Consider the following 228482-nt stretch of genomic DNA (forward strand, 5'->3'; position numbering starts at 1 on the left):
CAAGATCAAACTCTCCATGAAAGTTGATGCTTAGGTCATGCTGGTCTTACATTGCGCAGCAGGCCTTGCCTGCCGCGACTTGATATTTCGCGCGTTGTTTTCATTCCATTTTCAAAGGACACTCTTCCACCAATTGTTGTGTGGGGAAGATCTCTAATGTACCAAATATGAGTACAGTTTGTCAAGCATTATATGGTGGGCCTGAGTGGACTCGAACCACCGACCTCACGCTTATCAGGCGTGCGCTCTAACCAGCTGAGCTACAGGCCCATTCTTTATTCTGAGAATGGTTTCTACATTAACTGCAGGCATAAAAAAAGAGCAGTTCCTGTAATATGAAATTATCAGATTAAATAATGGAGCGGGCGATGGGAATCGAACCCACATCATCAGCTTGGAAGGCTGAGGTTTTACCACTAAACTACGCCCGCATAAATGGTCGGGAAGACAGGATTCGAACCTGCGACCCCTTGGTCCCAAACCAAGTGCTCTACCAAGCTGAGCTACTTCCCGTTTTCGAAAAAAATAAAAGCATATCGTTATTACTCTATGCTTTGATCTTAATCAAGATTTATCATTTAAGCGTATATAATCATTCGTATGAAATTTATTAAAAGAAATGGTGCGCCCGAGAGGACTCGAACCTCTAACCTTCTGATTCGTAGTCAGATACTCTATCCAGTTGAGCTACGGGCGCCCGATAATATTTATATGGTGCGGTCGAGAGGACTTGAACCTCCACGGGATTTAACTCCCACTAGGCCCTCAACCTAGCGCGTCTGCCATTCCGCCACGACCGCGCAAACATTGTTTTAAGTATAAGGTAAATAAAATGGTGCGGGTGAAGGGACTTGAACCCCCACGTCATAAAGACACTAGATCCTAAGTCTAGCGCGTCTGCCAATTCCGCCACACCCGCAAATAAGTGGCTGGGCTAGCTGGATTCGAACCAGCGCATCACGGAGTCAAAGTCCGATGCCTTACCGCTTGGCCATAGCCCAATATTAAGGAAGTAATGCTTCCTAGTTAGCCATTATAATACATTAGTTGATATTTTTCAAAGGAACATAATTTAAATGGCGGTCCGGACGGGACTCGAACCCGCGACCTCCTGCGTGACAGGCAGGCATTCTAACCAACTGAACTACCGGACCATTTAATGATAAAGAGTGAATGGTGGAGGATGACAGGATCGAACTGCCGACCCCCTGCTTGTAAGGCAGGTGCTCTCCCAGCTGAGCTAATCCTCCATTATTGGTGACCCGTACGGGATTCGAACCCGTGATACCGCCGTGAAAGGGCGGTGTCTTAACCACTTGACCAACGGGCCGAATCATGGCGGAGAAGGAGGGATTCGAACCCTCGCGCCGTTTACACAACCTACTCCCTTAGCAGGGGAGCCCCTTATAGCCACTTGGGTACTTCTCCATTGGCTCCACAGGCAGGATTCGAACCTGCGACCGATCGGTTAACAGCCGATAGCTCTACCACTGAGCTACTGTGGAATGTGCATTATTTTGATGCGACATTCAGTAGTTTACATGATAGCGCATATGATGTCAATAGAATATTTATTTATTTTAAATGGCTTTACAGAGGCAGTTACCAGCGTTTTTGCCGGTTGCTCTCAAGCGACTTTTATAATGTACCACAGCATACAAAATAAGGTCAAGCGATTTAGGAAACTTTTTTTAATTTCCCTTTGCATCCGCCGCATACATACTTCGATGTATCGATGCGCCGCTTCCTGTAAAAGAGGCTTCCGCACCTGATGCATCGGTATTTGTGCTTGTATACCTCCTCTTTTTCGTCCACTGCTCTGCAGTGCCGGGCTCCCCCTGTTTCTGCAAGAAGCTTTTTAAAATCTGCATCCCGGTGCCGATAGCCTTTTCCTTCTATATGAAGATGATAGTGGCAGAGTTCATGTTTGATGATTGAAATTAATTCCTCACGCCCATGTATCTGGTAATGCTTTGGGTTCATTTCGATGTTATGGCTCTGCAGCATATAGCGGCCTCCGGTTGTGCGGAGCCTGCCGTTAAATATACACCGATGAAGAAACGGCCGGTCAAAATGAGAAATGGAAATGTCCTCTGCGAGCTTCTGCAGGTCCTCGTTGTTCATCTGCTCCCGCCTTTCTATCAAAAAAGAGCGCCTGCAGCCAGGCGCTCTTTCCAGTTTATTTGGTTGGTTCAATCATCGTCAAGGCAATTCTTCCTTTTTTTGAATCCACGCTGTCTATCCAGACCGGAATAATATCTCCAACTGAGACTGCTTCCATCGGGTGTTTAATAAATCGCTTGGCCATTTTTGATATGTGTACCAGTCCATCCTGCTTCACACCAATATCGACAAAAGCCCCGAAGTCTACTACATTGCGGACGGTTCCCTGAAGCTCCATCCCCTCTTCCAGATCTTCCATTCTCATAATGCCTTTTTTCAAAATAGGCTTGGGCAGGTCTTCCCGGGGATCCCGGAGCGGCCGCTTTAAATCTTCGATAATATCCCGGATAGTCGGCTCCCCGGCATCCAATGCTTCCGCGGACTCTTTGATGGAAAGTCCGGAGAGCTTCTCAATAAGCTCAGGGCTTCCCGCTTCGGCCGCCGATGCATCTATAGAGGCAAGCAGCGCTTTGGCGGTTTTGTAGCTTTCCGGGTGAATCGCCGTTTTATCGAGCGGTTCTTTCCCATCGATAATACGCATAAATCCGGCGGCCTGTTCATAAGCCTTGCTCCCGAGTCTTGGGACCTTCTTGAGCTGCGCACGGCTTGTGAAGCTGCCATTCTCTTCTCTGTACTTAATGATATTGCCCGCTACTGCTTTCGAGAGACCGGACACATATTTTAAAAGGCTCGGGGACGCCGTGTTTACATTGACCCCGACTTTGTTTACCGTCGTTTCCACAACAAATGCAAGAGAATCGTTCAGCTTTGACTGTGTCACATCATGCTGGTACTGGCCCACTCCAACTGATTTCGGATCAATTTTAACGAGCTCTGCCAGCGGGTCCTGAAGTCTTCTTGCAATCGACACACCGCTTCTCTGCTCCACGGAAAGATCGCCGAATTCTTCTCTGCCCACTTCCGAGGCTGAATAAATACTCGCCCCTGCTTCGTTAACTATCAGGTAGGCCGCATCATGATCCCATTCCGTAATGGCTTCCGCTACAAACTCTTCCGTTTCCCTGGAAGCCGTTCCGTTGCCGATCGCAATCACTTCCACGCTGTACTTGTTAAGCAGCTCTTTCAGCACTTTTCTAGATTCTTCTACTTTATTGACCGGCGGAACGGGATAGATAACCCCTACGTGAAGAAGCTTTCCGTTCGCATCCACAACCGCGATTTTGCAGCCTGTCCGGTAGGCTGGATCCAGCCCAAGCACTACTTTGCCTTTCATCGGCGGCTGCAGCAATAGCTGCTTTAGATTCTCTGAAAAAATGTGAATGGCCTGTTCTTCACCTTTTGCCGTGAGTTCATTGCGGATTTCCCGCTCGATAGACGGTGCAATCAGCCGCTTATATGCGTCTTCATAGGCGGCTTTTACATGTTCAAGCGCCGGTGAGCCGTATCGTTTCACGATTTTCTTTTCTATCATCTGAAGCGCACGTTCCTCTTCTATCGAAACAGAAACTTTTACCACTTTATCTTTTTCCCCGCGGTTCATCGCCAAAATACGATGGGACGGTACTTTACGAACTGCTTCCTGATACTCATAGTACATTTCATACGTCCCGGCTTCGTCGACTGCTCCTTTTTTCAGCTTGGAGGAAAGCAGACCGTGGCGGAACGTCTGCTCGCGCAGTTCTTTGCGGATGGATGGATTGTCCGACACCCATTCCGCTATAATATCACGTGCTCCCTGCAGGGCGGCTTCGACATTTTCTACATCCTGCTCTTCGGACACATACTTTTTTGCTTCTTCTTCCGGACTGCCTTCTTTTGGCAGAGCAAAGAGATAAGAAGCTAACGGCTCAAGGCCTCTGGCCGCTGCCGATGTTGCCCTTGTTTTTCTTTTCTGGCGGTACGGACGGTAAATATCTTCTAATTCCTGCAGTTTTTCCGCAGCTTCAATAGATTTTCTAAGTTCCGGCGTCAGCTTATCCTGTTCTTCAATCAGACGGGAGACTTCTTCTTTTCTTTGCTGCATCTGTCTTGTGTATTCCCAGCCGTCCTGAACATTTTTAATCTGCACTTCATCTGCGCTGCCTGTCTGTTCTTTCCGGTATCTCGAAATAAACGGTACTGTATTTCCTTCTTCCAGCAGTTCAATAATATTACGCACCCATTTTTCCTGCATGGAAAGGGAGGTGGAAAGTTTCGTTACAAGCTGGTCTTGTTTCGTCATATATAAGAAACTCCTTTTCGTTCAATATGTAAGATCTCTTCAGCCTCATTACTATAACATGAAGGCCCGGCTATCCCAAACCGGCCTTGTTTCCGGATAAAAAAAAGAGCCTTTCTGTTTGGCAGGAAGGACTCAAGATTCATATAATGACCCTATTAATACCGTGCGGTCATCCTTGGTTTTCTGGCTCTTCTCTGCTAAATATCTCATGGATACATCGGCAGACCGAAGATCTATCATCCAATTATACTCTTCCTGGCTTATGGAAATCCCATCGGAATGTAGAATAAAGTGCAGATTCTTTTTATAATAATAGTGCTCCAGGCGATAATGGAATTTCCGGCCTGATAAAAAACCGGGTGCCGGAAGCGGACGATGGGCTTTCTGGTCATCTGCTGCTATAAACGAGCCGATGTTCCCAATATTGCCGTATACTACTTTGTTTTCATCAAATAATACTTTAAGAATAGTGATAACCGTTCCGCGTTCTCCGCACAAATGCCGATTGCACTCATCCATCAGATCCGGAACGGTCCACTCATGATGGTTCCGGAGAATTTCCATCGCAATATCAGAAGACTTAAAAGCATATTCTCCGCTCCCCAGTCCGTCAGCTACTGCACATAGAAAGTAATCCTCTGTTTCTATCATCATGAAAGAATCCCCGCACAGGCGGTTTCCTTCTTTTTCTTTTTGGTACACAACGGTTTTCACTTTGTCATACGTTCTGCTCTCAATCATCACAGACACTCCGAAGGCTCTGTTCGAATGGAATCTCTCAGTTTTTGAAGCGCTCTTCTCTGAAGCCGCGATACATGCATTTGGGAAATTCCAAGCTTTTCTCCCGTTTCTTTCTGACTTAAATTTTCGAAATACGTACATTTCAAAATTTCTTTCTCACGCTCAGTCAGAACAGTGAATGCTTTTTGAAGCAGGAGCTGCTGATCAGTTTTTTCGTAGCCTTCATCGGTTGCCCCTACAAGATCCAGAAGTGTAACGGCACTGCCTTCCTGATCCGCTTCAATAGAACGGTCCACCGACAGGGCCTGATAGCTTTTCCCCATTTCCATGGTTTCCAGTACTTCTTCTACTGACACTTCAAGGTAAGCGGCGATTTCATCCACCTGCGGGGAACGCTGGAGATCACTCGTCAGCTCTTCTACTGCTTTTTTGATTCTTGGGCCAAGTTCTTTTATGCGGCGCGGTACATGAACGCTCCACGTTTTGTCACGGATAAACCGTTTGATCTCGCCGACAATCGTTGGGACAGCAAATGATTCAAAGCTGCGGTCAAATGAGTGGTCAAACCTGCGCAGTGCTGCAAGCAGACCGATCATACCTACCTGGTAGAGGTCATCATCATGATCCTGGCCGCGGGAGAATTTTCTAGCAAGCGACTGAACAAGCGATTCATAATGAAGAACAAGCTTTGTCTGCACTTCTTCGTTGCGGTTAGTTTGAAATTCTTCAATCCACTCATATACATGGGTATTGTCTTTATTGTTTCTGCCCCTGTTCTTGTTTGTCTGCTGAGGTCGGGATTCCGTTGACATGCTGCTCCACCCCATCTCTATGAAGGAACTTGGTCATAACGATCGCAACACCTGATTCATTGCTGATCTCTACTTTATCCATCAAGGTATCAATAAGGAAGAGTCCCAGGCCACCTTCCTTTAATTCTGAAACAGGCTTGGAACTGTCGATAGGTCCGATGTTTTCAAGCAGGTTGCTCACCTCTGTGCTTTCACCCCGGTCTGCCACAATGATTTGGATGCGGTCTTCGCGGATAACACAGGAAAGAAGCATATACCCTGATTTTTCGTAAGCATGATTCACAACATTTGTACAGGCTTCTGCTACTGCAATTTTCATGTCTTCAATATCATCGTATGAGTATCCTGCTCTGCTTGCAATTCCCGAGATTGTGAGACGGACAACGCCAACATATTCCGCTTTGGCAGGAACTTTCATTTCAAAATTATCTGCATGATCAGTCATTATTGCGTTCCCTCCTTTTTCCCCTCTTCGATGTCAATCACTTCGTCCAGGCCTGTAATGGAGAAAAGTCTCATCACTCTTTGATTAAGTCCAACAAGACGAAGCCTGCTGTTGTTTGCTTCTGATGACTTTAAAGCGCCGACAAAGACGCCAAGCCCTGTGCTGTCGATATAACTTACATTCGTTAGATCTACCGTAACGGACTCTCCGTCTTTTTCTGTTAATGGTTCAATAGCTTCTTTCAGCTGAGGGGCCGTATAAGCATCTACTTCCCCCTCTATATATAGGACGGTTTCTCCTATGGACTGCTCGGTTTTGATATCTAAATTCATAGTATATTTCCTCCTGTTTCCTTTTTGCCGATTATATCTATAATTGTAATAAAATGAATGGTTTATCGAATGATCTTATCCATTTATTAGTTCCCGCTTTTATTTTCTATTAAACCTCCCGGCGGATAATGATCAGCGTAAAGTCATCGCGCAGCTGGAACCCCTGCAGCTTCTCGAGCTGATAGAATACATTTTCCACAAGCTCCTGGGCCGGAAGGTGTTTATAATCGCGGATCAGGTTGGTGATTTCTTCGCGCTCGATAAATCCGTCATCGGTTCTGCATTCGGTTACCCCGTCGGATAACAGAACGATAAAATCGCCCGGCTCTACTTTTTTATGGTATTCCAGAAAGCTGCTGTCTCTGCGGATTCCTAAAACAACGCCTTTTGCCGATAGTTCATCAAAGCTGTCTTCTGCATAGTTATAATAAAACCCGGGTTCGTGTCCGGCGCCTGAATAATAAAAGTGATGAACACGCGGGTCGTAGGAGCCGTACATCATTGTAATAAACATATTGGCCGCTACGTTTTGTTCCACCACCCGGTTTAAGTTCTCCAGAAGAGCGCCCGGCTGCAGGCGCTGTTCCGGATAACTGTCCATCGCATATTTAATCATGGACATACAAAGAGCCGCAGGGACGCCTTTTCCGATAATATCGGCAATAGCCATGCCTACGCATCCATTTTCATCTTTTACAAAATGATAATAGTCCCCGCTCATTTTCGAAGCAGGGACACTAAGTACGCCCACATCAAGATCCTGTACAAACGGAATCTCTTTAGGGAGAAAAGTCTGCTGCATGCTTGCAGCCACGTTAATTTCGTTTTCGAGTTCCCGCTGTTTATCCCTCAGGCTCTGGTGCTCGCGGTATGCGAGACCGTACCCCATCATGACCTCCAGCAGAAATTCAAATGAATCCACTGCGCCTTCCGGCATGTAAGGAAACAATTCTTCAATTGCTTCTATATGAAGACTCACTACTTCTTCAGGTGAAATTTGATTTTCCAGCACCTTTTTGCTGAACTGCTGGGCATAATACAAGCCCTGTTCATTTTTTTCCTTCAAATAGGTGACAAGAATTTTCCGGTATTGTTCCTGCATGATACTGTAAGAATCAGCCAAGTGTTAAATCCTCCTTTACCTGAGCCATTTAACTGCCGTTATAACCGTTCCTTCTCCAACGACAGAATCGATATCAAAATCATCCATTAACCTTTTTACACCCGGCAGTCCTGCTCCAAGTCCGCCGGACGTTGTAAATCCGTCTTCCATTACTTCGCGGATGTTTTTGATTCCGGGACCACGGTCTTTTGCTGTGATTTTGATGCCTTTTTTAGCTCCGCTGCTGTGATACTGTTCGATCGTCTCTATAATAATTTCGCCTTTTTCCGCGTAGAGGTATATGTTTCTTGCCAGTTCAGATATCGCCGTTGTTACACGGGCCTGATCTACACTTCCAAATCCGATTTCTTTTGCAAGATTTCGTCCGGCCTGCCTGGCCGAAACAATGCCCCATTCTGTATGCACTTCAACGCTGGATTGAACACTCATATTCATTCCTCCAGTTCCTGTTGAAGTTTCTCCAAACCTTGTTCAAGGTCTAGAGCGGTAGGAACGTCGTCCAAAATAATACCCATATCTATTAAAGTGATGGCAACCGCCGGCTGAATTCCAGTCATCACTACTCTGGCACCCATAAGATTAGACATTTCTACGACGTCGCCTAGAACTTTTGCTATAAAAGAATCAATCATTTCTACTGAGGTTAAGTCAATAACTACCCCTGCAGACCCTTCCTGGTGAATCTTGTTTAACAGATCCTCCTGAAATTGAAGGGCGGTCTGGTCATCTAAATCTACTTGAACCGATATAAGCAGATACTGCTGAAGCTTCAATATTGGAATTCGCACGTCGGACCCTCCATTCTATAACTGCTCTGCCGTACATAGATACTCTTTATTCAATCTACACATTAATGATCTGGCGCTTTGTCAGCTCCATGCCCGTTTCAATTCCTTTACGGAGACTGCTCTTCGTTGGGAATTTCCCCAGGTCAATTCCCAGGTTGACTATCGTCTGGGCAATTTCAGGCCGGATGCCTACAAGAATACACTCTGCCCCAACGAGCCGTACGGCTTCTGACGCCTGAATAATATGATGGGCCACCATCGTATCTACGACCGGTACTCCGGTAATGTCAATAAGAACCACCTGGGAGCGGTGTTCGATAATGCCGTCAAGCAGATTCTCCATAATCAACTTGGCACGCTCCGTATCAATGGTGCCGATAAGCGGCATGACGCTGATGTTATCAAATACCGGAATGAGCGGCGCGGACAGCTCCTTTAAAGCAAGACGCTGCTGGTGCAGCGTCGTTTCCCAGGAACCGGAGTATTCGTCGACGAGCTGATTGACCATTTCGTCGACCCACTCTTCAATTTCATAAAATGTTTCGTACATTTTTTTGGAAGGAATCTCGCTCCCTGAGCTGATGCTCTCGAGCACCACCCGGCGGAAAGTCTGCATTCCTTTGGTAAAATAACTTAACGGCCATCCCATTCGAATAAGCTTTTCAGCAAAGCTGCGTAAAAATGCGCGTCCATCTTCCAGCTCTACATCGAATGAATTAAAAATCAAGGTAACGAATTCTTCGTTTGTATTTTGAAAAAGTGTTTTGGGTACCTTTTCCTTAAATACATCATTTCGCACCTGATTCATTTTTTCCGACCAGTTTTCATTAATTTCGTTCCGCTGATTATAAATCATTTCCAAAACAGCTGCATGCATAAGTAATTCCTCCACTTGAACTTTAATTGCTCTTATTTATTTTTCAAGTCCGTCTGCTGGTATGTGAAAGGAGGCTGTTGTTTTTACAGCGCTTGGCTTTTTCATCGATGAGGAAGAGAAAGCTCTCCTTTTTCTATAATTATGATTATTTTTTTGTGACCGGGTATAGTAGAATACGTTCTTATGAAGCTTTTACCTTTTATACATACGCTTCGTTTTTTATCACAAGTACTGCTATTATTTCACGTCTGTACGACAACCGCAAATATATTGCCGTATACTGGAGTATAATTTTCATTATACCAGTCCTTGCAGCAGATTTGCAGAACAAATTAAAGCCCGCCTCCGCACAAAACGGGAGTACCGGCTGTACATTTATTTATGTACAGCCGGTACTCCCGCATGCAGACGATGAAAATATTAAATTGATAAGTTTAAGGTCTTACAGATTGTGAAAGAATATTATAAGTGCTTATACCCCGCTTACTAAACGTGTGTCCATAGAATGTTCGGCTTCCGCTTCTGCAACGAAAGATTCTGAAGCAATGTGCAGGTTGATCTGCGCCATCTCTACATAACCTTTTTGCATCGATTCACGAGCTTTAATGCGCTGAGATTCCCTCAAATAAAGCTCAGTGGCTTGATGAATGAAATCATCCCGATTTTCCCTGCCCTGGTCCAGAATGCCGTCCAGTTCACTAAGAAGGTACTCCGGAAGACTCACCTTAATCTGTTTGGTGTTCCTTTGAAACATGTCACACACACCTCCAGCGTAAGACCTCAACTGTGCTCACTTCCTACTTCATATAATAGCATTTGTAGAAGCGGTTTGCAAAACCGTTTTTTTCATGTGCGCTCTACTCCTGCTGTGACGGAGAAAACAGCTGTTTCGGCCTGATGTTCATTATGGTTTATATCGGCTCCCGCCTACAAAAGTTTAGCTCCTGCCGCTGATATATTTCCTCGGAACGCGCTTGCTGATCATACAGGGAATTTCATAGGTAATGGTTCCCAGTCTCCGGGCTGCATCCAATACGGTGATTTCCTTTTCGTGATCTTTTCCGAGCAGCGTAACCTTCGTTCCTGTCGCCGCCGGTCCGGGGAGACGCACCATCATCTGGTCCATACACACCCTTCCGACAATCGGCGCTTCTTCTCCGTTGATGAGCACAATGCCTCCATTTGTGGAATGATGCCGGTTCCAGCCATCCGCATAGCCGATCGGGACCGTTCCAATATACTCTTCTGCTTCCGCCGTGTAAGTCGCCCCGTAGCTGATGCTTTCTCCGGGACTGATTTTTTTGACCTGCACTAACCGGCTGTACAACGAAAAAGCCGGCTGCAAAGGAAAAGGCAGCTCCTCATTAATATCAGGGGAGGGCGTTAACCCATACATTGAAATGCCGAACCGGAACATCGAAAAGCAGCGGTCCGGAAATCTCATTCCCGCTGCACTGTTCCCGCAGTGGATATATGGAGGCAGTTTCACAATTCCGCCGGCAAGCTCCACGATTTCTTTAAACCGTTCATGTTGCTTATAAAAATAAGCGGTCTCCTGCTCATCGGCAGTAGCAAAATGCGTGAAAATCCCCTCCAGATAAAAAGCAGGCAGTGAAGTTAACGATTCCAGAAAATCGGTTATTTCCGCATTGCTGCGCAGGCCGATCCGCCCCATGCCGGTATCCGTTTTTAAATGAATCGACAGCGCCTGTCCCGGTTTCAGGCCGGCTGACGCTTCCTCGAGCCATTCTTTTTGAAAAACGGTAAGGCTGATATTGTGCTGCCGTGCCATCTCCGCATCTTCCGGCCTCGTACGGCCGAGCACAAGAATAGGAAGATCAAGTCCCGCCTCGCGGAGCTCCAGTGCCTCTTCCAGAATCGCCGTGCCTAAAAACACTGCCCCTCCACGAACGGCGGCTTTTGCCGCCTGTACAGCTCCGTGCCCGTACCCATCTGCTTTTACAACCGCCATCACATCCAGCTGGTTTCCCGTGCTTTTTAATACCTGCTCGACGTTGCTCGTAATGCTTCCGAGGTCTACTTCGACCCAGGTATCTCTATAAGAATGCTCTCGAAAGGCCATATTTATCTTCTCCTGCTGTCTTGGAATAATTGCACGCTTTTAATTGCTTTAGGAATATATGCCGCTAGTTTGGATGCGCGCAGGGAGTAATCTGTTTCTTCCTGACAAACAGCCAGATCTGCTGCATGGCCGTGCAGAAATACGGCATTGTTAACCATGGCTCCGGTGTTTTCTCCCTGCATAACCTGCCCGAGCAGGATGCCGGTGAGGGTGTCCCCTGAACCGCCTTTTGCAAGACCGGCATTGCCGGTTGTCAATACGGCCTGCTTTTCATCCGGGGTTGTACAAATCGTATTCGGTCCTTTCAGTACAAGAAAACACTCCATTTCCCGGGCATACTGCCTGGATAAAGAAAAACGGCGCTTATTCACCTCTCCCGGAGTAGTGCCGGCCATGCGGGCCATCTCTCCGGGGTGCGGCGTTAATACAAGTGGTGCCGTTCTTTCTTTCCGCTCCTGCTCCAGCTCCGGAAGCCAGTACAGGGCATCGGCATCGAGTATTAATATCCCCGTTGTTTCCACAAGTGCCCGTCTGACGATTTCTTTTGCTTCATTCAAACGTCCCAGTCCCGGACCGATCGCTACGGCATTATAGCGTTCAAACCCGAAATCCTCCCGAATGCTTGCTTCGGCCAGTTCTCCCTCATTTTCCGGCAGTCTTAAAAAGGTCGTTTCCGGTACCAGCGAGGCCGTTGTATACATAAGCGATTCGGGCACAGCCGTTGTTAACAGGCCGGCGCCGCTTTCTAGTGCTGCCAGGGCTGCAATCGCAGGAGCTCCGGCCATATTTCTTGATCCGCCGATCAACAGACCGCGGCCGTGGCTGCCTTTGTGCGCATTTTCTTTTCGTTCAGGAAACGACGCGGCCGTTTCGGCCAATCCCCACTCTACCGCTTCGCTGCCTGCTTTTTTCCATACAGCACGGGGCATTCCGATAGATACCGTCTCCTGCCGGCCGTAGTGGTCTTTTGCCGGAAATAAATAAGCACTCAGTTTAGGACTTTCCAGAATGATCGTCACGTCCGCTTTTACAGCGGAGGAAGGCACCTCTTCTTCTCCGGAAGGAACGCCGGACGGTACATCTATGGAGACAATCGGTTTGTCAGTTTCACCTAACATTTGTACAGCCTTGTCAAAAGGAGGTTTCACTTCCCCTTTAATGCCGGTGCCAAGCATAGCGTCAATAAGAATGTCATACGCCTCTGCCTGAAAAGCCAAAGCATCAAACGCCTGCGCCGCAAAACCTGACTGTTCGTACAGCTTCTGGTGGTAAAGAGCTGCCCCCTTCAGGCTGTCGGTACTTATCGAAAAGACGTCCGTCTGCACTCCAACGTTTTCAAGCGTTCTCGCTATAGTATAGCCGTCGCCGCCGTTATTGCCCTTGCCCGCCAGAACAGCCGCACGCCGGATATTAGGATACAGCTCCATGATCTTTGCGGCCGCTGCCCTGCCGGCATTTTCCATTAAAAGCTCTTCTTTCATTCCGATGTCTTCTATCGCCAGTCTGTCGGCTTCGCGCATCTGATCTGCTGTGACAATTCTCATGTTTCCACATCCTTACTCTTCTATAATAACCTGGGCCGCTGCCCATTCCCTGCTGTGGGAGATACTCACATGCATTTTCGCCTGCGGCACGCCCTCTACCTTTGCATACAGCACGGGACGGCCGTTCGGCTCGTTGAGTACTTCGATATCCCGGAGCCCATAGGCTTCAGAAATGCCGGTACCGGTAGCTTTTACAAAAGCTTCTTTCGCAGCAAAGCGGCCGGCTGCATACTCCACCCGCCGTTGTCCGGTCAGCTGGCGGAATACCTCTTTTTCTTTATCTGTAAAAATGCGGTCTGCAAACTTCTCGTTTTTATCCAGCAGCCGCTCTATTCTTTTTAATTCTATAATATCTATGCCGATTCCGTGAATCATAACGTTTCTCTCCTCTTTGAGTATCACTGGTCGCCTTCAAAAGATAACTTGTGCTAAAATCAAAAAAGAAATACCGCTCGCCAGACACGCGGCAGATCAAATTATTATATTAAAAGGGGCGCTCTATGTTTATTCGAAATGAATCATTTTATTCGTTCAGAAAAAATTATCCTGTCGTTTTTTCTCTCGTCATTATACATATCATTTTATTTGCGTGGATGAACCTGACTACCCTGACGAACGGGTTGATTCCATTCGGAGACCTGATCTTTCAGCTTGGCGTCGGCTTTAATGCGGCCATCGCTGCGGGCGAATGGTGGAGGCTGTTTACTCCTGTATTTCTTCATCAGGGGCTGACCCACGTCATCCTGAATTCCTTTGCCCTTGTGCTTTTTGCTCCGCCGCTCGAGCAGATGCTTGGCAAAGCAAGATTTATTCTTGTCTACGTGCTCATGGGCCTGCTCGCCAATGTAGCGACTTTCTATTTGGGGGGAGTGTATTATTCCCACCTCGGAGCATCCGGCGCCGTTTTTGGTGTATTCGGCATTTACATGTATTTAATCTGGAAACGCAAAGACCTGATCGACGCGGCCAGCGCCCAGCTTATTCTTATTCTTACGTTGTTCAGTGTCGTTATGACGTTTCTGTCTCCTAATATTAACGTATACGCACACATTTTTGGGCTTTTTTCCGGCTTTCTGCTGGCGCCTTTCTTTTTGCGGAACGCGACGCCGTTTTTCAGCGTACAGCATTCCAAAGCCCCGGCCGAAGAACCGGTGTTCAATCCAAACCGCTGGAAAGGACGACGCCGCAAATTCCGCCCCCCTATCGGTCAGCGGCTGCCCCGTTTGATTGGCTATGCGTTTGTTGCATTAATTGTTATCGGACTGCTGGCCAGAGCAGCAGAATTTCTCTTTTAAACGAAAAAGTCTTTCTATCCTTTAAGGATAGAAAGACTTTTTTTATTCAAATGTGACAAAGTTTGGTGCTTCCGGCACCTCAAGAGATTCTTCCGGCAGCCAATCGGCATTGCTTTCGGAATTTTCTTTTTCGAATGTGACGGTTTCATACCCGAAGTCCGAGGCGGCAAACAGGACAGCATCTGTAAAAATGTTGCTGTTCCAGCTCTCCGGCAGCTCCGAGGATTCTGTAAACGTCACAGTGGCATTGGTGCCCTCCCCTTCGACTGCGGCTACATCAAGCCCTTCCGGCATTGGTGATTCCAACGCTTCGTTTTCAGGGTCGGTTTCCATCTGCTGCAGCGTTTCTTCAAAGGAGAATAACTCCCCCTGCTCATTCGCTGTCGGCTGACCTGCCCCTTTAGCACTGACCAGAAGAGTCACATCCTGGTCGGAGGAGTAGGCGAAGTATCCACGGTTCTCTCCCTGCAATAAATAATTCTCGAGCAGTCCGTAATTTCCGAACTCGACGCCCGGTTCTTCATTTTCGGAAAACTGAATTTCCGATACATCCGTGTAGCGGAGGCTTTCTTCCAGGCTGTTTAAAAAGCTTTCTCCCTGAGCACTGCTTAAGCTCTGCTGGGATTCTCCAAAATCGGCCTGCCAGGCACTCGATCCGTCCTCTGCGCTGCTCCATCTAATATTTTGAACAACAGAACCGGAAAGACCGATCTCCTCACCCGCATAATTGCGGTTTAACGCTTCAAAAAAAGCGGGAGCTGAGTCCAGGGACCCTTCAATTAAAAAGGTGACCGGAACCGTAATATCATACTGCGCGTCCTGGAGCGGAATCGTTACTGGAACGGTTCCCTCTTCTACTTCACTGGAAGGCAGTGCACGCAGATAGTCATTTGCGATCCACTCTTCTTCTACTGCCGGACTTTCATCGCGGCTTTCCGCCGCTTCTGATGTTTCCAGACGGGCCGGTTCATCGGTTTCCTGAGCTTCCAGCGCCTCAAGTGTTTCTTCTTCCGTCATTTCTTCTTCCGGTGCTTCTTCCTCCGCTGCCTCATCGGCAGCATCCTGTTCACTTTCTTCAGTGGCAGCTGAGTCTGAAGCCGATTCATCCGGAGATGGCGGTTCACTTTCCCCATCTTCCGCAGGAGCTTCATCCTGTGCTTCTTCTGTTTCAGACGCTGTGCGTTCTTCACTTTGCTCTGTATCTGAAGACATCGGCTGGGACTGCGGGATCATATTGGGAATAATAAGGGCTAAAAGCAAAATGGCAAACACCGTTGTAATTCCCGGCACTACCCACTTTTTTCGATTATTCCGGGGGCTCTTTGCTTTTGTCTTTGCCATGACATTGTAATAAATTTCCTGTCTGCTTCGGGTGTCACGGATTTCCGGCATCTGCCGAAGCTTTTCTTCAATTGATTTTTGATCGTGTTGCCGCTGCTTCAAGGTTCTACCCTCCTTTGAGTCTCTTCTTCGTTTCCGCCCATGAGATCCTGCAGCTTTTTGATTGCCCGGTGCTGAGTGGTCTTTACTTTGCTTTCCGACCATCCCAAAACATCTGCCGTTTCTTTTATAGATAGAGAATCTACATACCGGAGCATAAGCACCTGTCGCTGATCGGACGTGCAGTTCTCCATGTACTGATATATTTCCCGGACCTCGTCTTTTGCCGTAAGAATTTCATCCGGCAGCGGAGCGGGGTCTCTTATATCTTCTTTTGAAAGCGGGCCGAGCATGCCTAGCCATTTTCTCTTTTTGCGGTTCTGCTTTCGAATCCAGTCGATTCCGACATGGCGTGCAATAGAATACAGCCATGTTTTTTCGCTGCTTTTGCCTTCAAAGGAGTCAAAGGAATGGAATACTTTAATGTATACTTCCTGGACCAGCTCTTCTGCTGCATCGCGGTCTCGAACCAGATAAAAAAGATATTGATAAAGAGAGTGGTGATAACTTTCATACAACCGCTCAAATTCATCTTGCATGATTTACACTCCCATACTTAAGTCGTTAGTTGTTTCATTGTGTTACATCATTTTTCATAAAAAGCGCCTAATTTATATTACAGTTTGATTACATTGTTATATTCTGACACGGGAACGCCCATCTGGCTACAGATGTACTGCTTCATTCTATGTATTTTTATGTAACAGCTGCTTCCCGGCCGGATTTATGATAAAAACTCTATCAGCATCTGCCATTAGAGTTTATCTGTTATTTATTTTCCTGTATCAGCTGGTAGTGATGAAGACGTAACTCCAATAAATAGCGGCATACAAAAAAATAAGCGCTAGAATAACAAATAAAATTTTTCGGTTGGACCATTTTTTCATCCTGTACACCTGCCTTATATGACTGTATTATACCACTTTTATTTCCCTGAAAGTGAACCCCCTTTTTCTTCCCATTTCCCGCAGCAAAAAAGCTTACCTCTTATAAGAAGAGATAAGCTTTTTCGTTATTCCGTTGTTTCATGCTGGAAATAAGTCTGGTCGTAGATGTGTTCAACGTCTTCGTCCGTCATTTGAAAAAACTGCGTTTCCTCTGTGCCCCGGATTTTAGAAATAAACTGGATCATGTTTTGACGCTCTCTTCTTTTCATTTCATTTCCTCCTCTGTTTTAATACAGTTTTTTTTGTTAAATGTATTATATAACAGTATAAATTTAATCGTCAACACTTTTTTTGAAATTTTTTTATTTTTCTATTTAACGTAACTCTTTTCCTATAACACCGTCTTATGTATTGATACAAAATACTTATGTTGAAGGAAGGAATGTAATAATGAAGAAAATGACATACTTACTAGTTCCATCTACCCTGTTCGTGCTGATACTTTCGGCTTGCGGAACGAGCAGCGGCTCCGAATCCGAGCAGGCTCCGGCAGATGAAGCCAATTCTACGGAAGAAACACAGGAGGAAACGGCGTCAGAAGAAACCGAGTCTGCTGAAGAGAATGAATCGGTGGAGGAAGCGGAAACAACCGAAGAAGAATCTGCTGCGTCAGAAGGAGCTGAATCTGATAACGGCGGGTCTGCTGAGCCGGCCGAATCCGAATCGGCGGAAAGCGGCGGAAACGAGTCTTCTGCTGATGAATCATCGGAAGTAACTGAAGAAGAAACAGAAGCTCCCGCTTCTGAAAATGAAGAGTCCGGTCAGGCTTCTGAGAATAATACAGAAGAAGAAACCAGCACTTCTGCGGAGGAGGAAAACACAATGGAAGAAACCGACGAAATAACGGAAACCGTTACGCTGTTCTTCTCTGATGTTCAGCTCATGGAAACATTAACGGAAGAACGCAGTGTTACAGCTGACTCTAAAGAAAATCTTCCCGCTGCTGCACTCCAGGCATGGATTTCCGGTCCGGAATCAGAAGAGATGTTCTCCCCTGTAAATCCTGAGACAACGGTTCAATCGGTAGAGGGCTCCGGCTCCCAGGCAACTGTATCCTTTTCTTCTGCTTTTGTTGAATCCAATGTCGGCTCAAGCGGAGATGCAGCCATTATGGACCAGATTGCTTCTATCATGAGCCAGTTTGGCTACAGCAGTACCCAGATCCTTATTGACGGGGAAGTAAATGAAAGTATTTTCGGCCACGTAGAAACAGGCAGCCCTATTGAAGCCAACTAAATAAGTACAACATCCCCGGATCTAAAAAAGAGCCGGGGATGTTCTTTTTTTCAGTGCAGCCGGTGGTGTGATAAACTTAAGAAAATTCATGCAGGAAAGGGTTTTTACCCGCTATGGCCAATGTTCACACATTTACTCGTAAAGAAGAAATCGTTAATGCTTCTATTCATGCTATCGGTGTACTGTTCAGCATTGCGGCGCTTGTTATTCTGCTTATTCATGCCGGAACCCCGGCTCATGTGGTAAGCGTCAGCATCTACGGTTCAACGATGCTGTTTTTGTATATGTCTTCCACCCTTGTTCATTTTGTAAAAGAAGGAAAGGCAAAAGACTTATTTGAAATATTCGACCACGCGGCCATTTATTTGTTTATCGCAGGTACATATACACCTCTTCTTTTTCACGCATTGGATGGAGCCTTAAGCTGGACATTGTTTGGTATCGTCTGGGGCATTGCTGCGCTGGGCGTTGTCTTTAAGATATTTTTTGTGAAGCGCTTTTTGTTCTTATCTACTGTCTTTTACATTGGTATGGGCTGGATTATTGTTTTTGCCTGGGTTCCGCTCTCCGAGAACCTTCCAACCGGCGGCCTTGCACTGTTAATCGCAGGCGGTATTCTTTATACGGCCGGATCTGTTTTTTATGTGTGGCGCCGCATTCCATATCACCATGGCATCTGGCACGTGTTTGTTCTTGTTGCATCGTTTCTCCACTTTCTCGCAATCCTGCTGTATGTCCTGCCGTTGATGAACTGACCTGACACTAAAAAATTCCCGCCTTCTTTAATAAGAAAGCGGGAATTTCATTATTTAAAAAGAGTCTTTAATCAGCACATCTTCTACCGGGAAGCGTTTGGATTTCCGCGCTTCTCCTGTTTTTTTGCCGACAGAAATGAGCATAACCGGTATATAGCGGTCAGGTACATTGAATGCTTCTACAAAAGCCGCTTTATCAAATCCGCCCATCGGAACAGTGTCATATCCTTTTTCTTTTGCTGCCAGCATCAGCTGCATCGAAGCAAGGGAGGCGTTGATCAACGCTTCATCTTTCGCAAAGCCTTCTCTTTCGTATGCTCCATGAATATTTGCCACGAGCTGTGTTTTAATATCTTCTGTCATTTTGCCCGCTTCTACTGCTTCTGCGTAAACCGCGTCCGCATGAATATTGGCTTCTTTATCTCCAAGAACAGCAATAGTCGCTGAGCTTTCTGCCACCTGCTTCTGGTTATACGCAATCGGAAGCAGCTCCTGCTTCTTTTCATCGGATGTAACGGCAAGAAATTTCCAGTGCTGCAGGTTCCAGGAGGATGGAGCCTGCACCGCTGCCTCAATGATATCCTGAAGATCCTGTTCCGGCATATCGGCTTTTGTATCGAATGCACGAATGGACTGGCGTTCTTTCATTAACTGTATTGTTGTCATTTGTCTCAACCCCGCTTTGTTTTTTTGCCATTCATATAGTCTCATGAAGCAGTTCTTGTTGCAAATCATACGAAATATCTGCATGCAAAAAAATCCTCCCGTTCCCGGGAGGATTCTCGTCTGTTTATTTATCTGGTGACAAACATCTGCGTCCAGTACGTGCCGTACTCGCCGCCTTCTGCATAACCAATACCAATATGCGTGAAGTTTTCATTCATGATGTTCTCACGGTGTCCTTCTGAATTCATCCACGCGTTCACAACCGCTTCGGGACTGTCCTGGCCGGCAGCAATATTTTCACCTGCCGCGCTGTAGGAAATACCAAAGGTGTTCATCATATCAAACGGGCTTCCATAATTCGGGCTTTCGTGAGCAAAGTAACCGGCGTCGCGGAGATCCTCAGACTTCGTATTTGCAACATCAGCTAAATCTCCATAGCTCTGAAGCGGCTGAAGGCCTGCCTGTTCTCTTTCCACATTTGTCAGTCTTATGACTTCCTGCTCAAATGCAGCCTCTGAATCCGATACTTCGCTGTCAGATGCAGGCTCTGCTTCTGCAGCCTCTGCTGCTGGTGCCGCTTCCGAGGACTGACCTGTCGCTTCCTCAGCTGCTGCTTCGTCTGTGTCAGGGATAGCAATGCTCTGATTTACAGAAATGACATTTTCATTTGCAATGCCTGGATTCTCTGAAAGGACTTCTTCCACCGAAACACCGTGCTCTTCCGCTATACCAAACAGCGTATCCCCCTGCTGGACGGAATATGTCTGTGAAGATTGAGCAAAAACGGCAACCGGGAAAATCATAAGTACTGCTAAAGATCCAATAACTTTTTTCAAACGATCCACCTCCTATAAATAGTATCCCACAATGCTTTGACGAGGAAACAGGAAAAACGTTACATTTTTTTATCTATTTAAGGATCTAATAGTTTATTTTTGATGTTCCTCATTCAAATCGTTATGAAACAACCGGTCATTCTTTGTACATGAGAACGCCTTCCTGCCATTATACATGATATCTTCCTAAAATTGTATCTTCATTTTTATTGTGTATGCTGATTTCATCCTATATGATGAGAAAGGACAGTTAAGTCAGCTCGTTAGATCTTGATAGAAGAAAGGATTGCATTCATGAGTACTTGGAAGGACGAAATAGCTTCACGTAAAACATTTGCTATTATTTCCCACCCGGATGCGGGAAAAACCACCCTCACCGAAAAGCTTCTTTATTTTGGAGGAGCGATCCGCGAGGCAGGATCGGTTAAAGGGAAAAAGAACACGAAACACGCAACAAGTGACTGGATGGAAATTGAAAAACAAAGAGGAATTTCCGTCACAAGCTCAGTAATGGAATTCAGGTACCGTGATTATCATATAAATATTCTTGATACGCCCGGACACGAAGATTTCAGTGAAGATACCTACCGGACCCTTACCGCAGCCGACTCTGCAACCATGTTGATCGATGCCGCCAAAGGGGTGGAAGCCCAGACGAAAAAGCTGTTTAAAGTCTGCCGGCTCCGCAGCATCCCTATTTTCACGTTTATTAACAAGCTTGACCGCCAGGGACGTGATCCATTTGAATTGATGGAAGAAATGGAGAACCTTCTCGGCATCCGCTCTTATCCAATGAACTGGCCGATTGGAATGGGAAGGGATTTTCAGGGGATCTATGACCGGATTAATAAAAAGATCGAGCTGTTTGATCCTGATAACCCATCCAACATTCAGGTTAAAAATGTATCGGGCCCGAGTGACCCGGTTCTTATCGACTTTATCGACCCCTCTCTGCTGGAGCAGTTCAAGGAAGAAATGGAACTGCTGGATGTAGCAGGGGATCCTTATGATGAGAAGCGTATTCTTTCTGGAGAATTGACGCCGGTGTTTTTTGGCAGTGCGATTTCCAACTTTGGCGTACAGAACTATTTGGAGCATTTCCTAAAGCTTGCTCCGGCTCCTGTGCCGCGTGACAGCGACATCGGCCCGATATCACCGATGGATGCGGAATTTTCCGGATTTGTTTTTAAGATTCAGGCGAACATGAACCCAAAGCACCGCGATCGAATTGCTTTTCTGCGGATTACGTCGGGCAAGTATACTCAGGGAATGAGCGTACGACACGTACGGCTTGAAAAATCCATGCGCCTGGCCCAGCCCACGCAGTTTCTCGCGCAGGACCGCAATATTGTCAAAGAAGCCTATGCCGGTGATATTATCGGCCTGTTTGACCCCGGCACGTTCCGGATTGGTGATACGCTGGCTGAGAGAACCTCGTTTTCTTTTGATGAAATGCCGCACTTTTCCCCGGAGCATTTCACGGCTATTACTGTGAAAGACGCCATGAAGCATAAATCATACGAAAAAGGCCTCCAGCAGCTTTCCGAAGAAGGCGCCATTCAGCTGTTCCATACGTACAAGCGCTTTCCGGAACTGCAGATTGTCGGCGTCATCGGTGTGCTTCAGTTCGAAGTACTTGAATACCGGCTGAAAAATGAGTACCATGCCGATATTAAAATGGAGCGCCTTCCGTATTCGATTGCCCGCTGGATCGACGGCCCGGAAAAAGATATGGAGCTGTTCAAGCAGAAGCAGAAACAGCTCGTAACAGACCGGGACGGCCGGATCGTCGCCCTGTTTGATAATGAATTTCAAATGAACATGACAAAAGATAAGTACCCGTCTCTTTCCTTTTATGAGAACTCATATTTGAAAAAGATCTGGTAAAAACAACAAAAAGCAGCCAAATTGGCTGCTTTTTTTCAGGCTGTTGAAAAAGGCAGAAAACACGTATTTTTATACAAAAAACTGTACGGGGTCGCTTTCCGCAGGCCATGTCTCAGCTAAAGAGAAAAAAATCGTCCTCTTTATCTTCGCCGATGGCTGTTCTGCAGGAGTCTCCCCCTGTTTTTTGCTTCATTGTTGACAGACGTTCTAAAGAATTCAGATCCTGTATAGATATACTTGATGGAGTGATTTCTCGACAATCTGAAAAAGCAGCCAAATTGGCTGCTTTTTTTAGTATCGTTTTAATAAATAACGCAGAGGAACGATGGAGATAAGAATAATCAACAGCGCCGCCGGAGCCGCCTGATGATAAATGGCTTCACTTGTTTCCACCCAGATTCTTACAGCCAGCGTGTCAAAACCCGGAGGCCGGAGAAGAAGGGTGGCCGGAAGCTCCTTGATGGAGCTTACAAATACGAGTGCCCCGCCTGCGAGCACGCCGGGCAGCATAGCCGGTAGAATAACCTTTATCATCACCTTCCACGGCGGCTGGCCGAGGCTTCTTGCCGCTTCGTCAATTCTTGGGGAGATCAGGCTGAGTGACGCCGCACTGGACTGCATCGCCTGTGGCAGAAAGCGCACGACAAAAGCGACCGCGACCAGAAACATCGTATTGTACAGCCATGGAATGTACTGATTAAATAAGAAAATCAGCCCAAGTGCTACAATAACACCGGGCAGCGCGTAGCCCGAATAGCTCAGTTTATCTATAGTCGTTGAGAACACACTCGGGTAGCGGGACGTTAAATAAACGAGCGGGACAGCCATGATCATGCAGAACAGGGCTGCCAGCCCGGACACCCGGAAGCTGTTCCAGGCAAACTCCCAGAAATCGCTGTCCAAAGCTCCTTCTCCCACCCCTATATACGACCAGTATAAAAGAACAGTTACCGGCAGAAGCACGGAGATAAAAAATACGATCGACACATACAGCACGGAAAGCAGCTTCCACTTCCCGAGCGGCAGCGTTTCCGGCTCCGCATAGCTGTTGGATGTCTGGTAGTATTTCTGTTTTCTTTTTGTTTTAGACTCCGTCCACAAAATCACCAGCGTAAGAGCAATCAGCACGACACTCAGTACAGTAGCGGAAATATTATCGAAACTTCCCATCTGATAATAGATAGCCGCCGTAAATGTCGTGTAGCGTAGCATCGCTATCGCCCCGAAGTCAGACAGCACATACAAGGCAATCAGAATAGCGCCGGCACCTATGGCCGGCCGCAGGAAAGGCATGTTTACTTTCCAGAAAACCTGGCCCGTGGACATCCCCTGAGAACGCGCCACCTCTTCGTAACTCCGGTTCATTTTACGTAAAGATGCGCTCGCAATTAAAAAGACATACGGGTATGTAAACATAGTGAGTACAAAAAATACGCCCCAAAAAGAATACATATTCAACGGATAGTCTGCTGCCAGAAATTCCATATCGCGCCAGATGCCGGCCGCCCATCCGGTCGGGCCAAATACAATAATATAAGCCATCGCCCCTACATAAGGAGGAATAACAAGCGGCAGGGCAAGCATCCACTGCCAGTGCCTTTTCCCCGGCAGATCCGTGCGGTTTACAATCCAGGCCAGGGAAACGCCGAGCAGCACAGCAAACACTGTTACCATCGCTGTTAAGGACAATGTATTCCATAATAATTCAGGTATCCTGGTATCAAGCAGCCTGGCCCAGCTGTCCGCACCTGCCCCGGCGGACTGCAGCACTACATATACAACCGGCACTGCCATCAGCAGCGCAATCAGCGCACAGATGCCAAACAGGAAAAAGCCCGGCGGATTGCCGTTCCATACAGTCATCCACCAGCCCATGCGATCCCCCTGCTGTTTTCTATACTTAAAGGCTGAGAAATGATTCTTCTCAGCCTTGGCAGAATGTTCCTTTTTCATTTCTTTTTTGTTGTTCATAAAGACAGCTCCTATACAGCTTGACGCGTTTAACGAATTTCCAGATCGAGTCCGGAATCTTCTATCAGCTCACGAGTATCTTCCCACACTTCACCAAGATCGCGCAATGGTAGATCATGTGTCTTGTAGTCATCAATACTCGCTGCATCTTCAATTGGCTCAATATCCGGGTTAATAGGAACCTCTAAAGAATCATAGGAGAACGCCTGCTGGTTCTCTTCTTCCAGCACCCAGTCTAAAAATATGCGGGCATTCTCTTCATTAGGGGCCCCTTCAATCAGACCGACACCGGCTGCGTTAACTACCGCACCCATTTCATCTTCCTCCTGGTCTGGATAAATTACTCCGACATTGTTATCGGTCGGTTCCTGCAGCTGTTGATGGTAGTAGTAGTTGTTAACGAGACCAAAAGAAAATTCTCCTGCGCCTACGCCGCGGCGGATATCTCCGTGTCCATCAAGAACGGCCGCTGCATTATCCTGCACGCCATTAATCCATTCTGATGTCGCTTCGTCTCCCCACTCCTGGCGGAGAGCGGAAACATGGCCGATCATGCCCCCGTTGCCTCCACGGGTAATCGCAAACTCTCCTTCGTATTCCTCGTCCGTCAGATCTTCGATCCGCTTAGGCATTTCTTCTTCTGTAATCATATCTTTATTGTACATAAGCACACGGGTTCTTGCGGAAAGTGCAAACCACGAGCCGTCTTCTGCCCGGTATATTTCATCAATACTTTCTATGTTTTCCGGTTCTGCTTCCTGAAGAAAGCCTTCCAGCCTAAGGTGTTCCAACGCGCCGACGTCATTAGAAATAAAAATATCCGACTGAACGTTGTTCTCTTCTCCTTTAATACGGTTCACTGCATTATCATCAAGAGCGAGCATATTCACTTCAACCCCTGTATCTTCTGTGAATTTCTCAAGCAGAGGCCCGACAAACTCTTCGTTCCTCGATGTGTAAACAGTCAATTCTCCATCTGCTTCTTCCACAGACCCTTCCCCGCTGCCTGATTCTTCTTCTGTTTCCTCCTCCTGCCCGCATGCTGCCATAACAAGTGCCAGTGACGCTGCAGAAGTTAAAACTAATGATTTTTTAAACAAATTCATTTTTATACCCCCTATTTAATTGAAAGTGATTATCATTCCCAATCACTAGTGTAATCGATAACAATAAAGAAGGCAATCGTTTGTTGAAAAATGTCGAAAAGTGAACATATTTCTGGATAATCCTGCAAAAAAAGCCTCGTACCAGGGCACGAAGGCTTGTACTTTTTTTCTATTATTCAACCAGGGCTACTAATTCCGGAGTAATATCAAATGAAACGATAGAGCCGGGCTCAATGTCCGTTTCCACCGGCGCATAAATGCTCATTGCTTCCTCGGTGGATCCTTTGAGACGCACAGTAAGTTCCTGAAACTCACCGCCGTAGGTTACGGTTTCTACTACCCCGTTATACCGGCCTTCTTCCGAAAGCCTGCAGCCTTCCGGACGAATTGATATTTTTACGTTTTCTATCATTTCCTCCGAATGAGAAGGGAGGCATACTTTTCCGATATGGGTATCGACATGCTTCAAATCCTGGCACATCGTTCCAGCCATTAAATTCGTCTTGCCGACAAATTGAGCCACAAAGCAGTTCCGCGGACAGCGGTACATTTCTTTAGGAGAGGCAATCTGCTGGACTTCCCCCTGGTTCATAACGACAATTCGATCCGATACGGCGAAGGCATCTTTCTGATCATGAGTCACAATGATTGCCGTTGTCCCGGTTTCCCGCAGAATACGTGTCACATCATATCTCATTTTTTCGCGCAGGCCGGCATCGAGATTACTAAATGGTTCATCCATTAAAATCAAATTAGGCTTTGGTGCAAGCGCCCGGGCTAATGCCACCCGCTGCTGCTGCCCGCCGGAGAGCTCATTTGGGTACCGGTTTCCATATGAAGCCAGTCCGACCAGCTCCAGTACCTCATCGGCACGTTTTCTTTTTTCGCGTGTTTTCCATTGATTCAATCCGAACATGACGTTCTTTTTTATCGTCAGGTGAGGAAACAGCGCATAGTCCTGAAACACCATGCCAATATTTCTTTTTTCCGGAGCGATGGTCTTTCCTTTAGCCGAAATCGTTCTATCGTCTAATTCAATGGTACCTTCAGAAGGCTGTTCAAATCCGGCAATCATTCGAAGCGTTGTTGTTTTTCCACATCCGCTCGGCCCCAGAAGAGAAATTATTTCACCTTTTTCAATATTAAGGGAAACGTTATGTACAGCAGGCGTTTCCGCATTTCTATGATAAAACTTTGTAATGTCTTTCAGATGTAGAAAACTCACAGCTTGCCCTCCTGAGTCTGCTTCCGCTGTTCAGCCGTCGGCAGTTGAGAATGATTTTCATTATTTAGTAAAGTATAGCACGGCAAAAAACCACTGGTCAACTAAAGGAAAAGCAAAAAAAGCTGCCACGGAATGACTCCGTGACAGCTTTTATCTATTTTTTAGTTAAAGAAGTAATGATCGTTTAGGCCTCTGCCTTCATTGTACTCGCTGAGCATCCGGTCTGCCTGTGTTTTAGAGTCCTGGTACATGTTTTCAAGCATGTGCATAAAGAAGTTTTTCAATTCATGCGCCTTCTTTCGTTTAAGATTTAACCTTATTATGCTCCTTATTTTAGGGTTTTGACAAAACCCTCCCGGGTTCAAGAAAACGGAAACATTCTTCATGAAAACGGTAATAAAACATCTTTATCTTCATTTTTCTCCTATTTCCTTATTATTTCTTTGTTTTACATTATTTTATCGTATGATCACTCTTTATGACACCGTTTTGACATATCTTTAAAGAAAAAAAGCCCTTGCTTGGGGGCAGTACAAATCGACTTTGCTGCGACAAAAATTCTTTGACAGCTTCTGCAAAAGTGAAAAATATAAAAAAGCTGACAAGGTCTGCCAGCTGAAACCTCTATTCATAAGGGCTTATTTCTTTTCCATAATGGCAAAGTAGTTTTCTTCATGATCAGCAAAGTTAAATACTCTGCCGGAGGGCATGTTTACAACCTCCCCTACTTTTACATCCTTATTGGAGAGATCTGCATATAATTCATCAAAAGCGTCTGTAAAAAATAGTAATGAAGGTGTCTCCAGGTTTACCCCGGGAGACATAGCCGCCACAAACTCTTTATTGTGCAGCACGATACTCGTTTCGGCGTCCGGAGCCGGGGCTATTTCAATCCATCTCATTCCGCTTTTATTTTCTTCCGCTATTACATGAAACCCCGCTTTTTCTTTCCAAAACGTTACCGCTTCATCCTGATCATTCACATACAGCATGATTTGACCGACCTTATTAATCATCCCTTTTCAACTCCTTATATAAGGTTATATTCAAGGACACCCTCGTAAGTTCTGATTACCGTTCGCACCGGGCATAAAGAACAATCTTCCTGCATAGTATCCTGTTCCCTGAACATGGAATAAATTAACATAAACCTGCGCGTTTTAGTTGAAAAACAATTGATCTGTAAAATAAATGAAATTATAATGAATGTACATTTAAATAGAGGCAGGTTCTACTAGATAAGACCCTTGTGAAAAGGAGGTCAGATGGCAGCGATGAAGGATGATACAAAGAAACGCCGGTTTGATAAATCCTTAGTCAACGATCCCCCCATTGGACATTTTTACAACGTGGAAGAACGACAGTTGGCACTCGATTATACCGGAATAGGAAGTCCGGCAGTAGTATTTTTACCGGCTGCCGGCATGATAGGTCTTGACTATCTGAACATTCACCAGGAAATAGCGAAGCAGACCACTTCCGTAATTTATGACCGCGCGGGAACGGGCTGGAGCGATCCGGTTAAGCTCCCCCGCAGCGCCGGGGAAGTCACAGATGAACTGCGGAACCTACTGATTTCCGCCCGGATACCCGCCCCTTATCTGTTCGTCGGCCATTCACTCGGCGGCATCTATGCCCAGCGGTTCGCACAGCGCTTCCCGGAAGAAACAGCGGGAATGCTGTTAATAGAACCACCGCACGAAGACTTTCTTACCCGTACACCAAGCTTCAAAAAACGATACCTTCCCCAGCAGGGCCTGGTGCTTTTCCAAACACTCCTGACATACAAGCGATCCTTCCGCCTTATATACGAGCAGATGCTTGCCGGATGGCCGGAGGCGTTACGTAAACCGCTGATCGATTATCATATGAAGACACTGCCAAAAACGATGGCAGAAAGAAAAAACATAAAAAGCGGACTTTATACTGAAATCCGCGAAGGAGGCAGGCTTCCTGATATCCCGGTGATCGTGTGTACAGTGTCTGGAATCGATCCGTTTACGAAGCTCATCACCAGCCCGGGTTTTCTGCGCGGAATGATTGCTCCCTTTAACGAGGCAAAACACACCATTTACTCGGCCTTAGCCGCTTCTGTTCCCCGCGGAGAGCATCGCACCGTCGAACATGCCGGACATGCTACCATTCACACGGATAATCCGGATGAAGTCATCAACGCCATCCAGCATCTGCTCGATTTAAATGGAACGCGCCATGAGAATTAAAGCAAAAAGACTATAGAGCAAAACTCTTTTCAACTCGTTGATCTACTCTATCCAGTTATCTTTGTAATCTTCAATATATGTCCGCATATCTGCAGGCTTTTTACCTGTTATTTTCTCATAATCGTCCTTAATTCCCTTTGCTAATCCCAGCTTTGTCGGGATATGAATGCCTACTACAACGTTAATAAACTCTTCTTTTTCCCCTCTTTTTTTCATAAATACTTTAAATTCTTTCACTGAAGGATTTGTGTATTCTATCGTAATGCCTAGAATGTCCGTCATTATTTCTGCCGTTTCATAAAAACTGAGAGCCTCTCTGCCTGTAATTTCGTAGCTTTTGTTTTTATGTTTTTCAGGATAAATCAATGCTTCGGCTGAGATTTCAGCTAAGTCTCTTGTATCAACAAAGCTCGTTTTCCCTTTACCTGCCGGGACAAAAATACGCTGTCTTTCTTTGATTTCTTTACGCAGAAAATCATTTAGGTTCTGCATAAAATAACCTGCCCGTACAAATGTATAAGGAATGCCGGATTTTTTGATTAACTTTTCCATTTTATAATGATGTATAAAGGGCAGGTACTGCACATCTTTAAGTGATAAGTAGGCAATGTGCTTTATTCCACTGTTTTTTGCCTTTTCTATAAAAGTATCAAATGCCAGGTTACTTCCAGGCGGGTACATTAAAAATATACGATCTGCCTGTTCAAGAGCTTTATCAAATGTATGTGGATCTGCAAAATCAAGACGTACGAACTCGTATGTCTCCCCAAACGTTTCTTTAGCTTTTTCAGGGTGCCGAACGCCGCAAATCATAGAAATATCTTTATCCTTAAGCTGTTGAGCAACTTCGCCGCCAACCTTCCCCGTAAAACCGGTAACTAAAATTTTCATGACCGCTCCTTTCTTAAATTAAAATAGGCTGGCTGATGCCCGGTTTTATACCAAACTTCAACCAGCCATTCAGCTGTGATCTCAAAAAATTACATCTCCTCCACGCGAAGAGATGCCATAAATTTTTTATCGATTTTATTTTTTACCTGCCAGGCGGCAGAGCCTTTCATGTGACGTTTTCCTCTTATGAGCAGGCCTTTCTTTCCACCGAGGGACAGAATAGCCATGTATTTTCTCTGCGGCGTAAATGTCTGCCCTGGACCCCCTTGGAAAAAAGCCGTAATGTTTTCTTTCAGCACGGGCGCCTGCCGGATTGCGTATACGCCGTTTTTAGGAAGGTCCGGGTAGGCGTCGATCGTGACGCTGTCCCCCGCTCCAAACAATCCCGGCAGTCCCGGCACTTCCATCCCGGCAGTCACGCGCAGGGAACCGTCTTCTGCAGTTGGAAGCAAAGAAGCCTGGAACACCGGGTGAGCGGCACTTCCTGTCAGCCAGAGCGCTTCATCAAATGAGTGCCGGCTGCTGTCAGTATTCAGTGCTCCTTCTGTTTCTTCGGCGCGCCCCTCTTCTATAATCTGCACTTTCTGCTTGTGAAGAATCTGCCGAACCACCTGCTGAATCCGCCTGGTTTCGGTCGGCATGATGCCGCCGGAGGAAAACAAACGCACCGGATGGGCCGACCTGCGGTGCTTTTTCCGCCAGGCCTGGAGCGAGAGGGCCATTTCGACTCCGCCGTACCCGCTTCCAATGACCGCAGGCTGTTCCGCACAGCGCATTCGTTCTACCGTGTCCGGCACCCCAAGCGCCGGTTTAAGGACATGGGATCCCCTGCCGGCAGAAACACCCGCGGTTTTGGCTCCGATGTTAATCGAGGCCGCATCAAAGAACAGCGTGTCGCCCCGGTCCGTCTCCACCTGCTTTTGATGATAATCCACTTTTATCGCAGCCCCCTCCAGAAAAGACCCTCCGTGCCTGCGGCAGAAAGAACCCAGCTCCACGCGGATGTCTTCTTTTTCGTAGAGTCCTTCCATTAAACCGGAAAACATGCCGGAGTAGTAATGGTACGGACCCGGGGACAGCAGAATCCATTCTATCTCTTTTTTGTCTGCTGCGCTCCAGTCGCGGATCATCGTTAAATGGGCATGGCCGGCTCCGATTAGAATCAGGCGCTTGGGCATATCGCTTTCCTCCTTTCTCTTACCGGAACGTCTGCACGTATTTCTTGAGCAGCTTTGTTACGCTGCTGTCAAAAAGCTTTTCCCTCCAGTAAATGTCGGCTGCTTTTTTCAGGATTTCCCCGCGCGATGGGTACGGATAAACAATACTTGAAAACGAGCGGAGCGGCTTCTTCCAGGCTTTTGCCGCTACAACTTCGTGCATCCAGTCGGACGCATTTTTTCCAGCTGCATGCGCGCCTAAAATTCTGCCGCGCTTATCGGTAATAATTTTCATAAGCGGCGTTTTGTCCCGCTCTGCAATAAAACGGTCCACCTCTCCACCAGTTACTTTATATACATTGATGCTCTCTCCGTACTGATCCCTCGCCTGCTGCTCTGTCAGTCCAAGCCGGAACAGCTCCGGCTCTGTGTAAAAAACCCACGGCAGCGTGCTGTAGGACACTTTCCGGCGCAGGCCGAACACCGCGTTGGTGACGACAATCTGCCCTTCCAGGCCGGCCGCATGTGTAAATGCATACGTTCCGGTTACGTCTCCTACTGCATAAATATGAGGCGCTTTAGTCTGAAGCGTTGGTTTCACGGGGATACTGCCATCCTTTGCCGGGTCAATTCCTGCTTTGTCGAGCTGCAGCAAATCGGTATTGGGCCTGCGGCCGGCCGCAATCAGCAGCGCGTCCGCTTTTACTTTCTCCCCGTTGGACAAGACGGCGTACGTATGTCCGGAGGCGTCGTCTTTTTCCAGCGCCTCCACCCGTGTATCCGGAATAAAGTCAAGCTCTTCAAGCAGCGCATTCTGCACCTGCCTGCCAATCTCTTCTTCTTCATTCGGAAACAGCCGCGGCGCATTATCGACGATGGTCACGTTTGCACCGAGTCGGGCCAGTACCTGGGCGAGCTCTACGCCAACCGGGCCTCCTCCCACGCAGACGATGTGCCCGGGAAGTTCTTCGGCGTCGAAGATCGTTTCATTTGTGTAATATGGAAGCACCTCTATGTTATCGATCGGAGGAATAACCGGTTTTGAGCCAGTGGCAATCACGATCCGCTTTCCTTCAATTTCTTCGCCGTCCCCAAGCTTTACTGTGTGGGGGCCTGTAAATACAGCTTCTTTCAAAAACACATCCACGCCCATTTCCTCAAAGCGGGACACATCGTCCATTACCTGAATATCGTCTATCGCATCATGCACTCTCCGATTTACCTGTGCGAGAGAGACCTCACCGGAGAGTGTCAGATTATGCCGGGAAGCGGCCTGTCTTGCCTGATGAATTTCTTTTCCCGCCGCAATAAATGCTTTGGACGGCACACAGCCGGCGTGAAGACAGTCCCCGCCGAGGTTATTCTTTTTTTCAATCAACGCTACTGAAGCACCGAACTGGGCAGCACCGGATGCGGCCGTTAAGCCGCCGGATCCGCCTCCGATAATAATAAGATCGTATGTTTTCATTCTGCCGGCTCCTTTAATATTTTTTTAGCCTCCATTAAACGCTGGATGCCTGTAAACACTTCTACAAATAGAAATAACATCGTGGAATAAAGCAGAATCGAAGGAAACAGGATCATGATCGTAAACAAGATAAACCCTTCCGTCCGCTCTGCGAGCCCTGCCTGATAGTAAAAAGATTTTATTCCTTTTTGCTCCGAGACGGTACCAACCGTTAAAAACACGGTCATTGAAAAAATGATCGACACGCTCAGGAGCAGAAACAGCCACATTAAATCCGGGAATAAAAAAGCAAGCCCCAGCAGTACGCTGATCTCTACAAGCCGGTCAAACGTGACGTCCATTACGGTGCCAAAGGCAGAGGGCTTCGTTTTGCGGGCCATCGATCCGTCCACGGCATCCAGAAAACCGGAAATCCACAGCAGCAGGACGGCTGCGGGCCCAAACCCCAAATAAACAAGCGGCCCTGCCGCTACGCCGATAATAAAAGAGGCCACCGTCACCTGATTGGCGGACAATCCCCTGCGGAGAAAGAAATCCGCTGCATGTCCAATGACAGGCTGTACATATTTTCTGGCATGCGTATCAAGCATTAGCTATCGTCCTCATCTATGGATGCTTTATTGATAATATCTCTTCCTACTCTTACCCTTTTTAATAAATAAACAAAAGCGGTAATCGCCAGGAATACACTGGCAGCTATAATAATCTGTGTAAAGTCGCCGCTCACAAGTCCCGATCCAAGCAGGCTGTATCCGAGCGCTCCGGGGAAAATACCAATAAGCGTAGCGGCCGCATAAGCTCGGAAACGAATCGTCGACAGCCCGCAAATATAGCTGACCAGATCAAAATTCAGCACCGGAATCAGCCTCATAATGAGCGCATACAGGAATCCATTTTCATTCAGCTGGGTCTGAAAAACAGCGGCTTTTCCTTTCCACTTGCTGCCAATCACTTTTCCACCGAGCATCCGGGCAATATAAAAGGAAAGAATCGATCCTCCCATTGCACCGATCATAATGTAGATAACACCTTCTACCGGCCCAAAGGCAAGTCCTCCGGCCAGCGAAAAGACAGACGCCGGGAAGAATACGAGCGAGCGCAGTGTATAAAGGACGATATATACAACAGGCGCCATCCATCCGTAGGAATCGATCACCTGTTCAATATCGCCGGGACGAAATTGAAACACCTGGACATTCAGCCAGACCAGAACGGCAGCAACAACTGCCACCCCTGCAAGCAGAAGCGTTTTCTTATAGGTCATGCTTTCTCACCTTCTACCCGAAGCGTCGCCGTACTTTCTGAAAAAAGCAGGGACTCCTCCGGAGCGTAGAGAACCACCTGGTCTCCAGGCCGCGCAGCGTTGGATTCGTTCCGTAAAGCGATAATGACCTTTTCTTCCTCCAAATAATAATTGTAAAACTGTAGTCCGTAGGCTTGTCTTTCTTCCTGAACGACAGCCCGAAACGTCCGGGACGGCTCTGTGATTTTTTTAGTAGTTACTGCAGCGAGCGGCACGAATGCCCCTTCTTTTGTGAAAAATCCTTCCGACGCAAGCGAAGCAGCAATCGGATGGACCGGCCGGCGGTATAGTTCTTCCGGCAGCCCGGACTGCAGAATTTTCCCTTCACCGAGGACAGCCATTTTATCTCCCATCTGCTCGGCTTCCTCACGGTCATGCGTCACAAACAGCGCCGTCACTCCTTCTTCTTTCAGGACTTCCTTTACCCACAGCCTCATGGAGCGGCGGAGTTCTGAATCGAGGTGGGAAAATGGTTCATCCATTAACAGCAGCTTCGGCTTAACGATTAAAGCCCGGGCAAGCGATATCCGCTGCTGCTCGCCTCCCGAACATTCCGCCGGAAACTTTTTCCCGAATCCGGCAAGACCTACCTTTTCCAAAAAAATCTCCGCTTTCTGTCTTCGCTGTTTCACCGGCATTTTTTTTACTTTTAACCCGTAAGCGGTATTGTCCGCTGCATTCATATGTGGAAACAACAGCGGCTTTTGAAACATCATGACGACCGGACGTCGTTCCGCCGGCGTTCCTTTGACGTTTTCCCCGTTAATGAAAATATCTCCCGCGTCCTCTTTTATAATCCCGGCAATGGTCCGCAGCAGGGTCGTTTTCCCCGTGCCGGACCGTCCGAGAATGCTCATTGTTTCGCCCCGTTCAAGCTCGATATCAATCTCATTGAGGACGACATCGTTTTGATACTGTTTGGTTAAAGACCGAATCTCTAAATATGTCAAATTATCACCTGCCTTATCTTCGCTCGACCGCAGCAAACACTATTCGCAGTACCGCTTCCGCCAGTAGAATCACTACGAGGGGAAGCAGCGCAAACAGAATAGACAACGCGCTTACGACCGCTTCATTTGCTGAATTGGAGTAGGGAAAATACAAAAGAGACAGCATCGGCACCGTACCCCCTCCGATAATAACCGGCAGAATGTACTGGCCTGCTGTAATGACAACTGTTAAAAAAACGGCCGAACGCAGGCTTGGCATCATCTGTGGAAGCTGTACAAACAGTAAAGCCTGCAGCGGACTGCTGCCAAGCGATTTCGCCTGCTCTTCTGATTCCGGTCCCAGCCTTTCAAAGCCGGCGCGGATGACCCGGATCGTATAAGGCAGAGTTGGAATAAACAGCACGAGCGCGGTGCCGGGCCACGTATCGGCAAGGCCGGCACGGATAAACGTAAAATGAATGCCCATTGCAACGGCCGTCATTGGAATAAGAATCGGCAGAAACAGCAGATTATCAAGCCACAGCTTGCCTTTGAAATGCTGATAGGCAAGCATTTTCGCAGCCGGAACACCGAGAAGCAGATTTCCTGCCGTGACAACCAACGTTACCAGGACCGTTACTACCATCGACTGCCTTAATGCCGGATCACTGAAAGCTGTCTGCCACGCCTGCATCGATACAGCGGAAGGAAACAATTGCCCCCATCCCCACCCGGGGGCAATACTCTGCAAGAGCAGAAGCAGCAGGGGCAGAATACTAAATATAAGCAGAAATACACCTATTATTATTTTATGCTTCATATTATGCCCCGCCTCCTAAACGACTGCGCAGCTTGCGGACATACCACAAAACAAGCGCCGCGGCTGCCAGAATGGCTCCTGTGAGAAGCGTCATCGCAGCCAGCGCTTCCGGACGCCTGCTCCAGTCTCCGCTGTAAAACCATTCGTAGGCAAGAACAGCTCCCATTTCAGGAGAGGACGCACCAATGAGGTACGGCACTTCAAACGCGCCAAACACAAAACAAAAAATAATCAGGCCTGTTTCAAGTGTTCCTGGCTTCAAGAACGCCCACTCTATGTCTTTAAAGCGCTGTAAAGGGCCTGCTCCGAGAGCTGCCGCCGCATGGGCAAATTCTTTATTCATTTCCTGGTACACCGGGAGCATCATGAGGACAACAAACGGAATTTCCTTCCACACATACGTGAGAATCAATCCGATACCCCTGGAGTCATTTGTCAGTATAGGAAAATCAGCTATTGCATCAACCCATCCGATCGAGGCTGCGGCCGTAGAAAGCCAGCCGCTCTGCGAAAAAATCAATATAACGAGATAGGCTCCGACAAAATGGGGAAACACCATCGGAATCCAAATAAGAAACCGGCTGTACCGGTCTTCCAGGTAATGATACAGCCCTCTCGCAATAAAGATGCCGAGCACAAGCGAAATGACCGTAGAAACGCCGGCCACGTAAAGACTGAAAAAGGCGGAAGACCAAAAGCGGCTGTTATCCGCTAATGTCTGATAAACAGACAGGCTCCATTGCCCTCCTTCTCCTTCCAGGCTTCCGAGCAGTACCTGCAGCAGGGCATACCACACCGAACCTACAAGCAGCAGCAGTACCGGCAGAAGCCAGAGAGCTGCAGCTTTCTTACGGCTGAACAACTTCATCGTTCCATTTCTCTTCCAGCCAGCCTACATAATCGGCATCCAGCTCTGGAAGGTAGGCATCATCAAGCTCTTCCTGGGAAGGAACACTGTCCCCTCTGTCCACAGCTTCCATTGCGCTGCGGTCTTCTTCTGTCAAACGTCCTGGATCGAGGACGGAGCTCTCCCCCCACCCATCAGGATTCATTTTTTCAATCTGTGCTTCCGGAGAAAGCAGAAAATCCATTACAACCATCGCCCCACTAGGATTTCCGGCATTAAAGGGCATGGTGAGAAAATGCGTATTGCCGATAGATCCGCTCTCGAGCATAAACGTATCGGTGGTTTCCGGAAAGGTACCGTCCCGAATCAAGCTTTCCGCCCGCGCTTCGTTATACCCCATCGTCATGCTGACTTCACCGCGGCTGTAAAGCCGGTCCAGCTCTTCCACACTTGCCGGATACGTCTGCCCTTCTCTCCACAGGCTGCTTTCCCACGCATTTAAATAGTCCCACATCGGTCCGGTGTCTTCTTCGAGCATTTTCTCATCGAAGGCTTCCGATGCAAATGCCGGATCGTTTTCATACTGGTCATACATCAGCTGCCTTAAAAAAGCGTTTCCTGTAAAATCAGTGGCCTCCGGATACGTAAATTCTCCCGGGTTCTCTTCCACCCATTGGCTGAGTTCCTCCCAGGTGGCGGGAGGCTGTTCCACTTTTTCTGTATCATACATAAAAGTAAACTGCACCTTACCGAGCGGGGATTCCATTCCATCAGTCGGTGTCCCGAAATCAAGCGTCGTTTCCGGAGAGTCTGCCTCTATGTATTCATTAAAATGCGGCAGTTTTTCCGTAAATGATCCGAGAAGCAGTTCATTTTCCTTGGCGCTCCGGAAATTTTCCCCGTTCAGCCACAGAATATCCATCGTTCCCTCCTGCTCCCCTGCCTCTTTTTCGGTAAGGAGCCGCTGCAGGCTTTCTTCCGTAGCAATCGGCACCCGCTCCAATGCTATGCTGTGCTCCTGCTCTACGGCAGGGATCACGTACTCATCCATATATTGATTTAAGCCTTCATCGCCTCCCCACATAAACATGCGTACGTTCGAGCCGTCTGCTTCCGCGTTTATTGATTCCCAATCCTCCTCAAGCCAAGCTTCTGCTTCTTCTGTTTCTTCGTTATTGCTGCAGGCCGCCAGCAGACCTGTTCCCGCCAGAAAAATGCTTAATACCGCTGTTTTTCTCATTCGTGTCTCCTCCTCTGCTGTCTTTAGTTTACACGTTTTATTTCCGATTATCACAGATAAAGACCCTCCTCCTTTGTTGATACATTCTGGTATGTATTAAAAAAACCGCCGGAAGCATGATATCTTCCGACGGCACTATATGATTGTCCTTAAATTTCTGCCTGCAGAACGACTTCGCCCTCCGGCAGCTGATTATCCGGCTGCGGTTCTCTTGTAACTGCAATTGCGTCCCAATTCTGTCCGCTTTCGGTTAAAGAAAATACCGAGCCGCCCCGGCCTTCCGCATCTGTCGTGAAGGATCCGGCCGGTATTGGGGACTCTCCTTCAATCAGCCAGACCTGGTACACTTCGTCTCCTTCCAGACCGGCCAGCTCTTGAGCCTGCACGAGCAGCTCCGCCTGATCTCCGGATTCTGCAAGCGTTGCGATTCCTGTACCTTCGGCTTCTTCACCCGGCTCCAGGCTTGCTGTAACCACCGGGCTCGCTGTCTGGGTTTCCTGCTGTTCCTGCATCGCAGTTTCCATCGACGTCAGCTCTTCTTCCAGTTCTTCATTCTGCGAAGCTACCTGCTGCAGCTGAGTAGCTACAAAAACGTTGGCGCCTACCGATAACAGCAGGGCGGCTGCAAGAAGGCCGCCGATCAGGCCATAGCGTTTGCTTTTCGCTTTTCCTGTATACACTGCTTTCGGCTTACTGGATTCTTTCCTGCCTTCTTCCAATACCGAGCCAAGCACCCGTTCTTTCATTCCTGCAGGAGGATCGACCGGTTGCAATAACGAAGCAGGTTCTTCCATTAATTCTTCCCATTCCTGCAGCTCTTCTCTTAATTCTTTATCGTATTTCAGCTCATATTCAAATGCTTCTCTATCTCTGTCAGAGAGCTGATTGTTCAGATAGTCAAGAATTGCATCATGTTTGTTATTCAATTTCGATCCCCCTCTCCACAGCGACCATGCCTTTTAGCTTTTTGAGCGCCAGCCGGAGCCTGCCTTTTACCGTTCCAAGCGGAATGCCGCAGGCTTCAGCAATCTGGCTCTGCGACATGCCTTGGAAATAAAATAAACATATCATCCGCTGCTGTTCATCCGGCAGCTTATGAATAACGGCCTGAAGCTCTGTCCGCTCTTCTTTGCTTTCTATTTCCTTTTCTACAGAAGGCATTTGTTCATGGACAGAGTCTCTTTCCTCCCATTCGTATATTTCCATTTTCTTCTTACGGAGGTGATCAATAGAGGCGTTTCTCGTGATCGTCAACAGCCAGCTCGAGAATTTACCGCGGGACTCTGTATAGGTCCCCGCCCCTTTTCCTCTCCACAGCTTAAAGAATACATCCTGCATTACTTCTTCTGCAGCCTGTTTATCTTTTACCATATTATAAGAAAACGAGTACAATAGGCGTTCATAGCGGGTGTAGAGTATCTCGAGCGCTTCTTTATCCTGCGCCTGAATTCTCTCGTACAATTCCGCATCTGTTAATGTCGGCATTTCCTGTCCCCCTCTTCATTCAACATAAAAATAAATCCATCCGATCAGGGGGCTGCTTTTTGTACTTGTTTAGTATACGCAGGAAACCCCCGATTGGATGCTTTTCTCATAGAAAATAAGTCTACTGAATGAATGGTAACGCTTCACTTCTTTTTTTCTTTAGGCAGGAACCAGCTTTTATTAAGGATCAGCACAAGCATAACGGCGGATGCTGTATAAAGAACCTGGGAAAACGTTCCTCCTGCACCGGCAAAGGCCGTCAGAATGGCGGCATGCCCTGCCATAACAAGTGCCGCAGCTCCTGCCGGCTCCCGCTTTCTTCTCTTCGCTGCTACAGGATAGACTCCAAGAGGCAGTGAATATTCATACAACTTTGGAAAAGCGGAAAGCTGGCGGCCGTACAGGTAAACAACGGCAGTCGCTGCAATGACTTTTGCTGTGGTGCTTTCAGAATAAAACAGCAGCACGGAACCAATGCCCGTAAAAAGAACCCAGCTTTGTAGATAACTGCCTCTTCTAATAAAAGAAAGAATGCTTATGTAAAGCATTGGCCTTTTCCATGAAACAGCCTTTGCAGCAATGTCTGCCTTTTTCCAGAATCGTATTTTCTCCGGCAGAAACGGAACTTCTGCAAACTGGGAAGCCGCTCTGTAGAAACGAAGACTGAGAGCATGCTCCGTTTCCTGCACTTTCTGCCATTGAAATGGCAGCGCCTTCAGCCTCTGTCTTCTATCATAAACAAATACGGCGTAAAGAGCCATCACCAATCCATATAACCAGAACCAATGAAAGAAGAGCCCCAGCAGGGCAGCTGTTGTTAAAGAGGCCGGCACCGCCTTATCTATAAATAAAGCCGGCCGCGTATGCGTATAATAATGAAAATATGTACCCAGTATATGAAGTCCTGCTATACCGGCGGCTATTCCGTAAAACAAAACGAACGACTCTTCCTGCAGCGGGCCGGAGTAATAATAGGTTCCAGTGTAAACAAGGGCCAAAAGAAGCAGCGGTACCTTTCGGATAAAGGAAAAACGGCGTCCCCACCCCAGCAGTTCATCAATTCGGCTTTCAGCCGGCAGCAGAAACACCATATCCGCCGGCTTTACGAGCAGGCGCTGACTCGTACGAAGCAGCAGCACAGACCATAAAGCGGCGGCAGTTACCTGCCAGACCGGTCCGTGCTCAGCGCTTTGCAGCCAGGCACCGTAATAATAAAAACTGATCACAATGACAGCAATAGCGGCAACCACCAGGCCGCCGCTCATCATGTACCCTCCATATTTCATGCGTTCCTGCATGTAGGCTTCTGTCCGTTTCTGCATTAATTGTAGTAAAAACATGAAAGGAGCCTCTTTTCTTTTATTAAATTACGAGCATCAATACGTAGTGAAGGAAAAACAAGGAAGAAATCACGTACATAATAGGGGAAACCGAGCGTGGTTCACCCAGTGCCAGTTTCAGCAGCGGATAGGCAATAAATCCGAATGCAATCCCATCTGCTATCGAATACGTTAACGGGATCAGCCCGATAATCAAATACGCCGGAAGCCATTCCGACATATCCTGGAAACGAATATGGCGGATTTCCTGTACCATCAGTCCGCCAACAATAATCAGCACCGGCGCCACTGCCCCATCAGGAATAACAGTAAACATAGGAGCAAAGAAAGCGGAAGCCAGAAACAAGACACCGACCGTAATAGCTGTAAGACCGGTTCTTCCCCCTTCCGCGATACCGGAAGCACTTTCCACCGTTGGAATGGTAGGCGATGTTCCAAACAGGCCGCTTGTAAAAGCAGACGCGGCAGAGGCCTGATACGATTTCGGGAATTTTCTTTTGTCCGGAAGCATGCCATTAAGAAGACCCATACTCTCAAACATCAAAATAATCATTAAAGAGAAGACGGCTGTCCAGAAAGACAGCTGATACACCCCGCTGAAATCAGAGGCACCGAGCATCTGTCCGTAGCCTGTAAACTGAATACTATCTGCCTGCGGCGGATTGGTCAATCCAAACAAAAACGCGACACCCGTTGTCAGGACAATGCCGATCAAAAAACTTCCTTTCACTTTCCGGACAAACAAGGCCATTGTAATGACCAGGCCAAGAATCGTCAGCAGAGCCTGTGGAGAGGAAATCGCCCCCATCGTTACGAACGTTTCCGCGTCCGCTGTGATCAGCTGCCCCTTCTGCAGTCCGATAAATGTTAAAAAGATACCTACTCCGACGGTAATCCCTATTTTCAATGAATCCGGCACTGCCCTGACCATAATGCCGGCAAGCGGTGTAATGGTCGCTATGAAAAACAGCAGCCCTGCCGCAATAACAGCAGCAAGCCCCTGCTGCCAGGTAAGTCCGAAGCCCTGCACAATCGTATACGTAAAAAATGCGTTAATCCCCATTCCCGGTGTGAGAATCATTGGGGCATTTCCCCAGCCGCCGATCATAAAGCATCCGGCTGCCGTTGCCAGGATCGTCGCTGCAAGGGCATACGCATATGGAATGCCGGCATCGGCAAGAATCGCCGGATTGATAATCAAAATATAAGCAATCGTAAAATAGGAGGTGAGGCCTGCGAGAAGCTCCTGCTTTAACGTCGTCTGGTTTTCCTTAAAATGAAATAATCGATTCATGTGTATCCCCATTTTCTAACAAAAGTTACAGGCGGACGTGCCTCCTGCAGCTTTTTCCACAAAAAAAGCTACAGATCTTCTATTTAACTAGAAGACCCGTAGCCTGGAGAAATGTGGCTCTCCTGTAGAAACCCTGAACCCTTATCGTCCAGATTATACGAGTATGACGTCCGTTTTGTACGAGGGTTATTATATATAATCCTTCCGTATATTGCAACTGGTTTCTTCTATTTTAGATGGGCACGGAAAAAATCTATAAAAAAAGCACCCTCGAAGGGTGCTTACATGCTGCTTTCTATTCTACACGTTTTTCAACCGTATCCTGGACTTCCTGATCTTCATAACCAAGCTTGCCTTCGCCTTCTGAATCAATGTCGTCCACGTTCATCTGTACTTCCACTACTTCAAGCCCTGTCATATGACGGACGTTTTCTGTGATTCTTCTTTTTACTTCATCATAGACTTTCGGAATGTTTGATCCGTACTTGATGATCACATTCAAATCGATGGCAGCCTGCTTTTCGCCTACTTCAGCTGTTACGCCTTTTGTAAGGTCTTTTCTGCCCAGTCTTTCCGTCAGACCTTCTACTGCTCCTGTACTCATAGACAAAATACCTGGAATTTCTACTACAGACAATGCGGCAATTTTTTCAATGACACCTGTATTATACGTCAGGTCTCTTTTGTTTTGATCCGTTGCATTTAATGGTGTTTGTTCAGCCATTGGACTCAGTCTCCTTTATTCTTTATAGGTTACGTCTATGATGATATACCCGGTTAATAAGAATCCCTAACATTTATTTTGAAAATATTTGTATTTTTTTTCGTGTTCTCTCTAATTTTTGGTTAATTTCGACCTAAATAAGATAAAACCCCCATCAAAACAAAAGATATTCCAATAAAATTTATTTCCATTAATCAAATACATGTTTTTACAAATGGGTAAAAGGGGAATGCAGTAACTATTCCACCAATGAAAGGCGGTGAAGAAATATGAACGAAGATAAAAAGCAGCTTCTTGATTATAGAGGAAGAATCGTAAGCATTATTATCGCATTGCTTCTTGTTGTTGTCTTTTTGTTCTGGGGCTTTGGAGAAGCTGTCGTTGTAGCTCTCATTTTTGCTGTAGGGTACCTGGTAGGAAGACAGTTGGACGGACACCGGGATATTCAAGTATGGACGCAGAAAACACTGCGTTATTTTACTGAAAGAAGATAATCAGCAGAAGGAGGCGCAATCATGACGGTTGCATTACGATTTTTCTTATTTATATTTGTAGTATTAAACCTTGCGCTTGCAGGTGTTCTCATAGCCGGCTTCTTTCAGTGGCAGCCGGTCGTCCAGGTTATAGAAACCTACTGGACGCAGGCATCCTACATGTCACCGGAATGGTGGATTGGATTAGCGGCAGCAGCAGCCTGGGCTCTTATAAGCTTATTATTTCTTCTGCCGGCCCTTAAACCAAAAAAGAAGCCTAAAGAAAAATTTGTCAGTTCTTCTTTATCCAGCGGAAAAGTGAATATTCCGTTTCATACTATAGAAAATATTGCGTACCGAAGCGCGATCACGCGCCAGGGTGTTACGGATGTTCATGTCACGTGCACCAGACAGCAGGAAAACCAGGTGGCACTTCACCTGAAAGTAACACCAAATGAAAGAACCCCTGTTCAATCTCTTTCTTCTGATATACAGGAAGTAGTAAAAACAGATGTAGAACGTATTGCAGAAGTAGATGTTTCCAGTGTAGATGTATCGCTCAGCAAGCGTACTGCAGGAGAACAGGGCCAGCAGGCAAGAGTTCAATAACCAGGGCTCTATGAGAAAGGAGGGTACACTTTGTCATTTTTCCTACGATTACTACTCATTATTCTAGCCATTGTTAATATAGCTGCCGCCGTTCTTACGATAGGTGCCATATTCGGCCTTGCATCCGGCCAATGGATTACAAGCTTTGCGGTGAATGCTGATTTCTCATCCACTCCGGGAATGATCGCACTTATTACAGCTGTTGTATGGCTGATATTTAGTATTATCGCCCTGATCGCAGCTGTTAAATTTAAAAAGAAACGCTCCGGCGAGCGGATTGATATGACTATGCCAACGGGCAAAATCAGTGTATCAATGAAAACATTCAAAAAAATCGCCTATCATAATGCGATGGCTGAGCCCGGCGTAACAGACGTCAAAATGACCGGCTACCATTCCCCGACAGATGAATCTGTTTATATGAAACTTGATATTATGGTAGACGGCCAGGCTCCTCTGCAGACGCTGTCCAGAAATGTGCAGCGTTCCGTAAAAGAAAGCATTGAAAAGATTACGGAAGTACGTGTAAGCGATATTAACATCAGTATCTCGGATCAGATTTCCACCGGGCCGATGGAAGAAGCACGCGTGCAGTAATACAAATTCCACTATGTGAGGAGAAATGAATTATGCAGCAAAACCAGGACAGCACCCGTTCCAACGAAAATAATTCAAAGCAGCGTATTCCCGGAAAACTTAGAATTGATGATAACGTAGTGCAGAAAATCACCGGCCTTGCCGCTGTTCAGACGGACGGCGTTCTCGCTATGAGCGGCGGACCGATGGAAGGCCTGAAAGAAGCGTTCGGCCGCAAAAGCCTTCGCAAGGGAATCAGCACCGAAGTGGGAGAAAAACAGGCAGCCATCGATTTGAATATTATTATCGAATACGATAAAAGCATTCCGGAAGTCTATAGAAATGTAACCAATAACGTAACAACAGCTATCGAAAAGATGACCGGCCTCGAAGTGGTTGAATTAAACTTATATGTAGATGATATTGATACAGCAGATGACGCCAAGCTCGGCGACCGTAAACAAAATCAACTGGAGACCAGTGATACGACACCTCGCGTGCAGTAAATACAGCTGTTCCATCCGTACGTTCATTAACTCAAGAAATGAGGTGTAGAATCGTGTCCATATTATTTCGAGCCGCGCTCTTTCTTTTTGCCGCCGGCAACTTGTTTATTTTATACACGGTCATCGGAACATGGCTTAACTGGGGGACAGCTCCCTGGATAGAAAATTCCATCCTCGGCGTGTCTCCAGGCTCCGAACCTTTCTGGATTGTACTGTTGTTGGCGGTCCTGTGGATTGTTCTCAGTGTCCTCATATTTCTCGGTGCTTTCCGCTATACGAAGAAATATAGACTGCCTGATATCCGCTGGAAAAACGATGAAGGCCATGTTGATGTGTCTAAAGATACTATTAAAAATATTGTCTATCGGAACATTAACAACTATGAAGGCCTCGACAGCTCTGAAGTACAGATTCAGCATATCGAGTCCGACAACGCCCTGAACGTCCGGGCCTATATTACAGTAAATGGTAAAGCCCCTATCCAGACACTTTCCGAAAACATTCAGGAGTCCGCAAAAGCTGACCTGCAGCGTATTACGGAAATGGATGTCAGAACGTTCGATGTGATTATTAAAGACAACCTCGAGCCTAGCCAGTCTATTCCTAAAGGGCCTAAAGTTTCCAGAGTGCAGTAATTATACATTCTATAAGGTGGTGTACAAATCATGAACGAAGAAAAAGAACAATACCAGACTAATGCTTCTCAGCCTGCCTCTTCTTCCAAGCAGTGGATTGACTACAGAGGACGAATTATATGTACAGTATTGGCACTGCTTCTAGGAGTTATTTTCTTATTATGGGGATTCGGTGAAGCACTTGTTGTAGCCATCTTTTTAGCGGTGGGCTATATTATCGGCAGACAGCTGGACGGCCACAAAGACTTTCAGGTCGCCACCCGGAAGACAATGGAGTTTTTAACTGCACGCAGATAAACAAACGGCCGAACGAAAGTCACTATTACTATTTAGGAGGCAGTTAAGATGCAAAACGGACCAAACGGACCAAACAGAAAAAGAAGCGATAAGTCGCAAAGAAGAAGCAGCAAACCGGAAGCAACTCCGGCAGAGGAGCAAAAAGAGTCAGCTGATCGTATGGGGGGGCCCGGGTCTCCGGCAAGAAACATGGAAGGGCGGACGCCGGTGAAAACATCAGGCGATTCTTCCTCTGAAAAAAAGGATAGCCTTCCTGCCGAAACAAAAGATAACAGCTCGACTACTTCTGTATCAGTACCTGCAACAACCACGAGCAGTATTTCAACAAACACACCAAACAACCCACCCTCTTCCACTTCTATTTTAATTGATGAGGAAGTAGTAAAGAAAATAGCGGCTGTTGCATTAATGCGTGTTGACGGTATTGTTGGAATGAGCGGCGGCGTTGTGGAAGGTATTACCGACCGGCTGGGCAGCGGCAACCTGACAAAGGGTGTCAGTGCCGAGGTAGGAAAAACCCAGGCCGCCCTCGATGTAAATATTATTGTAGAATATGATAAAAGCATTCCGGCGATTTTTGAAGAAGTACAAACTCATGTTGCTCACGATATCGAGCGGATGACCGGCCTGGAAATTGTAGAAATTAATTTAACGGTCGACGATATCGATAAAGCCGGAGACGACAAACTTGCTCCTCCGGAAGAAGCACCAAAAAACACCGCACCACCGCGTGTTCAATAACTATTTCAAAGCTGCCGGAGACCCGGCAGCTTTTTTTGTCGGCTTTCCGACCGGGTTCATTTCTCATTCGATAACCGGAGAACTATGATAAAATAAGGGAGTATATGTGATAACAAAGACCTTATTATATAGGAAAATAGAAAGAATGGAGAGAAGCTAGATGAAAACAATTGCAATTGATATGGACGGCACTCTTCTCCACGAAGAAGGCTACATTACGAAAGAAAATGCTTCCGCCCTGGAAAAACTTCAGGAAAACGGAGATAAAGTGGTAATCGCTACAGGGAGAGGCATGCCTGATGTGCAGCGCCTTCTTAACGAAGTAAATGTTACGCCTGATGGTATTATTTCTTTGAATGGCGCTATCGTTTCCTGGGGAGAGAACATCATCCGGGAAGTTCATATGATCCGCGAAGATGCTGTCGCTTTAATGCATTGGCTCGATGAACAGCAGATTTACTATCATGCCTACACAAACAAAGGTATTTATACGCCTCCTCAGTCCAGCGACTATTTCCGCAGTGACCTGGATGCCTTCACTGCAGGCCTTGATAACGGTAATGAAGTCAATGAACGGATTTGGAATGTAGCAGAAGGCCACCGTCGGAAATCAAAGATGAAAGAGCTTCCTGAGCCGGCATTCATTGAAGAAAATCAAATTACTGTTTATAAATTCCTTATTTTATCCATGCTTGGCGATAAACTGCAGGGATGCCGAAACAGCTGGGAAGACGAGGAAAGCATACACATCACCTCTTCCGGCCGCGATAATCTGGAAATCATGCACCCTAGTACCCAGAAAGGCATTGGCCTGATGCATTTAACGGAGCATGCCGGTCTTTCCATGGACAAGACCTTTGCGATCGGGGACAATTTTAACGACCTGCCTATGTTTGAAAAAGCAGCCACCAGTATCGCAATGGGAAATGCTGAACCGGAAGTAAAAAAAGCAGCCGATTTTGAAACGACGCATCACAATGAAAGCGGCGTGGCACATGCTATTGAAACATTTGTACTAAACGCTCCGGCTAACAGAAGCTTAACCTGATAAAAGGTTTGCTTCCCTGCGGTCCCATTGTTATAATAATTTTTGGATAAATTAATATGAAGCAGTATGAACGAAAAACAAATTGACTGAAAACCCAATTTAATAGAGAAGCCTCATCACTGGATGAGGTAGAGGCGCGGATGAAAAGGAGTATGTGCAGATAGGGTGACACCGATAACCTGTACAAAAAGGTTTCTCCGCCGAAATGCCCGGACAGGTCATCTTCCGGACGTTGGGCCTGTATTAAATAAATACAGGACTGCCGCAGCATGGTCTGCGGAGTGCTACCTGTTTTCACCGGATCCGAGGTGTCCGCTGCATGGTGACAGTCTGTCTCCGTGCAGTTTTTTTATGGCCTGCGGCCGGCCCTTTCTTTCCATAAAAATCAGGATACAGGCTTTTTGATATGTGCTGTCATACGTAAGCTTCACGACGAATTGGAGGAATCATAATGGAAGAATTATCTGCTCTGTCGCTTTTGCCGCCCCTTCTGGCTCTGGCGATGATTATCATTACACGAAAGGTTCTGCCCTCCCTTGGGCTGGGTATTTTAATCGGTGCCCTCCTCATTAATGACTGGTCTATCCTTGCGTCACTCTCGTACATATGGTCTATTTTTACCGGTTTTTTCTACACGGATGGAGCCATTAACACGTGGGAGCTTTATATTATTTTCTTTCTGCTTATTCTCGGAGTCATGGCTGCCTTAATCAGCCTGTCCGGTGGCAGCAGAGCGTTTGGAGAATGGGCTCTGCGCCGTGTGAAAACCAGAACCGGCGCGCAGCTCGTCACGTTTTTATTTGGTATCTTAATATTTATTGACGATTACTTCAACAGCCTGACAGTTGGCCAGGTGAGCCGTCCTCTAACCGACCGCCACGGCATTTCCAGAGCAAAACTTGCCTACATTGTTGATTCTGTCGCAGCTCCTGTCTGTGTTATAGTGCCGCTTTCCAGCTGGGGTGCTTATATCATTACGATTATTGCCGGCATCCTTGAGTCCTATCAGGTAAATCAATACAGCGGCCTGCAGGCATTTTTGTATATGATTCCGATGAACTTCTATGCGATAACGGCCCTTCTGCTCGTTCTCCTGATGATTGTCTGGAAAGTAGATATCGGCCCAATGAAAAAACATGAGCGTCTTGCACTTGAGGACGGCGTGCTGTTTGACAGCTCCAAGCTTGGCTTGCCGGGCGAAACGGGCGGACAGCTTGATGAATTAACCGGCCGCGTCCGTGACCTTGTTCTTCCTATCGTTGTTCTTGTAGCTGCAACGATCGTATTTATGATCATCACTGGTGCTCAAAATGCGGAAACCGTGACAGCGTTAAGCGTATTTGCCGAAACGGATGTGTCCGCGTCTCTTGTATACGGCGGCCTTATTGGATTAGCCGTTGCTCTTATCCTTACCCTTACTAAAAAGCCAAAGTCTTCTATGGTCGGCAAAGCAGGCACAGCAGGTATTAGAGCAATGATGCCGGCAATTTATATTTTGATTCTTGCCTGGATTATTGTAGCTGTAATAGACGAGCTGCAGACAGGCGCATACCTTGCTGCTTTAATTGATGGCAGTATTCCGTTGTTTCTGCTGCCTCTGCTGCTGTTTATTGTTGCCGGTTTTATGGCTTTCTCGACCGGGACGTCCTGGGGAACATTTTCGCTTCTCCTTCCGATTGCCGGAGAAATTGCAGCAACGCTTGATATTACGATGATGCTGCCTTTCTTAGCCTCTGTGCTGGCCGGTTCTATTTTCGGAGACCACTGTTCTCCTATTTCCGATACGACGATTCTTTCGTCTACCGGGGCAGGAAGCCATCATATTGATCACGTCGTGACACAGCTTCCTTATGCTCTTATTGCAGCCGGTGCTTCTTCAATAGGCTATCTTGTTCTCGGCCTGTCCGGAAGCATGTGGCTTGGTCTCTTAACGGCTGTCGTACTGCTTGTAGCTGCTGTCTATCTCACAAAAGTATTTTTGTCCAAATCAGCTCCAGCCTCAGCTTAATACAATTTAAAATACAAAAAGCCTGCGGATATCATCCTCCGCAGGCTTTTTTATTAAATTCTATTAGATAGACGTTGGTACCTGGTTAAAGCAGCGCTTGTAGATCCACTGGTAGTCGCGCTCAGTAAGGTCTCTTGGGTTTCCTTCTGTCTGAGGATCCTTCATTGCTTCTTTAGAAAGACGATCAATCATATCAGAAGAAACGCCCTGCTCTTCAAGATTTGGAATATCCAGATCTTCTGCAAGATCATACATCCATTTCACAGAAGCTTTAGCCGCTTCCTCTGTTGTCATGCCGACTGTGTCAATGCCAAAAGCCTGTGCCATACGGGCAAAACGCTCAGGAGCACCTTTCCAGTTGTACTCCATTACAGGTCCCATCATCGTTGCTACACACTGGCCGTGGGCCACAGGAATAATGCCGCCAAGCGTCTGGCTCATTGCATGGGCTGCACCTGCAGATTCGCTTCCGTATGAAAGGCCGGCAAGCATAGCAGCCTGGGCCATGCCGTAACGGGCTTCCAGATCCGCGCCGTCTGCATAAGCACGACGAATGTATTTGGATGCATATTCCATCGCCATTAAGGCTACAGCATCTGTAACAGGCTGGGCAAATTTCATTGTATAACACTCTACCGCGTGGGCAATGGCATCAATACCCGTCATTGCTGTTACGTGCGGCGGCATAGAAACGTGAAGCTGTGGATCAAGAATCGTAAGGTGAGCCGCGATTAATGGACCGCCCGTATTAAACTTGAATTCACGCTCTTCATCTGTAATAACTGCCCACTGTGTTACTTCAGAACCGGTTCCTGCTGTTGTCGGGATCGTCGTAAGTGGCGGAATGCGGTTAACAAGCGGCTTTTTGCCGTCTGCTGCTTCATAATCCAGTACTGAACCTTCGTGTACTGCTTCTACACCGATCGCCTTCGCTGTATCCATAGAGCTTCCGCCCCCTACTGCTACAAGGCCGTCGCATCCTTCTTCCTTAAAGACTTTTGATCCTTCTGCAATAAGACGCACGGGAGGGTTAGGCTCAACTTTATCGAAAAGAACAACCTCCACGCCGGCTTTTTTCAAATGTTCAATAACCGGGTCTACGACGCCGGCTTTATAGATGCCGGGATCTGTGGCAAGAAGCACTTTTGTAGCACCTAACGCTTTTACTTCTTCGCCGATATGTTTAATGGAGCCAATTCCGTGTTTAATGGCGGTTGGCAGCTCAAACGTGTGATAACTTAACATAGATTCTACTTTCATATTCAAACTCATATACAATTCCTCCTATAGGACCGTTGTTTTTTTATATTCCATGTATGGTAAAGCCCCGGATCTCCGCCCGGTTCCCCGTGCGGATAACCGGATAGTATTATTAAGCGAACCAGTTAACGGCTGCCGGCTTTTTGTTGCGGAAAATGTGCTTCACTTCTGTATACTCCTCAAGGCCGATGTGACCAAGTTCGCGGCCGAAACCGGACTGCTTGTATCCACCCCACGGCGCCTGTGCAAAGTATGGGTGGAAATCGTTAATCCATACCGTACCCATGCGAAGCTTGGCTGCAACGTTTTCAGCTTTGGCGATGTCATTTGTAAAGACAGCACCGGCCAGGCCATAGATGGTATCGTTGGCAAGCGTTACCGCTTCTTCTTCTGTTTTGAATGTTTCAATAGTAAGAACCGGACCGAAAACTTCTTCTTGAACGATTCTCATGTCCGCCTTACATTCTGTAAAGATAGTCGGCAGATAGAACGAACCATTCTGCAGCTCTTCCTGCTCTGGACGGGAACCGCCGAGAACAAGCTTTGCTCCTTCTTCCTGTCCAATTTCTACATATTTCTCAACCTTGGCACGATGTTCATTGGAAATAAGCGGACCGGATTGGGTGCTTTCTTCGAACCCGCTGCCAAGTTTAATGTTTTTAGAGCGTTTTACGAGCTCTTCTACAAATTCATCGTGAATGCTTTCTTCTATAATAAGACGGGATCCGGCAGAGCATACCTGACCGCCGTGGAAAAATACAGCATTCATTGCCTGGTCGACCGCTGTATCAAAGTCTGCGTCGGCAAAAACGATATTCGGGTTTTTCCCGCCGAGCTCAAGCGCAATTTTCTTTACGTTCACGCTTGCGGCCTGCATAATTTTCTTTCCTGTGTCGATGCCTCCAGTAAAAGAGATCAAATCGACGTCAACACTTTCGGAAAGCTCAGCTCCGACAGTCGCACCAGGACCTAACACAAGATTGGCTACGCCTTTTGGAAAACCGGCTTCTTCCATTAATTCAAATACTTTTACAGTGGTAAGCGGCGTAATTTCACTTGGCTTTACCACAATCGTGTTTCCGGCAGCCAGTGCCGGGGCAATTTTCCAGGCTGCCTGAAGCAGGGGATAATTCCACGGGGTAATCTGTCCGCAGACGCCGACCGGCTCTCTAACCACACGGCTTTCTGAATCCGGAAGAGGAGAAGCAATGACTTCTCCCCCATTTTTGTCGGCAAGTCCTGCGAAATATTGGAAGACACCGGCAATATCATCCATATCTGCGCGGCTCTCTACCATCGTTTTTCCAGTATCGAGCGTTTCAAGTTCAGCCATCTCTTCATTATCACGCTTGATAAAGTCAGCTATTTTCTGGATAAGAAGCCCTCTTTCTGCAGCCGGGGTGCCGGCCCATTCACCGTTATCAAACGCTTCGCGCGCTGCCTGAACGGCCGCCTGGGAATCTTCCCTTGAGCCTTCAGCAGCCGTTGCAATCGTCTCCTGGTTGAATGGATTTAAAATACTGCGGGTGTTTCCTGATTTGGCTTCTACCCATTCTCCGTTGATATACATTCTCTTATCGGACAAGTAAAACGCCTCCTTCTATTTTTTTCATTTGTTTACGTTTGTTTAATTTGTTTTAAAAAAATTTAACGTTTCGAACAATTTAAATTTAACACGTAGGAAATTATCTGTCAAAAAAATTTTCGCGTTTTTTTATTATTACCATATATAGAAATTTCAGCGGCACCATTTTCCGGGGCTCTGCTTTTATTAAACCTTTGACAATCTTCGTTATTGCGTTATCATTAAAAAAGTAAAGAAAATATTTAACAAATTTAATTTATTACATTCAGAGGAGGGGTTTAATGTCTAACTCCCATGATGAACAGGCTAGAGAGTCGCTCGAAAACGCAAAGGATCTTGTAGTCGATTCGATAGCAGAAACAATGGACTTGTACGGAGTGACCCGAAGCGTCGGCACTTTATATGGCACGATGTATCTCGAAGGAGATATGACATTAGATGAGATGCGGGAGCGCCTCGGTATGAGCAAGCCGAGTATGAGTACCGGGGTAAAAAAACTGCAGGAATTTAACATCGTTAAAAAAACGTTCCGGAAAGGCAAACGCAAGCAGACCTACATTGCAGAAAAAGATTTCTTTCACTTCTTCAGTAACTTTTTCAGCAAAAACTGGGAACGCGAAGTAAAGATCAACCTGGAAGCTATTGCTGATGCACAAAAGCAGCTGCAGGCCATCCTGGAAACGCCGGAGTATTCTGAAGAGATCAAAGAAGAAGCCCGGGAACTTGCTTCCTTTCTCGAACGATCCAAAGCCTACTACCGCTGGCTTGACAGGCTTGTGGAATCCATTCAGAGCGGCGCCATTTTTAATTTAATTCCACTGGAAGAATCAGACAAAAGCGAATAAAAATCTCCATGCATGTATCCGGAGCAGAATGATGTTCTGCGGAAAGGGATACGTGTGCCCGAAAATATATTCAAAATATTCTGACTAATAAAAGGAGTCATACAGATGAAAGATACAACGATGAATTTACTCAAATCGTTCGGCTTTATCCTGCTTATGCTGGGAGTCGTCGTGTACGTGGCTTTTACAGATGCAGATATTGTCTGGAGCGGGTTTATTTCCATGCTTTTATTTTACGCGCTTATCTATTACATAGGGGCATTTATGGCCTCAAAAAAATCCGGCTCGCTCGATGATATGATGGTAGCCCGCCGCAGCATGCCGCTCGGTGTAGCGATGTTTACGATGTCGGCTACCTGGGTCGGCGGCGGCTTTATTAATGGAACGGCCGAATCTACATATGCGGACGGCCTCGTCTGGGCCCAGGCCCCCTGGGGTTACGCGCTCAGCCTGATTATCGGCGGTATTTTCTACGCCAGAAAAATGCGCCGCTACGAATTTATGACAATTATCGATCCGCTTGAACAGCGTTTCGGCAGGAAAATGGCCGGCCTTCTCTACATCCCCGCCCTGCTCGGTGAGCTGTTCTGGAGCGGCGCTATCCTTACTGCACTCGGCACGACGTTTGGAACGATTCTCGGGCTTGATTTCACGACCTCAATTATTATTTCAGCGATAATCGCTGTTGCTTATACGGTGTTCGGCGGCATGTGGGCTGTTGCTTATACCGATGTGTTTCAAATGGGCGTTTTACTTATCGGCCTGTTTCTTATTCTTCCCTTTGCTTTTGGAAGCACAGACAGTCTCGGCGCAAACTGGTCGAACTACCAGGCAGACTTCGGCTCGTATGCCAGCCTGTTTCCTCCACTGGACGGCTGGAATCATCCGGACTGGGGAAACTGGTACTGGCACTGGTGGGATTACGCACTGCTTCTCATTTTCGGCGGTATTGCCTGGCAGGTGTATTTTCAGCGTGTGCTTTCTGCCAAAGACGAGAAAACAGCGATGTGGCTTTCCATCTTTGCCGGTTTCATCTGCATGCTTGCAGCTCTTCCCGCTGTATTGATTGGCATTATCGGATACAATGCAGATTGGAGCGCGTTTGGTGCAGCCGATCCTGAATCAGCGGCGATGGTGCTGCCGCACGTGCTTCGTTTTCTCACACCGGAACTCGTTGCAGCGCTCGGTCTCGGCGCATTGGCGGCCGCTGTGATGTCGTCGATGGATTCTTCCATTTTATCGGCGTCTTCAATGGCTTCCTGGAATATATACAGGCCGTTGTTTCGTCCGAAAGCTTCCCAGGACGAGTTGAAAAAAGTGATTAAACGCTCCATCGTGCTGATGGGGATGGCTGCTACTATTATTGCGTTAAACGTAGGCAGCGTCTATACACTGTGGTATTTAGCATCAGACTTAGTCTACTGCATCTTATTTCCCCAGCTGACGATGGCTTTATTTTATAAGAACGCCAATGTGTACGGCTCCATTGCCGGTTTCTCTACAGCCTTGTTTCTAAGGCTTGGCGGCGGCGAGCCCGCAATGGGACTGCCGCACTTTCTTCCCTACCCGATGATAGAAGATGGCCTGGTCCTGTTTCCATTCCGGACGCTGGCCGCGGTTTCGGCTTTTGTGATGATCTTTGTTGTATCCGAAGCCACAAAAAAGAATTGCCGCCCAAAACCGCTTTTAATGCCGCACGAACGAAACAACAATGACGCATTGTAAGATTTGAATTAAAAAAGACTCAGGCAGCTGCCTGAGTCTTTTTAATGCTTTATTTTACGATCAGTACCGGACACTGAACCCGTTTGGCCACTTTGTGGCTGACGCTTCCAAGTACCATCGTCTGAACTTGATTTAAACCGCGGCTTCCGATAACGACGCATTGATAGGAACCTTCATTGGCAAACTTCACAATGGTCGGTCCCGGATCGCCGTGTTTAATATGAATATCATAGGAAATGTTTTTTTCTTTCAGCTTTGTTTGAATAGGAGCAAGCTTTGCTTTTCTTTTGCTGTTAATGACGTTGGAATCACCGTATTTCAATACGTCTGCTTTTGATTTGTCTCCATCTACTGCGAAAATGATGTCCATATGGGAATCCTGTTCGTGTTCTACCATTGCTATTGCGTGTTCGGCAGCACGCACGGAATTCTCTGAACCATCAGCTGCAAGCAATACTTTTTTATACATCGCCATCTCTCCCTTACTGTATATATACGACAAAAAAGAAAGAAATCCCTTCTACTTTCTATCTGTTCCCGGGATAAAAAGTAAAAGAAATTCCTCTTTTCCGGTTGGGAAGTAACCTGCTCATTAATGACCGGAAATCATGCCATCGAGCTTTTCGATTAAACGGGAGCTTTCTTTATTGACGCCGATAAAGCTCGTTGTAATATCTTTCTGCTTGTACTTGCTCTTGACTTTATCCAATGCTTCTACAGCAGAATCATCCCACACGTGCGATTCGGAAAGATCAATATCTACGTGCTTGATGCCCTCTTCCGCATCTTTCTCATAGTCGAAGCTTTTTGTAAACTCTGACACTGAAGCGAAGAACAGCTGGGCCTGAACAAGGTACGTTTTTGTCGTATTGTCGCTGCTCTTCTTTTCTGTAATTTTCACACGCGATATTTTTGCGGCGAAAAATACCATGCTGAGAAGAACACCGGCGAATACGCCGATCGCAAGGTTATGCGTATAAACGACAACAATAACCGTCAGTACCATAACGATCGTATCTGATTTTGGGATCTTCGGCATCGCGCGGATGGAACCCCAGTCAAAGGTACTGATGGCTACCATAATCATGATACCGGCAAGAGCAGCCATTGGTATCTGGACAACCAGCCCTCCGAGAATAATAATAAGAAACATTAAAAACACGCCGGCTACTAATGAAGATAAGCGGCCGTTTCCGCCGGATTTTACGTTAATGACGGATTGGCCGATCATCGCACAACCTGCCATACCACCGAAAAATCCAGTCACTACGTTGGCATAGCCCTGTCCTTTGGATTCTTTATTTTTATTACTGTCTGTATCGGTCATATCATCTACAATATTTGCTGTCAGCAGCGACTCAAGCAGACCTACGACAGTCAGTGATAAAGCATAAGGAAAAATAATGGCAAGCGTTTCGAAATTTAATGGAATATCCGGAATTAAAAAGATCGGCAGCGTGCTTGGAAGTGCCCCCATATCTCCAACATCACGGACATTAAATCCCATAAAAATGGTAAATGCACTCACTAAAACAATGGCAATCATCGTAGAGGGGATTGCCTTGGAAATAAGCGGAAATGTATAGATAATTAAAAGCGTAAGCGCTACAAGCGCGTACATAACCCATGATTCTCCTTCAAAATGCTCAATTTGCGCTATAAATATAAGAATAGCCAGGGAATTTACGAATCCGACCATAACGGACCGTGGAATGAATTTCATCAGACGCGACAGCCCGCTGAATCCAAAAATAACCTGCAGAATTCCTGTAAGTACGGTAGCTGCAAGCAGGTATTCCAAGCCGTGATTTGCTACAAGGGTCACCATTAACAGCGCCATTGCACCGGTCGCGGCCGAAATCATCCCCGGACGTCCTCCAACAAATGCAATGACGACGGCGATGCAGAAGGAAGCATACAGCCCTACCTGCGGGTCCACACCGGCAATAATAGAAAAGGCAATTGCTTCCGGAATAAGAGCGAGTGCGACGACCATGCCGGCTAATACATCTCCTCTTATGTTTCCAAACCATTCTTTTTTCAGTTTTTGAACGTTCACTTTCTCGAAAAACCTTCTTTCCGTTTGTATTGTGTGCTGTGATCTGCCGAGTAATTCGATCACTAAAGGATGAAGCCTTGGCCATTGTCTCTTTACAACAGCCCCGTTGGGAACATAGAAATTTTACCATACTCCTTTATTTTTGCAACCTCTATTGTTTCCGGTTTTGATTAAATATTCGTGTTTACGGGAATAGAGTCAATGGATTACTTTTCATAAGGAGAGATATACTATGTATAAGGCATTTTTGTTTGATATTGATGGAACACTATTAAATACAGAAGAAACGATTTTAAAATCTCTGCGCCGTGCGATAGAAGAAGAAACGGGCGAGGTTATAGAAGACCGCAATCTGACTCATGCACTTGATGCACCCGGAGACAAAGCGCTGACTCAGCTTGGTATCCAGAAGCAGGAAGCCATTCAGGAAAAATGGGCAGCTTATGCGTCGGAAAACCGCAACCTTATTCATGTCTTTCCCGGAGTGATTGAAGTGCTGGAAGGCTTAAAGCAGCAGGGCTTTCATGTCGGCATCGTCACCTCCAAAACGAAGCAGGAATTCGAGGATAAAGTGGCTCCGTTTGAACTGCAGACCTACGTCGATGACATCGTATACGCAGAAGAAACAGAGAACCATAAACCTTCCGGTGACCCGATTCTCACTTACCTCGACAAAGCAAATCTTTCCGCCGAAGAGACAATGTACATTGGCGACACCCTTCAGGACGAAAAAAGCGCACGCGCTGCAAAAACCGCTTTTGGTCTCGCCGCCTGGAGCGCCACTCCGCATGAAGACGCCCAGCCGGATCAGCTTTTTAAAGAACCGGTTGCTATTCTGCAGTACATTCATGACAACAAATAAAAACAGGCAGGGACCCGTGTCCCTGCCTGTTTTTTTATTTACAGCTTTTGTTCCCACTCGCTGTAGAACTGTTCAAGATAAGAAACCATAAAACGCTGGCGGTGATGGGCCAGCTTCTTTGCCTGCTCTGTATTCATCAGGCTTTTAAGCCGAAGCAGCTTATCAAAAAAGTGCTGGATAGCGGTATCCCTGTCCCGTCTATCCGCCGAAGCCGGTTCATGCAGAGGCTTCCCATGCGTTCCGGAATAGGCAAACGCCCGGGCAATACCAATCGCTCCCATCGCATCAAGGCGGTCGGCATCCTGTACAACTTTGCCTTCTATTGTTTTCATTTCTGCTTTATTTGTCCCATTTCGAAAAGACATCGTTTCAATAATATCCATCACGTGCCCGGAAATGTCGGGCTCTACCCCATGGCTGTGGAGCCAGTTTCTAACATTATTCAGCCCTTCTTCTTCTGTGCTGTTTAATTTTTTATCGGCAATATCGTGAAGCCATGCCGTCAACTCTACAATATAGAGATTGGCTTCTGTTTCTTTTCCAAGCGCAACCGCCTGCTTGGCGACCCGCTCCGTATGCCAGAAATCGTGGGCTGGATCGGCGTGCTTGAAAAAAGCTGCCGCTTCCTGTTTTGCCTCGTTGATGACTGCTTTCTGCTGCTCGTTCATAAGTATAGTCCCCCGTTTCCCCCAATTTCTCGTTGCTTTCTTTCATTATACCCTTTTAGAGCTTACTAGAAGAGACCCTGTCTTTGTTTATTTCTACAGATATTGACGTACTCCTCTTCTCCTTTCATTTGATTTTCAGGAAAATGTGATAAAATAAACGTTTAAGCAGTGATAAAAGGAGAGATGAGGCATTGCCTTACATACCTAAAAAACAGATTCGGCGTTTAGCCGGCCCAACCGTTTACGCCAGAGGACTTGATTATTATGAACGAGGATATATAAAAGGCATTCAGCACGAGCAGAACGGCACGATCAGCAAAGTAAAAGCAAGCGTGCTGGGACAGGAGATGTATAAGATTGAACTCATTTTCCTCGAAAACGGAGAATGGGAAGACGGGTCCTGCACCTGCCCGGCTCAAAGTGACGGCATGCACGTCTGCAAGCATATGGCTGCAGTGATGATTGAGCTTGCCAGCCTGCAGAGACCGGAAGCTTCTTCTTTCTTTTCCGACCCGGCACAGAAAAAGCAGATAAGTGAAAAAGAGGCTACATCCTCCCTCCGCCAATTTTTTATGGATCACTTTTCCGGAAGGCTGACGACGGTCGAATCGGTCGGTGAACCGATGCGCGCCGAATTCGTCCTGCAGTTTCTTTCCGATTATACGTTTTCCCAGGAAAAATATTTCTCCGTCCAGCTGCGGATCGGCGTAGACAAACTCTATGTTGTTAAAAATATGGAAGATCTGTTTGCATCCATCCGTCAGCGTTCCCTGCTTCCTATTACGAAAAACTTTACATTTGATCCAACGTATCATTATTTTAAAGAAGAAGATCTGCAGTCCCTGAAGATGCTTGAATACATTATCCGTAATCAAAAATGGCAGAAAGACGGCCGTACCGCTTCTTTCGGCTATTCTGAAACATCTGCCCGCGCCATTCAGATACCTCCCGTTGCCGCAGAGCAGATGCTCGGACGCCTTGCCGTCTGCCGGCAGGTTTTTATTCAATCGGCCACCCGGAACCAGCTGGTTCCGTTTATGGTAAAAGAAGAGTTTCCCGGCACTTTTGATATGCAGCAGGCCGACGGAGATTATATTATTTCCTATTCCGCAGTTTCCTATCCGCCCAAACGGATCAGCCTGACTTCCTATTATATATGGAATGACCGTCTGTATAAAATTGACCCGGACGCAGACCGCGATATCGTTCTGCTGTTTCATATGCTGATGGATACTCCGCAGGGAAGGCTTCCGCTGTCTTCTGAAGAAGTCGGCCAGGTATACAAACAGATTGTGGCCCCGCTTGAGCAGACCGAAAAGCTGGAAATGACCGAATCGATCCGCGCCTCTATCGAGGAGCAGCCGCTTCAGGCCAAAATCTATCTCGACAAAAAAGAGAATGGCCTGACTGCCGATCCGTTGTTTTCCTACGGTCCTTATTCCATTCATGCCGTCACCGAACAGCAGACCCCGGAAGACAAGGCCATTCTTGTGCGCGACACGAAACAGGAAAAAGAAATTCTTCAGTTTATTGAAGAAGCAGGCTTTCACTGGAACGGGGAGCGGCTGATACTTTCCCGGGAAGAAGACATTGCTTTATTCTTTCTGGATATTCTCCCGGAGCTGAAAAAGCAGGCCGACGTGTTTATGAGCCGGGCAGCGGAAAGCACCTTTATTCCACCGGAGACCCTGCAGGTCGAAGCCGCTCTAGACCCTTCCATGGGCTGGCTCGATATTTCCTTTGAAACGTCTGACTTGAACGAAGAAGATGTATTTCACCTGATGAAAGCATTAAAGGAAAAAAAGCGTTACTACAAAACAATGGAAGGCGGCTACGTTTCTTTGACAAGCAGCTGGATGAAAAACCTCCAGGATCTGCTTCAGGACACGCCTGTGACCGAAGAAAACACAGAAAACAAAAAAATGCGCATGCCTTCCTACAAAACGCTGCTGCTGGATGACAAAACACGGGAAAGCGCAGGCTGGAACGCTTCAGCTACGATGGAGGATCTGATCCGCCACATCCGCGACCCGCAATCATTTGAGGTGGAGCTTCCGGAAAGGCTGCATGCCGACCTGCGCGACTACCAGAAGCTTGGTTTTCAATGGATGAAGGCGCTGACTGCCTATGGATTCGGCGGTATTTTAGCAGACGATATGGGACTTGGAAAAACGCTTCAAACGCTGACCTACATTCTGTCCGAACGCCAGAAAAATCCTGAAGCGCCTCCTTTTTTAATCGTGGCTCCGTCTTCTTTAATCTACAACTGGGAAAAAGAAGCCCAGCGGTTCACGCCTGAGCTGAAAATCGAAGTCATTCACGGCACCAAGCCGCAGCGGAAAAAACAATGGGATACGTATGAAAAAGCCGATGTATGGATTACGTCCTATCCGCTTCTGCGCCGGGACGAAGAGCTGTACCGGGGCCGTGTGTTCTACGGCCTGATTCTTGACGAAGCCCAAAACATTAAAAACCATCTGTCCAAATCGTTCCGCGCCGTAAGACGTATGGATGCCGGCCGTATTTTTGCTTTAAGCGGCACACCCATTGAGAACAAGCTGGAAGAGCTCTGGTCGATGTTTGCGATTATCATGCCGGGACTTTTTCCCGAAGTATCCAAGTTTAAGCAGCTGTCCCCGGACCAGATTAAGCAGCGGATAGCTCCATTTATTATGAGGCGCACGAAAAAAGAAGTATTAAAAGAGCTTCCCGATAAAATTGAAAGCTCGCTCTACTGCGAACTAAACAAGCAGCAGCGTGAAACGTACATGGCTTACCTGGAGCGCATTAAGGCAGAAACGAGCCAGCAGTTAAAAGAAGGATTGTCCTCCAACCGGATGAACATTCTGGCCAACTTGACCCGGCTGCGCCAGCTCTGCTGCCACCCCGGAATGTTTCTTGAGAATTATACAGGAAGTTCCGGAAAACTGGATGAACTAATGGCCTTTATGAAAGAAAGCAAAGAAAATGGGCGCAGGGTATTGGTGTTTTCCCAGTTTACGAGCATGCTTTCTATTATTTCCAAAGCATTTGATGAAGCGGGCCTTTCCTATTTTTACCTGGATGGGAAAACGCCGTCCGATCAGCGGATGACCCTGACCGAGCAGTTTAATGAAGGCTCTGCCGATTCCTTTTTGATCTCGTTAAAGGCGGGCGGCACCGGACTTAACCTTACAGGCGCCGACACTGTTGTACTGTTTGACCTTTGGTGGAATCCGGCCGTCGAAAGCCAGGCCGCCGACCGGGCCCACCGTATTGGACAAAAACGGGTCGTCCAGGTCGTGAAACTGATTTCCCAGGGAACCATTGAAGAGAAAATCCTTTCGCTTCAGGATAAAAAGAAAGCTCTGTTTGACCAGGTTATACAGACCGGGGAAAGCAGCCTTTCTTCTTTATCGGAAGACGATATCCGTGAACTTCTTGACCTATAAAAAAAGACGGCACTCTACAGTGCCGGCTTCTACTATTTCTGGGCGGTAAACAACAGCCGCTCGTCCTGCTTTTTATCTACAACAATCCGCCAGCTTATAAAGATACGCCGAAGCGCCTCCTGCCACTCCTCCGGAACGTCGGTTTCGAGAACAAAGCTGATCGATCGTTTTGATCTTACAGCCTGCTCGATCTGTTCGAGGGTTTCCAGCATCACCGCTTCTTTGTAGGAGGCGGTATTGACGAGCAGAAACACCCAATCCAGGGAAGCCGGCTTCCATTCCAGTCTGTCCAGACTCGGTACGCAGATAAGCTGGTGTGGCTTCAATTTTTTTGCAGCTTTTTCCCAGCTTGCTTCGACAAGCGTAAAGACGCCTCTTGCCTGGCGGACAGCCTCTGCTGTTGCCGCTGTCTGCTCTTCAGATAAGGCTCCAATCTGCAGAACATTTGCTTTAGGTATTTTTTTTATGACAGGAAGGTAGCGTGAGATATAGTGGAACGGGTCTGTCACGATAACCTGCCTCCTTTTTACTTTCTTGTTTTTAGTATAACAAATGGCCTCCCTTATTGTCCGGGAGGCCATTCTTATTATGCCTGATCAAATACGAGTCTCGTCAGCGGATGGGAGGCATCCAGGCCGCTGTAATGGCAGAATGCTTCTTCTCTTCCGTTCTCTTTGATTCGTGCCTGCAGCTCCTGTGCTTCTTCATCATCCGGATGTTCAAAGGTAAGAAGCGCACGCAGCGTTTCTGCAATGTACACTGGTTCCACGCCGTAGTCGAGCAGTCCGAGGGCGGGATGCACGAGGCGTTCCTGCTTTCCAAGCTTACGTACCGGACCACGTCCGACACGTTTAACCGAATCCGATAAATAAGGATTCCGGAACCGCGTATCAATTTTCCCGCGATACGCCATCAGCTCTGCTTTATCAAAGCCGTGTTTACGGCTGAGCAGATCAGACGTCTCATCAAGAAGACCAAAATATGCTTTTCTCACCGCTTCATTGTCATAGGATTCTTTAATAGTTTCACAGCCGCCGGCAGCACCGTTGTAGGCAAGTGCTGCATGTCCTGCGTTAACCGTAAACAGCTTTCTTTCGATATAAGGCGGGAGGGAATCAACATATGTTACGCCGGGTATTTTTTCCGTGCCCGGTTTTAGGGACGGCTCCTCCACGACCCATTCAAAGAATGGCTCTACTACAACATGAAGGCCATCTTCGGATGTCTGTTCTGGAACAATACGGTCTACGGCCGCATTGGCAAATCCGGTAAACTGCTCTATTTCTGACTGTTCCTCATTGGACAGATGTTCATAGATCGCTGCCTGAAGATGGCTTGTTCCTTCTGCCATATTTTCGCAGGCAATGATATTCACATTGGACGCTGCCCCTTTGGCAGCCCGCCTTTTGAGCCCTTCGGCCAGATCCGGGGCAATCCGCTTTAAAATCGGCGGTCCAACAGCTGTTGTAATTAAGTCTGCCCGCTCAATCAGCTGCAGCAGTTCTTCCTTCTCTTTCATACTGTTCACCGCACGAACGTCGCTCACCCGGCTCGTTTGATGCGTTTCATCAGCCAGCTCTACAGTATATTCGCCGCGCTCCTGAAGCTTAGCGATTAATTCCTCATTCACATCTGCAAAATACAGTTCAAATCCGGCTTCAGACAACAGCTGCCCAATAAAGCCTCTGCCAATATTTCCTGCACCAATCTGTAGGGCCAGCATTTAGTTCACCTCTTCGAATTGAGAAAGCAGTTCTTGTTTTGTTGTCGCCTGAATCATTTTCTCTACGTTATCGGCATCCGAGCACACAAGAGCAATTTTTGATAGAATCTCTAAATGCTCATCGCCTTTTCCAGCAATGCCGATAAATATTTTTACAATATTTCCGTCGCCGTAATCGACGCCATCCGGCACCTGTACGATAGACAATCCGGAGGATTTGATTTTACTTTTGGAATCTTCCGTGCCGTGCGGTATCGCAATGTAATTTCCCATATATGTCGAGGTTAAGGCTTCTCTTTCCATCATGGAATTAATATAATCCGCTTCAACATACCCTTGATCGACGAGAATGTTTCCTGTCGTACGGATTGCTTCTTCCTTTGAACCTAATGCTGCTCCTAGTACGACGTTTTCTTCTTTTAGTATTTGGCTGCTCATTATAATCGTCTCCTGTCTTATTGTAGTTTGTCTTTAAGCCATTCATAAAACGCAGATCCCATGTGCCGGGACATCCGCTGTTTATCCGCCGTTCGGAAGCGGACGATTGATTCCCTGCTTCCAATAAGCTGCTCACTGACGGCACTGAGTACTTCGTATATTTCCGGTTCTCCATATTCAGGTGCGAGCAGAAGCAGAATGCGGTGTGTCGTCTCTACAGATCCATCCATCGCCTGGATATTTTTAGGCTCCGGCAGATCCCATATCGTAAAGGAAGGCCGGGCGACATGAACACTTCTTGCATGGAACAGCGCAAGTCCGGAGTCGGGAATAGCGACCCCGCCTATTGCATAACGTTCCAGCAGTTTATCACGCACGGCTCCGGCATTTTGAATCATACCGTCCCGGGCAGCGCGGCGGCATATTGCCCCCAGCTGAGTCGAAAGGTCCCCGCGTTCTGCAATTTCTTCTACTTCCAGTCCACCTAAAATTGTTACTATCGTGTTCGTATAAGCCTGAATCTGCACCAGCTTTTCTATCGGTTCTTCTGTGCCCGGCGTTCCTGACGATACCGGCTTTCTTTTTTGCAGCAGACTGTCTTTATGCTGTTCCCGAATAAAAGCCTGCACACTCCTAATATCTTTGTCCGTTAAAAAAGGATTGACGACGATATGCGGAAGTACGCTGTCCGGCAGGCTTAACGTAGAAATAATGACATCATAGCCCTCTCTTTTGGCCTCATCTTCCAGATCCATCAACGAAATATTTTTAAGCTTCTGCAGCTCGGGGATTTCTTTTTGCAGCCGGGTGACAAGCATTTTTGAAGAACCAATGCCGCTCGAACAGACGACTAAAGCATGCATAGGTTCCAGCGTATTTGCCCTTTCAATCGCCGAGCCGAAATGAAGAACGAGAAAGCCGATTTCTGCGTCCGGCAGTTCGAACCGGGAAAAAGTATGGTCAGCAGCTTCTTTAATTAAGGAAAACAATTCCGGGTAATCACTTTTAATATCTTTTAACAGGGGGTTATGAATTTTCATACGTTCCTTAATCCGGTAAAGCGTGGGCTCCAGATGAGCGACAAGTCCCTGGAAGAGGGATTCATCACCGGTCAGGTTTTTCCCGACTTTTTCTTCTACAAACCGAATCAGGGATTTCGCCTGCACCGCCGAAGGAAGGCTGTCTAAATCGATCGTATATTCCTGATCGTTTCGAAGCTTTGCCCCGCGCAGATGCATCGTAATGTAGCCGATTTCCGCTTTCGGAATAGACCGCTGAAACACCTGCTCCAGCCGCGAAATAAGCTGCTCCGCGACAGCGAACTCCTTCGTTTCCTGGAGCGATTGAAAATAGGCTTCATTGATTTCAATGTTTTCGCCTTTTATGATCCGTTCCATCGCAAGCGTTAAATGGACGGCCAGGCCGATGTAGGCACTGTCCGCAAAGGAATAGGGCAGCTCGCTTTTAAAGTCCTGAAGCACGCCTTCTACGAGCGCCCAGCGTTCCTTCTCCACCATGCCAAGCAGCCGGTTCGATATATCGCTTCCCTGGGACGGCTTCTGCTTCATCGTTTCCCGCATCAGTTCAAAAAACTCATTTTCTCCGAAAGTTTCTACCATTAAACTGCTCATCGCACGCCTTCTTGATTTCTCGGTACCAATCACTTCTACGCCGTACCCTCTTCTGCGAATCAGCTGTAAATCGAAAAAAGACAGCCACTCCTCTGCTTTGTCGAGATCGTGGCTGACTGTAGCCGTTGTTACGTTAAGCTCAACCGCCAGAGAAGTAAGCTTGACCGGCTCATTTGTCTCCAGAAGCGCACTGAGAAGAAGGGTTTTTCTTTCTTCCGGCGTGTAGTCGGAAAAAGCAGAATGGCGAAGAAGAGACAGCAGTTCCTGCCTGCTGCTCTCCTCGCCAATGACTTCAATCCCTCTGCCTGTCTGTCTTCTTAAGATTAAATGATACGGCTCTATTCTTTTTTCAAGGCCTTCCAGATCCCGGTGAATGGTCCGGGCGCTCACATTAAGCTCCCGGGCCGCTTCAGAGATAGGCACCATGCCTTTCTGGGAAAGCAGATACTGCATGAGTTCACGTTCACGGGCTGTAATATAGTCCATATCGTTCACCCTTTTCGTGAAGCTTAGCTGATTTTATTTTCCTTTAGTCCTTCTACAAGCTCATCATATTTCGGGCTGCCGAGAAAATTGTCGACGGAAATGTGTGCTGCATCCGGACGTTTTGCCTTGGCGCGCTCGGTTAAGTCTTTATGGGTAATAATAATATCTGCATCTTCTGGAATCTGATTGATCGCTGAATTGGTGACGTGTATATCCAGTCCAGCTTTTTTTACTTTATCTTTTAGAACAGACGCACCCATCGCGCTTGACCCCATTCCGGCATCGCAGGCGAAGATAATTTTCTGGACGTTCTGCGGATCAAATTCAGAAAGCGGTGTTTCCTGTTGTTCTGCTCCCTCTTCTCTTCCCTTTAAATCTTCAACTAACTCATCGTATTTCGGGCTGCCGAGGAAGTTTTCAACAGAAATATGCTCTGCATCCGGGCGTTTTGCTTTGGCGCGCTCGGTTAAGTCTTTATGGGTAATAATAATATCTGCGCTGTCCGGAATCTGGTTAATAGCTGAATTGGTGACGTGTATATCCAGTCCGGCTTTTTTTACTTTGTCTTTCATGACGGAAGCACCCATCGCGCTTGATCCCATTCCGGCATCGCAGGCGAAGATAATGCTGCTTACCTGTGCTTTCTTAGCAGAAGATGCAACCGGCTGACTGCCTCCAAGCTGGGAAGCAGCCTGGCTTTTCTTGCCTTTCATGCTTTCCATCTTCGCTGCTGCACCGCTTAAATCCTCTTCTTCCTGCTTGGAGAAGCGGAGGATCGATCCTGCGATCACAAACGATACGGTCGTAGCTGCCAGAATACCGGCTGCGAGACCAAGGTAGTTGCTCGGGCTGGCCAATAGGAAGTAGGCAATAACGCTTCCCGGAGAAGGCGGAGCTCCAAGACCTGCACCGAACAGCTGGAAAGTAAAGATACCGGCCATGCCGCCGCCAATTGCTGCGAGAATTAATATCGGCTTCATCAGCACATATGGGAAGTAAATTTCGTGAATCCCTCCGAAGAAGTGAATAATGGAAGCACCGGCCGCTGAACCGCGCGCCATGCCTTTACCGAAGACCATATAGGCTAAAAGAATTCCCATACCCGGTCCCGGGTTGGTTTCTAAAAGGAACAGTATCGACTGCCCTTCCTGAGCTGTCTGCTCTAAAGCAAGCGGGCTTAAAATACCATGGTTAATCGCGTTATTTAAAAACAATACTTTCGCCGGCTCAATGAATATGCTGACGAGCGGGAGCAGACCAAGGCCGATAATCCAGTCTACGCCGCTTCCAAGAGCACCGGTAAGTCCCGTAACAAGCGGGCCGATCGCATAAAGTCCTAAAATAGCGAGAGTACCGCCGATAATACCAGAAGAGAAGTTGTTGACAAGCATTTCAAAGCCCTGCTTGATCTTTCCATCCACCGCCTGGTCAAATTTCTTAATGGCATAGCCGCCTAACGGCCCCATCATCATGGCGCCGAGGAACATTGGAATCTCTGCTCCTGCGATAACCCCCATCGTGGCAATCGCGCCGACGACCCCGCCGCGCATATCGCCGTGAACCATCCGCCCGCCGGTATAACCAATCAAAAGCGGAAGCAGGTAGGTCAGCATCGGGCCGACTACGTTATCTGCAATGTTTGCTACCGGAAACGGACCATCCGCAATGAAAAGGGCTGTAATAAGACCCCAGGCAATAAACGCCCCAATGTTTGGCATAATCATGCCGCTTAAATAACTGCCAAACCGCTGCACCTTCGCACGGATGCTGCCTTTGCTCTGTGCTTCTCCTTGAGCTGCTGTACTCATAGTAAACGCCTCCTTGTTTATTAAAAGATATGCTGTCATGATTTAACTACTTTCTTCATGAGCAGCATTAATTCTGATGATAAGTAATTATCATTGCTGTATCTTTATAATAAAGCGTTACCATGGCGTCTACAACGAAAGGAAAACACTAATTCGACAAGAGCATTGTTGACAACATTTAATAAGCCTGTCTCCATTGGAGACAGGCTTATCTTTTCAGCTTATTCTGATTTAGCAGGGGGTGCCATAAATTCCGGACCGATCGGTTCTTTAATATGCTTATCGACGATTTCATTTACTGCCTGATGGTCGGTTTCATCCAATTTCCATCCCATTGCTTCTTCTACCGGATCAAGCTGGTCCGGCCTTCTCGATCCCCAGAGGGCAATGTCGGAGCCCGGCTGGTCAAGCACCCAGCGGATGGCAAGGTGAATGACGCGCTTGTTGTATTTGTTCTGCACATACTGATCCAGTTCATTTACTGCGGCAATATAATTCGGAAGCGTATTTTCCTGAAACTTGGGATCCTTGTTGCGCAGGTCATCACCTTTGAACGTACGATCAGTTGACATTTTCCCGCTCAACAGGCCGCGGCAGAGGCTTCCGTACGACAGATTCGTTATATCATGTTTTCGGGTGTAAGGAAGAATATCTTCTTCGATTCCTCTTTCAAAAATGTTATAAGGCGGCTGCAGCACGTGAACCGGCACCGTTTTCTGAAACGCATCTATCTGCTCCGGTGTAAAGTTACTGAGACCGATCGCTCGTATTTTCCCTTGTTCGAACAACTTTTTCATAGCCGTCGCGGTTTCTTCAATGTCCACTTCCGGATCGGGCCAGTGCACATGGTACACATCAATGTAGTCGCTGCGGAGACGGCGGAGTGAATCTTCTACTTCTTTTTTGATACGGGCTTCAGACGCATCTCTATACATGCCGCCCTCTTCCGTCCAGTTCAGTCCTGCTTTGGTCGACAGCACAATATTATTTCTGCCTCCATACTGTTCGACGGCTTTGCCGACCAGTTCTTCAGATTCACCAAGTCCGTAGGCAGGAGCTGTATCAATAAGAGTGATTCCTTTATCTAAAGCTGCGTGGATCGTTTGAATGGAATCTTTTTCATTGGTCCCTCCCCACATCTTACCGCCTATAGCCCATGTGCCAAGGCCGATGCGGGAAGCTTCTATTCCAGTATTCGCAATTTTGATTGTTTCCATTTTATAGGACCTCCTGGATAAATCAATTATCCTATTCTCATTACCGTTTTTTCTTTCTCTTAAACAAACCTTCACATAAAAAAAAGAGCATGCCCTCCGGCACACTCTTTTCAATCAGGAACGATCGCTTTTGCCATCGTCTTAATATCGTCAATCGAATGAATATCTTCTTCCAGCAGCGGCAGAAATGTTTTCTGCTGGTGTGGAAATGCTTTGTTAATCTGTTCAATATAAGCCGCTTCCTGCGCCCGCCTTTTTTGAATAAACGAACTGCTTCCAGCAGATTCAGGCATGCACTTATTAATTAGAATGGCCGGCACCGGCATATTCACCTGCTCGAGCAGCTGCAGGGCCCGTTTTGTTTCAGCAATAGGCAGCTTTTCCGGCACCAGCACGTATACACAGGCGGTCCGCTTCGGATCCATTAAAATACGGCGTACCCGGGAAAACCGGTCTTTTCGTTCCATTAAAATCTGGTAGATCGGATCTTCCACCGGTTCGCCGTCATTCATCCACTGCGAGTAATTGTCATTTACTTTACTTCTGCGTTTGAGCATCCCTTCCATCCAGGCTTCCATCATCTCCGGCAGGGAAAGAAGCCGGACCGTATGCCCAGTCGGTGCAGTATCAAACACGATCGTATCCACCGTTTCCTTTTCTTCCAGAATAATATGAATCAGCCTGTCGAATAGGGCGGATTCATCCGACCCCGGGGACACGGCTGCCATATCAATTTGGCGGTTTACTTCATCAGCCATGGAGGAACGGACCACGCCTTTAAGGTTCTGCTTGACCCGCTCAATATAGCGGCGGACCTCTTTCTCGGGATCAATTTCCATTCCCCACAGATTGTCGGCCAATGCGGTTTTTTCATCGCCGATTGTCTGGTCAAACAGATCGCTCAAATTATGGGCCGGATCTGTTGAAACGAGCAGCGTACGGTATCCCGCCTCTGCAGAAGCAAAGGCGAAAGCAGAAGCGGAGGTGGATTTGCCTACGCCACCCTTTCCTCCGAAAAACAGAATTTCTTTTTTAAATAAGCTTTTCATGCCGTCCCCTTCTTATCGTTGAATTCATTTATTAACAACAGCGTATCCCGGTAAGCGGCGACTTTTCCATGCCCATTCGCTTATGCCAGTCGTGAAAATTTTCGAGCATCTCCGGATACAGTTCAAGCGTATAGTACGAGACCGGGTTGGGAAGGCCGAGCAGCTCCGAAAAGCAGAGCAGCATAAACAGGTCTTCCTCATCCCGAAGCTCTCTTTTCCGCTCTGCCTGATGGGGCAGGCTGATCACTTCTTCATAGTAAGCCAGCCACTGCTTGACCGTTTTCTGAAATCCCATCTTTCCCGCCTCCTTTTAATCCTGATCAGGTTCGGTGTTCGGTGGTTCTCTGCGGAACAGCATTACTGCTTCAAGCAGAATCCATATTGTAAATCCTAAAATAATCGATCCCATCACAAACAATAAGATCTGCGCTTCGCCGCCGCCTATTCCGGACCATTGGAACACGACCTGGTTAATCATCGCCCAAAGTGTCATAAACAGCAGGAAGAGCATTGGCACGAAGGTAAATAAGAAGTTACGTCCTTTCCGGCGCAGCCAGATGCTGATTAACAACAGGCTGATACCGGCGAGCAGCTGGTTCGATGTGCCAAATAAAGGCCAGAGCAGGTAGCCCCCGGAACCAAATCCACGGTCGCCTCCAGGCAGAAGAACGAGTGCCATGCTGCCACCGACAGCAATAGAAGTAGCTACGTGCTTCTTCGTAAGCGGCTTGACATTATATTCCTGGCCAAGCTCGGCAATAATGTAGCGCATGAGGCGTACAGACGTATCAAGCGTAGTGGCCGCAAAACTGACGACGATAACCGCCACAATTGTTTCTGCTGTTCCAGGCGGAAGGCCGATGCCGGCTGCAAGCTGTCCGGCCCCGCCAATAAAGTACGTCAGGCCATCCGCATTTGCTACATTGTAGCTTTCATAGGCATTTAAGAAATCCGTCTGTGTAGCAAAGAAAGTGCTTACAGCAAGAATCGTTATAAGAGCCAAAACGCCTTCTCCTACAGCGCCAAAGTAGCCGACAAAACGGGCATCTGTTTCTTTATTCAACTGCTTTGACGTCGTGCCCGAAGAAACCAGACCGTGGAAGCCTGAAATGGCACCACAGGCTATCGTAATAAACAGCAGTGGAAACCAGGACACGTCAAGAACGCTCCGCGTCACCGGCGCTGTCATTTCTGCTGCCGGCCAGGTAAAGAACAGGCCTAGATACAAAATAGCCAGGCCGACTACCAGCTGATGGGAATTAATAAAGTCTCTCGGCTGAAGCAGCTTCCATACCGGAAGGACGGAAGCTATGTATACGTAAATCATTAATACGGCAATCCAAACCATAAAGGCCATGGAAACGGCATCAAGTCCGGCAAATACGGTGCTTCCTTCTCCACCAAAGTAGCGTACCAGATCAATCTGCAGCGCAGGAATATAGCTTGCTGCAATTGCGGCGCTGTACATGACAGCCAGTCCTATTAAAGAAGGAAGCAGCATGCTTTTTCCTTTGCGGTTTATCGTATAACCAATCCAGATCGCAAGCGGAATTTGGATAAATACAGAAATAACACTCGCCGGAAAGGTAATAAACAGGTTGGCAATAACCCAGGCGAACACGGCATTTACCATTAATACGAGAATGAGAATAATGAATAAAAACAACAGCTTGGCCCGGCGGCCGATAATTTTCTCCGCCAGCGTTCCAATCGACTGTCCTTTGTTGCGGACAGACAGCACAAGCGTTCCAAAATCATGTACGCCGGCTGCAAACACCGTTCCTAGAATCACCCATAAGAATGCCGGAAGCCAGCCCCAGTAAACAGCAATGGCCGGACCTACAATCGGCGCGGCGCCTGCTACAGACGTAAAGTGATGCCCCCATAGAACAAACTTATTGGTCGGAACGAAATCGACTCCATCCCTGAATTCGTGGGCCGGAGTGCGGAAGTTGGGATCAAGCCGGTAAATCCGTTCTGCAATAAATTTTGAATAATACCGGTAACCCAGGGCAAATACGGTAAAACCGATGATGGCTAACACGATAGCTGGCATCATACTCCCCCTTTTCTCTTTTCCTTTCACAAAGAAAGCGCTTTATTTAAGCGCCGTAAGAAAAGTATATAAGAAAAGTCAGAGAATTACGATAGTTAATAACTATTCCCACATTTTTCAGCTTCCGAGTGTTCCGATAAATTGCACAGACAGAAAAATAAGCAGCAGAAACAGCGGACCAAGTGCCGCCAGCAAATAAGAGGCTCCTTTTGATTTAACGACCTGGCTGCAGAAAAAAGAAATCGAAGAAGCCATCGTAACACCGATAAAATAGCCTTCGAGATTGTACGTATAAATAATAAACAGGCCGTAAAGCAGCCCTACCGTGCCAAAAATAATAATGCCCAGAATAGGATAGACAATCCCGTTTTCCAAAGGGCGCAGAAACCGTAGCAGAAACATACCGGCAAGCGACCCTATGTATGTATGGAAAACGAGCACCGCGGCAAGCAGTTCAAAATCACTTATTTCTCCTAAGCTTACTATATAAAAAATCAGCATCAGCAGCGTTACCGTGGTCGACAACCCGCTTCCTTTTAAATAGGCCAAAAGTAAATTGCCTGGTATGTTCATTCGTTTATTCCAGCCTTTCTCTCGTTCTTCTTCTGTTCCTTACCCGTCTTTATTTAGATTTATGCTTCCCTCTTGATTTTGCCGGCAGAAACCGTATGATAAGAAAGGAAACAAATATAAACCACTAGAGGTGTCATTGGACTGAGAGAGGCAGAGCCTCAACTCTTGGAACCTGAACTGGATGATGCCAGCGTAGGGAAGTGGCGAAAGCTCTATCTATATAGAAGCCTCGTCTTTCCTGTCTCTGTATTTGGGAAAGGAGCAGTATATGAAACACCAAAGACTTGTCATTATGATTGAAATCTCGCTCATGGCCGCCTTGTCGCTTATTTTAAGCTATGTCCAATTCGGCGCTTTATGGGCAATGGGAGGGTCCATCTCCCTGATTATGATTCCTATTTTTGTTATTGCTTTCCGGCGCGGGTGGAAGGCAGGCGCGCTCACCGGATTTATTGTCGGCGTTCTGCAGCTTTTTACCGGGGCCACTATTGTTCATCCGGTACAACTTATACTGGAATACCCGATTGCCTACACGGTTCTCGGTGCGGCCGGTTTGTTTATTACCTCCCGGTCGTTCACAAACGGAGTTCCTTATGCTTCTATCGTGATCGGAGTTTTGTTTGCCACCCTGCTGCGATTTATCGATCACTTTGCATCCGGCGTGATCTGGTTTGGCGCCTACGCAGGCGACATGCCGGTCGTTTTGTATTCAGCCGTGTACAATGCGTCCTATTTGATTCCGGAAGCGGTCATTACGATCGTTATTATTGTGCTGCTGGCTAAATATGCACCGGCTTTCTTCCGTGCTCCAAAGACACTTTAGATTTACCATTGAAAGAAATATTTCAACAGCGTTGCGATAATTGCGTACCCTCCTGCAGAAATGAGAAATGTAGGAAGGTGCGCATTTTCTTCATTCGGCAGTTCTTTATTTAATACATTCATCAGCATCGCGCCTGAGATAAACGCAAAAACAACCGCCAGCCCAATCGAAGAATACGGCACAAGCAGACCGACAAGCCACCCGCCGAGAATACCCGCAGCCAGAACGTAACGGGCCACTTTTTCATAACGCTCTTTATCTTCGCGCCATAAGTCGTGTGATACGGACATAAAATGAAGCCCTACTGCTATCGCATAGAACACGCCCTGCACCGTTTCTACATCGGAAGCAAACACAATATAGGAGATCAACATATTATATAGAGTAAAAAAGCCAACCTGTATGTAAAAAAACAATGCATCCCCGTCCCGTTTTCCTTTTTTCTGCTGGGCATCGGCTGTTTTAAACACCGTATAAAACACCATCAGGCCTATCAGGCCCAGAATGTAGAGCTCAGATTCCATCGTAAGCTCGCCACTGAAGGCTTCTTGTTCTTCATGCAGCGCAGGCAGAACATAGACAAATATATAAGCCACGGCAATGCCTCCCGAAAAAGAGAGCCAGCGAAAGCTTCGGATTCTTGGGCCTTTTACAAATATATTGGCAAATACCTGTACAGCAATAAAAAACAGCCCTATCATCACTACATCAAACGTCATCGCTATTCTTTCCTTTCCGAATTTTATAGACAAAAAAATCCCTTATCGCAACTATATCAGTTGAGATAAGGGATTTGCCATCGTCAGCGGTTTTTAAATTTGAATATACACACTGCTTCCTTCCACCTGTACCGGATAAGAATGCGTGCAGCCTACGTCGGGCGCCTGGGCTTTTCCATCTGCTGTGCTTATTTTCCAGTCATGAAGCGGGCAGAACACATAGTCTCCGCTGACAATCCCCTGGGAAAGGGGGCCGCCTTTGTGTGGACAGCTGTTTCGAATAGCCCTGATTTTGTCTGCGTTTGTTTTGAAAAAGGCGATGGATTCTCCATTAACAAAGATTTCCTTCGGAATGCCTTTTTTAAATTCTTCTACGTCCGCTACATATACCGCGGTTGTTTCGGTTATTTCAGCCATGGCCCCGCTCCTTATTATTTATTGAAGAACTTCTACTTTTTTCTGTTCAAACAGCTCTTCCCGTTTTTTCTCATTGCTCGTAATGGCTTTCCACGGATCTTCCGGAAGTGCTTCCAGGGCGGTATCCATTCGTGCAATCAGTGCTTTGCGTTCCTCTTTGTCGTCCAGAACCACAGATTTCACATGATCCAGTCCAACACGCCCAATCCAGTGCGAAGTTCTTTCTAAATACCTGGCATTTTCACGGTAGTACTGCAGGTAGGCACTGATTGTATCAATAACTTCCTCGGTCGTTTTGACTTTCGTCAGCAGTTCGCCGCCCTTTAAATCAACGCCGCCGTTTCCGCCTGCATAAAGCTCCCAGGCCCCTTCCACTCCGACAATCCCCAAATCTTTAATACCGGATTCTGCACAGTTTCTCGGGCAGGCTGATACTGCCATTTTTACTTTATGAGGGGTGTTAAGCCGGTCATATTTCTTCTCAATTGCGATACCCAGGCCGATGGAATCCTGGGTGCCGAAGCGGCAGAAGTCCTCTCCTACACATGTTTTCACCGTACGAAGGGATTTCGCATAGGCGTAGCCGGAAGGCATGTTCAAATCCTCCCATACCGACGGCAGATCCGCCTTTGGAATACCAAGCATATCGATCCGCTGCCCTCCTGTTAATTTCAGCAGAGGAACACTGTACTTATCAGCTACTTCTGCAATTTTCCGAAGCTGATCCGGGTTGGTTACCCCGCCGTACATTCTCGGCACAACGGAATACGTGCCGTCGTTTTGAATGTTGGCGTGCATTCTCTCGTTTACAAAGCGCGATGACGGATCATCTTCGTACTCCTTCGGATAGGCTACACCTAAATAGTAATTGATTGCCGGACGGCATTTGGAACAGCCTTCTGACGTTTTCCAATGAAGCACATTCATGACTTCTCTTGTCAGCGTCAGCTGTTTGGTTCTGATCTCTTCCCCGACTTCTTCATGCGTCAGATCGGTACAGCCGCACATCGGCTCTTCCTGCAGGCCTTCCCCTGCTTCACCTCCAAGTGTATGGGCGAGCAGGTCCGCTACAAGAGGCTTGCATCCTCCACATGACCGGGCAGCATTGGTATGTTTCTTTACTTCTTCCACTGAGGTTAGTCCGTCTTTTTGAATGGCTTCTACAATATCGCCTTTACAGACACCGTTACAGCCGCATATTGTTTCAAACGGCTCCATCGCAGCGGTCAGGCTTTCCGTCTCCCCGCCTTCCTGTTCGGATGGCAGAATAATCGTTTTCCCCAGGCCGGTAATGTCCTGGCTCTTCTTCATCATTTCCAGCAGTCTCGGCGAATCCGATGTCTCCCCGTAAAGCACGGCTCCTACTACCCGGTTGTCGCGGACCACCACTTTTTTGTAGATGCCTTCAAATTCATCATGGACCCGGATGGCTTTTGTATCTTCTTCGTCCTGAAAGGTTCCTGCGGAAAACACATCTACGCCCGCTACTTTCAACTGTGTATAAGTAAGCGATCCTTGATAGCCGGTACCGGTGCGTGCTTTCATGCAGATTCGTTCAGCGAGCACTTTTCCCTGTTCGTAAAGAGGGGCGACCAGACCGTAGGCAATGCCGTTATGCTCGGCGCATTCCCCCACAGCGTATATGTCTTTCACACTCGTTTCCATATGATCGTTAACGAGGATGGCACGGTTGGTGTCAATGCCGGAGGCACCGGCTAATACTGCGTTAGGGCGGATTCCGACCGCCATGACGACCAGATCGGCCTCAAGCGTGGACCCGTCTTTGAATTTCAGTCCTTCCACCCGTTTTTTTCCGAGCACCTTTTCTGTGTCTTTTGCCATATGAAATCGCATACCCTGTGCTTCCAAGTCATTCTTGAGCATTCGTGAAGCCGGCTCATCGAGCTGACGTTCCATTAAGTAGCTGTTGTTATGGACTACTTCCGTTTCCATATTCAAATTAAGCAGGCCTCGAGCCGCTTCGAGCCCAAGCAGGCCGCCTCCAATAACGACCGCTTTCTTGTACTTTTTGGAAGCGCTGATCATCTCTTCGGTGTCTTTAATATCGCGGAATGCGATAACTCCTTCTTTATCGGCGCCCGGAAGAGGCAGCATGAACGCATTGGACCCTGTCGCAATAATTAAATGGTCGTACGGGCATTCACGTCCCTGTTTACTGCGTACGATTTTTTTCTTTTTGTCAATTTCCTCTGCTTCATCTCCTGCATAAAGCGTAATGTTTTTTTCTTCATACCAGTCATAGTCATTTAAAATAATTTCACTGATATCGCTGTCGCCCTGGAGCACTTTAGAGAGCAGAATACGATTGTAGTTTGGATAAGGCTCTTTGCCGAAAATAGTAATGTTAAAACGGTCCGGTTCTGTTTTTAAAATTTCTTCAATCGTTCGAATACCCGCCATTCCATTTCCTATTAGTACAATGTTCTCTTTACGCATGCTGTAGACACTCCTTTAAGTGATATTACTTAGACGATTTCAGCTAATCCAAGGTTATCTGCAGACAACAGAAGCCATTTTTCGAAGCTTCCGGCTTCCGGGAGACGGGTTATTCTTGCCGCCCCGGCCTGCTTTAACAGGTCGGCAGCTCTGTTCGAACAGCAGTAAAATGTAAGTTTATCTTTTATTAAATCGTTTGGAAGATACTCCAGGCATTCGACAGCAGACGCTTTATCCGGTACAACAATATGAGTGGCATGGCCTGCCATGCCCAAGTGTCTGAAAGCCGTTCTTTCCCGGTTTTCCCATCTGCTGTTTCCAACATATACTTCCGCTCCAAGCTTTTCCCATTCGTTTTTCATCCGCTCTGTCAGCGGCGTCGCATGATGAATAATACAGCCCTGCCCGGTCAGCGGGCCTTTCTCCATCCACTGCAGATCATAGTGCAGCGCAGCAACTTCCCCTACAATGATGATCGAAGGATTTTCCATCTGCTGTTTGGCTGCTTTTTTCTCGATATCCGCAAGCGTTCCGATTACTTCCCTCTGCCGGCCGCAGGTGCCCCATTCGACAATGAGCACTGGGGTATTTTTGCTTTTTCCGTTGCCGGTCAATTCAGAAGTGATAAATGGAAGGTTTTTCATTCCCATATAAAAGACGATCGTTTCCATTCCTTTTGCCAGGCTTTCCCAATCTGCGTCGGGCTTTCCTGATTTGTTTTTGCTGTGCCCTGTAACGATGGCCAGAGACCTGGAATGATCGCGGTGCGTGAGAGGCACCCCTGCATACAGCGAAGCCGCGTTGGCAGCCGTTACGCCCGGAATCATTTCATAGGCCACTTTATGGCTCCGCAGCATTTGTGCTTCTTCCCCGACTCTGCCGAATATGCCTGGATCGCCGCCTTTGAGCCGGACGACTGTTTTTCCCTTCTTTGCCTGGATTATCAGTTCTTTTTGAATATCCTGCTGCCGCAGTGTATGCTCGCATGGTTTTTTTCCGCAGTATATAAATTTCGTTTCCGGACCGGCTTCTAAAAGCAGGGCGGGGTGTACCAGCCTGTCAAATACAACCACATCTGCCTGCTGAAGAGCCTTCAGTCCTTTAATGGTCAACAGCTCCGGGTCACCCGGGCCGGCTCCTACAAAATAAACCACGCCTTGTTTCATTTATTTTCACTCCTGCTTTTCTTTATAATTATGTATTCTATAGAAAGATGCTGGGAATTTCTGCAATGACGAAAGATAATCTAACACATTTTATTGTGTATAAAAAATACATATTAAAAACAGCAAAAAAAAGCCCGCTCCTAAAAGAAGCGGGGTCTCTTGACCTTATTTATGAAGCAGCTTTCTAAGACTGCGTGCGGCTGTTTCCGGTTCCGCTGCCCTGCTGATAGCAGAAATCAGGGATACACCGTCTGCTCCAGCTTTGAGTACGCGTTGTGCATTTTTTTCTGTAATTCCACCGATTCCAACGATGGGAATCGTAATGCCGAATTTACGTAAATCCTGAATGCCTTCCGGGCCGATCGGGTCATCTGCGTCTGCTTTAGATATGGTTGCATACATTGGACCTGTGCCGATATAATCGGCCTCGTCCTGAGTGGCCTGCTCAGCCTCTGCCAGCGTTTTTGCAGAAACACCCATACTCATATGCGGAGGGAGTTTCTTTTTCACTTCCGAAGCAGGTTCGTCCCCCTGTCCGATATGAACGCCGTCCGCGCCTATCTTCACGGCGAGTTCCACATCGTCATTTACAATAAACGGAACGCTGCGGCTTTGGCAGACAGCAAGCAGTTCGCGCGCGAGCTCTTCTTTTTGTAAAGCTGTTTTTGCAGCCGGACCCTTTTCACGGAACTGAAAGCAGGTAATGCCGCCGGCTATCGCCTGTTTGAGTACTTCAACCGGGTTTTTCTCTGTGTCCTGACTGCCCATAATGAAATACAGCAGCAGTGCTTCTTTATTCATAGGTGCCTCTCAGCTCTTCTTTTTTAAGCGTCAGCTGATGCCGGATATCCATATCTCCCACGTGATACAAAGCGTTCAACAGCTCTGACTGAAAGGTGCCCGGACCTCTCATTGACGCAAATCCGCCGGCTTTTTCCGCTGCTATTCCATAATAGCCCAGCGCCGCTGCTGCGCCATATGCCACATCGTCCGTAACGGTCAGGAAAGAACCGATCAGCGAGCTGAGCAGGCAGCCGGATCCGGTCACTTTAGTCATCATTGAATGACCGTTGTGAATGCGGTACATATCTTTTCCATCCGTTACTGCATCCACCGCTCCCGTTACGACAATAGGAAGCTTCAATACGTGAAAGGCACGTTCTGCCGTTTCAGCTGTACTTACATGGGAGGAACCTGAATCTACTCCTCTTGTATTGCTTTCAAGTCCTGCAACAGCAGCAATTTCTCCTGCATTTCCGCGGACAAGGGAAATGTCTATTTCTTTGAGCAGCTGCCGGGCAGTATCGGTTCGATAAGCGGTAGCACCGGCTCCGACCGGATCGAGTACGACTGGAATTCCTTTTTTATTCGCTGCGGCGCCGGCAAGCAGCATGGACTCCACCTGCAGTGGGTTCAACGTTCCAATGTTAAGCACAAGCGCATCGGCGGCAGACGCCATATCGGCCGCTTCTTCTTTTGCGTTGGCCATTACAGGCGATGCTCCTGCCGCTAAAAGTCCATTCGCCGTAAAGTTCGCTACCACCACGTTGGTAATGTTATGAACAAGAGGCTTTGCCGTCCGCATTTCGTGCAGCAATTTGTATGCTTTTTTTCCTTCTGAATGCATCATGTCTCTTTCCCTCCAGGGTTATTCATTTCTCTAACGAACGGCCCCAATGATTCACCGGTCCGCTCCCGCGCCCGATGTTGAGCGGATGGCTGATCGCCTTTGTAATAAATTCTTTAGCCAGCTCACACGATTGGATAACAGGAATACCCTTCGCCCGATTGGCGGCAATTGCCGCAGAAAACGTGCATCCTGTCCCGTGTGTATGCTTCGTATTAAACCGATCCGCCGTTAGATGGATAAATTCTTTCTTATAATATAACACATCAATTGCCGTGTCTTTCGCATGCCCGCCTTTTACAACCGCAGCTCCTGCCCCCATCTCCTCGACCAGCACCCGGGCCGCTTTTTCCGCCTCTTCTATGGTAGAGACTTTTACTCCGGTAAGCTTTTCGGCTTCTTCCATATTCGGCGTCACCACTTCTGCTATAGGAAGCAGCCGGTTGACCATTAGTTTTTTCGTTTCTTTATCCATTAACGAGTCTCCACTTGTGGCCACCATTACCGGATCTACAATAATTGGCAGGTTTTCCCGTTCCAGCCGGTCTGTGATACTTTCAATCATAGACGGCAGGGCGATCATACCTGTTTTCACTGCCTGCGGCCTGATGTCTTCAAGGACGGCTTCCAGCTGTTTCAGAATCGTTTCGTCCTCCATATGCCAGACGTCTTTTACCCCCATCGTATTCTGGGCCACCACGCTTGTAATAACGGCCATTCCGTAAGCGCCGATCTCCTGGAATGTTTTTAAGTCGGCATGGATGCCTGCTCCTCCGGTAGGATCTGTTCCTGCTATGGATAGTACTTTTGGTATTTCCCCCATTATTGGTTCCTCCATTTTTATCTGTACTCACCACATCCGGACGTCTTTTTCATTTACACACAAAAAAGCCGCCCCTTGAAAGGAGCGGCTTTTCCTGACCATCACAGCCAAATAAAAACGCACGCTCCACTTTCCTACGCTGGCTTTACCCAGATCAGGTTCAGAGGGACAAAGGAATTTCCTTATCTCAGCATATGCGCCCCTAGTGGTTGTCTTTATTTCATGTTACGGGAGAAGAAGCTTTATTGTCAATTATTCATTTGTTTCTTCCTGCTTCCGACGCTTTTTATCGCGCTTTTGCTCCTTTTCGGCTTTCTTTTCTTCTTTTCTCACCTTCCGGAAATTCGTATCCAGGAAGCTGTACAGAACTGGTATGACAAACAGCGTCAGAAAAGTGCTGCTGACAAGGCCGCCGATCACGGCAATACCCATCGGCTGCTGAATCTCTGCGCCTTCACCAATACCAAGCGATAATGGAACGACCCCTAGAATTGTTGTTACAGCTGTCATCAGAATAGGGCGGGTTCTCTGTTTAACAGATTCTACAATAGCTTCTTTGGAAGCCATTCCCTTTTCTTTCTGTTGATTAATATAGTCCACCAGCACGATCGCATTGTTGACGACAATACCGGCAAGAACAATGAGGCCGATAAAGACGGTCACACTGAGCGGTGTCTGCGTTACTGCCAGGGCAATGCTTACTCCTATAACCACAAGCGGCACGCTGAACATAACGATAAATGGATATTTAAAGGATTCAAATTGTCCTGCCATTACGAGATAAATGAACAGCAGTCCGAGAAGGAAGGCAAATATCATGCTGTCGAGCGCATCGTCCAGCAGCTCCTGTTCTCCCGAATAGGCAAGAGAGGTGCTGTCCGCCATATTGTCGTTTTCATATATATCCGTCACTAAATTGGACGCCTCATTTAATGTCGTATCCGAGCTGTAGGCCGCCGTAATTTCCACGCTGCGCTGCTGATCATCACGATTAATAACGGCAGGGCCGCTGCCTTCTTCAATGTCGGCTACCTCTCCAAGTTCAATATAGTCTCCTTCCTGGTTGGCAATCAGCAGCGTTTCTAAATCCTCTGCTGTCTCCAGTTCTCCGGTTTCATATTGAACAATCACATCATAGGTCGTATTATCTGCTGTCTGTACCGTAGTGGCTGTTTGGCCGCGGGTAGCATTGTCGACACTATCGGCGATCTGGGCGGCCGCCAGACCGTTTTCCCTCGCATTTTCTTCATCTACAGCAATTTGTATCTCTGGTGCGAGATCTTCATCCGAGGTGGTTATTTCCCGAATATCTTCCGCTTCTCTCAGCTCCGAGATCATATACTCGGCCGACTCATTTAATGTATCCACGTTCTGGTCGCTGATAGTAAAGACGACCGTATTCGCTTCTCCTCCGCCTATAGCAGTCTGGCTCGAAAGAGAAATATCGGCATCCGGTTCTACGTCGACCACGTCGTCTTCTATCTGTTCAATAAAATCGATCGTGCTCGCTTCCCGGTCCTCCATTGGTTCCATCGTGACCATGATCTGGGCCTCATTGGATCCCGATGGTCCTCCTGTTACTGCACCGTCGTCGCCGGAAGAACCGATCATTGTTAAATAGCTGTCGACTGCTCCCTCCTGATCCAAAATAGCTTCAATATCCTCTGTAATAGCAGTCGTCGTTTCCAGGTTGGTTCCGTAATCTGTCTCCACATCAATGGAGAAAAAGCCCTGGTCGCTTGCCGGAAGAAAGTTAACTCCTGTTGCAGCAAGACCCGCTCCGCCTGCGATAAGAAATAACAGCGTAATAAACAGAGTAAGAAAACGGTGTTTCAACGACCATTTGCTGGCCCTTTCCAGACGTTTCATATAGCGGGAGTTCTGCCTTTTTTCTTCAATATCCTCTTTAGGAGCTTTCAAAATGCGGCTTGCCATCATCGGCACAACGGTAACAGCCACAAACAAGGAAGCAATTAAACTAAAGGATACTGCCAGTGCAAATTCCGTAAAAATATTTCCAACGATGCCTGATACAAAAATAATCGGCAGAAAGACAGAAACAGTCGTTAAAGTCGAAGCCGTAATGGCGCCGCCTACTTCTTTTGTTCCTTCTGAAGCTGCCTTTTTTGGTGTCTTGCCCATCGATAAATGCCGGTATATATTCTCAATAACCACAATTGCATTATCGACGAGCATTCCAATGCCAAGCGCCAATCCACCAAGAGTCATTAAATTCAGCCCGACATCTGTAAAATATAAGAAACCAAATGTCACGATAACAGAAAACGGTATTGCCACCCCGATGATGAGCGGGGTCTTTAAATTGCGGAGAAAGAAAAACAGCACGAGCATGGCAAACACCCCGCCGGTAATAAGAGCGGTCGTCACACTGTTGATGGACTGCTGGATGTAATCTCCTTCATCGTAAAAAGTCGTAAATTCCAGGCTGCTGTATTGATCTTCTTCAAGCAGCGTGTCCAGCTCACTATTAAAGGATGAGGACACCGTAGCCGCATTTGCATCTGTTTCCTTCATTAGATTAAGCTGCATTGCCGGCTGCTGATTTGTTCTTGTAATAGCGTTCTGCTCTTCCGGAGAAAGTCTTATGTCTGCAACATCGGCTAAAAATAACTCATCGCCTGTTTCCGGATCGACTGTAACAAACAGCTCTTCCAGATCTTCCTGAGCTTCTATTTCTTTCAGCACTCTTGTCGTAAGCGTTCTTTCTCCTGATTCTACCGTTCCACCGGGAAGTGACACGTTGTTGGACTGAACCACGTTAACGATATCTTCCTGGGTAATTTGATATTCTTCCAGCTGTGCCTGATCCAGGTTAATTTCATAACGTTCGGTTACTCTGCCGGATTCATCCACATTGGCGACACCTTCCACCCGTTCAAGCTCCGTCCGGATAGACGCTAAATCATCCTGAAATTCGACAACCGCCATGTCATCAGAGGTAACAGCAATCTGTGCCATACCGAACATCGACGGGTCAAATTTCAGGAAAGAGGGATCAGCCGCATCATCAGGAAGCGGTGCATCCCCCATTGAGCTGATAACATCCTGCTCCACGTCGTCAATCGATGAATCCCAGGAAAATTCCAGAAGAATTAACGCCGACCCCTCTTCTGAGGTAGACGTAATATTATTTAAGCCGGGCATCGTTGACAACTGTTCTTCCAGCGGAATCGTCACGCTTTCTTCGACTTCTTCCGGACTCGCACCGGGATAACTTGTTACAACGGCCGCGACCGGGGGATCAATTTCCGGAAAAAGCTGAAGAGGGAGATTTGTTAAGGACACCCCTCCGAGTAAAATAAACAGGATCATTCCTACAATAGTCAGTTTCGGCCTTCGGATGGATAAATCGGTAATTTTCACCTTCGCCGTTCCTCCTCTTATGTTTTCATCCCTGCCGGTACCGCAAACTTCCGGACAGAAGCATATGAACAGCATGCTTTCGGGTGTTGTCTTCGTTGAATGTATTTGCAGATTATTTCCTGATTCGTATGTTATTATTCTGCCGGCAAATAAAACAGCTATCGTATGTAAGACTTTAAACAATTAAGTTACTTAATTATTTAATAAACTAAAGCATCTGCAGTAGAGAGTCAATTAATCTTCCTCCACTTCACAAATAATTCATCTGATTGATTCTTTCACGCAAAAAGAGCAGCGTATGCTGCTCAGAATGTTTAACATGGACGGCTTTTCTGGAGGCCGTTTTATTCTTTGGTTTCGTTTTCTTTTATCATTGTATCCAGCTTCTTTAATGTCTGGTCGATTTGTTCAATTTCTTCTTTCTTTAATCGACTGATATAATCCTGAATAATTGACTCTTCAAAAAGCCGGAATTCTTCCTTCAGTTTTTCTCCCTGAGGTCCAAGCTTAATAATCATTTCCCGGCGGTTTTCTTCATTAACAAGCCGGATTAGAAGTTCTTCTTTTTCAAGGCGGTTCAGCGCCTGGCTGACGGCGCTTTTTGAAATATTTAAGTAGTACGCCAGATTTGAAATAGACACATTCTCATCTTGTACCAGTCGCATCATCATCGCTTCCTGCCTTGTGGTCAGCTGCAGATTTTGAAGCAGCGGAAGCTTTGGCTGCAGATTTCTCGAAATGCTTTCAAGTGATTTTATCGTGCTGTGCAGTAGATCTTTGTATTCTTCATATGCCATAGCTGCTCACCCCTGGCTGCTGCGTTATCGCAGTACAGCTTTTTTCAATCCTTTGTTCAACAGAGCCCCAATCGCTCCGCTGAATTCTCCATTTTCCAGAAAATATGCTTTTTTGCCGCGCAGTTCCGTGTACTGAGTCATAATCGACTGCAGCGTATTATGATTGGAGAATGTGGTACCTATATAAATAACAGCATCTGTCCCTATCCGGTCGGCTGCCTGGACGCTCATCGTCGTAATGGTTTCGCCGATCATTCTTACGACGGTCGCGATATAGTCTTCTTTGTTATGGATTCCCTGCTTCATTTCTGCAAGGTCTCCGAAGTTACTTGCTGTTAAGTCCCCGGATATGGGAGGCGGCTCATGGGAATAGATGTCACCGACCGTTACGTTTAATTTCCTGCCGTTCCCCTGCTCCCCAAGAGTGAGAATTCTATCAAACTCATCTTCTCCTGTCAGCAGATAGGACAGGCCGAGCAGCGTGCCTCCACCCATTCCGCTTCCGCCGATCCGCTCATAGGAATCCTGGTCCACCACATGAATCGACGTGCCGGTTCCTACATTCGCTACGATAAAACGAGCCCCTGTTTCATTAATCAAGCCGCTTCTTTCCAACTGCCACTTGACCCCTTCACAGGTCGCTTCAAACTCATTGATTTTCTTTGCCGGAAAAGGCAGTTCCTTCATTAAAGCCCCTGCTTTTCCACCCGTTACCTGAACGTAAGGATCATCAAATGTTTCTTTGAACCATTCGTACAGCTCGTGAAATTTGGATGTTGCAATTTTTTTATATTGCCATTCGTTTCCTTTTGCATACACAATCTTGGAAAGAGTGCCCCCTCCGTCGATTCCTATATACTGATCACTCATGTATCCAGCTTCTCCTCTCCGTACGCCGGCGGTCGTTAAACAACTGCTCTATATCTTTTTCTCGTATACCTCATTATAAGTGGTATATCCTGTTTTTGCATGGTATTATTCTTGATTCGCGGAGATTATCTTTATCTGTCTTTCCTTATCTTATGCTAAAATGTGGAAGGAGATATACGGAGGTGACACAACTGCATGACGATAGGGGAAGTTTTTTCCATCATATTAAGTATTTTGTTTTTATTAAATATCGTATTTGCAGCAATTATTATCTTTCTTGAGCGCCGGGACGCCACCTCGACCTGGGCCTGGGTGATGGTGCTTTTTTTCATTCCATTTCTTGGATTTATTTTATATCTTATTTTCGGCCAGAATTTGACAAGACGCCGGTTATTTGACTGGGAAGAGATAAAGAAAATAGGTATTGAAGATTTAATAAAAGCACAGATTTCCGCTCTTCGCGAGGAACGTTTCCATTTTATTGATCCATCGGTCCGTGAACACCGTGATCTTATTTTTATGCAGCTTGTAAACAACGATTCGGTGCTGACGCAGGAAAATGACGTGGACATCTTTATTGACGGCGGAGAAAAATTCGAAGCACTTATGAAAGACATTGAAAGAGCCGAAGATCATATTCACTTTCAATATTACATCCTTCGTGATGACAAACTCGGTACACGGCTGATTAAAGCATTGACCAAAAAAGCGGAAGAGGGCGTAAAAGTCCGGATTTTATATGACGAAATGGGCTCCAGGTCTATTTCCCAAAAGTCTTTCCGGGAATTCTATGCGGCAGGCGGAGATGTCAGCATCTTTTTCCCCCGCCGGATTCCCTTTATTAACCTCCGGCTCAATTACCGCAATCACCGGAAGATTGTAATTATTGATGGAAAAATCGGCTATACCGGAGGATTCAACGTCGGTGATGAATACCTGGGACTTGATCCCAAGTTTGGCTACTGGCGTGACACCCACCTGCGGATGGTGGGCGATGTCGTGAACGCTCTGCAGACACGCTTTATTCTCGACTGGAATCAGGCAAGCCCGGATAAGCGTGACATTCATTACCAGGAAAAGCTGTTTCCTCCAGCGGATCCGCATGCCGGCAACACGGCGGTACAAATTGTTTCCAGCGGTCCAGATTCTCAATGGGAACAGATTAAAAACGGCTACATTAAAATGATTTTAATGGCTAAAGAATCGGTGTACATTCAAACCCCGTATTTCATTCCGGATCAGAGCCTGATGGACGCTCTTCGGATCGCTGCTTTATCGGGCGTAGATGTACGTATTATGATTCCCAACAAACCGGACCATCCGTTTGTGTACTGGGCGACTTATTCTCATATCGGTACGATTCTTGAAGCAGGTGCTGAAGTGTACATTTACGACAATGGATTTATACATGCCAAAACGATTGTTGTAGATGGCAAAGTCAGCTCGGTCGGTACAGCAAATATTGACAACCGGAGTTTTGCTCTGAATTTTGAAGTAAATGCGTTTATTTATCATCATCCGTTCAGCCAGCGGATGGCCCTGATTTTCGAAGACGATATGAAGCAGTCCACACGTTTTACTCTGGACCATTACAAAGAGCGGTCGCTCTGGATTCGTTTCAAAGAATCTATTGCCCACCTGCTTTCTCCTATTTTATAAACACATTAAAGCCGCCCCTTTGTAGGGGCGGCTTTTTAAGCGCCTGAAAAGAAAACCCCTGTGTCCGGACCGCTTAAATGGACGATTTCCACATAAGAGCGAGGCTTCTTGAGATTTTCTCCGCATATTCGGGACCGTTTTCCAAAGCGTCGCTGAGATCCAGCGGACCCGGTACCATGCTGAAAGCTGCAGTAATTCCATGGTCGTATACGGCTTCGTATCCTTCTCCCAGCTGACCGCAGACAGCAAGCACGACAGCTCTTTCATTAACCGAATGCGCTGCTTTCGCCACACCTACGGGCGTTTTTCCGTATACCGTCTGACTGTCCATCTTGCCTTCTCCCGTCACAATCAAATCCGCACCCTTTACCCGTTCATAAAAATTGGTTTCCTTTAATACAATATCTATTCCCGATTCCAGAGCAGCTCCGAGGCATCCTATCAGTCCGGCTCCCATGCCTCCGGCAGCTCCCGCCCCTTCTTTTTGCGCAATATCTACACCGAGATCCCGTTTCATCACATCTGCAAAAGTACCAAGGGCGTCATCCAGCTCTGTTACCATTTCCGGGGTCGCTCCTTTTTGAGGACCGTATACGGCGCTGGCTCCGTTTTCTCCGATCAACGGGTTTTTCACATCGCAGGCAGCGGCAATTTCTACGTGGCGCAGCCGTTCGTCCAATTCAGATAGATCAATCGAATGCAGGTCAGCCAGTGCAGCGCCTCCCGCCCCAACAGCTTTTCCTTCACTATTTAAAAGCCGGCCGCCAAGCGCCTGAATCATCCCGGCGCCTCCATCATTTGTAGCGCTTCCGCCAATGCCGATGATGATTTTCTGTACGCCTTTTCCGAGCGCATCCTGAATCAGTTCCCCGGTTCCGTAAGAGCTTGCGGTCAGTGGATTTCTTTCCTGCTTGTCCACCAGGCCAATGCCGGATGCTTCCGCCATTTCCAATACAGCCGTCCTGCCGTCTTTTGACACGGCATATTCCGCTGTTACTTTCTGCTGGTTCGGAGACGTAACCTCTACTTGATGCATGGATGCTTCCAGCGCTTCCGCCAGAGAAGTCGTCGTACCTTCTCCTCCATCTGCCATCGGTATCACATCAATAATGGCTTCTTCTCCAAATATATCTTTCCAGCCTTTTTTCATGCTTTCTGCAGCTTCTAGTGCTGTCATGCTTTCTTTAAACGAATCGGGTGCGATGACTATTTTCATATGTAATGCCTCCTAAGTTGGCCAGTTTCCATACTGCGGACTTCTTTCTTATTGTAACCGGCAACAATCCCGCCGTCATTAGCTTTGTATACAAAAAACCAATCATGCTCCGGTTCACATGATTGGCTGTTTTTATACTTTGTACAGTTCTGCTTTATGCCGCTTGAGCACTTCTTCAAATAAATATTTCTTCTCCGGCAGCGGCAGCATGCAGAATTCCTGCTTCAGCTCTTTATCTTTTCCAAATCCTATGATGGACTGACAGAATCCACAGGTACTGCTTTTGTGAATAACCGGGTTTTCGTTTGGAAACCAATCCTGTTTTTCTTCTATATAATATCCGTGAATGGAATATTTCGTTCCATCTTTGAGTGTAATGTTCATATGAAGCATATCGCCGCTTTTCCAATTGCCATCTTCGGCGTAATCTCTTACGAGCATATCAGTCTGCCATTCTATATCGGAGTCGGTAATCGTTAAAAAAGCGGGTAAATCCTCATCTCTTATTTCTTTCCAGCTGGGTGTTTCCTGGCCAGTTTCCCGTAAATATGCTAAATGTTCCTTATATCGGGACAAGTATAGATGAATTGGCTTTTTTTGACTCATACCCTTCCTCCTTTTAGAATTTCTGTTTTTCTTGATAGGATGCACAGTGTACTTCTTTATTTTCTCACATTATCAACCGCTTCGCCACTATGGACTTCTTTCATTTGACGGGACAGTATTTTTAGTCTATTCTTTCCCTAAGGCAACTTTATGTCTCTAGACAAAATGTTAAACTATTCACTATATAAGGAGGCGTTGTCATGGCTGATGCTGTGCGCGTAGAAAATATAACAGCAGCTTACCGTAAAGATCCTGTGCTTCGAAACGTAAGCTTTACGCTTCCCCAGGGGCATTTGATTGGAATTGTCGGGCCGAACGGCGCCGGTAAATCAACCCTGTTGAAAGCCATTCTTGAATTAATTCCTAAATCAAGCGGCAATGTTGAAATACTAGGCAGCAGCGTGCGCTCCCAAAAGAAAAATATCGGCTACGTGCCCCAGCGCGGCAACGTAGACTGGGACTTTCCCACTAACGCGCTTGATGTTGTGATGATGGGCCGTTACGGACAGATTGGCTGGCTGAAGCGCCCTTCTAAAAAAGATAAGGCATTAGCTGAAGATGCGCTTGAGCGCGTAGGTATGAAAGATTATGCGAACAGGCAGATCAGCCAGCTTTCCGGAGGTCAGCAGCAGCGTGTTTTTCTGGCAAGAGCGCTGATACAGGATGCGCAGGTGTACTTTATGGATGAACCGTTTGCCGGCGTGGATGCCACGACGGAGCGGGCGATTATCGGCCTGTTAAAAGAATTAAAGGAAAAGGGAAAAACCGTTATCGTTGTGCACCATGACCTTCAGACGGTAACCGAATATTTTGACTGGGTCATTTTATTGAACCAGCGTTTAATTGCTTACGGCCCGGTGGATCAGATATTCAGCTCGGAGCTGCTGCAGAAGACATACGGAGGCCGTTTGGCTTTTATTCAGCAGGAAAATCTTAATATATAAGAAAGGAGGCCCGCCTCATGCAGGAATGGCTGCAATTTTTATCCAGCCCTAATCTCCAATGGGTAATGGCCGGCGCGGCCCTGCTTGGGCTTGCGAGCGGCGTTGTCGGAAGCTTTGTTCTTCTCCGGAAAGAAAGCCTCGTAGGCGATGCAATGGCTCACGCAGCACTACCCGGCATTTGTCTCGGCTTCTTAATATTCGGACGGGAAACACTCGCTTTAATGGGAGGAGCTGCCCTTACCGGACTAATGGCTGTGTATGCGATTCGGGCTATACATTCACAAAGTAAAATAAAACAGGATGCGGCCATCGGTATTGTGCTCTCTGTCTTTTTTGGATTTGGCATTGTGCTTTTAACGATGATTACCAATGGCAGCTACAGCCAGAGCAGCGGCCTTGATGAGTTTATTTTCGGCCAGGCGGCTTCTCTTGTCGGCGCAGATGTGCAGATTTTAATTGGAAGTGCTGTGGTGCTGCTGCTTCTTTCTTTTCTATTTTTTAAAGAACTGAAACTTCTTATTTTTGATCCACTCTTTGCCGGTGGTATTGGACTGCCTATCCGTTTTTTGAATGCCCTTCTCAGTTCGATGGTGGTGCTCGTGGTTATTACCGGCATCCAGACAGTGGGTGTGATTCTTATGGTGGCTTTATTAATTACACCAGCCATTACGGCCCGGTACTGGACCGACCGCCTTGGCGTGATGGCCATTCTTTCCGGCCTTATCGGAGGCTTATCGGGAGCACTTGGAGCTTTGTTAAGCTCTTCAATAAGCGGACTTCCGACCGGTCCGGTTATTGTTGTAGCTGCCACCGCCTTCTTTTTGATCTCCTTTCTATTTGCCCCGCAGAGAGGTATTTTATTCCGGATGGTGGAAAATAGAAAACATAACCAGGTGGTATTAAACAACTTTCTTCTCGATACGATGTATGAACAGCTGGAAAACCGCTACGCTGCCGGACAGCACAGCGCCCTGTTTTCCAGGGAGGAGCTTGAGGAACAGACACATCTTCCAAAGGATGGACTCGAAAAAACCATTCAGGCCCTGCAGAAAGAAGGGCTGCTCACCCGGACAGGAGAGCAGTATCTATTGACCGGCACAGGCCTGGCCTGTGCCTATGACTCTTCGCTGCTCCGCCGGCTTCAGGATATTCATATCACTCATGAAGCTGAACTTGGCTCCTGGAACGAGGCCGCAGAAAACGGAAACGGCCGGGCACCGCGGGAATATCTGTTGAACGAGCGCATCCACACTCTGCTTGCCGCGGAGAAAAAAGTTCCGGTTTCACTGGCGATTAAGCAGACATCGATTGAGTACGCCGATCGTACCTAATATAAAAGGAGGAGCACGCTTTGATGTACGAAATATGGATTTTAGCGATCAGCTCGCTTGTTGCTGCTACCTGCGGTATTGTCGGCACCTTTCTTGTGCTGCGCCGGATAGCTATGGTAGCTGATGCGATCAGCCATACGGTCCTGCTGGGTATTGTAGGCGCCTTTCTCGTGTCCCAGACGCTTGAAGGCCCGCTTATGCTTATCGGCGCCGCCGTAGTAGGACTGGCAACGACTTATTTTATTCAAGTGCTTGATAATGCCGGCGTTCCTACGGATGCTGCTATTGGTGTTGTGTTTACCGCTTTATTTTCTGTCGGCGTCATTCTAGTATCTTTGTATGCAAGAGACGTTCATTTGGACGTGGATCATGTCTTGATGGGAGATATCAGCTTTGCTCCATTTCATACGGTAGAATGGAATGGCATTCCGCTCGGGCCGCAGGCATTCTGGGTCATTTTAATTGTATTTATTATCGACCTTGCTTTGCTTCTGCTGCTGTATAAAGAATTTAAAATCACTTCCTTTGATCCTGCGCTTGCTGCGGCTTTAGGCATTCCGGTCACATTGATCCACTATCTTCTTATGACGATGGTGTCGATTACAGCTGTTGCCTCTTTTGATGCGGTCGGTGCTATTCTCGTAGTAGCCCTCTTCATTGTGCCGCCTGCCACTGCTTATCTGCTTACGGAAAAACTAAGCCGGATGATGATCGTGAGTGCTTTAACAGGTGTAGCATCTGCGGTGATCGGTTATTATACGGCAAAGTATTTTAACGTATCGATTGCCGGCTGCATCGCAAGTACCACGGGTGTACTGTTTCTGCTTGCTTTCCTCTTTTCTCCTTCCCACGGTGTGCTTTTACGGGGGAGAAAACGAAAAAAAACAGCGGCCCCCGTCTCTTCCTGAATACAGAAAAAAGCTGCAGCCAATGGCCGCAGCTTTTTCGTTTTATCGAATCGTATTATTTTTCTTTGTACGGATGTGGTTCTTTAAATACAAAATACTTGATCATAAAGAAGCTCGCTGTAAAGGAAAGAAACATTGCTACCCCTTTTGCTAAGTTGTAGCGGAGCCAGCCGGGAACACCAAGAGCCTGAAACAGAGTATTGCCGCCGATAAACACAAGGTTATTCACTCCAAGACTTACCAGCCCCTGCAAAACAAAGGCCATTCTCTGTTTATTGCTGCCTTTTGCAGAATGCCTGAAGGTAATCAGAACGTTCCAGATATAGCTGTTCGCTACAGCCAGGCAGTAGGATATCGTATTATAGGTAGTCAGCATAACCCGTTCATCCGTTGGAAAAAAATAAAGAAGCAGATTGAGTGTGCCAATATCTACAGCGGCATTGGATACGCCAATCGCACTAAACTGTGCGTACTGAAATAGTCCTTTTCTTTTTTTCTTTTTTTCCATAGGTATCCCTCTGTTCAATCTGGATGCAGCTCGTACCTGTTAGGAACCGGAAAGCTCTTCTTTGCTTTCGGCAGGTTCTTTCCCGGAAACAGCCTGTTCATAAATAGCCTCAATTTGTTCAGCTACCTGGTTCCAACTGTAGCTCTGAACATCCTGATGGGCCTGATCGGCCATCTTTTTTCGAAGAAGCTCATCTTCAAAACGAAGAACGGTCTTCGTAAAGTCTCCTTCGACATCAGGTTCATATAAAAGTCCGGTTTTCTCATCTTCCAGCTGTTCTCTCGTCGGCCCGCTCTGGGCAGCCACAAGCGGCAGCCCGGAAGCCATGGCTTCCATAATAACCAGGCCAAGCGTTTCCGTAGTGGAAGGAAACACGAACACATCCGATGTAGCAAACGTCTCTGCAAGCTCTTCTCCATGCATAAACCCGGTGAACACTGTGTTGGTGCCTTTAAAGTGGTTTTCAAGAACCTGGCGGTGCGGCCCATCGCCGACAATGGCCAGAACAAATGTATCCGATTCTTCCAGAACGTGGCGTATTTTTTCAATTTCTTTTTCTGCCGCCAGTCTTCCTACATAAAGGAGCAGTGTCTTTTCCGGTTTGCCGCCTGTGAGGCGACGGCGCATTGATTCGCTGTACTTGTCCGGAGAAAACTGCTCCGTGTCCACCCCGCGCTTCCATACATGCATACGTTCAAACCTGCGGCTCACCAGCTCATCTTTAACCGTCTGAGACGTACATAAATTAATGTCCGCTTGATTATGCATCCTGCGAAAATGCCACCACATCAGCCATTTCAACCTGCCGAGTTTGTAATAATCCATATACTGTGCCAGATTCGTGTGATAGGAAGCTACAAGCGGCAGTTTGAGCTGCCTGGCATATTTAATGCCTGCGTATCCTACAACCGCCGGGTTCACTACATGAACTACGTCCGGATTAAATTCTTTCAGATGTTTTTTTACGACCGGGTGCGGCACGGCAAACTGCTTGGAACGATAAAAAGGAAAGGTAATATGAGAAAGCCCAATCACTTTAGCCCCTTTATATTCGTACACACCAAGGTCCGGCGCGTAAATCCGCACTTCATGACCCTGGTCAAGCAGCCAGGTGATGCAGGCTGTCAGCCGGGTAACAATACCATCTGTGGACGGCAGAAATGTTTCAGTTATTATAGCTATTTTCAACAGGAACACACTCCGTTTTTATTATTTCCAGGTTACGTTTGGAAGAACATTTTCTTTTACCACACGGTCTTTATGCGTCAGCGCAGCGTTAAGGATTTCACGGATAACGTCATCAGTCAGCATGAACGGTTCAAGACCAAGATCAAGAAGATTTGTATTTACCGCACGGTAAAAATGCTCTTCTGCCTCAATTCTAGGGTTGTCGTATTTGCCAACTTCGACGTCAATACCTTCTTCTTTAGCCACACGCTGCACCATTTCCGCTAATTCAGTAATAGAAAATTCTTCTGTAAACTGGTTAAACACGCGGAATTCTCCATTGTCTGCCGGGTTTTCTGCAGCAATTTCAATACAGCGGACGGTATCACGGATATTCAGGAACCCTCTGATCTGCTGTCCTTTGCCGTAAACCGTCAAATCATGACCGATGGCAGACTGGATAATAAAGCGGTTCAAAGCGGTTCCAAATACGCCGTCATAATCAAGACGATTTACAAGCGCAGGATCCATAGCTGTCTCTTCTGTATCCAGACCGTATACAATACCCTGGTTTAAATCGGTTGCACGGATGCCCCATGTTTTGCAGGCAAACATAATGTTATGGCTGTCATGCACTTTTGATAAATGGTAAAAAGAATTGGGCTGCTTTGGAAACGGCAGGACGTCTTTTCTGCCCTTATGCTCAATTTCAATATAGCCTTCTTCAATTTCAATATTAGGGGTACCGTATTCTCCCATGGTTCCAAGCTTAATTAAGTGGCACTCCGGCACGATTTCTTTAATGCCGTAAAGAACGTTGAGCGTTCCTACTACATTGTTTGTCTGAGTAAACACAGCATGTTCGCGGTCAATCATGGAATAAGGTGCAGAACGCTGCTCTGCAAAATGAACAAAAGCGTCCGGCTGCTCCTGCTTTAACACCTCACGAAGAAAATCATAATGATTTAAGTCTCCTTCGTATGTACGGATTTCTTTTCCTGTAAGTTCTTTCCACTTTGCTACTCTTTCTTCGAGCGTGGCAAGAGGGGTAATGGAATTCGAGTGCAGCTCTTCGTCCCATTTTCTTCTCATTAGATTATCTACAATTGATACATCGTGTCCTTTTTTGGAAAGATAAAGGGCTGTCGGCCATCCGCAGAATCCGTCGCCGCCTGCAATAATAATTTTCACTGTATTTCTACCTCCAGGTCATATGTTCCGTCCTATCCGTACGGAACCATCTCGTTTTGTCTTTTTTTACTCTTTCTATTTAAAAACCACATAGTGTACCTCTTTATACCCTTTTTTTTACGAAACTATACGTATAAAAAGTGCACAGACTGTCCATAGTATACTATACAACATTTGCTTTAAAGCCGCTATTTTATTTGCTGTTTATTTATGTAACTTATAGTTTTATGCGGGGTTATACCATTCTTTTACATACTGCTGTCCTATATTTCCCAGAAAAAAGGGATGCCTCTAAAAAAGGCACCCCGTTCTTTTTGGTTATAGGCTTAAATTAGCCGGCGCATCTTTTACAACGAGAATAATTTTTCCGTCGTCAAGCTTGTCCTCTAATTCTTCCGCTTTTGCTTCTGTATAGCCAAGCTCCTGGAATTTCGCGCGAAGCTCGTCTCCCTGTTTACGGAATACGTTTTTGATGTTTTCGCCGATGCCCTGTTCCTTAGCACCTGCTGTATTGGCATCTGCTTCATCTGCCAGTCGGTTTGTTCTTTCTTTATCATGAGTAATAATGTAAATATTATCCTCATTAACCCCTTGTGTTTTTAGTCTGTCGACTGCTGTTACAGCCTCATCGTCGTTTAAATACTCTTTATAAAATGGTTCCATAGTTTATCTCTCCCTTCTAGAAAAGTGTTCCCTGAAATAGAAATTTTAAAACTTTCTTTTACCCACCGACGATCTGATGATATATTTTCCGTGCTTTTACCTTATCGGATTCCCCGTGAATAATGGCACGTCCATCTGCAAACAGGACGATTCTTTTTTCTTCCCACTCCAGTACAAGCAGGTGGGGATTGGATTTCCGGACAATACTTTCATGCTGCTCTTTCAGGTGCTCTAATGACGCTTTCACTGCCTTAGCCGGCCGGACCTGCACCGCATCCCGGCCGCAGAGAGTTTCCAGGGAGGACTTGGCTTCCCATTGCAGATAAGGATAAGAGGCTTCTTGTCCGCAGGAAGCACAGTCCGGCTTTTTTAATTTATCCAGGTTCATCGTCCGGTGTTGATTTTCCCAAACATCAAAAGACAGAAGGGTACGCCGCAGATCCTTTTCATTTCCACTCAGTAATTTCAACGCTTCCACTGCCTGGTGGCTGCTGACCATCTGAACGGCCGGGGCAATGATGCCTGCCGTGTCACACGTCTCTCCATCCATCGGAATGTCTTCCATCAGACAGTGCAGGCAGGGCGTATCGCCGGGTATAATCGTGTACGTGAGACCATAGCTTCCTACACAGGCGCCGTAAATAAAAGGAATATCATGCCTACAGGCAAAGTCGTTGACCATCATGCGTGTTTCAAAATTATCAAGAGCATCGATAATAACGTCTGCAGGAAGAAACGACTCCAACAGAGCGGGATCTACTTCCCCTATTACAGCTCTCACATCCGTTTGCCTGTTAATGTCACGCAGCCGTGCTTCCGCTGCAGCGGCTTTCGGCGTTGACCTGTCTGCATCCCGTTCGGTGTAGAGCTGCTGGCGGTTTAAATTGCTGTGTTCCACATAGTCCCGGTCCACAATCGAAACCGCTCCGACCCCCGCTCTGACCAGGGTTTCTGCCATACTGCTTCCTAAAGCGCCCGCCCCAATAATAACGGCGTGCTTTTCCCCAAAGGCCTGCTGCCCTTTTTTTCCAATCGGAGCGAACAGCTCCTGGCGGGAATAACGGCCGCTTGTCACAGCTGGCTCATTCCTTCGGACGGACTGCTGGCCTGAGCATAAAACTTCTTCTCTGTCCGACCGGCTTCATGGCCAAGCCTTCCTGCCTGAACCGCCAGTTTCATTGCTTCTGCCATCTTCACCGGATAATCGGCACCGGCCACTGCTGTATTTAAGAGCACCCCATCCGCTCCAAGCTCCATTGCATAAGAGGCATCTTTTGGACTGCCGATACCCGCATCTACAATAACCGGCACAACAGCCTGTTCAATAATGTGGGCCAGGTTGTAGGGATTTACGATACCCAGTCCTGTGCCGATAGGTGAAGCTCCGGGCATTATAGCGTGAATGCCAAGTTCCTGCAGTTTCCTTGCCAGTACTACGTCATCCGACGTATACGTTAACACGGTAAAGCCTTCATTTAGAAGCTGTTCAGAAGCTTTCAGCGTCTCCACCGGGTCCGGCAGCAGGGTTTTATCACAGCCGATCACTTCTACTTTAATCATGTCACACATCCCGGCTGCATCAGCCATTCTTGCAATACGTACGGCTTCTTCAGCCGTTTTGGCTCCGGCCGTATTCGGGAGCAGTCTGTACCCGTTGAGATCCATATCTTCGAAAGGATCCGGCTGGGTGCTGTCAAATATATTCATCCGCCTTACGGCAAACGTCAGCACCTCCGTCTCTGAAGCTGCCACCGCCTGCTTTTGTACTTCTGCGGTTTTGTATTTACCTGTTCCCAAAAACAATCGTGATTCAAAAGAAAACTCTCCAATAGTTAACATCTTTCATCCTCCTCCTACAAAGTGAACAATTTCCAGCCGGTCATTTTCTTTCAACGCTGATTTTTTCTGATCCGGCTTGGTTAAAATTTCTCCATTCTTTTCTACGACAGACTTTTTGTGTCCGACGTTAAAATGAGCAAGCAGCTGCTCGACGGATTCGACTGTATCCGGAATCTGCTGTTCTTCTCCGTTAATGGTTAGCTTCACTGGAAACACCTTCCTTTGTTCGTTTTCGATAGGGAGAGAATGCCTGCTCCCATTCCGTATTGACCGTTTCTCCACAGATGGAACGGGCAAGCCAGTTTCCTGTTCCTGCCGAAAGCAGAATCCCATTCCGGTAATGCCCTGCAGCTATCCAAAGGCCTTGATTATTAATAGAACCGAGATAAGGAAGACCGTCTGCGGACTGCGGTCTGATTCCGCTCCACGCCTGTTTGAACTCTGCTTCGGCAAGACCCGGCACTAACGCAAATGCGCTTTTCAGCAGGTCATGCACAGAGCCCGCATACACCTGGGTCTCCATAGATCCCGGGTGTTCGGTTGCCCCAATAATTACTGTTCCATTTTTCTTTGGCACAAGGTACACATCCGGGGCATGAACGGTAGACACAATAAGCTGCTTTGTGGGGCGGACAGATAAAATATCTCCTTTAACAGGAATCATTGGCGGCATGAGGCCAATGTCGCCATCCAGAAGGTCCGTCCATGCGCCCCCTGCCATGACTACATGCTCCGATTCTATCGTTTCCCGGCCCGTGATCACTTCATATCCTCCCGCCTTCTGCTTAATGGAAGACACCGGAGTGTGTTCCATTATTTCCGCTCCTAAATGGGCGGCGCTTCCGGCATAGGCTTTCGTAAGATACGGCGCCATAACCTGGCCGTCTTTCGGCATATACAGAGCACCCTGTATGGATTCGTCTGCCAGGTTCGGTTCTTTTGTCTGCAGCTCCTCACGGGTCAGCCAGCTGACTTGTTCGCCGGCCTTCTGCTGAAAGGCGAGCACATTATGAAGATGGGCGGTTTCTTCGTCCGAGTGTGCGGTTTTCAGCATACCGTTTTTTATATAATCCACCTGAATGCCTGAATACGATTCAAGTTTAGGGACTAATTCGTCGTACATAGACCGACTCGCTCTTGCAAAGTCGAAAAAAGAGCCCTGACTGTTAATCTCCACCTGGGCTCCGAGCATACCGGCAGCGGCGCTGGAAGCTTCACTGCCAATTGTGCTCCGTTCCAAAAGGAGCACCCGTTTCCCTTTTTCCGCTAAATGAAAGGCGGTGGAACAGCCATTGATGCCGCCGCCGATCACTACGGTATGATAGGATGTCATGTTCTTCCCTCCTCGTTAAGCTTCGTATAGTAAGCATGCGCCCGATGCTTTGGCTCTTCTGCTTCATACAGGCCTGACAGCACTGCAATACCGGAAGCACCGGAGCGGATGCAGTCCTTCACTCGTTCCGGGGTAACGCCGCCGATCGCGATCACCGGCAGTGCGGTCGCTTCTGCAATAGCCGCAAGCTGCTTCAGGCCGCGTGGTTCCAGTCCCAACTTACTATCGGTAGGAAACACATGACCGAAAAACAAATAGTCAGCGCCGGCCTGTTCTTTTTGGCGGGCCGTTTCCAGACTGTGAACAGACCAGCCTGCAGCAAGGCTCTGCTGTGGCTTCTGCTCCACCGATTCTTTGAGATGAAAACCGATATCCCTGAAATGCTGCCTTTTTTCTCCCGGTACATTCAGCCGGATCTGCTGGGCCGCCACCCCTTCTTCCTGCAGAAATGCAACAGCAGTCTCCAGCTCCCTGAGAGACCAGAGAGGTTCACGTATATAAAAACAATCCGTCCATTCTTTGATTTTTTTAGAAATGTGCATCCATTCTTCCAATGTCTGCCTGCCCGTTGATACAGCATGCAGTTCTTTCCGATGTGTGCCCATGAAAAAAGCCGCCTTCCCATGAGGGAAAGCGGCTGTTGGTTTCTGCGGAAAAAAGCAGGACAAGCCACTTCCCTCCGCTGGTATATCCAGATCAGGTTCAAAGAGTCCCGAAGTATTACTTCAATCTCAGCCCTTTTAAAGGGCACCCCTAGTGGTAAAACTATTAAATTAACTATAGTATTCATCGTAAGCTATCATTGTTTGAATTGTCAATTAACAAAAACTAAATACTGTATAAATAAGGAAAAACCTTTATACTGAAAGCATACGTTAATATAAAGGAGAGATGCATCATGCCATTTGTAAATATTAAAATTACAAAAGAACATAAGCCCGCGACTCCGGAGCAAAAAGAACAGCTTATCGAAGGCGCCACAAAACTGCTGCAGGATGTTCTCGGAAAAAACCCTCAGACAACTGTCGTTGTTATTGATGAAGTAGAGACCGATAACTGGGGCATCGGTGCTAAATCGGTATCGGAAATCCGTAAAAAAGACACGCTTTAATTTGATGCAGCCCATCTTTTCACTATAGTCTGGCCTGAGGGGAAGGCAAATACTGCCTTCCTCTTTTTTTATTCTACTTCTATTTCCTCTGTCGGCATGCTGTGCATATTGCGGGCGGTGACATGGGCTGTTATGAAGTACGTTCCGCTTTCTTCAAACGTGTAGTCCAGCGTATATTCTCCGTCACTGCTGTGTCCGCCTTCCAGCTGCTCTCCCGTTTCCTGTTCGCCTTCTTTCCATATTTCAAACAGCACTTCGTTTGCGTCCTCCACCGCTTCTCCCTCCTGCTCTACGTGAGCTTCAATTAAAGCCGCTTCACCGGCCTCAGCTGTTTCACTGGTATGTATGGCTACTTCAATCGGTTCACTGCTGGGCGGACTATTCCCGGCTTCCGATTCGTCGGAACCGCCGCAGGCACTTAACAAAAGAAACCCAACAGCTCCAGCTCCTATTCCCCATTTTTTCATACAACCTACTCCCTTCTCTTGTCGTTCTTCACGATTTATTATATCTTGAGTGCACTTTCTATGTTACCTCTACGCGCCAATTATTAACAACAATACCCACAGCGATGGAACGCTTAGAATAGTTGTCAGCAGCGTAATACTTGAAACCAGGTCAGGACTGGAATGAAACTCTACAGATATCATTGCTATCGTTGCTGCAGTAGGCATAGCCACTGCTACAATCAGTACAGTACTCAAGAGGTCATTAGTCTGCAGCAGCTGCGTTAACCCATAGGCAATCACCGGTGAAAGAACGAGTCTTACGGCTGTTCCAACACCGATCAGCTTCCACTCAAGAGATGCCAGGGAAATTTTAGCAAGCTGCATGCCAAGTACAACCATGACGACAGGAATAGAGGCCTCTCCGAGCATGCTGATACTGTCAAAATAGGTGGATGGAATCGTGATATGAAGCCATTGAAACAATATGCCCAACAGCAGGGCAAAAAACGCAGGCATTTTCAATACGACCCGAAACGCATCCGTTCCTGTCATATTGCTGCGGTTAGCGATGTATACCCCTACCGTACTCATAAAAAAAGATTGGATGACCATAAAAATAACGGCATAGGCAAACGCCTCTTCTCCAAAAGCAAACAGTATCAGCGGGGCACCGTAGTTCCCAGCATTCATAAACGAAGTAGACAGGGTCATGCCGCTTTCCGTCGGGGCATCCCAGCGGAATACAAAGGCCAGCAGTTTATTTAACAAAAGCATCACCATAAGAAAGATGACGGCAAATAAAACAATGAGAAACACATCATAATCAGGCTCTGTTGTGTAAAAGGTCCGGAACACGAGAGCCGGCGTTAGTATGTATAAAGCTACACCCGAGACAGATCGTACATCGAGCAGCTGTTTTTTCTGAAGTAGAAAACCGGAAAGAAAAATAAGTCCAATCGGAATAAGCGTGCTGATTAAAACGCCCATATGCTCCTCCTTTCTGAGAATAACAAGCAAAGCGGAACCTGAGCAGGTTCCGCTTTATTAGTTTATCATATTTTATTTTGATCGATTCGGCTTTCCTTTCAACATCTGTTTCAGCTGCTTTTTCTCGGAACGCGACACAAGAATATAAAGAAAGTCCTCTTCTTCGATCACCGTCTCTCCGTAAGGAGTAACCAAATCTTCATTCCGGACGATCGCACTGATCAGAACACTATCCGGAAAGTTAATTTCCTGCAGGCTTTTCCCTAAAATTGGTGTATTCTGGTCCGTCTGGAATTCAATAATTTCAGCATTGGCTTTCCCAATCGATATCAGCTCAATCGAATGGTAAGGCACGTCTTTTTTAGGGCCGGAAAGCCCCAGTTTTTTGGCTAAATAAGAAATACTCGATCCTTGAATCAAGGCGGAGGTCAGTACAATAAAGAATACAATATTAAACAAAACCTCACCCGACTCCACGCCTGCTACAATTGGGAATGTAGCGAGTACGATCGGTACCGCACCGCGCAGACCCGCCCAGGATATGAATATTTTTTCCTTGAAACTATAAGAGGTTCCGATAGTAGAAAGAAATGTAGCGGCTGGTCTTGCTACGAGCATCAGCGTAGCAGACAGCACCAGTCCGGCAATAGCGACAGAAGGACTTAATAGCTGTTCCGGAAAGGCAAGGAGTCCCAGGATAATAAACATCGTAATCTGGGCCATCCAGGCCAATCCTTCATTAAATCGAAAAATAGAATGACGGTAGGTCAATTCGGAATTACCAACTATTAAAGCGGCTACATATACTGCGAGAAGTCCGCTGGCTCCAGCAAATGCGGCCAGGCCGTAAGTAAGCAGAGCAAAAGAAATCGCGAAAATTGGATAAAGTCCACTTGAATCCAGATTAATCCGGTTAATCGAAAGTGAAGCGATTTTCCCTAAAGCCAGGCCCATAACAAGCCCCAGCCCCATCTGCCAGAAGAAAGAGCCGACGAGAAGTAAATAACTTGGCTCATCGAGGATAACCAATTCTATGAAAGCGACTGTTAAAAACACAGCCATCGGATCATTTGTTCCTGATTCCGCTTCAAGTGTCGCCCCTATTTTCGTTTTAATATTTCGTTCTTTTAAAGCGGCAAAAACCGCTGCCGCATCGGTAGAACCAACAATCGAACCAAGCAGCAGCGCCTCTGTCCAGGAAAGATCAACTATCAGCTTTGCAGCTACCCCGACGATCGCTGAAGTAAGGATTACACCAAATGTTGCAAGGGACAAAGAGGGCCCGAGAACTTTTTTGATCGTGGGCCACTCTGTCTGCGAGCCCCCTTCAAATAGTATAATAACGAGCGCAATAATCCCGATCAGCTGGGCATATTCGACATTGTCAAAGAAAATGATGCCCAGTCCATCGCTTCCCATAATCATACCGACCAGAATAAATAAAATCAGGGAGGGCATTCCGAGTTTAGAAGAGAACTTGGTAACGACTACTCCAATAATAAGAAGGAGCGCTCCAAGCAGAATAAAGCTGTCTGTACTAAAGCTTGCTGAAATCATAGATGACCTCCTTGGTTATAGATTGACATCCACTTTGGGTATTACTTCATTTTTTTCGATGCCTATATATTTTCTCGTTTCAGCAGGACTTGCATGATGAAATCGTTTTTGAATAAGCGAAACCGCAATTCCTTTTTGATACGCGTGGTAGCCGAACGTTTTCCGCAGGGTATGCGGGCCGATCGTTCCCTCTACCCCGGCTTCCTTTGCTGCCTGTGTCAGAATGCGGTAGGTCTGCTGCCTTGTAATCGGCTTTTCCAGACGGGAAGACTGAAACAGATATGTAAGTCTGCCGGCATCTGCTTTTGAAAAATAATAATGCAGTGCTTCGTGAATAGTGTCGTTAATAAAAATGTCTTCCCGGCCAATACGAAGAAAGCGCACGGGCGTTGTGTCGTTTTCCAGCATATCGTTTACTTCAATTTTCAGCATTTCGCTTATGCGAAGGCCGGTATTAATCGCAAAAACGAAAAGCAGGTAGTCCCGGGCCGAGTGTTTTTTTAAAGCTGCTTTCAGAACCTGAATGGTTTCGATGTCAACGATCGGCTTAACAAATTCCATCATTCACCTCTTTTATGTGTCATAACCATCATCTAAATCATTATTATGTTACTTATACTTTACCACAATTTTTTAAAAAGATAAAAAAATCGGTCCCGGCTTCTATTTCCCAACGAAAAAAAGGTAAAATAAAAACAAAGGAGGTCCGTTATGAACAAAACAAAAAAACTTACATATACCGCCGTTTTAATTGCGGTTGGAACGGTTACCAGCCCATTTGTTTCCATACCAATCGGATTTGCACGAATCTTTCCGGTCCAGCATTTTATTAATGTTATCAGTGCCGTGCTGCTCGGTCCCTGGTACGCTCTTGCCCAGGCATTCGGCACTTCTTTTCTCCGGAATATCTTCGGCACCGGTTCGATCTTTGCTTTCCCGGGCAGCATGATCGGGGCTCTGCTTGCCGGTATCGTCTACCAGAGAACGAAGAAGCTTTCATTCACAGCCGGAGCGGAAGTAATCGGCACCGGTCTTATCGGCGCCCTGCTGACATATCCGCTCGCCCGGTTGGTGTTTGGCGAAGCAACGGCCCTATTTGCCTTTGTTCCTTCATTTATTCTGAGCGCTTTGGTCGGAGGAGCTCTTGCCTATCTGCTTCTTCGTGCATTTGAGCGTCGGAAAGTGCTGGAGCAGTTTCAAAAATAAGAAGGTATTCTCTTCTTGCAAATCACCTCATATACGAATAATATATAACAGGGCATGTTACATATTTCGTATATAAGGTGGTTTTTTTATGCTTAATCGATGGTTCAAGCTCAGTGAGCACAATACTAATATAAGAACCGAACTTCTGGCAGGTATTACTACTTTTCTGACGATGGCTTACATCGTTGTTGTAAACCCGGTGATTCTGGCAGATGCCGGCGTTCCGTTTGACGCTGTTTTCATGGCCACCATTATCGCCACAGTCGTCGGCACGCTCTGGATGGCTGTCTTTGCCAACTACCCTATTGCAGTAGCACCCGGTATGGGGCTTAATGCATATTTCGCCTATTCTGTTGTAGGAAACAACGATCAGATCGGATACGAAGTAGCGTTCGGTGCGGTTTTTGTCTCGGGGGTTATTTTCATTATCCTATCGCTGACGCCCTTTCGTGAAAAGTTAATCGAAGCGATTCCTTCTAATTTAAAATATGGTATCACGGCTGGCATCGGCTTATTTATTGCCTTTATCGGCTTTCGCATGAGCGGTATTATCGTAGCCCACCCGGAAAACCTCGTGGCTCTGGGCGACCTTCAATCGCCGCCTGTCCTGCTTACGCTTACCGGTCTGGCGGTCATGATTACGCTGATGGCCCTTCGAATCAACAGTGCATTATTTATCGGGATGGTTGTTACCGGCATTATTGCTTACTTTACAGGGGCTTTATCTTTTGAAAGCGGCGTGGCAGCGGCTCCGCCGAGTCCGGAATGGTTTATTTTCGGTTCTCCTGTGGATGCATTTGCTAATGTCATTGGCTACGGCTTGTATGCCGTCGTCTTTTCCTTTCTGCTGGTCACTATTTTCGATACAACCGGAACGATGATCGGCGTCGCGGAACAGGCAGGCTTGATGAAAAACAATAAAATGCCGCGTGTGCGCCAGGCACTTCTTTCCGACGCTGTTGCCAAAACAGTCGGTTCTATTTTCGGAACAAGCCCTACCAGTGCCTATATTGAGTCGTCTTCCGGCGTCGCAGCGGGTGGACGAACCGGTCTTACCACAATAGCGGTCGCCTTTTTATTCATCCTGACAATGTTTCTCGCTCCTGTCGTAAATGCAATATCCGGCATTCCGGCAATTACTTCGCCTGTACTGATTATCGTCGGCAGCCTGATGCTCGGAAGTGTTGCGAATATTAAATGGAACGAGTTTGACGAAGCTTTCCCAGCCTTTCTCGTTATACTGAGCATGCCGCTCACTTCAAGCATCGCGACAGGCATTGCTTTTGGTTTCATTTCCCATCCGCTGCTGAAGCTCGTACGTGGAAAAGGAAAAACCGTACACCCGCTCGTTTATATCTTTGCTGTATTATTTATACTACAGCTAATCTACCTCCCGCATTAACAGAAAAGCGAGGTCTCCTGTAACCTGCGCTGTATTCTGGAAAGGCTGCAAGGAAGCCCGCTTCCGCTGTCAGACTTGAAGAATACCAAGCAGGTGGAGACCGCAGCTGGACAAATAGAAAAGGGAGAGTTGCCGCTTTATTACTCAGCTTTGGAGTTTTCGCAGAGAGCGTACTCTCCCAAATAATTTTTCAAATAATAAAAAAGCAGACCGGATTATTTTCCGGCCTGCTTTCTTTTGAATTAATACATAAATCCCATAATAAGAACGGCAGCAGATAACAGAATACAGGCAATCCAAAATACACCCTGAGACTGCTTGCGCTTTCTGCGTCCTACCAGGATTTCCATTACGGCAATCAAGGCAATCGCAAGAATCCCTTTAAAAATGTAGATTAAAGGAAAACCATAGCCGATAACCATACCTATTCCAGAAACCAGCATAATCACAACGAACAAACGCTGGATCATCATCGTAATTTTCTGTTTAGGCAGAAAATAGCTTAACAGGAAGAAAATGAACAAAAATGCCCATGCTCCTGCGTGAGCCTGATAAAGGATATATAACATGTCTTCACTCCTTTGGTACAGATTTGCGGTTTGCCACGCACCGCGCTCTCTTCAATATAAAGAAGCGGCGGCTCCTGTGCAACAGGCAGCCGGGAAATCATGTGAATTTATCCCTGCACCAGCTTTAATCCAACAGCTGACGCAATAATAAGACCAATGCATACAATCCGCTTCCAATCCGCCGATTCCCTATAAAACAGCATGCCCATTAAAGCTCCACCGGCGGCGCCAATTCCTGTCCAGACGGCATAGGCCGTACCCATCGGAAGGGTCTGCATCGAAAAACTGAGCAGCACAAAGCTGATACCAAATCCTCCGATAATACCGAGAAAAGCCAGCATGGACCGATCGTGATGAAGTTTATTAATCATCGTTACCCCAACCATTTCAAAAAGGCCGGCAAAAATAAGAGACACCCATGCCATTACGCTTTCGCCTCCTTCTTCTCATCTGTCACCAGTTTCAATCCAATCACTCCAAGAAGCAGAAGCAGAATGAAAAGCATTTTGCTCCATAAAAAAGGCTCTCCGAATAACAGAATTTCCGCAAGAACTGTTCCGGTTGTCCCAAGCCCGACAAATACAGCATACGCCGTTCCGACAGGAAGATACCGGCTGCCCGTTACAAGCAGATAAAAGCTTGCTGCAATAGCCAAAATAGTTGCGCTCCACTCTCCAAAACCGGAGGCATGCTTTAATCCAATGACCCAGCCTATTTCAAATAAGGCGGCCACCACAATTTTGATCCAATCTTTATTCACAGGAAACCTCCTTATCCGCGCATACAAAAAGCCCAGGCGCTACCTTCTCTTTAGAAGATCTCCCGGGCTTTTTTCCCTCCGTGCCAGCATGCTTTATACATGCTGTGTTTTCTCTTGGACCAGTCCGGCACGACGCCGCGGAACCCTAGAAAACAATTTGATGTCAGTATAGCTTACAAATTCTTCAAAATCAAGTGTCTTTCTTTTTTCTATCATCCGGCAGACTCTCTGTATAAGCCGGCCGGTGCCTTGTATCTTCTTCGGTTACCTGGATATGATCATTGACCGTACGCTTGCGGCCCATCGTAATATCATCATAAGGAGTAAAATCATTGGAAGAGGAAGGCAGGCTTCCTTTTCGGATCGTATAAAACAGGCCGTAAATAAATGCTCCCACCAGAACAGATGCGATAACAAATCCCATGTTCATCCCTCCTCTTCCTTTTCATTTTACTATAAGCGGAAGAGGAAGCCCCGTTTCACGACTTATCTGCTTTGGAAGGAAAGACAAATTCCACCTTGCCTTCGTTCAGCTTCAGCTTCGCATCAAATGGGGCTTTCCCTTTAAATCCTTTAATCAGGTTTGTTTCCCCGGACTGGCAGAGTTTTTTAATCTGGGCCGAAGAAATCGTTTTGCGCAGCAGGGTTTTTGGAAACGTCTGCTTGCAGCCATTTGAATAATTCGTGCACCCATAAAAATTGCGCCGGTTCATAATGTAACCTTCTTTACAGGTGGGACAGAGCACAATAGGTTCGGACTTGGCTGCTTTTTTTCCTTTGCCCTCTTCTTTGTCAGCTTCCGATACGGTAAGAGCATCTACTGCCTGCGGTACTTTTTCCACCAGGTCTCTTGTGAATGCCGACGTTTGTTCGATGAACGCTTCTTTCTGCGCCTCGCCTTCTCCGATTTTCCTCAAAAACAATTCCCATTTAGCGGTCATCTCCGGCTTGGAAAGAAGTGTTCCTTCTACGGCTTCACACAACAGCTCACCTTTACGGGTTACGTGCACGATATTTTTCTGCACGCTGATATATTCCTGGCGGATCAATGTTTTAATAATACCGCTGCGGGTCGCTTCTGTGCCGAGTCCTTCTACTTCCTGGAGCGCCGTTTTGGCTTCTTCATCTTCTTCAATCCATTTTCCGCACGTCTTCATCATGTTGATCAGCTGGCCTTCTGTGTAGGGTGAAGGCGGCTTAGTCGTTCCTTCTTCAATGGAGACGGCTGCATCCACTCCCATGCCTTTCTCCAAAGGAGGAAGAACGGGAGGAGCGTTCGGATCTTTTTTGGCAGGGGCCGTTTTTGCCGAAAAGCATTCCTTCCACCCTTTGACCCGCTCTACCTTGCCTTTGCTGAAAAACAGCAGGTCTTTTACATTCGTCGTAACGGTCGTTTCATCATATTCATAGTCATGATGAAACATAGCAATCGCGCTCTGGACAATTTCCATATAGACTTTCCGCTGGTCTGCCGTCAGCTTTTGAAGAGCCGCTTCAGTCGGTATTTTTTTAGTTGGGATAATCGCATAGTGCTCTTTTACTTTACTGCCGTCTACAAACCGCCGGCCCGGATAGTCGGTCGCCGGTTCAAATACTTTTCCAGCTGTCGCCTGGTATTTGGATAAATTGCTTTTAATGTAGGCGAACTCATTGTTCGTAATATGATGGGAATCCGTCCGCGGGTAAGTGATCAGCTTTAACGGCTGATCGTAGAGAGACTGGGCAATTTCAAGCGTACGGGATGGGCTGAGCTTATATTTTTTATTCATCGTCGTCTGCAGGCTTGATAAGGAATGAAGCAGCGGCGGCTTGATTTTTTTACGGCTTACCTTCACTTCTGAGACTTCGCCCATCTCCTTTTTTCCAATATCGTGCTTTTTAAGCAGAGCTTCTGCATCTGCTGCCTTTTTGTGACGGATTTTCGCTTTGCCTTTATACGTTCCGGTTGGTGCTTTAAACGTTCCTTCTACGTCAAAATAAGGCTCCGGCTTAAACCGTTGGATTTCCATATGCCTGTCATAAATCAATTTCAGCGTTGGCGTTTGGACACGGCCGACACTGAATACGGATTTAATGCCCTTCCTTTGAAGCAGCAGCGTATAAAGGCGGCTTGCGTTCATCCCAACCATCCAATCCGATACCTGCCGCGCCTGAGCTTCCTGATAAAGAGCCATATACGCATCCCCGGCACGGAGCTGCTGGAATCCTTTAATGACTTCATTCTTTTCCAGGCTGTTAATCCACAGGCGTTTGGACGGCTTATGGGAAGCGCCTGCTTTTTCAATAATGCTGCGGGCGATATTTTCTCCTTCGCGGTCGCAGTCGGTGGCAATAATAATTTCATCCGCCGCCTGCAGAAACTTACGCACAATGTGAAACTGTTTTCTCGTTTTGGCAGCAGTCTTCCATTCAAACCGTTCTGGAATCATCGGAAGCTGTACGAGACTCCAGCGTTTCCAGGCCTGCTCATACTCCGCCGGGGATTTGAGTTCGACGAGGTGGCCTACGCCCCATGTAAGCACAGCTCCTTCAGGAAACTGCTCACATGCCCCTATATTTATATACCCTTCCCCTTTGCCGCCTTTCGGAAATGCTTCAGCATAGGCTTTGGCCTGACTCGGTTTTTCTGCTAATATTACTGGCATGAGTATGTCTACCCCTTTATGTTAAAATATCCTTGCTGGATGCGGAACAAATGTTCTTTACATTATACGACGCACAGACACGGACTGCAAAGCAGGTTTGTAAAGATATCCACTTTTCATAAGGGAAGCCCGCTGTCTCCATTACGGATACAGCGGGCTTTTTGTTTATTTTATTAATACAGTTCTTTAAGCGCGTTTTTGGAAAACGGAACAATCGCATCTGCGTTGTTTTCTTTCACTTTTTGGACCCAGGCCGGATCTGATAAAAGCGGCCGTCCAATAGCTACAAGATCAAACTCGTTTTCTTCAAGCCGTTCCACAAGCTGATCAATACTTGTCATTTCCGCCTGTGTTCTTTCTGTAAAGGCATCATTTAAGCCGATGGATCCGACTGTAATAACCGGAAGGCCTGTCAATTCTTTCGTCCAGCCGGCAAGATTTAAAGAAGAACCTTCAAATTCCGGCTCCCAGAATCTTCTTGTGGAGCAATGGTACACATCCACGCCTGCTTCGGTGAGCGGCGCCAGAAATTCACGAAGCTCGTCCGGCGTCTGTGCCAGCTTCGCTTCAAAATCCGTCATTTTCCACTGGGAAAAACGAAAGATAATAGGAAAGTCTTCTCCCACTGCTTTACGGCAGGCTTTGATTACATCTGCAGCAAAACGGGTGCGTTCTACAGTATTGCCTCCGTACTCATCCGTTCTTTTATTCGTTACGTCCCAGAAAAACTGGTCAATCAGGTAACCATGGGCTCCGTGGATTTCAATACCATCAAATCCGATATCTTTAGCCGCCTTAGCTGCTTCTGCATAAGCCTGAATAATTAGTTCCATTTCATCTTCAGAAAGCGGGTCCACGACCTTTTCTCCGTGAAGGTTTAAGCCGGAAGGTCCTACCGGCGGTACAGATTTACTGCTGTCATCCAGCGGTCTCGTCATTCCTACATGCCATAGCTGCGGCACAATTCTGCCGCCTGCTTCATGTACGGCTTCTACAACCTTTTTCCATCCGTTCAGTGCATCTTCTCCGTAAAAACGGGGAATATTTTCATTATCCAGGCTGGCTGGATGGCTGATTCCGGTTCCCTCTGTTACGATCAGTCCTACCTCGCTCTCCGCACGGCGGCGGTAATAGGATACAACATTTTCATCAGGAACGCCTCCCGGGGAAAAGTTTCTCGTCATCGGAGCCATTACGGTCCGGTTTTTCATGTGAAGATCTTTTATGCTCCAAGGCTGGAATAGAGCGTTTATTGATTTTGATTCTGTCAGTTGACTGCTCATATGAAGTGCCACGATCCTTTCTATTTAAAAATCCACGCAGGTCAAAATAACCAATCCTGCTTATGCACAGGTTGTATTGTACGCTTCTGTTTTTTAGAAGTACACCAATCTGCATGCACTGCTCCAGGCTGAGGCGTTTTTATGGTTTCTTTCTGAAAATGAAGCTTCCAGCTTATCGAAAAAGGCGAAACGTGATAGACTAAAAACCGTGATTATATCGTTAAACCAAGGTATGGAGGATGGAATATTATGAGCCGCTTAAAAGAAAATGGCTTTGAATACTATACATTAGATGAATTAAAAGCAAAAAAAAATTATACACAGGACCTGGAAGCTATCACTTCCGTTTTTGACGGACTGCCACAGGATGAATACGCTCCGCAGTTAAACCGCTTTCGCCGGTATGCCCGCGCCGTCATTATGCCGGGATCGCACCGGATAGAGTGGCTTCCAAAAACGGTCATAGAAGACAAAGCCTACTACGAATACTTTCAGGGCAGCTTTAACCCGGAGTATACTGATGAATACAGGCGCTTTCCCGCGCTTCCTGACAACATGATGCAGAATAAACTGCTCGAGGAAATCATCCGTTTTGATTTCCAGCAGACGTTCTGGATGAAAGAAGATGCGCTGATGCCGGTTCACGCCGGCATTCATTTCGTGAAGCTCTGTGTCAATGAACCCGGCGAAATCGCCGTATCCTCCCCCAACAATCTGCATCAGGACGGCGAGCCGTTTACCTTTGCCCATTTAATCCGCCGCCATAATGTGAAAGGCGCCATGAACGCTATTTCCGTGCCGGCCCACCGCGGCAGAATGCCTGTTGATCTTCGCCCTGACGAATTAACCGCTTCCTTTTATCTGGAAAACCCTCTTGAGTCCTACGGCGTCTATGACCCACTCGTTACGCATTATGTAGGTACTGTGGAAAAAGGAGAAAAAGATGTCCCCGGAGAACGATCGGCTATTCTCATTGACTTTCAGCCAACGGTTGTCTCAGATTCGGAACAGACGAGCAGCATGAAAGGCCTGACGGACCAGATGATATTTGTATAAACAAAAAACTGCCTGAATGGGCAGTTTTTTGTTTATATTATCGAAAAACGTATCATTCAGTATATGTACATAGGGATATTCCTTTTTAAAGAAAGGCAGCTTAGAAATAATCAGGCGGCGACTCGAACAGACCAGCCATAGGTGAAGATAAAGAGGCCGGCCTTTTCCTCTTTAGCTGAGGCATGGCCTGTCGAACGCGCCCGCCGATATCATTTTTTGGAATATACATACACTTCTACTGTTTTTTTATAATACATAATAGCTCAGCACGAGCTGTACTTTAAATATATTGTCGTCTTTTCTAAAGCTTTTTTCAACTGGTTCCGCGCGTCCTTTTATCCATACTTTCAAATCGCTGTCGAATTCAAACGTACCAGCTGTCTCCACACTGTAGTGGGAAATGCTTTTATACGGTACGGTATGGTATTCCGTTTTCTTGCCGGTCACGCCCTGCTTGTCGAGCAGAATCAGCCGGCGGTTCGTGAAAATAATCATATCACGGTAGAGCTTGAAGGCGTATTCGACCTGCTCTCCTTTGATCAGCCAGTCGCTAAGCTCACGCTCTACTTTCAATACATCGGTTTCTGATGCATTTCCCATTAAAGAATCAAATAGTCCCATGATCGCCCTCCTCTTTCATTAATTCACAGAAGTCAGCGACACCAGTTCGTAGTACATGGTCGTTCTGCCGCTTCCCCATTCTACTTTTACAATGACCGCCTTGCCGAAAGCTTCCTTGTCCTCATACGTATGAATCGGCAGCGCTGTATCCATAGGATACATTTGATAGCCGTCTTTGATCAACTCAAATTTCCGTTCATCCAAACGTTCGGCCTGTTTATGTGTGATAATTTCCCAGTTCATTTCCATCTTAAATCCCATATCTATTCTTCTCCTTTGATCGTGCTCTATTACATTTTTTCATCCATTTTGCCGTTTTAAAAAAGGCAGTTTATTTAGATGCCCCTTCTTTTCGTTCATTTTTCCAGAGCGCCCACTTGGTGGATATCGTAAGCGTCAGTGAAATAGCAATCAAGGTGAGCATCATAATATTAAAAGATGTAAGGTTGCCATAATCCATCGTAATTAGAATATATGCAGCAACGCCAAAAAAAAGCCAGTCCCATGCATTAAACATCGATATAACTTGTTTCATGATAAACAGCGGCATCCCGTGTCAGCGTGTACCTGCCGGACCGCCTTTCCCCCTTTTCATAACTAGTTGTCTCTATTATCTTCACATAGTTCCGCCAAAAAACACAATCCCTTTCTTGCCTGCACAAATAAAAAAGCACCGCAGGCTCGGTGCTTTTCATGTTTCCACACCCGGCAGTCTTGTGCAGTGCTTATCATTTAAAACTCTTTCCTCTGCGCCAGGTTCTAAAGAAATCAGATAAACCTTCAAAAATTTACATTCTGAAAAAATAATGGTTTCCATCTAAAAACATTGGAAATATAATGTAAAAAAGAGACCGAAATTGAGTTGAAGAAAAGTACAAATCCTTTCTATTAATCCCTGCCCCTTATGCGCATTTACCGCTTGTAACGATTGGTACAAAGACACTGCAGTCAAGCAAAACAAAGGAGTGATCATATTGAGGAAGCTATGGATCTGCTTACTTGTATGCTTTGTTTTTCTGTCTGGTATCAACCTTCAGCCAATTGAAGCTTCGTCGCATACTCTCGATAGAGCTGACCTGGAGCCGTTTTTGGATGACATAGTGGCAGAGCAGATGGAGGAGTGGGACATAGCGAACCTCACTCTTTCTGTAGTGGCAGACGGTGAGGTTGTTTTAGCAAAGGGATATGGGCAGGCGGACATAGAACAGGAAACGGCTGTCAATCCGGAGACGACGTTATTTCGGATCGGCTCCACCTCCAAGCTGTTTACGTGGACTGCCGTCATGCAGCTTGTCGAAGAGGGAGCGCTGGACCTCGATACAGATATAAATGAGTACTTGGACTTTGAGATCCCGCCCCACCAGGAGTACGGGCAGAATCAAACAGAGCTCGAGCCGATTACGTTAAGACATCTTATGTCCCATACACCAGGTTTTGAAGATCATTTGACCGGCTTATTTGCCCTCTCAGAAGACGATTTGCTTCCCCTGAACCGTTATATTCGGGAAGAGAGACCGGCCAGAGTCTTCCCTCCCGGTGAAGTGCCGGCCTATTCGAATTACGGTGCCGCCCTCGCCGGTTATATTGTGGAAGTCGTTTCCGGTATGCCTTTTGCCGAGTATGTGGAAGAAAACATTTATTCCCCGCTCGGTATGGAGAACAGTTCCTTCCGCCAGCCGCTGCCGGCGGATATCGCGGAGAATATGTCCGGAGCTTACCGGTACGTGGATGGAGAGTTTCAGGAAGGAGAGTTTGAATTTATGCCGGAGCCTGCCGGCAGCATGAGCAGCAGCGCCTCGGACATGGCCCGGTTTATGCTAGCTTATCTGCAGAACGGAGAGCTTGATGAGGAAAGGATTTTAGCTGAGGAAACGGTCGATGAAATGTTTTCGGAGCCGTTTACGGTCCATCCTCATCTGGAAAACACCGCCCACGGATTTATTAAAACAGCAATCAACGGGCGGGACGTGGTTCATCATCCGGGAGGAACCATGCTTTTCAACACAGGGATGTATCTCGTGCCGGAGGAAGACGTAGGATTTTTCATTTCCCACAGCGGCGGCTCTTATCTCGCTAACATAGACATTCCCCATCAGTTTATGGACCGGTATTTCCCCGGCGAAGAAACAGCTGCTGATGCCGAAACTCCTGCAGGTATGGCAGAAAGAGCAGAAGAGTATACCGGGGAATACCATCAGAACCGCCGCGCTTTTACGACAGCCGATAAGCTGTTAAGTATTTTCGCCGGGGTCGTCCGTGTAGATATTAATGAAGACGGATTTTTATCTGTGTCTCACAGTGGTGAAACGAACCAGTTCACAGAAGTTGAGACCGGGGAGTATCACATTTTAAAAGAAAACAATACGCAGAGCTACGGTGAGGATTTCCGGACGATCATTTTCTCCACCGATCCTTTTGAAAAAACAATGCTGCTGTCGAACGGACCGGTGAGCTACTCAAAAGCCGCATGGTATGAAACGTTCGCTGTCACCGTTGCCGCTTTAAGTACCTCAGTTATTTTCATTATCGGCAGCTTCGCATACTGGACTATCAAGGCGGCGATGTTCAAACTACGCAGGAAAGCGGTGCCTGCTAAACATCCGGGTGCCGTATGGGCCAAAAGAACAGCGATAGTGCTCGGCGCATTCACTGTCATTTTCCTTATCCAGTTTCTTATGGAAAGTGCACTTGATCCGGTTTATGGGCTGCCAGTATCCGCTTATTCGCCTCCTCCCCAGTGGGCGCAGCTGCTGGACACCGCCGTTTCCTATGCGATCGTCTTATTTGCCCTTGCGACTGCTGTATTTGGCATTTTAGCCTGGGGGAAATCCTACTGGCGCCTGCCAGGCAGAATTCACTATACGCTGTTTACTGTAGCTGGATTAATACTTGCCTGGATCTTTTATTTCTGGCAGGTACTCTAAACAGCAACGTATTCCTGTAAAAAAACTGCAGAGATTATAGGAAAAACTTTGTCTGCACAAATAAAAAAAGCACCGCAGGCGCGGTGCTTTTGCAGACTTACTTATTCAAGTGGCCTACATATGGAGAAATATCTACATTCAAATTATCCGCTAGCTTCTGTCCGAGATCTGTATCAGCACGGTAGAAGTTGCATACCATACGAAGAACGGTTTCCTCCGCTACAGTACCAAGATCATCGGTTAAGTTTCTTAATAAAGCATCTTTGGTTGCCTGATCGTAGTTTCTGTAAATACGGCCCGCCTGTCCAAAGTCGTCCGCTTTCTCGATTTTCTTGCGGCCGGCACTGTCACCTGGAAGCGGCTGTTCGGCATCAATATAGGCTGGATCTTCTGCCGGTTCTTCTTCATAACGGTTCGGCTCGTAATTGATACGGCTCGTCTGCTGAGCAAACGGCATCGCACCATCACGAGTGTTGTTGTTTTTCTGGGCAAATGGACAGTTGATTGGAAGATCAAGGTAGTTTGCTCCTACACGATAACGCTGCGTATCAGAGTAAGAAAAAATACGGCCCTGCAGCATTTTGTCTTCGGAAGCCTGAATTCCCGGTACTAGAACGCCCGGGTTGAAGCTGACCTGCTCTGTTTCTGCAAAGTAGTTATCTACATTTTGATTTAACGTCATCGTTCCTACATGAATATACGGAAGATCTTCTTCAAGCCAGTCTTTTGTCGCGTCAAGCGGATCAAAATCAAAATTGTCCATGTCCGCGGGATCAAGAATTTGTACATACAGATCCCATTCCGGGAAATTGCCTTCTTCAATAGCATTGTACAAGTCATCAGTTGCATGCTGGAATTCCGTAGACTGAACTTCTGTAGCCTGATCAGCTGAAAGGTTTTTAATGCCTTCTTTCGGCACCCAGCGCTTTTTCACATAGACGGTATTGCCGTATTCATTAATCCATTTAAATGCGTGAACGCTCGATCCACGGATGTTGCGGAAACTTGCCGGGATTCCTTCATCTGTGAATAAATGAAGCATCATATTTGTCGATTCAGGGGTTAAGGACATAAAATCCCAGTAACGATCCGGATCTTGTTTGTTTGTTTTCGGGTCCGGCTTTAACGCATGGATCATGTCCGGAAACTTAATCGCATCACGAACAAAGAATATCGGAAGGTTGTTTCCTACGAAGTCATAGTTTCCCTCTTCGGTATAGAACTTCACTGAAAATCCACGTGGGTCACGGAGCGTTTCCGGAGAATGGCCGCCATGAATAACCGTAGAAAAACGAGTAAACACCGGCGTTTCTTTACCTTCCTGAAGAAAATCTGCTTTTGTATAGCGCTTCATGCTGTTTTTCACTTTAAACACACCGTGTGCGCCTGCTCCTCTGGCGTGTACGACGCGTTCAGGAATTCTTTCTCTGTCAAAATGGGCTAGTTTTTCTACCAGCTGGTAGTCTTCGAGTAGTGTAGGGCCACGGCTTCCAGCCGTGCGGGAGTTCTGATTGTCGCCAATCGGGACTCCTTGATTCGTCGTTAGTTTTTTGTGATCAGCCATAATAAAAAATCCTCCCATTTCTTGAATGCATTATCGGTTAAAAAATAACCTACTCCGTATTTTAACTTATTTCATGTAAAAAATTCCAATACTTTGTACTAATTGTAATCTAATAATGTCTCTTTTCTTGTTATGATTATCGCTAAAATTCTTGTAGATACTTCTTATACCCTTATTTGTTATTTTTTATGCTTTTTCATGTTATTTTTTGAATTCGTCCAGTGAAGCTAATGCGCAGCTGTTTATTTTTCCGCTTCCGCAAACGTTTCCTGCAGAATGTAATAAGATTCTTTCTTTCGCGGCTCATATTCAGGCAGATCCCACTCTTCCCAGGTGTACTGCTCCATGCTGCCGGCGGGCAATGTATCGTTGTCCAGAGCCGGAAGCGTTCTGCTGATGGCATACGTATCATTCTGCTTTTCCCCCAGCAGGAGGGCCGCTTTGATACCCTCCGTTGTCTCCCGTGCAGTTAAGCCTTCCTTCTGCTGAATATCGCCCATGATTTCTTTCATTCCCGGAGCTGTGATGTTTAAAAGCTGCCATGGAATCCGCATTTCAATTGATCCTGTTTCTTCATCAATCATATAATCTGCCAGAGAATCATATGACTCACTTTCCGGATTGGCGTTTCCATGACGGAGCTTTCCCGTTTCATAATAGCTGAATGGAAGAACTTCTCCTGTGTCCGGCCTTTCCAGCTCCCGGTTTAACGCGAGCCTCATTGGATGAAAGACCCCGCTCCCGGCATCCGCTTCCTCTTCATCGATATCCTCCCGGTAGTCTAAATGAAAGACGTCATAATAAGCATCCACCGTAATGCGGGCATTTTCTTTGTCAGGCAGTTCAATTAAAAAATCAATGCCTTCTTCAAAGCTTACGTCTTCTATTTGTTCTGCCTCCTGATTGCCCTGGTTTGGGTTCACATCCAGTGCAATGACGGGAGTTTCATCTCCCTGCCGGTCTATACGGAAATAGACAAACTTCTCGTCGTGATCCATCCATAGAGCTTCCGTTTCTGTCTCATATAATGGATCGCTGTCTCCCCAGTCATCAAAGGAGCCGTCCACTTTTATTTTGTCCCGGTCAAAACTCATCAGTCCAAACTGCTGCTCATTCGTCTGGGCATTGGACCAGTAAGGACGCCTGTCAGGATTATCATATTCCATCGTGTTCCACGTCCGTTTAAACCATTCATCCTGCCAGGTGAAAACCAGTCCTCCCAGCATGCCTTCTTCTTCAATATCTTCATACAGGCTCGAAAGCATTTCCCCCTGCTGCTGCTCAGATATAAATCCCTGATTAAAGCCGAATGGGTTTTCATGCGTTTTTCCTCTGGAAGCAGGAATGCCGAATTCCGCAATCAGTACCGGAAGATCATTTGCTTCATGTAAATCTTTTAAATAACCGGCGTAGTTATTCGCTTCGCCGCGGTGATCTATAAATTCAGTATAATCTTCTTCCAGATTTAAAAATTCAGGATAATAAGGATACACATGATAAGAAGCAAACTGCCCGGCCAGCTCGGCAGATCCTTGTAACTTGATATGGTTTGGATTCACAGAAGCCAAGTTTTCCTGTTCCATCGGCTCCGCCGGTTGGTCCAGGTGATCGGTGCTTACCCAGTTCGTAAAACTGATCGGCCTCGTCCAGCTGTATTCCTCTTTTTCATACACCGCCATTGTGTCCATCTGTTCTGCAAGCCAATGTTCAAACGGTTCTGCATTTTCTGTATAAATGAGTTCACCTTCGTATTCACCGATATCTTCGTGTTTTTTATTCGTCTCATCCACCATAAATGGATACCACTCGATACCGACAATCCATCCTATAATATAAGGAGAAATATCAGCTGAATATTCTCCATGAGCATGCCCCGGTTCTTCTTCGATAGAAGCACTGCCGTGCACAACATCCACGATATCTCTTATTTCCTGCTGAAAATCCTCCGTGTTGTCTTCGTCAAACGCATCAAGGGTTTCTTCAAGGGGCTCTTCATTTACCCAGGCCCCGTGAAATATGTAGATTGGATTTTCTGTTCGTTCATTATGTTCTTTTAACGCCTCGTAAAATGCCGGCGGGTGAATCGTATAGACTCTAATCGTGTTGGCGTTCATTTCTGCTATGTCTTCCAGCCAGTCTTTGTATTCCTGTTTGGATATCGCCGCCTCTCCCGGGAAAGCACCGGGTTTCCCCATTCCTAGATTAACGCCGTGAATGTTCTTTTCCTGCCACGATTCCCCGTCCCACACTTCAAAATGTTCTCCTTCGATACGGGAGTTATACTCCACCCCATCTTCTTCCAGCACCGCCGGCTGGTATGTATTAAAAAACAAAAAATAGACTCCTGCGGCCAACCCTAATCCTCCCAGGATCATCCATATCCAAGGTTTTTTCATGTTAAATCCCCTTCCTTTCACCTGCATCTATAGTACTATTTTTCTCCTTAAATTGGAAATCATACATTTTTTTAAAAACAAAAAAGGCCTCCCGTATAGGGAAGCCTGTGTGCAGCTGTTTCTTACAATCCAGCGTCATACTTTAAGCGCTCGGATAATTCTCTGAAGCTCTGTTCGTCAAATCCCGGGGCAAATTCCTCCGGGATATTTTCCAGATCCGGTATTTCCGCGCCTTCCGGAATACCGTCAACTACTTCCAGTTCACCCGGAGGCCCGACTGGAGTAGGCCCTTCCCAGATACGATCAAGAAGCTTATAATCATCGTCACTGAAGCGGTAAAGCTTTCTATGAAGACCCTGGTCTTCAAATTTCTTGGCGTGGTCGAATTTGGAGTTATCAAGATTTGGTACAGGGAGCATTTTCGTCATATCGACGCCTGTCGCTTTCTCAAGCGCCTTGGCATACGCTACAACGTGTACGCCTCCTCTTACCAATAGGTAACCGCACAGCTCTCTGGCCGTTTCATTATCTGTCATTTCATACACGCGCATCTTGTGAGTACGGGCGCCGCATTCCAGATAGAAGTTATGGAGAAGGTCTGTGACAAGCGTGCCGCTCGAAAATACATTATCACCGGACCAGGGCTTACCGCCTGAATCCATCGGCAGGGCGTTTTGGCCGCCCATGATGAAGTTGGCTTTATTGCCGAGCGGCAGTACAGGCTCGAGCGGTGTATCATCCGGATTTGTGCTGCCGTTGCCGACAGATCCGTCGATACACAGGTTTATAGTATTTGCGACAAGTTCCACGTGGCCAAATTCCTCGGCTGTAATACTTGCTACGAGTTCATAAAAAGGTCTCAGCTTCTTCTTGCTGCGAAAATTAAAAGATTGGTACATATAGTTATTGAGTGTCGACATTTCACCGAAACGTCCACCCATGAGTTCCTGTACGGTCGTCGCTGCTTCCGGGTCTGGGTTAGTCGGGCGTGGGAGTTCAATTTGGAGCCTATCTACTCTTTTAAACATATTACTCCTCCTTCGATCCTGAAATTTTATATTCCTAGACTCTTTTCTCTTTCCCTGAATTCCCATTTCGAAAACAGAAAATTCCCAATTTATTAATTATTTAATCTCTTTTCCATAAAAGACTTGTGCAAATTATTTGTTTAAACAAAGTAAGAATCAGGAATAGACTTCAGTGTGAAACAATAGAAAAAAGGAGCGTATATATTATGAATCAGCAGCAGCTTAAAGAAAAAATTGTAGAAGTAATCGATGCAAACAAAGTAGGCACACTTGCTACCGTTAAAGGCAGCAGGCCCCACTCGCGCTATATGACGTTTTTTAATGAGAACCTGACGCTTTATACGCCAACGAATAAAGAAACGCATAAAGCCGAAGAGGTAGCAGAAAACCCTAACGTACACATCCTTCTCGGGTATCAGGGTGAAGGATTAAATGATGAATTTGTGGAAATTTCCGGACAGGTTACGATCCGTGATGACCAGAACCTGAAAGAAAAGCTTTGGAATGAGCGTATGGGTAAATGGCTGGACGGCCCGAACGATCCTGAATATGTAGTACTTGAGATTAAGCCCGATCACATCCGTTTGATGAACAGCGAAAACAACCCTCCTTTGGATTTAGACCTTTAATATAGAAAAAAGCGGACCCATCCGGGTTCGCTTTTTTTGTTTCTCTGCAGGTATTTATTTCACTATCCAAAAAAAGCCGGCTCCTTATGGAGGCCGGCTTTACTGTTACTTTACAGTGCTTTTAGTGCGTCTTCAATCGTATCGTTCCCTGAGAGAAGCTCAAATGTTTTATTTTTCGCGTTTTCTTCTGTAATAGAAGCGATCATTACGTCTGCTACGTCTTCTCTTGAAATATCGCGGCTGCCCGGATCTTCGAGCTTTTCTTTTGCTTCAACCATGCCGGTTCCTTTATCAAACGTCAAACCACCAGGTCTTACAACCGTGTACGTCAGGCCGCTTGCTTTTAAATGCTCATCTGCATTTTTCTTTGCTTCGGCGTAATGCTTAATCTTGCCGCCTGGATTTTCCACGCCGATTGCGCTTAGAATAATATAGTGTTTCACGCCGTGGGCTTTAGAAGCATCCACAAGTTTATTGTTTCCTTCTTCATCTACTGATACTGTTTTTTCCGGGCCGGTTTTAGAACCGGACCCTGCTGCAAAAATTACAACGTCCATGCCTTTCGGTGCATCTGATACATCGCCTTCCAAATCAGAAATAACAGCGTCTTTTGCTCCAAGACTCTTAAGCTCATCTGCCTGTTCCGGCTTTCTGATCATGGCGAATACATCATGTTCATTTGTTTTTCCGAGTTTTTCTACTAATAGTCTTCCTGTATGGCCATTTGCGCCTGCTACTAAAATATTCATTGTATTGGTGCCTCCTTGGTTTTTTTCTTCCAATTGTTATATACAATATAAACTGTTCCCTTTTTGTAAAACCTTAAACGTCCATCACTTACTTTTTATAAGAGGCAGGCGTAAACTTCGCGGCACTGGCTGTTGAAGTTTCTGTAAATTTTTTTCTTTTTGAAAATATAGCAAGCAGCACCGAGGAAAGGACAAGCACAATCCCAAGCAGCTGCCAGCCGGTCAGTACGTCCCGGAAAACGAGAACACCTACAAGAATGGCGACAATAGGTTCGATCGTAGAGAGAATTGCCGCTTTCCCAGCTTCGATATACTTTAGTCCGGCAGTATATAATGTATAAGCCAAAATGGTTGAAACGAGGACACTGCCGAGCGCCCACCCCCAAACTTCCCAATCCTGGAAAAGGTGAAGCCTGCTGTGCAGGCCGCTTATTGGAAGAAGCACGACACTTCCGCAGAGCATAGAATACGCCGTAATCGTAATCGAACTGTATTTCTGGCTGACGAATTTTCCGATCACGCTGTAAATACCGCAGAAAAAACCAGAAGCAAGGCCCAGCAGCAGAATACCCGGCTCGACTGCAGAAGAGCCTCCGGGCAGAAGGCCTGCTACAAATGCACAGCCTGCCAGCGTAAAGCAGATAGCAATCAGTTTATTTTTTGTCAGCAGTTCTTTAAAAATAAAACGGGACATAAGCGCCACAAACACAGGGCTTGTATATAGAAGAACGACGGCAATAGAAAGCGACGCCTGGTCCATTACGGTGAAGTAGCACCAGTTGAACAAAGCAATGCTGACGACGCCCAAGCCGATAAAATGAGGAATGTCGCGGAAATAAATGTGCAGTTGATAGGAACGGACGGCCAGAAGCACTGCGAATAATAGAAAAGCAGATAATGCCATACGCACTGTCACTACTTCAAGCGGCGTAAAACCAAACGTATATAATTTCTGTACAAATAAACCGGTCATTCCCCAGAGGGAGGCACCGGCAATCGTCATCGCGTAAGCCCTGCCCTTTTCCATACACCATCCCTGCCTTCGCTGTTGTGAACTGCACCCATCTTCTCACTGAACCTGTCTTTTGCCTATACTATTTCATTATTTTAGCAGAATAGTTTTGACTATATTTGACCTTCAACGCTTTTAGGTTTACCATAGTCAGCAGGTTGGGTATACTACTTATTAGTTACAATTAATAACTTACAGGAGGAATAGAAAGTGACACAATCATTTACGAAGCAGTATATTAATGGCAGCTGGACAGAAGGTTCCAGTTCCAAAACAATAGAAAATATAAATCCATTTACGCAGGAAGCCCTTGGCACGATTACTTCTGCAAATGAACAGGATCTCGATGCAGCCTACCATGCAGCTGCTGATGCCCAGAAAGAATGGGCGGCTCTCGTTCCCGCCCAGCGTCAGGCTTATTTGTACCAGCTTGCAGACACGCTTCAGGATGAAAAAGAATTTATTAAAGAATGGCTTGTAAAAGAAGCAGGAAGCACCGCTGCCAAAGCAGAAGCTGAGTTTCATGCAGCACTCGGCATTGTCCGGGAATCTGCGTCATTCCCTACAAGAATGGATGGAAAGATTCTTCCTTCCAATAATCCTGGAAAAGAAAATTATGTATACCGTATGCCAAAAGGAGTCGTCGGCGTTATCGGCCCTTGGAACTTCCCATTCCACCTGTCTATGAGATCGATCGCCCCTGCGCTTGCTACCGGCAACACGGTAGTGATAAAGCCGGCTTCCGACACTCCCGTAACATCCGGCTTAATGCTCGCCCATGTTTTCGAAAAAGCCGGTTTTCCTAAAGGCACGGTCAATGTGCTCGTAGGCCGCGGATCGGAAATCGGGGACAGCTTTGTTACGCACCCGGTACCGAAAGTCATTTCCTTCACCGGTTCAACCGAAGTAGGAAGCCACATCGCGGAACTTGCCGGGAAACACTTAAAAGAAACGGCGCTTGAACTCGGCGGAAACAATGTGATGCTTGTTCTTGAAGATGCAGACGTCGACCAGGCTGTAGAAGCGGCAGCCTTTGGCAAATTCCTGCACCAGGGGCAGATATGCATGGCGTTGAACCGCATTATTGTTCATAACAGCATTCACGATGAATTTGCTGAGAAGTTTGTGGCCAAAACAAAATCCCTGCAGGCCGGTGACCCATCTGATAAAAAAACGGTAGTTGGCCCGCTTATTAATAAAGATCAAATGGAACGCATACAAAAAGACCTTGATGAGAGCGTGAAACAAGGAGCCCGCATCGCTCTTGACGGCAAGGCGGACGGCAACCTGCTCGAGCCGATCGTGCTGACAGGCGTAACCAACGATATGCCTATCGCTGTAAATGAAATATTCGGCCCTGTGGCACCGATTTTGAAAGTGAGCTCTGAACAGGAAGCTATAGATATGGCCAACGCCTCCCCTTACGGCCTGAGTGGATCTGTCTTTACTAAAGACCGCTTCCGCGGTATTCAGGTAGCAAAACAAATTGAAACAGGCATGATCCACATTAACGATCAATCAGTTAATGATGAAGCCCATGTAGCATTCGGAGGCGAAAAAGACTCCGGTCTCGGCCGTTTCGGCGGAGAATGGGTAATCGACAAGTTTACAACAGTGAAAACCATCGGCGTGCAGTCCGGCTACCGCAAATTCCCATTTTAAAATAACAGCCCGGTTTATTTTGAACGATTGCACATCTTCCAGAGAAAACGGCTTGCTTCCAAGCCGTTTTTTCGTTACATTTACAATAGACAAAGGAGGCGAACGACATGGAAAAAGAAAAAGAAGAGCCGCTATTTGAAAAAGGCGAAGTCTTGTACTATCAAGGAAAAGAATGCCGTGTCATTGCTGAATACGACCGTACGGTATGTGTAGAATTTTCCGGTTACCCATTTGCAGGCGAAGAGGAAGAATTTCCGCATCCGCGTGTTATCCTGCTTAAAAATGAAGTACAGCGTTCCGCTTAATCAACTGACCATAGAAAAGAAAATCTTTCTAAACTGATCCAGTTTTACAGGCTGTCTTTCTTCCATACTTACCGGGAGAAAGGCAGCCTGTTTTTTTGGACTTTTTCTTCTCTTAATGAAAATTCTTCGGACCGTAAATAAAAAATCCTTTCACAGAAGCTGCTTTTCTATAAAATTGTTATTTGTATGGTTGTCAATCCCTCTTTTGAGAGTATAATGGTAATTAATAACCCCTGCGATATATTATTTCAAAATTTCATTTAAATACATTGATTTTTGTATTGCCATTCAGCATGGATGGCTTATCTTTTATCCTCACGAATAGTCTAGACATACCTTTTTTAATAGAGAGTCTTTCCTTCTACCTTGAAATTAGTTGCCTACATTACTCTATTAGAGATCCCATCCTTCATACCACCAAGCAAATTAAGCATTTTTTACAATGCACCTCACTTTGCTTCTTTTCCATAACATATCCAATAAGTTTTTTTAGAATAATGAAATGGTTGTTTATTTTAGCAGAATTGCACATTCCGCGGACAAGCTCGTTTTTCAGTCTTTGCTGGAGTTAAACATCACTATCTTTAATCATTCACAAAATATATTTTAGAAGGAGGACCACCATGCAGCGATTTATAAAGCGCCTGCAAGACTCCACCCGCTCCTATACGCTTGTAGATTTTGGCATATTAAAATTATGTTTATTTTCTATTGGTCTTTGGACCGGTATTTCTTACGCAAGAACCCTTCGTCCACAGCTGTTTTTCGTAAAGATTGTTGCTTTCACATCTACTTGCTGCATTATGTATACTACCTTCCGCAAAATGTTTAAACATGTTTAAACTATCTTTCTGATAAGACAAAGATAAAATATCATTTCAGGCTGCCTTTCTTCCATACTTATCGGGAGAAAGGCAGCCTGACTTTTTTACATAGCAATTGGTTTAGACATGGCAACAATATCAAACGGCGTGCCGAGCTTTGTTACTGTCAGCTTATGGTACACCTCATAACCAAGCTTTTCATAACGCCTGATATTATCTTCTGTAGTGCATCTTACCTTGCAGTATACTTCCGACTTTCCTGCTTTTTCTGCTTCCTTCTCCACCCAGTCAATTAACGCTTTTCCATACCCTCGTCCTCTCGCTTCAGGCAGAACAGAGAGCCGCATAAAATATAAACGGGTTTCTTCTTCCTTTACCCGGACCATTCCTAATGGGCTGTCATTTTTATACAGCACAGCCGCCCACTCTTTTCCTCCCGCAAGAGAAAGTGAAATAGACTCCTCCGTTTCTTTCATAGCCCCGGAAGGCGGATCAAAACGATTATATTCTTCAAATGCGTCCTGCATAATTTTTTTGATCAAGCCGGCCTGTTCCGTGCCGGCTTTTTTTATTTCTATCATCTGCTTTACGTCCTCTCATCAAATTCTCATTTTTTTATCATGATCTCTTCATTTATGTGCTCTATACTATAGTATATAAGAAAAGAAAAGGAGCGGGCAAAGATGAAAAAATTAATCATCATTACCCTCTGCGTTATTGCTATCGGGGCAGTCGCCGTCGGCATACAGATGTTTTCCGCCTCTGCCGACGACCCTTCCATTAATTCAGAGGAAGCAAAAGAACTGGCTGCAAGCCGGTACCCCGGCGAAGTAACTGTCATTGAACTGAACAACGAGAGCGGAGAGCAGATATATACGCTGGAAATTGACGGAGATAACAAAGATTACCGACTGAAGCTTAATGCCGATTCCGGGGAAGTCGTCCAGCTTTCTGAAATAACAGATGCAGGTTCTGAAGAATCCGCGTCCAGCGAAGACAACGCCGGAGATACAGAATCTGAACCGGCTGCCGAAGAAGAAACGCCGGATGCACCTCTTCCTGAAGAAGAACAGGAGTCTTCCCGCGAGACAGGATCTTCGTCAAACCAGCTTCCTATAAGCATGGACGATGCCAAATCCATTGCACTCGAAGAAGTAGGCGGCGGTTCGGTTACTGATATTGAGCTTGATGACGATGATGGCAGAATGCTGTATGAACTTGAAATCGAATCTTCCCAGGGGGAAGTCGATGTAGACGTGGATGCGCGTACCGGTGAGATTATCGTTATATCTTATGATTAATACGTTCTAAACTCATTACGTTTTCTATCTCCATGAAAGCAGTCCGTATTATTATTGACAATCGCCAGACTGTTCAAACGATACTGTATTCGTTATGCTTAATAGAAACAAACAGACAGCGGTGAGTGAGTATGTTAGAAGATACCGGGGAACGGATTATCCCCAAGCAGATGAATGCTTCCAACCGTATGCTGCTGGAACATTTGGCACGCTATTCATTTGCCTGTCCTTATGCTTCAGGAAAGGTGCTTGATATTGCCTGCGGGACAGGATACGGCACACACATGGTCACGAAAACCCGAAAAAACTATATCCACTCCTCTTTGGGAATAGATATAGATCCGAAAACGGTCGAATATGCTGAAAAGCAGTATTACCATCCACTGCTTTCCTTTGAACAGGGAGATCTTCTTGATCCGGCACTGTCCGATCGAATCGGTACTTTTGATACGATTATTTCCTTTGAAACGATTGAACACGTACCTGATGACTATTTGTGTCTGGAGCGGCTTTATCACCTTTTAAAACCAGGAGGCACTTTAATAATATCAACTCCTTTCGGCCGGGGCAGAGGACTGCCTTCGAATGAATCGTTTCACTTTCATCAGCTGACAGAACAGGAATGGGCCGGGCTGATTACTGATTCCAAATGGCAGTGGCAGACGGCGCAGCTCTTCTATCAGCTTGGCGTTGCCATTGAGCGTCCCCGTCGGGAAGATGTCCACTACCCTTTAGGCATTGCGGTATGCAAAAAATAAATAAGGTCCAGCTGAGAAACTTCTGTCTGAACAGACAGAAGCTTTTTTATGTTTCGTGTAGATAAATCTAAAAAAGCACATTTCTGGGCGGAAGGTGCAGGCTGCGTTAAAATAAAGAGTATGGAAAAGGAGTGAAGAAAATGAGCGTTCTGCAGAAAACAACTAAAGACAGCAGGCTTCAACTGTTGAAAGAAACGACGGCTCCCTTTTCAGAAAGGGCGTGGAGCCATAATGAAGAGGCTGTTTTTCCCCATCAAAACATTGAGGATTTAAAACATATCCAATACCCTTCCGTAACAGCCCCTATAGAATATGGCGGCATGGAAATTTCCCTGCTGGAGTTCATCCAGTCCCAGGAAATCATTGCACAGGCGGATGGATCCACCGCCCTTTCCATCGGCTGGCACGTAGGAATCATCAAAGACCTGACTGAAACACGCCCGTGGCCTGAATCTATTTTCAAAAAGGTGTGTGATGCCATCACGTCAGACCAGGCTTTATTAAACAATACGGCAACAGAAGCGGCTACCGGAAGCCCGACGCGGGGAGGGAAACCGCTTACGGAAGCTTCCCGTTCCGGAGATGGATGGGTCCTTACCGGCCGGAAAACGTTTACTACGCTGGCTCCTGTCCTGGACTATTTTGTCGTGAGCGCCGGCCTGGCTGAAGAGAATCGTACGGCTAACTTCCTGGTGCCCCGCAGCACTCCCGGAGTTTCCATTGACGAAACCTGGGATTCCATTGCGATGCGCGGGACAGGCAGCCACGATCTAGTGCTGGATCAGGTTTGGGTGCCGGAAGATCATCTGGTAACCTTCCTGAATCCAGGAAACAAAAAAGCAGCCGGGTGGCTGCTGCATATTCCTGCCTGTTATTTAGGTATTGCTCAGGCGGCAGCAGACCACGCTACGGCTTTTGCCAAAAACTATTCGCCCAATACGATGGAGGGAACGATCTCTGATATACCTGCCGTGCAGGAAAAGATCGGCCAAATGGAAGCGAAGCTTATCCAAAGCCGGCATTTCCTGCACAGCGTGGCCCGGCAATGGGATGAATCTTCCGCCGCGCAGCGGGAAAACATGAAACCCGAGCTTGGCACAGTTAAACGAAGCGTCGTCAATGAAGCTGTTGCTATTGTTGATCTAGCGATGCGGATTGAAGGAGCAAGAAGCTTATCGGCTTCCAACCCGCTGCAGCGTTATTACCGCGATGTCCGGGCCGGACTTCATAACCCCCCGATGGATGACATGACGATTACGATGCTTGCAAAAGAGGCACTTAACCGTCTTTGATAAAGAAGTAAAAAGATCAGGTATACTAAATAAAACAAATTCTCAACAACCTAAAAAGCCGGACCCTCCTTTGGGTCCGGCTTTTTACTGCTGCTCTTGATACGAAGATACCCGGACCGCCGACCGTTTGAAGCCCGGCATCCGGCATACCGGATCAAGACGCCCTTCCACGAGCATGTTGACGTTCTGGTTTTCCGCCCAGTGAAAAGGCACAAACACCGTGTCCTCTCTAATACTCTCAGAGAGTCTGCTTCTAACGGTGATTTTTCCACGCGGGGACTCAATGTTAACAAGCGTGTTCTCTGCAATAGCATAGCGCTCCGCTGTCATCGGATGAATTTCAATGAATGATTCAAACAGTCTTGCATTCAAATTGCTGCTTTTTCGTGTCTGCACTCCGGTCAAATAATGGGCCATGACTCTTCCTGTTGTTAAATATAAAGGAAAGTTTTGGCTGACTTCTTCTTTTGGATGTTCGTTTTTCAAAGGCACTGCAAGCAGTTCGGCCCGTCCACCATCTCTTGCAAATTCGTCTTCAAAAAGACGCTTTGTGCCCGGGTCTGTCTCACTCCGGCACGGCCAGAATACGCCTTCTTCTTTACGGATCCGCTCGTACGTGATTCCGAAATAATCCGCAGTTCCCCCTTTTGAAGCCAGGCGCAGTTCGTCAAAAATTTCTTCTGCCGATTGATACGGAAATTGGGTGCCGTGTCCGAGAGCTCCGGCGATCATCGATAAAATCTCCCAGTCGTTTCTGCTTTCCCCGGGAGCTTTTTTATCTGCTTCCCGCAGGGTAACCCGTCCTTCCAGGTTCGTCAGTGTGCCTGCATTTTCCATATATGAGGCGGCTGGCAGAATTAAGTCAGCATATTCTGCTGTTTCCGAGATAAACATATCCACTGCTACGAAAAAATCCAGTGACTGAATGGCTTCTTTTACCATCGTTGCATGGGGGTTGGAGACGATCGGATTGGACCCTATAAGAAATAGACTTTTAATTTCTCCCTGTCCAATCAGCTCCATCATTTCATAGGCGGATACTCCTTTCCCGGGTAGATCCTTCTCCTTTATGCCCCATATGTCCGCTATATACCGGCGGTCCTCTTTGTTTTCAATAGACCGGTAGCCCGGGAGCTGGTCGGCTTTCTGTCCATGCTCTCTTCCTCCCTGGCCGTTGCCCTGCCCGGTAACAGCACCGTATCCACTGCCTTTTTTGCCTATTTTCCCTGTGAGCAGAAGCATATTGATGAAATTCCGTACAGCGAGGTAGCCATCAATCTGCTGTTCGATTCCTCGGGCGGTAAAAATCATCCCGGACTCTGCATTCGCAAACGCTCTCGCTGCTTTTTCCAGTTCCTGCCGGGGAAGGCCGGATTCTTCGGCACAATCTTCCATCGTCATGCTTTGTAAATGGGTAAACAGCTCTTCGGCGCCTTCCGTCCGCTTCTCAACAAAATCCATATCTGCTTTGCCTTCTTCGTATATACACTTGAGCATGGCATTGGCCGCAGCATTATCACATCCCGGCTTTACTTTTAAATGCAGGTCAGCCATCTGCGCGGTCGCCGTTTCACGGGGATCGATAACGATAATGTAAGCACCGTTTCGTTTTGCTTCTTCAAAGTACGGCATAATAGTCGGCTGGCAGTCGGCAATATTGGTTCCTGCCAGAATAATGCATTTTGATTCCGGAATTTCATCAAGCTGGTTTGTCAGCCCCCGATCGATACCTAAGGCTTTATTCCCGGCGGAAGCGGCTGCCGACATACAAAACCGGCCGTTATAATCAATATATTTTGTGCCGACTGCCAGGCGCGCAAACTTGCCGAGAACATACGAAGTTTCATTAGTGAGGGAACCGCCCCCGTAAACACCTATCGCATGTTTTCCATATTCTTTCTGCAAAGCTGGGACTTTATCTTTAATCAGCTGCATCGCCTCTTCCCAGCTGATCCGCTGAAAAGCCCCGTTTATTTTCTGCATCGGATAGCGCAGCCTGTCTTCATGAAACGCATGCTGGTATGCGTTCAGGCCTTTCACGCAGAGACGGCCGCCGGTTGTCGGATTATCCACGCCTACGGTGCGGTATTTTTTTCTGGTTACGATCGTTTGTTCAATGACCTGTTTTTTGCACTGCATGCTGCAGAAAGGGCATTGCGCATTATATACTTTTTCTGTTTCCACTTTCTGCTGCTTTTCCCGAAAGTATTTAAGCATCAGCTCTGACATACGTGTCCTCCTTGTTGTGCCAGCAGCGTTTTGATCCGCTGCTGCTCTTCTTCTTTCTGCTCCAGAAGCACCGCTGTATTATCCTCTTGAAAAAGAACTTCCCGAATATGAACCATCGTTACTCTTTCCATCCAGTCGGACAAAGTCTCCGAGTACCCTGCGGAAATACGATAATACAAGAGAACAGACTCAAGCAGCTGAAGTACCATTTTCTGATCGGAAACAGAAAAAAGAATATGACTTTTCTTCTGCACAGTAACGTACAGCTCCCATTTTCCATTTTGATATAACAGGCCGGCATGTCCATTCTGAATGTTCGCACAGTTTTGGCTGCAGGAGGACATCCGGATAAATGGCTTCGCGGGAAATGGCAGCAGTTCCAATCTTCTTTCGAGCCATTCCGCCATTTCCCCCTCCGGCTCTTTCGTACAGCCGCATTCGACGTTCTCCAGGCTTCTTGTCTGGACAGCCGGGAAGGGTATACCTGGAAGCAGATTCCTTTTTAAACCGAGCTTCTCCGCGGCCTTTTTTACTAAATCAGGTGATACCGGTGAGAGTTCAATGGATCCGTCCGGTAGTGGTTTTAAAGAACCTGCGCCTAAGGCTTCTGCTGTTTCCAAGGCCTGCTGCCATTCTGCCGGCGACAACCCTCCCGCTTTTCCAGGAATCCGGATGGCCAGATTTCCATCGGAGCGTTCTGTCACATTGCTATAGGAAGAAGTCTTATTCGATTCTTCCGGAAAAGTGACAGGGGATATCATATATAAATAATAAGGAAGCGCCTCTTTGCAGGTCAGGCATCCTCCATCTGTTTTCCAGCCAAGCGTGTGATAGGCTTCTATCAACGAGGAAGGCGTATCTTCCTGCAGGATGCTGACGACTTCTTCTTCTTCCATTGCCGTACATTCGCAGAAAGGTATTTTTTCAACCTGCTCGTTAAACGCCTCGCTCTGCATGTAGTCCAGCAGCTCTTCGACTGCCGGGCGGCACCCGCCGCAAGATGAGGAAGCGCCGGTACAGGCCTTTACTTCTTCTAACGTGCATAACCCGCGGCTCTGTACTTCTTTGATGATGGCACCTTTGGATACATTATTGCAGTGGCAGACAGCCGCATGGGAGGAGAGCGTTTTGATCCTGCTCTCTGTCGAATCATTAATCGATAACAGCTGGTGTTTTTCTTTTTCTGACAGCGGCTTTCGGGTTTTAATCCACTGCTGCAGGGGAGCGGACATGCTCGTATCTCCATAGAGCACAGCCCCTTGTACCATATCTTCTTTCATAATAATTTTACGGTACTGGTTTTCTTTTTCATCGAACAGCTGCAGGATATGGCTGTCCGTTTCCTCTTCCAGACTTCCGGCAGAAAACACTTCCACGCCTGGGATTTTCAATCTGGTGTACACTGCTGATCCGGGATAGTCGTTTTCTTTTTTTCCGGAAATAGAAGCGGCAAGCACTTGGGCCTGCTCATACAAAGGAGCGACAAGACCGTATGTAGTACCCCGATGTTCAGCACATTCCCCGAGCGCATAAACGCCTTCTGCCTCCGTTTCCATCCAATCGTTGACTATAATCCCTTTATTGACCGGGATCCCGCTTGCCTGCGCGAGCTTCACTTCAGGCTGTATTCCCGCTGCCATTACAACAGCATCCACCGCAAGAGACGTGCCGTCTTCAAACAGCAGTTCTTCTGCCTGCATTCCACCATTTATCGCTTTTGTTTCGGTTTCAAATAAAAAATCCATACCCTGCTTTTCCAATTCTGTCCGCAGCAGGCCCGCTGCCATCTTATCGAGCTGCCGGTTCATTAGATAAGGTCCTCTATGAACCACGGTCACCTCAAGCCCTCTATTTAACAGGCCCCGGGCTGCTTCCAGTCCGAGCAGTCCACCGCCGATGACCGCCACTTTGTGAAGAGTATCTGTCTGCTCCAGAATTGCTTCGCAGTCCTTCAGCGTCCGGAACACAAATACGTTGTCTTTACCGGATCCCTGAACAGGCGGAATATATGATTTGGAGCCGGTAGCAAGCACCACTTTGTCAAAAGGAACTTCTGTTTCGTCCTCTGTATAAACGAGCCGTTGTTCTTGATCCACATAGACTGCTTTCGTTCCCATAAGCAGCCGGATATCGTAGTCTTCATACCAATTTAGCGGATGCGTGTATAATTCCGGTCCGCTTGCTTCCCCCTGAAGATAGGAAGACAGCTTCATCCGGTTATAGGAAAGGCTTGTTTCTTCACCAATAATCGTTATATCAAAACGCTCCGGGGCGGCCTCGAGTAATTCTTCTACAAAACGGAGTCCCGCCATGCCATTGCCGATCAATAACACTTTTTCCTTAGTCATAACATGCCTCCATTCCGTATTGGCTTCTTTTTAAATGAAATACATATGTTCTCATTGTCTAAAAAGAAAGGCCGCCCTTCAAGAAGGACGGCAGAAAATGTCACAGACTTTTATTCATAATGCTTTCTGCGCCGAAAACCAATTGACTTCCGGGTGGTAAGGATAACACCGGATATAACAACTACGGCTCCGCCTATCTGCGTCCAGGTGATCGTGTCTCCCAGAAAAATGTAGGCGCCTGCCATCGTAAACACAGGCAGCAGATTTAAAAACACCGATGACTGGGAAGCACCAATCTCTGCAATCGAACGATTCCAGAGCAGCAGTGCAATCACAGACGGAAAGATGCCTAAATAAACAATTCCTGCAATATCCTGATACCCGGCAATAGGAGGCGGTCCATAAAGAATGGTTTCGACTGCAGCAAAAGGCAGCAGAATCAGGGCAGCCGCCGCAAGCATGACGAGCAGGCTTCCGTAGGCCGGAAACTTGTGCATATGCGTTTTCACGAGAAACGAATAAATCACCCAGGCAGCAACTGCCGCCAGCATAATAACATCCCCCTGGTTAAACGACAGGTTCCTGATCACTTCAGCAGACCCGTTGGTAATGACCCAGAATGCTCCTCCTAGGGAAAGGACAACGCCCGCCCATTGGTATCCCTTCAGCCGTTCCCGAAACAAAAAGAAACTCGCCACAATCGTCACAACAGGAATAGAAGACTCCAGAATCGCTACATTGGATGCGCTTGTGTATTTTAACGATAAATAAATAAAGGCATTAAAAAAAGCTACTCCTGTTAAAGCCAGGCCGAGAAGCGGCTTCCACTCAGACCGGAATACTTCCCGGTGACGGACCGCCTGTTTCCAGCCAATGGGGAGAATGACGGCCAGTGCAATCCCCACGCGGAGAAATGCGATGGTAAACGGCGGAATATCCTCCAATGCTTTACCGACCAGTATATTGCCGGTGAAAATAATAACAGTAATGATTAAAAAGATATATGCTTTCATATGTACCCACCGCCTTTATGCCTTTTCAGTGTACGTCAGACCGCGGCTGCCTGCCAAATAAAAAAGCCATTCTTTTTAGAATGGCCAAATTGTTTTTCTTAATTGTCTTGTTCGTCTTCTGCTTCCAGCTCATCGTCGTTTTTAAATTCTACATCTATATCGATGTCTTCATAGTCCTCTTCCAACTCAAAGGCCTGCATTGATTCATCGAGCAGTTCACCTTCAGCGGAATCGGCGGTAACGTTCATGGAAGGAAGAATATTTTCAAGTTCATTTAATGCTTCTTCACCTTCTATTGTCGTACTTTCCCCGTCCCGGGAATCTTCTATTTCAGCCTCGGGGCTGCCGCCATTGTAGTCATAATCGACTTCATACTGACCGTCCCCGTAGTCTGCGTCAAGATCGTATTCACCGATCTCAAGATCTTCATGCCAGCTGCCTCCGTTGTCATCCTGGGCAGTTTCTTCCTGGGTTTCTTCGTTCTGATCGTCCCCCGGAGCTTCTGTATCTTCCTCTGTGCCGCCACAGGCAGCCAATAGAAGAGCGCTTACTGATGAAAATGCCGCCAAACTGAATTTTTTCATAATAATATACCTTCCTTTATCATCTATCCACTCGTTCCCTGCAGGGATTTGCAGCAAACGTACAATAGAAAACAAAATGTTTGCTTTTTCATCAGTTTAATATTAAACTGATGAGGGTAAAGAAGGGGGAGCCCATAAATGAGCATACAGAAAAAATTAACAAAAAAACAGAAACAGCTGGGCCTGCTCCTCTGGTTTCGACTTTCCCGCTTTTACAACGAAAGCGTGTACCGCTCCAATACTTATTTAAAAAGTTATGGGCTGACAACCTCCCAGTTTGATGTTCTTGCCCAGGTGGGAGCCCACCAGCCCCTTTCGCAGCAGGAGCTGGCAGAAAAGCTTTTTGTAACCAAAGGAAACATCACGCATATGCTCCGGAAAATGGAGGATATGGGATACATTCAGCGTGAGCAGAAGTGGCGTACAAAAACCATTACTCTTACGCAGGCAGGAAACGCCCTTTATAAGCGGAGCGTGCCCGACCAGGAACAATTTCAGGCTATGCAGTTTCAGGTTCTTTCCGAACAAGAACAGCAGCAGCTGTTGCATCTATTAAAAAAAATCCAAAAAAACCCTGTTTCCCATAAGGAGGAAAACCAATGAACATTAAAGGTATTCATCACCTCTCTGCCCTGACAGCAAACGCAAAACACAATCTCGATTTTTACACAAAAGTAATGGGGCTCCGCCTTGTTAAAAAAACGGTAAACCAGGATGATACTTCCGTTTACCACCTTTTTTACGGAGATGAAAAAGGAAATCCCGGTACAGAGCTTACCTTTTTTGAAATTCCGATGGCCGCTCCAAACCAGCCCGGAGCGAGCAGTATTTCCGGTACGTCCCTGCGTGTTGCAGACGACAAAGCGCTTGATTTCTGGAAAGCCCGTTTTGACAAAATGGGCGTCGGCCATGACAACATCGTCGAACGTGCCGGACGCCGCACGCTTGCGTTTCAGGATCCTGAAGGCCAGCGCCTGTTTCTTGTTTCCGATGAGAACAATACAGGTGTACCCGGGGGCGTCCCATGGGACCGTGCCCCTGTACCGGTGGAGCATGGTGTGACAGGACTCGGCCCGATTCGATTAACGGTGAAAAATCCGGCACCGACAGCTGGCATTCTTACAGACGTGATGGGATTCCGCCGCAAAGGAAGCTACGCTGCAGAAGTGGAAGGTCAGCCGGATATTGAAGTATTTGAAACGGGAGAAGGCGGAAGCGGAGCGGAAATTCATCTGGAACCGCGACCTGATCTTCCTTTTGAAAGACAGGGACGCGGCGGCGTACACCACGTTGCTTTTCGTGTAGAAGACAAAGAGGAGCTGGAAAAATGGATTCAGCATGTGACCGATGCCGGGCTTCCTAATTCCGGTTTCGTGGAACGCTTTTACTTCCGTTCTTTATACTTCAGGGAACCAAATGGTATATTATTTGAAATTGCTACGGATGGCCCCGGATTTGAAGGTGATGAGGACATTGACCACCTTGGTGAAACGCTTGCGCTTCCACCATATCTTGAGCCTAAACGTGCAGAAATTGAAGCAAAAATAAAGCCGCTCGATTATACACCGGAAACGTAACACGCGCTGCCCGAAAGAATAATTACAATACAAAGGTGGAATACTATATGAAACATATTTTTAAGCAGTCCAGTAAAAAAAACGCCCCGGTACTCCTTTTGCTTCACGGTACAGGCGGCACAGAAGAAGACCTGCTTGAGCTGGCCAAACTGATCGATGACCAGGCTTCTATCCTGAGCGTCCGCGGAAATGTATCCGAAAATGGCATGCCCCGCTTTTTCCGCCGCCTGGCAGAAGGCGTATTTGATGAAGAAGATTTAGTATTCCGCACCGGAGAACTAAACGACTTTATTAATGAAAGCGCGGAGAAATATGAATTTGACCGCAGCAATGTGATTGCCGTAGGCTACTCCAACGGCGCCAATATCGCGGCCAGCCTTCTTTATCACTATAAAGATTCTCTTAAAGGCGCATCTCTTCATCATCCAATGGTGCCAAGACGCGGCATAGAGCTTCCTGATTTAAACGGCACGCCTGTTTTTATAGGAGCCGGAGAAAACGACCCGATCTGCACACCGGAAGAAACTAAAGAGCTCAGCCGAACCCTTTCCGATTCGGGAGCTGCAGTAGAAGAATACTGGAGCCAGGCCGGTCATCAGCTGACTCTCGAAGAAGTCGAAGCCGCCAAAGCCTGGTATAAAAAGACCTTTTAATAAAATGAAACCCCGGAGACACTTTAGTCTCCGGGGTTTTATTTACGAATCAACAGCTTGATTTTATGCTATTACATCGTGAAATTCATCATTATCCTTCAGCTGCTTTTCTGCATAGGAGCATTGGGAAATAATTTTCTTATTTTCCGCCCGGGCCTTTTCCACTACGTGCTGGACAAGCTGGTAGCCAATATTCTGTCCTCTTAAATCTTCCGCTACTTCCGTGTGTTCAATCACTATTTCGCCATCTTTTTGTTCAAAATAAGTAATCCCGGCAGCCTTGGTTCCCTGCTGGTCTTCTACGTAAAATTCATTGTTTCCTTTTTTTACATCCATGTCGTATCTCTCCTTTGCTTTCTTTTTACCTTTTCCGGAGAAATTAAAACATTACTCCCATTCGACCGGCTTTTCTACAAGAACACCGTCGTCATTTGTTTTTTGATTCAATGTATGGTCTTTGGCCTGGACACAGATATAATACAGCACTTCATCGGAATTGTTGCGAAGCGTCCGGGCTCCCTCTGGTGCTACACGGACAACCGTTCCTTCTTCGATATCAAATATCTCATCATCCACCTGAAACTGCCCGCTTCCTTTCACGAAAATATAAAGCTCTTCGTTCTCTATGTGCTTATGATGAAACGGAATAGATGTATGCGGTGGAAAAGAACTCAGGGAGGCTTCCATGCTTGTGAGGCCGAGCAGTTCATTTAAGAACAGCTTGCCCCTCGTTTTGACTCTGCCTTCAATTTTATAGTCCTTCAGATCCTCCCACTTCCCTGGATATGCTGCCGTATAATTTGTGCCCTGCTTTTTTTCTGGCATGCTGGACCCTCCTCTAAATTTTCTGTTTCTCCTGCAGTATATAACGCTTTCATAAAAAAATAAATCAAGCCGTATCCTTGCAAAGGAGAAAAAGGCATGATATATTTTATAAATCGTAATCATTACGTTTTATAAAGGAGAGAAAAAAATGGCTAAAAAATCAAAAGTCGTCAAACAGCAAAAGCGGGAAGCACTCATTATAAAATATGCTGATATCCGTCGGAAACTAAAAGAAACAGGGGACCTGGAAGCGCTCCGCCGGCTGCCAAGAGACTCTTCCCCTACCCGTTCCAACAGCCGCTGCGGGGTGACCGGTCGTCCACGGGGATACATGAGAAAGTTCAATATGTCCCGAATCGCCTTCCGGGACCTGGCTCATAAGGGACAGATTCCCGGGGTAAAAAAATCAAGCTGGTAAAAATAAAAAAAACACTGGACTGCCTTTGCAGATCCAGTGTTTATTAATGCCCTCCATAATGGGGAAGCATTTTTCGTTTATATAAAGCAGCCACGGTATTTAACAAAACGAGCGGCATTTTCTTAGGAAAATACTTTCTCGTATAATATACATAAAAAGCATTTTTTAAGTCATCCCACTGTGTGCAGTCTTTCTGCTGGCGGTAGCGGGCCACGTCAATAATTTTAATATCTCCTGTATCGGTGATAAGAATATTACGCAGGTGAATGTCCGACGGATTTAGACCTCTGTCTCTGGCGAACTGCAGAGCCCGGTCGACTTCTTTCAAATAGTTTTCCGTTATCGGCATGCCTCTTTGCAGGCATTGAAAAAGTGTACTTCCTTTCACATAGTCGATAACCAGATAATTCTCCCCTGCCTCATACAAATTTGGATAATATTCCAGTCCTCCAAGAGCCTGATAGATGAGGGCTTCTTCTTTAGCTACCGCTGCAAAGTCCGGAAAAAACATTTTCAATACTACTTCTGTTCCTTTTATTTTAAAAACATAAGCGCTTCTTCCTTTTCCAATAAATTCCAATGTGTCGTCGTAATCAATAAGGATCGAGTGCGTTCCTTTGTTTATCATTCGGACGCTTTCTGCAAGAGCAAGGTATGTTTTCACAATGCTCAATCCTCCTTTTGTCGTGTGTCTTATTATATCACGATTTTTTCTTTCTATCTTTTTATCGCTTTCTTTTGAATGATAATGACAAATAAAAAAGAGTCGGGTACTATCATAAGTATAATCTGAAAGGATGTGAAGAGCATGTCTTGGAACCGCCATCGAATTGGGATCATTCTGGGCCCGTTATTTTTTGCCCTCATTTATTTTTTTCCGGCCCTGACCGGTCTTGAAGATGCACCGCGTGCCGTGCTTGCTGTCACCGCCTGGGTAGCCACATGGTGGATTACAGAAGCCATGCCTATTCCCGCAACGTCCTTAATGCCGATATTTTTGTTACCGCTTACGGGAGGAGCAGAAGAAAGCACCGCAACCATGGCCTACGCCGATCCGATTGTGTTTATGTATATGGGCGGGTTTACCATTGCGCTTGCCATTGAAAAATGGGATTTACATAAGCGCATTGCCATGTTTATTCTTCTGCTTTTAGGAACAACCAGCAGCCGGATTGTGCTGGGTGTCGGGATTGCCACGGCGTTTCTATCAATGTGGATCTCCAATGCCGCCACTGCACTCATGATGCTTCCCATCGCGCTGGCATTAATTACAGAAGCAAAAGACAAAGAATTCTTTAACGAAAAAGACTTGAAGTCCTTTGCGAAAGGCCTGCTGTTAACCGTCGCGTATGCAGCTTCCATCGGCGGCCTGGCAACGCTTATCGGTTCCGTTCCAAACGCCGTGTTTGTCGGAATCGCCAACCAGCAGCTCGACCAGACGATTACCTTTTTTGACTGGTTTATTTTCGGGTTTCCGATTACCGTCATTATGATGATTACGTTGTACTTTTATATGACAAAAATTAAATTCTCTGTGCCGAATACAGGCAGTATTTCTGAGAACTTCGCCCAGGATCAGCTGAAAGAGCTTGGGCCGATGAGTTATCAGGAAAAAGTGATTCTAATCATCTTTTCGATGACCGCTTTTCTCTGGATTTTCGGAGGATTCATCCCCTTTCTTGACCTGACCGATACAACCATATCGATGATGGCGGCAGTCTCCCTGTTTCTTATCCCAAGCCGCTATAAAGGAAAGCGCGGCGGGATTATGGTATGGGAAGATATGAAACGGCTGCCATGGGGACTTCTTCTCCTGTTCGGCGGCGGTTTATCGCTTGCGGCTGCCTTTGACGAGTCCAACTTAACCGAATGGTTCGGCGATATCCTGGGCGGCCTGCAGGTGCTTCCGTATCTGCTCATTCTCGTTGTCCTGGCAGCGATGGTGCTGTTTATGACGGAAATTATGTCCAACACAGCGGTTTCCAACATGTTGATTCCGGTCAGCATCGGACTTGCACTTGGTATCGGCGTAGAGCCGTACGGAATCATGGCCATCGTGGCGCTTTCCTCCTCTTGTGCGTTTATGCTGCCTATTTCCACACCGCCGAACGCGGCCGTGTTCAGCTCGGATTTCATCACCATTGACGACATGATTAAGGCCGGTTTCTGGCTCAATATTATTTCGATTATTGTCATTGTGGCTTTCGTTTATTTCTGGCAGCCTGTTGTTTTAAGTTTTTAAAAAAAAAGAAGAAAAATAAACAGGGGTGACTCCTGCAGAACAGCCATAGGAGAAGATAAAGAGGCGTTTTCCCCTCTTTAGCTGAGGCATGGCCTGCGGAAAGCACCCCTGTAAAGGTTTTGTATAAAAATACCTATATTTTGTCTTTTTCAACAGCCTGAAGAAACATGCGCATTTACGCGCATGTTTCTTTTTTATACATTGCCTTCTGCAGGAATAGGATTTCTTTGTAAAATGCGCGCCATATGAAGCAGGTTATAGGCAAGCATCGTCACGTGGCCTTTCGTAAACTCATTACTCATGCCGTCGGCTTCAATAAACGATGGACCGGGCCCGGCTTCTCCCACCCAGTAGCAGTCTACGTTGGGCGGTACGGTAAAGCCGATATGGGAAAGCCCGTACAGCACCGAGGCAGCTGCATGTTTGGCACCGTCTTCGTTGCCGGTAATAACAACGCCGCCTACTTTATTGTAATAAACGGACTGACCTTTTTCATTTGTCACACCGGTTCCGCCATACAGCCTTTCCATGGCAAGCGTCGTGATACTGCTTTTCTCCCCTATCCAAAGAGGTGTGCCGATAATCAGGATATCTGCCTGTTTTACTTTTTCAAAAACAGCCGGCCAGTCGTCTCCTTCTCCCAGATCCTCACTAATACCATAAGGAATGTGATAATCAGCAAGCCTTACCGTTTCTGTGGAAACTCCCTCTTTTTCCAACAGTTTCAGCACTTCGTTTGTTAAAGCTTCCGTATTGGATTCTTCGTCACCGCTTTTTTTCAATGACCCATTTAATACCAGTGCTTTAAGTTCTGCCATATTATCCCGCCTTTTTCTCTGAGTAATTGACATGTACCCTTATCCTGGAAGAAATATGCAGAGCTGTTTTGTTTTTTTCGTGAAGGGTACTGATTAAAAACAGCTGAGAAAGGGAGAGATAATCAATGACTATTTATGCAGCAGATGCTTTACAAGGAGAACATGCCCTAATTACCGGTGCTACCGGCGGCATTGGATACGACACGGCTATTACGCTTGCCAAAATGGGAGCAGCCGTTACAATTACCGGACGCCGGCAGGAAAAGCTGGAAGCATTGCAGCAGCAAATTAAACAAACCAATCCGGACGCTTCTGTAGCAGTAATTCCTGCAGACATCGGCAACAGTGAGGAAAGAGCTTCTTTAGCAGCAAAGGCGGCTGCGGAAAATGGAACGATCAGCCTGCTTGTGAACTCAGCAGGTATTATAGGAGGAAGCACGGTCGAGCAGTTAAAGCAGGAAGAGATGGAATCCATCATGCATATTAATTTCACCTCGGCTGTACTATTGAGCCAGCTCGTATATGAAGGCATGAAAACGCTTGGCCGGGGAGCGATCGTAAACGTTTCTTCTTTATCCGGACTCCGGGGAACAACCGGCAACACTGCTTATGCTGGTTCCAAGTTTGCGCTTATTGGATTTACCCATTCCATGGCGCTCGAAGCAATCCCTTATGGCATTAGAGTGAACGCAGTCTGTCCAGGCTATGTTGATACCGAAATGGGTGAGACAGCTATCGCCAATAAAGGCAGGCGGGAAGGCCGAAGCTATGAAGAACAGCTGGAAATAGCTAAAGCCGGCATTCCATCCGGTTCCCTCACTCGTTCGAAGGATGTAGCAAATACGATTGCCTTCTTATTGACGAACGCTGCCTATAATATAGTTGGTGAATCAGTGAAAATATCCGGAGGCAGTGTGCTCCGCTGAGCACTCGTTCACCGGTTATGTCAACATACGAAATAGTTTGTTCAAAAAAAGTTCAAACTATTTCTTTTTTTTATGTCATTTCTGTGAATAATTTGGTATACTAAATTTATAGAAAATATGAAAACGCTTACTAATCTGAAAATTATAAAAAGAGGTGCTTGTAATGGATGTATTGCTCGTATTTATGGTTTTTGCCACACTTGTCCCATTTTTCTTTGCCCGCCGCAAAAAATGGTTTCTCGTTGTTCTTCAGTCAGCTCTTGCTTTAGGCATGTGGGACTATTTTCTAAGTCATTTCACACCAATTACTGTGCTTAATGCACCGACTTCCATTATTGCATTCTACGGCAGCCTGCTTATCACGAACGTAGCCATTATCTATATTATGATCAGCTATTTCAAACAGCTGGAGCGCTCACGCCGCGTCCCTTTTCTCCGCTCTGAGGTAAACAACAACTCTAAATAAAACTTCGACATAGTAAAAGCCGGTTTACTGTCTGTATTGGCAGTATTTCCGGCTTTGTTTATACAAACTTCAAGAATAGAACAAAAAAAGGAAGCTTATCGCTGTCGATAAGCTTCCTTTTACTATTTAATGATCGCCATTGTGTTCTTCTGTTTCTGAACCGCCGCCATCTGTGCCGTGGTCGTGATAACCAAACGACATAACCCAGATCGAGCCTAAAACAATAATACCTGCAATACCAAAAGCGTAAATCATATTACCAAGCTGAATGCCTCCGCTGTCTGTTTCGGTAATATGCATAAACATAAACAGCTGAATGCCTGCCTGGATAATGGCAAGTGCCATAATACCAGTAACGATCCATCCCATTGGAAGTCCTGTGCCAAGAGCAATCCAAGCCGCTGCGCCGGTAAGCACAATCGAGGCAAGGTATCCAATTAAATGTTTTATAGGGAAACGCGATTCACTATGTGAACTCATTTAAGCCACCATCCCTAATAAATAAACGACTGTATATACGAATATCCACACAACATCTAAGAAGTGCCAATACAAGCCGAATATAAAGAATTTACTTGCTGTCCGCGGCGTAATACCTCTTTGGTAGAGTTGGATTAATAAGAGGACACCCCAGCCGAGGCCAAGCGTCACGTGAAGCCCGTGTGTACCGGTCAGAGTAAAGAATGCAGACCAGTATGCTGCTGAGCTGATCGATGCACCTTCATGTACCAGGTGATTAAACTCATAAATTTCCAGTCCGAGGAATCCAAGACCTAATACAAGCGTCAATCCCATCCAGATGAGAAGGCCGTTCTTCGATCCCCGGCGCATTTCATTGATGGCGATTCCGCAGGTAAAACTACTTGTTAAAAGAAGAAACGTCATTAACAAAGTAATAGGCAGTTCAAACAGTTCGTGGGGAGGCGGAGCATCCGCCGTCCTGCCTATCATAACAGCATAGGTGGCGAAAATGGTAGCAAATAATGCAATCTCTGCGCCTAGAAATATCCAAAAACCAAGGATATTCATACGTCCTTCTTGTGTGCGGTATTCCATTGGTCCTGTTGTTGCTTCCGTATGTGCACTCATTATTTGCTATCCTCCCCTCTGGCTGCCTGCTCTATTTCGTGTATTTCTTTTGTAGAGACATGGAACCCTTCATTGTAATCAAACGAGCGGATACCCATAATAACAAGGGTAAAAATCAAACCTGGAATTGCCATCCAGAACCATTCCCATACAAGGCCGAAACTTGCGATAAACAGGCCGAACATCATGAAGAATGGAAGGCCGGAGTTGCTTGGCATGTGTATTTCTTCCACTTTTGATTTGTCATAGGTCGTTTCGCCTTTATCTTTCATTCCTACATATGCGTCTTTACTGTCAAACTCAGGAAGAGTAGCGAAGTTATAGAATGGAATTGGTGTAGCAGTAGCCCAGTCCAGTGTTCTTCCTTCTCCCCATGAGTCGCCTTTTGTTTCACGCTCGGCATAACGGAAGCTGTAGTAGATGCTGTAAACAAATACAGCAAATCCGGCTGCCATCATAAAGGCGCCCGCTGTGGCTGTTAAGCTGAGCGGCATCCATTCGGGTTCAATCGTATATGTCCGTCTTGGCATTCCTGCGAATCCAAGGAAGTACATTGGAAGGAAACAAACGTTAAAGCCAATCATAAACAACCAGAAGAATATTTTTCCAAGTTTTTCGTTAAGCTTGTGTCCAAACATTTTTGGATACCAGAAGATTAAACCGGAGAAACATCCAAATACAGTACCCGCGATAAGCACATAATGAAAATGAGCTACGAGGAAGTACGTATTGTGATACTGGTAGTCGGCTGCGGCCATTGCAAGCATTACCCCTGTTACCCCGCCGATAACGAAGTTGGGAATAAATGCAAGCGCCCACAGCATCGGTGTTTCAAACGTTATCCTGCCTCGATACATCGTGCCGAGCCAGTTGAATATCTTAACCCCGGTCGGTACGGCAATAAGCATTGTCGTAATCGAGAAGAAGGAGTTTACTCCGCCGCCGGCACCCATTGTAAAGAAATGGTGAACCCATACGAGGAAGCTTAAGAGTGCGATAATAACCATTGCGTAAACCATCGCTTTGTAACCAAACAGCTGTTTTCTTGCAAAAGTAGAAATAACTTCTGAGAAAATACCAAACGCCGGGAGAATAACGATATATACTTCCGGGTGTCCCCAAAGCCAGAAAAGGTTTGCCCACATCATCGGCATCCCTTCGCCGGCAAGCGTAAAGAGTTTGGCGTCGAATATTCGGTCGAGCGTCATTAAAGCAAGTGCTACAGTAAGAATTGGGAAAGCAAATACAATGATAAGAGATGTAATAAGCGTCGACCATGTAAAAATTGGCAGCCTCATCATCGTAATTCCCGGAGCCCTCATCTTCAGAATTGTAACAATAAAGTTAATACCGGTTCCCAGCGTACCAATACCGGAGAGCTGGAGTCCCAGAAGATAATAGTTGATTGCCGGTCCGGGGTTTAATTCGGCCCCGGCCATCGGAGCGTAGTTTGTCCAACCTGCGTCCGGCGATCCCCCGATAATAAAGGAAATATTAAAGAGAGCAAGTCCAAAAGCAAAGGACCAGAAGCTCAAGTTGTTAAAGAACGGAAATGCTACGTCACGCGCTCCGATTTGAAGCGGTATGGCAAAGTTCATTAAGCCAATTAGAAACGGCATGGCCATGAAGATAATCATGATTGTTCCGTGTGTTGTAAAAATTTCATTGTAATGCTGTGAATCCAGGAAGGTCATTCCCGGCAGCGAGGTCTGTACCCGCATCATCATTGCATCGATACCGCCGCGGACAAACATGACAATTGCTGCGATGATATACATAATACCTATCTTTTTATGATCAACAGAAGTTATATACTCTCTCCAGAGCCATCCCCATGCCTTGAAGTAGGTGAGTACAGCTACAACCGTTATAGAACCAAGCGCAATAGAGACCATTGCGCCATATATAAGCGGATCTCCTGTTACGATAAATTCACCAAACAAAAAGTCTATAAACGCCTCCAAATTATCTCACCTGCTTTCTATTAAAACGTGCTAATCTTCCCATATGTCACGACCGCCTTGAAGGTAAAGCTTCTCTCCGAGCTCTCCACCATGGTGATCAATAATGTAATCACGGCCCTCATTTGTTCCATGATCGACAAAATCTAAATGCGTTGATGAAAATTCATTGTTTTCACTCAGCCCAGGAGTAAGCATAGCTATATACTCATCTTCTGTAAGCTCAGGAGCTGACTCCTGCGTTTCGGCAACCCACGCATTATAATCGTCTTCGTTTTGTGCGATAACTTCAAACGTGTGACCGGAGAAACCGGATCCATTGAAGTTGGCATTGCGTCCTGCATATTCGCCTTCGTTATCAGCCTGCAGATACAATGTGTTTTCCATACCGGCCATGTTGTACTTCTGACCGCCCAGTGCAGGAATCCAGAGAGCCGTCATGGAATCGGCTGAAGAAAGCCTGAATTCGATAGCCCGGTCTGTTGGTATGTGTAAATAGTTAACCGTTTCGATATTTTCTTCAGGATAACTGAAAAACCACTTAAAGTTTGAAGTTGTTGCATGAACAACCAACGGCTCAGTGTCCGCAGATACTTCCGGCGGCTCCTCCAATTCATAAATCGTTGTTACGGTAGGGATAGACAGTACCGTTACAATAATAAGAGGAATAACCGTCCAAATTACTTCAAGCTTGTTGTTGCCGTGATGAGTTGGATCATAATTGTCGTTGCCTTCCTTTTCAGGACGATATCTGAACTTCACAAGCATATATGTGAAAAGTACGAATACAACAGCTACGATTCCCAGCATCATAATGATAGAAAATGTGATAAGTTCTGCTTGACTCTCTGCTACCGGCCCCTGTGGATCAAGAACGACTAAATCCGCACAGCCGCTTAAGAATATAACAAGAGCAAATGCAGGCAGCATCAGCGTCCGCTTTGCCCGGCTTATAAATTTTCCCACCTTACCCAACACTCCTTCCTAGTAATAGTAATACCCTGCCAGAATTACATTCTGCTCTGTCCATGGTAGCAAATTTATGCTTTCTTTTGTTCACTTTTCAAAGACTGTCATACAAACCTCAATTTTGTGTTTCAAATTCAACACAAAATCGACATAAAAAATTCACGGTTTCTAATATGTAAGAGTATATCCGCTTTGTTGAATTTTTTATGCTTTTTTTCATTTGGTATGAAAAAGCATTATTTATACAATTAGTTATGCCGTCATGCTCCTGCTGTCTGCTTTACTGCCCCCTTTTATCTGAACAGCCGTATTATTGGTTCACATAAATACCTACCGTTAGTATTGTGCTACGACTTGCAGAAAAAGTAAAGTCTCACCCTCTGTTTCAGCAGGAAAAACATAAAATGTTCACGATTCATTCCGGCTTTTCAAACGTTCTCCATTTTCTTGCTTTCCAAGAGGTTCTGGATCTGGAAACCGTGAAGATAATTAAACCAATCCAGACAATAATAAAAGCTGCCAGCTGCTGCAGGCTGAATGGCTCATTAAACAGAAATACACCCAGCAGGAGCATAATCGTGGGCGCAAAATACTGCAGAAATCCAATGAGCGAAAAGGAAATACGCTTGCTGCTTGCAGCAAATAAAAGCAAAGGCACTGCTGTAGCAGCTCCGGCTCCAATCAGCAGGGCATGGTCTTCCCACGAAAAACGAAATACGCTGCCTGTATTTCCCTGCACGGCAAATAGAAACAGCAGTGCAAAAGGCACCATAATCATTGTTTCGACTGTTAATCCGGCCCACGCACTGAGCGGGGTTGTTTTTTTAATCAGTCCATAAAGCCCAAAGCTCAGTGCCAGGCCAATCGCCGCCCATGGGAAATAACCATAGTAAAACGTCAGCGTGATGACACCTCCGACTGCCAGAAAAAAAGCCAGTCCCTCTGCCCTGGTCAGTCTTTCTTTTAAAAAGACGGTAGCAAGTACAACATTGAACAACGGATTGATATAGTAGCCAAGGCTCGCTTCAATAACCCTGTCACTGTTCACCGCAAAAATAAACAGAAACCAGTTAATGCTTATTAAAACGGCCGCTGCTGTTATGGCTGCCGCTGATTTTTTATTTTTTAATACACGAATGATTTCACTTCCGACCGGCTGGATCTTTTTTAGCACCAGCAGAACAGCTCCCATGAAAATCAGGGACCAGACAATTCGGTGGGCAAGCACCTCACCTGCCGGAACACCGCCGAGCATTTTCCAGTACAGGGGCAGAAATCCCCAAAGCACATAGGCCAGTCCGGCAAAAGCCACCCCCGCTGCCTGTTGATTTTCTCTCATCTTTTTTTCTCTCCCGTCCCTTTTTCTACTCTACAAGCCTATCGCAAAATAGAAAATGACGCATCTATTTTTTCGGAAACCGAAAGAATAGATGCGTCACCTATAAAGTCCTGTTTTTTAAAACATGCCGGCAGCAGCTGTCGCTTCCAGACCGATCATACTGATCAGTCCCAAAAACATACTGATGGCAAAAAAGAACGAGATACCAAAAACAACCCAGGCGGACATTTCTTTTTTGATGGAATAATACGTCAGCCAGGCAAACAGGACACCGATTAAAATCAATACAAAACCGGGACCGTGAAAAGAAAAGACAGGAGTGGACGGACCGGCTGGACCGCTGTCAAATAACAGCGCATAGAGCGGGGACGGACCTTCCGAACGCAGCAGCCTTTCAATTCGCTGCGGGGTTTCCTGCTCTGTCATAAATCCTGTTACAGCAAGTATGCTTAACGCCACAGCACTTTCGGCCCTAAGCCAGGGTCTCGGGCTGAACGAAGCATCCTTCTTTAAGCGTCCTCTAATGAAAAACGCATTAAAAACGGCAAAAAGCAAAATAACCGCAAACAGCAGATGTTTTAACAAAAGCGCCTGACCGTAGCTAAGCACCCAGGAGCCGGTAATTGACTCCGTAATAAGCTGGGACATAATCAGACCGGACATCGTAAGCAGCACAACACACCCAACTGCAATAAGCGTAAACCATTCCAAAAACCCTTCCCAATTTACATAGCTTTTGGAAAACCAGCTGACGATAAACAGTGTTCCGATCCACACACTGACTGCCAGGTAATGCATCGTATGGGTAGTAAATCCGATTAGACTGCTCGCTGAAGCTGCATGCCCCACACTGGCCTGAAAGCCTATAATGGCTGCTAAAATAGCCATAGAGGCCAGGTAAATACTCCAATGCGCCTCTGCTTTTCTGTAAAATAACGCAATCAATACTGCAAGCGCTATGGAAGCTATCGTTAATGATATCCACGCAGTTCCAATTTGGAACGAAAACACAACCATCTCCAGAGCTTCGGAGAGCATACGGTCACGCCCCGCTGATATAGAGCGGGCAATGTCCAGCAGCGAAGGAAACGATAAGACAGGAAGCAGCAGAGCGCTTCCCAGCACGAGCGGAAATGGTACGTGCAGCTCCGGACGGTTCGTTTTTGGAATCATATTCAGCAGAGCGGTCCCCATCAGAATTCCAAGTGCAGCATATAAAAGCCCGTTGCTGATCGCAATAAGCACTTATTTTTTTCTCCTGATAAGAAAGAATAAAGCACCGGCTACAAGGACAAGAAGGATCACAGTGCCTGCCAGTATGAGTGTATTACCATTTCCTTCTTCTTCCTCTGCTGCACCGGCAGTATCTGTTTCTTCCGCTTCCGGAGCAGCTTCTTCTGCATTTTCCTGTTCTTCCTGAGCGGCAGCGGCATCTTCTTCCTGATTAACCGTAAAGGCAATAGTATCTTCTATAAGGTGGCCGTCTTCACTGATGATTTCAAATTCAAACGTGTAGTCACCGTTTGGGAGCGGATCGTCCGCAGTAAACACAACCTCATCTATCGGTTCATGCGTGACATCCCCTAAAACTGGTTCGCCTTCTTCATCATAAAGATCAGCTATGTTGTAATCCTGTATGGGAGAATCGAAAGTAACATGGACTTCGTTCATATCTTCTTCGATTGTTTCTCCATCTTCCGGTGTTGATTCTTCCATGTACGTATGGGCCTCAGCTGAAGCCGGAAACCATAACAAAGCAAAAGCCGCAAAGGCTGTTCCTATATATTTCATGCAATCTCTCCTTAAATTAGTCTCTCTTTCTTTATAACAGAAACGGGTCGAAATGGCTGTGAATAAATAAAGACTTTTAAATGAATGCAGTAAAAAACGAGCCCACGGTAAAGCGAGCTCGTTTTAGTTTATCTTTCCTGCAGTCTTCTAATTCTTTCTTCAAGAGGCGGATGAGAAGAAAAAAGCATCGCCATCGAAGTCTTGCCATTAATTTTCAGCGTCTGCACTGATCCGTGGCTGTCATCAATCCGCTCGGAGTACTGCTTTAAGGACTGCAGGGCGTGGGTCATTTTGTCCCGCCCTGCCAAATCGGCTCCGCCGCGGTCTGCGTGATATTCCCGGTACCTGGAGAAAGCCATAACAACAATGCTTCCCAGGATGGAAAATAAAATCTGAAACACGATAATGGCTCCGAAGCGTACGAACATCCGCAGTGTACTGTCTTTTACAAAGTTGGATACAACAGTGGCCACAATACGGGCAAAGAAAATCACGAATGTGTTTACTACCCCCTGTAAAAGCGTCATGGTGACCATATCACCGTTGGCAACGTGAGCCACTTCATGGGCAATAACACCTTCAACAGCCGTTTTATCCATCGTCTGAAGCAGTCCGCTGGATACAGCTACCAGAGAACGTTTTTTAGTAGGGCCTGTGGCAAAAGCATTCACTTCCTTGGAGTTGTAAATACCAACCTCCGGCATGTGAGTAAGCCCTGCATTTCTTGCCATCGTATGAACAGTATCAAGCACCTGCTTTTCAGCCTGTGATTGAGGCTGGTCCGGCTTGATTACTTTTACACCCATTGTTTTTTTGGCCATCCAGCGTGACATCGCTAAGGATATTAAGGCGCCCCCAAAACCAAATGCCGCACTAAACAGCAGCAGCGCACCAAAGTTCATGCTGCCGTCCGGGCTTGTCATGCCTCCGATATTAATACCGAATAAGCCCAGGATGCCTATAACGATAGTAATCGTTGTTATAACTAAAATATTAGTAAGTACTAACAGCATAATTCTTCTTCCCATTGTTTCCACTCCTTTTTTCTCTCTTTCATCATACCTGCTTCTATTTTACGAGGCTACTGAATTATTTGTTTCACTTTCTTTGCCTTTGTTTCGTTTATTCTTCTTAAAAAAAGGAATGTAGATAAGTATACGTCTATTCACAGCACGTGCAGCAGCTTCACCAAATAAAGGAGGACACTCTAATGAAAGCTTTAGCCCTGACTAAACCTGGAAGTATCGATAACTTGGAAATCACCGATCTTCCTTTACCGGAACCACAGGAAAAAGAAGTACGGATCAAAGTAAAAGCGGCCGGTGTAAACCCGGTGGATTATAAATTATCGGAAAACGCCCTTCCCGAATGGGAGCTTCCCCACGTGCCGGGTCTTGATGTATCCGGCATTATAGATAAAGTGCATCCCGGTTTATCGGATTGGAAAGAAGGAGACGAAGTCTACGGACACATCAGCATGACCGCAAACGGCGCATTTGCCGAATATGTTACCGTTTCTGCTGATGTAATCGCTCCGCTACCGTCGGGGTGGAGCCATGAAGAAGCTGCTTCTCTTCCGACAGCCGCTTTGACAGCCTACCAATCCCTGTATCGAAAAGTAGCGGTGCAAAATGGACAGACCATCCTTATCCAGGCAGGGGCAGGCGGCGTAGGCGGCTATGCCATTCAGCTGGCTTCGCTTGCAGGCCTCCACATTATTACCACTTGTTCTCCGGAGAACAATGAGTACGTAACCGGCCTGGGAGCACACAAAACGATCGATTACCGGACTGAGAATGTAACCGAAGCGATTCACAAATATACAGATGGACGCGGCGTGGATATCGTACTGGACACCATTGGTGAAAAGACAGCTACCGAAGCGATTGATTACCTGGCGTTTAATGGCCACCTCGTCTGCATCGCTTCCCTGCCCGATTTTACACAATACACACCAAAAACACTGGCTCCTTCCTTCCACGAAATTGCACTTGGTTTTGTTTATCGTTCCGACGACCTCGAGCAGCGTGCCGACCTCGGTCGTATGGCCAGAGAGCTCGGAGCACTTGCCTCTCAAGGAAAGATTAAGCCTCTTCCTCAGGAAGTTGTTTCTTTGGAAGAAGTCGTTTCTGCACTTCACCGTATAAAAGACGGCCATGTCCGCGGTAAAATTATAGCCGCCTTATAAGAAACGAAAGCAGAAAAACCCTCAGCGGTTTTCTGCTTTTTTCTTTGATGAAGCCAGCTGTTTTAACTTTTCATTATACATATAAAAATAATACAGCATTTCACTTATAACTATCAAAATAAGACCGATATCTACTATATAAAACAAGATAAAAGCATTACCAGTTCTCACCATGCCCCCTTTTCTTTTTGACTGAATTCCAGACTATCCCACACATTACATATAAACGGAGGAACAACGAATGAAGCGACTTTTTTCTATTTTAACTATTATACTGGCGGTGATTATTGTGGCCATTACGCCTCAGCAGCATGTGAACGCAAACAGCAATTATTTATCCACCTGGCTTTGGGACACAAATAAAATGCTCTCTGAACCGGACCGCATTCTTACTTTTCTTGAATCAAAGGAAGCAGAGACGGTTTATCTGCAGATTGACCGGACCATCCCGTCTTCTTCCTACCGCAGCTTCATACAACGTGCCGGGGAGCGCGGTATCGCAGTTCATGCACTCGACGGCGCCTCCGACTGGGGAACGCGTTACAGCGGCAAAACACAGCCGCCAGTCATCCCCTGGCTGAAAACCTATCAGAACAGCGCCGCTCCTTCAGAAAAATTTGCAGCTCTGCACCTTGATGTCGAGCCTTATCTTCATTCGAGCTGGAACACAAATCATGCCAAAAGCGTCCTGAATTACCAAACACTGCTGATTAACAGTACAAAAGCCGCTAACGATATGGGACTCCCTCTTTTTGTGGATATGCCTTTCTGGTTCGATGAAATAACCTACAGCAGCAAAATCGGAAAAGGCAACCTGGCGGAATGGATCATCAAACAGGCTGACGGTGTTAATATTATGGCTTACCGTGACAAAGCAGATGGCCCTAACGGTATCATTACGCTGGTTTCAAACGAGATGAAATGGGGGAATGTATATGCAACGCCTGTAACCGTAGGAGTAGAAACGATGAATCTTGGATCATCTGAATCGTTTACTACATTTTATGAGGAAGGCGAAACATATATGCAGGCAGAATTGGAAAAGGTACGGACCGCCTACAGCGGGTACCGGAGCTTTAACGGCTTTTCCATGCACCATACGTATTCGTGGATTGATATGAAACCATAATACAAAAGGACAGTATCTTACAAAAATGCCTGTAATCGGGCATTTTTTTATTTTGTTTTTTAAAAAAGGAGGCCTTGTTGTGCTGAGTGATTATTTATTAAGTGATTATATTCTGCTCCTTGTAGGACTTCTGCTCGCCTGCGGAGTTCTCGTGTCCAAATTTTCCAGCCGGCTTGGCGTTCCCTCTCTAATATTATTTATCGCTATCGGCATGCTGATGGGATCCGGCGGATTGAATATCCTTCCTTTAGGGAACGTGGAGCATGTGCAGACCATCGGGATCCTTGCGCTTGTTATTATATTATTCGAAGGCGGGATCCAGACAAAGTGGTCGGTTATCCGGCCTGTTGCCGGCACCGCTCTTTCATTATCCACGCTCACGGTGCTGCTGACTTCGCTTCTTCTGGCAGGTTTTGCTTACGTTTTGCTGGACCTTACCATGATAGAAGCCTTTCTTCTCGGAGCACTGGTGGGCTCTACTGATGCAGCCGCCGTGTTTGCTACATTAAAAGGAAAAAATATTAAGCCCAGTCTCAGTGCCTCTATGGAAGGCGAAGCCGGGGCCAATGATCCCATGGCCGTTTTTCTTACCCTGGCAGCTATAGAACTGCTCATGTCTCCGGACCCAAGCTATACGCTGATGGCCGGAAGTTTTTTATGGCAGATGATCGGCGGCGTCGCGATCGGCCTGGCCTTAGGAAAGGTTGGTTCTTACGCTGTTAACAAAATTAACATGGATGCCGGCGGCCTTTATCCTATCTTTGCCATTTCATTTGCGTTCATCATCTATAGTTCGGCTCAATTTGCGCTCGCCAGCGGTTTTCTAGCTGTGTATGTTGCTGCTCTTGTAATCGGCAATTCGGAATTGACCTACCGCCATTCCATCACCACTTTTCACGAAGGGTTTGCCTGGATGGCACAGATCGTCATGTTTATTGTACTGGGAGCACTGGCCACCCCGGAAGATATTTTCTCGTGGGGCGTCATATGGACAGGTGTACTGCTTTCCTTTTTTATTATGTTTATCGCAAGACCCGCAGCCGTTTTTCTTTCTACGTTCGGCAGCGGATTTTCCCTGAATGACCGGCTGTTTTTATCCTGGGCCGGACTGCGTGGCGCAGTACCTATTATTCTGGCCACATTTCCAATCGTAGCGGGCGTAGATAATGATTCGATTATTTTTAATACGGTCTTTTTTATCGTGCTTACTTCAGCTCTCATTCAAGGGTCAACCATTGCTCCCTTGTCCAACAAGCTGAAAGTTACTGCCCCTGACAGCAGGGACGAACATTCTTCCTGGGAGCTTGTTAATATAGGAAAAACAGATGCTAAGCTTATTGAATATCAGGCCTCCAGACATTCTGCCATTATCGGCCAGCATGTAAACAGCCTTAATATACCGGAAGAATCTGCTGTCAATGCATTAGTCCGTGATGGAGAACTTCTTAATACAGACGCTAATATTGAGATCGAGCCGGGGGATACGCTGTTTATTCTCGTAGCCACCAGAAAAAAACACGACCTTAAACAAATGCTTGAGGGAAAAAAAGAAAAGAAACGTTTTTCGTAAAAATAGGCAGACTGCGACTTCATTCATCCTGTTAACTATGGAATGATTGAAGTCCACTTTTTATAGGAGGTCATATTATGAATATGAAATACGCCGGCGTTGGATTGGTTATGCTGGCTGCCGTATTCTGGGGCATTACCGGAGGTATTGCTGACATTCTGATGAGCAGGGGCTGGGACCCTATTATCATTTCCCTTTACCGGGGCATTATTGGCTTTATCTGCTTTTTTACCTGGGTTCTTTTCCGCTTTAAGGAAAATTGGAACCGGTCTACTTCTTTTTACATATGGGCTCTGCTTGCAGGAGTCGGAGTAGCCGGAAATTTCACCTTTTATTTCGTAAGTATCCAGGCTTCCAGTATCGCTATTGCGGTCACTTTAATGTATACAGCACCAATATTTGTTCTTCTCATTTCTTTTATGCTGGGCATGGAGCGTTCCACCTGGATGAAATGGGCGAGCATTGCCGGAGTGCTTATAGGAATTATTCTTCTTACCGGAGCTTATAACATGGGGTCACTCACCGTGAGTGCTCTGGGAGTAACAGCCGGCCTCGCATCCGGTCTTTCTTACGCTCTGTTTATCTTCGGATTTAAAAACGCTTCCGCTCTTGGAAAGCCTCAGGCTACGTTAACCATCGCTTTTTTTATCTTTTGTCTTATCCTGTTTCTGTTTGCAGACATGAATGAAGCCGCTGCTGTATTGACATCAAATGATACAGGCTGGTTTCTTCTTTTAGGAATCGTCGGAGCGGGCATTTCTTTTATTATATATGTGATTGGAATCCGCCGGACAACACCTGCAAATGCTTCAATGGTTGCGATGGTCGAGCCGGTCACGGCCTCGCTGTTCGGTGTCTTGCTGCTCGGCGATCATTTAACCATCATTCAACTGCTTGGAATGGCGCTTATTCTCGTTACCGTCACTGTCGTAAGTGTAAAAACATCCAACTAAAAAAAGAGGGACCCGGAGATTTTTCTCCGGGTCCCTCTTAAACATGAACACAACTTTTAAAAAACTATGTTCAGTTATTCAGCAAATTTATTGTATTTTCCTTCAAAGTACAAGAGCGGGTCCCCGTCTTGTACTTTTAGATTAATGACTTCCCCTACAAACAACGTATGGTCCCCTGTTTCATGGGTCGAATGCACTCTGCAGGCCAGGTTGGCTAACGAATCTTCAATAACAGGCTGTCCTTCGAACCGCTCAAATGACACGTCGATATCTTCTTTGAGCTGTCTTGCAAAGTACATGGAATACTTTTCCTGTTCCTGTGAAAGAATACTTACCGCAAATGTCCCGGCTTCTTTAATTTTTTCATGGCAGGTCGCGTTTTTGGATACGGAAACGACGACAAGCTTCGGATCAAGAGATACGGACATAAATGCATTGGCTGTCATACCATGTATTTCTTCTGTCTCTGTTGTAACCACGGTCACGCCGGAGGCAAATTTCCCCATGGCGGATTTAAATAAGCGATCGTCCATTTTTCTTCACTCCTTATTTAGTAGTAACTGATGCTGCAGCTTGATTGGTATGCAGGGATGATTTTAATGAACGTGCAATAAGCTCCCATGCTTCTTCTGCCTGCTTGTTGGGACCATCATGGGTAAACGCATGCTCACATCCGTCAAACCGTCTGTGCTCTGTTTCAATTCCATGCTTGGTCAGCTTGGCTGCGTACAGTTCGGCCTCCTCTGCAAGAGAATCATATTCCGCCGTAATAACCAGAGCCGGCGGTACCCCTTTCATACTCTCTGCCATAATAGGCGAAGCAAGGGGATTTTTAGCACTTTCCTTATCTACTACATAGCAGTTATTATAAAAAGTCAACTCTTTAGCCGGAATCACACGGTTTTCATCCAGCACAGGTTTTTCTTCAGCCGGTGTTGCCAGATCCACCACTGGATAATTCAGAACCTGTTTAGAGAACGAAAATTCTTTTCTGATAGCTGCCAGCAAAGTGAGCGCTGCTGCCAGATTGCCGCCTGCGCTCTGGCCGCCGACAGCCAGCCGTTCTTTGTCCGCGCGAAGACTATCGGCGTGATCAATCACCCATTTGATAACTTCATAGCTTTCTTCTAAAGCTGCTGGAAATGGGGACTCCGGCGCTTTGGCATAATCGATATTCACTACAAGACAGGAAGCCTCATTGGCTATATATCTGCAGTACGGATCATCCTGGGAAGGCTGCCCCTGCACAAATCCTCCTCCGTGAAGGTTTATGTAAATGGGAAGTGTGGCCGCTCCGGATGTTACTGGATAATAAAAGGTTACAGGAGTCATTCGCCCTGTCGTAGAGATTAACCGTTTTTCAACAGAAGCTACCGCTTGAATATTTATCGTGGATGGGCGCTTTTTAAAAGATGCTTTTTTTCTAACTACTTTTGCCTTCCAGGTATTTATCATTTTACCGCTCCATATAATTTGTCATATATCATTATGTACCCCCTCTATAGTGAATTCTAACATTCTATTGTGCTTGGCTTTCTACAGGTTTGGTTCAGGCAAAAAGAAGGTATGAGATAAGTAAAATTTTTTTAGGAGGTTTTTCCCATCGCACACACTACTTCATCCACTGTTGAAAAGCTTCTGACCGATTTTCGGACAATCCGGAAACAAACGCTTCACATTACCGCCCCTCTGGAAACAGAGGATTATATGATGCAGGCCTCTCCCGATGTAAGTCCGGCAAAATGGCACTTAGCCCATACAACCTGGTTCTTTGAACAGTTTATTTTGAAAAATCATGCTGAGAATTATGTAGAGTTTTCTAAAGACTCCAACGCTCTCTATAATTCTTATTACGAAACGCAGGGAAAAATATTTCCTAAATCCCAGCGCGGTTTGATCTCCAGGCCGACAGTAGCAGAAACTCTCGCTTATCGTGAATACGTAGAAGAGAAAGTGGAAAGCTTTTTACAAAATACTCCTTTAACAGAAGAGATTGCCGATCTCATGGAAGTAGGTCTCCAGCACGAACAGCAGCATCAGGAACTGCTTATTACCGATACTAAATATAACTTCTCTATTAATCCGACAAATCCTGCTGTCTTTCCGGAACGAACAGAAGAAACGGCTGCAGCCGCAAGGGAATGGCTCACGTTTGAGGAAGGACTTGCCGAAATAGGAACTAATAACGTTCATTTTTCTTTTGATAATGAGCGGCCTGTACACAAATACTGGATCCATCCTTTTTCGATCGCCACTGTACCTGTAACCAACAGAGAATACATGCAATTTATAGAAGACGGCGGCTATGCAGAAGCCGGCTACTGGCTGTCTGAAGGGTGGGGTATTGTTAAGCAGGAGCAGTGGGCGGCTCCTCTCTACTGGGAAAAGCACGACGGAGAATGGTATGCCTATTCGCTGCAGGGGTTAAAGAAAGTGAACCCGGAAGAACCCGTGACCCATATCAGCTATTATGAAGCAGACGCTTTTTCCCGCTGGGCCGGATTCCGGCTGCCTACAGAACAGGAATGGGAGCATGCTTTCCGTGATTATGCGACAGAGGGCCACTTTGTGGAAGCAGAAACCTATCATCCGGCTCCGGTACACAAACCGGAGCAGGTGTATGGCAACGTATGGGAATGGACAAGAAGTCCCTACTCTCCTTATCCAAATAACCGGCCACTGGAAGGCGCACTCGGAGAATACAATGCTAAATTTATGAGTAATCAGATGGTACTGCGCGGGGGTTCCTGCGCTACGCCTCAGTCTCACATCCGCTCTACGTACCGGAACTTCTTTCCACCTGAAAAACGCTGGCAGTTCAGCGGTATTCGTCTCGCCAGGGATGAATAAATGAAAAACACAAACCTTTCTTATACGTTAGTCGATCTGCAGCCTGAGGTGTCCTCTTTTAAAGATGATGTAATTGCCGGGCTTGGGCAAACGCATAAAACCCTTCCGGCTAAGCATTTTTACGATAAAACAGGAAGTGAATTGTTCAATGCTATTACAAAGCTTCCGGAATATTATGTAAGCCGGACAGAAATGGACATTCTGCATGATTTTGGTCCTGATATTGCTGAAGCGATAGGCGGACGGGCCCATATTATTGAATTGGGCAGCGGAAGCTTTGAAAAAATGAACCAGGTGCTCCCTTTTCTGGACGAACCTGCGGCCTATAAGCCGGTCGATATATCAATCAGCGCCCTTCAGGACACGGCAGAACACGTGCTGAAGCATTATCCGGCTTTGAAAGTGACCGGTATCTGTGCAGATTACACAAGCACGTTGGACTTTCTGAATGAGGATCCGGAAACGAATAAAACGATCTGTTTTCTCGGTTCTACTATCGGTAACTTTCAAAAGAAAGAAGCCTCCGCTTTTCTGCAGTCGCTCGGAATCGAACTGGCGGCCGGTGGACAGATCTTGATTGGCGTAGATCTAAAGAAAGATACTTCCCTTCTTCATAAAGCCTACAATGATGCCAAAGGTATTACGGCTGCCTTCAACTTAAATATTCTGGAGCGTATGAACAAAGAAATGAATGCAGGCATCAATGCTGCTGACTTTACGCATCATGCTTTTTACTCTGAGGAAAACGGACGAATCGAAATGCACCTCCAAAGCAGTAAAGAGCAGCTCATCTCCTTGGAAGGGCACACATTTCACTTCTCCAAGGGTGAAACCATTCATACGGAAAACTCACATAAATTTTCTGTTTCCGAATTTATGACTCTTGCCGAACAAGCTCATTTAAACGTTGAAGCTTTTTGGACCGATGAAAACGAATGGTTTGGCGTGTTTTTGTTAAAAAGGCCATAGATAAGTAAAGAGAAAGCACAGCGGGTGCTTTCTCTTTTTCTGTTACAGCGGCCAGGTTTTATGATGATAAGCCATATCCCAGAATAAATATTCGAATTTTGTGGTCGTTAAAAAGATCTCTTCCAGTTTATCAAGTTCATGCTGCGGCTTTCCTTCTGCCAGTTCATCCAACAAAGCGATACACCACTCAGCAAGTTCCTGAAAACCGGGATCGCTGTACATTCGTATCCATTCCCCGTACAGTTCGTGCTCCGAAGCTCCGGGAATGCGGCTTAAATCCCGGCCGATTTCTGCGTAACTCCACATACACGGCAGCAGTGCTGCTGTTAGTTCAGCCAGTCCGCCGCTTTGCCCTTCATGCAGCATATACCTTGTATAAGCTAACGTCACCGGGGCTGCTTCTGCCTGCTCCAGTTCTTCTTCTCTAATATCCAGCTTGGCACTGTACTCCCGGTGCAGCTGCATTTCTTCATTCAGCGTAGACTGCAGCAGATCCGCAAACTCCCCCATCGTCTTCAATGTCCGGGCTTTCATCGTTCCCATCGCAAACAGTCGGGCATACTCTTTTAAATATAAATAGTCCTGAATCATAAAATAACGAAATGCTTCTTTGTCCAACGTGCCATCTCCCATCCCGGTAACAAATGGATGGCTGTGGTTTTTAGTCCAGATTGGCTGCAGCTTTTGCTGAAGCATATGGCTGAATGACATACCTATTCCTCCTTATTTTTTTCTGAATGCAGCCATTCGTATACATAAACGGCAAGCGTTCTCGTAAATGTAAGCAGCTGATCTACAGAAAGCTTTTCGTTCACCGCGTGGGCATTGGCAAGCGTGCCCGGGCCAAAGATAGCTGTCGGGATACCGGCATCACCAAGCCATCCTCCATCGGTTACGGTGGGAGAAACATCAAGGACCGCTTTTTCTCCCGATATTTTCTCCAGCGCTTTTGCGAGCATTGTTGTTCCCTGGTGCTCTTCATCCACCGAAAGCGACGGGAAGATTTCTCCCCGGTCTTCAATCATCGAGGTGCCGCCCCATTCAAACACGGGAGAATGACGTTTCAGCCAGGGATCTCCGAAAGCGACATTTCGTATATGTTCTTCTACTTCTGCGGCTGCCGATTCATGCGTTTCATCCGGATAAAAATGAACCGTCACCCAAAGCCGGCATTCATCTGCAACAAAAGCCGCGTGCCTTCCGCCTTCAATGACGGCCGGATTGATGGTATTGGCTCCAGCCGGAACACCCGGATAACTTTTTTCTACCGCCCACTGCCTTTCCAGCGTCTGCAGACCTTGAATAATCACCATCATTTTTTCAATCGCACTGGCTCCCTTGACCGCGCCTCCGGCATGGATCATATTCCGCCTCATCGCATCATGAAAGGTTTCCGGGCTTTTGATCGTAATCCATCCGGTAATGACACCGCCCTGGCCCTGGATATGAAGATCACTTGTATCTACAACGAGCGCATAGTCGGCCTCATAGCCGCGTCTGCAGCAAGCAAGCGTTCCTGCCTCTCCTACCTCTTCCCCGATAACCGATTGCAGCGTCAGGTCACCAGGCAGCTCTATCCCCTGTTCATGGAACATGCGGAGCACAAATAAAGCTCCTGCCAGTCCGCCTTTCATATCCGCTGCCCCGCGTCCCTGAATCCAGCCATTTTTTATTTCTGCCTGGTAAGGGTCTGTCTTCCACTCCGATCCTTCCACTTCTGCTGTATCTACATGGCCATTTAAAATAAGACTGTGGTAGTTGGCTGCATCGGTTCCTTTTTTCTTCGCCACCACATTCGGATCACCCGGATAAACGTCCCAGGTGTCGACCTCATAGTTCATTTCTTTTAAATATGAGGCAATAAAAGCTTGGATGCCTGCTGTATTTCTTGCCGGCGGCGCCGGGGTTTCATAAGAAATCAATGTTTTTACCAGTTCAATAAGATCTTCCTGTTTTTCTTCCATATGTGCTAACAGTCCGGATAATTCTGTCATTGTCTCTGCCTCCCCCATCAAATGGCTGATCCGTATACAACATACAAAAAAGCTTCTTCCCAAAAGAAGAAGCAAAGACAACGAAACCGTCTTCCGCTTCTTCCCTCCGCCGGTATGAACCAGATCAGGTAATAAGGGTCAAGGATTTCTCCTTTTCTCAGCTTATACAGCTCCCCTAGAAGTGACGCATGATTATTCATTTATGTCTTCCAGTAAATCACAGATTGCGTTTTCATACAACTGTATGTTTGATCTTCTGGCAAATAGGCTATTAGTATACGTTGGCTGAGATGCAGAGAGGAGCACACCCATGATTCGCACGATGGCTGTTACGATACATAATGAATGGAAAGAAAATGAAGATATCGCTGTACTGCTTGCAGATCACACGATTAAATGGTTCTGGGCCGATTTCAGGGACCCTTCAGAGCAGGAAGCCTCCCGCCTGGAAAAAGACTTCGCCTTTCACCCACTGGCTGTGGAAGACTGCTTTCATTCTATGCAGCGACCTAAATACGACCACTATGAAGAGTTTGAGTTTTTTGTTATCCATTCGCTTCAGAAGGATACCTTTGCTAAAAAAGAAGTAGACATTTTTTCCGGCCGTAACTTTGTCGTAACTTTTCACTTGAGCGCCTCTCCGGAAATAGATGCCGTTTGGAAACAGGCCCGGACCTCGGCTGATGTCCGTGAAAATGGCGCGACTTATATTGTATATTCTGTTATTGATAAAATAGTCGATGCGTATTTTCCGCCTCTTTATCAAATGGAAGACCGCCTGAACGAAATTGAAGAAAAAGATACGGACAAAACGTACGGTGCTTTAATTGATGAGGTATTTGATATCCGCGGGGACCTGCTGCAGCTGCGCCGGACTATCGTTCCGATGCGGGATCTGCTTTATCGGATGCTCGACCTTCGTCTTGAGCTTATCACCGAGCATAAAGCGTACTACCGGGATGTGTATGATCATTTATTAAAACAGACTGAGCTTATTCAATCCAACCGTGAGATGACTTCTGATATGCGGGATAATTACCAGACAATTAACTCCAATCGAATGAACGAAATTATGATGACTTTGACTATTGTTTCCACTATTTTTATTCCGCTTACCTTTATTGCCGGATTGTATGGGATGAACTTTACGAACATGCCGGAGCTGACAGCAGATAACGGCTACTTTATCACGCTTGCGGCAATGGCCGGCATGGCCGCTGTCCTGCTGCTTTTGTTTAAATGGAAAGGCTGGTTTAACATTTTTAAGTAACATTGGACCTCTCAAAGGATTGTTTAAGAGTCCGGGAACAGGGAATTGTTTATCCTATACACTACTATGAAACGGGGGGATGTTCCAATGCTTGAACAAACAGCTGGTAAACAGGTGATCGACCTATTACACACGTGGAAGGTGGAACGGATTTTTGGTATGCCCGGCGATTCTATCAATGAATTGATGGAAGAGCTTCGGAAACAGGAAAACATTCGTTTCATTCAAATACGACACGAAGAAACAGGAGCACTTGCGGCCTCGGCACATGCCAAGCTTACTCACCAGATCGGTGTCTGTTTATCCATTGCCGGTCCCGGAGCCGTCCATCTGCAGAACGGACTGTATGACGCAAAAAAAGATAAAGTCCCGGTTCTCGCTATTGTTGGACAGATCAGCAGCACAATGGTTGGTACCGATCACTTTCAGGAACTAAAGCTTGAAGCGATGTTTGAAGACGTAGCCGTATACAACCGACGCGTCCAAACAGCCGAACAACTTCCGGATATGCTTAATCAGGCCATTCGTACGGCTTACGCGCAAAAAGGCCCCGCCGTTCTTATTGTACCGGATGACTTATTCGGTCAGAAGGTTAAATCAAAAGAAGGTCTGACGTCTCCGGTATACGCTTCTCCTGTAATCCGTCCGGAAGAAAAAGACCTTAAAGAAGCAGTAGCATACATGCACGAATCGAAAAAACCCGCAATCCTGGTTGGGAAAGGCGCGGAAGGCGCGGCCGAAGAAGTATTGGCTTTCGCCGAAAAAATCAAAGCCCCTATCATCGTCTCCCTTCCGGCTAAAGGCATGATTCCGGATGATCATCCGCAGAATATGGGCCAGCTCGGACAGCTCGGTACAAAGCCATCCTATGAAGCTATTCAGGAAGCCGACCTGCTGCTTCTGCTCGGAACTGCATTTCCCTACCGTGAATTTCTCCCGGAGGACACGCCTGCCGTCCAGATTGATATCGATCCTTCTGTCATTGGCAAATATTATCCGTCCCGGGTCGGCCTCATTGGAGACTTGCGCGCCATCCTCCCCTGGTTCACGAATGGCCTGGAAGAAAAAGAGGATGATTTTCTGCAAAGCTATATTAAAAAACGGAAAAGCTGGAATGAAGAACTCCAGCAGGACATCGATAAAGAAACAAAGCTCCTGCAACCCCAGCAGGCGATTGCTGAAATACAGAACATTCTGGAAGAAGATGCTATTATTTCCCTTGATGTCGGCAGTATTACGGTTTGGACCGCCCGCTACCTCCGTCTGAAAAAGCAAAAAATAGTTGTCTCGTCCTGGCTGGCGACGATGGGCTGCTCCCTGCCCGGAGCGATTGCCGCCAAGCTTGCTTTTCCGGAACGACAGGTGATCGGTATTGTCGGAGACGGCGGTTTTTCGATGGGAATGCAGGATTTTGTGACCGCTGTAAAATATAAACTACCTCTTATTATGGTTGTATTTAATAATGAAAAACTTTCAATGATTGAATTTGAACAACAGGCGATGGGCAACCAGCCTGCAGCAACAGATATCAGTGACATCGACTACGCCGCGTTTGCCCGTGCCTGCGGCGGCATCGGTTACACCGCTGATTCGCGGGAAGAGCTCAGACATGCGTTGAAGCAGGCATCCACCAGTGAAGTCCCGGTTGTAATTGATGCTCATGTCGAACATATTCCGCCGCTTCCCGGCAAAGTGTCCTATCACCAGGGCATTCAATATGGCCAGTATATGATCAAAAGCATGTTTTCCAAAGGGTCCACTACGATTCCACCTATCAAAAAAGGCCTAAAGCGGCTTTGATCCCGCTTTAGGCTTTTTCTTTTTGACTATCCTTAAAAGCCCCTGGGGCTTAACGGATGTGTCCGCTTCCGTTTCTTCAGGTTACGGCATCGGAAGCTGGGCTTCCTGTGCGAACCTTCCAGAAATCTCCACAGCTTATCAGAACTCTTATCCTTTTCTACTTACCTTCTGTTGTTTCTTCTTTGCGCGATAATCACTTCTTTTTCGCCTTTTTCCATTTTTGATTTACAGATAGGGCATGTTTTTTCCTGAAGCGTATCGTCTTCCTGGGTTTGAATTTTCACCCATACGATACAATCGTCGTTTGTGCATAACCATGCTTTTACTATTTTTCTTTCTTCCGGCTGCTGTTCCATGGGTTGTCTCCTTTTTTGGGTTGCATGTGGGAAAGCCTCTAAAAAAAATCGGGATACTTCCACTGCTTTTCCACGATATTGGGCGGGGGAACCGATATAGAGCTCTTCTTTTGCCCTTGTAATAGCGACATAAGCTAAGCGTCGTTCCTCCTCAATTGCTTTTTCTTCACTTTCATTGCTTTTCTTTATAAAATCTCCACATCCGGCAGATTTAACCGCCGTGCTGTGCGGCAGGATCGTTTCCGATGCGCCGATTAAATATACTACTGGAAATTCCAGTCCTTTTGCCCGGTGAATTGTCATCAGGGACACTGCATCTGTTTTGGCGGCCTGTGTTTTTTTCTGCATGCCTTTATACATTTCCACCATATCATCCACAAAGGATACAAAAGCCAGAACCGAATCAAAACGGCCGGCGGACGATTCCAATTCATCGAGCGTTTCTTTCACGCCTTCTTTATGCATCGTTTCCGCCTGGGCTTCATTGGCTTCCAGGTATGCGTCATAAAATGCTTCACGCATTTTCTTTATTGCCTGTTTTGGCTTCATCGGTTTCAGCTGTTTGAGCAGACGCTCTCTCTCCTGCAGCTTGCTCACCTGAAAAGTTCGCAGCCCGCCGAGAGACTCAAGCAGCTCCAGCGGCTCCGCCTGTTCTCCGACAGCTTCCAACCGTTTGATGTGAAGCATTCCTTTTTCCCTGTTAATAAATAACGTCGGCAGCACTTCAGGCAGCGCATCGTTATAATATGGATTTAAAGCAAGCCGCAGATGATCCATCACCGCTTTGATCGGCCACTGATTATAAAACATCTGATCCACTGTCGTAAAAGACAAGAAAGGAATCTGATGGAGCGTCAGCTGCTCAAACATAGCGCGGCTCACACTGGCAGTTCGGTGAAGGATGGCAAAATCGGCAAAAGAACGGCTGCCATTCTGCACTTTATGAAGAATATCAGCCGCGGCCAGCTTCGCTTCTTCATCTGTCGTTTCCGCCCGGAAATAAAGCGGATATGTTTGGGATAAAGCTGTAGACTTGAGCGTCTTTTCCCGTCGGTTCGTATTATGGCGGATAACTTCATTTCCCAATCCTGTAATAGGCGACGTTGACCGGTAATTAATATCTAGTGTGGCGATTTCTGCTGTTGGAAATTCCTTATCAAATTCCAGGATAATTTCACTTTGCGCTCCATTAAAGGAATAAATCGTCTGATCATCATCGCCTGCTACAAATAAATTTTTATGCGAAGCAGACAGCATCTTCATCATTTCGTACTGCAGCGGGTTGGTATCCTGAAATTCATCTACCATAATATATTGAAATCGTTCCTGCAGCTTTTTGAGCAGGGTTTCTGATTCACAGAGCAGTTCGTAGGCATGACAGAGAATATCATCAAAATCCAGCTGATGTTCTTCTTTTTTCCAGGCTTCGTACCTGCGAAAAACCCCTTTCTGTTCAATTTCCATTGGGGTTTTGGCCGGCATTTCTGCGAGGGAAAGATTGTTCATCCGATAAGCAGAATATAGTGACAGCAGGATTTCCGGCTGGTACTTTCCATCAAATCCTGCTTCTTTCAACTTTTTCTTAATGATAATATGCTTAAACCGCTCGCTTGTCATCATTTTCTGATCGTACCCCTGCCCGCGGAGCAGCTGCAGGAAAAAAGAATGAAACGTTCGAATCTGAAGCTGTCGGACCGCCTGTGCAGAGATACCGGGCAGCGCAGCAATTCGTTCTTTCATCTCTTCGGCAGCTTTCTTCGTAAAGGTTACGAGCAGAATTTGAGCAGCCGGTATTTTCCGGACAGCGAGCAGATAGCCGGTGCGGCAGACAAGAACCGATGTTTTGCCGGAACCGGCCCCGGCGAGAGCCAGAAAAGGCCCCTCCCCATGCCGCACAGCTTTCATCTGCGCCTGATTAAGAGCAATTCCTTTTTCTTCAAGTGCCTGGAAATAAAAGTAATCCGCTTCTCCGCTGTCTGCCTGTCCTGTACCCGATTCTTCCCGGGCCAGGTCTGCTTCAGGAACGACGGGACTGACGATTCCAAACGGTGTTTTTTCAAACGATGTATTTTCCATGCTATCACCAATTTTACGTAGTATGCGACATATCATTATGCTACTCTTCATTCTACCACGTTTACCGGATACCGGCAGGCATTACTGCAGGAGGGATCCTTCATGTTCCATGTCCGGCAGTACTTCCGCGGAAATATCTTTATTTCTTTCTATGTGCGGATCTTTCTTTTCCTATGCTAGACTAACAGAAAGGAGGCCGCATAGAATGGCACACGTTACACACACTTTGAAAAAATGGAAAGACGATTTTTTCAAAATAAGCGACTACATAGGAAGCTATCCGGAGTTGGGTCATGAAGAGTTCAAAGCATCGGCTGCTTTGGCAGAGCTTCTGCAGAGGCACGGATTCGATGTTACGACCGGCATTGATGGCATTCCTACATCATTTGAAGCCGTTTACCATGGCAGGACTCCCGGTCCTCATATTGCGTTTATGGCTGAATATGATGCCCTGCCGGGACTCGGACACGCCTGTGGTCATAATTTAATCGGCACGATGGCAGCGGCCGCCGCTGTTGCCGCAAGCAAGGCCATGGATGACAAATCGGGATCTCTTTATGTATACGGCACCCCTGCTGAAGAAACCCGGGGAGCCAAGGTACCTTTTTCTGAGAACGGTGTTTTTGACCACTTAGATGCTGCTATGATGATTCACCCGTACAGCCATTACGAAAAAAGCGGGACGTCTCTTGCTATGGACGCTGTTCAGTTCGCTTTTCAGGGGAAATCCAGCCATGCGGCGGCTTCTCCGGAAAAGGGGATTAACGCCCTTGACGCAGTGATTCAAACATTCAACAGCATTAATGCCATGCGTCAGCATGTGCCTTCCGACGTCCGTATTCACGGCATAATTACTGAAGGCGGACAAGCGGCCAATATTGTACCGGACTATGCTGAAGCACGCTTCTATGTAAGGGCCGGCAGAAGACGCGATCTTGATGAGATTACCGAAAAGGTGAAAAATTGCGCACGCGGGGCTTCTCTTGCGGCGGGAACATCACTTGAGATATCCAACTACGAGTTCTCTTATGACGATATGACAACCAACGAAACCCTATCCTCCGCTTTCACCTCTCGTTTAGTTGAAGCCGGTGTAGATGCTTCAGCTGTCCGGGAGCAAAAAGGCGGAGGGGGATCACTAGATATGGGGAACGTCAGCCACGTCGTTCCATCTATTCATCCGTACATCCAGATTACAGATGAAGATTACGCATGCCATACCCCTGGCTTTGAACAGGCGGCACGAAGCCGGCGCGGGTTTGACGATATGCTTACAGGAGCGCAGGCGATGGCCATGACCGCATTGGATCTGCTCGACCAGCCGTTCCTGCTTCAGAAAGTAAAAGAAGAATTTAACAGGCAGCAAAACTGACACAACGACCCCCTCACCACTGGTGAGGGGTCGTTTTAAGATGCCGTCATATACTCCCAAATATTAACCGCAATTAACAGAACAGTGACGACGACAAACAGGAGCTTCACGTAGGCAGCGCCTTTTTTAATAGCGAAATTCACCCCCATGTATGCACCCGCCACCATCGCAATCCCCATCGTAATTCCATAAATAAAATGAACCGAATCAAAGCTGATAAATGTAATAAGAGCTGCAATATTGCTTCCGAAATTTAGTACTTTCGCATTACCTGCCGCTTCTACGAAGTTAAACCCCATCATGAGAAACGTAAATAAGAGAAATGAACCGGTTCCTGCTCCCAGGAACCCGTCGTAGAATCCGATAACAAACGCTGCGGTGCCGGCAAATATAAGCAGCGACATGGATATCCCTTTAAATGTCGAAGCCATTCCCCAATCGCGTTTTAAAATCGTATAAATGGTTACTATAATAAGAAGCACTAAAATAATCGGCTCCAGCACGTCCGGAGGCAGCAGCTGGACAATGAACACACCAAACACAGAACCTCCAAAGGAGAGCGGAAACAAAATCCAGACGAGCCGCTTGTTGATCTGCCCGTTTCGCATAAAAGAGATCATGCTCGTAAACGAACCCATCGTACTTGCCAATTTGTTCGTCCCCAGTGCTGTAGAAGGCGGCAGTCCCGACGCCAGCAGCGCCGGAGTGGAAATCATTCCGCCCCCTCCGACTACGGAATCAATAAAAGCTGCCAGAAATCCTGCTATAATTAAAAACAACATGACGTAGAGTGATATATCTTCCATATGTAAAACTCCTGCTCTTCATTTATTCCCATTTACTAACCTTCTATACTATACAGAAAACGGCATGTCATTTCTATTGGAAAGGAGATTTTTTCTTTATGCTGCCGAAAAAACTTGTCGCCGAAGCCAAAGAACGCATGGCTCCCTATCAATGCGAGGGATTTCTGGATGGGGAAAACCCTGTCAGTCCTGAGCTTTTTTTCATTGGGGAAGCTCCCGGCGAGACAGAAATATATAAAGGAGATCCCTTCGGGGGACGGGCTGGAAAACAATTTCTTCAATATATTGAGTACCTTGGTTATCCGCTCGAAGACGTTTACGTGACCCGCACTATTAAAAGCAGGCCCTATACAGTAAAAGAAAAAAACGGGAAAGACCGCAAGTATAACCGAACTCCTTCCAAAAGAGAGATTCTGGCCCATGCGCCGCTCCTTGATTACGAAATCAGCAGTGCCAGTCCAGCCGTCCTGCTGCCAATGGGAAAAACACCGTACTGGCGGCTGCTCGGCAAAAACTATGCTGTATCGGAAACGGCAGGCCGTATTATCCGTTCTCCCATCCGGCAGTATTCGAAGGAATCCGGCAGCTACGTCTGGTCGGAAAAAGAGTATTTCATTTTCCCCCTGTACCACCCAGCCGCTTCCCTATATAATCGTTCTCTGGATCAGACTATTTATACGCATTTGGATAACTTGAAACAAGCGCTGGCCGCCGGTATGCTTTAACCGCTCTCCATTTATTGTAAAGGATGTGTGCTCATGCTCCCTGAAGAATTAATAGACGCTGCCAAGAAACGACTGGCCCCTTATCCCTGTGAAGGTTTTGTATCGGGAACCGGCCCTTTAAACCCGGAGCTTATGTTTATCGGTGAAGCTCCCGGCGAAACCGAGTTTCATAATGGTATTCCCTTTACCGGCCGGGCCGGCAGAGAGTTTAACTTATTTCTCCACTACCTCGAGCTGTCCCGGGAAGAGGTCTATATTACAAGTGCCGTGCGAAGCCGCCCCTACAAATGGGGAAATGCTGCCGGCAATCCAAATAAGAAATACAATCGGACGCCGACTTTAAAAGAAGCAGCGGCCCATGCCCCCGTACTCGATTACGAAATTCAGACGTTTCAGCCCAAAGTTCTTGTTCCAATGGGAAAAATCGCGTACCGCCGCCTTACTGGGGAAAATCCAAAGATGTCCTCTGTCACCGGTATTCTTCAAAAGCGAAGCATACTGGAGCTCACTTCACCGGACAGCTACGACTACCAGTGGTCCCGCAGGGAACATTATTTATTTCCTATTTATCATCCGGCCGCTCTTTTATATAACCGTTCTCTTGAAACTTTTATGTACGAACATCTAAATACTTTGCGGGACCATCTAAACCAAAAAAACAATCGGAAGGCCAAAATAAAAAAGCAGGAAAGCTCCCTGCTTTCTTTCTATTTGCCGTAATGAAAGGGACATTTTCCTTTTATCGGTTCTGCATCGTCGCCTATAAAAAATTGTTTCCATTCATTATGCTCCGGATCGCCAAAATGACTGATATCCGGATGCTTAGGCAGGTTATCCCATTTTTCTACACGTTCTCTTACTTTTTCACGCGACATAATGCCGCCTTTTTCTGTTCCTTCCAGACCTTCAAATATTTTGCGTGGCTGAAATCCCAGCACGAGGCTCCGCCCAAGGTCACGGGTTTTTCTTTGTTTGTAGGCCGGAGCATTGCCAAATACAAAAATAGGTTCTTTATGAAAATGAAAATCCCATAAATAATGCTCCGGGTCCCTTGGTTTATCAGCCGGCCAGCTTTGTGTATCTTCTTCATGAAGAAACTGTAAAATGTTCCAGAACTGGCTTCTATACTGATCCATCGTGCCCTCCGTAACTTCCGGCTCCACGAATACAAACAAGCCATGTCTCGTGAAAGGCGGCCCCTGGAACAACTCCAGAAATTCTCCCACCGCCTTCGGCAGGGCCGACCAATCCTTATGCTCTATATAGGCATACCGTAGTTCACCTTTATTTTCTGCTCTCATTCCAAAATAACACGGGAATGAAGCATCGGTTACGGTATCGTGGAATGTGCGGTATTCCTGCAGAAGCCACTCGGGAAGATCTGTGCCCTCTTCCATGTCCTGCTTTGTGAGTAATGTTTTCAATAGATTCCTCCTTATAGCGTATTGCTATTCCATACCCCAAAGGTCAGAAGTCAAACGTCACAAATAAGAGGACAGCATCGATTCAGATATCTTCCGGAGCGTTTTCTGATTTTCTTTATTATAAGAAGCAGCAGACGATGCTTCTTCTCCTTTTGGCGTAAAGTATTTACCCGTCATTTCCCTATAGCTTTCAGAAACCGCCAGGTCGGCTTCCAATTGGGCGCCATTTTTTAACGAATTCCCTGCATATTTCGTAAAGTAGTGAAGCAATCGGTAAGGTCCTTTGTTATTCAGGGCAAAACCGCTTGAAATATTGCCGGGATGCATCGCGTTCACTTGAATGTTTTCGGATTCGAGCCGGTCTGCTAAGTCATATGTAAACATATTCAAATACAATTTAGCCCCCGCATAGCTTTTCATCGCTCCATATTTTTTCTCTCCCTGCAGATTATCCAGTTCAAACCGTGCAAATTTATGACCGACGGAAGATACGTTAACGATACGAGCCTCCGTGCTTTTTTTCATGAGCGGCAGTAATTTATAGGTAAGCAGAAACACGCCTAAATAGTTTAAAGCAAACGTTTCCTCGAACTGTTCTTTTGTTACCGTCCTTTTTTCAAAAAGAGCACCTGCATTATTAATCAATGCGTCTATAACCGTAAGTTCCTCTCCTAATCTGGCTGCCACAGCCTCAATGTCCTCCATTAGAGAAAGATCGGCCTGATAAAAGAAAATGTCCGGGTTTGATGTTTCCCGCTTTAATGCTTCTACTGTGGATGTCCCTCTTTCTTTGCTGCGACCAATAATGGTTACGCGGTGCTGCTGTCCTGCCAGAATACGGGCGGTCTCTCGGCCAATTCCGCTTGTTGCTCCAGTAATTACGATGTTTTTCATCTTATACGCCCTTTCTGTTACATTCCATTTTCCACCTATACCCGTATTTTTCTATTTACAAGCGAACCCTCTTTTCTCCATAAAAAAAGTCCCGTGGAGAAAGTGTCTCCACAGAACGTTTATTTATGATCTACCAGGTGTTTATTGTGTTCCATATCAGCGGCTTCCCACTTTTCGGCCCAGGCATAAATTTCTTGAATAACCGGTTCAATGCCTCTGCCTTTCTCCGTTAATTCATATTCCACGCGGGGTGGAATTTCCGGATAGATCCTGCGGGTTACCATATTGGCAGCTTCCAGATCCTTTAAGCGTTCGGATAGTAATCTTCCACTGATTGCCATGTCTGCCTCCAGCTCCGTAAAGCGGCGCGGCCCATTAAGCAGCTTATACATGACAAGAACGACCCATTTTTTGCCGAGCAGGTCCATCGCGTTCGTGATCATGCATTTATCGGTTGTGCATTTATCTGATTGAGCCATGATAATTCCTCACTTCTTTGCGTTTTCTATATTATATCACAACGCAAATGTCAACTGTAAGGGTTCAAAGTAGTCTATTTTCTAAATTAGAAAAAAATACGTATTTTTATTGCTTATTTACCGAAAGACGATAAAAACTTTACCCGGTCTCCCATAGGCGGTACCTGGTCATCGACTAGTTCAATTTCCAGCAGGGATGGACCATCTGCGTCAAAAAGCTGTTCCTGTTTCAGCTGATCAAGTTCTTCGAGGCTTGATGCCTTAAATGCAGGAATCCCCATTGCTTCCACCATCGCTTTAATGGAAACGGGCTTCTGGCTGAAGCGTTTATGTACACGCTTATATTGAAGATTGTGGCCGTGATGGACCATGCCAAGCCGGGCGTTATTGATAACAATAAACACAACAGGCAGATTGTACTCTTTTGCTGTAAGTATTTCCATTCCATGCATAAAGAAGCAGCCGTCCCCGGTAATGCAGGCGCTTGGCTTTTCGGGCTGTGCTATTTTTGCGCCAATAGCCCCTCCAATAGCACTTCCCATCGCTCCAAAGTGTACATTTATATCAAAGGTATCTTTCTCCAGCACTTTCATATGATGGACCACATAGGCCATAAATTCTCCTATATCCACTATATACCTTGTATCAGCCGGAAGAAGGGACTGAATCTCATGAAGAACCGTCTGGGTATTAAATACATGCGGCTTTTGAGCCGGCTTCTCCTCGTATTCCTGAAGCATCGGCTTCGCTTCCAGCAAAGGCAGCAGTTGATGGAGAAATAAAGCAAGATCGCTCTCAACGCGAAGATCGACCGGATATTTGCGGTCGAATACACTGACGTCATGATCCACTTGGATAACATAACGATCGGTTGATATGCAGGGATTCCAATTGTTGGTCGCTGTTTCGCCCAGGCTGGAACCGAGCACCAGAATCGTCTCATAGCCCGCATCATTCATTATCTCAGACGCCTCTTCCATTCCGGCAAATCCAAAAATCCCCTTCATTGCTGGATGGGAATCAGCGATAATGCCTTTCGCCTGCGGACTTGTTACAATAGGCCACTGAAGTTTTTCTGCTAAAGCCTCCACCTCGTCAGCAGACTGGCGGATACCCTGACCTGCGAAGATGATACCTTTTTTACAACTATTAAGCTGCGCTGCCGCTTCCTGAACATGCTCCATATCCGGCTCGGACCTCTCCAGTGAAGGAAAAGGAGCCAATGCCCCCTGCTCTACGGAAGTGAGCTGCAGATCGATAGGAAGGGCCACATGAACCGGTCCCGGTATGCCTTCTAAAGCGATAGCGGCTGCTTTTTCAATTTCCGGCATAAATGCTTCTGCCGTCGGGATCGTCACGCTGTATTTTGTCAGGCTTTCATACGCATCTGATACATTTAATTCCTGGGAGGCGTTTAACCCCCTGGAAGCTACCGGCACAGCTCCCGTCAGAAACAGCACCGGCAGCTGTTCTCTCATCGCGTTGGCTGCTCCGGTAATAAAGTTTGTGGCTCCCGGGCCACTGCTTCCAACACACACACTCAAAGACTGGGAATATTTAGCGTACGCACATGCCATATAGCCTGCTGCTCCTTCATGTTTTGTAATAACAGGCTCCATTCCAGGTTCTTCGTATAACTCGTCGAAGAAAGCGTTGACCGACCCGGCAGGAATGCCGAAAATATATTCAATTCCTCCAGATTTTAAATATTCCACTAAGTGGCGTGCTGTTTTCATTCGCCTGATCCCCTTTTTATTTCGACTGGGCCGTACGTGTTGAATATGCCTTCTGCTGCCATGGGCCTGGAAAATAAATAGCCCTGACCGTAAATACAGTTTTGTTCAAGCAGAGCTTCTACCTGCTCCTCTGTTTCAATTCCTTCAGCCATTACTTTTAATTCAAGGTTATGGGCCATCGTAATAATCGACTTGGTAATGGCCGCGCTTTTTGCATCCTTGTTCATGCTGTCAATAAAGGAACGGTCTATTTTTAACAAGCTGACGGGAAAATCTTTTAAATAGCGGAGAGAAGAGTATCCTGTTCCAAAGTCATCAATCGCCAGATCTACTCCCATGCTGCGGAGTACTTCCATCTTTTCGGCGTTTTTGTCGTTATTATGCATTAATAGATTTTCTGTAAGTTCGAGCTCCACCTGTCCCGGATCAATTTTTTCTTCTGCCAGGATCACCTGAACGTTTTCAATAAAGGAAGCATGACTGAAGTGGCGCGGCGAAATGTTCACTGCAATCGTAACCGGTTTCATTCCGGCTTTCATCCAGGCCTGCATTTGTCTGCAGGCTTTACGCAGCACCCATTCGCCAATCGGAATAATGAGGCCGGTTTCCTCCGCAAGCGAAATAAACAAATCCGGACTCAGTCTGCCATACGAAGGATGGTCCCATCTAATCAATGCTTCAATACCGACCAGCTCTTTAGTTTCCATATTGAACTGCGGCTGGTAGTGAAGATCCATTTCTTCATATTCCAATGCTTTGAATAAAGCCGTTTCCAGCTTCATCCGCTCCATCATTTCGGTTTCCATTTCAGGGTGATAGAACTGAAACTGGTTTCCGCCGGCTTCTTTGCAGCGATACATCGCTGTATCCGCATGCTTTAGAAGTCCTTCTACATTATCGCTGTCAAATGGGTAGAGACTGATTCCCATACTGACCGTAATAAAATGATCGACTTCATTAATAGTAATCGGGTTCTGAAACGCTTCAACAATAGAGTTGGCTTTAGACTGGACGTCTTTAATATTATTTTTCCCGAGAAGAAGAACCGTAAATTCGTCCCCTCCCTGCCGCGACAGCGTATCAGAGGTCCCCATTACCTCCCGGAGCCTGTAGGCCACCTGCTTTAACAAAAGATCCCCGTGTTCGTGTCCCATTGAGTCGTTCACATTTTTAAAGCGGTCCACATCCAAAAATAAAATTGCCAGCTTCTCTTTGTTATCTTCCGCATAACCAAGTGCCTGCTGGACACGGTCCTTAAAAAGCACCCGGTTTGCAAGCCCGGTAAGGCTGTCGTAGTAGGCATGGTACCTGATTTTCTGTTCCATTTCCTTTCGCTGGGTAACATCCCGGAGCGTAATAACATAGCCTTTTATCTCATTCATGTCCAGGATCGGGGAGAGCACATATTCTCCCGGAAACAGCGTGCCGTCCTCTCGTTTAAAAAATTCAGCGGAGAGCTTAGGTTCTTGATGAAAAACGCTGCTCTCCGGATTGCTTTCCATAATAGGGGTGGAGAATACGTCGTGAATGTGCCGCGTTTCCACAAACGTGTCCTCCTGATAACCGAGCATATTAAGCGCTGCAGGATTGCAGAATGTCACATACCCTTTTATATCAATACCAAATATACCTTCCCCTGCTGCATCGAGGATCATTGCCTTCTCTTTACTTAGACGTTCCAGTTCTTTTACATTCTCTGCCTGTTCTTCGTTCTTTTTCAACAGAGCGGACGTCCGGTCCTGAATGATCAATTCCTGTTTATCCATATAGATCAGCGTGGAAAGGACAGGGGCAACGGCATCTACAATTGATCGGGCTTTTGCCTGCTGGGTTTCTGTAAAATAAGGCTCCGCTCCCATAAACTGCGGAACTGCCACCACTCCGAGTACATCACCAATGGAAATAAGCGGAAGCATGAGCAGGCTGCGGATATTAAATTCTTTGATCGCCTCTTTATGTGTTCTAGGGTCTTCTGTGGCATCATACAAATACACAGACCGTCTATTCTCTACTACGTATTGAAACAGCTGATCTTCGCTGTGGGTTAAGTTTACTTTTTGATGCGCGTCTTTCCAGGCTTTTTCAGACCATTCGCTTTTGTGATTCAAGCTCCTCGGTTTAATATACCGGCTCATGGAAGCCTCGATAAAGTGCATGCCGGCGTTTTTGTTGTACAGCACTTTTTCCAGGTAGGAAAAGCAGGTTTCAATCGCTTCCTCGACAGATTGATTCATCGATAAAGCTTTCGTCACATCCAGTATTAATTCATTTTCCGCGATCAGCGATTCTTTCCGCTTTAATTCATTGGCGTTCCGGATGGCCACCGCCGTCATATTAATGTAGGCTTCGACTGCTTCAATTTCCTGCTGAGTCAATTCCATTGGCATGTTGTAATTAAACAGAAAAACCAGTCCGTAAATCTCGTTATCAAAAACGATAGGAGAAGCAAGCAGCGAGCGGATTTTAAAGTCATCCACCGCGTCTGCATCCGGTCTTTCGTCTGTAGTAATGCTCGGAATATAAATTGTTTTTTTTGTTTCAATAATCTGCTGGGCCAGCATGTCTGTTTCCGGATCTATTACATGCATATCCAGAGTTCTGCCATTAATAAATTCGGGCTTCCCGGCAAATCCTTTATAGGTGCCGTCTTCCTGAGGAAGATAGATACCGACTGAATCACAGAGGACCACTTCTTCAGATATAGCCTCTACTACATGATTCAGCATGTCTTTTAGCTCCAGCCTTGAATTAATAAGCCGGGTTACCTCTGCCAGTCTGGTATATCGGTCCTGCTGTTTCATGTCTATCTCCCCCCTTGTTAAATGAATATGCACAGCCAAATGATCTGTCATATATATGTACGTTTCGAAGAAAATGACTCATTATACATAATATATCTATTTTTATGATTGGGCACGTTTTTCTTTTGCAAAGAGATTGTAATGGACAGATTTTCTACCGGCTGTTACTTGCTCCGTCCTTTTATACTTTTCCTGAAAAAGCGGAAAGTTAAACGAATTTTCAATTTTTTGTTCGTCGTGAGTGTATTGTCATTATCCATTATATCCCTAATATCGCCTATTATACCATTTCCGTAAGCATATTTTACAAGTTTAGTATAGGACTATTTAGAAAAAATGGTTACCGGCATTGAATAGTGGCTTCAGCAGTTTATATTTCGGGGTGTCTATGACAGATCACTTCTACAAACATTGAACAGAGTCTTGCTGCCATCACTTTCACTATATAGAACAACGCCACCCTTGCCGATGTCGTGCCCGAATTACAAAAATAGTAGTCGAAAAGATTTTAAAAGAAAAATTAAATCAAAAAATATTTATATGTATGTATATAAATACAAAAATATTCATTAACTAACTATCAGAATAATAGCTGATTAAACCCGTACCACGATATTATATACTTATACAGTGTATTAAAGCGGATACAAAAATAGTATTAGGTAATATTGTTAAACTATGATCGCTTGAACTGTCACATCTGCAGGAATATTTGAATATATATGCAGTTGCTGTATACTCTCTCCGTTCTCTTGAATAAATGTTTTTTTCTTCTATTATATTCTATACATGATAAGCGAAAATTGTATGATATTATATATTATGACCTTATACAAACATATCTTTTAAAAGGAGGCCTACCATGGCAAATTGGTTTACAATGGACACCCCTTTGGGAGAAGCAGTGACCTTTACAAACGACCTGCTTTGGACCTACGTACTTATTGCAATGCTGTTAATTCTCGGAGTTTTCTTTACTATCCGAACAGGCTTTGTTCAATTCTCATTACTTGGAGAAATGGTAACTCAGCTGTTTAAAGGCACAAATCATCAGGGATTCAAAGAAAGAAAAGGGACTACCCCGTTTCAGGCTTTTGCTATCAGTACAGCGGCAAGAGTTGGTACCGGGAACCTGGCCGGTGTTGCTATTGCTATCACCGTCGGCGGTCCGGGTGCTATATTCTGGATGTGGATTATTGCCCTGCTTGGTGCTGCTACCGGATTTGTGGAAAGCACGCTGGCACAGATCTATAAAGTAAAAGATAAAGATGGATTCCGCGGCGGCCCTGCTTATTATATGGAAAAAGCTCTTGGTGCCAGGTGGATGGGCGTTCTTTTCGCCATATTGATTACGCTTTGTTTCGGGCTGATCTTTAACGCCGTTCAGTCGAACACAATTGCTGCTGCCTTCAGCGGTTCTTATAATATTGATCCGCTCTTTATCGGTATTGGGATCGCCTTCCTTATCGGTATTGTAGTCTTTGGCGGTATCCGCCGGATTGCTGTTGTAGCTGAAATTATTGTTCCTGTCTTTGCCCTTCTTTACATATTTGCCGCTCTTATTATAATGTTCATGAATATTACAGAACTTCCTGGAGTCATTGCGCTTATTGTCGGAAATGCATTCGGACTTCAGGAAGTTGTAGGGGGCGGGGTTGCTGCTGCCTTAATGAATGGGATTCAGCGCGGGTTATTCTCCAACGAAGCTGGTATGGGTAGTGCGCCAAACGCGGCAGCTACAGCTTATGTCACCCACCCGGTTAAACAGGGGCTTGTCCAGGCACTTGGCGTATTTACAGATACTCTTATCATCTGTAGTGCGACAGCTTTTGTTATCATTCTTGCCGATGTTCATACTGTTGGGGAAATGGAAGGCATCCAACTGACACAGATGGCCTTTGACTCGCACTTTGGAGCCTGGGCCCAGACTTTCGTTTCTCTCGCTATTTTCTTCTTTGCTTTCAGTTCCCTGCTTGGTAACTATTACTACGGGGAAGCAAACATTGAATTCATTACGGAAAACCGATTGTATGTACAGATTTTCCGTATCGCTTTTCTAGCTATGGTGCTTATCGGATCCATGCTTTCGCTGGACTTGATCTGGAACCTGGCTGACGTGTTTATGGGTACGATGGCTGTAGTGAACCTTATAGCAATTACACTGCTTACCAAAACGGCAGTGGCTGCATTAAATGACTATAGACGTCAGAAAAAATCAGGACAGGATCCTATTTTTTACAAAAATACGATTCCAGGTTTAAAGAATGTAGAAGCCTGGGATAAAGAAGACGATACAAAAGAATAAGCATAAAAGCCGGCAGGACAGTCCCTGCCGGCTTTTATTATAAAAAACGATACTTTTCATATGGGTTACAACCTTTGTATTTCGGGTATCTAGTAAGCAATACACTGCGTTAATGAGAAAGGAGGAACAAACGATGACTATTCTTTTACGCTTTTTATTATTTCTATTTGTATTATTGAACTTAGCCCTGGCAGGACTTGTTATTGCAGGACTCTTCCAATGGCAGCCCGCCCTGCAGGCCGTAGAAACCTACTTTCTTCAAGCTTCTTATATGTCACAGAGCTGGTGGATTGGATTAATTATTGTGTGTGCATGGGCACTTATATGCTTACTATTTCTTATCCCAGCCCTCAAGCCAAAGAAAAAACCAAAGAAAGTTAAGTACATTAACACAACTTCTTCTCACGGCAGTATCCAGGTGCCTATGGAAACCGTAGAAGATATCGCTCATAAAAGCGCTGCTACAAAGCCTGGTGTAAGGCATGTAGATGTGTCCTGCTCCCGTGCTGGAGAAAATGTCGTTACACTTAATGTAACCGTAAGGGCCAATGACCGGGCAGACGAATCCTACTTATCACAGGAAGTAGAGGAATCCATCCGTCATGATGTCGAAAATTATGCGGAAGTAACCATTAAAAGCCTGAACCTTAAAGTAGAAGGCGCAGAAGCTCCTTCTCAGCGCTCCAAACAAAAAGTACAATAAGTAAGCCCGGCAGGGCAGGAAAATGAGGTGATACTATGGAACACAACCCCCACCAGGGACGAATTCATCCGGAAGGTGCAGAAGCAAACATAACCCCGGCTGAATATAACCGGGAAGCTATCGAAAAAACAGCCGCTTCTGTTACCAGGAATGTACAGGGCATTGTTGAAATGAGCGGAAATGTCGCCGACCGTATGACAGAAAGACTTGGCAGCGACAATCCCCGGAAAGGCGTCCAGGCTTTTATAGATGGCCAATCTCTTTCTATTGAATTAACCGTTACGGCACGCTACGGAGAAAATCTTCAATCTCTTCATCAACGTGTAAAAGCAGCAGTGACAGAAGCACTTCAGCCTATGACAGCCCTTACTGTTACAAGCGTAAAGCTTTTTGTTGAAAACATTGAAAAACACCCCCGGGAAGAATCGATTGCTTAACTAAATAAAAGCATGCAGGCTGAACAACAGCTCTGCATGCTTTTTATTATTTTCTCAGTACATCGTGGTCTACATAACGTTCTCCGTTCATTTCGCTGATGATATTAACAGCGGTCCGGGCCCCATCACCGGAAGTAATGATCGTATGCACACTTGCTCCGGCAATCGTCCCCGCTGCCCATACATGCTCCATTGACGTCCGGCCGGCCGCATCTGTTTTTACAATTTTCTTAATGCGGGGCTCCCGGCCTTCTTCCATTTCAATACCTGCCGCTTCCGGCAGCTGGGGATTGTTTCCAGTTGTTAACAAAACATGTTCTGCTTCATAATCTCCGTCTTCCAAATATATTTTTATTCGACCATTTTCCAGCTTTTCCATTTTAATTACCGTTGCTGTAACACGCTCTGCCCCATGTTTTTTCGCCTGTTTTTTCCCTGTTTCCAGCAGGTCCGGTCCCGCAGTCTCCAGGACGCCGTAATGATTTTCCACCCATGCGGCTTTCGTCATGCTCTGTTCGTTATCAATTACTAACGTATGTTTTCCGGCTTTGGCAGCGAATATTGCTGCACTTGAACCGGCCGGCCCGGCTCCAATCACGATAATATCATACATAGATATCTCCCCTTTTCTCTGTTTATCTTCTATTTCCGAATTCCTGCTCATGTAAACCAGACGGCTTTCTTTTCAAATAAGAATAGACAGCATCTGTAAAATCTTATATAATCCAATAAAACCTATTCATTTACTAGGCATTACATTATTGGAAAAGAGGATTGCACCATGAGTCTGGAAGCTGTCATTGTTGTCTGCACGATTATTATTATGCTTATTTGTTTGATGAAAGAAGTAGCCCGGCCTGATTTTATTGTCTTCTGTGCCCTGGCTTTTCTCATGTTCACCGGCATTTTGGCTCCTGCTGATGCCCTCGTCGGGTTTTCCAACGAAGGGATGCTTACTGTCGGCCTTTTGTTTATAGTTGCAGGCGCGGTTCAGCAGAGCGGTGTTTTGAACCAGCTTGTTTACCGTGCATTGGGCAAAAAAGAAGGATCCAGCGCTATGATACCGCGTATGATGCTTCCGGTCTCCGGTTTGTCTGCTTTTCTTAATAACACGCCTATCGTTGTCATGTTTACTCCTGTAATTAAGGATTGGTGCAAAAAGCACAATGTCGCTCCATCCAAGTTTCTTATACCTTTGTCGTATGCTGCTATTTTTGGCGGCACGCTTACATTAATCGGTACCTCCACCAACTTAATTATCCACGGTCTGATGCTTGATCAGGACATGGCAGGGTTTTCTATGTTTCAGCTGACTGCTGTCAGCCTCCCGGCCTGCATAATCGGTATTCTTTATTTAAGCACGGTAGGCTATAAACTTCTTCCGGTAAGAAAAAGCTCAGAAGAGTCTTTCACGGAGCACGCTAAAGAATATCTGGCCCAGAGCCGTATCACTGCAGCCTCTCCTTTAATCGGTAAAACGATTGAAGAAGCCGGCCTCCGCAATTTAAAAGGGCTGTACTTAATTGAAGTAATCAGCGGGACCGAACGAATTGCGCCGGTGCCCTCCTATTATCAACTAAAAGAAAAAGACCGTTTGATTTTCACCGGGCTTTTATCCACGATTGTTGAGCTTCATCAGGTAAAAGGCCTACGTGTGGAAACCGGCACGGATATAGAGCTTGATGAACTGAGCAACGGCCGGGCAGTGCTGAATGAAGTCGTAATTCCATCCCAGTCTCCGCTCGCTTATTCTACACTAAAGGAAAATCAGTTCCGGTCCCGTTTCCAGGCCGGCGTAGTCGCTGTTCATCGTGCCCAGGCGCGTATCCAGAACAAAGTAGGCGATATCGTATTAAAGCCCGGGGACACACTGCTTTTGCTGAGTGACCGCGAATTTGCAGAAAAGCATAAAGAATCCAAGCTGTTTTATTTCATGAATACCACAGCACAGCAGGAGCTGGTTCCTCAAAAAAAGTCACTCATTGCCTTGTTCACTCTCATCGGCATGATTCTTCTGGCTTCTACAAACGTGCTGTCGATGTTTATGTCTGCCATGCTGGCGGTTATCGTGCTGATATTAACAAGAACCATCACGCTGGAAGGGGCAAAAAATTATGTGCACTTTAACGTACTGATTCTTATTGCCTGCTCTATCGGTATTGGAGCAGCCCTCCAGCAGACCGGGGCCGCTGAATTTATTGCCACCTATCTCGTCTCCTGGACGGCCGGCGTTGGCATTATCGGTACGATTGCAGCTGTCTACATTCTTACAAATATATTCACTGAAGTTATTACGAATAATGCGGCCGCTGTGCTTATGTTTCCGATCGCTTTCGCGTCAGCCGGCCAGGTCGGCATCGATCCAATGGGGCTCTTCGTTACGATTGCCATTGCGGCTTCTGCAAGCTTTATTACCCCTATCGGCTATCAGACCAACTTAATTGTATACGGCCCCGGCGGCTATAAATTTACGGATTATATTAAAGTCGGACTGCCGCTCACTATTATGTATATGATTGTTACCGTAACAATGGTTCACCTGCTGTGGGTATAAAAAAAGCAGCTCTCTGTGAGGAGAGCTGCTTTACTTATTTTTCATCAATTTCAATTGGAGCCGTGGTTCGTTTCATAAATAAAGATAAGACGAACGCTATAATCGCGAAGATCAGGCCAACCGTAAAGGCTCCCTGCACACCGGATGTGAGTGCTTCCTGCTGCGCAGCAGCTGATTCCGGATCAACTGCACTTTGCAGATAGCCGGTTTCAGCTGCAGTCATAATCCCGATAAACAGTGCTACCCCAATCGCTCCTGCTACCTGCTGAAGCGTATTAAGAATAGCCGTTCCGTGCGGATAGTATTTACGCGGCAGCTGATTCAATCCATTTGTCTGACCCGGCATCATCACCAGGGAAATGCCCAGCATCAGCATCGAATGAAACGTAACAAACTGCCAGGTGGCGGTCTCTGTCGTTACGTTGGTGAAAAACCACATTGTCACAACGAGCAGTGCCGTACCGGGAATCACTAAGACTCTCGGTCCATATCTGTCGAACAGTCTCCCCGCAATTGGGGACATCGCTCCATTCAGCAGACCTCCCGGAAGAAGAGCCAGTCCGGCTGCAAAAGCCGTTAAAGCAAGGCCTCCCTGGAGAAAGAGCGGCAGGATAATCATCGTAGAAAACATGGTCATCATCATAATAATAAGCAGGACGGTTGTTAATGAAAACATCGGTGATTTAAATGCTCTCATATCAAGCATCGGCTCTTTTAGACGAAGCTGCCGCCAGACGAATAAACCAAGGGATGTAAATCCGGCAATAATCGTTAAATATACTCCCGGATCAGTCCATCCCCCGTCTCCTTCCCCGGCATTACTAAATCCAAATACCAATCCGCCAAAACCAATGGTTGATAACACAATAGAAATAACGTCTACTTTCGGCTTAGTGATGTCTGATACGTTTCTTAAATAAATCATCCCAAAGATAATGGAAAACAAAGCGAAAGGAATGATTAAAAAGAACAGCCAGCGCCAGTTAAGCGATTCTACGATAACGCCGGATAACGTGGGCCCGATGGCCGGAGCAAACATAATAACAAGACCCATCATTCCCATGGCGCCTCCGCGTTTTTCAGGCGGATACAGCACAAGAATAGTATTCATTAATACGGGAAGCAGCAGGCCGGTGCCTCCTGCCTGAATAATTCTTCCCACCAAAAGAACGGGGAAGTTCGGGGCCAGGCCGCTTAGCAGCGTCCCGGCTGTAAATAACGCCATGGCTCCGAGAAACATTTGTCTCGTCGTAAACCATTGAATCAGCAGAGCTGAAACAGGTACCAGAATACCAACCACAAGCATAAACCCTGTCGAAAGCCACTGAACCGTAGCCGCTGTAACTTGAAGCTGAGCCATTAAATCGGTGTACGCCACATTTAAGAGCGTTTCATTTAAAATAGCAATGAAAGCACCTATGATTAAGGAAATCATAATAGGGGCTCTTTTAATTCCACTTGTATCTACTGCTTTAGATTTTGTCGTTCCTGCTGCCGCGTCCATGCTTTCACCTCTTATACTATTTACCTAGCTATCTATTTTTTTAAAGCATAGAACAGCTTATCCTATATCCAGCTTTTTCTCAACAGAAAAAGCTTTCAAATTTGTAAAAAATAAAAAAACCTTCCGAAAACCGGAAGGTTTTTTATAAATACTCAAGCAGGGCCGTAGCAATGGAAAAGTAAATACTCAGCCCGACAATATCGTTCATCGTTGTAATAAAAGGCCCGGAGGCAACGGCAGGATCAATTTTCAGCTTATTAATAATAATCGGGAACACTGCGCCAATCAATGCTGCCGCGCTGAGTGACAACAGCAGGGAGATTGCTACAATAAAAGCCAGCACAATATTTCCGTATAATAAGGTGACCAGGCCCAGGAGAACTACCGAACAGGCGGCCCCCATTAATATTCCGGTGCCAAGCTCTCTGCGCAGCATTAGAAACAACCCCTTTTTTTCCAGGGCTCCTGTGGCCAGGTTCCGTACGACCACGGCTAGTGACTGCGTGCCGGCGTTTCCCGCCGCTCCCATGATTAAAGGGATAAACACAGACAGCACCACAATCGCTTCCAGCGTTTCTTCATATTGATTAATCAAGTTCGCTGTAATTAATCCCAGAAACATCAGCAGTACAATCCAGGGCGCTCGTTTAGCTGCTGCCTGAAACGGATTCAAGCTGAGGTCTGTCGATCCTTTGGAAGCAGATATTTCTTCAATATCTTCTGTTACTTCTTCTTCAAGAACGTCCATTGCATCATCAAATGTAATGATGCCGACGAGTTTATTATCCTTTGTTACAACAGGGGCTGCCAGCAGATCATAGTCCTTAATAATCTGGGCTGCCTCTTCCTGGTCCAGGTACTCGTCTACCGAAATAACCTGCGTGTTCATCACGTCTTTAACGATGCGATCGGCATCACTGACAATAATATCACGGAGAGACACAACCCCGACGAGCTCACCGTGCGCTCCCACAACATAAAGATAGTACACTGATTCTGCTTCGTTTCCAGCTTTTCGGAGGTAAGCCATTACTCCGTCAATCCGCTGATCTGCAAATATTTCCAGAAACTCTTTTGTCATCACAGCACCAGCTGTTTTTTCCGGGTAGGACATAATCTCCCGAACTTCGCGGGCTTCTGTCTGATCCATCATTTCCAAAAGAGCTTCTTTTCGGTCTGCATGAGGAATTTTCCCTATAAATTCAGCTACATCATCAGCATACATTTCGTTTAATACTGCAGCTAGGCGTTCATCATCCATCTCGATGGAAGTAAAAAATTGATCTTCATATTCCATCAGCTGAAATACAGCTGCAAGCTCTTCTGCTTCCAGATAGGCATACAGCTGCTTTCGTTCCTCTTTTTCCAATTCGAACAATACCTGCATTTGATCGTTCGGGTGAAGGTCCAGAAAGGGCTCGCGGAATTTCTCTATGCTGCCTTCTTTTAATAGATTTCTAATTTCCAGGACGTTTATCTCTACTGGAGTGTTGTTATTGTAATCCACGTATGCCCACCTCCTCGTGCTTCCCTTAGTTTATACCTATAAAAGAAGCATGGAAAGCCCCGTCCGCCATATTTTTCAAAACCGGAAGCTTTATCTAAGCTGCCACATCGCGTTTGGAAAAAACAAAAAACGTAATAAAGGAAAAAACCGCAAAGTATACGATAAGAACAGCAACCGAAAATGGCAGGGTCATTCCTTCTATAAGCGGTGCTCCTGTTCCAAAATACATACGCAGGTCTGTGTTTGCAAACAGAATATATTTTGCCCAGTTATACTGGCTCAGGAATGCCACAACGTTCGTGCCGGCAAACATGAGAAAAATGGTCAGTCCTATCGCAATTGAGCTGTTTCGGAAAACGGCTGCAATCATAAAAGCAAAAATAGTCATCATAACCAGGTTCACCATTGCCAGGCCATAACCTGTCCAAACACTTGCCGCCATGCTCTGTTCTACTACATTTCCATTATCCAGATACAGCGTCGTTAACTGCAGGGACTGGAAACCAAAAAAGATTCCACCTGAAAGGTAGGCCGTAACAAACAGCAGCGCCAGCAGTCCCGCCGCGTACATTAAACTGACGACAAGCTTTGACAGCAGAATCATCCATCGTCTAACCGGTCGGATCAGCAGCAGTTTAATTGTCCCATTGGAAAACTCCCCGGCCACACTGGATGCCGCTGCAATAACAGTAAACAATGTTACAAACATCGTTAAGATAGAAACAAAGTCAACAAATCCCCACTGAGTCGCATCATTAATAGGGGGAATATCATTATCGAGCCGGTATGTGTTTAATAAAATATTTTCCTCGAATTGAACTGCCTCAGGATTTTCAGCAAGAATTTCCCGGTCGGCTTCCACCTGCTGTTCTAGTTCCGCTCTCCAATTATCTGCCGGCGGATCCACGTTCAAAAGCGTTATGAGCGCGGCGCCGATGACAACAGCAGCCAAAATGCCTGCCATCACCCAGGTTCCTGTTCTATTAAAAAGCTTCATGAGTTCATTTTTGACTAAATCAGTAAACTTAGACAACGCCTTCCCCTCCAGTCACCTTTAAGAATTTATCCTCCAGCGTCCCGCCGTTTAACGCAGCTTCGTAAATATTAATACCCGCTCCGGCAAGCTCTGTAATCAGTTCAGGCACTTTGTCCGGTGCGGTCTGCAGCTGAATGGTTTTTCCTTTGGTAATCATCGTTTGTTTAGGGAAGTGGGCCTTCAGAATTTTCTGGGCTTCCCGTACCGGATCCACTGTGAGATGAAGCGTTTTTTCTTCTATCCCTCCGACAAAGTCATGAACGTTCTGCACATCAATCAGCTTACCCTTTTGAATAATGCCGATACGATCACACATCAGCTCCATTTCTGAGAGCAGGTGGCTGGATACAAATACGGCCATTCCTTCTTGTTCTGCCAGATAACGCAGGTGACGCCTCATCTCGCGTATTCCCGCGGGATCCAGTCCATTTGTCGGTTCATCCAGTATAAGAAGCTTCGGCTTATGCAGCAGGGCCTGGGCGAGCCCGAGACGCTGTCTCATACCAAGGGAGTAGCGCCTTACTTTCTGGCCGCTCGATTCCCGCATACCTACAATGTCCAGAACCTGATCGATTCTTCCTTTGGAGGTAATGCCGTTCATCCGGGCGTAATGAACAAGGTTTTGATATCCACTCATATAGCCGTACATTTCCGGATTTTCGACAATTCCGCCGACGTGCTCCATCGCCTGGACAAACTGCTTTTGTACGCTGAAACCGTTGATTTGGACGTCTCCTTTGGAGGCTTTCATTAAGCCAAGCATCATCCGGATCGTCGTTGTTTTCCCGGCTCCGTTCGGACCCAGAAAACCAAATACTTCTCCCCCGTAAATATCTACGGAAATATCATCTACTACATTGGTACGGCCCAACGTCTTCGTCAGCCCTTCGATTTTTACAATTGGATTTTCACTCATAAGCCGCCTCCTTAGTCTGATCGTTTCCCAGATTGGTGTTCTTTCAGTATATGTTGTAGTTTTTTATTTGGTTTGCGACCAGCAAACTGAAAAATACCTCAAAATAATTGAGGTATTTTATTTTTCTTATATATGCTCCTTTAAACGAGACGAATTCCATGATACAGGATACTTGATAAAAGCTGTTTCTTTATCATTGGAAATAAGTACCACGTTATCAAAGTATAAAGGATGAAAAATGGATTTTCAATCTGTGTCGTACACAACACCGAGCTGCTGCCTTACTTCATCTATCACAGCCAATACGTCCCGGGACTGCTGCAGCGTCACCTGCCGTTTGCCGCCTGAAGTGATCAGCTTCATAAATTCTTCTATCTCATAGCTCATCGCCTGTCGCCCGGAAGGCATCGACAGCTTTTCTTCTTCTCCGCCGCGCGGCAGAAAAGCGACTTCTTCCGGTGTATTTACATTATCTATCCGCAGCACACCGTCTTCTCCCTGAATCTCACTGGCAAGCGACGATCCCATGATTTTCGAATACGAAATAATAACTTCAAATCCATCGTACTGCATAAGAACGCACGCCTGTCCGTCCACTCCTGTTTCGAGTTTGTGTCCCATGGCCATGATACGCGAGGGAGGGCCAAACCAGGCTACTGCCGGATGAAAAAGATAAACACCCAGATCCATACTCGCTCCGTTGGAAAGCTCCGGCTTAAATGCATTCAAAATGGTTCCTTCTTTATAGGCATCGTACCGGCTTGAATACTGGCAGTACTGCAGGTAGACGCGCCGGATCGGGCCTGCTTTTTCCAGATGGCTCGTCATTTCTTTAAAAGCAGGCGTGTACATATTTTTGATGCCCTCCATTAACACGACCTGCTTTTGTTCTGCTTTTTGTATAAGGACTTCTGCTTCTTTTTCGTTGGAGCATAATGGTTTTTCGCAGATAACATGCTTTCCCTTTTCCATTGCCGCCAGCGCCTGCTCGGCGTGATACCGGTTGGGGCTCGCAATATAGACAGCCTCCACCTCCGGGTCAGCAAGCATCGCTTCCAGGCTGTCATACGCCCGGGCTGCTCCATTTTTGGAAGCAAACGCCTCTGCTTTTTTCCTGTCTCTTGAAAAAACAGCTGTCAGCTCAAAACCTTCCACTTCTGTTCCCGCTTCAATAAACGCTTCTGTAATCCAGTTCGTTCCAATTGTTGCTATTTTCACCGGTCTCACTCCTCCTTTTTTTCTATCATAGCATGAGTACACGAAAGATTTTATTTAACCTCAAAAAGCCCCTTCCCGGCATGGGAAAGAGCTTTTATTTTGATTAAAGGGAATCGAAATCATTATCTGAATCTACTAAATTGTAGTCCGTCACCGTCGTTTCAAAGAAATCGGCTTTTCCGGTCGTATTATCATTATAAACTGAAACCCAGCGCATCGGATTTTTATTGTACCCTTCAAATACTGCATCAAATCCAAGCTCTTTAATCCGCTTGTTCGCCATAAACTTAATATAGCTTTCCAATTCATTGGCATTGATTCCGTCTATCTTATTGCCGATTACATAGTTTCCCCATTTGATTTCAAGTTCTGCCGCTTCAATAAAGGTTTCTTTTACAAAGTCGGCAAACTCGTCAGTATTCAGCTCAGGGTTTTCCTGCAGGGTCTCTTTTAAGATGTGGACAAACAGATTAACGTGAATCTGTTCATCCCGATTTATGAAATTAATCATTTTAGAGGTTCCGAGCATCTTCTCGTTTCGGGCCAGGTTGTAGAAGAAAGCAAAACCGGAGTAGAAAAACAACCCTTCCAGAATAACGTCATATACAATCGCTCGGACGAAGTTTTCCTGGGTGGGATTCTCCGTAAAATCGGTATATCCATCTGCAATAAACTTGTTGCGCTCCAACAATACTTCATCGGTTTTCCAGTATTCGAACACTTTTTCCTGCGTATTGCCGTCTGTTACGCTCGAGAGAACGTACGTATACGACTCATTGTGGACTACTTCCTGAAAAGCCAATACAGACATAAGGGCCGACAGACTGGAATCGGTTAGGTACTCGGACACTTTGGAGGAAAAATCCGTCTGTACGCTGTCCAGAAAAGCAAGCAGTCCGATGATTTTATTAAAGGCTTCCCGCTCATCATCACTCAGCTGTTTGTACTGGTTGCGGTCGTTGATTAAGCTGACTTCATCCGGAATCCAGAAGTTGCGGAGCATATTTTTATACATAGGGTAGGCCCACTTGCGCGCAGTCTGATCCCAGTTTAGTATATTCGAGCTCTCGCCGTTGATAATACCGGTTGATTTATTTGGAGCTGCCGTGTCATACAACTTGCGTTTTTGTAAAGTAGCCATTTTTTATGCCTCCTCTTTTCTTTTCTCTTAGCTGGAGCAGCTTTCGCAGTCCTCTATTACCGTTGAGGTGGAACGTGTGTAATACGTGGTTTTAAGTCCTGCTGACCATGCCTGAAGGTGCATATCCAGAAACTCTTTTGCTTTAATGTCCCGTGGGATATACAGGTTAAAACTAACCGCCTGATCAATATGCTTCTGGCGGGCGGCATTTTGGCGGATACTCCACGACTGGTCAATGTTAAACGCAGACTTATAATACCAGATCGTCTTGGAACTGATATCAGGAGCGGTAGCCGGGGACCGGTAGCCTTTTTTCTCCTCCACGTATTCCTGGCGGTAAATAGGGTCAATACTGGCGGTGGATCCTGCAATAAGTGAGGTCGTTGCATTGGGTGCTACCGCCATAAGGTAGCCGTTGCGGATACCATTTTTCTGGATGCGTGTACGCAGCTCGTCCCATTCTTTTGAATCATATTTCCGTTCCAGGTAAGCACCGCTTTCCCATTCGCTTCCTTCAAATAATGGATAGGCGCCTTTTTCTTCTGCAATACGGCAGCTCGCTTCGAGCGTTAAATAGCTGATTTTCTCGTATAGTTCATCTGCATAGGCTACAGCTGTTTCTGATTCCCAGCGGATGCCTTTTAATGCCAGCAGATGGTGCCATCCGAACGTGCCAAGGCCTATGCCTCTGTAACGCTTGTTTGTCAGCTGTGCCTGCAGCACTTCAATATGATTTAAGTCAATGACATTATCGAGCATGCGGACCTGAACTGGAATCAGACGCTCAAGCACACCTTCTGTAACTGCTCTGGCAAGAGAAATGGAAGAGAGGTTGCAGACGACCATATCTCCCGGTGTTTTTTCCGTAATAATCGTGCCTTCCGGCGTCAGCTTTTCTTCTTTAATAACCGTGGCGCTCATGTTCTGCATAATTTCTGTGCAGAGATTCGAGCTGTAGATCATGCCTTCGTGCTTGTTGGGGTTTTCCCGGTTTACCGTGTCACGGTAAAACATATAAGGTGTTCCGGTCTGCAGCTGGGATTTCATCACGCGTTTCATAATCTCAATCGCAGGGATTCGTTCTTTTGAAATACCGGGATGGTCCATGCACTGCTGATACTTTTCCCGAAACGATCCTCTGCCTTCTTTTTCATCATAAAAATCTTCTAGAGACCAGCCCATAACCTTTTCTACTTCATGGGGGTCAAACAAGTACCAATCTTCGCGGCTCTCTACTTTCTCCATAAACAGGTCAGGCAGACACACTCCTGTGAAAATATCATGGGTGCGCATCCGCTCGTCTCCAGTGTTGAGCTTTACGTCCAGAAACTCGAGAATATCTTTATGCCATACGTCCAGGTAAACAGCGAATGCGCCCTGGCGCTGGCCGAGCTGATCTACAGAAACAGCTGTATTATTGAGCTGCTTCATCCAGCCCATAATACCGCCTGCTACTCCTTTGTATCCTTTAATGTCAGAACCACGGCTTCGCAGCTTGCCGAAATATATGCCTACGCCTCCGCCATTTTTAGAAAGGTTGGCAACATCTGTATTGGAATCAAAAATACTGCGCAGGCTGTCATCTACTGTATCAATAAAGCAGGAACTCAGCTGGCCGACATTTTTTCCTGCATTCGCCAAGGTTGGTGTAGCAACAGTCATATAAAGATTAGACAGCGCCCAGTAAGCCTCTTTTACCATATGAAGACGATTTTCCTGAGGTTCTTCGATCATCAGCTTCATCGCAATCACCATAAATCGCTCCTGCGGCAGCTCATAGACATTTTTGCTTTTGTCGCTCGCCAGATACTTATGGGCAAGGGTCAGCACACCGACATACGTGAACAGCTCATCCCGCTCCGGCTTGATCGCCTGCTCGAGTTCGATGATTTCTTCTTTGGAATAATCGCGTAAAAGCGTACTGTCGTACACCCCTTTGCTTCCCAGTGTCTTTAACAGGCCGTACAGCGAACCGTATTTGTCTTCGGCATCATACGCCCTGTTTTTGGCAGCTTCTTTATACAGCTTTCTCAAATAAATCCGTGCTGCGACATACGTCCACTGCGGACCGTTTCTGTCAATTCTCTCTGAAGCCTGCAGCGTAAGGAGCTGGGTAATCTGATCGGCTGAATAGCTGTCTTTATAGGATACATTGGAAACAACGGCTTCTTTGTATTCTTCTTTATCCAAATCTGGAAATCCGTCTGTTACTTCGTCTATATAGGCTTCGAGTCTTTGCTTTTCAAAAGCCAGGGTGCGGCTGCCGTTATCTTTAAATATTACTGTCATTCTACACTCTCCTTAGTTCACTTCCTGCGTCCATCTTTCCCGGACGAGGCGGGCGGCTTCTGTCATATTCTTTAATGCATCTACGGTTTCCGGGATATCCCTTGTTTTCAATCCGCAGTCCGGGTTGATCCAGAACAGGGACGGCGGCAGGACCTGCAGGGCGCGGTCAATCATCTGCAGCATTTCCTCGGGGCCTGGCACTCTTGGGCTGTGAATATCATAAACACCCAGACCGATTCCTTTATCATAAACGGCTGTCTCAAATGCTTCGATAAGTTCGCCGTGACTTCTCGATGTTTCGATGGAGATAACATCCGCATCCATAGCGCGTATCGATTCGATCATGTCCTGGAATTCGCTGTAGCACATATGCGTATGAATTTGTGTCGTGTTCTTTACGTTGGATGTCGCCAGGCGGAAGGCACGGACGGCCCAGTCCAGGTAATGCTCATGCTCGCTGTGCTTCAGCGGCAGCCCTTCCCGGATAGCCGGCTCATCCACTTGAATCATTTCAATCCCGGCTTTCTCCAATGCTTCCACTTCTTTGCTCAATGCTGCGGCGATCTGGTTTGTCACGTCGCGCTCTTCCATATCATCACGAACGAAAGACCATTGCAGGATAGTAACCGGTCCGGTAAGCATGCCTTTCATCGGCTTGTCCGTCAGGGACTGGGCGTACTCGGATTCTTTTACGGTCATCGGCTCTGTCCACTCTACATCTCCAAAGATAACAGGAGGCTTGACGCAGCGGGATCCGTAGGACTGCACCCAGCCGTTCGCTGTAAATGCAAAGCCAGCCAGTTTTCCCCCGAAGAATTCAACCATGTCGTTGCGCTCAAATTCTCCGTGTACGTAAACATCCAGACCAATATCTTTTTGAATGTCCACCCATTCTTTAATCTTTTCATTAATAAATGCATCGTATTCTGCTTTTGAGATCGTTCCTTTTTTCACATTCTGCCTGGCTACCCGGACTTCCTTCGTCTGCGGGAAGCTGCCGATTGTCGTCGTAGGGAACAGGGGAAGCTTCCATTTTTCCTGCTGAACGGTGCGGCGTTCGCTGAAGGCTGCCGTTCTTGAAGAAGGTGTGCTTTCTTTAACAGGTTCAAGCGCTTTTGTTCTCCATTCTGATTCTGCGAGCGCTTGAACTGCACGATGGCTTTTCTGAAGAAGCTCAGTGTTTCCTTCTTTTAATGCAGTCCGTAAATTTTTAATTTCGTCCAGCTTTTCATCGGCAAAGGAAAGAGCTTCCTGCAGTACAGGATTAAGCTTCGTTTCATTCTGAACGGTAACCGGAACATGCTGAAGACTGCAGGACGGCTGAATCCAAATCCGGTCTTCCGATACAGCGTTTTGTATCGTTTGAAGATCGACACTCTTTTTTACCCCGTCGCTTTTCCAAATATTTCTTCCATCAATAATGCCGGCACCGACTACTTTATCTTCAGGAAACCCATGGACACGGAGAGACTCCGTATTCTTTTCTTTCCCATGGACAAAATCAAGTCCTATACCGGCAACGGGAAGGGAAGTGATCTCTTCGTAATGATCCACACCTTCGAAATACGTCTGCAGCATAAGAGAAATTCCCGGTACTTCTTCTGCAAAAAGACGATAGGCTTTCTCCAGGTGGACAATATCCTTTTTAGGAAAAGAAGCTACGAGCGAAGGCTCATCTATCTGGACCCATTGCACGCCTTCCTGCTTCAGCTCCTGCAGGACCCGAACATATAAAGGAAGAAGCTGATCAAGCAGTTCCCCAAAATTTTTCTCCTCATATCCTTTCGCCAGCTTCAAAAAAGTAACAGGACCAATTATAACCGGCTTTCCTTCTATTCCAAGCTCCTGCTTTGCCTGCCGGTACGCTTCAAGCGGCATATTTTTTGTCAGGCGGGGCACGGCATGTTCCATTTCAGGGACAATGTAGTGATAGTTTGTGTTAAACCATTTGGTCATTTCAGAAGCCTGAGCATGTTCTGACCCTCTCGCCATAGCGAAGTAGGCACTGTCGGGTATTTCATTGCTGAACGTTCCGAACCTTTCCGGAACAATATTAAACATAACCGACATATCAAGCATCTGGTCATAGTAAGTAAAATCATTTACGGGAATCCAGTCGATTCCTCTTTGCTGCTGTTTAACAAGAGATTCCAGGCGAAGTCTTTTCATTTCCGCTTTCCACTCATCGTGCGTTATGTTCTTTTTCCAAAATGATTCCAGTGCTTTTTTCCATTCTCTGTTCTCTCCAAGCCTCGGATAGCCGAGGCTGCTTGTTGTCCATGTGCTCATTTGTAAAATATCCTCCCTTTTTTTACTAGTCCTGATCCGTTCCGAATCCGTCCATTTCATAAAAAAAAGAGTATTTCCACTGTGCACTAAGGGAGAGTGCATGCAGAAATACTCCTGGCTCGTATATGGTACGCTCAGGAACACCCGTCCTATCTCCCGTAGGTAAAAATCGGTGTTGGTAAAATAGGCAGGTCTCCTGGCTCCAGTGTCATCATCACAGCCGGCCTTCCCGGGGGCATCTGCTCCCCAGTGACATAATAACTGTGACTCTTCTGTTACAGTGGCGGGACCGCGCCGGCTTTGCACCGGTCTTCCCTTTTCAGTCTGATATTGACAATCAGAGCACCTATTTCCACTAATATGGTTTTGTTGTAGACAAACTATATCTTTTTTCTGAGCAGCATGTCAAGGCGTGTTTGCCTCAACTTTCTGTGAAAAGGCGGAAATATAGCATATATTGAATGAAAATAAATTTATTCGTCCATATTTAGTATTAAGTATTCCGATATAATTACTTAGTTTTTGGCAGCAAAAAGCAGCAGGAAAGACCTGCTGCTTTTGTAATGTTTCGTTATTGTTTGACGGATCCATGAGGATCAATAACAAATTTCTTTGCGGCGCCTTTATCAAAATCCTGATAGCCGTGGGGAGCTTCATCCAGGCTGATCAAAGTAGCATTAACCGCTTTTGCAATATCAGCTTTCCCGGACAATATGGCTTTCATTAAGTCGCGGTGATATTGCATAGCCGGTGTTTGTCCGGTGACAAACGTATGGGCCTTTGCCCAGCCAAGACCAATTCTCACTTTTAGGGAGCCGACCTTTGAATCGTCATCTGCGGCACCTGGATCTTCAGTTACATATAAGCCGGGGATCCCCAGTCTGCCTGCCACTCTTGTGACGTCCATAATCGTATTCAATACGATCGCAGGCTGTTCTCCGGCGTTTTCTCCGTGACCGGAAGCTTCAAAACCAACAGCATCCACTGCGCAGTCTACAACCGGCTCACCGACAATCTGGTCGATCTGTTCCCCGAGATTATCATGCTTCCGCAGGTTAACGGTTTCACATCCAAAACTTCTCGCCTGCTCAAGCCGCTCTTCGTTTAAGTCTCCTACAATTACCGTAGAAGCTCCGAGAAGCTGTGCGGAGTGAGCCGCTGCCAGTCCTACAGGGCCGGCGCCTGCGATATATACAGTGGACCCTGTGCGTACTCCCGCTGAATAAACCCCGTGATAACCGGTTGGGAAAATGTCCGACAGCATCGTAAGGTCCATTATTTTTTCCATTGCCAGGTCTTTATCTGGAAATTTCAACAGCTGGAAGTCCGCATAAGGAACCATGACGTACTCCGACTGGCCGCCGACCCAGCCGCCCATGTCTACATACCCATAGGCACCGCCGGGACGTTCCGGATTTACATTCAGGCAGACATGCGTATTCTGCTCTTTGCACATCTGGCACCTTCCGCACGCAATGTTAAACGGCACAGAGCAAAGGTCACCTTTTTTAATAAATTCCACATCTCTGCCTACTTCCACAACCTCACCGGTTATTTCGTGGCCGAGCGCCAGCCCTTCCGGTGCTGTTGTACGGCCTCTGACCATATGCTGGTCGCTTCCACATATATTGGTCGTTACTACTTTCAGGATGACTCCATGCTCACATTTTCTTCCTACGTTTGATTTAGGAACGCCGGGCCCATCTTTTAGAATCAGGTCAGGGTAGCCGATATCCTCAATTTCTACTTTTCCTTTTCCGCGGTAAACAACTGCTTTGTTCATATGAATCCATCCCTTCTTTTCGATTATGCTTTCCAGGAGTTTCTTATCACATGTAGTTGAGTTCAAACCGTGACCTTCAGGACGGGAGATAGAAAAATGAAGATTCAGCTGAAAATGTTTTAGGAAGCATCCCCCCTCTCAATATACGGTAAAACGGAATCATTCCTTTTAATATATTAAAAATTCAGACTATTTACACTGGTCTAAAATAAAGCGCTATCATTATTGTAATTGATTTTCCGTTTTTAAGCGACCATTTATACAAGGTTTTTTTATATTTTTCCATATAAAATAAGTATTGGCAATCTTTTAAGAAGAATAGACTTTTAGATGGATGTTTGTTAATTTAATAAAGGCCCTTTGGAACTTGAAAAATTATACATTCTATATAAATATAGTTATTTGATATATTAATATACTAAAAAAACATAATAAAAAACTCTTTGCACCAAACGGTACAAAGAGCCTTAAGATAATAGTATTAGTGCAGGGTCATATTCGTTTAGCCAAAAAGATTAGAATAAGGCCTACGATTAAACCACCGATACCTACTCCCAAAATGCCTGTTCCTGCTCCAAAAAGAGAAGTAATAAGATTTATTACACCTGCTATTGCTAAAACATAACCTATAATGAGTACGATTTTACTTAACATATTATACCCTCCTTTATATGTTGATACTATAATATACCCTTCATGTATAAATTTAATCTCCTAATTTGTAGAATATGTACAGGAAAACAGATTTTTTTATGCTTTTTGGAGAATTTACGTTACTATAAATATAAAGCGGACGAATGTCCCATAAGGAGAGACGACTAATGAAGAACACTAACGAAGCGTATCAACCAGGAGACGAAAGCATTCTTGTCTGTGTTTTTTTTCCGCCGGATGCAGAGCGGCTGATCCGCAGAGGATCAACTATTGCCAAGTCCTTTAATGCCCCTCTCCATGTCATCACTGTAGAGAATTCCAGAGAAGACGAAGACTACCTGGAGAACCAGCAGAATCATGAAGAATGGCAGCGTCTGTCTGATCAGTACCAAGCTGATTTCACGATTGAACCGGCCAATGGCAGAAAAGTAGCTGAAGTTATCGTAGATGTAGCCAAAGAACGGGAAATTACCCAGATTGTTATCGGTAAAAGCGCCCGAAGCAAATGGCAGGAATTGACAAAAGGAGCTATTGCTACAGAAATCCTAAAGCGCATTGATTTTGTTGATATTCATATTGTGTCTGTACAGCGCGAGCTCCCACCTTCTTTCGGTGATTATCAGAAAGGCGTTCGTGCCTACCTTACAAAAGAAAATGAGACATATACCCTTCATTTAGGAAACTGTCCGGAAGGATGTATCGAAGGCATTTTCTTTAAAGATATGCATACTGATTTTGAGAGCGGTTTGTTCAAAACGTTCCACGGCAAGGAAATTGTTATCGGCCGCGTAATTCATGGCACGGTCCGTGAGAAAATTTTTCCAAAAGAGTAACACAGCGAAAGGAGAATTTCCTTATGGCCCGACTATTATTTGGTTTTATTCTTACTGCAGCCGGTGCGGCTCATTTCAAGCGCCCCGGCTTTTTTTCGAAAATGATTCCATTTCTCGGCAGAGTACGAATGGCCGCCGTCTACATTTCCGGTGCAGCCGAAGTGGTCCTTGGCATGCTGCTGCTGATTAATAAAGGGACCGCCTGGACGGGAAAAGCAGTGTCCATATTAATGGTGCTCGTGTTTCCAGCTAACCTGTATATGGCCGCAACAAACATGCCCCTGAAAAAAGGCGGGAAGCCGAAGCCGCTTCTTTTGTGGATCCGGGTCCTTCTGCAATGGCCGCTGATTACATCGGCCTGGAAGCTCTCTTCCCATACAAAATAAGTCTCCCATAGAAAAAGCCTGCCTCCTAATGGGAGACAGGCTTTCTTTAATTAAACAGGATAAGATTTATCCCGGCAAGGGCAATTAAAATGCCGGCCCACAGTTTGATTCTTTCTGAAGACAGATGGCTGAAGTAATGCATCCCTAAATTCGAGCCGGCAATGACACTTACAGCACCTGCGAGGAAGTACCATATAAATGTACCGCCTAAATCGCCGTTAAATAAATGGATGGTCACTGTCAACAGGCTCGTTATCACAAATGTCGCCTGCAGCGTCGCCGTGTAGGCATATTTATCTTTTAAGAGAAGCAGAAAATAAAATACAAAAAAGGGTCCTCCTACTGCAAATACGCCTCCTACAATTCCTCCGAAAAAACCGAGGGTAAGAGGAAGCCATTTTTTCTCCGCCAGTGCCGGATCCTCTGTTTTCTTTTTCATAAAAATATAAATGACCATCATTATCAGGACGGCCCCCAGAATCCGTTTCATTATTTCCTCTTCGCCAAATGTATCCAAAATAAAAAAAGCTCCGATTCTGCCGGCTGCCGCCGCACTCAATATGTAAATCAGGCTTTTGTAATCAATGTGCTTTCTAAATCTCAGCATAATAGTTACGGACGTGACAAGAGCCAGGGCAATCACCAGCAGTGAGCTTTCCTTTACTGTGAATATAAAAGGCAGCAGCGCCATGGCAAACAATCCGAATCCAAATCCGCTGATTCCCTGAATAAAGCTGCCTGCAAACAGAATAACCATAATAAGCAGTAGTTCCATCATTTTTCGTCTCTCCTCTGTCTTCACTGCGTCAATAGTTCTTCCGCCCGTTATGTTACACCTTTTTCTCCTTTTTTTCGAGTCCCAAAGCCGCGCATAAGAGGGTTTTCGACATAAAAAAAGAAGCAGAGCCCATATCAGGCTGCTGCTTCTTTTTGTTTATATTATGATACTGGCTGGGCTTGTTTTACACCTGAAGTAATTTCCACTGTACGTCTCGCCTGGTGTTTTACAGCTTCTTCAATGTTTTCTACGATATTTCCATCCTGTCCTACCGTTGCGCTGGTTCCGTATGGGTTACCGCCGGTCGTAAACGTAATTGGATCAGAGTAGCCCGGCGATGCAATGATTGCACCCCAGTGCATCATGGAAGTATAAAGAGCAAGGATAGTTGCTTCCTGTCCGCCGTGCGGGTTGCTCGCAGAACTCATGCCGCTTACTACTTTATTAACAAGTTTCCCCTGAGCCCAAAGGCCGCCGGTCATATCAATATACTGCTTCAGCTGTGCCGGAAGGTTACCAAAACGAGTTGGCATGCTGAAGATAATGCCGTCTGCCCATTCCAGGTCTTCTGTAGAAGCTGCCTGAATGTCTTTTGTTGCTTCGTAGTGCTCTCTCCAGGCCGGGTTGGAATCAAGTGCTGCTGCCGGTGCTGTTTCTTCTATTCTTAGAAGCTTTACTTCTGCTCCTGCTGCTTCTGCTCCTTCAACTGCCCACTTAGCCATCTGGTGGTTTGTACCAGTTGAACTATAATAAATTACTGCAATTTTTGTGTCTGCCATTGTATCATCGCTTCCTTTCGAATTAAAAATATCAAATAGACCCATGTTTTTTTCTCCACCTTGCCTGAATTTGTACTATCACTGTTATCAACAGATTATGCAGTCTGTGTTGAAGAAATACTCACCTCCTATAAAAGTAAAATGTCTCTATTTTTGAAGGGACAGTCCCACTCTTTTTAAGAGGGCAATAAACTGTTCTTTTTCTTCCGGGCTCAGTACGCTGAATATTTCTGTAATCTTCTGTTCGTGGGCCGGGAAGATCTGTTCTATCTGCTGATAGCCTTTATCTGTTATCTCAGCATAAACGATCCGGCGGTCTTTTGGACACCGGACTCTGTGCAGCAGTTCTTTTTTCTCCAGCTTATCAATAACGTAGGTCATGCTTCCGCTCGTCAGCAGAATTCGTTTTCCGATATGCTGGATAGGCTGTCTGCCTTTATGGTAAAGAAGTTCAAGCACACCAAATTCCGTAGGTGTTAACCCGTGGGACTGAATGTCTTTTCTCACTTCTTCTTCCACCGCATGCTGGGCTCTTGATAAAACGATCAAAGACTTCAGCGCAGCAGAAGTTTCTACCTGTTTGTCTGTCATAAGACTCATATCCTTTTGTTTATGTCTCGAATTCAATTATCTTGAATTAAAGATAATTTACCATACATTACAGATTCATGCAACTTTTTCTTTGTTAATAAATAGTGCATTTCTCTTTGTATTTCGGTACACTGAAGGAAAAGTTTAGCTGGAGTGGGATGAAATGGGACTTCTTTTCAATATATTACTGCAGATTATTCTGCCTGTATTTATTTTATTGTTTGCAGGAGCACTGCTGCACCGCATTTTTCAATTTCAGCTGAGTACGCTTTCCAAGCTTCTCACTTATTTATTTCTGCCAACCATCATTTTTACGAATATTTACGAAAATGAAATGGAAGCCGGCCTGCTTTTAGAAATAGGCGGCTTTTTATTTTTGCAGTTTCTTGTTCTCGCTGTATTGACTGCGTTGTTTGCTAAAAGCACAGGGATGGACCCAAAACTTGCCGCCACATTCAAAAACAGTGTGGTTCTCAACAACTCCGGCAACTTCGGTATTCCGGTAAGCCAGCTCGTCTTTCAGGCCAATCCCATCGGTTCGTCCATTCAGATTATTGTGATGATGTTCCAGAATATTCTTACCTATACATATGGCATGATGAACTCCGCTTCAACGAACGGTCCGGGTGCCGGGATGATTAAAGACCTTTTTAAAACCCCGATCATTTACGCTTTATTTCTCGGATTTATCTTTTACGGCTTTTCTATTCCTATTCCCGACTTTCTGTGGATTCCACTTCAAAACCTTGCGGACGGCTTTCTTGCAGTTGCTTTAATTACATTGGGAGCCCAGGTCGCCTATCCAGCGCTGAAACATTTTTCCTTTCTGTTCTTTACCGCTATTTTCGGGCGTCTTATTTTTGCTCCGATCGTCGCTTTTTGTATTATCATGCTTCTTGGCATCGAAGGAACCGTCGCCCAGGCTTTATTTATTGCGAGCTCCTTCCCTATGTCGCGGAACAGCGCATTGTTTGCACTTGAATACGATAATTATCCGGACTATGCGGCTCAGGGCGTTCTTATCTCTACAATGCTCAGCAGTGTCACGGTAACTATCGTTGTCTATCTGTCCGAACTTCTTTTTTAAACAGTATAAAAAAAGCCACCGGAAGCTCCGGGGCTTTTAAACGACGCATATTTATCTTCTTTTCCTATTCTGTAGTCATTTCCAATTCTTCGACCCGTTTTTCTACATAGCGCTGATCTTTCTGGGCATGGAACGTTTCCGCTTTTTCCACGACCGCGCCGATATTGTATTCCGGAATCTGCGCATACTCTTCGTACGCCCGTTTATCAAGCAGTACGTTCCCTTCCGGCCAGTAGACGGCAATGTTGCTTTTCGCAATGTCCTCAAACTTTGCCGTGCCCTGGTAGGTACCAAATTTATTGTAGGTGACAACCGCTTCGCCTTCTTTAATATTTAACACAGCGGCGTCTTCCTCATTCATAATAATTGCATACCGGTCCGCGCCATTAAAGGCATCCTTGCTGCTGTAAATCATCGAATTAAACTGCTTTCCCCGTCGGGACGTCACATAGAAGTTTCCTTCCGTCCGGCGGTTCTCGGGAATATCAATGGCAAACAGCGTTCCTTTTCCATCCGGCGTCGGGCATATACCGCCTTCGCAGAGCCAGGCACCGCCCCACTGGAATACGTCTCCCTGCTCTTTCAAATGCTGGATCCCATCATAATTTGGGTTGGCTTTCGCAATTTCCGCACGTATTTCATGTGCTTCCTGGAAATTCATCTTTTCGCTCGTCTCCGGACGGATCCGCGCTGCCAGATCTACGTATATCTCCCACTCTGAGCGTGCCTCTTCAATGCGCGGTCCTTCAATTTCCGGACTGAAGTACACCATTCTCTCCGTGCTTGTGGACGTGCCTCCACCGGGCTGCTCGTATCTTGTCATAGCGGGAAGAACAATGACTTCCTCCTGGGCATCGACTAACGTGGACGTATTAAAAATGATGTCCTGATGCACGCGGAGCTCTACGCTGCTTAGAATATTTTCGATCGCATCCGGGTCCGGCATCGTTTCCAGAAAGTTGCCGCCGCTCGTAAAGAACAGTTTCAGCTTTCGCTCATGATCGTCCGGAAGTACTGCATTCTCAAGTGACTGGCCGATCGTGTCCCCCTGCCATCTCGGAATATCAAACCCCCACAACTCTTCCAGTCTTGCTGCATTGCTCTCCGTGAAATCTCCTCCCGGAAGCACAAATGGATCTGCCCCCATTTCTCCGGATCCCTGCACTCCGCTGTGACCGCGGATCGGCATCACTCCACAGTTTTCGCGTCCAATAAAGCCTCGGAGCATAGCCAGATTGGCTACCTGGGAGATGTTGTCGGTCGCAAAGCGATGCTGCGTCAGGCCCATGCTCCAAATAAAGATACCTGATTTGGAATGCGCGAGCAGCTCGGCAAATTCAGCAATTCGTTCCTGCGACAGGCCGGAAGAAACCTCCAGCTCTGCCCAGCTCTGTGTCTGCATGTGAGCCTTTAGTTCCGCAAAACCATTCGCATGTTCGTTCACATAAGCATGGTCAATGGCGGAACCGGGCTGCTTTTCTTCCATCGCAAACCAATGCTTCATCACGCCGTTCATAAAGGCGATATCCCCGCCGATATTAACCTGGTATACGTCATCTACAATCTGCGTGCCAAATACGGCGCTTTCCGGGATAGAGGGAATCCAGTATTTTTCCATAGCCGGCTCCCGGTATGGGTTAATCATAATAATTTTCGTGCCTGCTTTTTTGGCAGCGTACATGTATTTCGTCGAAACGGGCTGGTTGTTTGCGGCTACACTGCCCCAGAAGACAAGAACGTCTGAGCCGATCCAGTCTTTGTAGTTGCAGCTGGATGCGCCGATCCCAAGCGAACGCTTCAGCGCCGTTTTACTTGGAGAGTGGCAGATGCGCGAGGCGTTGTCTATATTATTTGTGCCGATAAACCGTGCCATTTTCGCGGCCGTATAATACACTTCATTCGTTATGCCCCGGGCCGTTAAGTAAAACGCCATCTGCTTGGGGTCAATTTCTTTTGCTTTGTCTGCGATACGATCCAGCGCTGTATCCCAGCTGATACGGGTGAATTTTTTCTCCCCTTTTTTACGGGAAAGCGGAAACGGAATCCGGCCGAGTTTTCGAAGCTGGGTGCTGTCGAGCTCCCGCATCTGGTCCACATCTTCCAAAATGTCTGTTTTCATGGCCGGTGCCGTATTCAGACGGAGCACATTTAGTCTTGTCGTACAAAGGTGCGGTCCGGAAAGCGTCTGGTCATAAAGACCGGATACGCCGAGCGCACAGCCGTCGCAGACTCCCTTTGTCAGAATACGATAGGCGTAGGCGGCATTGTCTTTATTGTCCCATGCTACTTTCATCGTGTCGCGGATATGATGGGGCTTCACCTTGCCGAGTCCCATAGGCGTTAATCCCGCCCAAAGACTTGGCGTTACTTTTTTATCCAATTTTACTGGTCCTGTATGTTTTGTTTTTCCCATTTCTTCCACCTCTTCATATGTAATAAATGCATGTTGGGAGAGCGCTTTCCTTTAATCGTACAGGCAGTTTTTCCGTTAAAACAAAAAACCACCGTACCTCTCCCTAAGGAAGAGATATACGGTGGTTGAGTCTTTAACAGGAACGCTGCCAAGTGCCTAACCTGATTTTTGTTATGCTTTTAAAAATTTTTCTTCGATATTCTCATCAAATACGAAAATCGACATGCCAAAGTCTCGTTCAATATCAATATCGACGAAAAGCTCTACAAATTTACACTGCAGAAACTCTTCCATTTCGACGGGAGGCGTCTTCCGGTATATTTCCTTGACCATTTCGGTTCTGGCTTCCCGGAGCATGTGCCGGCCTTCGTCTGAACTGGAAATAAATTTTTCGATCGGAGACAAATTGCCTTCCATTTCGCATATCGCCCAGTTTTTACAAAACGTAGTCTTGATCATGCTTGGTCCTTTGCCCATATGTTTCTTGCGGAACGAACGGACGAGATTACTAAATTCTGCTTCATATTTATGCATTGCTATGCCAATCCTTTTTTGTTCAGCTACGTAGAATCCTATAAGGATTTAATCGAAATGTCAACTCGCAGCTTTTGCTTTGACCGCATTCTCTTTTTTGAGCTTATTAATATCAATGCGGATCACGAGGGAAACGATCAGCGCTATGACAAACATCCCTCCGAAAATATATAAGGTCGCTGCATAGCTTGATGTGGTTTCTCTGACCCAGGCAGCCAGGTTAGGACCGACAAGTCCTGCTGCGGCCCAGGCTGTTAAAATATAGCCGTGAATCGCGCCGAGCTGTTTGGTTCCAAACAAGTCGCCGATATAAGCCGGGATCGAAGCAAACCCTCCACCGTAACAAGTAATAATTAAAAACAGTACGGCCTGAAATAAAATCGCTGCTGTAATACTTGGCAGAGCGAAAAAGGTAACAATTTGAATGGCGAAGAAGGCCGTATACACGTTCGGACGTCCCATATAATCGGAAATCGTCGCCCAGGCAATCCGTCCTGCCCCATTGAAAAATCCCATGATGCCAACCATTGTTGCCGCCGCTGCTGCAGAGAGTCCGGCAATTTCCTGGGCCATCGGAGATGCTACTGCTAAAATGGCAATACCACAGGTTACATTAATAAATAACATGATCCACAAAAACCAGAATCGTCTTGTTTTCACTGCTTCATTCGCTGTGAGCTGCGATAAATCAGTCGTAACCCGACCGGAACCACCCTGCTGGTATTCCGGCATATAACCCGCCGGCGGACGCTCTAAATAAAGAGCAGATAAAATCATGACAATAAAATAAACACTTCCAAGAATAAAAAAGGTGCCGGAAATGCTAACATTTTCAATTAAATTCGCCATAATCGGGCTTGCAATCATCGCTGCAAAACCAAAGCCCATAATAGCGAGTCCAGTGGCCAGACCGCGTCGGTCCGGGAACCATTTCACGAGTGTGGAAACCGGCGTAATGTATCCAACCCCAAGTCCAATTCCTCCAAGAACGCCATATGTAACATAAAGCAGAGCCAGTGATTCAATCGATACAGCAATACCGGAGCCAATCATGCCTGCTCCAAAAAACGATGCTGCCACCAGACCGGATCTACGGGGACCGTGCTTTTCTACAAAGTGTCCCATGAATGCGGCAGAGAGCCCAAGGAACAAGATTGCTATACTAAATGTGATCGATACTGCACTTAAGTCCCAGCCATACTGCTCCATTAAAGGATTTGTGAATACACTCCAGGCATAAACTGATCCTATTGAAATATGTATGCCTACAGCAGCAAGAGCGATGAGCCAGCGGTTTTTTGTTTTTCCCATTTTTTTCTCCTCTTTCTTTTATTTCATAGTATAAAACCGGCGTACGGTACTAATAGCGGTGGAATCATTGCTTTAAAACAGAAAAAACGCCGCCAGCTCTCCAAAAGGATACAAGTATCCCTTAAAAAAGTCGGACGACGTTTAGTATTAAGCAGGTATGCGCTACTTTTCCACCAAAGGTAATCGCTTACAAATGTGCTGCAAATAAAACCGATAACAGGATCGCTGCCTCGGAATTTTATCGCTTCACGTGCATGAACTTCGTATAAATCATATCTTGTTTCTGCTGAAAGCACAAGAGAAATTTAAGGCCGGCGGAATAGTTGTTTCCTTTTCATGAATGTGTTTTCATTAAGATACAGCTCCTACGAAAAGAGGTATGCCCATGGCTATCGAACAGTCAGCAGATAAAATGAGCCTGACGCGGACGATCGTCCGCTATAACCAGGAGGCTTTTTCTGAAATAGAAGACAGCATCGTCACCGAATTTCCGCTCACGATTTATGTAAATGGGGAAGAATTTGCTACGATGGTCTGCACCCCCACCCATTTTGAAGAAATGGTGATTGGTTTTCTTGCTTCCGAAGGCGTAATCATGTTTTATAAAGAGATTGCTTCGCTCGAGATTGATGAAAGCAAAGGATTTGCCTACGTGCAGCTCGTAAGCGGCAAAACGATGCAGCCCGCGCAGTACTCCAAGCGGGTCATTGGTTCCTGCTGCGGCAAAAGCCGTCAGTTCTACTTTCAAAGCGATGTCAAAACAACTAAAACAGCGGTATCCGCCGTTACTCTATCCGCTTCGCAGTGCATCCGTCTGATGAAAACGATGCAGGAGGAAAGTACTTTATTTAAAGGCACCGGCGGGGTGCACAATGCGGCTATCGGTACGCCGGAAGAGCTTATCGTAAGCCGGACTGACATCGGACGCCATAATGCTCTTGATAAATTGTACGGCTACTGCCTGCAGAACCAAATTCCCGTCCGCGACAAAGTACTTGTTTTCAGCGGACGCCTATCTTCAGAAGTACTGACAAAGGCTGCCAAAATCGGTGTCGGTGTCGTGCTTTCCAAATCAGCTCCGACCAATCTGGCGATTGAACTGGCTGAAGACTTGAACATTACAGCCGTAGGCTTTATTAGGGGGCAGTCTTTTAATATTTATTCCCACCCGGAACGTATCCATCCATAAACAAGGAGGTTTTTCCATGAGTTCCTGCAGTATTGACCACACCCCGAAACAGGTAAAAGAAAAGCTGAACAGTCAGCGCGGCTTTATGCCGGAAGAGGTTTCCCAAAAAGCAGATGCGCTGCTGCATGAAGAGCTTTCCCAGGAACGACTCAATGAACTGTTTCATCTTTTAAAAAAGTATGATCTTGCAGCTCCCGAGGAACAATCGGAGCGAAACGAAGCTATTATCAACCTGGCTGTATAATGTTCGCCTTCCATTCACAAAATGGAAGGTTTTTCTTTTCCCGCCGGGTATCATTTCGATTACACTAGAAAGAAGAACATAAATTGATCTTGAAGAAGAAAGGTTGCTTTTTTATGAAACGTACACTCTTTGTATTCCTTCCCCTGCTTCCTCTTTTTGCTGCGTGCACTCCCGCCGCTGAAGAAGATACGATAAATATTTATGCCGCCACAAGCCTTCAGGACTCGCTTGAGTCCATGGAAGAAGAGCTTGAAACGGCTCTTGGCGCCGATGTTACATTCATTTTTGAAGGCTCCGGCATTCTTCAAGGCGAAATAGCGGACGGTGCGGACGCGGACATTTTCTTCAGCGCATCAAATGTTTCGATGGATGCACTTGAAGACGAGCAGCTGATCGATCAGGATTCCAGAGAAATCGTTCTCGCCAATGAGCTGGTCATGATTGAAAACGCCGGAGAGCCTGAAAAACTGGAAGGGCTCGATGATTTAACGACGGATGCGGTTGATAAACTGGCCGCCGGCACGCCAACCGATACTGCCGCAGGAATCTATACCCAGGAAATGATGGAATCTCTTGGTGTTTATGATGAAATCGTCCACAAAATTGTTCAATCGCGCAATGTGAAAGAAGCGGTACTCTTTGTGGCAAGCGGCGAAACGGAAACCGGCTTTGTCTATGCAACAGATGCTCCCTCCACTGACCAGGTGGATATCGTAACGGCAGTGGACCCCGACCTTCACTCTCCGATTGAGTATCCTATTGCACTTACCACAGACGGTGCAGAAAATGAAAATGCCCGCGAGGCGTTTGATTATCTTACCGGTCCGGAAGCAGAAGAAGTATTTGATTCCTACGGTTTTCTGCAGCCCGAATAAAAACAGCCGCCCTTTTTCCGGGCAGCTGTTTTTTTATTTCAGGCAGAGAACACCAGTTTAATTTTTCGTATATTTTTCAAAAAAGGCGAGTACACTTTTGTATACATTGATTTCGTTTTCTTTTTTTGAAAAGCCGTGGCCTTCATCTTCCAGTACGATATATTCTACAGCGGACCCTTTCTCTTTCAACGCTTCTACGATCTGGTCCGATTCTGCCTTCACGACTCGTGGATCATTTGCTCCCTGGATCACGAGCATCGGCTTGGTCATTGAATCCAAGTACGTAATTGGCGTATCTTCCGTAAACTTCGCTTTATCTGTTTCCGGGTCGCCGACCCACTGTTTCATAACCGGCTTCCAGTGTTCCGGCACCGATTCCACAAAGCTGAACAAGTTGGATACTCCGAAAATATCTACAACGGCCTGATAATAGTCCGCGTGTCGGCCGTGCAGCAGCAGGGCCATGTAGCCGCCGTAGCTGCCGCCCATCAATAGAATCTTATCTTTGTCTGCATATCCCTGTTCAATCATGTAATCCATTGCTTTTACATTATCAAGCCTCGGTCCATATCCCCAGTCACCTTCCACCATTTTCATGAAAGACAGGCCGTAGCCTGTGGAACCCCGGAAGTTAGGAGCAACAATGCTGTAACCCCGATTCAAAAGAAGCTGGAACAGCGCCCGGAACATCTTCCGCTCAGATGCCTGCGGCCCTCCGTGCGGCCAATGGATCAAATACCCGTTATCCACGTCCGGCTTTGCTTTAAAATACAGTGCTTCTATTTCCAGTCCGTCGTAGGAAGGATAACGGATGACGTCCGGGTCTACGAGACTTTCTTCTGCAATGCCGGGCACTTTAAAAGAAGTCAGCCGCTCCCAGTCCGGTGTTCCGTCAGCCAGCTTAAAAATATTAAACGGCTCAACGGCACGGCGGCCCATCAAATAAACCGATCCGCTTTTCCCTATCGTAATCTGCTCTATTACATCCACCGGCGTTTTTATTTTATCCAGTGTTTTTTTCTTCAGTTCATACACATACAGCCGGTCTTCTACGCCGAGGGAAGCAGACAAATACAGCTTTTTTCTATCTTCATCAAAATGAAGGCTCGAAAATTCCCCTTCCGGCGCATCCAGAAGCTTTGTAAACTGTTCGTGTGCCACATCAAAATGAGCCAGGTAGGTAAAGTCTTCTCCGCAGTTGGTGAGCAGGTAGATGTCCTGCTCGCTTGTAAACACGATATCCGACACCGTGTGCTGCTCCCCGCTTTCCGGCGTGAGCTGGACTTCTTTGTCTCCTTTAAGCAGATAGCCCAAAACATATGTATTGGCAAAATGGCGGATAAACGCAATCGTCTGCTCTTCCGGGCTGCGTGCCGCAAAATAGGTGGCGCCGCCGCTTCCTTCGATCACCTGCTTTTCCGTATCGCTTTCCAGGTCATAACAGTACGTATTCAAAAAAGTCGCATTGTCTCTCGTCGTTGTATAATACAGGCGCTTTCCGTCGTCAGATAGAGAGCCGAAGAAATGTCTTTCTCCTTCCGCGGTACGAAGCGGGACGAGCTGTCCTCCCTCCGGCGGCATGGCGTACAGCCGGCTGTTTTCATCTCCGTCTTCATCAAAGCTCACGACGGCAAAATCGGAGTTTTCTGCATAATGAATGCCGTGGCAGCTTTGGTTAATGAACGTAAGCGGGTAGGGAAACGTATGAGGCAGGTCCATTCCCCAGATATTAAATGCTCCGTTCATGTTGGAACTGAACATGAGCTGGGATTCTTCTGTATTTACAGCAAATTGCTGAATGATTGTTGTCTGGAAAAACTGTTCGGCTTTCGGTTTATGAAACGATATCATATAGCTTCCCCGCCCTTTTTTTCCGTATTTTTTGTCTTATCCGCCGCTTACCGGTGGAATAAAAGCAATCGTATCCCCATCAGAAAGCGTATCCTCATTTTCGGCAAATTCTTCATTTACCGCTGCCATCGCCTGATCCAAAGAGACAAGCTGGTACTCTTCTTTCAGCCATGTTTTTATTTCCTGAACTGTCAGACCTGCTTTTGGGGCTTCCAGCGCTTCTGTCCCGGCTTCGTCCTGAAGGCGGGCAAAAAACAACACTTTAATCATTTTTATTTCTCTCCTTTGTCAGGGAAACCTTTTTCATAAGGAGTGTTCTCCAATTGGTCTCCTATCCATTTCGTTCCATCTTCCCAATATTCCTTCTTCCAAATCGGCACGATTTCTTTAATGCGCTCAATCGCATATTCGTTTGCTTCGTAAGCGGCTTTCCGATGCGGTGAAGAAACGGCAATGACGACAGCAATATCCGAAATATCAAGCATTCCGGTGCGGTGGGTGATCGCTGTAATAGCCCCCGGCCACCTTTCTTCAATTTCACTGCCGATCTCTTCCAGCTTTTTTACGGCCATCTTTTCGTACGCCTGGTATTCCAGCCGCAGCGTTTTTTTTCCGTGCGTCATTTCCCGGACCGTGCCTATAAAAGTCGTAATCGCTCCGCAGTTGCGGTGTTCTACCTTTTTTATAAGTTCTGCCGGGTCAAGCGGCTGGTTCGAAATCGAAAATAACGTGTCCTCTGTCATAAAGCGTCCCTCATTTGATTTATAATAAATTCCATATACTGCGGGCTTTCCTCTATAGAAAACACTGGAATCTCTTTGTCTGTCAGGTTTTTGTCCCAGGAAATGAAACAAAGCACCTGTTCACTGTCTTTCAGCAGATTCATATCTGCTTTTGTGCGGATCATAACGACTTTCGGGTAAGCGGCTTTCTTATAGCCTTCCACGAGTACAATCTTCGGATCGAACAAAGCCTGGGCATCAATTAAGCGCTCAAGGGACCATCCGGCACTCGGTGATTGGATATGAAGCATGCCGCCTCCCTCTACAAATGCAGCAGAAGCACCTGCTGCCAGGTGCTTTCCACTGTCTTTATCTTCCGGGATGTCCGGCGTGCCGCCGTGCCCGTGATGTTTAATTGTTCCCGTACTCCATCCCATATCTGCAAAAGCACGGATCAGTTTTTCGGCAAGTGTCGTTTTGCCGCTGTTTTGAAAACCGGTTATCTGTAAGACGGGACGATGCTGCTCCACGGCCATTCACTTCCCTCTGTATCTTCAAGCAGAAGGGTATCTACTTTCATTCCTTTTTCATAGCCTCTCGTGCCCCCGGGCAGAACAATAAATACATCCGCTCCGGCAATTGACGTGACCGATCCTGATTTATCAAGCCCCGCCGGCTTCACGTACACTTTTCCTTCTTCTACATACGAAGACGCGCGCACGAAACGGGTAAACGGGTTTGCTTTTGGAAAGTCCATCGCTAAAAAGGCGGACTGTTTTTTCAAGTGCGGCCGGCTGCTTTTCATCGCTGTTCTCATTAGTGGGCGGACAAACAGTTCGAATCCAACGTAGCAGGCGGAAGGATTTCCGGACAGACCAAACAGTACTTTACTGCCTGTTGTCGCGACTGTTGTCACACTTCCCGGACGCATTGCTACTTTATTAAACAATACTTCCGCTCCCAGACTTTCGAAAATAGCCGGCATGTAATCGTAGTCACCAACAGATACACCACCTGTTGTAATTAAAGCATCCACATCCTGCAAGGCCTCAGTGGTCGCTTTCAGACAGTCATCAAAGTCATCGTTAAACTTCCCGAAATACACTGCTTCACCGCCGGCTCTTTCCACCTGGGCAATTGCCATGTATGCATTGCTGTTTCGGATTTTCCCTGGTTCAAGCGGTTCTCCAGCTTCGAGCAGTTCACTGCCTGTAGCAATAATGCCGATCCGGGGTTTTTTCGCTGCCGGCACTTGGGCAAAGCCGAAGGTGGCCAGCAGCGCTGAAATACCAGGATTGATAAATGTACCTTTTTTCACGAGTGCTGTGCCTTTTTTGGCATCTTCTCCCTGAAAAGAAATATTGTCATTATGCTTAATCTCCCGTTTCAGTTCTATCGCGGCAGAATTTATTTCGTTTACGAGCTCCAGCATGACAACTGCGTCACAGCCGTCGGGAATTTGGGCACCGGTCATGATTCGGACCGTTTCGCCTTTTTCGACCGGCCGTGAAAATACTGATCCCGCACCGATTTCACCAGCTACAGTTAACGTAACAGGATGGTCTCTTCCGGCTCCTGCTGTATCTTCTGACCGCACGGCAAATCCGTCATATGGTGATTTGTTAAAAGGGGGCACATCGTGATCAGCTGTTAAATCTTCAGCCAGAATACGTCCGTGGGCTTCTGCGAGCGGAAGCATCTCCGTTTCAGAAACCAGTGTCTGTTTCATGACGGATCGTACCGCATCTTCTACGGGCATTGGTTTTCTTTTTTCCACCATTCGGCATCTTCCTTACGATAAAAAGTATTTTTCATAAATTGCTTTGGCCTGTTCTACTTTCTTTGTGCCGTGCACGAGTACCCGGCCGTCCCGGAATACGACCAGACGATAGTCCGGAAGCACGCAGGACAGCAGGTAAGGGTTTTTCTGGACCCGGCCATGCCGGCCGAGCTTGGTTTCCAAATACGTAAAATCGTATGAACGGGTGGTTTCGGGACGAATCTGTACCGTATCCCTTCCGCAGAGCACCGCCATTTTCGTATCATCTGCGCCGGCTAAATGCGCGTACGCCGGTGAAGTCCCGCAGGAAGGACACGTATCTTTTTTCGTTTTGCCTACTTGAATGGCATGATGCTGATTTTTCCAGACGTCAAACAACGTCAGCTTTGTCTGCACCGCCTCTGTTCGTCCGGAAAGAATCTTCAGGGCTTCAGCGGTCTGATACGCGGATGTCATCTGCACCGCCGGGGCAATGACCCCGTCTGTTTCACACGTTACGCTGAACGCCGGAATGGCCGGCAGAATACACTGCAGGCAGGGCGTGTGCCCCGGTAGAATCGTAAAGCTCATGCCGTAACTCCCGGCACAGGCGCCGAATACCCAGGGAATCCCGTATTTCTGGGAAAGATCATTTAAAATAAACCGAATATCAAAGTTATCCGATCCATCGATAATAATATCCAACCCCGGGGCAATGTCTTCGAGCTTTTCAGCGGTCGCATCCATCACTAAGCTGTGAATCACCGCGTCGCTGCGAATCGCCAGCAGGCGCTCTTTGGCTGCGATGGCTTTCGGCATTTTGGCTTCTGCTTCTTTTTCTCCATACAGCTGCTGTCTTGGAAGGTTGCTCCATTCCACATAATCTCTATCGATAATCGTTAATTCTCCAACTCCTGCGCGTACAAGCGTTTCGGCAGCAGCGCTGCCAAGTGCACCTGCGCCGAGTATAAGCGCGTGCTTTTTCTGCAGATCAGCCTGCCCGTCTGTTCCGATGCCCGGAAAGAGTATCTGCCTTGAGTATCTATCATTCATTCTGTTCTATCCTCCGATATAGGACATCTCGATTTTTTTACGGTTTTTCACCGTTTCTTCGGTCCGTTCCTCTGAATAACGATCCGTCCTGCCATGCCATACCTGTTCAATAAACTGTCTGACTTCAGCCGGGGAAGCCCCGCTTCGAACAAGCGTTTTTAGATCAGTGCCGGTTTCGGCGAACAGACAGGTAAAGAGTTTACCGTCTGCAGAAATTCTCGCTCTCGTACATGTTCCGCAAAAAGCATCCGATACAGAAGAGATAAAACCTACCTCCACGTTGGACCCTTCATATCCGTAGCGGTTGGCGACTTCGCCGAGGTACTCACGCTCAAGCGGCTGCAGCGGTGCAATCGTGGATACCATTTCCAGCAGCTCTTTTTTTGTGACAACCTGTGAGAAGTCCCATCCGTTCGTCTGGCCGACATCCATAAATTCAATAAATCGGAGCGTCACGCCAATATCTTTGCAGTATTTGGCCATTGGGATTACTTCCTGGTCATTGACCCCTTTTCGAACGACCATATTAACTTTCACATGCAGTCCTGCATCCATCGCGGCCTGCATCCCTTTCAGGACAATATCCGGCTTCACTTTCCGGCCGTTCATTTCCTGGAACACCTGTGGATCGATCGCGTCCAGACTGAGATTAATCCGCATCAGGCCGGCCTCTTTTAATGCTTTAGCCTGCTTCACTAAATGGACGCCGTTTGTTGTAAGAGCAATATCTTCAATTCCTTCTATTTTTACAAGCCGTTCTATCAGCTCGGGTACATTCTTTCTAAGCAGCGGCTCGCCGCCTGTCAGTCTTAATTTTTTTACGCCGAGTGCAGCAAATTCTTCTGCCAGCATCGTAATTTCTGAAAAAGACAGCAATTCCTCTTCCGGCATAAAAACATAATCATCCCCGAAGATTTCTTTTGGCATGCAGTACGAGCATCTAAAATTACAGCGGTCCATAATTGAAATGCGCAGGTCCTGCAGAGGCCTTTTGTATTGGTCGAGCGTCGGGCTTTGCTTTAACATCTTAATCCCCCCTGCGAATAGATAAAAAAATCCGGCCCGCCGCTGGTTTATTAGAGAAAGGCCGGCATGTGTTTCCTCCACAGCTGAAACATCTGAGGAGGGTATATATGAATTTCCAGTCGTTGAAAAGGCTTCCAACCCTGTATGCATTCGTTAGCTGTATTGTATCCTGTTCGATCAAGTCCGGCAGGATATAAAGCTGTCTGGATTAGGTTCGATCGATGAGAAAAAACAGCACCGTCATTTGTTTTAGTATCTTTATTCGGAAAAAAGCTGATAGAATAATAAACAGAAAACAGCCTGCACCTTCTTTAGAGACTTATTCTAACACATATGGAGAGGAGAATTAAAAGAATGCACCACGAAAACGACGTACGTTCTTTAAGGGCAGCCGTTCTGACGATGTCCGATACACGAGGAAAAGCAGAAGATAAAAGCGGAAAACTGATTCATTCTTTTCTTGAAGAAGCCGGATTTCACGTTCAGGCCTACCGCATTATCAAAGATGACCGCCAGCTTATTGAGCAGCAGCTTAAGGAATGGGCGGAGGATCCCATGGTTCAGGCGGTTATTATGAATGGAGGCACCGGTGTATCTCCGAAAGATGTAACATATGAAGCCGTCGCCTCTCTGCTCGATAAAGAGCTGCATGGATACGGAGAGCTGTTCCGAACGCTCAGCTATGAAGAAATCGGCGCTAAAGCATTGTTCAGCCGGGCGATCGGCGGCAGTATTGGCAGCACCGCTGTGTTTGCACTGCCGGGTTCGAGCAATGCCGTCCAGCTGGGCATGGAAAAGCTGATTATTCCTTCTCTTCCCCATTTGATCGGAGAATTAACCAAATGAGCATTGCCGCAGCCGGAGCTGTACTTGCCGGGGGACGTTCTTCCCGGTACGGCCTGCCGAAAATGTTTGAGCTTCACAACGGAAAGCCGCTCTATCAGTACAGCCTTGACGCTTTTAAAGAAGCCGGCATTGACGACAGATATATTATTACAAATGAGGAGCTCGCCGACCGATTCGACAGCCGCCTAGCTTCGATCATTATAGAACCGGATCCGTTTTCCGGACCCCTTTTTGGGCTGAAAGAAGCCCTCCGTCATGTGGAGCCGGAGAGCTGGTTGTTTCTTTTAGCTGCCGATATCCCGTTTGTTACCTCAGAATTTGTTGCTTCTTTGCTTAAAAAGGCAGAAGCCTCCATAAATAAACAGGCAGTTATTCCAGTGTCCGGCGGCCGGATCCAGCCGCTGCACGGGTTGTATCATTCCTCCTGCCTGGCTGCAGCGGATAAGGCCGGCCAGGAAAACAGCAGCATGAAAGCACTCCTTGGTGAAGTCAGCGTCCTGTACGCAGAATATCCCGAGGACCAACAGGATTTTGTTAATATTAACCGCCCCGAGGACTGGAAACGCCCGCCACAAAAGACAGGCCTAAATAAAAGGAGCAGTAAAAACAATGAATGAATTTACACATTACAACGAATCAGGGCGCGCCCGCATGGTCGACATTTCCGAAAAACACGAAACCAGCCGGACCGCCACAGCCCAAAGTATCGTTCATTTAAGCGATGAACTGTATGAAGCCATTGAAAAGCAGCAGTTGAAAAAAGGCGATCCTCTTCATACCGCCCAGCTGGCCGGCATTATGGGAGCCAAAAAAACATCCGATCTTATTCCGATGTGCCATCCGATTGCCCTGCAGGGGACAGATCTTACGTTTGCTTATCACCAGGTGGAAGATGGATGGGAGCTGCACATTCTGGCTACAGTGAAATGCAAAGGCAACACAGGCGTGGAAATGGAAGCACTTACCGCTGCCACCACGGCGGCCCTTACTTTTTACGACATGTGCAAGGCGGTCGATAAAGGCATGATAATTAAAGAAACCAAGCTTCTCCGGAAAACCGGCGGGAAAAGTGGAGATTACCAGGCCGCTGAAAGATGACAATACAAAAAAAGAAGCCCTAAGCGGCTTCTTTTTTTGCTGTACTTTTTTTCCAAATAAATGCAGCAGCAAATCCTGCAGCTGTGCAGATAGCTATACCAATGCTAAATGACACGGGGGCTATCATGAGCCAGGGTCTCGCATCCACCATATAAAAAGCCGCTGCCGCACTCAGCGCGGAAATGACCGTGCCAATAAGGGGAGGCAGATACACATTTCCACCGCCCAGGCCGGTATACACTACGGCACTTGCGAGCAGAATAGTATAAAGCGTTCCAAACACATTTGGATCAAGCATCGCATCCAGAAGCTGGGCAGGATGAAACGCTGTTCCATCAATATCTGACGTGTGCATCGGAATCTCATGAGCTTCCGACGATTCGAGCTCCATACTCTTTAATTGAAAGACCGGCGGATCTTCCGGCCAGTTCTGCTGTTCCATGTAGGCAATATAATTAGAGTCGTGAAAAAACACCGGAGAATCGACGTTCATCGATCCTTCCGTAAGGCGTTCGCTTCCCCCATTTTCAATATTAAGAACAAAAAGTTCATACTGGTACATATCTCCTTCTGCCCGGTCGGATGCTGTCGTATAGGCAAATGCCTCTCCGTCCGGGGAAAGTGTTGGCGAATAGACGCCTGAGGGCAGCCTGTTGATCAGCGTCTCGTAGGAATTGGAATCCTCGAGTGAATGAGTTTTCACTATTTCCCCTTCATCCCCCGTTGCGCTGTAAAACAGGGCTGAACCATCGTCAGCGAGGGAAAGGGCGCTCATAACATAGCTGTCTTCTTCGGTAAGCTTGACCGGCTCTCCCCCGCTGCTGTCCATTTCATATACATCAAATCCGCCGGCCGCTTCCATATCTTCGGAGAACCAATCTTCTGTTTCGATCCCAATAAAATACACTTTTTCATCATCCAATGAGAAAATGGCATCTCTTATATGTAAGTTTTCTGATGTTAACTCGGCCGTTTCCCGGGTAAGCAGATTAATTTTATTTAAATAGCTTATCCCTTCGGCGCTGTCTGATAAATAGAGAAGTTCGGTTCCGTCTTCGTTAAAGGAAGGCTGATGCTGATCTTCTCCCGTTCCGTTGGGAATCGGTTCCGGGGTCCCTCCGCTTACCGGGAGAGTATAAATGGAACGTTCCCCCTGCTGAAAATAAGAAAAAGCAAACTGCTCATCGTTTTTTGATAAATCCAGATCGCTGTTTACTCCGCTGTGATAGTCATACGGGTCATTATCCCAGAGAAAAAACAGCAAAAGCAGGCAGGCAAGCAGAACGGCGCTTCCTGCCATCGCAATAAAACTCCACTTTCTTTTCATCTATCTCCGCCTGCCGTTTCTGTAATCCCGTATTTTTTCCGCAGCGTTTTCTTCCAGCTTTCTGCAAGAAGCGGGCTGTGAAGAAGCGTAAGAATGGGTTTATGATCATTAATCGGCTGGTATGTCAGCGTATTAATTTCAGCAATCGAGAAGCCCGAACCGCTTTCCTGCTTCTTTAATGGGCTTCCCGCGGAAACCATTCCTTCTTTCAGCACTCTAAAATAATAACCGGAGAAGCCATTTTCTCTTACAAATAAGGGAAGGCTCGGAATGCCGTGCTTTTCGGCGAGCTTATAGCATGGCTGTCTCGGCTGGCTTACTTGTACAACAGCATCTCCCCATTCATAAATATCCCCAATGCAGACCTCTGTTTCAGGCATGCCGCGGATAAGCAGGTTTTCTCCAAAAGCCCCTTCTTTCATATCCATACCGTGGTGGCTTTTCCAATGCTCATAATGCTCTACTGGATACACACATACCGCTTTATCGGGGCCGCCGTGACTTTTCAGGTCAGCCTGGACATCTCCTGAAAGACCGGTGATAGAAAGAAAAACAGTTTTTCCGCCTACACTTTGTTTGTTAATCCCGGAAAGAATCTGCCTGTCCTTTTTTGAAGAAATGTTCACTGCTTCGCCAACATTTAACGATACAATATTTGATTCCACAACCACTCTCCTCCTCCTGGTGCTGCATGCCAAACCATTTTCAGCTTAAAAAAAAGCCTGTCCGGAAAAAGATCCGGACAGCTTTGATTTTATTTCAGCGCATCCGTCAGAACAGGAACAATCTGCTTTTTGCGTGAGACTACTCCCTCTAATACTGCTTTGTTGTTGGAAAGCGTGACGTTAAATGCTTTTTCTACAGCTTCAGTCTTGCTGCCTACTGCTACAGCAGTAGAGTCACTGTTTAAAATGTCGGTAACGACAAAGACAAACAGATCAAGTCCATTCTTCTGGACAGCCTCGTTCATTACTTTTTCAATTTCTGCCTGACGCTCAAGTACTTCGCTTGGATCGATGGCATTCACCTGGGCAATTTGGACTTTTGCACTTCCCATAGAGAATTCTTTAGCATCCAGAGAAATTAATTCTTCTTCTGTTTTGCCGCTGATGTCGGCTCCGGCTTTAAGCATTTCCAGGCCGTAGCTGTCCGTATCAACACCTGCAATAGCAGCGAGCTCTTCAGCCGCAGCTACATCTTCGTGTGTGCATGTCGGTGATTTAAAAAGCAGGGAATCAGAAATAATAGCAGACAGCATCAAGCCGGCTGTGTTCTTATCGATCTCCACGCCATACTCTTTGTACATTTTGTTCAAAATAGTAGCAGTGCACCCTACCGGCTCGGCGCGATAATAAAGCGGTTCGGACGTTTGGAAATTGGCAATCCGGTGGTGGTCAATGACTTCTTTAATGCTGACTTCCGCCAGGTCATCCACGCTTTGCTGCGATTCGTTATGGTCTACCAGGCTGACGCGGTCTGTTTCATTGGAAACCGACTCCACGAGGCGCGGTGCTTCCACCTTGAAATAATCCAGGGCATATTGTGTTTCTCCATTTATTTCACCCAGTCTTACCGCTTCTGCCTCGTCTCCTGTTTTGTTTTTTAAGGCAGCATGTGCGATCGCTGAACATATCGTATCTGTATCGGGGCTCTTATGGCCGAATACTAGCAATTTACTCATTCTATCTCTCCCTTGTATGTATTTTGGCTGTTTTCACTCTTGTATTTTATCATAAACCCTTTACGAATAATGCAGTCGGGACCAATTTTTATCCAGGGAATCTATTTTTGCTTTCCGCCCCTTTTTAAGCTATACTCGATTAAATAATTAATTACCTAAGTAACTATATGGAAGGATGGGGTTATTATTACGCTCGACCGCGATATTTTTACACTGCTGCACCAGAAAGTCCGCCTCTCCATGAAATCCATTAACTATGAGCTTCAGGAACATTCCCTGTTCAGCTCTCAGTGGAGTCTTCTCTACTGCCTGAAGAAAAATGGAAGCATGACGCAGAAAGAAATGGCAGAATACCTGCACGTGGAATCCCCCACTATCACCCGTACGCTTCTAAAGCTCGAAGAAAGCGGTCATATAAAGCGTCAATCCGGCATTGATAAGCGCGAACGCGTCGTCAGTCTGACAGAGAAAACCCTGGCATGTTTCCCAGCCGTAGATGCAAGTGTCAGACGCCATGAAAGAAACATGCTCTGCCGGCTGTCTGCTGACGAAAAGCAGCAGCTTGCTGTGCTGCTGGAAAAAATCGAATATGCTGAAGAAAGAAGGTAACTCCTGTGTCCTCCACCGCTTCAGAAAAAATCTGGACAAAGCCTTTCTGGATTGCCCTGATTAATAATTTTTTTATATTTCTCGCGTTCTATGCCCTGCTGACGATCCTGCCTATTTTTGTTCTACAGGAACTAGGCGGCACAGAGGGACAGGCCGGCCTCGCGACGACTATATTTTTAGTTTCCGCCATTATTACGAGAGCTTTTGCCGGCCGCATTATCGAAAGCTTCGGCAAGAAAAAAATGCTGGTGCTGAGCGTTCTTTTATTTGCCTTTTCCATGCTTTTGTATCTGCTTGCTCATGAGCTTGTGTTTCTGCTGGCCCTTCGTTTCTTTCACGGCATCTGGTTCAGTATTGCTACAACGGTTTTATTGGCTGCAGCAGCGGACCTTGTGCCTGCTGCCAGAAAAGGTGAAGGCCTGGGCTATTTTATTATGTCCATGAACTTAGCGGTCGTCGCCGGGCCGTTTATTGCGCTGACCGCCGTTCGTTTTGTGCCATATTCTGTTTTATTCGGCGGACTGGCGGCGGTTTCCATTCTCGGATTTCTATTAACGTTTCTTATCCGCCTTCCGGTAGAAACACCTTCGCGGCAGCCTGTATTTAAACAGCTGACTGTCCATGACCTTGTTGAAAAACGAGCGGTTCTGCCATCCAGCATTGGATTTTTAGCCGCGTTTTCCTACGCTAGTGTTATTTCTTTTATTTCCGTTTATGCGGAGTCCATTAACCTGTTTCATGCGGTTAATTTGTTCTTCGTTTGTTTTGCAGCTGTTATGCTTTTGTCCCGGCCGTTTACAGGAAGACTGTTTGACCGGGCGGGCCCCGCTTACGTTATTATTCCATCCCTGCTTGTGTTTTCTGCAGGGTTGTTTCTGCTCAGCACCGTTACGACAACAGCTGTGCTGCTTATCGCCGGCGGCCTGATCGGCCTCGGCTACGGCTCGATTCTGCCGAGCCTGCAGACGATGGCCATTCAGGCTTCGCCTCCCGGGCGGACAAGCCATGCCACTGCCACTTTTTTCATGCTGTTTGATTCAGGAATTGCCGTGGGCTCCTTTGTCCTTGGAACCATTGCTTCACTGATGACGTATTCCTTCGTATATATAATATGCGGAACGCTTGTCCTCGCGACACTTGGCATTTATATGCTCCTGTATCGAAACATGCTTCGCGTGCAGTCTGTCCACTAGACTCTTTTTTGTTTGCTCTTATCAAAAGAGCCCGACTGCCGTACAATAAGAAGAAGCATATTATAGAAAGCAGGAATACAAATGGCAAATGGACAATCTAGAAAAGATATTACCCCCGGTGTAGAGGTTGATATCGTTTTGAAGCAGGATCAGCGGACCGGTAAGACAACAAACGGCATTGTCAAAGATATTTTAACCAAGTCTCCTCAGCATCCGCACGGCATTAAAGTGCGCCTTGAAGATGGAAGTGTCGGCCGGGTTAAAAACATTATTCAATAAACAGTTCTACAGATGGACCTAAAAAAAGAAAGGCTTTCTCTATACTTTAAAGACCGGCTGCTAAAATAAGCAGCCGGTCTTCTTTTATAGGAGACAGATTATTCTTCTCGTTCGTCAAAGACGTTTTTTACTTTTTCCACCACGTAACCGCTTCCGCCTTCATCTTCTACATTTTCAATCATCATAGAAATCAATAAGTCTTCCTGCTCATAATCGTAAGCGACAAACCAGCCGTTTTCTGTTCCATCTTCTCCCTGCTCGGTTTTGAATTCAGCCGTGCCGGTTTTCCCTGAGAGAGTAAGGTCTTCGCGTACCGGTTCGTAGGCGGATCCATTCTCATCTTCGACAATACCCCGCAGTCCTTCCGTAATCACGTCTGCTCCTTCTTCCGGAAGGATATTTTCTTTCCAGACTTCGGATTCTTCTTCCTGTCGTTCGAGCTGTGGAGCCAGCATATCTCCTTCATTTAAAAATGGGGTGTAGGATACTGCTAAATGCAGCGGGGACATCAGCATCTGCCCCTGTCCATAACCGGTATCCGCAAGCAGGATGTCCGAGCTCAACCCTTCGTTGGATATGGCAGACGGCTGCACGGGGAAATCGTAAGGAAACTCTTCATCAAATCCAAAGTTCCGCAGTCCCTCTGCAAAAGCTTCTTCTCCTGTTTCCAGTGCTGTTTGGGCAAAAAAGATATTATCCGATGTAATCAAAGCATCTTCCAGGCTGACCTGATCAAGCCTGTCGGAAACCCGCGTAATCGAATAGCCTCCCCAGCTGCTGTCCGGCTGCCACTGCTCACCGGTAATTGTTTTTTCTTCTTCGGGATCGAGACTGCCCTGGTTCATGCCTACTGCGCCCGTTATTGGCTTAATAGTAGATCCCGGCGCATAAAGGCTGTTGAATTTAGCTGAAAAAGGACGTCCTTCATCTTCGCTTAGTTCTGCGTATTCACCTTCCGGCCAGCCGAATAGATAATTATTTGGATTATACGAAGGCGTGCTTACCAGACCAAGGGTTTCTCCCGTTTTTGGATCAAGGGCTGCCGCAGTACCGGACTCGCCGTCCAGTTCACTGAACAGATTTTCCTGAACGGCTGTATCAATAGACAAATGAACATTTTCTCCGTCTTCTGCCTCCTGTTCAGCGATCCTTTCACTCCCTTCCGTCGTAACAAGAGCCCGGCCCGGCGTCCCGCGCAGACGCTCTTCATAAATATACTCTGCCCCTGCTTTACCAAGGGTTGTGCCTTCGCTGTACCCTTCTCCGCGTTCTTCAAGTTCTTCTTCGGTAATTGTTCCAATATACCCTGTTAAATGGGCAGCCTGTTCCTCAAGCGGGTAGTAACGACTTGTCGTTTCTGTGGACTGCACCCCTTCGACCTCTTCGATTTCATCCAGCGATTCGGACTCTTCCGGAGTCAGTTTTTTAATTGGCACAAACGATTCTTCCGAGACCCATTCTTCCGCCAGAGCTTCTGTAATATCAGATTCCTCCATCTCGAGAAGAGCGGCAAGCTCTTCTGCGGCAGCTTCTTCGTTTTCTGTTTCTCCCGGAACAATGCCCACCTGGTCAATAGACATATTTACGGCAAGGCTGTTATCGTTTCTATCCAGAATTTCTCCTCTTACCGGCTCTATTGTCTCCTCTCTTACTCTTTCCCCACCCTGCAGTCCGGGGAAGATAAAGGAGGGCTCCCAGTTTACTTTCCACTCTTCGTTTCCTTCTGTCTCTTCCTGCTGCCAGGATGCTTCCTCTTCGAACTCTACCGTGCCTGTATTTGTTTCTATCGCTGCTTGGTATGGAAGGGACGGTTCCGCCTCTTCTTCGAATTGCTCCTGCTGTTCTTCAGAATACTCCGGCAGCGTGATACCAGGGTTCGGTACGCCGGCCGTTTCGTACACCTCTCTATGCTGGGCCGTAAATTCTTCTTCCGTCACGGCTTCCTGCGCTTCGGAGGACAGCATCGTATACATTTCTGCATATTCCTGCTCGTTCCAATGTTCCGTATATGTCTGCATTGCGTCTTCTGCTGTTGAGTTATTGCTGCAGGCTGAAAGCAGCAGACTGAGACCGATGATTCCCGCTAGTTTTTTCATATAGGACCCTCATTTTCTAAGTAAATGTGCCTCGATTATAGCATAATCACTTTCAAATTCCTTCCATTTCCCGTGCTTTCTCCTTTTGCCTATTTTTCTTTTTGTCCAGAAAATGGAGTGAGGGGAGTCTATATCGGGTACAGTTTCCTAATACGAAATTCGGGAGGGATTTATTTGACAGACTCATCACATCACGTTCCCCGTTACCCTAAATCACTTTGGCGCGATATTCAGGGACTTCCTGAATTCCCCGCCCTTACAGAAGATTTTGAAGCCGACGTTACGATCGTCGGAGCCGGCACGACCGGGTTAACTGCTGCTTACTTATTGTCTAAGCAGGGAGTAAAGGTGGCCCTGATCGAAGCAGGCCGGATTCTTGATGGCACGACCGGCTACACGACGGCTAAAATTTCTTCTCAGCATGGGGTTATGTACGATGACCTGATTACCAATTTTGGTTTGGAAAAAGCACGCCTTTACTATGAAGCCAATGAAGAAGCTTTAACATTCATCAGAAAAACAGCGGAAGAACTGGACATTGACTGCGATCTGACGACAGAGAATGCCTATGCATACACGACAGAAAACAAAAGTGTCTCCAAGTTTGAAAAAGAATTAAAAGCATACCAGGATATTGGCATTAATGGTGGAGAGGCGTTGAATGAAGTAGAACTGCCTTATTCGGTGGAAGCAGCTTTAGTTATCAGAAACCAGGCCCAGTTTCACCCCGTTAAATTTTTCGCCGGCCTGATTCCCTCCATTGAAGCAAACGGGGGCCGAATCTTTGAACAGACGAGAGCTGCCAAAGTAAAGAGTTCTAAAAATCCTTCTATTGAAACCACTGATGGTTGTACGATCCAGAGCAGACACGTTATTGTAAGCTCACATTTTCCTTTTAATGATGAAGAAGGCCTTTATTTCTCCAGGCTTCATGCCGAGCGGTCTTATACACTCGCCGTTACGACGGAAAAGAAACCTCCTAAAGGAATGTACCTCAGCGTGGATTCCCCGGGAAAGTCGCTTCGTTACGCCAAATCAGCTGACGGAAGCGACCTGATGATTCTTGGCGGAGAAGGCCATACGGCCGGAAAGAATAAAGAAAATACCTTTAATAACTATGAGCGTCTCCGGGATTATGGAGAAAAGCATTTCGGCATTACTTCTATTCCGTACCGCTGGTCGGCGCAGGATCTTATTACACTCGATAAGGTGCCTTACATCGGCCCGGCGGTCACCGGAAAGCCAAATATATTTGTTGCGACAGGCTATGCCAAATGGGGCATGAGCAACGGCGTCGCAGCCGCCCTGCTGCTTAGTGACCTCGTCCAGGAAAAAGAAAACCGGTTTGCGGATCTGTTTGACCCAAGGCGCACAAAGCTCAAAAAAGCGGATGCACTGTCCTTTTTCAAAGAGAATATGGACGTAGGAAAAGAACTTATAGCCGGCAAGCTTCACCGCAAAGATCGAAAGCTTGAGGAATTGGAAAATGATGAAGGCGCACTGGTTACCCAAAAAGGGAAAAAAATCGGGGCCTATAAAGACGAGAACGGTCAGACCCACATGGTATCAACAACCTGTACGCATATGGGCTGTGACGTGGAATGGAACAATGCAGAACGGTCGTGGGACTGTCCGTGCCACGGTTCACGCTTTTCTTATGATGGCAGCATATTGGAAGGACCTGCGGTCACTCCTTTGAAAAAACTGGATAATAACTAACAAACAGCCGCAGAGCATAAGCTCTGCGGCTGTTTTATATCTGTGGCGCTTTTTTCAGCCAAGATTTTTCACAAGACCCAGAGCCATAAAGCCGTTACCTTCTGCGGTCATCGGATATCCAACAGGAAGCGTGCGGCGGATAAGCTGGGCATAAAGCTCCGGTTCCGTAATCGGACGTTCAAACCCGTTTTCGGCAATATTATTCAATAAAGCGAGTCCGCCGGCGACGTGAGGCGCTGCCATCGACGTACCGGACAGCCTGGCGTAGCCTCCATTCAGATAGGTGGATAGGATGTTGACGCCCGGCGCCACTAAATCAATTTCATCATTTGTATTTGTAAAATCAGACAGCTGTTTACGAAACGTTACGGCTCCTACCTGAATAACTTCGTTGTAGGCTCCCGGGTATGCAAATTCGTCTGTATCGATATTTCCATCCCCTTCATTTCCAGCCGCGCAGACGACAGAAATACCGGCATTGACGGCATTTCTTACAGCCTGATGTAACGCAGGAATGCTTTCCGGCCCGCCCAGGGACATAGAAATAATCCGTACTTTCTGTCCTCCGGTTCCTCTCCACGTTCTCGCGTAATCTATAGCCCGGACAATCCAGTCCATCTGTCCGCTGCCATTTCCTTTTAAAGCTTTCAACACAAGAAGATCGGCTTTCGGGGCAGCGCCGACGATGCCTCCGCCATTTTCCGATGCTGCGATGGTTCCTGCCACATGCGTTCCATGCCCGTTGTTATCCGTGTAGTTTTCCGAATCTCCTCTGAAATCATCTGTGAAATTCCGGCCTCCGATAATACGGTTTCTTAAATCAGGATGCGTCTGGCAGCCTGTATCGATAACCGCAATCACATTGCCGCTCCCCTGATCTGCTTCACTCCACAACACCGGAGCTTCTACGAGGTCTATGCCCGTTGGAATGGTCGATGATACGTGAACGTGCTGTTCGTGCTTAAACGGGATTAAATGAACGTTTTTCATATAATATCCTCCTCTGTGAACCAGCCTGCCTGCGCCGGTATACTATCTAAAGGGAGATTCAGACGTATTCAACAACCTGATCACGAATATAGTGTTTTATGCCCAGGTCAGCCGGGTACTATGAGTAAGTAAGCACTAATAAACGGGATGATGATTCACACTTTATATAAAGGAGTTTTGTAAATGGGACACTATGTAGATGTAGAAAAGAATGTACAGCTGTTTGTGGAAGACCTCGGAGAAGGACAGCCGGTCGTTTTTATTCATGGGTGGCCTGTTAATCACAAGATGTTTGAATACCAAATGAACGAACTGCCAAAGAAAGGCTACCGCTTTATCGGAATTGACCTGCGCGGTTATGGTAAATCCGATAAGCCCTGGGCTTCTTATGATTACAACACAAAAGCAGATGATGTAAAAAAAGTTATCGATGCGCTTGGACTCGAAGACGTAATTCTGGGCGGTTTCAGCATGGGCGGCCCGATCGCCATTCGTTATATGGCAAGACACAACAGCCACAAAGTGTCCAAGCTTGTACTCATGGCTCCGGCGGCTCCAGTGTTTACCCAGCGTGATGATTATCCGCACGGACTCGAGAAATCGGGAGTGGATGACATAATCAATAACTTAAAATCAGACCGGCCGGTTATGCTCGAAGAATTCGGCAAAATGTTTTTCGCCGGCGAAATATCCGATGCCTACGCCCATCATTTCCACAGCCTCGGCATGGAAGCTTCCTCCTATGGCACGATCCACTCTGCCGAGTCGCTCCGCGATGAAGATGTGCGCGGGGACCTTTCGTCCATTAACGTGCCAACTTTAAGCCTGCACGGCCGTAAAGATAAGATATGCCCCTTTGATTTCTCCCTGGAACTTGAAAAGAGTATCAGCGATTTTACTTTAGTACCTTTTGAAAACAGCGGCCATGGTCTCTTTTTTGAAGAGAAAGAAAAATTCAACCAGGAGCTTCTTTCCTTTTTCAGTAAATAAAAGAATTAAAAACGCTTCTCTCCGATAAAGGAAGAGAAGCGTTTTTTTGTTTTCTAGAAAGGTCCCCATTCAATACCATGGGCGATCAGCAGAAACACCGCGCCTATTAAAAACCAGGCGATGATAAGCGGCATAATAAATTTTGCCCATTTCCACCAGGAAATGCCTGCGGTAGCGAGAACAGCCATGAAGTATCCTGACGTAGGAAAAATAATATTGGAAATCC

The 228482-nt window shown here is 46.5% G+C and carries 221 protein-coding genes, 12 tRNA genes and 8 riboswitches (1 of these 241 running past the window's edge); of the genes, 71 read left to right on the forward strand and 162 right to left on the reverse strand.

Annotated features, from left to right (window positions below):
* Positions 1–193: 193 nt before the first annotated feature.
* From AC5W2J_RS11780 to acpS, 26 genes are all read right to left on the reverse strand, one after another.
* Positions 194–270: transfer RNA gene (locus AC5W2J_RS11780), tRNA-Ile, on the reverse strand.
* Positions 271–357: 87 nt separating this feature from the next.
* Positions 358–431, reverse strand: a tRNA-Gly gene (locus tag AC5W2J_RS11785).
* A 5-nt stretch (positions 432–436) separates the two neighbouring features.
* Positions 437–513 (reverse strand) — tRNA-Pro (locus AC5W2J_RS11790).
* A gap of 107 nt (positions 514–620) precedes the next feature.
* A tRNA-Arg gene (locus tag AC5W2J_RS11795) sits at positions 621–697 on the reverse strand.
* 15 nt (positions 698–712) lie between these two features.
* Positions 713–800 (reverse strand) — tRNA-Leu (locus AC5W2J_RS11800).
* Between the two features lie 33 nt (positions 801–833).
* A tRNA-Leu gene (locus tag AC5W2J_RS11805) sits at positions 834–919 on the reverse strand.
* 7 nt (positions 920–926) lie between these two features.
* Positions 927–1001, reverse strand: a tRNA-Gln gene (locus AC5W2J_RS11810).
* A gap of 76 nt (positions 1002–1077) precedes the next feature.
* A tRNA-Asp gene (locus tag AC5W2J_RS11815) sits at positions 1078–1154 on the reverse strand.
* A 20-nt stretch (positions 1155–1174) separates the two neighbouring features.
* A tRNA-Val gene (locus AC5W2J_RS11820) sits at positions 1175–1250 on the reverse strand.
* 5 nt (positions 1251–1255) lie between these two features.
* Positions 1256–1330 (reverse strand) — tRNA-Glu (locus tag AC5W2J_RS11825).
* A 6-nt stretch (positions 1331–1336) separates the two neighbouring features.
* Positions 1337–1428 (reverse strand) — tRNA-Ser (locus AC5W2J_RS11830).
* A gap of 2 nt (positions 1429–1430) precedes the next feature.
* Positions 1431–1505: transfer RNA gene (locus AC5W2J_RS11835), tRNA-Asn, on the reverse strand.
* A 172-nt stretch (positions 1506–1677) separates the two neighbouring features.
* Positions 1678–2124, reverse strand: a complete 447-nt coding sequence (locus AC5W2J_RS11840) for a SprT family protein (protein WP_496059669.1) — start codon at positions 2122–2124, stop codon at positions 1678–1680.
* 55 nt (positions 2125–2179) lie between these two features.
* Positions 2180–4345, reverse strand: a complete 2166-nt coding sequence (locus AC5W2J_RS11845) for a Tex family protein (protein WP_496059670.1) — start codon at positions 4343–4345, stop codon at positions 2180–2182.
* Between the two features lie 132 nt (positions 4346–4477).
* Positions 4478–5086 carry a PP2C family serine/threonine-protein phosphatase gene (locus AC5W2J_RS11850; RefSeq protein WP_496059671.1) on the reverse strand — a complete coding sequence of 203 codons (609 nt, stop codon included), beginning with the start codon at positions 5084–5086 and terminating at the stop codon, positions 4478–4480.
* The gene (gene sigB, locus AC5W2J_RS11855) at positions 5086–5898 is read right to left on the reverse strand and encodes an RNA polymerase sigma factor SigB (protein ID WP_496059672.1); all 813 of its coding nucleotides are present in this window, start codon (positions 5896–5898) and stop codon (positions 5086–5088) included. Before sigB ends, AC5W2J_RS11850 begins: the two co-directional genes overlap by 1 nt.
* Entirely contained in the window at positions 5843–6343 is a 501-nt protein-coding gene (gene rsbW / locus AC5W2J_RS11860) for an anti-sigma B factor RsbW (protein WP_496059673.1), read from the reverse strand. The genes sigB and rsbW overlap by 56 nt, the downstream gene beginning before the upstream one ends.
* Entirely contained in the window at positions 6343–6675 is a 333-nt protein-coding gene (locus AC5W2J_RS11865; RefSeq protein ID WP_496059674.1) for an STAS domain-containing protein, read from the reverse strand. Before AC5W2J_RS11865 ends, rsbW begins: the two co-directional genes overlap by 1 nt.
* A 109-nt stretch (positions 6676–6784) precedes the next feature.
* Positions 6785–7798, reverse strand: a complete 1014-nt coding sequence (locus tag AC5W2J_RS11870; protein ID WP_496059675.1) for a PP2C family protein-serine/threonine phosphatase — start codon at positions 7796–7798, stop codon at positions 6785–6787.
* Positions 7799–7813: 15 nt separating this feature from the next.
* A complete protein-coding gene (locus tag AC5W2J_RS11875) occupies positions 7814–8227 on the reverse strand; it encodes an anti-sigma regulatory factor (protein WP_120192687.1) in 414 nt (137 codons plus the stop codon).
* Between the two features lie 2 nt (positions 8228–8229).
* Positions 8230–8586, reverse strand: a complete 357-nt coding sequence (locus AC5W2J_RS11880; RefSeq protein WP_120192689.1) for an STAS domain-containing protein — start codon at positions 8584–8586, stop codon at positions 8230–8232.
* A 55-nt stretch (positions 8587–8641) separates the two neighbouring features.
* On the reverse strand, positions 8642–9463 hold the full coding sequence (locus AC5W2J_RS11885) for an STAS domain-containing protein (protein ID WP_496059676.1): 822 nt from the start codon (positions 9461–9463) through the stop codon (positions 8642–8644).
* Between the two features lie 472 nt (positions 9464–9935).
* The gene (locus tag AC5W2J_RS11890) at positions 9936–10217 is read right to left on the reverse strand and encodes an antitoxin (protein WP_252311160.1); all 282 of its coding nucleotides are present in this window, start codon (positions 10215–10217) and stop codon (positions 9936–9938) included.
* A 183-nt stretch (positions 10218–10400) separates the two neighbouring features.
* Entirely contained in the window at positions 10401–11546 is a 1146-nt protein-coding gene (gene alr / locus AC5W2J_RS11895) for an alanine racemase (protein ID WP_496059677.1), read from the reverse strand.
* 2 nt (positions 11547–11548) lie between these two features.
* Positions 11549–13090, reverse strand: coding sequence for an NAD(P)H-hydrate dehydratase (locus AC5W2J_RS11900; protein ID WP_496059678.1), 1542 nt, complete (start codon positions 13088–13090; stop codon positions 11549–11551).
* Positions 13091–13102: 12 nt separating this feature from the next.
* Entirely contained in the window at positions 13103–13465 is a 363-nt protein-coding gene (acpS, locus tag AC5W2J_RS11905; protein WP_496059679.1) for a holo-ACP synthase, read from the reverse strand.
* A 125-nt stretch (positions 13466–13590) separates the two neighbouring features.
* Between acpS and AC5W2J_RS11910 the strand changes: the two genes are divergently transcribed.
* The gene (locus AC5W2J_RS11910; RefSeq protein WP_496059680.1) at positions 13591–14385 is read left to right on the forward strand and encodes a rhomboid family intramembrane serine protease; all 795 of its coding nucleotides are present in this window, start codon (positions 13591–13593) and stop codon (positions 14383–14385) included.
* Between the two features lie 42 nt (positions 14386–14427).
* On the opposite strand, the gene AC5W2J_RS11915 is transcribed toward AC5W2J_RS11910, so the two are convergent.
* The 3 genes from AC5W2J_RS11915 to AC5W2J_RS11925 form a co-directional block, all read right to left on the reverse strand.
* Complete coding sequence (locus tag AC5W2J_RS11915; RefSeq protein ID WP_496059681.1) at positions 14428–15828, reverse strand: RsiX family anti-sigma factor; 1401 nt, start codon at positions 15826–15828, stop codon at positions 14428–14430.
* Positions 15825–16364, reverse strand: coding sequence for an RNA polymerase sigma factor SigX (locus AC5W2J_RS11920; protein ID WP_496059682.1), 540 nt, complete (start codon positions 16362–16364; stop codon positions 15825–15827). Before AC5W2J_RS11920 ends, AC5W2J_RS11915 begins: the two co-directional genes overlap by 4 nt.
* 473 nt (positions 16365–16837) lie before the next feature.
* Complete coding sequence (locus AC5W2J_RS11925) at positions 16838–16981, reverse strand: BH0509 family protein (protein ID WP_252311167.1); 144 nt, start codon at positions 16979–16981, stop codon at positions 16838–16840.
* A gap of 181 nt (positions 16982–17162) precedes the next feature.
* Between AC5W2J_RS11925 and AC5W2J_RS11930 the strand changes: the two genes are divergently transcribed.
* Together AC5W2J_RS11930 and trhA are read left to right on the forward strand one after the other, a co-directional pair.
* The gene (locus AC5W2J_RS11930; RefSeq protein ID WP_496059683.1) at positions 17163–18008 is read left to right on the forward strand and encodes a GerMN domain-containing protein; all 846 of its coding nucleotides are present in this window, start codon (positions 17163–17165) and stop codon (positions 18006–18008) included.
* A gap of 113 nt (positions 18009–18121) precedes the next feature.
* Positions 18122–18763 (forward strand): PAQR family membrane homeostasis protein TrhA, encoded by a 642-nt coding sequence (trhA, locus tag AC5W2J_RS11935; protein WP_496059684.1) that lies wholly within the window; start codon positions 18122–18124, stop codon positions 18761–18763.
* A gap of 54 nt (positions 18764–18817) precedes the next feature.
* On the opposite strand, the gene AC5W2J_RS11940 is transcribed toward trhA, so the two are convergent.
* Complete coding sequence (locus tag AC5W2J_RS11940; RefSeq protein ID WP_496059685.1) at positions 18818–19429, reverse strand: nitroreductase family protein; 612 nt, start codon at positions 19427–19429, stop codon at positions 18818–18820.
* Between the two features lie 128 nt (positions 19430–19557).
* Positions 19558–20274, reverse strand: coding sequence for a CAP domain-containing protein (locus AC5W2J_RS11945; protein WP_496059686.1), 717 nt, complete (start codon positions 20272–20274; stop codon positions 19558–19560).
* Positions 20275–20559: 285 nt separating this feature from the next.
* Between AC5W2J_RS11945 and AC5W2J_RS11950 the strand changes: the two genes are divergently transcribed.
* The gene (locus tag AC5W2J_RS11950) at positions 20560–22152 is read left to right on the forward strand and encodes a peptide chain release factor 3 (protein ID WP_496059687.1); all 1593 of its coding nucleotides are present in this window, start codon (positions 20560–20562) and stop codon (positions 22150–22152) included.
* A gap of 291 nt (positions 22153–22443) precedes the next feature.
* Here AC5W2J_RS11950 and AC5W2J_RS11955 read toward each other — a convergent pair whose 3' ends face one another.
* From AC5W2J_RS11955 to AC5W2J_RS11970, 4 genes are all read right to left on the reverse strand, one after another.
* On the reverse strand, positions 22444–24123 hold the full coding sequence (locus AC5W2J_RS11955; RefSeq protein ID WP_496059688.1) for an ABC transporter permease: 1680 nt from the start codon (positions 24121–24123) through the stop codon (positions 22444–22446).
* A 29-nt stretch (positions 24124–24152) separates the two neighbouring features.
* Positions 24153–25229: an extracellular solute-binding protein gene (locus AC5W2J_RS11960; protein ID WP_496059689.1), complete on the reverse strand. Its 1077-nt coding sequence runs from the start codon at positions 25227–25229 to the stop codon at positions 24153–24155.
* Between the two features lie 172 nt (positions 25230–25401).
* Positions 25402–26454 carry an ABC transporter ATP-binding protein gene (locus tag AC5W2J_RS11965; protein ID WP_496059690.1) on the reverse strand — a complete coding sequence of 351 codons (1053 nt, stop codon included), beginning with the start codon at positions 26452–26454 and terminating at the stop codon, positions 25402–25404.
* A gap of 638 nt (positions 26455–27092) precedes the next feature.
* Positions 27093–27470 carry a VOC family protein gene (locus tag AC5W2J_RS11970; RefSeq protein WP_496059691.1) on the reverse strand — a complete coding sequence of 126 codons (378 nt, stop codon included), beginning with the start codon at positions 27468–27470 and terminating at the stop codon, positions 27093–27095.
* Positions 27471–27719: 249 nt separating this feature from the next.
* Here AC5W2J_RS11970 and AC5W2J_RS11975 point away from each other — a divergent pair, with 249 nt between their 5' ends.
* On the forward strand, positions 27720–28676 hold the full coding sequence (locus AC5W2J_RS11975) for an alpha/beta fold hydrolase (protein ID WP_496059692.1): 957 nt from the start codon (positions 27720–27722) through the stop codon (positions 28674–28676).
* 42 nt (positions 28677–28718) lie between these two features.
* On the opposite strand, the gene AC5W2J_RS11980 is transcribed toward AC5W2J_RS11975, so the two are convergent.
* The 14 genes from AC5W2J_RS11980 to AC5W2J_RS12045 all read right to left on the reverse strand — a co-directional run bounded on the left by AC5W2J_RS11980 (position 28719) and on the right by AC5W2J_RS12045 (position 42174).
* On the reverse strand, positions 28719–29567 hold the full coding sequence (locus tag AC5W2J_RS11980) for an SDR family oxidoreductase (protein ID WP_496059693.1): 849 nt from the start codon (positions 29565–29567) through the stop codon (positions 28719–28721).
* An 89-nt stretch (positions 29568–29656) separates the two neighbouring features.
* Positions 29657–30745: an NAD(P)/FAD-dependent oxidoreductase gene (locus AC5W2J_RS11985; RefSeq protein WP_496059694.1), complete on the reverse strand. Its 1089-nt coding sequence runs from the start codon at positions 30743–30745 to the stop codon at positions 29657–29659.
* A gap of 19 nt (positions 30746–30764) precedes the next feature.
* The gene (locus AC5W2J_RS11990) at positions 30765–32192 is read right to left on the reverse strand and encodes a dihydrolipoyl dehydrogenase family protein (protein WP_496059695.1); all 1428 of its coding nucleotides are present in this window, start codon (positions 32190–32192) and stop codon (positions 30765–30767) included.
* Entirely contained in the window at positions 32189–32782 is a 594-nt protein-coding gene (locus tag AC5W2J_RS11995; protein ID WP_496059696.1) for a CDP-alcohol phosphatidyltransferase family protein, read from the reverse strand. The genes AC5W2J_RS11990 and AC5W2J_RS11995 overlap by 4 nt, the downstream gene beginning before the upstream one ends.
* Positions 32782–33456 (reverse strand): TVP38/TMEM64 family protein, encoded by a 675-nt coding sequence (locus AC5W2J_RS12000; RefSeq protein ID WP_496059697.1) that lies wholly within the window; start codon positions 33454–33456, stop codon positions 32782–32784. Before AC5W2J_RS12000 ends, AC5W2J_RS11995 begins: the two co-directional genes overlap by 1 nt.
* Positions 33453–34445, reverse strand: coding sequence for an ABC transporter ATP-binding protein (locus tag AC5W2J_RS12005; RefSeq protein WP_496059698.1), 993 nt, complete (start codon positions 34443–34445; stop codon positions 33453–33455). The genes AC5W2J_RS12000 and AC5W2J_RS12005 overlap by 4 nt, the downstream gene beginning before the upstream one ends.
* Before the next feature lie 13 nt (positions 34446–34458).
* Positions 34459–35244, reverse strand: coding sequence for an ABC transporter permease (locus tag AC5W2J_RS12010; RefSeq protein ID WP_496059699.1), 786 nt, complete (start codon positions 35242–35244; stop codon positions 34459–34461).
* 1 nt (position 35245) lies between these two features.
* Positions 35246–36112 (reverse strand): ABC transporter permease, encoded by an 867-nt coding sequence (locus AC5W2J_RS12015; RefSeq protein WP_496059700.1) that lies wholly within the window; start codon positions 36110–36112, stop codon positions 35246–35248.
* On the reverse strand, positions 36093–37331 hold the full coding sequence (locus AC5W2J_RS12020) for an ABC transporter substrate-binding protein (RefSeq protein WP_496059701.1): 1239 nt from the start codon (positions 37329–37331) through the stop codon (positions 36093–36095). The genes AC5W2J_RS12015 and AC5W2J_RS12020 overlap by 20 nt, the downstream gene beginning before the upstream one ends.
* Before the next feature lie 149 nt (positions 37332–37480).
* A complete protein-coding gene (locus AC5W2J_RS12025) occupies positions 37481–38257 on the reverse strand; it encodes an anti-sigma factor domain-containing protein (RefSeq protein ID WP_496059702.1) in 777 nt (258 codons plus the stop codon).
* Positions 38250–38816 carry an RNA polymerase sigma factor gene (locus tag AC5W2J_RS12030; protein ID WP_496059703.1) on the reverse strand — a complete coding sequence of 189 codons (567 nt, stop codon included), beginning with the start codon at positions 38814–38816 and terminating at the stop codon, positions 38250–38252. The genes AC5W2J_RS12025 and AC5W2J_RS12030 overlap by 8 nt, the downstream gene beginning before the upstream one ends.
* A 143-nt stretch (positions 38817–38959) precedes the next feature.
* A complete protein-coding gene (locus AC5W2J_RS12035; RefSeq protein WP_496059704.1) occupies positions 38960–40138 on the reverse strand; it encodes an ABC transporter permease in 1179 nt (392 codons plus the stop codon).
* Positions 40139–40178: 40 nt separating this feature from the next.
* On the reverse strand, positions 40179–41450 hold the full coding sequence (locus tag AC5W2J_RS12040; RefSeq protein WP_496059705.1) for an NCS2 family permease: 1272 nt from the start codon (positions 41448–41450) through the stop codon (positions 40179–40181).
* 79 nt (positions 41451–41529) lie between these two features.
* Positions 41530–41631: riboswitch (purine riboswitch) on the reverse strand.
* 114 nt (positions 41632–41745) lie between these two features.
* Positions 41746–42174 (reverse strand): Asp23/Gls24 family envelope stress response protein, encoded by a 429-nt coding sequence (locus tag AC5W2J_RS12045; protein WP_496059706.1) that lies wholly within the window; start codon positions 42172–42174, stop codon positions 41746–41748.
* 269 nt (positions 42175–42443) lie between these two features.
* Here AC5W2J_RS12045 and AC5W2J_RS12050 point away from each other — a divergent pair, with 269 nt between their 5' ends.
* From AC5W2J_RS12050 to AC5W2J_RS12090, 9 genes are all read left to right on the forward strand, one after another.
* A complete protein-coding gene (locus tag AC5W2J_RS12050; RefSeq protein WP_496059707.1) occupies positions 42444–42668 on the forward strand; it encodes a DUF2273 domain-containing protein in 225 nt (74 codons plus the stop codon).
* Between the two features lie 21 nt (positions 42669–42689).
* On the forward strand, positions 42690–43256 hold the full coding sequence (gene amaP / locus AC5W2J_RS12055; RefSeq protein ID WP_496059708.1) for an alkaline shock response membrane anchor protein AmaP: 567 nt from the start codon (positions 42690–42692) through the stop codon (positions 43254–43256).
* A gap of 30 nt (positions 43257–43286) precedes the next feature.
* Complete coding sequence (gene amaP, locus AC5W2J_RS12060) at positions 43287–43853, forward strand: alkaline shock response membrane anchor protein AmaP (protein WP_496059709.1); 567 nt, start codon at positions 43287–43289, stop codon at positions 43851–43853.
* Between the two features lie 32 nt (positions 43854–43885).
* Entirely contained in the window at positions 43886–44338 is a 453-nt protein-coding gene (locus tag AC5W2J_RS12065; RefSeq protein WP_496059710.1) for an Asp23/Gls24 family envelope stress response protein, read from the forward strand.
* Positions 44339–44391: 53 nt separating this feature from the next.
* Positions 44392–44973, forward strand: coding sequence for an alkaline shock response membrane anchor protein AmaP (amaP, locus tag AC5W2J_RS12070; protein WP_496059711.1), 582 nt, complete (start codon positions 44392–44394; stop codon positions 44971–44973).
* A 30-nt stretch (positions 44974–45003) separates the two neighbouring features.
* Positions 45004–45270: a DUF2273 domain-containing protein gene (locus AC5W2J_RS12075; RefSeq protein WP_496059712.1), complete on the forward strand. Its 267-nt coding sequence runs from the start codon at positions 45004–45006 to the stop codon at positions 45268–45270.
* Positions 45271–45318: 48 nt separating this feature from the next.
* The gene (locus tag AC5W2J_RS12080; RefSeq protein WP_496059713.1) at positions 45319–46011 is read left to right on the forward strand and encodes an Asp23/Gls24 family envelope stress response protein; all 693 of its coding nucleotides are present in this window, start codon (positions 45319–45321) and stop codon (positions 46009–46011) included.
* A gap of 160 nt (positions 46012–46171) precedes the next feature.
* Positions 46172–47059, forward strand: coding sequence for a Cof-type HAD-IIB family hydrolase (locus AC5W2J_RS12085; RefSeq protein ID WP_496059714.1), 888 nt, complete (start codon positions 46172–46174; stop codon positions 47057–47059).
* Between the two features lie 121 nt (positions 47060–47180).
* A riboswitch (Lysine riboswitch) is annotated at positions 47181–47354 on the forward strand.
* Positions 47355–47510: 156 nt separating this feature from the next.
* Positions 47511–49067, forward strand: coding sequence for a Na+/H+ antiporter NhaC family protein (locus tag AC5W2J_RS12090; RefSeq protein ID WP_496059715.1), 1557 nt, complete (start codon positions 47511–47513; stop codon positions 49065–49067).
* Positions 49068–49130: 63 nt separating this feature from the next.
* On the opposite strand, the gene gbsB is transcribed toward AC5W2J_RS12090, so the two are convergent.
* A complete protein-coding gene (gene gbsB / locus AC5W2J_RS12095; protein WP_496059716.1) occupies positions 49131–50339 on the reverse strand; it encodes a choline dehydrogenase in 1209 nt (402 codons plus the stop codon).
* 100 nt (positions 50340–50439) lie between these two features.
* Positions 50440–51897 carry a betaine-aldehyde dehydrogenase gene (gene betB, locus AC5W2J_RS12100; protein ID WP_496060085.1) on the reverse strand — a complete coding sequence of 486 codons (1458 nt, stop codon included), beginning with the start codon at positions 51895–51897 and terminating at the stop codon, positions 50440–50442.
* Between the two features lie 296 nt (positions 51898–52193).
* Here betB and cudC point away from each other — a divergent pair, with 296 nt between their 5' ends.
* Positions 52194–52757, forward strand: coding sequence for a choline uptake/conversion transcriptional regulator CudC (gene cudC / locus AC5W2J_RS12105; protein WP_496059717.1), 564 nt, complete (start codon positions 52194–52196; stop codon positions 52755–52757).
* 156 nt (positions 52758–52913) lie between these two features.
* Positions 52914–54482 (forward strand): high affinity choline transporter 1, encoded by a 1569-nt coding sequence (locus AC5W2J_RS12110; RefSeq protein ID WP_496060086.1) that lies wholly within the window; start codon positions 52914–52916, stop codon positions 54480–54482.
* A gap of 49 nt (positions 54483–54531) precedes the next feature.
* On the opposite strand, the gene AC5W2J_RS12115 is transcribed toward AC5W2J_RS12110, so the two are convergent.
* Entirely contained in the window at positions 54532–54951 is a 420-nt protein-coding gene (locus AC5W2J_RS12115; RefSeq protein WP_496059718.1) for a universal stress protein, read from the reverse strand.
* A 123-nt stretch (positions 54952–55074) separates the two neighbouring features.
* On the reverse strand, positions 55075–56541 hold the full coding sequence (locus AC5W2J_RS12120; RefSeq protein WP_496059719.1) for a SulP family inorganic anion transporter: 1467 nt from the start codon (positions 56539–56541) through the stop codon (positions 55075–55077).
* Positions 56542–56773: 232 nt separating this feature from the next.
* Here AC5W2J_RS12120 and AC5W2J_RS12125 point away from each other — a divergent pair, with 232 nt between their 5' ends.
* Complete coding sequence (locus tag AC5W2J_RS12125) at positions 56774–57403, forward strand: HAD family hydrolase (RefSeq protein ID WP_496059720.1); 630 nt, start codon at positions 56774–56776, stop codon at positions 57401–57403.
* 38 nt (positions 57404–57441) lie between these two features.
* Here AC5W2J_RS12125 and AC5W2J_RS12130 read toward each other — a convergent pair whose 3' ends face one another.
* Complete coding sequence (locus tag AC5W2J_RS12130; RefSeq protein WP_496059721.1) at positions 57442–58071, reverse strand: HD domain-containing protein; 630 nt, start codon at positions 58069–58071, stop codon at positions 57442–57444.
* Between the two features lie 191 nt (positions 58072–58262).
* On the opposite strand from AC5W2J_RS12130, the gene AC5W2J_RS12135 reads away from it, so the two are divergent.
* Entirely contained in the window at positions 58263–61502 is a 3240-nt protein-coding gene (locus AC5W2J_RS12135; RefSeq protein ID WP_496059722.1) for an SNF2 helicase associated domain-containing protein, read from the forward strand.
* 32 nt (positions 61503–61534) lie between these two features.
* On the opposite strand, the gene AC5W2J_RS12140 is transcribed toward AC5W2J_RS12135, so the two are convergent.
* From AC5W2J_RS12140 to AC5W2J_RS12185, 10 genes are all read right to left on the reverse strand, one after another.
* Positions 61535–62011, reverse strand: coding sequence for a hypothetical protein (locus tag AC5W2J_RS12140; RefSeq protein ID WP_496059723.1), 477 nt, complete (start codon positions 62009–62011; stop codon positions 61535–61537).
* A 77-nt stretch (positions 62012–62088) separates the two neighbouring features.
* A complete protein-coding gene (locus AC5W2J_RS12145; protein ID WP_496059724.1) occupies positions 62089–63225 on the reverse strand; it encodes a mannitol-1-phosphate 5-dehydrogenase in 1137 nt (378 codons plus the stop codon).
* Complete coding sequence (locus tag AC5W2J_RS12150; RefSeq protein ID WP_496059725.1) at positions 63226–63663, reverse strand: PTS mannitol transporter subunit IIA; 438 nt, start codon at positions 63661–63663, stop codon at positions 63226–63228.
* A 17-nt stretch (positions 63664–63680) separates the two neighbouring features.
* Complete coding sequence (locus tag AC5W2J_RS12155) at positions 63681–65780, reverse strand: BglG family transcription antiterminator (protein WP_496059726.1); 2100 nt, start codon at positions 65778–65780, stop codon at positions 63681–63683.
* Between the two features lie 23 nt (positions 65781–65803).
* Positions 65804–67588: a PTS mannitol transporter subunit IIBC gene (locus tag AC5W2J_RS12160; RefSeq protein WP_496059727.1), complete on the reverse strand. Its 1785-nt coding sequence runs from the start codon at positions 67586–67588 to the stop codon at positions 65804–65806.
* A 221-nt stretch (positions 67589–67809) separates the two neighbouring features.
* Complete coding sequence (locus tag AC5W2J_RS12165; protein ID WP_496059728.1) at positions 67810–68805, reverse strand: aldo/keto reductase; 996 nt, start codon at positions 68803–68805, stop codon at positions 67810–67812.
* A gap of 110 nt (positions 68806–68915) precedes the next feature.
* Entirely contained in the window at positions 68916–69854 is a 939-nt protein-coding gene (locus AC5W2J_RS12170; protein ID WP_496059729.1) for an ArsA family ATPase, read from the reverse strand.
* A 31-nt stretch (positions 69855–69885) separates the two neighbouring features.
* The gene (locus AC5W2J_RS12175) at positions 69886–70149 is read right to left on the reverse strand and encodes a cory-CC-star protein (protein WP_496059730.1); all 264 of its coding nucleotides are present in this window, start codon (positions 70147–70149) and stop codon (positions 69886–69888) included.
* Positions 70150–70164: 15 nt separating this feature from the next.
* Positions 70165–71910: a carbon starvation CstA family protein gene (locus AC5W2J_RS12180; protein WP_496059731.1), complete on the reverse strand. Its 1746-nt coding sequence runs from the start codon at positions 71908–71910 to the stop codon at positions 70165–70167.
* A gap of 117 nt (positions 71911–72027) precedes the next feature.
* Positions 72028–72483 carry a hypothetical protein gene (locus AC5W2J_RS12185; RefSeq protein ID WP_496059732.1) on the reverse strand — a complete coding sequence of 152 codons (456 nt, stop codon included), beginning with the start codon at positions 72481–72483 and terminating at the stop codon, positions 72028–72030.
* A 116-nt stretch (positions 72484–72599) separates the two neighbouring features.
* A riboswitch (TPP riboswitch) is annotated at positions 72600–72699 on the forward strand.
* A 52-nt stretch (positions 72700–72751) separates the two neighbouring features.
* Between AC5W2J_RS12185 and thiT the strand changes: the two genes are divergently transcribed.
* Complete coding sequence (thiT, locus tag AC5W2J_RS12190; RefSeq protein WP_496059733.1) at positions 72752–73306, forward strand: energy-coupled thiamine transporter ThiT; 555 nt, start codon at positions 72752–72754, stop codon at positions 73304–73306.
* A gap of 2 nt (positions 73307–73308) precedes the next feature.
* Here the strand turns inward: thiT and AC5W2J_RS12195 are convergent, their stop codons facing one another.
* From AC5W2J_RS12195 to coaW, 10 genes are all read right to left on the reverse strand, one after another.
* Positions 73309–74025 (reverse strand): DUF3270 family protein, encoded by a 717-nt coding sequence (locus AC5W2J_RS12195; RefSeq protein ID WP_496059734.1) that lies wholly within the window; start codon positions 74023–74025, stop codon positions 73309–73311.
* Between the two features lie 93 nt (positions 74026–74118).
* Entirely contained in the window at positions 74119–74442 is a 324-nt protein-coding gene (gene nirD / locus AC5W2J_RS12200) for a nitrite reductase small subunit NirD (protein ID WP_496059735.1), read from the reverse strand.
* Positions 74443–74460: 18 nt separating this feature from the next.
* Complete coding sequence (gene nirB, locus AC5W2J_RS12205) at positions 74461–76899, reverse strand: nitrite reductase large subunit NirB (protein WP_496059736.1); 2439 nt, start codon at positions 76897–76899, stop codon at positions 74461–74463.
* A 29-nt stretch (positions 76900–76928) separates the two neighbouring features.
* The gene (cobA, locus tag AC5W2J_RS12210) at positions 76929–78065 is read right to left on the reverse strand and encodes a uroporphyrinogen-III C-methyltransferase (RefSeq protein WP_496059737.1); all 1137 of its coding nucleotides are present in this window, start codon (positions 78063–78065) and stop codon (positions 76929–76931) included.
* Between the two features lie 165 nt (positions 78066–78230).
* Positions 78231–78866 carry a thiamine phosphate synthase gene (gene thiE / locus AC5W2J_RS12215; RefSeq protein WP_496059738.1) on the reverse strand — a complete coding sequence of 212 codons (636 nt, stop codon included), beginning with the start codon at positions 78864–78866 and terminating at the stop codon, positions 78231–78233.
* Complete coding sequence (thiM, locus tag AC5W2J_RS12220) at positions 78859–79692, reverse strand: hydroxyethylthiazole kinase (protein ID WP_496060087.1); 834 nt, start codon at positions 79690–79692, stop codon at positions 78859–78861. Before thiM ends, thiE begins: the two co-directional genes overlap by 8 nt.
* 25 nt (positions 79693–79717) lie before the next feature.
* Entirely contained in the window at positions 79718–80515 is a 798-nt protein-coding gene (gene thiD, locus AC5W2J_RS12225; protein ID WP_496059739.1) for a bifunctional hydroxymethylpyrimidine kinase/phosphomethylpyrimidine kinase, read from the reverse strand.
* Between the two features lie 114 nt (positions 80516–80629).
* Positions 80630–80729, reverse strand: a riboswitch (TPP riboswitch).
* A gap of 38 nt (positions 80730–80767) precedes the next feature.
* Positions 80768–83899: an efflux RND transporter permease subunit gene (locus AC5W2J_RS12230; protein ID WP_496059740.1), complete on the reverse strand. Its 3132-nt coding sequence runs from the start codon at positions 83897–83899 to the stop codon at positions 80768–80770.
* A gap of 344 nt (positions 83900–84243) precedes the next feature.
* A complete protein-coding gene (locus AC5W2J_RS12235; protein WP_496059741.1) occupies positions 84244–84696 on the reverse strand; it encodes a MarR family winged helix-turn-helix transcriptional regulator in 453 nt (150 codons plus the stop codon).
* A 24-nt stretch (positions 84697–84720) separates the two neighbouring features.
* Positions 84721–85566: a type II pantothenate kinase gene (gene coaW, locus AC5W2J_RS12240; RefSeq protein WP_496059742.1), complete on the reverse strand. Its 846-nt coding sequence runs from the start codon at positions 85564–85566 to the stop codon at positions 84721–84723.
* A 195-nt stretch (positions 85567–85761) separates the two neighbouring features.
* On the opposite strand from coaW, the gene cls reads away from it, so the two are divergent.
* Positions 85762–87225 (forward strand): cardiolipin synthase, encoded by a 1464-nt coding sequence (cls, locus tag AC5W2J_RS12245; protein ID WP_496059743.1) that lies wholly within the window; start codon positions 85762–85764, stop codon positions 87223–87225.
* A gap of 73 nt (positions 87226–87298) precedes the next feature.
* On the opposite strand, the gene AC5W2J_RS12250 is transcribed toward cls, so the two are convergent.
* Together AC5W2J_RS12250 and AC5W2J_RS12255 are read right to left on the reverse strand one after the other, a co-directional pair.
* Positions 87299–88441 (reverse strand): glycerate kinase, encoded by a 1143-nt coding sequence (locus AC5W2J_RS12250; RefSeq protein ID WP_496059744.1) that lies wholly within the window; start codon positions 88439–88441, stop codon positions 87299–87301.
* A 132-nt stretch (positions 88442–88573) separates the two neighbouring features.
* Positions 88574–89047, reverse strand: a complete 474-nt coding sequence (locus AC5W2J_RS12255) for a hypothetical protein (RefSeq protein WP_496059745.1) — start codon at positions 89045–89047, stop codon at positions 88574–88576.
* 200 nt (positions 89048–89247) lie between these two features.
* Between AC5W2J_RS12255 and AC5W2J_RS12260 the strand changes: the two genes are divergently transcribed.
* From AC5W2J_RS12260 to AC5W2J_RS12270, 3 genes are read left to right on the forward strand one after another with little or no spacing between them, the layout of a single operon-like run.
* Complete coding sequence (locus tag AC5W2J_RS12260) at positions 89248–89991, forward strand: metal ABC transporter ATP-binding protein (protein ID WP_496059746.1); 744 nt, start codon at positions 89248–89250, stop codon at positions 89989–89991.
* A 17-nt stretch (positions 89992–90008) separates the two neighbouring features.
* Positions 90009–91322 carry a metal ABC transporter permease gene (locus AC5W2J_RS12265; RefSeq protein ID WP_496059747.1) on the forward strand — a complete coding sequence of 438 codons (1314 nt, stop codon included), beginning with the start codon at positions 90009–90011 and terminating at the stop codon, positions 91320–91322.
* A gap of 20 nt (positions 91323–91342) precedes the next feature.
* Positions 91343–92230, forward strand: coding sequence for a metal ABC transporter permease (locus AC5W2J_RS12270; protein ID WP_496059748.1), 888 nt, complete (start codon positions 91343–91345; stop codon positions 92228–92230).
* A 55-nt stretch (positions 92231–92285) separates the two neighbouring features.
* Here AC5W2J_RS12270 and AC5W2J_RS12275 read toward each other — a convergent pair whose 3' ends face one another.
* From AC5W2J_RS12275 to AC5W2J_RS12315, 9 genes are all read right to left on the reverse strand, one after another.
* A complete protein-coding gene (locus AC5W2J_RS12275; RefSeq protein WP_496059749.1) occupies positions 92286–92738 on the reverse strand; it encodes a GtrA family protein in 453 nt (150 codons plus the stop codon).
* A 39-nt stretch (positions 92739–92777) separates the two neighbouring features.
* Positions 92778–93926 (reverse strand): glycosyltransferase family 4 protein, encoded by a 1149-nt coding sequence (locus AC5W2J_RS12280; protein ID WP_496059750.1) that lies wholly within the window; start codon positions 93924–93926, stop codon positions 92778–92780.
* A 21-nt stretch (positions 93927–93947) separates the two neighbouring features.
* Positions 93948–95096, reverse strand: a complete 1149-nt coding sequence (locus tag AC5W2J_RS12285) for an NAD-dependent epimerase/dehydratase family protein (protein WP_496059751.1) — start codon at positions 95094–95096, stop codon at positions 93948–93950.
* Positions 95097–95414: 318 nt separating this feature from the next.
* Positions 95415–95759: a YflT domain-containing protein gene (locus tag AC5W2J_RS12290; protein ID WP_496059752.1), complete on the reverse strand. Its 345-nt coding sequence runs from the start codon at positions 95757–95759 to the stop codon at positions 95415–95417.
* A gap of 58 nt (positions 95760–95817) precedes the next feature.
* Complete coding sequence (locus AC5W2J_RS12295) at positions 95818–96834, reverse strand: ThiF family adenylyltransferase (RefSeq protein ID WP_496059753.1); 1017 nt, start codon at positions 96832–96834, stop codon at positions 95818–95820.
* Positions 96831–97598 carry a thiazole synthase gene (locus AC5W2J_RS12300; RefSeq protein ID WP_496059754.1) on the reverse strand — a complete coding sequence of 256 codons (768 nt, stop codon included), beginning with the start codon at positions 97596–97598 and terminating at the stop codon, positions 96831–96833. The genes AC5W2J_RS12295 and AC5W2J_RS12300 overlap by 4 nt, the downstream gene beginning before the upstream one ends.
* Positions 97599–97601: 3 nt before the next feature.
* Positions 97602–97805 carry a sulfur carrier protein ThiS gene (thiS, locus tag AC5W2J_RS12305; protein WP_496059755.1) on the reverse strand — a complete coding sequence of 68 codons (204 nt, stop codon included), beginning with the start codon at positions 97803–97805 and terminating at the stop codon, positions 97602–97604.
* Positions 97789–98931 carry a glycine oxidase ThiO gene (gene thiO / locus AC5W2J_RS12310; protein ID WP_496059756.1) on the reverse strand — a complete coding sequence of 381 codons (1143 nt, stop codon included), beginning with the start codon at positions 98929–98931 and terminating at the stop codon, positions 97789–97791. Before thiO ends, thiS begins: the two co-directional genes overlap by 17 nt.
* The gene (locus tag AC5W2J_RS12315; protein WP_496059757.1) at positions 98928–99536 is read right to left on the reverse strand and encodes a thiamine phosphate synthase; all 609 of its coding nucleotides are present in this window, start codon (positions 99534–99536) and stop codon (positions 98928–98930) included. Before AC5W2J_RS12315 ends, thiO begins: the two co-directional genes overlap by 4 nt.
* Before the next feature lie 52 nt (positions 99537–99588).
* A riboswitch (TPP riboswitch) is annotated at positions 99589–99696 on the reverse strand.
* 133 nt (positions 99697–99829) lie between these two features.
* Here AC5W2J_RS12315 and AC5W2J_RS12320 point away from each other — a divergent pair.
* A complete protein-coding gene (locus AC5W2J_RS12320; protein WP_496059758.1) occupies positions 99830–100042 on the forward strand; it encodes a 2-hydroxymuconate tautomerase family protein in 213 nt (70 codons plus the stop codon).
* Positions 100043–100110: 68 nt separating this feature from the next.
* On the opposite strand, the gene AC5W2J_RS12325 is transcribed toward AC5W2J_RS12320, so the two are convergent.
* The 4 genes from AC5W2J_RS12325 to AC5W2J_RS12340 all read right to left on the reverse strand — a co-directional run bounded on the left by AC5W2J_RS12325 (position 100111) and on the right by AC5W2J_RS12340 (position 103599).
* On the reverse strand, positions 100111–100509 hold the full coding sequence (locus AC5W2J_RS12325; RefSeq protein ID WP_496059759.1) for a FixH family protein: 399 nt from the start codon (positions 100507–100509) through the stop codon (positions 100111–100113).
* Positions 100510–100578: 69 nt separating this feature from the next.
* Entirely contained in the window at positions 100579–101478 is a 900-nt protein-coding gene (locus AC5W2J_RS12330) for an AEC family transporter (RefSeq protein ID WP_496059760.1), read from the reverse strand.
* A gap of 72 nt (positions 101479–101550) precedes the next feature.
* Positions 101551–103035: a potassium/proton antiporter gene (locus AC5W2J_RS12335; protein ID WP_496059761.1), complete on the reverse strand. Its 1485-nt coding sequence runs from the start codon at positions 103033–103035 to the stop codon at positions 101551–101553.
* Between the two features lie 15 nt (positions 103036–103050).
* Positions 103051–103599, reverse strand: coding sequence for a tyrosine-type recombinase/integrase (locus AC5W2J_RS12340; RefSeq protein ID WP_496059762.1), 549 nt, complete (start codon positions 103597–103599; stop codon positions 103051–103053).
* A 147-nt stretch (positions 103600–103746) separates the two neighbouring features.
* On the opposite strand from AC5W2J_RS12340, the gene thiW reads away from it, so the two are divergent.
* Complete coding sequence (gene thiW, locus AC5W2J_RS12345; RefSeq protein WP_496059763.1) at positions 103747–104241, forward strand: energy coupling factor transporter S component ThiW; 495 nt, start codon at positions 103747–103749, stop codon at positions 104239–104241.
* 88 nt (positions 104242–104329) lie between these two features.
* Positions 104330–105643, forward strand: coding sequence for an NCS2 family permease (locus AC5W2J_RS12350; RefSeq protein ID WP_496059764.1), 1314 nt, complete (start codon positions 104330–104332; stop codon positions 105641–105643).
* A 242-nt stretch (positions 105644–105885) separates the two neighbouring features.
* On the opposite strand, the gene AC5W2J_RS12355 is transcribed toward AC5W2J_RS12350, so the two are convergent.
* The 6 genes from AC5W2J_RS12355 to AC5W2J_RS12380 form a co-directional block, all read right to left on the reverse strand.
* Positions 105886–106212 carry a DUF1516 family protein gene (locus AC5W2J_RS12355; RefSeq protein WP_496059765.1) on the reverse strand — a complete coding sequence of 109 codons (327 nt, stop codon included), beginning with the start codon at positions 106210–106212 and terminating at the stop codon, positions 105886–105888.
* A 107-nt stretch (positions 106213–106319) separates the two neighbouring features.
* Positions 106320–106637, reverse strand: a complete 318-nt coding sequence (locus tag AC5W2J_RS12360; protein ID WP_496059766.1) for a DMT family transporter — start codon at positions 106635–106637, stop codon at positions 106320–106322.
* Positions 106637–106972 (reverse strand): DMT family transporter, encoded by a 336-nt coding sequence (locus AC5W2J_RS12365; protein ID WP_496059767.1) that lies wholly within the window; start codon positions 106970–106972, stop codon positions 106637–106639. Before AC5W2J_RS12365 ends, AC5W2J_RS12360 begins: the two co-directional genes overlap by 1 nt.
* Positions 106973–107029: 57 nt before the next feature.
* A riboswitch (guanidine-I (ykkC/yxkD leader) is annotated at positions 107030–107132 on the reverse strand.
* Between the two features lie 30 nt (positions 107133–107162).
* Positions 107163–107396 (reverse strand): hypothetical protein, encoded by a 234-nt coding sequence (locus AC5W2J_RS12370; protein WP_496059768.1) that lies wholly within the window; start codon positions 107394–107396, stop codon positions 107163–107165.
* A gap of 55 nt (positions 107397–107451) precedes the next feature.
* Complete coding sequence (locus tag AC5W2J_RS12375; protein WP_496059769.1) at positions 107452–109617, reverse strand: type IA DNA topoisomerase; 2166 nt, start codon at positions 109615–109617, stop codon at positions 107452–107454.
* 173 nt (positions 109618–109790) lie between these two features.
* Positions 109791–110900 carry an NADH:flavin oxidoreductase gene (locus tag AC5W2J_RS12380; protein ID WP_496059770.1) on the reverse strand — a complete coding sequence of 370 codons (1110 nt, stop codon included), beginning with the start codon at positions 110898–110900 and terminating at the stop codon, positions 109791–109793.
* A 249-nt stretch (positions 110901–111149) separates the two neighbouring features.
* On the opposite strand from AC5W2J_RS12380, the gene AC5W2J_RS12385 reads away from it, so the two are divergent.
* Positions 111150–111956 (forward strand): 2OG-Fe dioxygenase family protein, encoded by an 807-nt coding sequence (locus AC5W2J_RS12385; RefSeq protein WP_496059771.1) that lies wholly within the window; start codon positions 111150–111152, stop codon positions 111954–111956.
* Positions 111957–112202: 246 nt separating this feature from the next.
* Here AC5W2J_RS12385 and AC5W2J_RS12390 read toward each other — a convergent pair whose 3' ends face one another.
* The 3 genes from AC5W2J_RS12390 to AC5W2J_RS12400 all read right to left on the reverse strand — a co-directional run bounded on the left by AC5W2J_RS12390 (position 112203) and on the right by AC5W2J_RS12400 (position 113112).
* Entirely contained in the window at positions 112203–112577 is a 375-nt protein-coding gene (locus AC5W2J_RS12390; protein WP_496059772.1) for a PH domain-containing protein, read from the reverse strand.
* An 18-nt stretch (positions 112578–112595) separates the two neighbouring features.
* Positions 112596–112838 (reverse strand): DUF2584 family protein, encoded by a 243-nt coding sequence (locus AC5W2J_RS12395; RefSeq protein WP_120192787.1) that lies wholly within the window; start codon positions 112836–112838, stop codon positions 112596–112598.
* 70 nt (positions 112839–112908) lie between these two features.
* Complete coding sequence (locus tag AC5W2J_RS12400) at positions 112909–113112, reverse strand: hypothetical protein (protein WP_496059773.1); 204 nt, start codon at positions 113110–113112, stop codon at positions 112909–112911.
* A gap of 430 nt (positions 113113–113542) precedes the next feature.
* On the opposite strand from AC5W2J_RS12400, the gene AC5W2J_RS12405 reads away from it, so the two are divergent.
* Positions 113543–115501, forward strand: a complete 1959-nt coding sequence (locus tag AC5W2J_RS12405) for a serine hydrolase domain-containing protein (RefSeq protein ID WP_496059774.1) — start codon at positions 113543–113545, stop codon at positions 115499–115501.
* A 97-nt stretch (positions 115502–115598) separates the two neighbouring features.
* Here the strand turns inward: AC5W2J_RS12405 and AC5W2J_RS12410 are convergent, their stop codons facing one another.
* From AC5W2J_RS12410 to AC5W2J_RS12420, 3 genes are all read right to left on the reverse strand, one after another.
* A complete protein-coding gene (locus AC5W2J_RS12410; protein ID WP_496059775.1) occupies positions 115599–117065 on the reverse strand; it encodes a catalase in 1467 nt (488 codons plus the stop codon).
* Between the two features lie 242 nt (positions 117066–117307).
* A complete protein-coding gene (locus AC5W2J_RS12415; RefSeq protein ID WP_496059776.1) occupies positions 117308–119461 on the reverse strand; it encodes a hypothetical protein in 2154 nt (717 codons plus the stop codon).
* A 122-nt stretch (positions 119462–119583) separates the two neighbouring features.
* Positions 119584–120489 (reverse strand): manganese catalase family protein, encoded by a 906-nt coding sequence (locus AC5W2J_RS12420; protein WP_120192791.1) that lies wholly within the window; start codon positions 120487–120489, stop codon positions 119584–119586.
* 206 nt (positions 120490–120695) lie between these two features.
* On the opposite strand from AC5W2J_RS12420, the gene AC5W2J_RS12425 reads away from it, so the two are divergent.
* Positions 120696–121118, forward strand: a complete 423-nt coding sequence (locus tag AC5W2J_RS12425) for a pyridoxamine 5'-phosphate oxidase family protein (RefSeq protein ID WP_496059777.1) — start codon at positions 120696–120698, stop codon at positions 121116–121118.
* Positions 121119–121228: 110 nt separating this feature from the next.
* Here the strand turns inward: AC5W2J_RS12425 and AC5W2J_RS12430 are convergent, their stop codons facing one another.
* Together AC5W2J_RS12430 and AC5W2J_RS12435 are read right to left on the reverse strand one after the other, a co-directional pair.
* Complete coding sequence (locus AC5W2J_RS12430) at positions 121229–121867, reverse strand: SDR family oxidoreductase (RefSeq protein WP_496059778.1); 639 nt, start codon at positions 121865–121867, stop codon at positions 121229–121231.
* A gap of 88 nt (positions 121868–121955) precedes the next feature.
* Positions 121956–122894 carry a DMT family transporter gene (locus AC5W2J_RS12435; RefSeq protein ID WP_496059779.1) on the reverse strand — a complete coding sequence of 313 codons (939 nt, stop codon included), beginning with the start codon at positions 122892–122894 and terminating at the stop codon, positions 121956–121958.
* A 195-nt stretch (positions 122895–123089) separates the two neighbouring features.
* Between AC5W2J_RS12435 and AC5W2J_RS12440 the strand changes: the two genes are divergently transcribed.
* From AC5W2J_RS12440 to AC5W2J_RS12450, 3 genes are all read left to right on the forward strand, one after another.
* Positions 123090–124541 carry an aldehyde dehydrogenase family protein gene (locus AC5W2J_RS12440; RefSeq protein WP_496059780.1) on the forward strand — a complete coding sequence of 484 codons (1452 nt, stop codon included), beginning with the start codon at positions 123090–123092 and terminating at the stop codon, positions 124539–124541.
* 107 nt (positions 124542–124648) lie between these two features.
* The gene (locus AC5W2J_RS12445) at positions 124649–124846 is read left to right on the forward strand and encodes a hypothetical protein (protein ID WP_120192796.1); all 198 of its coding nucleotides are present in this window, start codon (positions 124649–124651) and stop codon (positions 124844–124846) included.
* A gap of 623 nt (positions 124847–125469) precedes the next feature.
* Positions 125470–125688: a hypothetical protein gene (locus AC5W2J_RS12450; protein WP_496059781.1), complete on the forward strand. Its 219-nt coding sequence runs from the start codon at positions 125470–125472 to the stop codon at positions 125686–125688.
* Between the two features lie 86 nt (positions 125689–125774).
* On the opposite strand, the gene AC5W2J_RS12455 is transcribed toward AC5W2J_RS12450, so the two are convergent.
* Complete coding sequence (locus tag AC5W2J_RS12455) at positions 125775–126251, reverse strand: GNAT family N-acetyltransferase (RefSeq protein WP_496059782.1); 477 nt, start codon at positions 126249–126251, stop codon at positions 125775–125777.
* A gap of 102 nt (positions 126252–126353) precedes the next feature.
* Here AC5W2J_RS12455 and AC5W2J_RS12460 point away from each other — a divergent pair, with 102 nt between their 5' ends.
* The 3 genes from AC5W2J_RS12460 to AC5W2J_RS12470 all read left to right on the forward strand — a co-directional run bounded on the left by AC5W2J_RS12460 (position 126354) and on the right by AC5W2J_RS12470 (position 129021).
* Complete coding sequence (locus AC5W2J_RS12460) at positions 126354–126971, forward strand: PepSY domain-containing protein (protein WP_496059783.1); 618 nt, start codon at positions 126354–126356, stop codon at positions 126969–126971.
* Positions 126972–127102: 131 nt separating this feature from the next.
* Positions 127103–127729 carry a class I SAM-dependent methyltransferase gene (locus AC5W2J_RS12465; RefSeq protein WP_496060088.1) on the forward strand — a complete coding sequence of 209 codons (627 nt, stop codon included), beginning with the start codon at positions 127103–127105 and terminating at the stop codon, positions 127727–127729.
* Positions 127730–127869: 140 nt separating this feature from the next.
* Positions 127870–129021, forward strand: coding sequence for an acyl-CoA dehydrogenase family protein (locus tag AC5W2J_RS12470; protein WP_496059784.1), 1152 nt, complete (start codon positions 127870–127872; stop codon positions 129019–129021).
* 84 nt (positions 129022–129105) lie between these two features.
* Here the strand turns inward: AC5W2J_RS12470 and nasC are convergent, their stop codons facing one another.
* The 4 genes from nasC to AC5W2J_RS12490 all read right to left on the reverse strand — a co-directional run bounded on the left by nasC (position 129106) and on the right by AC5W2J_RS12490 (position 135195).
* A complete protein-coding gene (nasC, locus tag AC5W2J_RS12475) occupies positions 129106–131250 on the reverse strand; it encodes an assimilatory nitrate reductase catalytic subunit NasC (protein ID WP_496059785.1) in 2145 nt (714 codons plus the stop codon).
* Positions 131238–133598 carry an FAD-dependent oxidoreductase gene (locus tag AC5W2J_RS12480; protein WP_496059786.1) on the reverse strand — a complete coding sequence of 787 codons (2361 nt, stop codon included), beginning with the start codon at positions 133596–133598 and terminating at the stop codon, positions 131238–131240. The genes nasC and AC5W2J_RS12480 overlap by 13 nt, the downstream gene beginning before the upstream one ends.
* Before the next feature lie 110 nt (positions 133599–133708).
* Complete coding sequence (locus AC5W2J_RS12485; RefSeq protein ID WP_496059787.1) at positions 133709–134611, reverse strand: DMT family transporter; 903 nt, start codon at positions 134609–134611, stop codon at positions 133709–133711.
* 98 nt (positions 134612–134709) lie between these two features.
* Positions 134710–135195 (reverse strand): YusW family protein, encoded by a 486-nt coding sequence (locus tag AC5W2J_RS12490; protein WP_496059788.1) that lies wholly within the window; start codon positions 135193–135195, stop codon positions 134710–134712.
* A 138-nt stretch (positions 135196–135333) separates the two neighbouring features.
* On the opposite strand from AC5W2J_RS12490, the gene AC5W2J_RS12495 reads away from it, so the two are divergent.
* Genes AC5W2J_RS12495 through AC5W2J_RS12505 form a run of 3 tightly spaced genes read left to right on the forward strand, consistent with a single transcriptional unit; the run spans position 135334 to position 137425 of the window.
* Complete coding sequence (locus AC5W2J_RS12495) at positions 135334–135798, forward strand: MarR family winged helix-turn-helix transcriptional regulator (protein WP_496059789.1); 465 nt, start codon at positions 135334–135336, stop codon at positions 135796–135798.
* Positions 135795–136772, forward strand: a complete 978-nt coding sequence (locus AC5W2J_RS12500) for a ring-cleaving dioxygenase (protein ID WP_496059790.1) — start codon at positions 135795–135797, stop codon at positions 136770–136772. Before AC5W2J_RS12495 ends, AC5W2J_RS12500 begins: the two co-directional genes overlap by 4 nt.
* Positions 136773–136819: 47 nt before the next feature.
* Complete coding sequence (locus AC5W2J_RS12505) at positions 136820–137425, forward strand: alpha/beta hydrolase (protein WP_496059791.1); 606 nt, start codon at positions 136820–136822, stop codon at positions 137423–137425.
* Positions 137426–137488: 63 nt separating this feature from the next.
* Here the strand turns inward: AC5W2J_RS12505 and AC5W2J_RS12510 are convergent, their stop codons facing one another.
* Complete coding sequence (locus tag AC5W2J_RS12510; RefSeq protein ID WP_496059792.1) at positions 137489–137761, reverse strand: GNAT family N-acetyltransferase; 273 nt, start codon at positions 137759–137761, stop codon at positions 137489–137491.
* Between the two features lie 51 nt (positions 137762–137812).
* Positions 137813–138250, reverse strand: coding sequence for a cupin domain-containing protein (locus AC5W2J_RS12515; protein ID WP_496059793.1), 438 nt, complete (start codon positions 138248–138250; stop codon positions 137813–137815).
* Positions 138251–138398: 148 nt separating this feature from the next.
* On the opposite strand from AC5W2J_RS12515, the gene rpsN reads away from it, so the two are divergent.
* A complete protein-coding gene (rpsN, locus tag AC5W2J_RS12520) occupies positions 138399–138668 on the forward strand; it encodes a 30S ribosomal protein S14 (RefSeq protein WP_496059794.1) in 270 nt (89 codons plus the stop codon).
* A gap of 43 nt (positions 138669–138711) precedes the next feature.
* Here the strand turns inward: rpsN and AC5W2J_RS12525 are convergent, their stop codons facing one another.
* Entirely contained in the window at positions 138712–139332 is a 621-nt protein-coding gene (locus AC5W2J_RS12525) for a protein kinase domain-containing protein (protein WP_496059795.1), read from the reverse strand.
* Between the two features lie 144 nt (positions 139333–139476).
* Between AC5W2J_RS12525 and AC5W2J_RS12530 the strand changes: the two genes are divergently transcribed.
* Positions 139477–140910 carry an SLC13 family permease gene (locus AC5W2J_RS12530; RefSeq protein ID WP_496059796.1) on the forward strand — a complete coding sequence of 478 codons (1434 nt, stop codon included), beginning with the start codon at positions 139477–139479 and terminating at the stop codon, positions 140908–140910.
* 194 nt (positions 140911–141104) lie between these two features.
* On the opposite strand, the gene AC5W2J_RS12535 is transcribed toward AC5W2J_RS12530, so the two are convergent.
* Positions 141105–141728, reverse strand: a complete 624-nt coding sequence (locus AC5W2J_RS12535) for a flavodoxin family protein (RefSeq protein ID WP_496059797.1) — start codon at positions 141726–141728, stop codon at positions 141105–141107.
* Between the two features lie 125 nt (positions 141729–141853).
* On the opposite strand from AC5W2J_RS12535, the gene AC5W2J_RS12540 reads away from it, so the two are divergent.
* Together AC5W2J_RS12540 and AC5W2J_RS12545 are read left to right on the forward strand one after the other, a co-directional pair.
* Complete coding sequence (locus AC5W2J_RS12540; protein WP_496059798.1) at positions 141854–142654, forward strand: SDR family NAD(P)-dependent oxidoreductase; 801 nt, start codon at positions 141854–141856, stop codon at positions 142652–142654.
* Between the two features lie 163 nt (positions 142655–142817).
* On the forward strand, positions 142818–143120 hold the full coding sequence (locus AC5W2J_RS12545; RefSeq protein ID WP_496059799.1) for a spore morphogenesis/germination protein YwcE: 303 nt from the start codon (positions 142818–142820) through the stop codon (positions 143118–143120).
* 126 nt (positions 143121–143246) lie between these two features.
* Here the strand turns inward: AC5W2J_RS12545 and qoxD are convergent, their stop codons facing one another.
* The 8 genes from qoxD to htpX all read right to left on the reverse strand — a co-directional run bounded on the left by qoxD (position 143247) and on the right by htpX (position 151297).
* Positions 143247–143600: a cytochrome aa3 quinol oxidase subunit IV gene (gene qoxD / locus AC5W2J_RS12550; RefSeq protein WP_496059800.1), complete on the reverse strand. Its 354-nt coding sequence runs from the start codon at positions 143598–143600 to the stop codon at positions 143247–143249.
* Positions 143601–144209 (reverse strand): cytochrome aa3 quinol oxidase subunit III, encoded by a 609-nt coding sequence (qoxC, locus tag AC5W2J_RS12555; RefSeq protein ID WP_496059801.1) that lies wholly within the window; start codon positions 144207–144209, stop codon positions 143601–143603.
* Positions 144209–146161: a cytochrome aa3 quinol oxidase subunit I gene (qoxB, locus tag AC5W2J_RS12560; RefSeq protein WP_496060089.1), complete on the reverse strand. Its 1953-nt coding sequence runs from the start codon at positions 146159–146161 to the stop codon at positions 144209–144211. The genes qoxC and qoxB overlap by 1 nt, the downstream gene beginning before the upstream one ends.
* Before the next feature lie 42 nt (positions 146162–146203).
* Entirely contained in the window at positions 146204–147136 is a 933-nt protein-coding gene (qoxA, locus tag AC5W2J_RS12565) for a cytochrome aa3 quinol oxidase subunit II (RefSeq protein WP_496059802.1), read from the reverse strand.
* 418 nt (positions 147137–147554) lie between these two features.
* Positions 147555–148478: an EamA family transporter RarD gene (gene rarD, locus AC5W2J_RS12570; protein WP_496059803.1), complete on the reverse strand. Its 924-nt coding sequence runs from the start codon at positions 148476–148478 to the stop codon at positions 147555–147557.
* A 117-nt stretch (positions 148479–148595) separates the two neighbouring features.
* A complete protein-coding gene (locus AC5W2J_RS12575) occupies positions 148596–149723 on the reverse strand; it encodes a copper resistance D family protein (protein WP_496059804.1) in 1128 nt (375 codons plus the stop codon).
* A complete protein-coding gene (locus tag AC5W2J_RS12580) occupies positions 149724–150269 on the reverse strand; it encodes a copper resistance CopC family protein (RefSeq protein WP_496059805.1) in 546 nt (181 codons plus the stop codon).
* Between the two features lie 128 nt (positions 150270–150397).
* A complete protein-coding gene (gene htpX / locus AC5W2J_RS12585) occupies positions 150398–151297 on the reverse strand; it encodes a protease HtpX (RefSeq protein ID WP_496059806.1) in 900 nt (299 codons plus the stop codon).
* Positions 151298–151479: 182 nt separating this feature from the next.
* On the opposite strand from htpX, the gene AC5W2J_RS12590 reads away from it, so the two are divergent.
* Positions 151480–152457 carry a zinc-binding dehydrogenase gene (locus tag AC5W2J_RS12590; protein WP_496059807.1) on the forward strand — a complete coding sequence of 326 codons (978 nt, stop codon included), beginning with the start codon at positions 151480–151482 and terminating at the stop codon, positions 152455–152457.
* Positions 152458–152478: 21 nt separating this feature from the next.
* Here AC5W2J_RS12590 and AC5W2J_RS12595 read toward each other — a convergent pair whose 3' ends face one another.
* The gene (locus AC5W2J_RS12595; RefSeq protein ID WP_496060102.1) at positions 152479–152604 is read right to left on the reverse strand and encodes a hypothetical protein; all 126 of its coding nucleotides are present in this window, start codon (positions 152602–152604) and stop codon (positions 152479–152481) included.
* Positions 152605–152698: 94 nt separating this feature from the next.
* On the opposite strand from AC5W2J_RS12595, the gene AC5W2J_RS12600 reads away from it, so the two are divergent.
* The 3 genes from AC5W2J_RS12600 (at position 152699) to AC5W2J_RS12610 (ending at position 156109) form a co-directional block, all read left to right on the forward strand.
* On the forward strand, positions 152699–153586 hold the full coding sequence (locus tag AC5W2J_RS12600; RefSeq protein ID WP_496059808.1) for an amidase: 888 nt from the start codon (positions 152699–152701) through the stop codon (positions 153584–153586).
* A gap of 79 nt (positions 153587–153665) precedes the next feature.
* Entirely contained in the window at positions 153666–155156 is a 1491-nt protein-coding gene (locus AC5W2J_RS12605) for a potassium/proton antiporter (protein ID WP_496059809.1), read from the forward strand.
* 83 nt (positions 155157–155239) lie between these two features.
* Positions 155240–156109 carry a DMT family transporter gene (locus AC5W2J_RS12610; protein WP_496060090.1) on the forward strand — a complete coding sequence of 290 codons (870 nt, stop codon included), beginning with the start codon at positions 155240–155242 and terminating at the stop codon, positions 156107–156109.
* 74 nt (positions 156110–156183) lie between these two features.
* Here the strand turns inward: AC5W2J_RS12610 and AC5W2J_RS12615 are convergent, their stop codons facing one another.
* Entirely contained in the window at positions 156184–156642 is a 459-nt protein-coding gene (locus tag AC5W2J_RS12615; RefSeq protein ID WP_496059810.1) for a flavin reductase family protein, read from the reverse strand.
* Between the two features lie 13 nt (positions 156643–156655).
* Entirely contained in the window at positions 156656–157564 is a 909-nt protein-coding gene (locus AC5W2J_RS12620) for an alpha/beta hydrolase (protein WP_496059811.1), read from the reverse strand.
* Positions 157565–157747: 183 nt separating this feature from the next.
* On the opposite strand from AC5W2J_RS12620, the gene egtB reads away from it, so the two are divergent.
* Together egtB and egtD are read left to right on the forward strand one after the other, a co-directional pair.
* Positions 157748–158959: an ergothioneine biosynthesis protein EgtB gene (gene egtB, locus AC5W2J_RS12625; protein ID WP_496060091.1), complete on the forward strand. Its 1212-nt coding sequence runs from the start codon at positions 157748–157750 to the stop codon at positions 158957–158959.
* Positions 158960–159928, forward strand: coding sequence for an L-histidine N(alpha)-methyltransferase (gene egtD, locus AC5W2J_RS12630; RefSeq protein ID WP_496059812.1), 969 nt, complete (start codon positions 158960–158962; stop codon positions 159926–159928).
* A 42-nt stretch (positions 159929–159970) separates the two neighbouring features.
* Here the strand turns inward: egtD and tenA are convergent, their stop codons facing one another.
* Positions 159971–160639, reverse strand: a complete 669-nt coding sequence (tenA, locus tag AC5W2J_RS12635) for a thiaminase II (RefSeq protein ID WP_496059813.1) — start codon at positions 160637–160639, stop codon at positions 159971–159973.
* A 2-nt stretch (positions 160640–160641) separates the two neighbouring features.
* Positions 160642–161922, reverse strand: a complete 1281-nt coding sequence (locus AC5W2J_RS12640) for an acetylornithine deacetylase (protein WP_496059814.1) — start codon at positions 161920–161922, stop codon at positions 160642–160644.
* A gap of 84 nt (positions 161923–162006) precedes the next feature.
* Positions 162007–162109, reverse strand: a riboswitch (TPP riboswitch).
* Between the two features lie 123 nt (positions 162110–162232).
* Here AC5W2J_RS12640 and corA point away from each other — a divergent pair.
* Positions 162233–163192, forward strand: coding sequence for a magnesium/cobalt transporter CorA (gene corA / locus AC5W2J_RS12645; protein WP_496059815.1), 960 nt, complete (start codon positions 162233–162235; stop codon positions 163190–163192).
* An 87-nt stretch (positions 163193–163279) separates the two neighbouring features.
* Positions 163280–164992, forward strand: a complete 1713-nt coding sequence (locus tag AC5W2J_RS12650) for a pyruvate oxidase (RefSeq protein ID WP_496059816.1) — start codon at positions 163280–163282, stop codon at positions 164990–164992.
* Between the two features lie 161 nt (positions 164993–165153).
* Here AC5W2J_RS12650 and AC5W2J_RS12655 read toward each other — a convergent pair whose 3' ends face one another.
* A complete protein-coding gene (locus AC5W2J_RS12655; protein WP_496059817.1) occupies positions 165154–167424 on the reverse strand; it encodes a UvrD-helicase domain-containing protein in 2271 nt (756 codons plus the stop codon).
* A gap of 205 nt (positions 167425–167629) precedes the next feature.
* On the opposite strand from AC5W2J_RS12655, the gene AC5W2J_RS12660 reads away from it, so the two are divergent.
* On the forward strand, positions 167630–168796 hold the full coding sequence (locus tag AC5W2J_RS12660) for a M20 family metallopeptidase (protein WP_496059818.1): 1167 nt from the start codon (positions 167630–167632) through the stop codon (positions 168794–168796).
* A gap of 35 nt (positions 168797–168831) precedes the next feature.
* On the opposite strand, the gene AC5W2J_RS12665 is transcribed toward AC5W2J_RS12660, so the two are convergent.
* A complete protein-coding gene (locus AC5W2J_RS12665) occupies positions 168832–169602 on the reverse strand; it encodes a TSUP family transporter (protein WP_496059819.1) in 771 nt (256 codons plus the stop codon).
* A 98-nt stretch (positions 169603–169700) separates the two neighbouring features.
* On the opposite strand from AC5W2J_RS12665, the gene AC5W2J_RS12670 reads away from it, so the two are divergent.
* Both AC5W2J_RS12670 and AC5W2J_RS12675 read left to right on the forward strand, forming a co-directional pair.
* Positions 169701–170327 (forward strand): uracil-DNA glycosylase, encoded by a 627-nt coding sequence (locus tag AC5W2J_RS12670; protein ID WP_496059820.1) that lies wholly within the window; start codon positions 169701–169703, stop codon positions 170325–170327.
* A gap of 33 nt (positions 170328–170360) precedes the next feature.
* Entirely contained in the window at positions 170361–171047 is a 687-nt protein-coding gene (locus AC5W2J_RS12675) for a uracil-DNA glycosylase (protein WP_496059821.1), read from the forward strand.
* On the opposite strand, the gene AC5W2J_RS12680 is transcribed toward AC5W2J_RS12675, so the two are convergent.
* The 5 genes from AC5W2J_RS12680 to AC5W2J_RS12700 all read right to left on the reverse strand — a co-directional run bounded on the left by AC5W2J_RS12680 (position 171035) and on the right by AC5W2J_RS12700 (position 177661).
* Positions 171035–171724 (reverse strand): YqcI/YcgG family protein, encoded by a 690-nt coding sequence (locus AC5W2J_RS12680; RefSeq protein WP_496060092.1) that lies wholly within the window; start codon positions 171722–171724, stop codon positions 171035–171037. The genes AC5W2J_RS12675 and AC5W2J_RS12680 overlap by 13 nt on opposite strands.
* Positions 171725–171808: 84 nt before the next feature.
* Positions 171809–172645 carry an SDR family NAD(P)-dependent oxidoreductase gene (locus tag AC5W2J_RS12685; RefSeq protein WP_496059822.1) on the reverse strand — a complete coding sequence of 279 codons (837 nt, stop codon included), beginning with the start codon at positions 172643–172645 and terminating at the stop codon, positions 171809–171811.
* Between the two features lie 119 nt (positions 172646–172764).
* Entirely contained in the window at positions 172765–173124 is a 360-nt protein-coding gene (locus tag AC5W2J_RS12690) for a winged helix-turn-helix transcriptional regulator (RefSeq protein ID WP_496059823.1), read from the reverse strand.
* Between the two features lie 113 nt (positions 173125–173237).
* On the reverse strand, positions 173238–174860 hold the full coding sequence (locus AC5W2J_RS12695; RefSeq protein ID WP_496059824.1) for a thiamine pyrophosphate-binding protein: 1623 nt from the start codon (positions 174858–174860) through the stop codon (positions 173238–173240).
* Positions 174857–177661 (reverse strand): bifunctional diguanylate cyclase/phosphodiesterase, encoded by a 2805-nt coding sequence (locus AC5W2J_RS12700; protein ID WP_496059825.1) that lies wholly within the window; start codon positions 177659–177661, stop codon positions 174857–174859. The genes AC5W2J_RS12695 and AC5W2J_RS12700 overlap by 4 nt, the downstream gene beginning before the upstream one ends.
* Positions 177662–178541: 880 nt before the next feature.
* Between AC5W2J_RS12700 and AC5W2J_RS12705 the strand changes: the two genes are divergently transcribed.
* The 3 genes from AC5W2J_RS12705 to AC5W2J_RS12715 all read left to right on the forward strand — a co-directional run bounded on the left by AC5W2J_RS12705 (position 178542) and on the right by AC5W2J_RS12715 (position 181106).
* Positions 178542–179966 (forward strand): alanine/glycine:cation symporter family protein, encoded by a 1425-nt coding sequence (locus AC5W2J_RS12705; RefSeq protein WP_496060093.1) that lies wholly within the window; start codon positions 178542–178544, stop codon positions 179964–179966.
* Between the two features lie 133 nt (positions 179967–180099).
* Positions 180100–180669, forward strand: coding sequence for an alkaline shock response membrane anchor protein AmaP (gene amaP / locus AC5W2J_RS12710; RefSeq protein WP_496059826.1), 570 nt, complete (start codon positions 180100–180102; stop codon positions 180667–180669).
* A gap of 35 nt (positions 180670–180704) precedes the next feature.
* Positions 180705–181106 (forward strand): Asp23/Gls24 family envelope stress response protein, encoded by a 402-nt coding sequence (locus AC5W2J_RS12715; RefSeq protein ID WP_496059827.1) that lies wholly within the window; start codon positions 180705–180707, stop codon positions 181104–181106.
* A 46-nt stretch (positions 181107–181152) separates the two neighbouring features.
* Here AC5W2J_RS12715 and AC5W2J_RS12720 read toward each other — a convergent pair whose 3' ends face one another.
* Positions 181153–181719, reverse strand: a complete 567-nt coding sequence (locus AC5W2J_RS12720) for an NAD(P)/FAD-dependent oxidoreductase (protein ID WP_496059828.1) — start codon at positions 181717–181719, stop codon at positions 181153–181155.
* Between the two features lie 168 nt (positions 181720–181887).
* Between AC5W2J_RS12720 and AC5W2J_RS12725 the strand changes: the two genes are divergently transcribed.
* Complete coding sequence (locus AC5W2J_RS12725; RefSeq protein ID WP_496059829.1) at positions 181888–183660, forward strand: SLC13 family permease; 1773 nt, start codon at positions 181888–181890, stop codon at positions 183658–183660.
* A gap of 34 nt (positions 183661–183694) precedes the next feature.
* On the opposite strand, the gene AC5W2J_RS12730 is transcribed toward AC5W2J_RS12725, so the two are convergent.
* The 10 genes from AC5W2J_RS12730 to AC5W2J_RS12775 form a co-directional block, all read right to left on the reverse strand.
* The gene (locus AC5W2J_RS12730) at positions 183695–185164 is read right to left on the reverse strand and encodes an MDR family MFS transporter (RefSeq protein ID WP_496059830.1); all 1470 of its coding nucleotides are present in this window, start codon (positions 185162–185164) and stop codon (positions 183695–183697) included.
* Between the two features lie 142 nt (positions 185165–185306).
* Positions 185307–186671 carry a magnesium transporter gene (gene mgtE, locus AC5W2J_RS12735; RefSeq protein ID WP_496059831.1) on the reverse strand — a complete coding sequence of 455 codons (1365 nt, stop codon included), beginning with the start codon at positions 186669–186671 and terminating at the stop codon, positions 185307–185309.
* 94 nt (positions 186672–186765) lie between these two features.
* Positions 186766–187704, reverse strand: coding sequence for an ABC transporter permease (locus AC5W2J_RS12740; RefSeq protein ID WP_496059832.1), 939 nt, complete (start codon positions 187702–187704; stop codon positions 186766–186768).
* Positions 187697–188623: an ABC transporter ATP-binding protein gene (locus tag AC5W2J_RS12745; protein WP_496059833.1), complete on the reverse strand. Its 927-nt coding sequence runs from the start codon at positions 188621–188623 to the stop codon at positions 187697–187699. The genes AC5W2J_RS12740 and AC5W2J_RS12745 overlap by 8 nt, the downstream gene beginning before the upstream one ends.
* A 246-nt stretch (positions 188624–188869) precedes the next feature.
* On the reverse strand, positions 188870–189841 hold the full coding sequence (locus tag AC5W2J_RS12750; protein ID WP_496059834.1) for a Gfo/Idh/MocA family protein: 972 nt from the start codon (positions 189839–189841) through the stop codon (positions 188870–188872).
* A 103-nt stretch (positions 189842–189944) separates the two neighbouring features.
* The gene (locus AC5W2J_RS12755) at positions 189945–190982 is read right to left on the reverse strand and encodes a ribonucleotide-diphosphate reductase subunit beta (protein ID WP_496059835.1); all 1038 of its coding nucleotides are present in this window, start codon (positions 190980–190982) and stop codon (positions 189945–189947) included.
* A gap of 27 nt (positions 190983–191009) precedes the next feature.
* The gene (locus AC5W2J_RS12760) at positions 191010–193271 is read right to left on the reverse strand and encodes a ribonucleoside-diphosphate reductase subunit alpha (RefSeq protein ID WP_496059836.1); all 2262 of its coding nucleotides are present in this window, start codon (positions 193269–193271) and stop codon (positions 191010–191012) included.
* Positions 193272–193283: 12 nt separating this feature from the next.
* Complete coding sequence (gene metE, locus AC5W2J_RS12765) at positions 193284–195560, reverse strand: 5-methyltetrahydropteroyltriglutamate--homocysteine S-methyltransferase (protein ID WP_496059837.1); 2277 nt, start codon at positions 195558–195560, stop codon at positions 193284–193286.
* A 169-nt stretch (positions 195561–195729) separates the two neighbouring features.
* Positions 195730–195925, reverse strand: a riboswitch (cobalamin riboswitch).
* A gap of 206 nt (positions 195926–196131) precedes the next feature.
* Positions 196132–197343, reverse strand: coding sequence for a formaldehyde dehydrogenase, glutathione-independent (gene fdhA / locus AC5W2J_RS12770; RefSeq protein ID WP_496059838.1), 1212 nt, complete (start codon positions 197341–197343; stop codon positions 196132–196134).
* A 492-nt stretch (positions 197344–197835) separates the two neighbouring features.
* Positions 197836–197997 carry a hypothetical protein gene (locus AC5W2J_RS12775; RefSeq protein ID WP_170146875.1) on the reverse strand — a complete coding sequence of 54 codons (162 nt, stop codon included), beginning with the start codon at positions 197995–197997 and terminating at the stop codon, positions 197836–197838.
* 167 nt (positions 197998–198164) lie between these two features.
* Between AC5W2J_RS12775 and AC5W2J_RS12780 the strand changes: the two genes are divergently transcribed.
* Positions 198165–198830, forward strand: coding sequence for a universal stress protein (locus AC5W2J_RS12780; protein WP_496059839.1), 666 nt, complete (start codon positions 198165–198167; stop codon positions 198828–198830).
* A gap of 23 nt (positions 198831–198853) precedes the next feature.
* The gene (locus AC5W2J_RS12785; RefSeq protein WP_496059840.1) at positions 198854–199216 is read left to right on the forward strand and encodes a DoxX family protein; all 363 of its coding nucleotides are present in this window, start codon (positions 198854–198856) and stop codon (positions 199214–199216) included.
* Between the two features lie 46 nt (positions 199217–199262).
* Here the strand turns inward: AC5W2J_RS12785 and AC5W2J_RS12790 are convergent, their stop codons facing one another.
* From AC5W2J_RS12790 to AC5W2J_RS12800, 3 genes are all read right to left on the reverse strand, one after another.
* Positions 199263–199994 carry a sulfite exporter TauE/SafE family protein gene (locus tag AC5W2J_RS12790; RefSeq protein WP_496059841.1) on the reverse strand — a complete coding sequence of 244 codons (732 nt, stop codon included), beginning with the start codon at positions 199992–199994 and terminating at the stop codon, positions 199263–199265.
* Between the two features lie 161 nt (positions 199995–200155).
* A complete protein-coding gene (gene wrbA / locus AC5W2J_RS12795; RefSeq protein WP_496060094.1) occupies positions 200156–200773 on the reverse strand; it encodes an NAD(P)H:quinone oxidoreductase in 618 nt (205 codons plus the stop codon).
* 147 nt (positions 200774–200920) lie between these two features.
* Entirely contained in the window at positions 200921–201364 is a 444-nt protein-coding gene (locus AC5W2J_RS12800) for a MarR family winged helix-turn-helix transcriptional regulator (RefSeq protein ID WP_496059842.1), read from the reverse strand.
* A gap of 163 nt (positions 201365–201527) precedes the next feature.
* Here AC5W2J_RS12800 and AC5W2J_RS12805 point away from each other — a divergent pair, with 163 nt between their 5' ends.
* Positions 201528–202451, forward strand: a complete 924-nt coding sequence (locus AC5W2J_RS12805) for an AEC family transporter (protein ID WP_496059843.1) — start codon at positions 201528–201530, stop codon at positions 202449–202451.
* Between the two features lie 64 nt (positions 202452–202515).
* On the opposite strand, the gene AC5W2J_RS12810 is transcribed toward AC5W2J_RS12805, so the two are convergent.
* The 3 genes from AC5W2J_RS12810 to AC5W2J_RS12820 form a co-directional block, all read right to left on the reverse strand.
* Positions 202516–204864 (reverse strand): FdhF/YdeP family oxidoreductase, encoded by a 2349-nt coding sequence (locus tag AC5W2J_RS12810; RefSeq protein ID WP_496059844.1) that lies wholly within the window; start codon positions 204862–204864, stop codon positions 202516–202518.
* A 171-nt stretch (positions 204865–205035) separates the two neighbouring features.
* Positions 205036–205398 (reverse strand): Na-translocating system protein MpsC family protein, encoded by a 363-nt coding sequence (locus AC5W2J_RS12815; protein WP_496059845.1) that lies wholly within the window; start codon positions 205396–205398, stop codon positions 205036–205038.
* A 60-nt stretch (positions 205399–205458) separates the two neighbouring features.
* Positions 205459–206709 (reverse strand): L-lactate MFS transporter, encoded by a 1251-nt coding sequence (locus AC5W2J_RS12820; RefSeq protein ID WP_496059846.1) that lies wholly within the window; start codon positions 206707–206709, stop codon positions 205459–205461.
* Positions 206710–207094: 385 nt separating this feature from the next.
* On the opposite strand from AC5W2J_RS12820, the gene fdhD reads away from it, so the two are divergent.
* From fdhD to modA, 3 genes are all read left to right on the forward strand, one after another.
* Positions 207095–207898, forward strand: coding sequence for a formate dehydrogenase accessory sulfurtransferase FdhD (fdhD, locus tag AC5W2J_RS12825; RefSeq protein WP_496059847.1), 804 nt, complete (start codon positions 207095–207097; stop codon positions 207896–207898).
* Between the two features lie 16 nt (positions 207899–207914).
* Complete coding sequence (locus AC5W2J_RS12830) at positions 207915–208142, forward strand: hypothetical protein (RefSeq protein WP_496059848.1); 228 nt, start codon at positions 207915–207917, stop codon at positions 208140–208142.
* A gap of 113 nt (positions 208143–208255) precedes the next feature.
* Positions 208256–209017: a molybdate ABC transporter substrate-binding protein gene (gene modA / locus AC5W2J_RS12835; RefSeq protein WP_496059849.1), complete on the forward strand. Its 762-nt coding sequence runs from the start codon at positions 208256–208258 to the stop codon at positions 209015–209017.
* Between the two features lie 57 nt (positions 209018–209074).
* On the opposite strand, the gene AC5W2J_RS12840 is transcribed toward modA, so the two are convergent.
* From AC5W2J_RS12840 to moaA, 7 genes are read right to left on the reverse strand one after another with little or no spacing between them, the layout of a single operon-like run.
* Positions 209075–210868 carry a S9 family peptidase gene (locus tag AC5W2J_RS12840; protein WP_496059850.1) on the reverse strand — a complete coding sequence of 598 codons (1794 nt, stop codon included), beginning with the start codon at positions 210866–210868 and terminating at the stop codon, positions 209075–209077.
* Between the two features lie 36 nt (positions 210869–210904).
* Positions 210905–211138 carry a molybdopterin converting factor subunit 1 gene (gene moaD, locus AC5W2J_RS12845; RefSeq protein ID WP_496059851.1) on the reverse strand — a complete coding sequence of 78 codons (234 nt, stop codon included), beginning with the start codon at positions 211136–211138 and terminating at the stop codon, positions 210905–210907.
* Between the two features lie 2 nt (positions 211139–211140).
* Positions 211141–211611 (reverse strand): molybdenum cofactor biosynthesis protein MoaE, encoded by a 471-nt coding sequence (locus AC5W2J_RS12850; RefSeq protein WP_496059852.1) that lies wholly within the window; start codon positions 211609–211611, stop codon positions 211141–211143.
* Positions 211608–212126, reverse strand: coding sequence for a molybdopterin-guanine dinucleotide biosynthesis protein B (mobB, locus tag AC5W2J_RS12855; RefSeq protein ID WP_496059853.1), 519 nt, complete (start codon positions 212124–212126; stop codon positions 211608–211610). Before mobB ends, AC5W2J_RS12850 begins: the two co-directional genes overlap by 4 nt.
* Positions 212090–213370, reverse strand: coding sequence for a molybdopterin molybdotransferase MoeA (locus AC5W2J_RS12860; RefSeq protein WP_496059854.1), 1281 nt, complete (start codon positions 213368–213370; stop codon positions 212090–212092). The genes mobB and AC5W2J_RS12860 overlap by 37 nt, the downstream gene beginning before the upstream one ends.
* A gap of 12 nt (positions 213371–213382) precedes the next feature.
* Complete coding sequence (locus AC5W2J_RS12865; protein WP_496059855.1) at positions 213383–214402, reverse strand: ThiF family adenylyltransferase; 1020 nt, start codon at positions 214400–214402, stop codon at positions 213383–213385.
* Between the two features lie 6 nt (positions 214403–214408).
* Complete coding sequence (moaA, locus tag AC5W2J_RS12870) at positions 214409–215428, reverse strand: GTP 3',8-cyclase MoaA (RefSeq protein WP_496059856.1); 1020 nt, start codon at positions 215426–215428, stop codon at positions 214409–214411.
* A 354-nt stretch (positions 215429–215782) separates the two neighbouring features.
* Here moaA and AC5W2J_RS12875 point away from each other — a divergent pair, with 354 nt between their 5' ends.
* Genes AC5W2J_RS12875 through moaC form a run of 3 tightly spaced genes read left to right on the forward strand, consistent with a single transcriptional unit; the run spans position 215783 to position 217372 of the window.
* Positions 215783–216274 (forward strand): MogA/MoaB family molybdenum cofactor biosynthesis protein, encoded by a 492-nt coding sequence (locus AC5W2J_RS12875; protein ID WP_496059857.1) that lies wholly within the window; start codon positions 215783–215785, stop codon positions 216272–216274.
* The gene (locus tag AC5W2J_RS12880; protein ID WP_496059858.1) at positions 216271–216891 is read left to right on the forward strand and encodes a molybdenum cofactor guanylyltransferase; all 621 of its coding nucleotides are present in this window, start codon (positions 216271–216273) and stop codon (positions 216889–216891) included. Before AC5W2J_RS12875 ends, AC5W2J_RS12880 begins: the two co-directional genes overlap by 4 nt.
* Positions 216884–217372, forward strand: coding sequence for a cyclic pyranopterin monophosphate synthase MoaC (gene moaC, locus AC5W2J_RS12885; RefSeq protein WP_496059859.1), 489 nt, complete (start codon positions 216884–216886; stop codon positions 217370–217372). Before AC5W2J_RS12880 ends, moaC begins: the two co-directional genes overlap by 8 nt.
* 19 nt (positions 217373–217391) lie before the next feature.
* On the opposite strand, the gene AC5W2J_RS12890 is transcribed toward moaC, so the two are convergent.
* From AC5W2J_RS12890 to AC5W2J_RS12900, 3 genes are all read right to left on the reverse strand, one after another.
* Positions 217392–218699, reverse strand: a complete 1308-nt coding sequence (locus AC5W2J_RS12890) for a hypothetical protein (RefSeq protein WP_496059860.1) — start codon at positions 218697–218699, stop codon at positions 217392–217394.
* Positions 218696–219364, reverse strand: coding sequence for an MOSC domain-containing protein (locus AC5W2J_RS12895; RefSeq protein WP_496059861.1), 669 nt, complete (start codon positions 219362–219364; stop codon positions 218696–218698). Before AC5W2J_RS12895 ends, AC5W2J_RS12890 begins: the two co-directional genes overlap by 4 nt.
* 89 nt (positions 219365–219453) lie before the next feature.
* Positions 219454–220380 carry a manganese-dependent inorganic pyrophosphatase gene (locus tag AC5W2J_RS12900; protein WP_496059862.1) on the reverse strand — a complete coding sequence of 309 codons (927 nt, stop codon included), beginning with the start codon at positions 220378–220380 and terminating at the stop codon, positions 219454–219456.
* A 240-nt stretch (positions 220381–220620) separates the two neighbouring features.
* Between AC5W2J_RS12900 and AC5W2J_RS12905 the strand changes: the two genes are divergently transcribed.
* The 3 genes from AC5W2J_RS12905 to AC5W2J_RS12915 all read left to right on the forward strand — a co-directional run bounded on the left by AC5W2J_RS12905 (position 220621) and on the right by AC5W2J_RS12915 (position 222461).
* Positions 220621–220989: a MarR family winged helix-turn-helix transcriptional regulator gene (locus tag AC5W2J_RS12905; protein WP_496059863.1), complete on the forward strand. Its 369-nt coding sequence runs from the start codon at positions 220621–220623 to the stop codon at positions 220987–220989.
* Between the two features lie 5 nt (positions 220990–220994).
* Entirely contained in the window at positions 220995–222182 is a 1188-nt protein-coding gene (locus AC5W2J_RS12910) for an MFS transporter (protein WP_496059864.1), read from the forward strand.
* 81 nt (positions 222183–222263) lie between these two features.
* Complete coding sequence (locus AC5W2J_RS12915) at positions 222264–222461, forward strand: YwbE family protein (RefSeq protein ID WP_496059865.1); 198 nt, start codon at positions 222264–222266, stop codon at positions 222459–222461.
* 98 nt (positions 222462–222559) lie between these two features.
* Here AC5W2J_RS12915 and AC5W2J_RS12920 read toward each other — a convergent pair whose 3' ends face one another.
* Positions 222560–224557, reverse strand: a complete 1998-nt coding sequence (locus AC5W2J_RS12920; RefSeq protein WP_496059866.1) for a penicillin-binding transpeptidase domain-containing protein — start codon at positions 224555–224557, stop codon at positions 222560–222562.
* Positions 224558–224731: 174 nt separating this feature from the next.
* Here AC5W2J_RS12920 and AC5W2J_RS12925 point away from each other — a divergent pair, with 174 nt between their 5' ends.
* Positions 224732–226276 (forward strand): FAD-dependent oxidoreductase, encoded by a 1545-nt coding sequence (locus AC5W2J_RS12925; RefSeq protein WP_496059867.1) that lies wholly within the window; start codon positions 224732–224734, stop codon positions 226274–226276.
* Between the two features lie 54 nt (positions 226277–226330).
* On the opposite strand, the gene AC5W2J_RS12930 is transcribed toward AC5W2J_RS12925, so the two are convergent.
* Positions 226331–227266, reverse strand: coding sequence for a S8 family peptidase (locus AC5W2J_RS12930; RefSeq protein WP_496059868.1), 936 nt, complete (start codon positions 227264–227266; stop codon positions 226331–226333).
* Between the two features lie 183 nt (positions 227267–227449).
* On the opposite strand from AC5W2J_RS12930, the gene AC5W2J_RS12935 reads away from it, so the two are divergent.
* Positions 227450–228256 (forward strand): alpha/beta fold hydrolase, encoded by an 807-nt coding sequence (locus AC5W2J_RS12935; RefSeq protein WP_496059869.1) that lies wholly within the window; start codon positions 227450–227452, stop codon positions 228254–228256.
* 53 nt (positions 228257–228309) lie between these two features.
* Here the strand turns inward: AC5W2J_RS12935 and AC5W2J_RS12940 are convergent, their stop codons facing one another.
* Positions 228310–228482 carry the 3' end of a YfcC family protein gene (locus AC5W2J_RS12940; protein ID WP_496059870.1) on the reverse strand. 1279 nt of this gene lie beyond the right edge of the window, so only the last 173 of its 1452 coding nucleotides appear in the window; the start codon falls outside the window, past its right edge; its stop codon occupies positions 228310–228312.

It is taken from the genome of Sinobaca sp. SA16-1, assembly GCF_059510515.1.

What these genes read in the sequence shown, in the direction of transcription:
- AC5W2J_RS11840 (WP_496059669.1), bottom strand. Translation starts at nt 2,124, where the DNA reads ATGAACAACGAGGACCTGCAGAAGCTCGCAGAGGACATTTCCATTTCT.
- AC5W2J_RS11845 (WP_496059670.1), bottom strand. Translation starts at nt 4,345, where the DNA reads ATGACGAAACAAGACCAGCTTGTAACGAAACTTTCCACCTCCCTTTCC.
- AC5W2J_RS11850 (WP_496059671.1), bottom strand. Translation starts at nt 5,086, where the DNA reads ATGATTGAGAGCAGAACGTATGACAAAGTGAAAACCGTTGTGTACCAA.
- sigB (WP_496059672.1), bottom strand. Translation starts at nt 5,898, where the DNA reads ATGTCAACGGAATCCCGACCTCAGCAGACAAACAAGAACAGGGGCAGA.
- rsbW (WP_496059673.1), bottom strand. Translation starts at nt 6,343, where the DNA reads ATGACTGATCATGCAGATAATTTTGAAATGAAAGTTCCTGCCAAAGCG.
- AC5W2J_RS11865 (WP_496059674.1), bottom strand. Translation starts at nt 6,675, where the DNA reads ATGAATTTAGATATCAAAACCGAGCAGTCCATAGGAGAAACCGTCCTA.
- AC5W2J_RS11875 (WP_120192687.1), bottom strand. Translation starts at nt 8,227, where the DNA reads ATGAGTGTTCAATCCAGCGTTGAAGTGCATACAGAATGGGGCATTGTT.
- AC5W2J_RS11885 (WP_496059676.1), bottom strand. Translation starts at nt 9,463, where the DNA reads ATGCATGCAGCTGTTTTGGAAATGATTTATAATCAGCGGAACGAAATT.
- AC5W2J_RS11890 (WP_252311160.1), bottom strand. Translation starts at nt 10,217, where the DNA reads ATGTTTCAAAGGAACACCAAACAGATTAAGGTGAGTCTTCCGGAGTAC.
- alr (WP_496059677.1), bottom strand. Translation starts at nt 11,546, where the DNA reads ATGGCCTTTCGAGAGCATTCTTATAGAGATACCTGGGTCGAAGTAGAC.
- AC5W2J_RS11900 (WP_496059678.1), bottom strand. Translation starts at nt 13,090, where the DNA reads ATGAGAATTGTCACAGCAGATCAGATGCGCGAAGCCGACAGACTGGCG.
- acpS (WP_496059679.1), bottom strand. Translation starts at nt 13,465, where the DNA reads ATGATTCACGGAATCGGCATAGATATTATAGAATTAAAAAGAATAGAG.
- AC5W2J_RS11910 (WP_496059680.1), top strand. Translation starts at nt 13,591, where the DNA reads ATGTTTATTCGAAATGAATCATTTTATTCGTTCAGAAAAAATTATCCT.
- AC5W2J_RS11920 (WP_496059682.1), bottom strand. Translation starts at nt 16,364, where the DNA reads ATGCAAGATGAATTTGAGCGGTTGTATGAAAGTTATCACCACTCTCTT.
- AC5W2J_RS11925 (WP_252311167.1), bottom strand. Translation starts at nt 16,981, where the DNA reads ATGAAAAGAAGAGAGCGTCAAAACATGATCCAGTTTATTTCTAAAATC.
- AC5W2J_RS11930 (WP_496059683.1), top strand. Translation starts at nt 17,163, where the DNA reads ATGAAGAAAATGACATACTTACTAGTTCCATCTACCCTGTTCGTGCTG.
- trhA (WP_496059684.1), top strand. Translation starts at nt 18,122, where the DNA reads ATGGCCAATGTTCACACATTTACTCGTAAAGAAGAAATCGTTAATGCT.
- AC5W2J_RS11940 (WP_496059685.1), bottom strand. Translation starts at nt 19,429, where the DNA reads ATGACAACAATACAGTTAATGAAAGAACGCCAGTCCATTCGTGCATTC.
- AC5W2J_RS11950 (WP_496059687.1), top strand. Translation starts at nt 20,560, where the DNA reads ATGAGTACTTGGAAGGACGAAATAGCTTCACGTAAAACATTTGCTATT.
- AC5W2J_RS11955 (WP_496059688.1), bottom strand. Translation starts at nt 24,123, where the DNA reads ATGAACAACAAAAAAGAAATGAAAAAGGAACATTCTGCCAAGGCTGAG.
- AC5W2J_RS11960 (WP_496059689.1), bottom strand. Translation starts at nt 25,229, where the DNA reads ATGAATTTGTTTAAAAAATCATTAGTTTTAACTTCTGCAGCGTCACTG.
- AC5W2J_RS11970 (WP_496059691.1), bottom strand. Translation starts at nt 27,470, where the DNA reads ATGATTAATAAGGTCGGTCAAATCATGCTGTATGTGAATGATCAGGAT.
- AC5W2J_RS11975 (WP_496059692.1), top strand. Translation starts at nt 27,720, where the DNA reads ATGGCAGCGATGAAGGATGATACAAAGAAACGCCGGTTTGATAAATCC.
- AC5W2J_RS11980 (WP_496059693.1), bottom strand. Translation starts at nt 29,567, where the DNA reads ATGAAAATTTTAGTTACCGGTTTTACGGGGAAGGTTGGCGGCGAAGTT.
- AC5W2J_RS11985 (WP_496059694.1), bottom strand. Translation starts at nt 30,745, where the DNA reads ATGCCCAAGCGCCTGATTCTAATCGGAGCCGGCCATGCCCATTTAACG.
- AC5W2J_RS11990 (WP_496059695.1), bottom strand. Translation starts at nt 32,192, where the DNA reads ATGAAAACATACGATCTTATTATTATCGGAGGCGGATCCGGCGGCTTA.
- AC5W2J_RS11995 (WP_496059696.1), bottom strand. Translation starts at nt 32,782, where the DNA reads ATGCTTGATACGCATGCCAGAAAATATGTACAGCCTGTCATTGGACAT.
- AC5W2J_RS12000 (WP_496059697.1), bottom strand. Translation starts at nt 33,456, where the DNA reads ATGACCTATAAGAAAACGCTTCTGCTTGCAGGGGTGGCAGTTGTTGCT.
- AC5W2J_RS12010 (WP_496059699.1), bottom strand. Translation starts at nt 35,244, where the DNA reads ATGAAGCATAAAATAATAATAGGTGTATTTCTGCTTATATTTAGTATT.
- AC5W2J_RS12015 (WP_496059700.1), bottom strand. Translation starts at nt 36,112, where the DNA reads ATGAAGTTGTTCAGCCGTAAGAAAGCTGCAGCTCTCTGGCTTCTGCCG.
- AC5W2J_RS12020 (WP_496059701.1), bottom strand. Translation starts at nt 37,331, where the DNA reads ATGAGAAAAACAGCGGTATTAAGCATTTTTCTGGCGGGAACAGGTCTG.
- AC5W2J_RS12030 (WP_496059703.1), bottom strand. Translation starts at nt 38,816, where the DNA reads ATGCCGACATTAACAGATGCGGAATTGTACGAGAGAATTCAGGCGCAG.
- AC5W2J_RS12035 (WP_496059704.1), bottom strand. Translation starts at nt 40,138, where the DNA reads ATGCAGAAACGGACAGAAGCCTACATGCAGGAACGCATGAAATATGGA.
- AC5W2J_RS12040 (WP_496059705.1), bottom strand. Translation starts at nt 41,450, where the DNA reads ATGAATCGATTATTTCATTTTAAGGAAAACCAGACGACGTTAAAGCAG.
- AC5W2J_RS12045 (WP_496059706.1), bottom strand. Translation starts at nt 42,174, where the DNA reads ATGGCTGAACAAACACCATTAAATGCAACGGATCAAAACAAAAGAGAC.
- AC5W2J_RS12050 (WP_496059707.1), top strand. Translation starts at nt 42,444, where the DNA reads ATGAACGAAGATAAAAAGCAGCTTCTTGATTATAGAGGAAGAATCGTA.
- amaP (WP_496059708.1), top strand. Translation starts at nt 42,690, where the DNA reads ATGACGGTTGCATTACGATTTTTCTTATTTATATTTGTAGTATTAAAC.
- AC5W2J_RS12065 (WP_496059710.1), top strand. Translation starts at nt 43,886, where the DNA reads ATGCAGCAAAACCAGGACAGCACCCGTTCCAACGAAAATAATTCAAAG.
- AC5W2J_RS12075 (WP_496059712.1), top strand. Translation starts at nt 45,004, where the DNA reads ATGAACGAAGAAAAAGAACAATACCAGACTAATGCTTCTCAGCCTGCC.
- AC5W2J_RS12080 (WP_496059713.1), top strand. Translation starts at nt 45,319, where the DNA reads ATGCAAAACGGACCAAACGGACCAAACAGAAAAAGAAGCGATAAGTCG.
- AC5W2J_RS12085 (WP_496059714.1), top strand. Translation starts at nt 46,172, where the DNA reads ATGAAAACAATTGCAATTGATATGGACGGCACTCTTCTCCACGAAGAA.
- AC5W2J_RS12090 (WP_496059715.1), top strand. Translation starts at nt 47,511, where the DNA reads ATGGAAGAATTATCTGCTCTGTCGCTTTTGCCGCCCCTTCTGGCTCTG.
- gbsB (WP_496059716.1), bottom strand. Translation starts at nt 50,339, where the DNA reads ATGAGTTTGAATATGAAAGTAGAATCTATGTTAAGTTATCACACGTTT.
- betB (WP_496060085.1), bottom strand. Translation starts at nt 51,897, where the DNA reads ATGTATATCAACGGAGAATGGGTAGAAGCCAAATCAGGAAACACCCGC.
- cudC (WP_496059717.1), top strand. Translation starts at nt 52,194, where the DNA reads ATGTCTAACTCCCATGATGAACAGGCTAGAGAGTCGCTCGAAAACGCA.
- AC5W2J_RS12110 (WP_496060086.1), top strand. Translation starts at nt 52,914, where the DNA reads ATGCTGGGAGTCGTCGTGTACGTGGCTTTTACAGATGCAGATATTGTC.
- AC5W2J_RS12115 (WP_496059718.1), bottom strand. Translation starts at nt 54,951, where the DNA reads ATGTATAAAAAAGTATTGCTTGCAGCTGATGGTTCAGAGAATTCCGTG.
- AC5W2J_RS12125 (WP_496059720.1), top strand. Translation starts at nt 56,774, where the DNA reads ATGTATAAGGCATTTTTGTTTGATATTGATGGAACACTATTAAATACA.
- AC5W2J_RS12130 (WP_496059721.1), bottom strand. Translation starts at nt 58,071, where the DNA reads ATGAACGAGCAGCAGAAAGCAGTCATCAACGAGGCAAAACAGGAAGCG.
- AC5W2J_RS12145 (WP_496059724.1), bottom strand. Translation starts at nt 63,225, where the DNA reads ATGCTGGCCCTACAGATTGGTGCAGGAAATATTGGCAGAGGCTTTATT.
- AC5W2J_RS12150 (WP_496059725.1), bottom strand. Translation starts at nt 63,663, where the DNA reads ATGAGCAGCCAAATACTAAAAGAAGAAAACGTCGTACTAGGAGCAGCA.
- AC5W2J_RS12155 (WP_496059726.1), bottom strand. Translation starts at nt 65,780, where the DNA reads ATGGACTATATTACAGCCCGTGAACGTGAACTCATGCAGTATCTGCTT.
- AC5W2J_RS12160 (WP_496059727.1), bottom strand. Translation starts at nt 67,588, where the DNA reads ATGAGTACAGCAGCTCAAGGAGAAGCACAGAGCAAAGGCAGCATCCGT.
- AC5W2J_RS12165 (WP_496059728.1), bottom strand. Translation starts at nt 68,805, where the DNA reads ATGGAAACAATCAAAATTGCGAATACTGGAATAGAAGCTTCCCGCATC.
- AC5W2J_RS12170 (WP_496059729.1), bottom strand. Translation starts at nt 69,854, where the DNA reads ATGAAAAGCTTATTTAAAAAAGAAATTCTGTTTTTCGGAGGAAAGGGT.
- AC5W2J_RS12175 (WP_496059730.1), bottom strand. Translation starts at nt 70,149, where the DNA reads ATGGGATTTCAGAAAACGGTCAAGCAGTGGCTGGCTTACTATGAAGAA.
- AC5W2J_RS12180 (WP_496059731.1), bottom strand. Translation starts at nt 71,910, where the DNA reads ATGCCAGCTATCGTGTTAGCCATCATCGGTTTTACCGTATTTGCCCTG.
- AC5W2J_RS12185 (WP_496059732.1), bottom strand. Translation starts at nt 72,483, where the DNA reads ATGAACATACCAGGCAATTTACTTTTGGCCTATTTAAAAGGAAGCGGG.
- thiT (WP_496059733.1), top strand. Translation starts at nt 72,752, where the DNA reads ATGAAACACCAAAGACTTGTCATTATGATTGAAATCTCGCTCATGGCC.
- AC5W2J_RS12195 (WP_496059734.1), bottom strand. Translation starts at nt 74,025, where the DNA reads ATGACGTTTGATGTAGTGATGATAGGGCTGTTTTTTATTGCTGTACAG.
- nirD (WP_496059735.1), bottom strand. Translation starts at nt 74,442, where the DNA reads ATGGCTGAAATAACCGAAACAACCGCGGTATATGTAGCGGACGTAGAA.
- nirB (WP_496059736.1), bottom strand. Translation starts at nt 76,899, where the DNA reads ATGCGTAAAGAGAACATTGTACTAATAGGAAATGGAATGGCGGGTATT.
- cobA (WP_496059737.1), bottom strand. Translation starts at nt 78,065, where the DNA reads ATGAAACAAGGCGTGGTTTATTTTGTAGGAGCCGGCCCGGGTGACCCG.
- thiE (WP_496059738.1), bottom strand. Translation starts at nt 78,866, where the DNA reads ATGAATAAAGAAGCACTGCTGCTGTATTTCATTATGGGCAGTCAGGAC.
- thiM (WP_496060087.1), bottom strand. Translation starts at nt 79,692, where the DNA reads ATGCATTCAGAAGGAAAAAAAGCATACAAATTGCTGCACGAAATGCGG.
- thiD (WP_496059739.1), bottom strand. Translation starts at nt 80,515, where the DNA reads ATGGGGGAAATACCAAAAGTACTATCCATAGCAGGAACAGATCCTACC.
- AC5W2J_RS12235 (WP_496059741.1), bottom strand. Translation starts at nt 84,696, where the DNA reads ATGGCATATGAAGAATACAAAGATCTACTGCACAGCACGATAAAATCA.
- coaW (WP_496059742.1), bottom strand. Translation starts at nt 85,566, where the DNA reads ATGAGTGATCAGTATATAGGAATCGACGGAGGGGGCACTCTTTCCAAG.
- cls (WP_496059743.1), top strand. Translation starts at nt 85,762, where the DNA reads ATGACGATAGGGGAAGTTTTTTCCATCATATTAAGTATTTTGTTTTTA.
- AC5W2J_RS12250 (WP_496059744.1), bottom strand. Translation starts at nt 88,441, where the DNA reads ATGAAAATAGTCATCGCACCCGATTCGTTTAAAGAAAGCATGACAGCA.
- AC5W2J_RS12255 (WP_496059745.1), bottom strand. Translation starts at nt 89,047, where the DNA reads ATGAGTCAAAAAAAGCCAATTCATCTATACTTGTCCCGATATAAGGAA.
- AC5W2J_RS12260 (WP_496059746.1), top strand. Translation starts at nt 89,248, where the DNA reads ATGGCTGATGCTGTGCGCGTAGAAAATATAACAGCAGCTTACCGTAAA.
- AC5W2J_RS12265 (WP_496059747.1), top strand. Translation starts at nt 90,009, where the DNA reads ATGCAGGAATGGCTGCAATTTTTATCCAGCCCTAATCTCCAATGGGTA.
- AC5W2J_RS12275 (WP_496059749.1), bottom strand. Translation starts at nt 92,738, where the DNA reads ATGGAAAAAAAGAAAAAAAGAAAAGGACTATTTCAGTACGCACAGTTT.
- AC5W2J_RS12290 (WP_496059752.1), bottom strand. Translation starts at nt 95,759, where the DNA reads ATGGAACCATTTTATAAAGAGTATTTAAACGACGATGAGGCTGTAACA.
- AC5W2J_RS12300 (WP_496059754.1), bottom strand. Translation starts at nt 97,598, where the DNA reads ATGTTAACTATTGGAGAGTTTTCTTTTGAATCACGATTGTTTTTGGGA.
- thiO (WP_496059756.1), bottom strand. Translation starts at nt 98,931, where the DNA reads ATGACATCCTATCATACCGTAGTGATCGGCGGCGGCATCAATGGCTGT.
- AC5W2J_RS12315 (WP_496059757.1), bottom strand. Translation starts at nt 99,536, where the DNA reads ATGGGCACACATCGGAAAGAACTGCATGCTGTATCAACGGGCAGGCAG.
- AC5W2J_RS12320 (WP_496059758.1), top strand. Translation starts at nt 99,830, where the DNA reads ATGCCATTTGTAAATATTAAAATTACAAAAGAACATAAGCCCGCGACT.
- AC5W2J_RS12325 (WP_496059759.1), bottom strand. Translation starts at nt 100,509, where the DNA reads ATGAAAAAATGGGGAATAGGAGCTGGAGCTGTTGGGTTTCTTTTGTTA.
- AC5W2J_RS12330 (WP_496059760.1), bottom strand. Translation starts at nt 101,478, where the DNA reads ATGGGCGTTTTAATCAGCACGCTTATTCCGATTGGACTTATTTTTCTT.
- AC5W2J_RS12335 (WP_496059761.1), bottom strand. Translation starts at nt 103,035, where the DNA reads ATGATTTCAGCAAGCTTTAGTACAGACAGCTTTATTCTGCTTGGAGCG.
- AC5W2J_RS12340 (WP_496059762.1), bottom strand. Translation starts at nt 103,599, where the DNA reads ATGATGGAATTTGTTAAGCCGATCGTTGACATCGAAACCATTCAGGTT.
- thiW (WP_496059763.1), top strand. Translation starts at nt 103,747, where the DNA reads ATGAACAAAACAAAAAAACTTACATATACCGCCGTTTTAATTGCGGTT.
- AC5W2J_RS12350 (WP_496059764.1), top strand. Translation starts at nt 104,330, where the DNA reads ATGCTTAATCGATGGTTCAAGCTCAGTGAGCACAATACTAATATAAGA.
- AC5W2J_RS12355 (WP_496059765.1), bottom strand. Translation starts at nt 106,212, where the DNA reads ATGTTATATATCCTTTATCAGGCTCACGCAGGAGCATGGGCATTTTTG.
- AC5W2J_RS12360 (WP_496059766.1), bottom strand. Translation starts at nt 106,637, where the DNA reads ATGGCATGGGTGTCTCTTATTTTTGCCGGCCTTTTTGAAATGGTTGGG.
- AC5W2J_RS12370 (WP_496059768.1), bottom strand. Translation starts at nt 107,396, where the DNA reads ATGGGATTTGTTATCGCATCTGTTCTGGTGGGAGCATTTATTTACGGC.
- AC5W2J_RS12375 (WP_496059769.1), bottom strand. Translation starts at nt 109,617, where the DNA reads ATGCCAGTAATATTAGCAGAAAAACCGAGTCAGGCCAAAGCCTATGCT.
- AC5W2J_RS12380 (WP_496059770.1), bottom strand. Translation starts at nt 110,900, where the DNA reads ATGAGCAGTCAACTGACAGAATCAAAATCAATAAACGCTCTATTCCAG.
- AC5W2J_RS12385 (WP_496059771.1), top strand. Translation starts at nt 111,150, where the DNA reads ATGAGCCGCTTAAAAGAAAATGGCTTTGAATACTATACATTAGATGAA.
- AC5W2J_RS12390 (WP_496059772.1), bottom strand. Translation starts at nt 112,577, where the DNA reads ATGGGACTATTTGATTCTTTAATGGGAAATGCATCAGAAACCGATGTA.
- AC5W2J_RS12395 (WP_120192787.1), bottom strand. Translation starts at nt 112,838, where the DNA reads ATGGGATTTAAGATGGAAATGAACTGGGAAATTATCACACATAAACAG.
- AC5W2J_RS12400 (WP_496059773.1), bottom strand. Translation starts at nt 113,112, where the DNA reads ATGAAACAAGTTATATCGATGTTTAATGCATGGGACTGGCTTTTTTTT.
- AC5W2J_RS12410 (WP_496059775.1), bottom strand. Translation starts at nt 117,065, where the DNA reads ATGGCTGATCACAAAAAACTAACGACGAATCAAGGAGTCCCGATTGGC.
- AC5W2J_RS12415 (WP_496059776.1), bottom strand. Translation starts at nt 119,461, where the DNA reads ATGAAAAAACCTTGGATATGGATGATCCTGGGAGGATTAGGGTTGGCC.
- AC5W2J_RS12420 (WP_120192791.1), bottom strand. Translation starts at nt 120,489, where the DNA reads ATGTTTAAAAGAGTAGATAGGCTCCAAATTGAACTCCCACGCCCGACT.
- AC5W2J_RS12425 (WP_496059777.1), top strand. Translation starts at nt 120,696, where the DNA reads ATGAATCAGCAGCAGCTTAAAGAAAAAATTGTAGAAGTAATCGATGCA.
- AC5W2J_RS12430 (WP_496059778.1), bottom strand. Translation starts at nt 121,867, where the DNA reads ATGAATATTTTAGTAGCAGGCGCAAATGGCCATACAGGAAGACTATTA.
- AC5W2J_RS12435 (WP_496059779.1), bottom strand. Translation starts at nt 122,894, where the DNA reads ATGGAAAAGGGCAGGGCTTACGCGATGACGATTGCCGGTGCCTCCCTC.
- AC5W2J_RS12445 (WP_120192796.1), top strand. Translation starts at nt 124,649, where the DNA reads ATGGAAAAAGAAAAAGAAGAGCCGCTATTTGAAAAAGGCGAAGTCTTG.
- AC5W2J_RS12450 (WP_496059781.1), top strand. Translation starts at nt 125,470, where the DNA reads ATGCAGCGATTTATAAAGCGCCTGCAAGACTCCACCCGCTCCTATACG.
- AC5W2J_RS12455 (WP_496059782.1), bottom strand. Translation starts at nt 126,251, where the DNA reads ATGATAGAAATAAAAAAAGCCGGCACGGAACAGGCCGGCTTGATCAAA.
- AC5W2J_RS12460 (WP_496059783.1), top strand. Translation starts at nt 126,354, where the DNA reads ATGAAAAAATTAATCATCATTACCCTCTGCGTTATTGCTATCGGGGCA.
- AC5W2J_RS12465 (WP_496060088.1), top strand. Translation starts at nt 127,103, where the DNA reads ATGTTAGAAGATACCGGGGAACGGATTATCCCCAAGCAGATGAATGCT.
- AC5W2J_RS12470 (WP_496059784.1), top strand. Translation starts at nt 127,870, where the DNA reads ATGAGCGTTCTGCAGAAAACAACTAAAGACAGCAGGCTTCAACTGTTG.
- nasC (WP_496059785.1), bottom strand. Translation starts at nt 131,250, where the DNA reads ATGTCAGAGCTGATGCTTAAATACTTTCGGGAAAAGCAGCAGAAAGTG.
- AC5W2J_RS12480 (WP_496059786.1), bottom strand. Translation starts at nt 133,598, where the DNA reads ATGACTAAGGAAAAAGTGTTATTGATCGGCAATGGCATGGCGGGACTC.
- AC5W2J_RS12485 (WP_496059787.1), bottom strand. Translation starts at nt 134,611, where the DNA reads ATGAAAGCATATATCTTTTTAATCATTACTGTTATTATTTTCACCGGC.
- AC5W2J_RS12490 (WP_496059788.1), bottom strand. Translation starts at nt 135,195, where the DNA reads ATGAAAAAATTCAGTTTGGCGGCATTTTCATCAGTAAGCGCTCTTCTA.
- AC5W2J_RS12495 (WP_496059789.1), top strand. Translation starts at nt 135,334, where the DNA reads ATGAGCATACAGAAAAAATTAACAAAAAAACAGAAACAGCTGGGCCTG.
- AC5W2J_RS12500 (WP_496059790.1), top strand. Translation starts at nt 135,795, where the DNA reads ATGAACATTAAAGGTATTCATCACCTCTCTGCCCTGACAGCAAACGCA.
- AC5W2J_RS12505 (WP_496059791.1), top strand. Translation starts at nt 136,820, where the DNA reads ATGAAACATATTTTTAAGCAGTCCAGTAAAAAAAACGCCCCGGTACTC.
- AC5W2J_RS12510 (WP_496059792.1), bottom strand. Translation starts at nt 137,761, where the DNA reads ATGGATGTAAAAAAAGGAAACAATGAATTTTACGTAGAAGACCAGCAG.
- AC5W2J_RS12515 (WP_496059793.1), bottom strand. Translation starts at nt 138,250, where the DNA reads ATGCCAGAAAAAAAGCAGGGCACAAATTATACGGCAGCATATCCAGGG.
- rpsN (WP_496059794.1), top strand. Translation starts at nt 138,399, where the DNA reads ATGGCTAAAAAATCAAAAGTCGTCAAACAGCAAAAGCGGGAAGCACTC.
- AC5W2J_RS12530 (WP_496059796.1), top strand. Translation starts at nt 139,477, where the DNA reads ATGTCTTGGAACCGCCATCGAATTGGGATCATTCTGGGCCCGTTATTT.
- AC5W2J_RS12535 (WP_496059797.1), bottom strand. Translation starts at nt 141,728, where the DNA reads ATGGCAGAACTTAAAGCACTGGTATTAAATGGGTCATTGAAAAAAAGC.
- AC5W2J_RS12540 (WP_496059798.1), top strand. Translation starts at nt 141,854, where the DNA reads ATGACTATTTATGCAGCAGATGCTTTACAAGGAGAACATGCCCTAATT.
- AC5W2J_RS12545 (WP_496059799.1), top strand. Translation starts at nt 142,818, where the DNA reads ATGGATGTATTGCTCGTATTTATGGTTTTTGCCACACTTGTCCCATTT.
- qoxD (WP_496059800.1), bottom strand. Translation starts at nt 143,600, where the DNA reads ATGAGTTCACATAGTGAATCGCGTTTCCCTATAAAACATTTAATTGGA.
- qoxC (WP_496059801.1), bottom strand. Translation starts at nt 144,209, where the DNA reads ATGAGTGCACATACGGAAGCAACAACAGGACCAATGGAATACCGCACA.
- rarD (WP_496059803.1), bottom strand. Translation starts at nt 148,478, where the DNA reads ATGAGAGAAAATCAACAGGCAGCGGGGGTGGCTTTTGCCGGACTGGCC.
- AC5W2J_RS12580 (WP_496059805.1), bottom strand. Translation starts at nt 150,269, where the DNA reads ATGAAATATATAGGAACAGCCTTTGCGGCTTTTGCTTTGTTATGGTTT.
- htpX (WP_496059806.1), bottom strand. Translation starts at nt 151,297, where the DNA reads ATGGGAAGAAGAATTATGCTGTTAGTACTTACTAATATTTTAGTTATA.
- AC5W2J_RS12590 (WP_496059807.1), top strand. Translation starts at nt 151,480, where the DNA reads ATGAAAGCTTTAGCCCTGACTAAACCTGGAAGTATCGATAACTTGGAA.
- AC5W2J_RS12600 (WP_496059808.1), top strand. Translation starts at nt 152,699, where the DNA reads ATGAAGCGACTTTTTTCTATTTTAACTATTATACTGGCGGTGATTATT.
- AC5W2J_RS12610 (WP_496060090.1), top strand. Translation starts at nt 155,240, where the DNA reads ATGAAATACGCCGGCGTTGGATTGGTTATGCTGGCTGCCGTATTCTGG.
- AC5W2J_RS12615 (WP_496059810.1), bottom strand. Translation starts at nt 156,642, where the DNA reads ATGGACGATCGCTTATTTAAATCCGCCATGGGGAAATTTGCCTCCGGC.
- AC5W2J_RS12620 (WP_496059811.1), bottom strand. Translation starts at nt 157,564, where the DNA reads ATGATAAATACCTGGAAGGCAAAAGTAGTTAGAAAAAAAGCATCTTTT.
- egtD (WP_496059812.1), top strand. Translation starts at nt 158,960, where the DNA reads ATGAAAAACACAAACCTTTCTTATACGTTAGTCGATCTGCAGCCTGAG.
- tenA (WP_496059813.1), bottom strand. Translation starts at nt 160,639, where the DNA reads ATGTCATTCAGCCATATGCTTCAGCAAAAGCTGCAGCCAATCTGGACT.
- AC5W2J_RS12640 (WP_496059814.1), bottom strand. Translation starts at nt 161,922, where the DNA reads ATGACAGAATTATCCGGACTGTTAGCACATATGGAAGAAAAACAGGAA.
- corA (WP_496059815.1), top strand. Translation starts at nt 162,233, where the DNA reads ATGATTCGCACGATGGCTGTTACGATACATAATGAATGGAAAGAAAAT.
- AC5W2J_RS12650 (WP_496059816.1), top strand. Translation starts at nt 163,280, where the DNA reads ATGCTTGAACAAACAGCTGGTAAACAGGTGATCGACCTATTACACACG.
- AC5W2J_RS12655 (WP_496059817.1), bottom strand. Translation starts at nt 167,424, where the DNA reads ATGGAAAATACATCGTTTGAAAAAACACCGTTTGGAATCGTCAGTCCC.
- AC5W2J_RS12660 (WP_496059818.1), top strand. Translation starts at nt 167,630, where the DNA reads ATGGCACACGTTACACACACTTTGAAAAAATGGAAAGACGATTTTTTC.
- AC5W2J_RS12665 (WP_496059819.1), bottom strand. Translation starts at nt 169,602, where the DNA reads ATGGAAGATATATCACTCTACGTCATGTTGTTTTTAATTATAGCAGGA.
- AC5W2J_RS12670 (WP_496059820.1), top strand. Translation starts at nt 169,701, where the DNA reads ATGCTGCCGAAAAAACTTGTCGCCGAAGCCAAAGAACGCATGGCTCCC.
- AC5W2J_RS12675 (WP_496059821.1), top strand. Translation starts at nt 170,361, where the DNA reads ATGCTCCCTGAAGAATTAATAGACGCTGCCAAGAAACGACTGGCCCCT.
- AC5W2J_RS12680 (WP_496060092.1), bottom strand. Translation starts at nt 171,724, where the DNA reads ATGGAAGAGGGCACAGATCTTCCCGAGTGGCTTCTGCAGGAATACCGC.
- AC5W2J_RS12685 (WP_496059822.1), bottom strand. Translation starts at nt 172,645, where the DNA reads ATGAAAAACATCGTAATTACTGGAGCAACAAGCGGAATTGGCCGAGAG.
- AC5W2J_RS12690 (WP_496059823.1), bottom strand. Translation starts at nt 173,124, where the DNA reads ATGGCTCAATCAGATAAATGCACAACCGATAAATGCATGATCACGAAC.
- AC5W2J_RS12695 (WP_496059824.1), bottom strand. Translation starts at nt 174,860, where the DNA reads ATGAAAACAGCACGCCACTTAGTGGAATATTTAAAATCTGGAGGAATT.
- AC5W2J_RS12700 (WP_496059825.1), bottom strand. Translation starts at nt 177,661, where the DNA reads ATGAAACAGCAGGACCGATATACCAGACTGGCAGAGGTAACCCGGCTT.
- AC5W2J_RS12705 (WP_496060093.1), top strand. Translation starts at nt 178,542, where the DNA reads ATGGACACCCCTTTGGGAGAAGCAGTGACCTTTACAAACGACCTGCTT.
- amaP (WP_496059826.1), top strand. Translation starts at nt 180,100, where the DNA reads ATGACTATTCTTTTACGCTTTTTATTATTTCTATTTGTATTATTGAAC.
- AC5W2J_RS12715 (WP_496059827.1), top strand. Translation starts at nt 180,705, where the DNA reads ATGGAACACAACCCCCACCAGGGACGAATTCATCCGGAAGGTGCAGAA.
- AC5W2J_RS12720 (WP_496059828.1), bottom strand. Translation starts at nt 181,719, where the DNA reads ATGTATGATATTATCGTGATTGGAGCCGGGCCGGCCGGTTCAAGTGCA.
- AC5W2J_RS12725 (WP_496059829.1), top strand. Translation starts at nt 181,888, where the DNA reads ATGAGTCTGGAAGCTGTCATTGTTGTCTGCACGATTATTATTATGCTT.
- AC5W2J_RS12730 (WP_496059830.1), bottom strand. Translation starts at nt 185,164, where the DNA reads ATGGACGCGGCAGCAGGAACGACAAAATCTAAAGCAGTAGATACAAGT.
- AC5W2J_RS12745 (WP_496059833.1), bottom strand. Translation starts at nt 188,623, where the DNA reads ATGAGTGAAAATCCAATTGTAAAAATCGAAGGGCTGACGAAGACGTTG.
- AC5W2J_RS12755 (WP_496059835.1), bottom strand. Translation starts at nt 190,982, where the DNA reads ATGGCTACTTTACAAAAACGCAAGTTGTATGACACGGCAGCTCCAAAT.
- AC5W2J_RS12760 (WP_496059836.1), bottom strand. Translation starts at nt 193,271, where the DNA reads ATGACAGTAATATTTAAAGATAACGGCAGCCGCACCCTGGCTTTTGAA.
- metE (WP_496059837.1), bottom strand. Translation starts at nt 195,560, where the DNA reads ATGAGCACATGGACAACAAGCAGCCTCGGCTATCCGAGGCTTGGAGAG.
- fdhA (WP_496059838.1), bottom strand. Translation starts at nt 197,343, where the DNA reads ATGAACAAAGCAGTTGTTTACCGCGGAAAAGGAAAAGTAGAAATTGAG.
- AC5W2J_RS12775 (WP_170146875.1), bottom strand. Translation starts at nt 197,997, where the DNA reads ATGTTAAGTAAAATCGTACTCATTATAGGTTATGTTTTAGCAATAGCA.
- AC5W2J_RS12780 (WP_496059839.1), top strand. Translation starts at nt 198,165, where the DNA reads ATGAAGAACACTAACGAAGCGTATCAACCAGGAGACGAAAGCATTCTT.
- AC5W2J_RS12785 (WP_496059840.1), top strand. Translation starts at nt 198,854, where the DNA reads ATGGCCCGACTATTATTTGGTTTTATTCTTACTGCAGCCGGTGCGGCT.
- AC5W2J_RS12790 (WP_496059841.1), bottom strand. Translation starts at nt 199,994, where the DNA reads ATGATGGAACTACTGCTTATTATGGTTATTCTGTTTGCAGGCAGCTTT.
- wrbA (WP_496060094.1), bottom strand. Translation starts at nt 200,773, where the DNA reads ATGGCAGACACAAAAATTGCAGTAATTTATTATAGTTCAACTGGTACA.
- AC5W2J_RS12800 (WP_496059842.1), bottom strand. Translation starts at nt 201,364, where the DNA reads ATGACAGACAAACAGGTAGAAACTTCTGCTGCGCTGAAGTCTTTGATC.
- AC5W2J_RS12805 (WP_496059843.1), top strand. Translation starts at nt 201,528, where the DNA reads ATGGGACTTCTTTTCAATATATTACTGCAGATTATTCTGCCTGTATTT.
- AC5W2J_RS12810 (WP_496059844.1), bottom strand. Translation starts at nt 204,864, where the DNA reads ATGGGAAAAACAAAACATACAGGACCAGTAAAATTGGATAAAAAAGTA.
- AC5W2J_RS12815 (WP_496059845.1), bottom strand. Translation starts at nt 205,398, where the DNA reads ATGCATAAATATGAAGCAGAATTTAGTAATCTCGTCCGTTCGTTCCGC.
- AC5W2J_RS12820 (WP_496059846.1), bottom strand. Translation starts at nt 206,709, where the DNA reads ATGGGAAAAACAAAAAACCGCTGGCTCATCGCTCTTGCTGCTGTAGGC.
- fdhD (WP_496059847.1), top strand. Translation starts at nt 207,095, where the DNA reads ATGGCTATCGAACAGTCAGCAGATAAAATGAGCCTGACGCGGACGATC.
- AC5W2J_RS12830 (WP_496059848.1), top strand. Translation starts at nt 207,915, where the DNA reads ATGAGTTCCTGCAGTATTGACCACACCCCGAAACAGGTAAAAGAAAAG.
- modA (WP_496059849.1), top strand. Translation starts at nt 208,256, where the DNA reads ATGAAACGTACACTCTTTGTATTCCTTCCCCTGCTTCCTCTTTTTGCT.
- AC5W2J_RS12840 (WP_496059850.1), bottom strand. Translation starts at nt 210,868, where the DNA reads ATGATATCGTTTCATAAACCGAAAGCCGAACAGTTTTTCCAGACAACA.
- moaD (WP_496059851.1), bottom strand. Translation starts at nt 211,138, where the DNA reads ATGATTAAAGTGTTGTTTTTTGCCCGCCTTCAGGACGAAGCCGGGACA.
- AC5W2J_RS12850 (WP_496059852.1), bottom strand. Translation starts at nt 211,611, where the DNA reads ATGACAGAGGACACGTTATTTTCGATTTCGAACCAGCCGCTTGACCCG.
- mobB (WP_496059853.1), bottom strand. Translation starts at nt 212,126, where the DNA reads ATGGCCGTGGAGCAGCATCGTCCCGTCTTACAGATAACCGGTTTTCAA.
- AC5W2J_RS12860 (WP_496059854.1), bottom strand. Translation starts at nt 213,370, where the DNA reads ATGGTGGAAAAAAGAAAACCAATGCCCGTAGAAGATGCGGTACGATCC.
- AC5W2J_RS12865 (WP_496059855.1), bottom strand. Translation starts at nt 214,402, where the DNA reads ATGAATGATAGATACTCAAGGCAGATACTCTTTCCGGGCATCGGAACA.
- moaA (WP_496059856.1), bottom strand. Translation starts at nt 215,428, where the DNA reads ATGTTAAAGCAAAGCCCGACGCTCGACCAATACAAAAGGCCTCTGCAG.
- AC5W2J_RS12875 (WP_496059857.1), top strand. Translation starts at nt 215,783, where the DNA reads ATGCACCACGAAAACGACGTACGTTCTTTAAGGGCAGCCGTTCTGACG.
- AC5W2J_RS12880 (WP_496059858.1), top strand. Translation starts at nt 216,271, where the DNA reads ATGAGCATTGCCGCAGCCGGAGCTGTACTTGCCGGGGGACGTTCTTCC.
- moaC (WP_496059859.1), top strand. Translation starts at nt 216,884, where the DNA reads ATGAATGAATTTACACATTACAACGAATCAGGGCGCGCCCGCATGGTC.
- AC5W2J_RS12890 (WP_496059860.1), bottom strand. Translation starts at nt 218,699, where the DNA reads ATGAAAAGAAAGTGGAGTTTTATTGCGATGGCAGGAAGCGCCGTTCTG.
- AC5W2J_RS12900 (WP_496059862.1), bottom strand. Translation starts at nt 220,380, where the DNA reads ATGAGTAAATTGCTAGTATTCGGCCATAAGAGCCCCGATACAGATACG.
- AC5W2J_RS12905 (WP_496059863.1), top strand. Translation starts at nt 220,621, where the DNA reads ATGAAATCCATTAACTATGAGCTTCAGGAACATTCCCTGTTCAGCTCT.
- AC5W2J_RS12915 (WP_496059865.1), top strand. Translation starts at nt 222,264, where the DNA reads ATGGCAAATGGACAATCTAGAAAAGATATTACCCCCGGTGTAGAGGTT.
- AC5W2J_RS12920 (WP_496059866.1), bottom strand. Translation starts at nt 224,557, where the DNA reads ATGAAAAAACTAGCGGGAATCATCGGTCTCAGTCTGCTGCTTTCAGCC.
- AC5W2J_RS12930 (WP_496059868.1), bottom strand. Translation starts at nt 227,266, where the DNA reads ATGAAAAACGTTCATTTAATCCCGTTTAAGCACGAACAGCACGTTCAC.
- AC5W2J_RS12935 (WP_496059869.1), top strand. Translation starts at nt 227,450, where the DNA reads ATGGGACACTATGTAGATGTAGAAAAGAATGTACAGCTGTTTGTGGAA.